The 223,850-nt window shown below is 70.7% G+C and carries 204 protein-coding genes and 6 pseudogenes (1 of these 210 running past the window's edge); 86 read left to right on the top strand and 124 right to left on the bottom strand.

Going from position 1 to position 223,850, the window contains the following annotated elements; translation table 11 throughout:
- From LDO11_RS01045 to def, 5 genes are all read right to left on the bottom strand, one after another.
- Nucleotides 1–1,097, bottom strand: the 5' portion of a protein-coding gene (locus LDO11_RS01045; protein WP_232139867.1) for a glycosyltransferase. It extends 106 nt beyond the left edge of the window; 1,097 of the gene's 1,203 nt are visible here — the first part of the coding sequence; it begins with the start codon at nucleotides 1,095–1,097; its stop codon lies beyond the left edge, outside the window.
- Nucleotides 1,094–2,089, bottom strand: coding sequence for a glycosyltransferase family 2 protein (locus LDO11_RS01040; protein ID WP_232139866.1), 996 nt, complete (start codon nucleotides 2,087–2,089; stop codon nucleotides 1,094–1,096). Before LDO11_RS01040 ends, LDO11_RS01045 begins: the two co-directional genes overlap by 4 nt.
- A 212-nt stretch (nucleotides 2,090–2,301) precedes the next feature.
- Nucleotides 2,302–3,603, bottom strand: coding sequence for a 16S rRNA (cytosine(967)-C(5))-methyltransferase RsmB (gene rsmB, locus LDO11_RS01035; RefSeq protein ID WP_232139864.1), 1,302 nt, complete (start codon nucleotides 3,601–3,603; stop codon nucleotides 2,302–2,304).
- Complete coding sequence (fmt, locus tag LDO11_RS01030; RefSeq protein WP_232139862.1) at nucleotides 3,603–4,535, bottom strand: methionyl-tRNA formyltransferase; 933 nt, start codon at nucleotides 4,533–4,535, stop codon at nucleotides 3,603–3,605. The genes rsmB and fmt overlap by 1 nt, the downstream gene beginning before the upstream one ends.
- 93 nt (nucleotides 4,536–4,628) lie before the next feature.
- Nucleotides 4,629–5,141 (bottom strand): peptide deformylase, encoded by a 513-nt coding sequence (def, locus tag LDO11_RS01025; RefSeq protein WP_129134881.1) that lies wholly within the window; start codon nucleotides 5,139–5,141, stop codon nucleotides 4,629–4,631.
- A 128-nt stretch (nucleotides 5,142–5,269) separates the two neighbouring features.
- On the opposite strand from def, the gene LDO11_RS01020 reads away from it, so the two are divergent.
- From LDO11_RS01020 to LDO11_RS00985, 8 genes are all read left to right on the top strand, one after another.
- On the top strand, nucleotides 5,270–6,451 hold the full coding sequence (locus tag LDO11_RS01020; RefSeq protein ID WP_232139861.1) for a LysM peptidoglycan-binding domain-containing protein: 1,182 nt from the start codon (nucleotides 5,270–5,272) through the stop codon (nucleotides 6,449–6,451).
- A 286-nt stretch (nucleotides 6,452–6,737) separates the two neighbouring features.
- Nucleotides 6,738–7,931, top strand: coding sequence for a DNA-processing protein DprA (gene dprA, locus LDO11_RS01015; RefSeq protein WP_232139859.1), 1,194 nt, complete (start codon nucleotides 6,738–6,740; stop codon nucleotides 7,929–7,931).
- Nucleotides 7,928–8,401: a DUF494 family protein gene (locus tag LDO11_RS01010; protein WP_129134878.1), complete on the top strand. Its 474-nt coding sequence runs from the start codon at nucleotides 7,928–7,930 to the stop codon at nucleotides 8,399–8,401. Before dprA ends, LDO11_RS01010 begins: the two co-directional genes overlap by 4 nt.
- Nucleotides 8,402–8,473: 72 nt before the next feature.
- Nucleotides 8,474–9,007, top strand: coding sequence for a DUF4339 domain-containing protein (locus LDO11_RS01005; protein WP_232139857.1), 534 nt, complete (start codon nucleotides 8,474–8,476; stop codon nucleotides 9,005–9,007).
- A 176-nt stretch (nucleotides 9,008–9,183) separates the two neighbouring features.
- A complete protein-coding gene (locus tag LDO11_RS01000; protein WP_232139856.1) occupies nucleotides 9,184–11,724 on the top strand; it encodes a DNA topoisomerase I in 2,541 nt (846 codons plus the stop codon).
- A gap of 8 nt (nucleotides 11,725–11,732) precedes the next feature.
- Entirely contained in the window at nucleotides 11,733–12,305 is a 573-nt protein-coding gene (tsaC, locus tag LDO11_RS00995; RefSeq protein ID WP_232139855.1) for an L-threonylcarbamoyladenylate synthase type 1 TsaC, read from the top strand.
- Between the two features lie 94 nt (nucleotides 12,306–12,399).
- Entirely contained in the window at nucleotides 12,400–13,188 is a 789-nt protein-coding gene (locus LDO11_RS00990) for a hypothetical protein (RefSeq protein WP_232139854.1), read from the top strand.
- 79 nt (nucleotides 13,189–13,267) lie between these two features.
- The gene (locus LDO11_RS00985) at nucleotides 13,268–13,900 is read left to right on the top strand and encodes a hypothetical protein (RefSeq protein WP_232139853.1); all 633 of its coding nucleotides are present in this window, start codon (nucleotides 13,268–13,270) and stop codon (nucleotides 13,898–13,900) included.
- 12 nt (nucleotides 13,901–13,912) lie between these two features.
- On the opposite strand, the gene LDO11_RS00980 is transcribed toward LDO11_RS00985, so the two are convergent.
- A complete protein-coding gene (locus LDO11_RS00980; RefSeq protein ID WP_129134871.1) occupies nucleotides 13,913–14,689 on the bottom strand; it encodes an SDR family oxidoreductase in 777 nt (258 codons plus the stop codon).
- Nucleotides 14,690–14,752: 63 nt separating this feature from the next.
- On the opposite strand from LDO11_RS00980, the gene LDO11_RS00975 reads away from it, so the two are divergent.
- Nucleotides 14,753–14,989 (top strand): hypothetical protein, encoded by a 237-nt coding sequence (locus LDO11_RS00975; RefSeq protein ID WP_129134870.1) that lies wholly within the window; start codon nucleotides 14,753–14,755, stop codon nucleotides 14,987–14,989.
- Nucleotides 14,986–16,013 (top strand): annotated as a pseudogene (locus LDO11_RS00970) (sugar kinase). The gene LDO11_RS00975 and the pseudogene LDO11_RS00970 overlap by 4 nt, the downstream one beginning before the upstream one ends.
- 50 nt (nucleotides 16,014–16,063) lie before the next feature.
- On the opposite strand, the gene sppA reads toward LDO11_RS00970, so the two are convergent.
- Together sppA and LDO11_RS00960 are read right to left on the bottom strand one after the other, a co-directional pair.
- Nucleotides 16,064–17,956 carry a signal peptide peptidase SppA gene (sppA, locus tag LDO11_RS00965; RefSeq protein ID WP_232139852.1) on the bottom strand — a complete coding sequence of 631 codons (1,893 nt, stop codon included), beginning with the start codon at nucleotides 17,954–17,956 and terminating at the stop codon, nucleotides 16,064–16,066.
- Nucleotides 17,957–18,025: 69 nt separating this feature from the next.
- Nucleotides 18,026–19,429, bottom strand: coding sequence for an MATE family efflux transporter (locus tag LDO11_RS00960; RefSeq protein ID WP_232139851.1), 1,404 nt, complete (start codon nucleotides 19,427–19,429; stop codon nucleotides 18,026–18,028).
- 115 nt (nucleotides 19,430–19,544) lie between these two features.
- Between LDO11_RS00960 and LDO11_RS00955 the strand changes: the two genes are divergently transcribed.
- Complete coding sequence (locus LDO11_RS00955; protein WP_232139849.1) at nucleotides 19,545–20,756, top strand: DUF3667 domain-containing protein; 1,212 nt, start codon at nucleotides 19,545–19,547, stop codon at nucleotides 20,754–20,756.
- 10 nt (nucleotides 20,757–20,766) lie between these two features.
- Here LDO11_RS00955 and LDO11_RS00950 read toward each other — a convergent pair whose 3' ends face one another.
- Both LDO11_RS00950 and LDO11_RS00945 read right to left on the bottom strand, forming a co-directional pair.
- On the bottom strand, nucleotides 20,767–21,393 hold the full coding sequence (locus LDO11_RS00950) for a DUF3106 domain-containing protein (protein WP_232139847.1): 627 nt from the start codon (nucleotides 21,391–21,393) through the stop codon (nucleotides 20,767–20,769).
- A complete protein-coding gene (locus tag LDO11_RS00945; protein WP_232139846.1) occupies nucleotides 21,383–22,360 on the bottom strand; it encodes a hypothetical protein in 978 nt (325 codons plus the stop codon). The genes LDO11_RS00950 and LDO11_RS00945 overlap by 11 nt, the downstream gene beginning before the upstream one ends.
- Before the next feature lie 442 nt (nucleotides 22,361–22,802).
- Between LDO11_RS00945 and LDO11_RS00940 the strand changes: the two genes are divergently transcribed.
- A complete protein-coding gene (locus LDO11_RS00940; RefSeq protein ID WP_232139845.1) occupies nucleotides 22,803–25,019 on the top strand; it encodes a primosomal protein N' in 2,217 nt (738 codons plus the stop codon).
- Nucleotides 25,020–25,029: 10 nt separating this feature from the next.
- Here LDO11_RS00940 and LDO11_RS00935 read toward each other — a convergent pair whose 3' ends face one another.
- Nucleotides 25,030–25,791, bottom strand: coding sequence for an NYN domain-containing protein (locus LDO11_RS00935; protein WP_232139844.1), 762 nt, complete (start codon nucleotides 25,789–25,791; stop codon nucleotides 25,030–25,032).
- A gap of 219 nt (nucleotides 25,792–26,010) precedes the next feature.
- Here LDO11_RS00935 and LDO11_RS00930 point away from each other — a divergent pair, with 219 nt between their 5' ends.
- The 3 genes from LDO11_RS00930 (at nucleotide 26,011) to LDO11_RS00920 (ending at nucleotide 28,030) form a co-directional block, all read left to right on the top strand.
- On the top strand, nucleotides 26,011–26,949 hold the full coding sequence (locus LDO11_RS00930) for a DegV family protein (RefSeq protein WP_232139843.1): 939 nt from the start codon (nucleotides 26,011–26,013) through the stop codon (nucleotides 26,947–26,949).
- 69 nt (nucleotides 26,950–27,018) lie between these two features.
- Nucleotides 27,019–27,351, top strand: coding sequence for a hypothetical protein (locus LDO11_RS00925; protein ID WP_232139842.1), 333 nt, complete (start codon nucleotides 27,019–27,021; stop codon nucleotides 27,349–27,351).
- A 1-nt stretch (nucleotide 27,352) separates the two neighbouring features.
- Nucleotides 27,353–28,030: a Dph6-related ATP pyrophosphatase gene (locus LDO11_RS00920; protein WP_232139841.1), complete on the top strand. Its 678-nt coding sequence runs from the start codon at nucleotides 27,353–27,355 to the stop codon at nucleotides 28,028–28,030.
- 109 nt (nucleotides 28,031–28,139) lie between these two features.
- Here LDO11_RS00920 and fghA read toward each other — a convergent pair whose 3' ends face one another.
- The 3 genes from fghA to frmR form a co-directional block, all read right to left on the bottom strand.
- Entirely contained in the window at nucleotides 28,140–28,973 is an 834-nt protein-coding gene (gene fghA, locus LDO11_RS00915; protein ID WP_232139840.1) for an S-formylglutathione hydrolase, read from the bottom strand.
- A 60-nt stretch (nucleotides 28,974–29,033) separates the two neighbouring features.
- Nucleotides 29,034–30,143: an S-(hydroxymethyl)glutathione dehydrogenase/class III alcohol dehydrogenase gene (locus LDO11_RS00910; protein WP_232139839.1), complete on the bottom strand. Its 1,110-nt coding sequence runs from the start codon at nucleotides 30,141–30,143 to the stop codon at nucleotides 29,034–29,036.
- Nucleotides 30,144–30,219: 76 nt separating this feature from the next.
- Nucleotides 30,220–30,495 (bottom strand): formaldehyde-responsive transcriptional repressor FrmR, encoded by a 276-nt coding sequence (gene frmR / locus LDO11_RS00905; protein ID WP_232139838.1) that lies wholly within the window; start codon nucleotides 30,493–30,495, stop codon nucleotides 30,220–30,222.
- A 95-nt stretch (nucleotides 30,496–30,590) separates the two neighbouring features.
- Here frmR and LDO11_RS00900 point away from each other — a divergent pair, with 95 nt between their 5' ends.
- Nucleotides 30,591–30,926, top strand: a complete 336-nt coding sequence (locus LDO11_RS00900) for a hypothetical protein (protein WP_232139836.1) — start codon at nucleotides 30,591–30,593, stop codon at nucleotides 30,924–30,926.
- A gap of 14 nt (nucleotides 30,927–30,940) precedes the next feature.
- Here LDO11_RS00900 and LDO11_RS00895 read toward each other — a convergent pair whose 3' ends face one another.
- The 5 genes from LDO11_RS00895 to LDO11_RS00875 all read right to left on the bottom strand — a co-directional run bounded on the left by LDO11_RS00895 (nucleotide 30,941) and on the right by LDO11_RS00875 (nucleotide 36,515).
- The gene (locus LDO11_RS00895; protein WP_232139833.1) at nucleotides 30,941–31,204 is read right to left on the bottom strand and encodes a DUF4326 domain-containing protein; all 264 of its coding nucleotides are present in this window, start codon (nucleotides 31,202–31,204) and stop codon (nucleotides 30,941–30,943) included.
- Nucleotides 31,205–31,224: 20 nt separating this feature from the next.
- Entirely contained in the window at nucleotides 31,225–31,857 is a 633-nt protein-coding gene (locus tag LDO11_RS00890; RefSeq protein ID WP_232139831.1) for a glutathione S-transferase family protein, read from the bottom strand.
- Nucleotides 31,858–31,904: 47 nt separating this feature from the next.
- Nucleotides 31,905–34,649: a phosphoenolpyruvate carboxylase gene (gene ppc, locus LDO11_RS00885; RefSeq protein ID WP_232139830.1), complete on the bottom strand. Its 2,745-nt coding sequence runs from the start codon at nucleotides 34,647–34,649 to the stop codon at nucleotides 31,905–31,907.
- A 63-nt stretch (nucleotides 34,650–34,712) separates the two neighbouring features.
- Nucleotides 34,713–35,438, bottom strand: a complete 726-nt coding sequence (locus LDO11_RS00880; protein WP_129134852.1) for a ferritin-like domain-containing protein — start codon at nucleotides 35,436–35,438, stop codon at nucleotides 34,713–34,715.
- 18 nt (nucleotides 35,439–35,456) lie between these two features.
- The gene (locus tag LDO11_RS00875; protein ID WP_232139828.1) at nucleotides 35,457–36,515 is read right to left on the bottom strand and encodes a hypothetical protein; all 1,059 of its coding nucleotides are present in this window, start codon (nucleotides 36,513–36,515) and stop codon (nucleotides 35,457–35,459) included.
- 124 nt (nucleotides 36,516–36,639) lie between these two features.
- On the opposite strand from LDO11_RS00875, the gene LDO11_RS00870 reads away from it, so the two are divergent.
- Nucleotides 36,640–37,770, top strand: coding sequence for a S9 family peptidase (locus LDO11_RS00870; RefSeq protein ID WP_232139826.1), 1,131 nt, complete (start codon nucleotides 36,640–36,642; stop codon nucleotides 37,768–37,770).
- 45 nt (nucleotides 37,771–37,815) lie between these two features.
- Here LDO11_RS00870 and LDO11_RS00865 read toward each other — a convergent pair whose 3' ends face one another.
- Nucleotides 37,816–39,195: a glutamate--cysteine ligase gene (locus LDO11_RS00865; RefSeq protein WP_232139824.1), complete on the bottom strand. Its 1,380-nt coding sequence runs from the start codon at nucleotides 39,193–39,195 to the stop codon at nucleotides 37,816–37,818.
- 227 nt (nucleotides 39,196–39,422) lie between these two features.
- On the bottom strand, nucleotides 39,423–40,040 hold the full coding sequence (gene yihA, locus LDO11_RS00860; protein WP_232139822.1) for a ribosome biogenesis GTP-binding protein YihA/YsxC: 618 nt from the start codon (nucleotides 40,038–40,040) through the stop codon (nucleotides 39,423–39,425).
- A 160-nt stretch (nucleotides 40,041–40,200) separates the two neighbouring features.
- Here yihA and LDO11_RS00855 point away from each other — a divergent pair, with 160 nt between their 5' ends.
- The 4 genes from LDO11_RS00855 to LDO11_RS00840 all read left to right on the top strand — a co-directional run bounded on the left by LDO11_RS00855 (nucleotide 40,201) and on the right by LDO11_RS00840 (nucleotide 43,708).
- Nucleotides 40,201–41,145 carry a c-type cytochrome gene (locus LDO11_RS00855; protein WP_435574573.1) on the top strand — a complete coding sequence of 315 codons (945 nt, stop codon included), beginning with the start codon at nucleotides 40,201–40,203 and terminating at the stop codon, nucleotides 41,143–41,145.
- A 128-nt stretch (nucleotides 41,146–41,273) separates the two neighbouring features.
- A complete protein-coding gene (locus LDO11_RS00850) occupies nucleotides 41,274–41,921 on the top strand; it encodes a thiol:disulfide interchange protein DsbA/DsbL (RefSeq protein WP_232139820.1) in 648 nt (215 codons plus the stop codon).
- A 41-nt stretch (nucleotides 41,922–41,962) separates the two neighbouring features.
- Complete coding sequence (locus LDO11_RS00845) at nucleotides 41,963–42,790, top strand: thiol:disulfide interchange protein DsbA/DsbL (RefSeq protein WP_232139818.1); 828 nt, start codon at nucleotides 41,963–41,965, stop codon at nucleotides 42,788–42,790.
- A gap of 129 nt (nucleotides 42,791–42,919) precedes the next feature.
- Entirely contained in the window at nucleotides 42,920–43,708 is a 789-nt protein-coding gene (locus LDO11_RS00840) for an endonuclease/exonuclease/phosphatase family protein (protein ID WP_232140311.1), read from the top strand.
- 346 nt (nucleotides 43,709–44,054) lie between these two features.
- On the opposite strand, the gene LDO11_RS00835 is transcribed toward LDO11_RS00840, so the two are convergent.
- The 3 genes from LDO11_RS00835 to LDO11_RS00825 all read right to left on the bottom strand — a co-directional run bounded on the left by LDO11_RS00835 (nucleotide 44,055) and on the right by LDO11_RS00825 (nucleotide 48,461).
- The gene (locus LDO11_RS00835; protein ID WP_435574572.1) at nucleotides 44,055–46,934 is read right to left on the bottom strand and encodes a TonB-dependent receptor plug domain-containing protein; all 2,880 of its coding nucleotides are present in this window, start codon (nucleotides 46,932–46,934) and stop codon (nucleotides 44,055–44,057) included.
- A gap of 147 nt (nucleotides 46,935–47,081) precedes the next feature.
- Complete coding sequence (locus LDO11_RS00830) at nucleotides 47,082–47,654, bottom strand: nucleotidyltransferase domain-containing protein (protein ID WP_232139816.1); 573 nt, start codon at nucleotides 47,652–47,654, stop codon at nucleotides 47,082–47,084.
- Between the two features lie 9 nt (nucleotides 47,655–47,663).
- Nucleotides 47,664–48,461: a sulfite exporter TauE/SafE family protein gene (locus LDO11_RS00825; protein WP_232139815.1), complete on the bottom strand. Its 798-nt coding sequence runs from the start codon at nucleotides 48,459–48,461 to the stop codon at nucleotides 47,664–47,666.
- A 109-nt stretch (nucleotides 48,462–48,570) separates the two neighbouring features.
- Here LDO11_RS00825 and LDO11_RS00820 point away from each other — a divergent pair, with 109 nt between their 5' ends.
- From LDO11_RS00820 to bla, 3 genes are all read left to right on the top strand, one after another.
- Nucleotides 48,571–50,514, top strand: coding sequence for a lytic transglycosylase domain-containing protein (locus LDO11_RS00820; protein ID WP_435574571.1), 1,944 nt, complete (start codon nucleotides 48,571–48,573; stop codon nucleotides 50,512–50,514).
- Nucleotides 50,515–50,703: 189 nt separating this feature from the next.
- Complete coding sequence (locus LDO11_RS00815; protein ID WP_232139814.1) at nucleotides 50,704–51,936, top strand: multifunctional CCA addition/repair protein; 1,233 nt, start codon at nucleotides 50,704–50,706, stop codon at nucleotides 51,934–51,936.
- An 814-nt stretch (nucleotides 51,937–52,750) separates the two neighbouring features.
- On the top strand, nucleotides 52,751–53,623 hold the full coding sequence (gene bla / locus LDO11_RS00810) for a subclass B3 metallo-beta-lactamase (protein ID WP_232139812.1): 873 nt from the start codon (nucleotides 52,751–52,753) through the stop codon (nucleotides 53,621–53,623).
- A gap of 172 nt (nucleotides 53,624–53,795) precedes the next feature.
- On the opposite strand, the gene LDO11_RS00805 is transcribed toward bla, so the two are convergent.
- From LDO11_RS00805 to LDO11_RS00790, 4 genes are all read right to left on the bottom strand, one after another.
- Nucleotides 53,796–54,620 carry a DUF72 domain-containing protein gene (locus LDO11_RS00805; RefSeq protein ID WP_232140309.1) on the bottom strand — a complete coding sequence of 275 codons (825 nt, stop codon included), beginning with the start codon at nucleotides 54,618–54,620 and terminating at the stop codon, nucleotides 53,796–53,798.
- Between the two features lie 183 nt (nucleotides 54,621–54,803).
- Nucleotides 54,804–55,817 carry an aminoglycoside phosphotransferase family protein gene (locus LDO11_RS00800; RefSeq protein WP_435574586.1) on the bottom strand — a complete coding sequence of 338 codons (1,014 nt, stop codon included), beginning with the start codon at nucleotides 55,815–55,817 and terminating at the stop codon, nucleotides 54,804–54,806.
- A gap of 171 nt (nucleotides 55,818–55,988) precedes the next feature.
- On the bottom strand, nucleotides 55,989–56,396 hold the full coding sequence (locus LDO11_RS00795; RefSeq protein WP_232139809.1) for a VanZ family protein: 408 nt from the start codon (nucleotides 56,394–56,396) through the stop codon (nucleotides 55,989–55,991).
- Nucleotides 56,393–57,583 carry a class I SAM-dependent methyltransferase gene (locus tag LDO11_RS00790; RefSeq protein WP_232139807.1) on the bottom strand — a complete coding sequence of 397 codons (1,191 nt, stop codon included), beginning with the start codon at nucleotides 57,581–57,583 and terminating at the stop codon, nucleotides 56,393–56,395. Before LDO11_RS00790 ends, LDO11_RS00795 begins: the two co-directional genes overlap by 4 nt.
- A gap of 100 nt (nucleotides 57,584–57,683) precedes the next feature.
- Between LDO11_RS00790 and LDO11_RS00785 the strand changes: the two genes are divergently transcribed.
- Nucleotides 57,684–58,433, top strand: coding sequence for a pteridine reductase (locus tag LDO11_RS00785; protein ID WP_232139806.1), 750 nt, complete (start codon nucleotides 57,684–57,686; stop codon nucleotides 58,431–58,433).
- Nucleotides 58,434–58,560: 127 nt separating this feature from the next.
- Here LDO11_RS00785 and LDO11_RS00780 read toward each other — a convergent pair whose 3' ends face one another.
- The 5 genes from LDO11_RS00780 to tsaD all read right to left on the bottom strand — a co-directional run bounded on the left by LDO11_RS00780 (nucleotide 58,561) and on the right by tsaD (nucleotide 63,052).
- Nucleotides 58,561–59,394: a DUF6159 family protein gene (locus LDO11_RS00780; RefSeq protein WP_232139805.1), complete on the bottom strand. Its 834-nt coding sequence runs from the start codon at nucleotides 59,392–59,394 to the stop codon at nucleotides 58,561–58,563.
- A 267-nt stretch (nucleotides 59,395–59,661) separates the two neighbouring features.
- Nucleotides 59,662–60,153: a 2-amino-4-hydroxy-6-hydroxymethyldihydropteridine diphosphokinase gene (folK, locus tag LDO11_RS00775; protein WP_343226070.1), complete on the bottom strand. Its 492-nt coding sequence runs from the start codon at nucleotides 60,151–60,153 to the stop codon at nucleotides 59,662–59,664.
- Between the two features lie 57 nt (nucleotides 60,154–60,210).
- On the bottom strand, nucleotides 60,211–61,533 hold the full coding sequence (locus LDO11_RS00770; RefSeq protein WP_232139804.1) for a mechanosensitive ion channel family protein: 1,323 nt from the start codon (nucleotides 61,531–61,533) through the stop codon (nucleotides 60,211–60,213).
- A 44-nt stretch (nucleotides 61,534–61,577) separates the two neighbouring features.
- Complete coding sequence (gene folB / locus LDO11_RS00765) at nucleotides 61,578–61,934, bottom strand: dihydroneopterin aldolase (RefSeq protein ID WP_129134833.1); 357 nt, start codon at nucleotides 61,932–61,934, stop codon at nucleotides 61,578–61,580.
- Between the two features lie 71 nt (nucleotides 61,935–62,005).
- Complete coding sequence (gene tsaD / locus LDO11_RS00760; RefSeq protein ID WP_232139803.1) at nucleotides 62,006–63,052, bottom strand: tRNA (adenosine(37)-N6)-threonylcarbamoyltransferase complex transferase subunit TsaD; 1,047 nt, start codon at nucleotides 63,050–63,052, stop codon at nucleotides 62,006–62,008.
- 203 nt (nucleotides 63,053–63,255) lie between these two features.
- On the opposite strand from tsaD, the gene rpsU reads away from it, so the two are divergent.
- The 6 genes from rpsU to LDO11_RS00730 all read left to right on the top strand — a co-directional run bounded on the left by rpsU (nucleotide 63,256) and on the right by LDO11_RS00730 (nucleotide 68,232).
- The gene (gene rpsU / locus LDO11_RS00755; RefSeq protein WP_024889019.1) at nucleotides 63,256–63,471 is read left to right on the top strand and encodes a 30S ribosomal protein S21; all 216 of its coding nucleotides are present in this window, start codon (nucleotides 63,256–63,258) and stop codon (nucleotides 63,469–63,471) included.
- Between the two features lie 151 nt (nucleotides 63,472–63,622).
- Nucleotides 63,623–64,069, top strand: coding sequence for a GatB/YqeY domain-containing protein (locus LDO11_RS00750; RefSeq protein WP_232139802.1), 447 nt, complete (start codon nucleotides 63,623–63,625; stop codon nucleotides 64,067–64,069).
- Nucleotides 64,069–64,560 carry a GNAT family N-acetyltransferase gene (locus LDO11_RS00745; protein ID WP_232139801.1) on the top strand — a complete coding sequence of 164 codons (492 nt, stop codon included), beginning with the start codon at nucleotides 64,069–64,071 and terminating at the stop codon, nucleotides 64,558–64,560. Before LDO11_RS00750 ends, LDO11_RS00745 begins: the two co-directional genes overlap by 1 nt.
- Nucleotides 64,561–64,656: 96 nt before the next feature.
- Complete coding sequence (locus tag LDO11_RS00740; RefSeq protein ID WP_232139799.1) at nucleotides 64,657–65,655, top strand: YihY/virulence factor BrkB family protein; 999 nt, start codon at nucleotides 64,657–64,659, stop codon at nucleotides 65,653–65,655.
- Between the two features lie 87 nt (nucleotides 65,656–65,742).
- Nucleotides 65,743–67,482: a DNA primase gene (gene dnaG / locus LDO11_RS00735; protein WP_232139797.1), complete on the top strand. Its 1,740-nt coding sequence runs from the start codon at nucleotides 65,743–65,745 to the stop codon at nucleotides 67,480–67,482.
- 198 nt (nucleotides 67,483–67,680) lie between these two features.
- Nucleotides 67,681–68,232: a cytochrome b gene (locus LDO11_RS00730; protein WP_232139795.1), complete on the top strand. Its 552-nt coding sequence runs from the start codon at nucleotides 67,681–67,683 to the stop codon at nucleotides 68,230–68,232.
- A gap of 4 nt (nucleotides 68,233–68,236) precedes the next feature.
- Here LDO11_RS00730 and ligD read toward each other — a convergent pair.
- Nucleotides 68,237–69,118 (bottom strand): annotated as a pseudogene (gene ligD, locus LDO11_RS00725) (non-homologous end-joining DNA ligase); the annotation flags it as partial.
- A gap of 33 nt (nucleotides 69,119–69,151) precedes the next feature.
- A complete protein-coding gene (ku, locus tag LDO11_RS00720; protein WP_129134825.1) occupies nucleotides 69,152–70,108 on the bottom strand; it encodes a non-homologous end joining protein Ku in 957 nt (318 codons plus the stop codon).
- A gap of 166 nt (nucleotides 70,109–70,274) precedes the next feature.
- Here ku and LDO11_RS00715 point away from each other — a divergent pair, with 166 nt between their 5' ends.
- Nucleotides 70,275–71,528, top strand: a complete 1,254-nt coding sequence (locus LDO11_RS00715; RefSeq protein ID WP_232139794.1) for a DNA/RNA non-specific endonuclease — start codon at nucleotides 70,275–70,277, stop codon at nucleotides 71,526–71,528.
- Between the two features lie 12 nt (nucleotides 71,529–71,540).
- Nucleotides 71,541–71,918 (top strand): hypothetical protein, encoded by a 378-nt coding sequence (locus LDO11_RS00710; RefSeq protein WP_232139793.1) that lies wholly within the window; start codon nucleotides 71,541–71,543, stop codon nucleotides 71,916–71,918.
- Between the two features lies 1 nt (nucleotide 71,919).
- Here LDO11_RS00710 and cyoE read toward each other — a convergent pair whose 3' ends face one another.
- From cyoE to LDO11_RS00690, 4 genes are read right to left on the bottom strand one after another with little or no spacing between them, the layout of a single operon-like run.
- Nucleotides 71,920–72,828, bottom strand: coding sequence for a heme o synthase (gene cyoE / locus LDO11_RS00705; protein ID WP_232139792.1), 909 nt, complete (start codon nucleotides 72,826–72,828; stop codon nucleotides 71,920–71,922).
- A 1-nt stretch (nucleotide 72,829) separates the two neighbouring features.
- Nucleotides 72,830–74,086, bottom strand: coding sequence for a COX15/CtaA family protein (locus LDO11_RS00700; protein ID WP_232139791.1), 1,257 nt, complete (start codon nucleotides 74,084–74,086; stop codon nucleotides 72,830–72,832).
- 49 nt (nucleotides 74,087–74,135) lie between these two features.
- Entirely contained in the window at nucleotides 74,136–74,708 is a 573-nt protein-coding gene (locus LDO11_RS00695) for a redox-active disulfide-containing membrane protein (RefSeq protein WP_232139790.1), read from the bottom strand.
- On the bottom strand, nucleotides 74,705–75,427 hold the full coding sequence (locus tag LDO11_RS00690) for an SURF1 family protein (protein ID WP_343226068.1): 723 nt from the start codon (nucleotides 75,425–75,427) through the stop codon (nucleotides 74,705–74,707). The genes LDO11_RS00695 and LDO11_RS00690 overlap by 4 nt, the downstream gene beginning before the upstream one ends.
- Nucleotides 75,428–75,486: 59 nt before the next feature.
- Between LDO11_RS00690 and LDO11_RS00685 the strand changes: the two genes are divergently transcribed.
- Nucleotides 75,487–75,705 (top strand): twin transmembrane helix small protein, encoded by a 219-nt coding sequence (locus LDO11_RS00685; protein ID WP_129134819.1) that lies wholly within the window; start codon nucleotides 75,487–75,489, stop codon nucleotides 75,703–75,705.
- Nucleotides 75,706–75,983: 278 nt separating this feature from the next.
- Here the strand turns inward: LDO11_RS00685 and LDO11_RS00680 are convergent, their stop codons facing one another.
- The 4 genes and pseudogenes from LDO11_RS00680 to coxB form a co-directional block, all read right to left on the bottom strand.
- The gene (locus LDO11_RS00680; protein ID WP_232139789.1) at nucleotides 75,984–76,865 is read right to left on the bottom strand and encodes a cytochrome c oxidase subunit 3; all 882 of its coding nucleotides are present in this window, start codon (nucleotides 76,863–76,865) and stop codon (nucleotides 75,984–75,986) included.
- A 37-nt stretch (nucleotides 76,866–76,902) separates the two neighbouring features.
- A complete protein-coding gene (locus LDO11_RS00675; protein WP_129134817.1) occupies nucleotides 76,903–77,490 on the bottom strand; it encodes a cytochrome c oxidase assembly protein in 588 nt (195 codons plus the stop codon).
- A 195-nt stretch (nucleotides 77,491–77,685) separates the two neighbouring features.
- Nucleotides 77,686–79,296: pseudogene (gene ctaD, locus LDO11_RS00670) on the bottom strand (cytochrome c oxidase subunit I); the annotation flags it as partial.
- Nucleotides 79,297–79,326: 30 nt separating this feature from the next.
- Nucleotides 79,327–80,286, bottom strand: a complete 960-nt coding sequence (gene coxB, locus LDO11_RS00665; protein WP_435574570.1) for a cytochrome c oxidase subunit II — start codon at nucleotides 80,284–80,286, stop codon at nucleotides 79,327–79,329.
- Between the two features lie 382 nt (nucleotides 80,287–80,668).
- Here coxB and putA point away from each other — a divergent pair, with 382 nt between their 5' ends.
- Together putA and LDO11_RS00655 are read left to right on the top strand one after the other, a co-directional pair.
- Nucleotides 80,669–83,860, top strand: coding sequence for a bifunctional proline dehydrogenase/L-glutamate gamma-semialdehyde dehydrogenase PutA (putA, locus tag LDO11_RS00660; protein WP_232140307.1), 3,192 nt, complete (start codon nucleotides 80,669–80,671; stop codon nucleotides 83,858–83,860).
- 91 nt (nucleotides 83,861–83,951) lie between these two features.
- Complete coding sequence (locus LDO11_RS00655) at nucleotides 83,952–84,869, top strand: AEC family transporter (RefSeq protein ID WP_232139787.1); 918 nt, start codon at nucleotides 83,952–83,954, stop codon at nucleotides 84,867–84,869.
- A gap of 499 nt (nucleotides 84,870–85,368) precedes the next feature.
- Here the strand turns inward: LDO11_RS00655 and LDO11_RS00650 are convergent, their stop codons facing one another.
- The gene (locus LDO11_RS00650) at nucleotides 85,369–86,712 is read right to left on the bottom strand and encodes an OmpP1/FadL family transporter (protein ID WP_232139786.1); all 1,344 of its coding nucleotides are present in this window, start codon (nucleotides 86,710–86,712) and stop codon (nucleotides 85,369–85,371) included.
- 200 nt (nucleotides 86,713–86,912) lie between these two features.
- Between LDO11_RS00650 and LDO11_RS00645 the strand changes: the two genes are divergently transcribed.
- The 3 genes from LDO11_RS00645 to LDO11_RS00635 all read left to right on the top strand — a co-directional run bounded on the left by LDO11_RS00645 (nucleotide 86,913) and on the right by LDO11_RS00635 (nucleotide 88,528).
- Nucleotides 86,913–87,605, top strand: coding sequence for a rhomboid family intramembrane serine protease (locus tag LDO11_RS00645; RefSeq protein WP_129134812.1), 693 nt, complete (start codon nucleotides 86,913–86,915; stop codon nucleotides 87,603–87,605).
- 70 nt (nucleotides 87,606–87,675) lie between these two features.
- The gene (locus LDO11_RS00640; RefSeq protein WP_129134811.1) at nucleotides 87,676–87,996 is read left to right on the top strand and encodes a DUF1820 family protein; all 321 of its coding nucleotides are present in this window, start codon (nucleotides 87,676–87,678) and stop codon (nucleotides 87,994–87,996) included.
- A 7-nt stretch (nucleotides 87,997–88,003) separates the two neighbouring features.
- Nucleotides 88,004–88,528: a hypothetical protein gene (locus LDO11_RS00635; RefSeq protein ID WP_232139785.1), complete on the top strand. Its 525-nt coding sequence runs from the start codon at nucleotides 88,004–88,006 to the stop codon at nucleotides 88,526–88,528.
- A 7-nt stretch (nucleotides 88,529–88,535) separates the two neighbouring features.
- Here the strand turns inward: LDO11_RS00635 and LDO11_RS00630 are convergent, their stop codons facing one another.
- The 3 genes from LDO11_RS00630 to gpmI all read right to left on the bottom strand — a co-directional run bounded on the left by LDO11_RS00630 (nucleotide 88,536) and on the right by gpmI (nucleotide 93,090).
- On the bottom strand, nucleotides 88,536–90,260 hold the full coding sequence (locus LDO11_RS00630; protein ID WP_232139784.1) for a S41 family peptidase: 1,725 nt from the start codon (nucleotides 90,258–90,260) through the stop codon (nucleotides 88,536–88,538).
- A gap of 65 nt (nucleotides 90,261–90,325) precedes the next feature.
- A complete protein-coding gene (locus LDO11_RS00625) occupies nucleotides 90,326–91,552 on the bottom strand; it encodes a murein hydrolase activator EnvC family protein (protein ID WP_232139783.1) in 1,227 nt (408 codons plus the stop codon).
- Nucleotides 91,552–93,090, bottom strand: coding sequence for a 2,3-bisphosphoglycerate-independent phosphoglycerate mutase (gene gpmI / locus LDO11_RS00620; RefSeq protein ID WP_232139782.1), 1,539 nt, complete (start codon nucleotides 93,088–93,090; stop codon nucleotides 91,552–91,554). Before gpmI ends, LDO11_RS00625 begins: the two co-directional genes overlap by 1 nt.
- A 115-nt stretch (nucleotides 93,091–93,205) precedes the next feature.
- Between gpmI and LDO11_RS00615 the strand changes: the two genes are divergently transcribed.
- A complete protein-coding gene (locus LDO11_RS00615; RefSeq protein WP_435574569.1) occupies nucleotides 93,206–93,946 on the top strand; it encodes a DUF4097 family beta strand repeat-containing protein in 741 nt (246 codons plus the stop codon).
- 83 nt (nucleotides 93,947–94,029) lie between these two features.
- Nucleotides 94,030–95,742 carry a M28 family metallopeptidase gene (locus LDO11_RS00610; RefSeq protein ID WP_232139781.1) on the top strand — a complete coding sequence of 571 codons (1,713 nt, stop codon included), beginning with the start codon at nucleotides 94,030–94,032 and terminating at the stop codon, nucleotides 95,740–95,742.
- A gap of 431 nt (nucleotides 95,743–96,173) precedes the next feature.
- On the opposite strand, the gene tyrS is transcribed toward LDO11_RS00610, so the two are convergent.
- Nucleotides 96,174–97,370 carry a tyrosine--tRNA ligase gene (gene tyrS, locus LDO11_RS00605; RefSeq protein WP_232140305.1) on the bottom strand — a complete coding sequence of 399 codons (1,197 nt, stop codon included), beginning with the start codon at nucleotides 97,368–97,370 and terminating at the stop codon, nucleotides 96,174–96,176.
- Between the two features lie 209 nt (nucleotides 97,371–97,579).
- On the opposite strand from tyrS, the gene LDO11_RS00600 reads away from it, so the two are divergent.
- On the top strand, nucleotides 97,580–99,049 hold the full coding sequence (locus tag LDO11_RS00600) for a M23 family metallopeptidase (protein ID WP_232139780.1): 1,470 nt from the start codon (nucleotides 97,580–97,582) through the stop codon (nucleotides 99,047–99,049).
- Between the two features lie 53 nt (nucleotides 99,050–99,102).
- Nucleotides 99,103–100,284 carry an anhydro-N-acetylmuramic acid kinase gene (locus LDO11_RS00595; RefSeq protein ID WP_435574568.1) on the top strand — a complete coding sequence of 394 codons (1,182 nt, stop codon included), beginning with the start codon at nucleotides 99,103–99,105 and terminating at the stop codon, nucleotides 100,282–100,284.
- Nucleotides 100,285–100,378: 94 nt separating this feature from the next.
- Here LDO11_RS00595 and LDO11_RS00590 read toward each other — a convergent pair whose 3' ends face one another.
- The 5 genes from LDO11_RS00590 to LDO11_RS15775 form a co-directional block, all read right to left on the bottom strand.
- The gene (locus tag LDO11_RS00590; RefSeq protein ID WP_435574567.1) at nucleotides 100,379–100,648 is read right to left on the bottom strand and encodes a hypothetical protein; all 270 of its coding nucleotides are present in this window, start codon (nucleotides 100,646–100,648) and stop codon (nucleotides 100,379–100,381) included.
- Nucleotides 100,645–101,976, bottom strand: coding sequence for an AmpG family muropeptide MFS transporter (locus LDO11_RS00585; RefSeq protein WP_232139778.1), 1,332 nt, complete (start codon nucleotides 101,974–101,976; stop codon nucleotides 100,645–100,647). The genes LDO11_RS00590 and LDO11_RS00585 overlap by 4 nt, the downstream gene beginning before the upstream one ends.
- Nucleotides 101,973–102,773 (bottom strand): exodeoxyribonuclease III, encoded by an 801-nt coding sequence (locus tag LDO11_RS00580; RefSeq protein ID WP_232139777.1) that lies wholly within the window; start codon nucleotides 102,771–102,773, stop codon nucleotides 101,973–101,975. The genes LDO11_RS00585 and LDO11_RS00580 overlap by 4 nt, the downstream gene beginning before the upstream one ends.
- Before the next feature lie 110 nt (nucleotides 102,774–102,883).
- Nucleotides 102,884–103,210: a hypothetical protein gene (locus LDO11_RS15780; RefSeq protein WP_305068837.1), complete on the bottom strand. Its 327-nt coding sequence runs from the start codon at nucleotides 103,208–103,210 to the stop codon at nucleotides 102,884–102,886.
- Nucleotides 103,207–104,097, bottom strand: a complete 891-nt coding sequence (locus tag LDO11_RS15775) for a cytochrome-c peroxidase (RefSeq protein ID WP_305068836.1) — start codon at nucleotides 104,095–104,097, stop codon at nucleotides 103,207–103,209. The genes LDO11_RS15780 and LDO11_RS15775 overlap by 4 nt, the downstream gene beginning before the upstream one ends.
- 120 nt (nucleotides 104,098–104,217) lie before the next feature.
- On the opposite strand from LDO11_RS15775, the gene pyrE reads away from it, so the two are divergent.
- Both pyrE and LDO11_RS00565 read left to right on the top strand, forming a co-directional pair.
- Nucleotides 104,218–104,877, top strand: coding sequence for an orotate phosphoribosyltransferase (gene pyrE / locus LDO11_RS00570; RefSeq protein WP_129134794.1), 660 nt, complete (start codon nucleotides 104,218–104,220; stop codon nucleotides 104,875–104,877).
- Nucleotides 104,878–104,912: 35 nt separating this feature from the next.
- Nucleotides 104,913–105,563 (top strand): hypothetical protein, encoded by a 651-nt coding sequence (locus tag LDO11_RS00565; RefSeq protein WP_129134793.1) that lies wholly within the window; start codon nucleotides 104,913–104,915, stop codon nucleotides 105,561–105,563.
- A 16-nt stretch (nucleotides 105,564–105,579) separates the two neighbouring features.
- On the opposite strand, the gene LDO11_RS00560 is transcribed toward LDO11_RS00565, so the two are convergent.
- From LDO11_RS00560 to coaBC, 4 genes and pseudogenes are all read right to left on the bottom strand, one after another.
- Nucleotides 105,580–106,461 carry a DNA ligase gene (locus LDO11_RS00560; RefSeq protein WP_232139776.1) on the bottom strand — a complete coding sequence of 294 codons (882 nt, stop codon included), beginning with the start codon at nucleotides 106,459–106,461 and terminating at the stop codon, nucleotides 105,580–105,582.
- Between the two features lie 349 nt (nucleotides 106,462–106,810).
- Nucleotides 106,811–109,129: a phosphomannomutase/phosphoglucomutase gene (locus LDO11_RS00555; RefSeq protein ID WP_232139775.1), complete on the bottom strand. Its 2,319-nt coding sequence runs from the start codon at nucleotides 109,127–109,129 to the stop codon at nucleotides 106,811–106,813.
- 163 nt (nucleotides 109,130–109,292) lie between these two features.
- Nucleotides 109,293–109,757: a dUTP diphosphatase gene (gene dut, locus LDO11_RS00550; RefSeq protein WP_232139774.1), complete on the bottom strand. Its 465-nt coding sequence runs from the start codon at nucleotides 109,755–109,757 to the stop codon at nucleotides 109,293–109,295.
- Between the two features lie 47 nt (nucleotides 109,758–109,804).
- A pseudogene (gene coaBC, locus LDO11_RS00545) lies at nucleotides 109,805–111,009 on the bottom strand (bifunctional phosphopantothenoylcysteine decarboxylase/phosphopantothenate--cysteine ligase CoaBC).
- Between the two features lie 188 nt (nucleotides 111,010–111,197).
- Here coaBC and radC point away from each other — a divergent pair.
- The 4 genes from radC to LDO11_RS00525 all read left to right on the top strand — a co-directional run bounded on the left by radC (nucleotide 111,198) and on the right by LDO11_RS00525 (nucleotide 115,372).
- Nucleotides 111,198–111,872 carry a RadC family protein gene (radC, locus tag LDO11_RS00540; RefSeq protein ID WP_129134791.1) on the top strand — a complete coding sequence of 225 codons (675 nt, stop codon included), beginning with the start codon at nucleotides 111,198–111,200 and terminating at the stop codon, nucleotides 111,870–111,872.
- Between the two features lie 74 nt (nucleotides 111,873–111,946).
- Nucleotides 111,947–113,635 carry an arginine--tRNA ligase gene (gene argS / locus LDO11_RS00535; RefSeq protein ID WP_232139773.1) on the top strand — a complete coding sequence of 563 codons (1,689 nt, stop codon included), beginning with the start codon at nucleotides 111,947–111,949 and terminating at the stop codon, nucleotides 113,633–113,635.
- A 111-nt stretch (nucleotides 113,636–113,746) separates the two neighbouring features.
- Nucleotides 113,747–114,520 (top strand): SPOR domain-containing protein, encoded by a 774-nt coding sequence (locus LDO11_RS00530; protein WP_129134789.1) that lies wholly within the window; start codon nucleotides 113,747–113,749, stop codon nucleotides 114,518–114,520.
- Between the two features lie 102 nt (nucleotides 114,521–114,622).
- A complete protein-coding gene (locus tag LDO11_RS00525) occupies nucleotides 114,623–115,372 on the top strand; it encodes an SDR family NAD(P)-dependent oxidoreductase (protein ID WP_232139772.1) in 750 nt (249 codons plus the stop codon).
- Between the two features lie 62 nt (nucleotides 115,373–115,434).
- Here LDO11_RS00525 and speA read toward each other — a convergent pair whose 3' ends face one another.
- A complete protein-coding gene (gene speA, locus LDO11_RS00520) occupies nucleotides 115,435–117,324 on the bottom strand; it encodes an arginine decarboxylase (protein WP_232139771.1) in 1,890 nt (629 codons plus the stop codon).
- A 158-nt stretch (nucleotides 117,325–117,482) separates the two neighbouring features.
- Between speA and speE the strand changes: the two genes are divergently transcribed.
- A complete protein-coding gene (gene speE, locus LDO11_RS00515; protein ID WP_232139770.1) occupies nucleotides 117,483–118,346 on the top strand; it encodes a polyamine aminopropyltransferase in 864 nt (287 codons plus the stop codon).
- A 44-nt stretch (nucleotides 118,347–118,390) separates the two neighbouring features.
- Here speE and LDO11_RS00510 read toward each other — a convergent pair whose 3' ends face one another.
- Together LDO11_RS00510 and LDO11_RS00505 are read right to left on the bottom strand one after the other, a co-directional pair.
- On the bottom strand, nucleotides 118,391–118,726 hold the full coding sequence (locus LDO11_RS00510) for a hypothetical protein (protein WP_232139769.1): 336 nt from the start codon (nucleotides 118,724–118,726) through the stop codon (nucleotides 118,391–118,393).
- Between the two features lie 223 nt (nucleotides 118,727–118,949).
- On the bottom strand, nucleotides 118,950–119,288 hold the full coding sequence (locus LDO11_RS00505; RefSeq protein WP_129134784.1) for a P-II family nitrogen regulator: 339 nt from the start codon (nucleotides 119,286–119,288) through the stop codon (nucleotides 118,950–118,952).
- Nucleotides 119,289–119,470: 182 nt separating this feature from the next.
- On the opposite strand from LDO11_RS00505, the gene ubiK reads away from it, so the two are divergent.
- Nucleotides 119,471–119,746, top strand: a complete 276-nt coding sequence (gene ubiK, locus LDO11_RS00500; protein ID WP_129134783.1) for a ubiquinone biosynthesis accessory factor UbiK — start codon at nucleotides 119,471–119,473, stop codon at nucleotides 119,744–119,746.
- Between the two features lie 19 nt (nucleotides 119,747–119,765).
- Nucleotides 119,766–121,277 carry a YifB family Mg chelatase-like AAA ATPase gene (locus LDO11_RS00495; RefSeq protein ID WP_232139768.1) on the top strand — a complete coding sequence of 504 codons (1,512 nt, stop codon included), beginning with the start codon at nucleotides 119,766–119,768 and terminating at the stop codon, nucleotides 121,275–121,277.
- A gap of 139 nt (nucleotides 121,278–121,416) precedes the next feature.
- Here the strand turns inward: LDO11_RS00495 and aceA are convergent, their stop codons facing one another.
- Together aceA and aceB are read right to left on the bottom strand one after the other, a co-directional pair.
- Nucleotides 121,417–122,709 (bottom strand): isocitrate lyase, encoded by a 1,293-nt coding sequence (gene aceA / locus LDO11_RS00490; RefSeq protein ID WP_232139767.1) that lies wholly within the window; start codon nucleotides 122,707–122,709, stop codon nucleotides 121,417–121,419.
- A gap of 36 nt (nucleotides 122,710–122,745) precedes the next feature.
- Nucleotides 122,746–124,356 (bottom strand): malate synthase A, encoded by a 1,611-nt coding sequence (gene aceB, locus LDO11_RS00485; protein WP_232139766.1) that lies wholly within the window; start codon nucleotides 124,354–124,356, stop codon nucleotides 122,746–122,748.
- Nucleotides 124,357–124,451: 95 nt separating this feature from the next.
- On the opposite strand from aceB, the gene LDO11_RS00480 reads away from it, so the two are divergent.
- Nucleotides 124,452–125,432: a LysR family transcriptional regulator gene (locus tag LDO11_RS00480; RefSeq protein WP_232139765.1), complete on the top strand. Its 981-nt coding sequence runs from the start codon at nucleotides 124,452–124,454 to the stop codon at nucleotides 125,430–125,432.
- A gap of 3 nt (nucleotides 125,433–125,435) precedes the next feature.
- Here LDO11_RS00480 and LDO11_RS00475 read toward each other — a convergent pair whose 3' ends face one another.
- The 3 genes from LDO11_RS00475 to arfB all read right to left on the bottom strand — a co-directional run bounded on the left by LDO11_RS00475 (nucleotide 125,436) and on the right by arfB (nucleotide 127,457).
- Nucleotides 125,436–126,227 carry a hypothetical protein gene (locus tag LDO11_RS00475; RefSeq protein ID WP_232139764.1) on the bottom strand — a complete coding sequence of 264 codons (792 nt, stop codon included), beginning with the start codon at nucleotides 126,225–126,227 and terminating at the stop codon, nucleotides 125,436–125,438.
- A 197-nt stretch (nucleotides 126,228–126,424) separates the two neighbouring features.
- Nucleotides 126,425–127,042 (bottom strand): lysophospholipid acyltransferase family protein, encoded by a 618-nt coding sequence (locus tag LDO11_RS00470; protein WP_232139763.1) that lies wholly within the window; start codon nucleotides 127,040–127,042, stop codon nucleotides 126,425–126,427.
- A 1-nt stretch (nucleotide 127,043) separates the two neighbouring features.
- Nucleotides 127,044–127,457, bottom strand: a complete 414-nt coding sequence (arfB, locus tag LDO11_RS00465) for an alternative ribosome rescue aminoacyl-tRNA hydrolase ArfB (RefSeq protein WP_232139762.1) — start codon at nucleotides 127,455–127,457, stop codon at nucleotides 127,044–127,046.
- Between the two features lie 215 nt (nucleotides 127,458–127,672).
- Between arfB and LDO11_RS00460 the strand changes: the two genes are divergently transcribed.
- The gene (locus LDO11_RS00460; RefSeq protein WP_232140303.1) at nucleotides 127,673–128,332 is read left to right on the top strand and encodes a YitT family protein; all 660 of its coding nucleotides are present in this window, start codon (nucleotides 127,673–127,675) and stop codon (nucleotides 128,330–128,332) included.
- Nucleotides 128,333–128,398: 66 nt separating this feature from the next.
- A complete protein-coding gene (locus LDO11_RS00455) occupies nucleotides 128,399–128,893 on the top strand; it encodes a DUF2059 domain-containing protein (protein WP_232139761.1) in 495 nt (164 codons plus the stop codon).
- A 176-nt stretch (nucleotides 128,894–129,069) separates the two neighbouring features.
- On the opposite strand, the gene LDO11_RS00450 is transcribed toward LDO11_RS00455, so the two are convergent.
- The 7 genes from LDO11_RS00450 to LDO11_RS00420 all read right to left on the bottom strand — a co-directional run bounded on the left by LDO11_RS00450 (nucleotide 129,070) and on the right by LDO11_RS00420 (nucleotide 135,865).
- Nucleotides 129,070–129,798, bottom strand: a complete 729-nt coding sequence (locus LDO11_RS00450) for a pseudouridine synthase (RefSeq protein ID WP_232139760.1) — start codon at nucleotides 129,796–129,798, stop codon at nucleotides 129,070–129,072.
- A gap of 264 nt (nucleotides 129,799–130,062) precedes the next feature.
- Nucleotides 130,063–131,742 (bottom strand): ubiquinone biosynthesis regulatory protein kinase UbiB, encoded by a 1,680-nt coding sequence (ubiB, locus tag LDO11_RS00445; RefSeq protein WP_232139759.1) that lies wholly within the window; start codon nucleotides 131,740–131,742, stop codon nucleotides 130,063–130,065.
- Complete coding sequence (locus tag LDO11_RS00440) at nucleotides 131,739–132,413, bottom strand: ubiquinone biosynthesis accessory factor UbiJ (RefSeq protein WP_232139758.1); 675 nt, start codon at nucleotides 132,411–132,413, stop codon at nucleotides 131,739–131,741. The genes ubiB and LDO11_RS00440 overlap by 4 nt, the downstream gene beginning before the upstream one ends.
- A 132-nt stretch (nucleotides 132,414–132,545) precedes the next feature.
- Entirely contained in the window at nucleotides 132,546–132,704 is a 159-nt protein-coding gene (locus LDO11_RS00435) for a DUF1328 domain-containing protein (protein ID WP_100323834.1), read from the bottom strand.
- 79 nt (nucleotides 132,705–132,783) lie between these two features.
- Nucleotides 132,784–133,776, bottom strand: a complete 993-nt coding sequence (gene oleD, locus LDO11_RS00430) for a 2-alkyl-3-oxoalkanoate reductase (RefSeq protein ID WP_232139757.1) — start codon at nucleotides 133,774–133,776, stop codon at nucleotides 132,784–132,786.
- On the bottom strand, nucleotides 133,773–135,470 hold the full coding sequence (oleC, locus tag LDO11_RS00425; protein WP_232139756.1) for an olefin beta-lactone synthetase: 1,698 nt from the start codon (nucleotides 135,468–135,470) through the stop codon (nucleotides 133,773–133,775). The genes oleD and oleC overlap by 4 nt, the downstream gene beginning before the upstream one ends.
- Complete coding sequence (locus LDO11_RS00420; protein WP_232139755.1) at nucleotides 135,467–135,865, bottom strand: methyl-accepting chemotaxis protein; 399 nt, start codon at nucleotides 135,863–135,865, stop codon at nucleotides 135,467–135,469. The genes oleC and LDO11_RS00420 overlap by 4 nt, the downstream gene beginning before the upstream one ends.
- Nucleotides 135,866–135,919: 54 nt before the next feature.
- Here LDO11_RS00420 and LDO11_RS00415 point away from each other — a divergent pair, with 54 nt between their 5' ends.
- Nucleotides 135,920–136,348, top strand: a complete 429-nt coding sequence (locus LDO11_RS00415; protein WP_232139754.1) for a YkgJ family cysteine cluster protein — start codon at nucleotides 135,920–135,922, stop codon at nucleotides 136,346–136,348.
- Nucleotides 136,349–137,086: 738 nt separating this feature from the next.
- Here the strand turns inward: LDO11_RS00415 and LDO11_RS00410 are convergent.
- Nucleotides 137,087–137,998, bottom strand: a complete 912-nt coding sequence (locus LDO11_RS00410; RefSeq protein ID WP_232139753.1) for an alpha/beta fold hydrolase — start codon at nucleotides 137,996–137,998, stop codon at nucleotides 137,087–137,089.
- A gap of 191 nt (nucleotides 137,999–138,189) precedes the next feature.
- Here LDO11_RS00410 and LDO11_RS00405 point away from each other — a divergent pair, with 191 nt between their 5' ends.
- The 3 genes from LDO11_RS00405 to LDO11_RS00395 all read left to right on the top strand — a co-directional run bounded on the left by LDO11_RS00405 (nucleotide 138,190) and on the right by LDO11_RS00395 (nucleotide 141,176).
- Nucleotides 138,190–138,747 (top strand): biliverdin-producing heme oxygenase, encoded by a 558-nt coding sequence (locus LDO11_RS00405; protein ID WP_232139752.1) that lies wholly within the window; start codon nucleotides 138,190–138,192, stop codon nucleotides 138,745–138,747.
- Nucleotides 138,744–140,456: a GAF domain-containing protein gene (locus LDO11_RS00400; protein ID WP_232139751.1), complete on the top strand. Its 1,713-nt coding sequence runs from the start codon at nucleotides 138,744–138,746 to the stop codon at nucleotides 140,454–140,456. Before LDO11_RS00405 ends, LDO11_RS00400 begins: the two co-directional genes overlap by 4 nt.
- A 78-nt stretch (nucleotides 140,457–140,534) precedes the next feature.
- Nucleotides 140,535–141,176, top strand: a complete 642-nt coding sequence (locus LDO11_RS00395; RefSeq protein WP_232139750.1) for a TIGR00645 family protein — start codon at nucleotides 140,535–140,537, stop codon at nucleotides 141,174–141,176.
- Between the two features lie 66 nt (nucleotides 141,177–141,242).
- On the opposite strand, the gene LDO11_RS00390 is transcribed toward LDO11_RS00395, so the two are convergent.
- The 7 genes from LDO11_RS00390 to LDO11_RS00360 form a co-directional block, all read right to left on the bottom strand.
- On the bottom strand, nucleotides 141,243–143,750 hold the full coding sequence (locus LDO11_RS00390; RefSeq protein ID WP_232139749.1) for a DEAD/DEAH box helicase family protein: 2,508 nt from the start codon (nucleotides 143,748–143,750) through the stop codon (nucleotides 141,243–141,245).
- Nucleotide 143,751: 1 nt separating this feature from the next.
- Entirely contained in the window at nucleotides 143,752–145,455 is a 1,704-nt protein-coding gene (locus tag LDO11_RS00385) for a site-specific DNA-methyltransferase (protein WP_435574566.1), read from the bottom strand.
- Complete coding sequence (gene fic / locus LDO11_RS00380) at nucleotides 145,455–146,573, bottom strand: protein adenylyltransferase Fic (protein ID WP_232139748.1); 1,119 nt, start codon at nucleotides 146,571–146,573, stop codon at nucleotides 145,455–145,457. Before fic ends, LDO11_RS00385 begins: the two co-directional genes overlap by 1 nt.
- A 214-nt stretch (nucleotides 146,574–146,787) precedes the next feature.
- Nucleotides 146,788–147,576: a TSUP family transporter gene (locus LDO11_RS00375; protein WP_232139747.1), complete on the bottom strand. Its 789-nt coding sequence runs from the start codon at nucleotides 147,574–147,576 to the stop codon at nucleotides 146,788–146,790.
- Nucleotides 147,577–147,769: 193 nt separating this feature from the next.
- Nucleotides 147,770–148,786, bottom strand: a complete 1,017-nt coding sequence (locus LDO11_RS00370) for a 3-oxoacyl-ACP synthase III (RefSeq protein WP_232139746.1) — start codon at nucleotides 148,784–148,786, stop codon at nucleotides 147,770–147,772.
- 256 nt (nucleotides 148,787–149,042) lie between these two features.
- Nucleotides 149,043–149,351 carry a DUF4156 domain-containing protein gene (locus LDO11_RS00365; protein WP_232139745.1) on the bottom strand — a complete coding sequence of 103 codons (309 nt, stop codon included), beginning with the start codon at nucleotides 149,349–149,351 and terminating at the stop codon, nucleotides 149,043–149,045.
- A 256-nt stretch (nucleotides 149,352–149,607) separates the two neighbouring features.
- On the bottom strand, nucleotides 149,608–152,472 hold the full coding sequence (locus tag LDO11_RS00360; protein ID WP_232139744.1) for a M16 family metallopeptidase: 2,865 nt from the start codon (nucleotides 152,470–152,472) through the stop codon (nucleotides 149,608–149,610).
- Between the two features lie 124 nt (nucleotides 152,473–152,596).
- On the opposite strand from LDO11_RS00360, the gene LDO11_RS00355 reads away from it, so the two are divergent.
- Entirely contained in the window at nucleotides 152,597–153,310 is a 714-nt protein-coding gene (locus LDO11_RS00355) for an SDR family oxidoreductase (RefSeq protein ID WP_232139743.1), read from the top strand.
- A 52-nt stretch (nucleotides 153,311–153,362) separates the two neighbouring features.
- Complete coding sequence (locus LDO11_RS00350; protein WP_232139742.1) at nucleotides 153,363–153,827, top strand: tRNA (cytidine(34)-2'-O)-methyltransferase; 465 nt, start codon at nucleotides 153,363–153,365, stop codon at nucleotides 153,825–153,827.
- Nucleotides 153,828–153,832: 5 nt separating this feature from the next.
- Here LDO11_RS00350 and LDO11_RS00345 read toward each other — a convergent pair whose 3' ends face one another.
- Entirely contained in the window at nucleotides 153,833–154,153 is a 321-nt protein-coding gene (locus LDO11_RS00345; RefSeq protein WP_232139741.1) for a DUF6122 family protein, read from the bottom strand.
- A 300-nt stretch (nucleotides 154,154–154,453) separates the two neighbouring features.
- On the opposite strand from LDO11_RS00345, the gene LDO11_RS00340 reads away from it, so the two are divergent.
- Entirely contained in the window at nucleotides 154,454–155,101 is a 648-nt protein-coding gene (locus tag LDO11_RS00340; RefSeq protein ID WP_232139740.1) for a DNA-3-methyladenine glycosylase, read from the top strand.
- 26 nt (nucleotides 155,102–155,127) lie between these two features.
- Here LDO11_RS00340 and LDO11_RS00335 read toward each other — a convergent pair whose 3' ends face one another.
- Entirely contained in the window at nucleotides 155,128–155,955 is an 828-nt protein-coding gene (locus tag LDO11_RS00335) for an OBAP family protein (RefSeq protein WP_232139739.1), read from the bottom strand.
- A gap of 290 nt (nucleotides 155,956–156,245) precedes the next feature.
- Here LDO11_RS00335 and LDO11_RS00330 point away from each other — a divergent pair, with 290 nt between their 5' ends.
- Entirely contained in the window at nucleotides 156,246–156,821 is a 576-nt protein-coding gene (locus LDO11_RS00330) for an outer membrane beta-barrel protein (protein ID WP_232140301.1), read from the top strand.
- Between the two features lie 789 nt (nucleotides 156,822–157,610).
- On the opposite strand, the gene LDO11_RS00325 is transcribed toward LDO11_RS00330, so the two are convergent.
- The 5 genes from LDO11_RS00325 to LDO11_RS00305 form a co-directional block, all read right to left on the bottom strand.
- Complete coding sequence (locus LDO11_RS00325) at nucleotides 157,611–158,633, bottom strand: NAD(P)H-dependent glycerol-3-phosphate dehydrogenase (RefSeq protein ID WP_100323855.1); 1,023 nt, start codon at nucleotides 158,631–158,633, stop codon at nucleotides 157,611–157,613.
- 3 nt (nucleotides 158,634–158,636) lie between these two features.
- Nucleotides 158,637–159,155, bottom strand: a complete 519-nt coding sequence (secB, locus tag LDO11_RS00320) for a protein-export chaperone SecB (protein WP_129134750.1) — start codon at nucleotides 159,153–159,155, stop codon at nucleotides 158,637–158,639.
- A 79-nt stretch (nucleotides 159,156–159,234) separates the two neighbouring features.
- Nucleotides 159,235–159,669, bottom strand: a complete 435-nt coding sequence (locus tag LDO11_RS00315) for a rhodanese-like domain-containing protein (protein ID WP_232139738.1) — start codon at nucleotides 159,667–159,669, stop codon at nucleotides 159,235–159,237.
- Nucleotides 159,670–159,756: 87 nt separating this feature from the next.
- Complete coding sequence (locus LDO11_RS00310; RefSeq protein ID WP_232139737.1) at nucleotides 159,757–160,179, bottom strand: hypothetical protein; 423 nt, start codon at nucleotides 160,177–160,179, stop codon at nucleotides 159,757–159,759.
- A gap of 34 nt (nucleotides 160,180–160,213) precedes the next feature.
- The gene (locus tag LDO11_RS00305; RefSeq protein ID WP_232139736.1) at nucleotides 160,214–160,711 is read right to left on the bottom strand and encodes a YiiD C-terminal domain-containing protein; all 498 of its coding nucleotides are present in this window, start codon (nucleotides 160,709–160,711) and stop codon (nucleotides 160,214–160,216) included.
- Between the two features lie 52 nt (nucleotides 160,712–160,763).
- Between LDO11_RS00305 and LDO11_RS00300 the strand changes: the two genes are divergently transcribed.
- Nucleotides 160,764–161,540 (top strand): uroporphyrinogen-III synthase, encoded by a 777-nt coding sequence (locus tag LDO11_RS00300; RefSeq protein ID WP_232139735.1) that lies wholly within the window; start codon nucleotides 160,764–160,766, stop codon nucleotides 161,538–161,540.
- Between the two features lie 93 nt (nucleotides 161,541–161,633).
- Nucleotides 161,634–162,887, top strand: coding sequence for a heme biosynthesis protein HemY (locus LDO11_RS00295; RefSeq protein WP_232139734.1), 1,254 nt, complete (start codon nucleotides 161,634–161,636; stop codon nucleotides 162,885–162,887).
- A 193-nt stretch (nucleotides 162,888–163,080) separates the two neighbouring features.
- On the opposite strand, the gene LDO11_RS00290 is transcribed toward LDO11_RS00295, so the two are convergent.
- Nucleotides 163,081–164,358 carry an acetyl-CoA C-acetyltransferase gene (locus LDO11_RS00290; protein WP_232139733.1) on the bottom strand — a complete coding sequence of 426 codons (1,278 nt, stop codon included), beginning with the start codon at nucleotides 164,356–164,358 and terminating at the stop codon, nucleotides 163,081–163,083.
- 89 nt (nucleotides 164,359–164,447) lie between these two features.
- Between LDO11_RS00290 and LDO11_RS00285 the strand changes: the two genes are divergently transcribed.
- Nucleotides 164,448–165,329: a hypothetical protein gene (locus LDO11_RS00285; RefSeq protein ID WP_232139732.1), complete on the top strand. Its 882-nt coding sequence runs from the start codon at nucleotides 164,448–164,450 to the stop codon at nucleotides 165,327–165,329.
- 60 nt (nucleotides 165,330–165,389) lie between these two features.
- Here the strand turns inward: LDO11_RS00285 and LDO11_RS00280 are convergent, their stop codons facing one another.
- The 6 genes from LDO11_RS00280 to glnA all read right to left on the bottom strand — a co-directional run bounded on the left by LDO11_RS00280 (nucleotide 165,390) and on the right by glnA (nucleotide 172,832).
- A complete protein-coding gene (locus LDO11_RS00280) occupies nucleotides 165,390–166,037 on the bottom strand; it encodes a superoxide dismutase family protein (protein WP_100323861.1) in 648 nt (215 codons plus the stop codon).
- A gap of 58 nt (nucleotides 166,038–166,095) precedes the next feature.
- A complete protein-coding gene (locus tag LDO11_RS00275) occupies nucleotides 166,096–166,647 on the bottom strand; it encodes a superoxide dismutase family protein (RefSeq protein WP_232139731.1) in 552 nt (183 codons plus the stop codon).
- A 199-nt stretch (nucleotides 166,648–166,846) separates the two neighbouring features.
- Entirely contained in the window at nucleotides 166,847–168,256 is a 1,410-nt protein-coding gene (gene ntrC / locus LDO11_RS00270) for a nitrogen regulation protein NR(I) (protein ID WP_232139730.1), read from the bottom strand.
- Complete coding sequence (locus LDO11_RS00265; protein ID WP_129134742.1) at nucleotides 168,249–169,316, bottom strand: two-component system sensor histidine kinase NtrB; 1,068 nt, start codon at nucleotides 169,314–169,316, stop codon at nucleotides 168,249–168,251. Before LDO11_RS00265 ends, ntrC begins: the two co-directional genes overlap by 8 nt.
- A gap of 1,205 nt (nucleotides 169,317–170,521) precedes the next feature.
- Nucleotides 170,522–171,259: an N-acetylmuramoyl-L-alanine amidase gene (locus tag LDO11_RS00260; RefSeq protein WP_232140299.1), complete on the bottom strand. Its 738-nt coding sequence runs from the start codon at nucleotides 171,257–171,259 to the stop codon at nucleotides 170,522–170,524.
- A 163-nt stretch (nucleotides 171,260–171,422) separates the two neighbouring features.
- Complete coding sequence (glnA, locus tag LDO11_RS00255) at nucleotides 171,423–172,832, bottom strand: type I glutamate--ammonia ligase (protein ID WP_129134740.1); 1,410 nt, start codon at nucleotides 172,830–172,832, stop codon at nucleotides 171,423–171,425.
- Between the two features lie 220 nt (nucleotides 172,833–173,052).
- On the opposite strand from glnA, the gene LDO11_RS00250 reads away from it, so the two are divergent.
- Nucleotides 173,053–173,850, top strand: a complete 798-nt coding sequence (locus LDO11_RS00250; RefSeq protein WP_232139729.1) for an undecaprenyl-diphosphate phosphatase — start codon at nucleotides 173,053–173,055, stop codon at nucleotides 173,848–173,850.
- A gap of 72 nt (nucleotides 173,851–173,922) precedes the next feature.
- On the opposite strand, the gene LDO11_RS00245 is transcribed toward LDO11_RS00250, so the two are convergent.
- From LDO11_RS00245 to LDO11_RS00195, 11 genes and pseudogenes are all read right to left on the bottom strand, one after another.
- On the bottom strand, nucleotides 173,923–174,537 hold the full coding sequence (locus tag LDO11_RS00245) for a YbhB/YbcL family Raf kinase inhibitor-like protein (RefSeq protein WP_232139728.1): 615 nt from the start codon (nucleotides 174,535–174,537) through the stop codon (nucleotides 173,923–173,925).
- A gap of 14 nt (nucleotides 174,538–174,551) precedes the next feature.
- Nucleotides 174,552–176,627 carry a tetratricopeptide repeat protein gene (locus tag LDO11_RS00240; protein ID WP_232139727.1) on the bottom strand — a complete coding sequence of 692 codons (2,076 nt, stop codon included), beginning with the start codon at nucleotides 176,625–176,627 and terminating at the stop codon, nucleotides 174,552–174,554.
- Nucleotides 176,628–176,703: 76 nt separating this feature from the next.
- On the bottom strand, nucleotides 176,704–177,714 hold the full coding sequence (locus tag LDO11_RS00235) for a YheT family hydrolase (RefSeq protein WP_232140298.1): 1,011 nt from the start codon (nucleotides 177,712–177,714) through the stop codon (nucleotides 176,704–176,706).
- Between the two features lie 90 nt (nucleotides 177,715–177,804).
- Nucleotides 177,805–178,590: pseudogene (locus tag LDO11_RS00230) on the bottom strand (lysophospholipid acyltransferase family protein); the annotation flags it as partial.
- A gap of 70 nt (nucleotides 178,591–178,660) precedes the next feature.
- Entirely contained in the window at nucleotides 178,661–179,062 is a 402-nt protein-coding gene (locus tag LDO11_RS00225; RefSeq protein WP_435574585.1) for a hotdog fold thioesterase, read from the bottom strand.
- A gap of 203 nt (nucleotides 179,063–179,265) precedes the next feature.
- A complete protein-coding gene (locus tag LDO11_RS00220; protein WP_232139725.1) occupies nucleotides 179,266–179,436 on the bottom strand; it encodes a hypothetical protein in 171 nt (56 codons plus the stop codon).
- A 30-nt stretch (nucleotides 179,437–179,466) separates the two neighbouring features.
- Entirely contained in the window at nucleotides 179,467–179,661 is a 195-nt protein-coding gene (locus LDO11_RS00215) for a hypothetical protein (protein ID WP_232139724.1), read from the bottom strand.
- A gap of 413 nt (nucleotides 179,662–180,074) precedes the next feature.
- Nucleotides 180,075–182,102, bottom strand: coding sequence for a phospholipase D-like domain-containing protein (locus tag LDO11_RS00210; protein ID WP_232139723.1), 2,028 nt, complete (start codon nucleotides 182,100–182,102; stop codon nucleotides 180,075–180,077).
- On the bottom strand, nucleotides 182,099–182,686 hold the full coding sequence (locus LDO11_RS00205; RefSeq protein ID WP_232139722.1) for a YceI family protein: 588 nt from the start codon (nucleotides 182,684–182,686) through the stop codon (nucleotides 182,099–182,101). Before LDO11_RS00205 ends, LDO11_RS00210 begins: the two co-directional genes overlap by 4 nt.
- Nucleotides 182,683–183,159, bottom strand: coding sequence for a SixA phosphatase family protein (locus LDO11_RS00200; protein WP_232139721.1), 477 nt, complete (start codon nucleotides 183,157–183,159; stop codon nucleotides 182,683–182,685). Before LDO11_RS00200 ends, LDO11_RS00205 begins: the two co-directional genes overlap by 4 nt.
- Nucleotides 183,160–183,202: 43 nt before the next feature.
- Nucleotides 183,203–183,841: a nucleotide-binding protein gene (locus tag LDO11_RS00195; protein WP_129134730.1), complete on the bottom strand. Its 639-nt coding sequence runs from the start codon at nucleotides 183,839–183,841 to the stop codon at nucleotides 183,203–183,205.
- A gap of 91 nt (nucleotides 183,842–183,932) precedes the next feature.
- Between LDO11_RS00195 and LDO11_RS00190 the strand changes: the two genes are divergently transcribed.
- Complete coding sequence (locus LDO11_RS00190) at nucleotides 183,933–185,420, top strand: AAA family ATPase (RefSeq protein WP_232139720.1); 1,488 nt, start codon at nucleotides 183,933–183,935, stop codon at nucleotides 185,418–185,420.
- 288 nt (nucleotides 185,421–185,708) lie between these two features.
- Here the strand turns inward: LDO11_RS00190 and LDO11_RS00185 are convergent, their stop codons facing one another.
- From LDO11_RS00185 to ggt, 3 genes are all read right to left on the bottom strand, one after another.
- The gene (locus tag LDO11_RS00185) at nucleotides 185,709–186,206 is read right to left on the bottom strand and encodes a hypothetical protein (RefSeq protein WP_206733339.1); all 498 of its coding nucleotides are present in this window, start codon (nucleotides 186,204–186,206) and stop codon (nucleotides 185,709–185,711) included.
- A 227-nt stretch (nucleotides 186,207–186,433) separates the two neighbouring features.
- Nucleotides 186,434–187,474, bottom strand: a complete 1,041-nt coding sequence (locus LDO11_RS00180) for a hypothetical protein (RefSeq protein WP_232139719.1) — start codon at nucleotides 187,472–187,474, stop codon at nucleotides 186,434–186,436.
- A 53-nt stretch (nucleotides 187,475–187,527) separates the two neighbouring features.
- A complete protein-coding gene (gene ggt / locus LDO11_RS00175; protein WP_232139718.1) occupies nucleotides 187,528–189,237 on the bottom strand; it encodes a gamma-glutamyltransferase in 1,710 nt (569 codons plus the stop codon).
- A 167-nt stretch (nucleotides 189,238–189,404) separates the two neighbouring features.
- On the opposite strand from ggt, the gene LDO11_RS00170 reads away from it, so the two are divergent.
- Nucleotides 189,405–191,063, top strand: coding sequence for a DUF2974 domain-containing protein (locus LDO11_RS00170; RefSeq protein WP_232139717.1), 1,659 nt, complete (start codon nucleotides 189,405–189,407; stop codon nucleotides 191,061–191,063).
- Between the two features lie 115 nt (nucleotides 191,064–191,178).
- Entirely contained in the window at nucleotides 191,179–191,841 is a 663-nt protein-coding gene (locus LDO11_RS00165) for an ankyrin repeat domain-containing protein (RefSeq protein ID WP_232139716.1), read from the top strand.
- Nucleotides 191,842–191,907: 66 nt separating this feature from the next.
- Here the strand turns inward: LDO11_RS00165 and LDO11_RS00160 are convergent, their stop codons facing one another.
- Nucleotides 191,908–192,546, bottom strand: coding sequence for a tetratricopeptide repeat protein (locus LDO11_RS00160; RefSeq protein WP_232139715.1), 639 nt, complete (start codon nucleotides 192,544–192,546; stop codon nucleotides 191,908–191,910).
- A gap of 196 nt (nucleotides 192,547–192,742) precedes the next feature.
- On the opposite strand from LDO11_RS00160, the gene LDO11_RS00155 reads away from it, so the two are divergent.
- Together LDO11_RS00155 and LDO11_RS00150 are read left to right on the top strand one after the other, a co-directional pair.
- Nucleotides 192,743–196,546: an indolepyruvate ferredoxin oxidoreductase family protein gene (locus LDO11_RS00155; RefSeq protein WP_232139714.1), complete on the top strand. Its 3,804-nt coding sequence runs from the start codon at nucleotides 192,743–192,745 to the stop codon at nucleotides 196,544–196,546.
- Nucleotides 196,547–196,711: 165 nt separating this feature from the next.
- A complete protein-coding gene (locus LDO11_RS00150; protein WP_435574584.1) occupies nucleotides 196,712–197,164 on the top strand; it encodes a methyltransferase family protein in 453 nt (150 codons plus the stop codon).
- A gap of 4 nt (nucleotides 197,165–197,168) precedes the next feature.
- Here the strand turns inward: LDO11_RS00150 and LDO11_RS00145 are convergent, their stop codons facing one another.
- Nucleotides 197,169–198,344: a DNA topoisomerase IB gene (locus tag LDO11_RS00145; RefSeq protein ID WP_232139712.1), complete on the bottom strand. Its 1,176-nt coding sequence runs from the start codon at nucleotides 198,342–198,344 to the stop codon at nucleotides 197,169–197,171.
- Nucleotides 198,345–198,455: 111 nt separating this feature from the next.
- Here LDO11_RS00145 and LDO11_RS00140 point away from each other — a divergent pair, with 111 nt between their 5' ends.
- Together LDO11_RS00140 and LDO11_RS00135 are read left to right on the top strand one after the other, a co-directional pair.
- On the top strand, nucleotides 198,456–198,770 hold the full coding sequence (locus tag LDO11_RS00140; RefSeq protein ID WP_129134720.1) for an I78 family peptidase inhibitor: 315 nt from the start codon (nucleotides 198,456–198,458) through the stop codon (nucleotides 198,768–198,770).
- 88 nt (nucleotides 198,771–198,858) lie between these two features.
- Nucleotides 198,859–199,173 carry a hypothetical protein gene (locus LDO11_RS00135; RefSeq protein WP_232139711.1) on the top strand — a complete coding sequence of 105 codons (315 nt, stop codon included), beginning with the start codon at nucleotides 198,859–198,861 and terminating at the stop codon, nucleotides 199,171–199,173.
- Between the two features lie 835 nt (nucleotides 199,174–200,008).
- Here the strand turns inward: LDO11_RS00135 and LDO11_RS16015 are convergent.
- The 8 genes from LDO11_RS16015 to LDO11_RS00095 form a co-directional block, all read right to left on the bottom strand.
- Nucleotides 200,009–200,920 (bottom strand): D-hexose-6-phosphate mutarotase, encoded by a 912-nt coding sequence (locus LDO11_RS16015; protein ID WP_232139710.1) that lies wholly within the window; start codon nucleotides 200,918–200,920, stop codon nucleotides 200,009–200,011.
- Nucleotides 200,917–202,152, bottom strand: coding sequence for a lytic murein transglycosylase (locus tag LDO11_RS16010; RefSeq protein WP_232139709.1), 1,236 nt, complete (start codon nucleotides 202,150–202,152; stop codon nucleotides 200,917–200,919). The genes LDO11_RS16015 and LDO11_RS16010 overlap by 4 nt, the downstream gene beginning before the upstream one ends.
- 77 nt (nucleotides 202,153–202,229) lie before the next feature.
- The gene (gene egtD / locus LDO11_RS00120; protein WP_129134713.1) at nucleotides 202,230–203,192 is read right to left on the bottom strand and encodes an L-histidine N(alpha)-methyltransferase; all 963 of its coding nucleotides are present in this window, start codon (nucleotides 203,190–203,192) and stop codon (nucleotides 202,230–202,232) included.
- Nucleotides 203,193–203,196: 4 nt separating this feature from the next.
- Entirely contained in the window at nucleotides 203,197–204,477 is a 1,281-nt protein-coding gene (gene egtB / locus LDO11_RS00115; RefSeq protein ID WP_232139708.1) for an ergothioneine biosynthesis protein EgtB, read from the bottom strand.
- Nucleotides 204,478–204,523: 46 nt separating this feature from the next.
- Nucleotides 204,524–204,910 (bottom strand): YchJ family protein, encoded by a 387-nt coding sequence (locus LDO11_RS00110; protein WP_129134711.1) that lies wholly within the window; start codon nucleotides 204,908–204,910, stop codon nucleotides 204,524–204,526.
- Nucleotides 204,910–205,518, bottom strand: a complete 609-nt coding sequence (folE, locus tag LDO11_RS00105; RefSeq protein ID WP_232139707.1) for a GTP cyclohydrolase I FolE — start codon at nucleotides 205,516–205,518, stop codon at nucleotides 204,910–204,912. The genes LDO11_RS00110 and folE overlap by 1 nt, the downstream gene beginning before the upstream one ends.
- Nucleotides 205,519–205,565: 47 nt before the next feature.
- Nucleotides 205,566–206,042, bottom strand: coding sequence for a hypothetical protein (locus LDO11_RS00100; protein ID WP_232139706.1), 477 nt, complete (start codon nucleotides 206,040–206,042; stop codon nucleotides 205,566–205,568).
- Nucleotides 206,039–206,401 (bottom strand): hypothetical protein, encoded by a 363-nt coding sequence (locus tag LDO11_RS00095; protein WP_232139705.1) that lies wholly within the window; start codon nucleotides 206,399–206,401, stop codon nucleotides 206,039–206,041. Before LDO11_RS00095 ends, LDO11_RS00100 begins: the two co-directional genes overlap by 4 nt.
- A 199-nt stretch (nucleotides 206,402–206,600) precedes the next feature.
- Between LDO11_RS00095 and LDO11_RS00090 the strand changes: the two genes are divergently transcribed.
- Entirely contained in the window at nucleotides 206,601–208,463 is a 1,863-nt protein-coding gene (locus LDO11_RS00090) for a DUF885 domain-containing protein (RefSeq protein WP_232139704.1), read from the top strand.
- 69 nt (nucleotides 208,464–208,532) lie between these two features.
- Here LDO11_RS00090 and LDO11_RS00085 read toward each other — a convergent pair whose 3' ends face one another.
- Complete coding sequence (locus LDO11_RS00085) at nucleotides 208,533–208,769, bottom strand: DUF378 domain-containing protein (RefSeq protein WP_232139703.1); 237 nt, start codon at nucleotides 208,767–208,769, stop codon at nucleotides 208,533–208,535.
- Between the two features lie 100 nt (nucleotides 208,770–208,869).
- Nucleotides 208,870–209,415: a YaeQ family protein gene (locus LDO11_RS00080; protein WP_232139702.1), complete on the bottom strand. Its 546-nt coding sequence runs from the start codon at nucleotides 209,413–209,415 to the stop codon at nucleotides 208,870–208,872.
- Between the two features lie 361 nt (nucleotides 209,416–209,776).
- Between LDO11_RS00080 and LDO11_RS00075 the strand changes: the two genes are divergently transcribed.
- Genes LDO11_RS00075 through LDO11_RS00065 form a run of 3 tightly spaced genes read left to right on the top strand, consistent with a single transcriptional unit; the run spans nucleotide 209,777 to nucleotide 210,595 of the window.
- The gene (locus tag LDO11_RS00075; RefSeq protein WP_232139701.1) at nucleotides 209,777–210,097 is read left to right on the top strand and encodes a YkgJ family cysteine cluster protein; all 321 of its coding nucleotides are present in this window, start codon (nucleotides 209,777–209,779) and stop codon (nucleotides 210,095–210,097) included.
- A gap of 12 nt (nucleotides 210,098–210,109) precedes the next feature.
- On the top strand, nucleotides 210,110–210,355 hold the full coding sequence (locus LDO11_RS00070) for a hypothetical protein (RefSeq protein ID WP_129134703.1): 246 nt from the start codon (nucleotides 210,110–210,112) through the stop codon (nucleotides 210,353–210,355).
- Between the two features lie 30 nt (nucleotides 210,356–210,385).
- Entirely contained in the window at nucleotides 210,386–210,595 is a 210-nt protein-coding gene (locus LDO11_RS00065) for a hypothetical protein (RefSeq protein ID WP_129134702.1), read from the top strand.
- Nucleotides 210,596–210,726: 131 nt separating this feature from the next.
- Here LDO11_RS00065 and LDO11_RS00060 read toward each other — a convergent pair whose 3' ends face one another.
- Both LDO11_RS00060 and LDO11_RS00055 read right to left on the bottom strand, forming a co-directional pair.
- Entirely contained in the window at nucleotides 210,727–212,412 is a 1,686-nt protein-coding gene (locus tag LDO11_RS00060; protein ID WP_232139700.1) for a M28 family peptidase, read from the bottom strand.
- A 69-nt stretch (nucleotides 212,413–212,481) separates the two neighbouring features.
- Nucleotides 212,482–213,183 carry a winged helix-turn-helix transcriptional regulator gene (locus LDO11_RS00055; protein ID WP_232139699.1) on the bottom strand — a complete coding sequence of 234 codons (702 nt, stop codon included), beginning with the start codon at nucleotides 213,181–213,183 and terminating at the stop codon, nucleotides 212,482–212,484.
- Between the two features lie 117 nt (nucleotides 213,184–213,300).
- Between LDO11_RS00055 and LDO11_RS00050 the strand changes: the two genes are divergently transcribed.
- The 3 genes from LDO11_RS00050 to LDO11_RS00040 are packed head-to-tail and all read left to right on the top strand — an operon-like array spanning nucleotide 213,301 to nucleotide 215,298.
- Nucleotides 213,301–213,969: a glutathione S-transferase family protein gene (locus LDO11_RS00050; protein ID WP_232139698.1), complete on the top strand. Its 669-nt coding sequence runs from the start codon at nucleotides 213,301–213,303 to the stop codon at nucleotides 213,967–213,969.
- A gap of 37 nt (nucleotides 213,970–214,006) precedes the next feature.
- On the top strand, nucleotides 214,007–214,810 hold the full coding sequence (locus tag LDO11_RS00045) for a VOC family protein (RefSeq protein WP_232139697.1): 804 nt from the start codon (nucleotides 214,007–214,009) through the stop codon (nucleotides 214,808–214,810).
- Nucleotides 214,807–215,298, top strand: a complete 492-nt coding sequence (locus tag LDO11_RS00040) for a VOC family protein (protein ID WP_232139696.1) — start codon at nucleotides 214,807–214,809, stop codon at nucleotides 215,296–215,298. The genes LDO11_RS00045 and LDO11_RS00040 overlap by 4 nt, the downstream gene beginning before the upstream one ends.
- A 169-nt stretch (nucleotides 215,299–215,467) precedes the next feature.
- Here LDO11_RS00040 and LDO11_RS00035 read toward each other — a convergent pair whose 3' ends face one another.
- Nucleotides 215,468–218,911 carry an amidohydrolase family protein gene (locus tag LDO11_RS00035; RefSeq protein ID WP_232139695.1) on the bottom strand — a complete coding sequence of 1,148 codons (3,444 nt, stop codon included), beginning with the start codon at nucleotides 218,909–218,911 and terminating at the stop codon, nucleotides 215,468–215,470.
- Nucleotides 218,912–219,043: 132 nt separating this feature from the next.
- Between LDO11_RS00035 and LDO11_RS00030 the strand changes: the two genes are divergently transcribed.
- Complete coding sequence (locus LDO11_RS00030; protein ID WP_232139694.1) at nucleotides 219,044–219,535, top strand: DUF421 domain-containing protein; 492 nt, start codon at nucleotides 219,044–219,046, stop codon at nucleotides 219,533–219,535.
- Between the two features lie 80 nt (nucleotides 219,536–219,615).
- A complete protein-coding gene (locus LDO11_RS00025) occupies nucleotides 219,616–220,818 on the top strand; it encodes a glycosyltransferase (protein ID WP_232139693.1) in 1,203 nt (400 codons plus the stop codon).
- A gap of 101 nt (nucleotides 220,819–220,919) precedes the next feature.
- Here LDO11_RS00025 and LDO11_RS00020 read toward each other — a convergent pair whose 3' ends face one another.
- Nucleotides 220,920–221,405, bottom strand: a complete 486-nt coding sequence (locus LDO11_RS00020) for a hypothetical protein (protein WP_232139692.1) — start codon at nucleotides 221,403–221,405, stop codon at nucleotides 220,920–220,922.
- A gap of 424 nt (nucleotides 221,406–221,829) precedes the next feature.
- On the opposite strand from LDO11_RS00020, the pseudogene LDO11_RS00015 reads away from it, so the two are divergent.
- From LDO11_RS00015 to LDO11_RS00005, 3 genes and pseudogenes are all read left to right on the top strand, one after another.
- Nucleotides 221,830–222,171: pseudogene (locus tag LDO11_RS00015) on the top strand (fasciclin domain-containing protein); the annotation flags it as partial.
- Between the two features lie 35 nt (nucleotides 222,172–222,206).
- A complete protein-coding gene (locus LDO11_RS00010) occupies nucleotides 222,207–222,434 on the top strand; it encodes a DUF378 domain-containing protein (protein WP_232139691.1) in 228 nt (75 codons plus the stop codon).
- A gap of 316 nt (nucleotides 222,435–222,750) precedes the next feature.
- Nucleotides 222,751–223,614, top strand: coding sequence for a type II toxin-antitoxin system RelE/ParE family toxin (locus LDO11_RS00005; protein WP_232139690.1), 864 nt, complete (start codon nucleotides 222,751–222,753; stop codon nucleotides 223,612–223,614).
- The last annotated feature ends 236 nt before the right edge of the window (nucleotides 223,615–223,850 follow it).

Genomic DNA, 223,850 nt, shown 5'->3' with positions numbered 1-223,850 from the left:
GCGAGCTCGCGCGCGCCCGCGCCAAGCCGTGCCGCCAGGGCGTCGTCTCGCAGCAGGCGCTCGAGCGCGTCGGCCAGCGCCGCCGGATCGGCCCCGGGCACCAGCAGGCCGTCGATGCCGTCCTCGATCACCTCGCGCACGCCGGGCACCGCGCTCGCCGCCACCGCACAGCCGGCGGCCATGCCCTCGATCAGCGCCAGCGGCATGCCCTCGTAACGGGTGCTGAGCACGGCGATGCGGTGCGTCATGAGCAGCTCCGGCACGTTGCGGCACAGACCGAGGAAGCGCACCTGCTGCTGCAGGCCGAGTTCCGCCGCCAGCCTTTCCAGCGGCCGGCGGTGGCGTGCCTTGCCGGCGCCCGCCAGCAGCACCGGCGGGCTCAGCCCGCGATCGCGCAGCAGCGCCACCGCGCGCAGCAGGGTCGGATGGTCCTTCTGCTTCGACAGCCGCGACACCATCACGATGCCCGCGGTGCGCGCCGGCGCAGGCACCGCATCGGCATCCGCGAACGGCGCCAGGCGGATGCCATTGGGGATCGCGATGGTGCGTCCGGGCGGCATGCCCATGTCCACCAGCACCTGCCGCACGCCTTCCGAACAGCCGACGATGCGGCTGCTGCGCGCGCCCAGCCAGCGCGTCTGCGCCAGCCGCCAGCGGGTGTAGCGCTCGCGGGTGTTGTGCTCCACGTGCACCAGGTGCGGCACGCCGGCCAGCAGCCCGGCGTAGCGCCCCCAGAGGTGTTCGCTGAAGCCGTGTGCGACCAGCACGTCGGGCCGGAACTCCCGGCACACGCGCACCAGCGCGAGGATCGTCGCCGCATGCGACCAGCCCGGCACCACCCGCAACGGCACGCCGGCGGCCTCCAGTTCGGCGATGCGCGCCGGGTCGGTACGGCGCTTGCGACGCAGCACCAGCAACGGCTCGACCCGGCCGCTGTCGCGCGCGGCATTGACCAGCTGGATCGCCACCTGGGTGGCGCCGCCGGAAAACCCGCCGGTCACGAAATGCAGAACGCGCGGCTTCGGCGCCGCGGGCAGGGTGCTCGGCGGCGGCGCCACAGGCATGACGCCCGGCGCCCGCGCCACGGCATCGGTCACGCAAGCGCCTCCAGCCGGCGCAGGCCGCGCCTCACCCGCCAGCCACGCATCCGCCAGCCGCGATGGCGGCAATGCGCCAGCACCTGCAGGGGGCCGTCCGGGAACAGCTGTGCCAGGGTGCGGCGGAAGTCGTCGACGATCGCCGCGTCCTGCCCCATCGCCTTCTGCGCGGTGGTCGCCAGACTGCGCAGGCAGAAGTAGTCGAGTGCGAACCGCGCGTCGCCGCTCTCGCCGGCGATCGGCACCAGGCCCGCGTGCAGTTCGCGCAGCGCCGCCATCAGGTGGTGGATCTTGTCCGGTGCCAGCGTCGCCATGATGCTGTCGGCGCGCTGCCGGTAGCCGACCATCGGGCGGTCCAGGTGCACGAAGCTGTGCGCATTGCCGACCAGCGCCGGCACCACCGCGATGTCCTCGAACGTGCGCCCTTCGGGAAACCTTGCCTGCCGCCACACGTCGACGCGGGCGATCTTCGACCACGCATGCAGCTGGCGGGCGCCCAGCAGGCCGCTCAGCAGCACGCGCGGATCCGATTGCAGCTGTTGCGATGCGCCGGCCCAGGTGCGCCGGTGCAGCTCGCCGCGCAGGCGGTGCTTGAGGGTGAACTTCTCGCGCAGCACGCGGAAGTCGCACAGCACCAGGGCCGGCGCATGCATGGACACCGCGTCGCGCACCGCGGCGATCGCGCCCGGCAGCAGCACGTCGTCGGAATCCAGGAACCACAGGTAATCGCCACGCGCATCCGCCATCAGCGTGTTGCGTGCCGCCGACAGGCCGCGGTTGCGGTCGTGGCCGAGCAGGCGGATGACATCGCCATGCGCCTTGCGCAGGTCGCGCGCGATGGTGGCGCAGTTGTCGGGCGAGGCGTCGTCGAGAAGCACGATCTCCACGCCGCCGTCGACCTGCGCGAGCACCGACTCCACGCATTCGCGCAGGTAGGGCTCGACGCGATAGAACGGCACGAGCACGCTCAGCCAGGGATGCGGGGGCGACATGTGGGGTGCGGTCGGCGCCGGTGGTGGACGCGGCGCAGTCTACACAGCGAAACGCTAGGGTTTGGTTAGCCGGCCCCGGACACAACCGACGCACGGGGACCCTCGTTCCCGGCGATCACGGTGTGCCCGTCGAATCGACTGCCGCCCGGCACGATCGCCCCTCTCCCGTCACGGGAGACGGAATGGGGTGAGGGCATGCCAGCCTCACCCGCTCAAGCCGCCGTACGCCGCAGCCGTGCGTAGAAGAAGCCATCGCCGTCGGCATCGCCGGGCAGCCGCTGGCGCCCGGCGCCGGCCACCCGCCCAAAGCGTTCGTCGAGTGGTTCGGCGCGGGCATCCGGCGTGCGGGCGAGGAAGGCGTCGACCTGCTGCGCGTTCTCGGCGGCAAGGATCGAGCAGGTCGCATACAGCAGCACGCCGCCGGGCGCGAGCAGCCGCCAGCAGGCGTCGAGCAGGGTCGCCTGCAATGCAAGCAGCGCATCGAGGTCCTGCGGGCGGCGATGCAGCAGGATGTCGGGTTGCCGGCGTACGACCCCGGTGGCCGAGCACGGCGCGTCCAGCAGCACGGCCTCGAACGGGGTGCCATCCCACCAGCCGTCCGCGGCGCGGGCGTCGGCCGCCTGCAGCGACGCCGCGGGCAGGCGCAGTCGCGCAAGGGTGTCGGCCACGCGCTGCAGCCGGTGTGGATCGACATCCAGCGCGGTCAGCCGCAGCGCCGGGTCGCGCTCGAGCAGGTGCGCGGCCTTGCCGCCCGGTGCCGCGCAGGCGTCGAGCACGCGCGCCCCCGCCGGTGCCGCCAGCGCATCGGCGACCAGCTGGGCGGAGAGGTCCTGGATCGACACGTCGCCGTCGTCGAACCCCGGCAGCTGCGCGACCGGCACCGGCGTGCGCAGCAGCAGGGCGTCGACCGGCCACGCCGGCAGTTCCGCCTGCACCTCCTGCGTGGCGAGGCGCGCGCGGTAGGCCTCGCGGTCGCCATGCCGTGCATTGACGCGCAACCACGCCGGTGCCGCGGTCGCGCTGGCGGCGAAGATGTGCGCGGCCTCGTCCGGCCAGTCGGCGTGGATGCGTTCGCGCAACCACGCAGGCCAGGTATCCGCCGGATCGCCCGCCGGCAGGCCATCGCGGATCGCACGGCGCAGCAGCGCGTTGACCATCCCGGACTGGTGGCTGCGGCCGAGCGTGCGCGCGGCCTCCACGGTGGCGGCCACCGCGGCATGCGGCGGCAGGCCGAGCGGATCGAGCTGCGCGAAGCCTGCATGCAGCAGCGCGCGCAGCAGGCTGTCGCGCGCGCCGAGCGGCCGCGTCGTCCATGCGGCGAGGGCGGCGTCGGCACGCGTGCGCTGGCGCAGCGCGGCGAAGCAGATCGCCTCCAGCAGCGCGCGATCGCGCGGGTCGCGCATGGCCGACAATGCTGTGGCGAGTTCGGTGCGCAGCGAGCGGCCGCGGATCACCGCATCCAGCACCCGCGCGGCGGTCGCGCGTACCTGGGCACCGGCAACGGGCGCGGCCATCAGCCCTGCGCGGACGGCACGGCGGGATCGCGCCGCGCGTTGAGCCAGTCGGCGGCGGTGATCGCCTTGCCGCCCGCGCGCTGCAGGGTGCGGATGCGCAGCGCACCGTCGCCGCAGGCGACGTCGATGCCCTGGCGGCCGGCCGCCAGCAGGGTCCCCGGTGCGGCCCCGTGCGCGAGCGGCAGCGCGACCGCCGCATGCAGCCGCAGTCGCTCGCCGGCGACATCGGCTTCCGCCATCGGCCACGGATTGAAGGCGCGCACGCGGTTGGCCAGCACCGGCGCCGGTTCACGCCAGTCCAGCCGCGCTTCGGCCTTGTCGAGCTTGCGCGCGTAGGTCACGCCTTCGGCCGGCTGCGGACGCGCCACCGGCTGGATGCCCACGCGCAGCAGGCCGAGGCCGTCGGCCAGCACCTGGGCGCCGAGCGCGGCGAGCCGGTCGTGCAGCTCGCCGCCGGTCTCCTGCTCGCCGATTGGAGTGCGCTGTTCCAGCAGCACAGGGCCGGTGTCGAGGCCCTTCTCCATGCGCATCAGGCACACGCCGGTCTCGGTATCGCCGGCCTCGATCGCACGCTGGATCGGTGCGGCGCCGCGCCAGCGCGGCAGCAGCGACGCATGCACGTTCCAGCAGCCATCCACCGGGATGTCGAGCACCGCCTGCGGCAGCAGCAGCCCGTAGGCGACCACCACCATCAGGTCCGGCTTCAGTGCGCGCAGCGCCTCCTGCACCTCGGCCGCACGCAGCGTGTCCGGCTGCAGGACCGGGAAGCCCATGTCCTGCGCGGCACGCTTCACCGGCGACGGCGTGAGCACGCGGCCGCGGCCGGACGGTCGATCGGGCTGGGTGTACACCGCGACGACCTCGGCCTTGCCCGCCGCCGCGCGCAATGCGGGTACGGCGAATTCGGGGGTGCCGGCAAACACGATTTTCATGCGGAGGGTCCGTCAGGAAACTGGAAGGGCGCCGGTAACGGCTCCATCGCGCGCCGCCACCGGCCAGGCGATGCGCGCCGGCAGCGCCGCGGGTCAGCCGCGCTTGCGCAGCTTGGTGAGCTTCTTCAGTGCCATCGAGCGCTTGAGCGGCGACAGGTAGTCGATGAACAGCTTGCCGTCGAGATGGTCGACCTCGTGCTGGATGCAGGTCGCCAGCAGGCCATCGACGCGCATCGTGAACGGCTTGCCGTGGCGGTCGAGCGCCTCGACCTCGATGCCGTCGGCGCGGGTGACCTCGGCATAGATGCCGGGGATCGACAGGCAGCCTTCCTGGTGCGCGCGCAACGCCTCGGAACGGTTGCGGATGACCGGATTGACGAACACCAGCGGCTGCCCGCGTTCTTCGCTGACATCGACGATCATGAAGCGCTCGAGCACGTCGATCTGCGGCGCCGCGAGGCCGATGCCCGGCGCTTCGTACATCGTCTCGAACATGTCGTCGAGCCGCTTCTGGAACGCGGGTTGCGCCAGCAGCGCGGGGTCGACATCCACTGCGCGCTCGCGCAGGTGCGGGTCGGGGTACTCGATGATCGGCAGCAGTGACATGAAAAAGGGGGCCTGGGTCACAACGGGAAAACAGGCTCCACAGTGTAACCGCGGCTCTTGCGTGCGGCCGGGATTTGTAGGCTATAGTGCGGCCGCTGCAAGGGGAAATCTCCAAGGGGAGCAGGTAGATGGCCGGCAAGTTTGAGCGCCTTTCCCGGTCGCTGCGGACGGCGTTTGCCGTTTCGCTGCTGACCGTCGCAACAATTGCTGCTGCGCAGGGGGTGCGCGGTGATCACCCGGATACGTATGTCGTCAAGCGTGGTGACACGCTATGGGACATCGCGGGCCGGTTCCTGCAACGGCCCTGGCTGTGGCCGGAAATCTGGCAGGCGAATCCGCAGATCCAGAATCCGCACCTGATCTATCCGGGTGACGTGATCAGCCTCGCGTACCTGGACCGCGTCGCCGGTGCCACGGTGCAGCCGGGCCCGCGCCTGGATGCCGCGCCGGTCGATGCGCTGCCGCTGTCGGACATCGAGCCCTTCCTGCGCGACCTGCAGGTCGTCGACGAATTCGAGCACCTGCCCTACGTGGTCGGCATGGAAGACGATCGCCTGCGTGCGGTCGACGGCCAGGTCGCCTATGTGCGCGGCCTGCCGCAGGCGCAGCCCGGCGATCGCTATACCGTCGTGCGCCCGACCACGCGCTACACGCATCTCGAGCGTGCCGGCCTGTGCTGCGACCTGTTCCATTCCGAAGACCTCGACTTCCGCGGCCGCCGCACGCTGGACTTCCAGCAGTACTGGACCAACGTGACCTTCCCCGACAAGGGTCAGGAAGTGCTGGGCCACGAGATGGTCCGCGTCGGCGCCGGCACGGTCACCCGTGGCGAGGTCGGCGGCATCCAGGTCAGCACCCTGCTGCTCGACGACGAAGGCCTCGAAGTGCGCACCGGCGACCGCCTGGTGCCGGTCAACCCGCAGCCCTACGACCTGCAGTTCTTCCCGCATGCGCCGCGGGTGCAGACCGAGTACGGCCGCGCCCGCGTGCTCGCCGTGGCCGACATGCTGACTTCGGGCGGTCCGCGCGACGTCATCGCGATCTCGGTCGGCCGCCGCGAGGGCATCGACAACGGCACCGTGTTCTCGCTGTGGCGCGAGGGACAGTCGGCGATCGACCGCGTCGAGAAGGGCCCGGACCGCGATCCGCAGACGGTGTTCGTCGAGAACAAGGTGCGCCTGCCCGACGAGTTCGCCGGCCACGCGATGGTGTTCCGCACCTACGACCGCGTCAGCTACGCGCTGGTCATGGACAGCATCAAGCCGACCCGCGTGGGCTATCACCTCAAGCACCCGGACGCGCCCTACTGAGTGGGACGGCTGCTTGCCGGTACGGACGAACGGCGCCTTCGGGCGCCGTTTGCCGTTAGGGGATCCGACTGACCGGAGACGACCGATGACCGCGCATGCCTCCGCCGACGAGGTGGCGCAAGGGTTGCGTGTACCTGCCGCCGTTGTCGGCCCTCGAGCAGGGCGCCCTGCGGGACCTGGTCCGCCGTTCGCTGGCGTTGCCCCCGCACTGACGCGGGCAAGTCCTACAGCGGGAAATGGACATCCCCGACTGTGACGCGGTGCGGGTCGCCACGACAGTGTGGCGATGCCGACAACCGCCACGCCAACCCAGGACGACCCCGAAGCGCTGACCCGCCTGCTGCTTGCCGGAGGACCGGCGTCCAGCCGACGCCAGCTGCTGCAGGCACACGGCAGCGCCGCCGCGGCGCTGGCCGCTGGAAGCGAGGCCTGGCATGCCGCAGGGCTCGACGCCGGCCAGCGCGCCGCGCTGCGTGGAGGCGACAACAGCCGCGCGCTTGCCACCGCCATGGACTGGCTGGCGCGGCCGGGTCACCACGTGATCGCCTGCACCGACCCCGACTATCCGCCGCTGCTGCGCGATGCGCCCGGTGCGCCGCTGGGCCTGTTCATCGCCGGCGATCCGGCGCTGCTGTGGCATCCGATGGTCGCGGTGGTCGGCAGCCGCAATCCCAGTGCCGCCGGCCGCGAGCACGCGACCGCCTTCAGCCGGGCGTTCGCACGCGCCGGGTTCGGGATCGCCAGCGGCCTGGCGCTGGGCATCGATGCCTGTGCGCACGCGGCCGCGCTCGATGCCGATGCGCCGACCGTCGCGGTGCTGGGCTGCGGACCGGATATCGCCTATCCGGCGGCGAACGCCGCGTTGCTGGCGCGGATCGCCGGGCATGGCGCGGTGGTCAGCGAGTTCCCGCCCGGCACCCGGCCACTGCGCGAGTACTTCCCGGCGCGCAACCGGATCGTCGCCGCGCTGTCACTCGGCACGCTGGTGGTGGAGGCGGCGCTGCGCTCGGGCGCGCTGATCACCGCGCGGCTCGCCGCGGATGCCGGCCGCGAGGTGTTCGCGATTCCCGGGTCGCTGCACAACCCGATGGCCCGCGGCTGCCACCGGCTTATCCGCGAGGGCGCCGCGCTGGTGGAATCCCCCGACGAGGTGATCGCCACCCTGAAGCCGGTGGCCCACGTGCTGGCGCACGCCTTGCACGGACGCCTGCACGGCCCCACATCGTGTGCGGAGCCGCCATCGGCGGCCCCGGGCGTGGATCCTGAACGCGACAACCCCGACTACAACCGGTTGTGGGAAGCCCTCGGGCACGACCCAACGGATATGGATCGGCTGGTGGCGCGTACTGGATTGACGACGGCCGAGGTGTCCTCCATGCTGCTGCTCATGGAGCTCGAAGGTCGCGTTCTGGTCGAGCACGGCCGGTACTCCCGTACATCCGCAACGACGCGTCCGCGGGGCGCAGGCCGGGGGAAATGAAAGAGAGCATTCTCGACGTCCTGCTCTACCTGTTCGAGCACTATTTCACCGACGAAGCCGACCTCCTGCGCGACCGCGAGTCGCTGCAGACCGGTCTGCTGCAGGCCGGTTTCAGCCCGGCCGAGATCAGCAAGGCCTTCGACTGGCTCGACGCCCTGGCCGAACAGCGGCCTGGCCCGGCCACGCCGCGCCCGCACGGGCCGGTGCGCCTGTTCGCCGGTCCCGAGCTCGACAAGCTCGACCAGGAGTGCCGCGGCTTCCTGCTGTTCCTCGAGCAGCACGGCGTGCTGGACGCCCACCAGCGCGAACTGGTGGTCGACCGCGCGATGGCGCTGGACCAGGACGACCTCGACCTCGACGACCTCAAGTGGGTGGTGCTGATGGTGCTGTTCAACCAGCCCGGCAGCGAGGCCGCCTACGCCTGGATGGAAACCCAGATCTTCGCCGACGAGCCCGAGCCGGTGCATTGACCCGGCGCCGGGGCGTGTCGCGCCCCGGCTTCCTGGCGCTGCCGGATGCAGCGCGCGCCCCGCATGGAACGCATGGACCCGAACCCCCGACCCGACCCCGCCTGCTGGCATTACCGCGATGCCCGCGGCCGCGCCTGCGGGCCGTACGACACCGGAGCACTGGCACGCCTGTACCGCTTCGGCCACCTGCGCGCGGATTCCGAGGTGTGGCGCGACGCCGATGCAACGCCGCCGGTCCCGTTGCGCAGCCGCCGCGACGCCTTCCGCCTGCATGCCGACGGGCGCCTGGAAGCGCTGCCCGCAACGCAACCCGATCCCGCGACGACGCGGACAATCACTACGGCCGCGGTCACCCCGGCGCCGACGCCCGGCGACCTGCCTGCCGGCGCCGTTGCACCCGCTCCAGCCAACCCGTCCGACCCGTCCGACCCGTCCGACCCGTCCGACCCGTCCGCCAGCGTGTCGGCCGCTGCGCCGCCGGCGGCCGATCGCCCGCTCGCGGCGGCGGGAACGGGCACCCGCAGGCGGCGACGCACGCGGACCTGGGCCGCGGCCGCCCTGCTGGTGCTGGCATTGACAATGCTGGCGGCACGGCTCGCTTCCTGACCGCGAAGCAGCGACAATCGCGGCCCCGTGGGGTCGGCCGGCTTGACACCAGCCACCCCGCCATGATTCCACTAGAAAAGACGCACGCCCGGGGTCCCTCGCCCCGGGCGTCCCTTTCTGCAAGATCCTGCCGGCCGGCCCGTCCGTTGCCCGCGCACCCGGAACCCCCAAGCCACATGGCCAAGAACCTCCTCATCGTCGAGTCACCCGCCAAGGCCAAGACGATCAACAAGTACCTCGGCAAGGACTTCCAGGTCCTGGCCTCCTACGGCCATGTCCGCGACCTGGTGCCGAAGGAGGGTGCGGTGGATCCTGACGACGGCTTCCGCATGCGCTACGACCTGATCGAGAAAAACGAGAAGCACGTCGACGCCATCGCCAAGGCTGCCAGGGCCGCCGACGGCATCTACCTCGCGACCGACCCGGACCGCGAGGGCGAGGCGATCAGCTGGCACATCGTGGAGATCCTGCGCGAGCGCGGCCTGCTCAAGGACAAGGACCTGCACCGGGTGGTGTTCACCGAGATCACCCCGCGCGCGATCAGGGAAGCGATGCTGAAGCCGCGCGCGATCGCCGGGGACCTCGTCGATGCCCAGCAGGCGCGCCGCGCGCTCGACTACCTGGTCGGTTTCAACCTGTCGCCGGTGCTGTGGCGCAAGGTGCAGCGCGGGCTGTCCGCAGGCCGCGTGCAGTCGCCGGCGCTGCGCATGATCGTCGAGCGCGAGGAGGAGATCGAAGCCTTCATCGCCCGCGAGTACTGGACCATCGAGGCCGCGTGCGCGCATGCCTCGCAGCCGTTCTCGGCCAAGCTGACGAAGCTCGACGGCAGGAAGTTCGAACAGTTCACCGTCACCGATGGCGACACCGCCGAAGAGGCCCGCAGCCGCATCGCGGCCGCTGCACAGGGTGTCCTGCAGGTCACCGACGTCATCAGCAAGGAGCGCAAGCGCCGCCCGGCGCCGCCGTTCACCACCTCCACCCTGCAGCAGGAAGCCTCGCGCAAGCTCGGCTTCACCACCCGCCGCACCATGCAGGTGGCACAGAAGCTCTACGAGGGCGTGGCCATCGGCGAGGAGGGCACCGTCGGGCTCATCACCTATATGCGTACCGACTCGGTGAGCCTGTCGCAGGACGCACTGGGCGAGATCCGCGACGTGATCGCGCGCGACTTCGGCACCGGCGCATTGCCCGACAAGCCGAATTTCTACCAGACCAAGTCCAAGAACGCGCAGGAGGCCCACGAGGCCGTGCGCCCGAGTTCGGCGCTGCGCACTCCGGCCCAGGTCGGTCGACACCTGTCCGATGACGAGCGCCGCCTGTACGAGCTGATCTGGAAGCGCGCGGTCGCCTCGCAGATGGTCCCGGCCACGCTCAACACCGTCTCGGTCGACCTCGCCGCCGGCAACGAGCACAGCTTCCGTGCCAGCGGCACCACCGTGGTCGACCCCGGCTTCCTGGCCGTGTACGAGGAAGGCAAGGACAGCAGGAGCAAGGACGACGAGGACGAAGGGCGCAAGCTGCCGGCGATGAAGCCGGGCGACCGCGTGCCGCTCGACCGTATCCAGGCCGACCAGCATTTCACCCAGCCGCCGCCGCGCTTCACCGAGGCCTCGCTGGTGAAGACGCTCGAGGAGTACGGCATCGGCCGCCCGTCGACCTATGCCTCCATCATCCAGACCCTGCAGTTCCGCAAGTACGTGGAGATGGATGGCCGTGCCTTCCGCCCGAGCGACGTCGGCCGCGCGGTGTCGAAGTTCCTGTCCAGCCACTTCACCCGCTATGTCGACTACGACTTCACCGCCCGGCTCGAGGACGAGCTCGATGCGGTGAGCCGCGGCGAGAAGGACTGGGTGCCGCTGATGGAGACCTTCTGGGGTCCGTTCAAGGAACTGGTGGCGGAGAAGACCGAGTCGGTCGACCGCAACGAGGCCACCGGCGCGCGCGAGCTCGGCACCGACCCCAAGACCGGCAAGCCGGTCAGCGTGCGGCTGGGCCGTTACGGGCCGTACGTGGCGATCGGCAGCACCGCCGAGGACGCCGAGGACAAGCCGAAGTTCGCATCGCTCAAGCCCGGCCAGAGCATGCACACGATCTCGCTCGACGACGCGCTGGAGCTGTTCCTGATGCCGCGCATCCTGGGCGAGAGCAATGGCGAGGAGGTCAGCGTCGGCATCGGCCGGTTCGGCCCGTTCGCCAAACGCGGCAGCGTGTACGCCTCGCTCAAGAAGGAGGACGATCCCTACACCATCGACCTCGCGCGCGCGGTGTTTCTGATCGACGAGAAGGAAGAGATCGCCCGCAACCGCATCATCAAGGAATTCGACGGCAGCGACATCCAGGTGCTCAACGGCCGCTTCGGGCCGTACATCAGCGACGGCAAGCTCAACGGCAAGATCCCCAAGGACCGTGAGCCGGCTTCGCTGACGCTGGAGGAAGTGACGACGCTGCTCGAGGAGACCGGCAAGCCGGCACGCGGGCGCTTCGGCAAGAAGGTCGCGGCGAAGAAGGTGGCGAAGAAGGCCGCGGCCAAGGCGCCGGCCACCGCGGCGAAGAAGACGGCGAAGAAGGCCACCAGGAAGGTGGCGAAGAAGACCACGAAGAAGACCGCGAAGAAGGCTGCCGGCAAGGTCGCGAAAACCACGGCTGCGAAGAAGTCCGCCACGCGCACGGCGGTTGCCACCGTGGCCGCTTCGAACATCGACGACGCACCCTTCTGAGCTACGCCATGACCGCGCAGCCCGCCGCGCTGTCGATCGATGCCGCCGCCGCGCGGTTGCACGCGGGCGCGGTGATCGCCTACCCGACCGAAGCGGTCTGGGGGCTGGGCTGCGATCCGTTCAACGAGGCGGCGGTGCGACGCCTGCTGGCGCTCAAGGCGCGGCCCGTCGACAAGGGCGTGATCCTGGTGGCCGCCGACGTCGGCCAGCTCGATGACCTGGTGGACTGGGACGCGCTGGGTCCGGCGGCACGCGCAACGGTGGTCGCCGGCTGGCCCGGGCCGCACACCTGGATCGTGCCGGCCACCGCGCGGGTGCCGGCGTGGGTGCGTGGTGTGCATCGAGATGTCGCGGTGCGCTGCAGCGCGCATCCGGTGGTTGCCGCACTGTGTCGCGTGTTCGGTGGGCCGCTGGTCTCCACGAGCGCCAATCCCGCCGGTGCGCCGCCACCCCGCACGCTCGGCGCCTTCGATCCGCACCTGCGTGCCGCGCTGGACGCGATCGTCGACGGTGACACCGGCGGCCTCGAGCGCCCGACCCCGATCCGCGATGCGCGCAGTGGCCAGGTGCTGCGCGATTGAGCGTCGGCCGCGAGCTGAATGCCGGCCGCGCGCGTCCATGCCGGTCGATGCCGGCGGGTTTCGCGCGTCGTCGGCCTCACGCATGATGCGGGGCATGGACCGCGACCTGCCCCGGGCCTTTGCCGCCGCCCTGTTCGCACTCGCCATCGCCGCTGTCCCGGTGATTCCGGCGCAGGGCGAGGTGACGCTGTACCGCTGCACCGATGCGCGTGGCGCCGTCACCATGCAGGACGCTCCGTGCGCAGCCGGCATGCACCAGGACGTGCGCACGATGCAGTGCCCGCAGGATCCGCCCCCGGGCAGCCGCACGCCAACGCCCGCGCAGACGCCGCCTGAACCGACGGAGCGGGCCACGCAGGGCGTACAGACCATCGTGATGCGCGCGCCGCAGCCGATGTACGAATGCGTGACCCCCGATGGCGAGCGCTACACCAGCGACAACGGCGACGGCAATCCGCGCTTCGTGCCGCTGTGGACGCTGGGCGCGCCGTATCACCATGGTCATGGCCCCGGGCCGGTCCGGCCGCCGCCGGTACGTGATCGCACGGTGGCCAGTCCGCCGCGCGGCGGGCTCAGCACCGCGCCGGTCAACAACATCAGCATTCCCTCGGCGCGCAACGTTCCGCAGCCGCCGCCACCACCGCGGCGTCCGCCCCCACGCCACGGGCATGATCGCGGGCACGGCTACGGTTACGGCGGCGGTGGTACCTGGATCCGCGACAGCTGCACCGCATTGCCGGCGGCCGAGGTCTGTTCCCGACTGCGCGACCGCCGCGAGACCATCCGCCGGCGGACGTTCAATGCACAGGAAAGCGAGCGCCGCACGTTGCGCACCGAGGAACGCACGCTCAACGCACGGCTCGCCGAGGATTGCGGGCTTTGAGCGGCGGATCCGGTGGGCTGATCCTGATTGGCGCGCTTTGATGGGGGGCTTTGATGGGGGGCTTGATGGACGTATCCCGATGACCGGCAACCTGCACGCCGCAGGCCTGTTCGGCCTGCTGGCGATCACGGCACTGGCCCCCGCCGGCGTCGTCGCCGGCAACGTGGTCTATCGCTGTACCGCCACCGATGGCACCGTGACCCTGCAGAATGCCGAGGCCTGCCCCGCAGGCCAGCGCCAGCAGGTCATCGAGGTCGACGTGGCGCCGCCGCTGCCGGCATTCGTGCCGGCACAGCCACCCCCGGGGCTGCGCGTGCTGCCGGTCACCGCGGTCGCGCCCTCGGCCGACGAAGGGACCGGGGCCGTCGCCACGGCGGAACCCGTGCCGCCACCGCCGCTGTACCAGTGCACGCGCTGGGACAACGAGCGCTACCTCACCGGCGACGCGGTGCCCGCCACGCGCTGCCGGCCGCTGAACACCGTCGGCATCGGCGGGCTGCCGACGCTGGGCGCCGGGCAGGCCTGCGAGCAGGTCGAGGACAGCTGCACCGCGGTGCCGGAGGAGAACCTCTGCCGCGCCTGGAAAAGCCGCGTCGACGAGGCCGAATTCCGCTTCAAGGTGACGCCGGCGCAGTCGCCCACCGCGCGTGAACGCCAGCAGGAATATGCGGCGCTGGCCGCGACCTACGCGGCGTCCACCTGCGTCCGCTGATCGGCAGCCCGCTCAGAAGCCGTAACGCAGGAAGCCGCCGTCGATGGCGATGCACTCGCCGGTGATGTAGGCCGAGGCCGGCAGGCACAGGAACGCCACCGCCGCGGCCACCTCCTCCGGCTCGCCGATGCGGCCCAGCGGTGTGCGTGCGAGCACCTCGTCGAGATAGTCGGGATCGGCCAGTGCCGTCGAGGTGCGCCGCGTGCGGATGTACCAGGGCGCCACCGCATTGACGCGGATGCCGTCCTCGGCCCACTCCACCGCGAGGTTGCGCGTCATCTGGTGCAGCGCCGCCTTGCTCATGCCGTACGGTGCGCCGGTGCGCACATGGGCGATGCCCGACACGCTGCCGACATTGACGATGCGCGCGCCCGGGTGCTGCGCCAGCATGGGATGTGCGTAGCGCGACATCTCGAAGGCACTGAACAGGTTGATCTCGAAGATCTCCCGCCACTCCTCCTCGGCGTACTCGGTGGCCGCGCGCACCAGGTTGCCGCCGGCGTTGTTGACCAGGATGTCGAGGCCTTCGCCCTGGTCCTCGACCCAGTCGAGGATCTCGCGCCGCTGCTCTTCATCGGCGACGTCGCCGATCATCGCGCGCAGCTGCGCGGTCGGGAATTCTTCCAGCAGTTCGTCGCGCGCGGCATCCAGCGCATCGCCGTCGCGGGCCACGATCATCACCTCGGCGCCGAAGCCCAGCAGTTCGCGCGCGATCGCGCGCCCGATGCCGGCGCTGCCGCCGGTCACCAGCGCGCGTTGGCCGTCGAGCCGCCAGCGATGGGGGTCCATGGGTGCTCCCGCGAATGACGGCACGTAGGATAAGCCAAGCCCGCAGCCCGACCGAGGTCCGACATGGCGACACCCCCCTCCATCGCATCCCTTGCCCGCCGCGGCGCGTTCGCCTGCGCCGCCCTGCTGGCACTCGCCGGTTGCCGCGCGCCCGAGCACGAACCGCCGGGCACGCCACCCGAGCCACAGGCCACCCAGCTGCGCGACGCCATTCAGGACCCGCTCGACAAGGCGCAGGCCGTCGAGGGGGCCGTGCGCGAGGCGGATGAGCGCCGGCGCGAAGCGACGCAGCTTCCATGACCCGACGCGTGCTCTGTTTCGGCGAACTGCTGCTGCGCCTGGGCGCTCCCGGCCGCGAACTGCTGCTGCAGTCGCCGCTGCTGCAGGTGCAGATCGGTGGTGCCGAAGCCAACGTGGCGGTGTCGCTGGCGCGCTTCGGCCACCACGCGGCGATGGTCGGCACGGTGGCCGGCAACGCGCTGGGCGATGCCGCGCTCGCCGCCCTGCGCGGCCACGGCGTGGATGTCGGCCGTGTGCGGCGCGATCCGGGGGCGCGCATGGGCCTGTACTTCCTGGCCACCGGTGCCGGGCTGCGACCCAGCGAGGTGGTCTACGACCGCGCCGATTCCGCGTTCGCGCGCGCCGGCAGCGACGCCTACGACTGGCCCGCGCTGGTGGCGGAGTTCGATTGCCTGCACGTCTCCGGCATCACCCCGGCGCTCGGCCAGCGCTGCGCGGATGCCACGGTCACGGCAATGCGCAGCGCGCGCGCCGCCGGGCTGGAGGTTTCGTTCGACGGCAACTTCCGCCCCAAGCTGTGGGCGGCCTGGCAGGCGGATCCGGCCACGGTGCTGCGCGCGGTGCTTGCCGAGGCCACCATCGCGTTCGCCGACCATCGCGACATCGAGTGGTCCTGGGGCCCGATGCGGACGCGCACGCCGATACCCACGAGGCACGCATCCTCGCCGCTGCCGCGCGCGCGTTCGCGGCATTCCCGCAGCTGCGTCGCATCGCCACCACGCTGCGCGGGCAGAACAGCGTCGACGCGCACAGCCTCGGCGCACTGCTGGTCACCCGCGAAGGCAACGTGCACCGTGTCGCCCCGCAGGCCGTGGAGGGCATCGTCGACCGCATCGGCGCCGGCGATGCCTTCGCCGCCGGCGTGCTGCATGGGCTGCTCGGCGGCATGGCCGATGGCGACGCGCTGGCCTTCGGCCATGCCGCGGCCTGCCTGAAGCACACCGTGCCCGGCGACTTCAACCTGGTCGACGCCGCCACCGTGGGCGCGCTGCTGCGCCACGAGCGGCTGGACGTGCGCCGCTAGCTCGACGCCATGCCCCGCCCGTCACCGGGCGGCGGCGTCCATCGCCCGGCTCAGAACGTCGGGCAGAAGCAGTAGGTCATCGCGCGCACCGGGCCGGCCACCGGGCGGTCCATCGCCACTTCGAACGCGGCGAGGTGTCGCTCCATCTCCGGCAGCGCGCGCACCGCCATCCGCTGCGCGAACGCGCTGTCGCCGAACAGCGCCGCCAGCGCGCCCGAGCGGCCCATGCCGGCCAGGAACTGCGCGAACGGGCTCAGCGGCTGTTCGATGTAGCGCACGCGGAAGCCGTCGTCGGCCAGTTCCGCGCGCCGCGCGGCATCGGCGATCGCATCGCGCAGGCCGCCGAGCTCGTCGACCAGGCCGCGGTCGCGCGCCTGCGCACCGCTCCACACGCGTCCGCGGGCCACCGCGTCGATCTCCTCCGGCGCGCGGCCACGGCCCTGCGCGACCTTGCCGACGAAGTTGCGGTAGATGTGCTCGACGCTTGCCTGGATCACGCGGCCGACGTCGGCTTCCATCGGGCGGGTGAGATCGAACGCGCCGGCATAGCGCGTCGTGCCCACGCCATCGGAATGCACGCCGAAGCGGTCGAGGGTGCGGGTGAAGTTGGGCACCATCCCGAATACGCCGATCGAGCCGGTGATCGTCGACGGATCGGCATAGATGCGGTCGGAGTTCATGCTGATCCAGTAGCCGCCCGACGCGGCCACGTAGCCCATCGACACCACCACCGGCTTGCCGGCCTCCTTGAGCAGCTCGACCTCGCGGTTGATCTGTTCCGACGCGTATGCCGAGCCGCCGGGCGAGTTGACCCGCAGCACCACCGCGCGCACGTCGTCGTCCTCGCGGGCTTCGCGCAGCAGTGCCGCGGTGGAGACGCCACCGACGCTGCCCCGGCCACGCTCGCCGTCGACGATCATGCCTTCGGCCACCACCACCGCCACCTGCGGCTGGCGCGCCAGCCCGCTGCCCGCGCCGTTGTCGACATGCGCGAGGTAGCCGTCGAGGTCGATGCTGCGCACGCCATGCTCGGCATCGGCATCCGCCACGCCACGTTCGGCCAGCAGCGCCTCCACCTGCTGTTCGGTCATCAGCCCGTCGACCAGGCCACCCTGCAGCGCGTACTGCGCCATGTCGCCGCCGACCGCGGTGATGCCGTCGGCCATGCCGTCGATGTCGGCCTGGATGCGCGCGACGTCCAGCCCGCGCGCCTGCGCGATGTCGGCGAGGTAGCGCTGCCAGATGTCGTTGAGCCAGTAGAAGTCGGCCTGCTTGGCCTCCTCGGACGCGGCGTCGAGGATGTAGGGCTCGACCGCAGACTTGAACTCGCCGACCTTGAACACGTGCACGTCGACGTCGAGCTTCTCGCGCAGCGCCTCGCCGAAGTACAGGCCGTAGCTGGCCAGGCCCTCGAGCACCACGCCCGACCCCATTGGGTCGACATAGACCTCGTCGGCCTGCGCGGCCAGCAGGTAGCTGGTCTGCGGCATGCCCTGCCCGTAGGCGATCACCTGCTTGCCGGCCTCGCGCAGCGCGCGCAGGCCGGCCGCAACTTCGCGCATCGTCGCCATGCCCGAAGGCAGCAGGCCGTCCACGCGCAGGTACACGCGCTCGATGCGGTCGTCCTTCGCGGCGGCGTCCATCGCGCGCAGCAGGTCGCGCAGCTGCACCTCGCCGGGGCTGTCCTGACCCATTGCGCGCGACAGCACCCGCGAGGTGGGATCCGACGAGTACTGCTCGACGATGCGGCCTTCCGGCGCGATCACCAGTGTGGTGCGCTCCAGCAGCGGCGCGGCGGCTTCGCGGCTGGCGAGGATGGCGACGAACAGCACCACCAGCAGCAGGAACAGCAGGTTCAGCACCAGCCGTCGGCTGAAGTTCACGGCGTCCCAGATTCCCACCAGGACGCGGGCGATCGGGCCGCGGCGGCGCGCTTCGTTCATTGGATCAACTCCGGAAAAAGGATATGCATCGGATGCTGCGGACAGCTTAGCGGGACGCGGTGAACGGTTTCATGCGCCGGAAGTCGGGGTGGCGACGGGTGCGGCGGGCAGTGCGTCGGCAGACGGCAGCCGCGACAGCGACCACGCGAAGCGCGCCGCCATCAGCACCGAGGCCACCACCAGCCCGGCGATCAGCCCGGTCCACATGCCGCGCGGCCCCCAGCCCAGGCCGAGCCCCAGCCCGGCGCCCAGGCTCATGCCCACGCCCCAGTAGGCGAACGCCGCCAGGAACATCGGCACCCGGGTGTCCTTGAGCCCGCGCAGCGCGCCGGCGGCGAGCACCTGCAGGCCATCGGGGAACTGGAACAGCGCCGCATACAGCAGCAGCGATGCCGCAAGCGCGGCGACTGCGGCATCGGTGGTGTACAGGCCGACCACCAGCGTGTTGCCGGTCAACAGCAGCAGCGCGGTCAGGCTCTGCGTCGCCAGCACCAGCACCAGGCCGGCCAGCGCGGCGCGGCGCACGCCCTCGCGCGCGCCGCCACGGCCCAGCGCATGGCCCACGCGCACGGTGGTCGCCTCGGCCAGGCCGAACGGGATCATGAAGCACAGCGCGGAGACGTTGATCGCGATCTGGTGCGCGGCCGCCGGCAATTCGCCGAGGCGGCCGATCAGCAGCGCGGTGACCACGAACAGGCCGCCCTCCATCGCCACGGTGACGCCGATCGGCAGGCCCACCTTCAGCAGGGCGCGGATCTCCGGCCAGCGCGGTGGGTCGAAGCGCGCGAACAGCCCGAGGTCGGCAAAACGCTTCGCGCGCGACAGGTAGAGGGCGAAGCCCAGCGCCTGCGCCCACAGCATCGCCGACGAGGCGTAGCCGAGCCCGGCGGCACCCAGTTCCGGCACCCCGAACAGGCCGAAGGTCATCACCGTGCCCAGCGGCAGCAGCACCAGCAGCCCGCCGAAGCCGAACAGCATCGTCGGCAGCGTCCAGTGCAGGCCGTCGCTGAGATAGCGCATGCAGTAGTACGCGGTCAGCGCCGGCACCCCCCAGCGGATGCCATGCAGGAACGCGCTTGCACCCGGCACCAGGCTGGCATCGATGCCCATCGGCGCCAGTGCATGCACCGACAGGGTCATGAACGCGAACAGCAGCAGGCCCAGCGCCGTCGCCAGCCACAGCGACTGCCGGAACAGCGGGCCGATCTCGGCGCGGCGGCCGGCGCCCTGGAGTTGGGAGACCGACGGCGGTAGCGCCATCAGCGTGCCCATCGGGATCATGATCGGCAGCCAGAACATCGCCGTGCCCACCGACACCGCGGCCAGCGTGGCGGTGCCGTGGCGGCCGGCGATCACGCTGTCGACGAGGCCGATCAGGCCGGTGGCCACGTGGCCTGCGACCAGCGGCGCGGCCAGCACGGCTGTGGTGCGCACTTCGCTGCGGAAGGGCGCCCGGGGGGAAGGGGAAGGCATGGACGGCTCGGACCACGGCTGCGGCCGCGCCGGAAAGGCGCTGGCACCGGGTCGCGGCGGGCCGGTATCTTAACCGCCCACCGCGACATCGCGCCGCGGCACCGGGGACCACACGATGGGCACCGCGGCCGCGACCGGGCACCACCGGTCCACCTGCGAGAACTGCGGCACCTGGCTGCAGGGCGGCTATTGCCACCTGTGCGGGCAGTCGGCGCACAACCCCACCCGCCACTTCGGCCATGCGGTGGAGGAGATCTTCGAGTCGTTCTGGCACCTCGATGGCCGGGTGTTCCGCACCCTGCGCGACCTGTTCGTGCCCGGGCGCGTGGCCAATGCCTACCTCGCCGGCCACCGGGTGCGCTACATCGCGCCGCTGCGGCTGTTCGTGGTGCTCACGGCGCTGACCTTCTTCACCGCCAGGCTGGTGATGACCCCGGTCATCAGCGTCGATACCGACCCGCTGCCGCAGGACGCGGCCACCCTCGCCGAGGCCGCCGGGCCATCGGCGCCGCCGGCAGCCGCGCCGCCGCGGGTGGCGCCCGCGGGGCTGGAGGAATCGTTCGCCGCGCTCGGGTCGGTGGCCGCGGTGGAGCGCGAGCGCGCCCACCTGCTGCGCGACCTCGCACGCGACGATGCCCCGCGTGCACTGGGCTTCGTGTTCGCCGAGGCACAGCGCCGGATCGACGCCGCCGCCGATGCCCGCATCCTCGAACTCGGCGGCGAACCGGCTCCGCGCGCGACGCCGTCACCGGAGCCCGCAGATGGATCCGACGCGGTGGCGGCCCGTCCCGCGGCAACGGCGGCGGATCCCGCCGGTGTCGATTCCGACGCCGCGGAGACCGTCTCCACCGGCAACGCCTTCGTCGACCGCACGATGCGCAACTGGGAGCGGCTGGCCGACGATCCGCGTGCCATCACCGCGTTCCTGTTCGGCGCCGCCCCGGCCACCCTGTTCGTCCTGGTGCCGCTGTTCGCGGTGCTGCTGCGGATCGCCTACTTCTTCACCCGCAGGCCGTATCTGGAGCATGTGGTGATCGCGCTCTACAGCCATGCCTGGCTGATGCTGGCGCTGCTGCTGGTGTTCTGCGCCAGCGCACTGGGCGACTGGGCCGCGGCGCGGGTGCCCGTCATCGGCACCGTACTGTCGGCGCTGGTCATCGCGCTGATCTGCTCGATGCCGCTGTACCTGCTGTGGATGCAGCGCCGCGTGTACCGCCAGGCCTGGTGGCTGACGGTGCTCAAGTACCTGGCGATCGGCTACGTCTACGCGATGCTGTTCGGTACCGTCGCGGTGGGCGTGATCGGCTTCTCGCTGTTCACGATGTAGCCGCGGGCCACTAGTTCGGCGAGGCCTGCACGCGCAGCCAGTCGGCGCGCGCGGCCTCCGGCATCGACAGCAGCCTGCGGCGCAGCGCGTCGCGTTCCTCCGGCGGGGTGCGCTGCGCGATCATCGCCAGGTCGGCGCGTGCGGAGTCGTCGAGGCTGCGCAGCATCGCCAGCAACGCCAGCCGCTGGTCGTCCGGCACCAGTGCGAACAGGCCGTGCAGCTGCGGCCAGTCGGCACCGAGCACCGGCCCCAGGCGCCAGCCATCGCGCTCGAAGGCATCCAGCGCCGCATAGCGCTCCCCCAGCGCACGGCGCTGGGTTTCCGGCATCCGTGCATAGACGGCGGCGGTGGCGCGCAGGCGGGCGCGGTCGGCTTCCGGCAGCGCCTGCCAGGTCTCCCATGCGGCACGCCGCGCCTGCTTGACCGCGGGGTCCAGCGCATCCCACTCCACCGCGCGCTGGCGCAGCGCCTGCTGGCGGTCGGCGGGCATCTGCCGCCACTGCCGGACCTGCTGCTGCACGCGGGCCCGTTCGGCCGGCGGCAGCGCGTCCAGCTGCTTCAGCAGTTGCGGAGGCAGCGCCCGGGCCGGCAACGCCAGCAGGGCGGCGGCCAGCAGCAGCACGGCGCTACGGCGCATCGGCCGCCTCCGTTGCGCCCGCGTCCAGTGCGCGTTCGTCGGTGTCGCCGGCATCCTCGTCGCGCTGCGGGCGGGCGATATCCGGTTCCACGCCACCGCGTTCCAGCTCCACCGTCAGCCAGGCCATGAAGGCAGGATCGCGGGCCACGCCCTCGCCCTCGTCGCTGGCCAGCAGCTCGAAATCGGGATGGATCAGCAGCGCGACGTCGCCGTCGAGCCCCGGCCCACGCGCGCCATCGCCCGGCAGCGCGTCGAGGCGGATGCCGTGTGGCTCGGCGTCGAGGTCCACGCCGCCGGCGGCGTCGGTGAAGGTCATCGCAAATGCCGCCAGGGTGGCCAGCGCCACCGCGATCAGCGCCGGCCACAGCCAGCGCGCGCGCGGGCCGGCCGGGCGCACGACGCGTGGCGGCGGTTCCCGGCGCGGGGTGTAGATGCGCCCGCGCAGGGCGGCGTCGCGCAGCCGGGCCAGCTCCGCCAGGCGCTCCGGCGGGGTGTCGCGCAGCGCCAGCTGCACGGTATCGGCCAGCACCCGGAAACGGGTCTCGTCCGGGGTGCCGTCCGGCAGTCGCGGCAGGGCGCGGCGCAGGGCCAGCCGGTAGGTCTCGCGCGACACCCCGAGGACCCCGGCGGCGTCGCCCTCGGACACATTGGCCACCAGCCGCAGCAGCAGCGCCGCGCGCGGACCGGTGCCGATCTCGCCCAGCACGCCGAAATCGCCGTCCCAGTGCTCGCGGCGCGGTGGTTCGCGCAGCTGTGGCGCGGCCAGCAGCAGCGACCAGAAGCGGCGCGGCCAGTCGCCGAACGGGGTGCGCGCGGCGGTATCGCGGAACCCCACCATGGCGGTGGTCAGCGCGGCGTCGCCGGCCTCGGCGCTGCCCACCTGCAACTGCGCGAACAGCGCGGCCCGTCGCTCGACGCCGCGCAGGAACGCACTCAGCGCGGTGGAGGCGTTGGGGCCGTCGCTCACGGTCGGCGCTGCTCTGGGGGGCGCGATTGCATCGCCACATGATAGCCAGCCGGTGCGTTGCATCGCGACTTGACAACAGCGCGAACGCGCGGCGGTGGCGTCGCCGCGCCACGGATGTTGCCCACAGGCCCCGGATGCCGCCGTACACACAGGCTGCACAACGCTGAAGTCGCGGTGTTCAGCCATGTTTCACGGATAAGTCGCTGTTTTTGCTGAAAAAACAGCTTTTGGCTAATTTTTCACCAACCTTGCCTGCGGCCGATGGCAGTGCCCCTTCCGCGCCTTCACGGACAGCTGATGCACAGGTTTATCCACAGGCGGTGTGGATAACGCCGAAACCCGTTGTGTGACCGCGGTTTACCTCGACCTCGTGCCCGTGGGCGCAGCTTTGGCCCGCAAGTCCGGGTCCGCCGCGGCGGCCGCCGCGTACACTGCCCGGCCGATGACTGCAGCCGACGGCACCCCCGACGCCCCCTGCCTGAGCGTGGCGCTCCCGGTGCCGCTGCCGCGGCTGTTCGACTACCTCCCGCCCCCGGGCACGGCCCTCCCGGCGCAGCCGGTCGGCTGCCGGGTGCGGGTGCCGTTCGGCCCGCGCGAACTGGTCGGCGTGGTGGCCGCGGTCGGGCGCCCGGAACACGGCGCCGACGGCCTGCGCGACGCGCTGGCGTGGCTGGACGACGCGCCGCTGCTGGCCGGCGAACTGCTGGAGTCGCTGCGCTGGCTCAGCCGCTATCTGCATGCGCCGCTGGGCGAGGTGCTGGCGACCGCGCTGCCAGCGACGTTGCGGCGCGGCGAGCCGCTGCCCGACACCCGCACCTGGGGCTGGACGCTCACCACCGCCGGCAGCGCCGCGCTGGCCGCCATGCGCGACGGCAGGCCGCGCGTGCTGGCCATGCTGCTGGACGGCGTGGTCGTCGACGAGGCCGCGCTGGACGACCGCCTGCCCGGCTGGCGCGCCGCGGCCCGCACCCTCGCCGCCCGCGGCCATGCCGGGCGGGTCGGCACCGCCGGCCGCCCGGGCCCGACCCCGATTGCCGGCCCTCCACCGAATCCGGCGCAGCAGGCGGCCATCGACGCCATCCGTGCCGCCCGCGGCTTCCATGCGTTCCTGCTCGACGGCGTGACCGGCAGCGGCAAGACCGAGGTCTACCTGCAGGCGATCGCGCACGCACTCGCGCAGGGCCGGCAGGCGCTGGCGCTGGTGCCCGAGATCGGGCTGACCCCGCAGACGCTGGCGCGCTTCCGCGAGCGCCTCGGGGTGCCGGTGCACGCGCTGCATTCCGGTCTCAACGACACCGAGCGCGCCCAGGTGTGGGCGGCCGCGGCACGCGGCGAGGCGCGGGTGATCGTCGGCACCCGTTCGGCGGTGTTCGTGCCGCTGCCGGAGCCGGGGCTGATCGTGGTCGACGAGGAACACGACGGCAGCTACAAGCAGCAGGACGGCATCCGCTACCACGCCCGGGACTTCGCGCTGGTGCGGGCGCGGGCGCTCGGCGTGCCGGTGGTGCTGGGCAGCGCGACGCCATCGCTGGAGACCCTGCACAACGCCCGCAGCGGCCGCTATACGGCGCTGCGCCTGCCGCAGCGTGCCGGCGTCGCGCGCCCGCCGCCGGTGCGCGTGCTCGACGTGCGCAAGCGGCCGCTGCAGGCGGGGCTGTCGGGCGAGGTGCTGGAGGCGATCGGCGCCACCCTGGCGGCCGGGGGCCAGGTGCTGGTGTTCCGCAACCGCCGCGGCTATGCGCCGGTGCTGCTGTGCCACGACTGCGGCTGGAGTGCGCAGTGCACGCGCTGCAGCATCCCGGAACAGGGCCGGCCGATGACCGTGCACGCCGGGGGCCGCCGCCTGCAGTGCCACCACTGCGGTCATCGCCAACCATCGCCGATGGCCTGCCCGGCCTGCGCCAGCCTCGGCCTGCAGCCGCAGGGCGTGGGCACGGAGCGCCTCGAGGAGCACCTGGTGCAGGCGTTTCCGGGGGCGCCGGTGGTGCGCATCGACCGCGGCAGCACGCGGCGGCGCGACGGCATCGAACGCGCGCTTGCAACGTTCGGCGCGCGTGCCGGCATCCTGATCGGCACGCAGATGCTGGCCAAGGGCCACGACCTTGCCGGGCTGGCGCTGGTTGCGGTGGTCGGCATCGACGAGGGGCTGTTCTCCGCCGATTTCCGCGCACCGGAAAAGCTCGCACAGCTGCTGATCCAGGTCGCAGGGCGCGCCGGCCGCGGCGCGCGCAGTGGCGAGGTGCTGCTGCAGACCCACCACCCCGGCCATCCGCTGCTGGCCACCCTGCTGCAGGGCGGCTACGCGGCCTTCGCCGAGGCGGAGCTGCTGCAGCGCGAGGTCGCCGGCTTCCCGCCATTCGCGCATCTGGCGCTGCTGCGTGCCGAGGCCGCCCACGTCGAGTTGCCGCGCGAATTCCTGCGCGAGGCCGCCAGCCTGATGGCGGCCATCGACACCCAGCGCACGGTCGAACTGCAGGGCCCGCTGCCGGCACCGATGCCGCGACGCGCGGGCTTCCACCGTGCGCAGCTGGTGCTGTCATGCCCCGGCCGCCGCCCGCTGCACGCGCTGCTCGACCGCGCGATGCCGGAACTGCACGCATTGCCGGCGGCACGCCGGGTGCGCTGGTCGCTCGACGTCGACCCGGTGGACCTGTACTGACGCGACCGCGCTACGTGGCGCCGCCACCGCCGCCCCTGCGCGAGCGCCGCGCCGGCGTCTTCGGCAGCTCGCGCAGTTCCACCGCCTGCCCGGTGCGGCGCACCTCGAACAGTCCCGTCGCCTCGATCAGGTCGCTGAGCTTGCGGTAGCCGTAGTTGCGCGAGTCGAACGAGCCCTGGTTGGCGACGTGGCTGCCGACCGCACCGAGATGCGTCCAGCCGGATTCGTCGGCGCTGGCCTGCACCGCGCTGCGCAGCAGCTGGATGAGCGTGGCATCGCCACGCAGCTGCGCGGCGGTCCTGGGCCGGGCGGCGCCGCTGTCGCCGTTGTCGAGCACGCCGAGCTTCTCGAGGTACAGGAACGTCGAACACGCCTTGACGAAGGGTTCCGGCGTCTTCTCCTCGCCGAAGCCGAACACCCGCAGGTTGTCGTGGCGCAGGCGCATCACCAGCGGGGTGAAGTCGGCATCGCTGGACACGATCGCCACGCCGTCGAGCGTGCGTCCGTACAGCAGGTCCATGGCGTCGATGACCATCGCCATGTCGGAAGCGTTCTTGCCGCTGGTGTAGGCGAACTGCTGGATCGGCCGGATCGCATGCGCATGCAGCGCGGCTTCCCAGCCCTTGAGGTGCGGGCTCTTCCAGTTGCCGTAGGCGCGGCGCACATTGGCCACGCCGTGGCGCGCGAGTTCGGTGAGGATCGGCTCGATCTTCGAGGCGGGCGCGTTGTCGGCGTCGATCAGCAATGCCAGCCGCAGTTCGGCGTCGGCCATCGGGATGCTCCAGCAGGGGTTGGCCGCAGTCTACGTGCACCGGCGGCCGCGGCAGCGGCAGGCATGGCCGGGGCGCGCGTGCGCGCTGCCGACGCCCACGTTGCATCACGCGTGGCCGATCGGTGCCGGCGGCATCGTCGATCGCGTAGAGTCGTGCGTCCACACCCCTGCATCGCAGGCGCGCGGCAGCAACCGTTCGCACACGCCCCAACGAGACCCATGCGCATCGGAATCGTCGTCGACGCAGCCTGCGACCTGCCTCCGGAGTGGCTGGACGCGGCGGGCATCGTGCTGCTGCCGGCCACGGTGCACATCGGCGGTACCAGCGTCGTGGACCTGCGCGACCCGCAGGCCACGCTTGCATTCATCCGTACGCATGGCAGGCGTGGCCACAGTGCGCAGACCGCCGCCTTCCCCGCCGACCGCATCCGCTCGCTGTTCCTGGATCGGCTGGTGATCGATTACGACCACGTGTTCTGCCTGACCGTCGCGCGCAGCCGCAGCCGGATCCACGACAACGCAAGGCACGCCAGCTACGCCGTCCTCAACGAGTACCGGCAGCCGCGCACCGCCGCCGGGCATGCGACGCCCTTCGCGCTGCAGGTGCTGGATTCGCAGCAGGTGTTCGCAGGCCAGGGCATCCTGCCTGTGGAAGCGGTACGCCTGCGCGATGCCAAGGCGAGCGCGCTGGAGATCCACTCACGGCTGGAGTTCCTTGCCGGCCGCAGCTACAGCTACATGGTGCCGCGCGACCTCGGCTACCTGCGCGAGCGCACCCGCCGTCGCGGCGATCGCAGCGTCAGCCTGCTCGCCGCCACGCTCGGGGCCGCGCTCGACATCCGGCCGATCCTGCACTGCCACCAGGGCGAGACCGGGCCGGTGGACAGGGTGCGCGGCTTCGAACCCGCGGCGCGCAGGCTGTTCGACTTCACCTGCGAGCGTGTGCACGAAGGCCTGCTGACGCCCACGCTGTGCCTGAGCTACGGCGGCGAGCTCGACGCGATGCGGGCATTGCCGGGCTACGACCGCCTGATCGCCAGCTGCCGCGAACATGGCATCGAGGTCTTCGAGACGGTGATGAGCCTGACCGGGCTGGTCAACGTCGGCCCGGGCGCGCTCACGATCGGCATCGCGGCGCCACCGCACGCGTTCACCTGAGCGTACGGACGGCACCCTCACGCGGCCCGCTGCTACGCTCGACCGCATCTTCAGCAATCCGGCGCATCCATGGCGACCTACTACATCCGCATTCCCGACCCCGACCGCGCCCGCACCAGCGGCACGTTCGCGTTCCACTCGCAGAGTGCGCCCGGCATGGCCGAAGAACTGCAGGAGGCACTGGCCGGACCCGGCCTGTTCGAGCGCTGGCGCGACAGCCAGGACGATCCGGAGCTGGTCGATCCCGAGCTCGGCCCGGTGGATCCGGCGGCACGGGTGACCGGCGAGGGCGACATCACCTTCGACCTGGTGGCACATACCAGCCTGTCGGGCGACATCCTGCGTCACCGCCTGCGGCTGCTGGCCGGCAAGGCCTGGGAACTGCGCGACGTCCGCTACTGAGGTGGCCACGCCGGCACTGCTGTCGTGGAGCGGCGGCAAGGACGCGGCGTGGGCGCTGCATGTGCTGCGCGCGGCGGGCGACGTCGATGTCGTCGGCCTGTTGACCACCGTGGACGCCGATGGCGGGCAGGCGTCGATGCAGGGCGTCGCCGGTGACGTGCTGCGTGCGCAGGCAGCCGCGGCGCAGCTGCCGCTGATCGACGTGCCGATGCCGGCGGACGCCGACAACCGCGCCTACGAGGCCGCGTTCGCGCGGGCGCTGGATGCGGCGCGCCTGCGCTGGCCAGGCATCCGCCTTATCGCCTTCGGCGACCTCGCACTGGATGATCTGCGCGCATGGCGCGAGGCGCTGTGCGCGCGCCACGGCTGGCAGGCGCTGTTTCCGTTGTTCGGTGCCGACACCACCACGCTGGCACGCAGCATGCTGGCCGGCGGGCTGCGCGCCACGCTGTGCTGCGTGGACACCACGCAACTGGACGCCGGATTCGCCGGCCGTGACTACGACACCGCGTTGCTGGACGCCCTGCCGGCAGGCGTCGACCCCTGCGGCGAGAACGGCGAATTCCATACCGTCGTGCACGCCGGGCCGATGTTCGCCACGGCGATCGTGCTGCAACGTGGCGACAGCGCGTTGGACCAGGACCGCTTCCAGCGCACCACGTTCACCCTGGCGGGTTGAACGTCGGCATCCGGATCAGCGCACGAGTGCCTGGCATCCGTGCGTCGCACCCATCACGCCCGGCCATTACGCTCGCTGGCGACCCGCATCGCAGGTGACCGGATGCCGCTCAGCCGCGCAATGCTCGCGCATGGTGGGCAATGTGGTCACCGATAAAGCTGGCGATGAAGTAGTAGCTGTGGTCGTAGCCCGGCTGCATGCGCAGTTCGAGCGGATGCCCGGCGGCTTCGCAGGCGGCCTGCAGCAACTGCGGCTTCAGCTGGCCATGGAGGAATTCGTCGGCATCGCCCTGGTCGATGAGCAGCGGCAGTTTCTCCTGCGCCGACCGCACCAGCTCCACCGTGTCGTGCTGTTTCCAGGCCTCGCGGTCATCGCCCAGATACGCACCGAACGCCTTCTCGCCCCAGGGCACCTGCGACGGCGCCACGATCGGCGAGAACGCGGAGACGCTGCGGTAGCGGCCGGGATTGCGCAGTGCGATCACCAGTGCGCCATGCCCGCCCATCGAATGTCCACTGATTGCACGCGCATCGCTGGCAGCAGGGTCGGACTCCACCCACTCCGGCAGCTCGTGGACGATGTAGTCGTACATCCGGTAGTGCTTGGCCCACGGCTCCCGCGTGGCGTTGACGTAGAAACCGGCGCCCTTGCCGAGGTCGTAGCCTTCGGCATCGGCGACGTCGTCACCACGCGGGCTGGTGTCCGGCGCGACCAGGATGATGCCGTGCTCGGCGGCGTAGCGCTGCGCCCCGGCCTTGGTGATGAAGTTCTGCTCGTTGCAGGTCAGCCCGCTGAGCCAGTACAGCACCGGCAGCCTGCCACCCTGCGCAGCCTGTGGCGGCAGGTACACGCCCACGGTCATGTCGCAGCCGAGCACGTCCGAGCGGTGGCGGTAGACGTCCTGCCAGCCGCCGAAGCTGGCGCGGTGTTCGATACGTTCCATTGCTGAAACCTCCTCTCGTTCATTCCTTCTCCCGCAGACGGGAAAAGGGAAGCCCCTGCGTCAGTAATGGATCACGGTGCGGATCGACTTGCCCTCGTGCATCAGGTCGAAGGCCTCGTTGATGCGCTCCAGCGGCAGGGTATGGGTGACGAACGGGGCGAGCTGGATGTCGCCCTTCATCGCGTCCTCCACCATGCCCGGCAGCTGGCTGCGGCCCTTCACCCCGCCGAAGGCGGTGCCCAGCCACCTGCGGCCGGTCACCAGCTGGAACGGGCGGGTGCTGATCTCCTTGCCAGCACCGGCCACACCGATGATCACGCTCTGGCCCCAGCCGCGGTGCGCGCATTCGAGCGCCGCGCGCATGACGTCGACATTGCCGATGCACTCGAAGCTGTGGTCCACGCCCCAGCCGGTCATCTCCACGATCACCTGCTGGATCGGCCTGTCGTGGTCCTTCGGGTTGACGCACTCGGTCGCGCCCATCTGCTGCGCCAGCTCGAACTTCGCCGGGTTGGTGTCGATGGCGATGATGCGGCCGGCCTTCGCCTGCTTCGCACCCTGGATCACGGCGAGGCCGATCGCACCGAGGCCGAACACCGCCACGCTGTCGCCTTCCTGCACCTTCGCCGTGTTGTGCACGGCGCCGATGCCGGTGGTCACGCCACAGCCGAGCAGACAGGTGTGCTCCGGGTTGGCCTCCGGGTTCACCTTCGCAAGCGAGACCTCGGCCACCACGGTGTATTCGCTGAAGGTCGAGCAGCCCATGTAGTGGTAGACCGGCTGGCCGTTGTAGCTGAAGCGCGTGGTGCCGTCGGGCATCACGCCCTTGCCCTGGGTGGCGCGCACGGCCACGCACAGGTTGGTCTTGCCGCTCTTGCAGAACAGGCACTCGCCGCACTCGGCGGTGTAGAGCGGGATCACATGGTCGCCCGGCTTCACGCTGGTGACGCCCTCGCCCACTTCCACCACGATGCCGGCACCTTCGTGGCCCAGCACGGCGGGGAACACGCCTTCCGGATCCTCGCCCGACAGGGTGAAGGCATCGGTGTGGCAGAGCGCGGTGTGGGTGATCTTCACCAGCACCTCGCCCTGCTTCGGGCCCTCGAGGTCGAGTTCGACGATCTGCAGCGGCTTTCCGGCTTCGAAGGCGACGGCGGCACGGGTCTTCATGTGGGGACTCCTGATTGCGTTGTTCGTGGGCCGGCGCGTGGCGCCGGAAGCTGGCTCATGGCCGCGGGGCGGCGGCCTATTTCAGGTAGGAGCGGATCAGGCCGGTCATCTCGGCCACCCGTTGCTGGCGGTCATCGGCGTCGGTGGCGGGCTGCCCGAACTGCTCGCGCAGGTGCGACTCCAGCACCTCGCTCATCAGCCCGTTGACCGCGCCACGGATGGCGGCGATCTGCTGCAGCACCGGCGCACAGTCGGCACCGGATTCCAGCGCACGCTCCAGCCCCTCGCACTGGCCGCGGATGCGGCGGATGCGGGCGAGGACCTTCTTCTTTTCCTCGGGGGAATGGGGCATGTCCGCCGGTCGGCCGTATAGTGGGGGGCAGTATATCACCTGCCGGGGAACCGGCCTGCATCGGCTGCTGATCCCCGCCCGGCCATGCTGTCCCCATGGCTGCACCCCCGCCACCGCTCACCCCCGACCGGCGCTATCTGGTGGTGCGCGGCCGCCTGTGGCGCGCGAGCAATCCGCAGCTGCCCGCCGATGTGCGCGACGCGCTGGTGAAGGAGCTGATGGATGCGCGGCGTGCGGTCGCCGCGGCGAAACGCACGGGCGACGCCGCCGCGCTGGCTGTCGCGCGCAGTGCGGTGCACGCGGCAAAGCTCGGACTCGGCGAACGCGGCCCGGCGTGGTGGAACGACGGCACGCCCGACTACAACCGCCACCTGGTCCACAACACGCCGTATCGCGACTGGTACGCGGCGTTACCGCGTACGGAGGCGTGACCGATGCATCGACCTCAGCGGTTGACCAGCTCCAGCAGCACGTCGGCATGGCAGGGCTGGTCCGCTGCGCACCAGCAGGCGAGGTCATGGCCGCGCAGCGCGGCCCGTGCCGCTCCGAGCCGTGCCGGATCCGCCAGCAGCAAGGCGCGGAACAAGGCCACGCAGGTGGCGGTGTCACCGTCGACGCCGATGCGGAACGGATTGCCCCAGCGTGTTGGCCGGGCGACGCTGATCGCGCCTTCGGGCAGCCGCCAGCCACGCCGGCGGCTCAGTTGCACGCGGACCGGCACGTGTGGTTTCAGCTGGCAGCCGGCATGGCCGCGTCGTCGGCGGCCTTTGCACGGCGGTACGCCTCGCGCCCACGCAGCCGTTCGGCCCAGGCGGTGAACGCGGGACGCTCCGGGATCGACCCGAATGCCAAGCCGAAGTCCACCTGGCTGCCGACATACACATCGGCGGCGCTGAAGCGTTCGCCCAGCAGCCATGGCGACGCCGACGCGGCCGCCTGCTCCAGCACGTCGACGGCCTGGTCGAAGCTGCCATAGCCGACGAAACCCGCCTTTTCCGGCGGCGGCAGGCTGCCGAGCGCACGCGCGGTCACCGCCGCCTCGACCGGACCGGCGGCAAAGAACAACCAGCGCAGGTACGGGCCACGCAGCGGGTCGTCGATGACCGGCGCAAGCCCCGCCTGCGGGAACGCATCGGCCAGGTAGGCGCAGATCGCCGCGGCCTCGGTGACCACGACGCCGCGGTGCTCAATGGCCGGCACCTTGCCCATCGGATTGATCGCCAGGTGCGCCGGCGACTTCATCGCCGCGCCGTAGTCGTGCACCACGGTGCGGTAGGGCGCGCCGGTTTCCTCCAGCATCCAGCGCACGATGCGTCCGCGCGACATCGGGTTGGTGTGGAAGACCAGTTCGTGATCGGCCATGGCGGCGGTCCGGTTCGGGTGTCGCCGCTACGTTACTCCGGGATCGATCAGCCGGTGTTCTGGATGCCGGCGGCGATGCCGTTGACGGTGGCGATCAGCGCACGCAGGGTGGCGTCGTCGTGGCTGCCGTCGGCGCGCCAGCGCTGCAGCAGCTCGACCTGCAGCAGGCTGATCGGGTCGACATAGGGGTTGCGCAGGCGGATCGAGAGCCCCAGCCGGTAGTCGTCGCCCAGCAGTTCGTCGCGGCCCTTGATCGCCAGGATCGCGTCGCGGGTGCGGCGGAACTCGCCGGCGATGTCGTCGAACATCGGCGCGTGCAGGTTGCCGGCCAGGCGCGAGTAGCGCTCGAAGATGTCGAGGTCGGACTTCGCCAGCAGCATCTCGATGTCGTCCAGCGTCGCGGCGAAGAACGGCCAGTCGCGCGCCATCTCCTGCAGGGGCTCGATCCCCCACTCCGCAATGCCGCGCGACAGCGCGGTGCCCACGCCATACCAGCCGGTCAGCCCGGAGCGGTTCTGCGACCAGGCGAACACCCACGGGATCGCCCGCAGGTTGCCGACCCCGCCATCGCGCCGCCGCGAGGGGCGCGAACCGATCTGCAGCCGCTCGATCACGTCGATCGGCGTGGCCGCGCGGAAGTACGGCACGAAGTCGCGGTGCTCGTGCACCAGCGCGCGGTAGTGCGTGCGCGAGCACTGCGCCAGCTCCGCCATCCGCATGCGCCAGGCGTCCTCGCGCGCATCGGCCGCGCGCGGACGCAGGGTCGCGCGCAGCACCGCGGCGGTGGTCTGCTCGAGGTTGCGCAGTGCCAGCGCACGGATGCCGTACTTGCGATGGATCACCTCGCCCTGCTCGGTCACGCGCAGGTGGCCGTCGATCGAGCCACGTGGTGCGGCGATGATCGCGCGTTCGGTCTTGCCGCCGCCGCGGCTCACCGAGCCGCCGCGGCCATGGAAGAACACGATGGCGATCCCGGCCTCGAGGGCCAGCGCCACCAGTTCCGCCTGGGTGCGCTGCAGTGCCCAGCGCGAGGCCAGCACGCCACCGTCCTTGGTGCTGTCGGAATAACCCAGCATCACCGTCTGCCGGTGGCCGCGCGACGCGAGATGCGCGCGGTACACCGGGTCAGCGAACAGCGCGCGCATCACTGCCGGGGCAGCCTGCAGGTCGTCGACGGTCTCGAACAGTGGCGCCACGTCCAGCGGCACCGCATCGTCCTCGACGCAGCCGGCCAGGCGCGCCAGCGCCAGCACCGCCAGCGCATCGGCGGCAGTGCGGCTCATGCTGACGATGTACGGGCCGAACGCGTGTTCGCCATAACGTGCGCGGGCTTCGCGCACGGCGCGGAACACCGCGAGGCTGCGCGCGGTGGTGTCGTCGGGTGTCGTGTCCGGCAGGGCACCGCCGAGCCAGCGGTGCAGGTCCGCGATGCGTGCGTCGAGCGGACGCGCGGACCAGTCGGCGTCGCCGGAAAGCTGCGCGATGGCGGCATCGTGCACGGCGGAATCCTGTCGCAGGTCCAGGCGCGCGAGATGGAAGCCGAAACTGCGCACCCGCAGGCGCACGCGCTCCAGCGCGTGCAGGCCGGCATGGTCGCCGCGGTGGACGCGAAGGCTGTCGGCGATCAGGTCGAGATCCGCCAGCAGGCAGCCGGCACTGCGGTAGCCGCACTCCGCGCCCTGCGCGGTGGCCTCGAGGCGCGCGCGCATCAGGTCCAGAAGCTGGCGATAGACCATGTCCACCTGGCGCGGTTTCAGCCGCCCTGCGGCGTCGGGCAGCAGTGCTCGGTACTCGTCCAGCCGCCGCGCAACGGCGGCATCGATGCCGGCGCGCTCGGTGGTCTGGGTGAGGATGCGCATCAGCTTGCCGAGATCGGCGGCGTAGTTGCCGATCACCTGCGCGCGCTGCGCTTCCAGCGTGGCGAGGATGGTGTCGGCACCGACGTTCGGGTTGCCGTCCATGTCGCCGCCGACCCAGGTGCCGAACTGCAGCACCACCGGCAGCTCCAGCCGCTGCCCGTAGACCGCGTCCAGCGCTTCGGCGAACTCCCGGTAATAGGTCGGCAGCACGCGGTACAGCACGTCGCCAAGGTAGTAGCCGACGTGCTCCATCTCGTCGAGCACGGTTGGCCGGGTCGGCGGTGCCTCGGAGGTCTGCCACGCCGCGGTCAACGCCTGGCGGATGCGTTCCATGTCGACCGCACGCTCGCCCGGGGTACGGCCCCGGTCGATGTCGGCCACCAGCCGGGCGACGATCTCGCGCTCCTTCTCCAGCAGCGCGCGGCGCATGGCCTCGGTGGGGTGGGCGGTGAACACCGGCTCGATCCGCAGCCGCGGCAGCAGCGCCGCCACGTCCTCGGCGCCGACGCCTTCGTCGCGCAGCTCGGCCAGTACCGCATGCAGCCCCCCGGGCTGCGGCGCCGCGGCTTCGCGCTGGTAGTCGCGGCGGCGGCGGATGCGGTGCACGCGCTCGGCCAGATTGATGGCGCCGAAGTACGCGGCGAACGCGCGCACCATGGCCTCGGCATCCTCGAGGGGAATGCGCGACAGCTGGTCGGCCAGTTCGTCGACCGGCAGCGCGGCCTCGCGCCGCGCGATCGCGGCGCGGCGTACCGCCTCGACTTCTCCCAGCAGTCCGGGCGACCCCTGCTCGGCGAGCATGTCGCCCACCAGCGCGCCGAGGCGGCGCACATCATCGCGCAGCAGGGTGTCGGTGTCAGCGAACCCGATCGGTTCGCGCAGGGTGTCGTCGTCGGAAGCGCGCGGCGGCGCGGCGGTCGTGGAGGCGTGCATGCCCGAAGGCTACACGGTCGGCACGCCTCCACGACGTGCACATCGGTGGATCAGGCGGTCGTATCAGACCCCCGCTTCCTCCGTCAGTGCCGTGGCCATCCACTGGCGCACCGTGACTTCATGACGCTGCTCCGCGGCGAGCGCCTCGGTGAACTGCGCGGCGAGCTCGTCCTGGCCGAACTGGGTGGCGAGGTCGATCAGCAGTTCCCACGACGCGTTGTCGATGACCTCGGCGGCCAGCAGGGTGGACAGCGCCTGGGCGATGGTCAGCCGCGGCTCGCCCATCGCCTGCACCAGGCCCATGCCCTGCACGCCGGTCACGTCGGCGCACGGCGTCATCGCCGTCGGATCGCCGCCGAGGGTCTCGATTGCCGCGGCCAGCAGCAGGTAGTGCGAATGCTCCTCGTCGCGGATCTCGCGCACGCCCTCGATGGTCATCCCGGCCGGCAGGCCCGGGGCCACGGCCACCTTCTGCAGCATCATGTCGTAGAGGCGGGTGCCGGTACGTTCGAACGCGGCGCGCTCGGCGATCTTGTCGAGCAGCACGTGCATCTTCTTGCCGGTCAGCGCCTTCATCGCGGTGCCCGCCATGCCGCGCAGCGTCGGCGGCGGCGGCATCGAACCCACCGGCTCGGCTTCGAGGAGATAGGAGGCACGCAGCGCCACCGCATCGATTTCGGGGTCGGGCACGGTCGTCTGCAGCTCGCGCACCTCCAGCAGCTTGCGCGCGTCCACCGGGGACGCCTTCATGCCGGTGCGGTTGGTGCCGGTACGGATGTCGTTTTCCATGATTCGTCTCCTCGACGCTTACTTCTGCTGCTCGGCCGGCAGGGCGAGCTCGGTTCCGGGGTTCCACACATAGCCCGCTGGCACGGCTTCGGTCGGCGACCCTTCCGAATCGAGCTGCCTGCGGTAGGCGCGCGAGCCATCGGCCTCCTGCTCCATCGGCACGAAGTCCGGGCCGTCGGCGCGCAGGTCGACCTCCTGCAGCAGCACCTGGCGCACGAAGTCGCGCTGGCTGGCGAATGCGATCGGCTCGGGCATCGTGGAGGGGATGATCTCCATCGGATCGCGGCGCTCGACCTGCTTGAACAGCTCCATGACGTACTGCAGGTGGCCGAGCTCGTAATCGAGGAAGCGCTCCCAGATCGCCTTGATGCGCGGGTTGACCTCCTGCTGCACGGCGCCGTAGTAGTTGTAGACCTCGTTGAACTCGTGCATCAGCCACTGTTCCATCCAGGTCTGGTCGGGGTCGATGATCGACTCGTACTGGGTGGTGTGCTGCTCTTCGATCGAGGCGATTTCCGCATACAGCAGGCGCGCCACCGGATCGGTGAACAGCGGACCGATGTTCATGTAGTAATTGTGCGTCTGCTGCTCGGCCGCCATGATCGTGAGCGCGTGCAGCTTCGACAGCGGATGCGCGGTCTTGGCATCGAACGGATTGCGCAGGTCGTCGTCGGGGTGGCGGTGTTCGACCACCGTCGGTCGGCCCGGAAGGATGTCGGTGTAGCACTGCAGGATGTTGTTCGCATCCTTGCCTTCCAGCCGGTCGAGCATCGCCGAGTAGCGGTACATGTGGTCGAAGTCCTCGAGCAGGCCGAAGCGGTAGGTCTGCGCCAGGTACGGATCCGGCTCCGCCTGCGCAACCGCGGCGGTGATCTCGATGGCCACCTGCTCGTAGGCGATGGTGGTCTCCAGCGGCGAGTGGTCGGCACCGATCAGCCAGTTGATCATCGTGTGCTGGTGCTGCTCGACCCGGCGCACGCGCGCCAGCGGCGCACGCATGTCGCGATTCATCCGCGCGAACGCATGCGAGAAGCGCAACGCCTCGTGCTCGAGGCCGTTGAGCAGGATGATGCGCACGCGGGTGAAGGTGTCATCGTCCAGCTTGCTGATCGGTTGCTGGACGAGCGCGTCATCCCCGGTACTGGCGCCGGACGGACGAAATGTCGCGTTTCTTTCCGCGCGCGCGGGTGATACGAGGCAGGTGCAGTTGCTGCCGCTGGACGGCGGCGAAGCGCGCCAGGTCGGTGGGTCGCAGCGCGAACTGCAGGCGCTCATGCAGTGGTCGCCGGACGGACGGCGGGTACTGCTCTCCGCACGCACGCCCTGGTCCGAGGACGCTGACGACGCCACCGATGGCAGCAACCGGCCGTGGGTGGTGACCCATCTTCCATGGAAGCTCGATGGCAGCGGCCCACAGGTGGGCCACCGCACCGTACTGCTCGCGATGGATGTCGACAGTGGCGACGAACAGATCCTGGTCTGCGGTGATTTCGACGTCGTGGAAGCCGCGTGGTCGCCGGATGGAAAGTCGCTCGCCTACGTGCGTACGCGCGATGGCAGCCAGCGTCACCGGATGGACCTGTGGCTGGCCGACGGCGATGGCGGCAACGCACGCCTGCTGACCGACGGGCTGGCCAGCATCGCCGGCATCACCTGGTCGCCTGACGGCCGCACGCTGGCGCTCGGCGGAACCGTCACCGAAGGCGACTCGCTGAGCCTGCTGTGGCTGGTCGATATCGCCGACGGCTCGCTGCGCAGGCCCGCGGACGAATTGCAGCTCGAGGGTTCGACCATCGTCTGGCACCCGGACGGCGATCGCGTCGCCACCCTCGCCGCGCGGCGTGGTCTGCAGGAAGTGGTGGTCGTGGACGTCTCCAGCGGCGCCGTCACCCGGGTGGACGACGGCCTGCAACACGCGGCCGCACTGTGCGCGGCTGGCGATGGCCTGGTTTTCGCGCGCGCCGGCATCAGCGCACCGGTGATCAACATGGAATCGCACAGCGGCACATCCGACTCGGGTTACTACGTCGACCCGTACAGCATGGATGGCGAAGTCGATGACGCCCACGAACGCTATCGCCGGCTGTCGCCGCTGTCCTATGCCGATGACATCCGCACGCCCACCCTGCTGTTGCAGGGCGAGGACGACCAGCGTTGTCCGCTCGGGCAGTCGGAAGAGCTGCTTGCGCGGCTGGTCCGGCGCTCGAAGGCGCCGGCGCGCATGGTGGTCTATCCCGGCGGAACGCACCTGCTCGCGGGCACCGGCACGCCGAGCCATCGCGTCGACTACCACCGCCGGCTGTCGCGCTGGCTGCGCGGCGCACTTGACTGAACATCGATTGCCCGCCGCGCGTGCATCCGCGGCGGGCGACGCAGGTCAGTACGCGAACTCGCGGAACACGCGATCGATGTCGCCGTGCCATTCCCCGTGGAACAGTTCCAGCTTGCGCTCGGCAGGCGTCTGCCCGGCTTCGGCCAGCTCGATCAGCGGCTCGAGGAAACGCACCTCGTCGATGTCCTGCGCATTGCGGCGGTCGCGGCGACGCAGCCCGGCCGCACTGATCTTCAGCGCCTCGATGGCCAGCTCGCGCACGCTGTGGCCACGGAACGGGGTGGCCAGCGCGGTGCGCGGCACGTGGTCGCGCAGTGCATGCCGCTCGGCACGGGTGAAGTCGCGCACCAGGTCCCAGGCCGCGTCGAGCGCGGCATCGTCGTACAGCAGCCCCACCCAGAACGCCGGCAACGCGCACAACCGGTTCCACGGGCCGCCATCGGCACCGCGCATCTCGAGGTATTTCTTAAGCCGCACCTCGGGGAACGCGGTGGTCATATGGTCGGTCCAGTCGCGCATCGTCGGCAGCTCGCCTTCCAGGCCCGGCAGCTCGCCACGCAGGAACGCGCGGAAGCTCTGCCCGCTGGCGTCGTGGTAATGCCCCTTGCCATCCGCACCGTGGCGGTAGACGAAGTACATCGGCACGTCGAGGATGTAGTCGACATAGCGCTCGTAGCCGAAGCCGTCCTCGAACACGAAGTCGAGCATGCCGGTGCGGTCGGCGTCGGTATCGGTCCAGATATGCGAGCGATAGCTGAGATAGCCGTTGGGGCGGCCTTCGGTGAACGGCGAATCGGCGAACAGCGCCGTGGCGATCGGCTGCAGCGCCAGGGCCACACGGAACTTCTTCACCATGTCCGCTTCGGTGATGTAGTCCAGGTTGACCTGCACCGTGCAGGTGCGGGTCATCATGTCGAGGCCGAGGCTTCCGACCTTCGGCATGTACTCGCGCATGATCTTGTAACGTCCCTTCGGCATCCACGGCATCTCGTCGCGACGCCACTTCGGCTGGAAGCCCATGCCGAGGAAGCCCAGCCGCAACTCGTCGGCGACCGCCTTGACCTCGAACAGGTGGCTGCCCACCTCGCGACAGGTCTCGTGGATGTCCACCACCGGCGCGCCCGACAGTTCCAGCTGCCCGGCCGGCTCCAGCGTCACCGAGGCGCCATCACGCAGCAGCGCCACGGTGCGCCCGTTCTCGCGCACGGGGTCCCAGCCGAAGCGGGTCAGCCCGTCCAGCAGCGCCTCGATGCCACGCTCGCCGTCGAAGGTCGGCGGGCGCAGGTCGTCGAGGCGGAAACCGAACTTCTCGTGCTCGGTGCCGATGCGCCAGTCCGGGCGCGGCTTCTCGCCGGAGGCGATTTCCGCGGTCAGTTCGCGCGGGTCGAGGATCGGGGCATCGGGGGAAGGGCTTGAGGTGGGCACGTGGCGGAGGCTCGTCGACGCTTGCAGGACGCGCGCTGGCGGCACGTCGCGGGGGCGCCACTATATCCCGCGGCATCGACGGCACGGCGCACGCGCATGGCCCGCTGCGTCACCGGCAACGTCACAATCGCCGATGCGTCGGCCATGCATGTCGAATCCGGAACGCGGCGTTGCCCGCCGGCGTTGCGGTCGCCTCACAGCGGGCGTGACCCGCGGTGTGGCTCGGATCAGCGCGGCGGAGGCAGTGCCAGCCAGCCGTTCACCACGCCGCAGGCCTCGTCGATGCCGAGCTTGTGCAGCGCCGAGAAGGTCTGCACCGACACCGAGTCGCCATAGGCCTGCTGGAGGTCGCGGCGCACCTGCAGCAGCACGTTGCCGGAACCACCGCGTCCCAGCTTGTCGGCCTTGGTCAGCAGCACGTGCGCGGGCAGCCCGCGTTCCACCGCGTAGCCGAGCATCTGCCGGTCGTAGTCGCGCAACGGATGGCGGATATCCATCACCACCACCAGCCCGCGCAGCGCCTCGCGGCGCGCGAAGTAGCCGGCGATGAAGGCCTGCCAGTGCGCCTGCAGGTCCTTGGGCACTTTGGCGTAGCCGTAACCCGGGAGGTCGACGAGGTGGCGGTCCTCGTAGGGCTCGACCTGGAAGAACACCAGCTGCTGGGTGCGGCCGGGGGTCTTGGAGACCCGTGCCAGCGCGTTCTGCTGGCACATGGCGTTGAGGGCGCTGGACTTGCCGGCGTTGGAGCGGCCGGCGAAGGCGACCTCGTAACCGATGTCGGGCGGAAGCTGGGCGGGGGTGTGCGCCGCCAGCCGGTAACGGGAGCGGGCAAGAAAGTTGGTCATGGGCGATAGGATCGCATGGGCGCCGGTGTGCCGCCCGTTTTTCCCGCCGGTGCGCAGGCCCGGTGGCTGCCGGCGCCGTTTGACCCCGGTCTCCACACGCGTCGATAATTCGGCGATCCCGGGCGCGTTCGCGTTCGATTCATGTTGTCGGAGCCCAGCAATGCGCCAAGCCCGCGTTTACGGAATCGCCGGCCTCGCCGCCCTCGTCATTGGCGCCGTGGCCTTCGCCCAGTCCACCGCGCTGCCGTTGCCGGAGGAAGCGCCCGTGCAGGCCGTACCGCTGGAAGACAACGCGGTGGCGGAACTCGCCGACACGCAGTGGGGTGATGCCCAGCGGGGCGCGACCATCGCCGGCACCTGCGCCGCCTGCCACGGCCTCGACGGCAACAGCGTGGTACGCGAGATCTATCCCAGCATCGCCGGGCAGAACGAGCCCTACATGGCCCACCAGCTGGCGCTGTTCAAGAGTGGCGAGCGGCCGAGCCCGATCATGCAGCCGTTCGCGCAGATGCTCTCCGCGCAGGACATGCGCGACGTCGGCGCGTACTACTCGATGCAGTCTGCACAGGCCGGCATCGCCGACGACGGCGTGGTCACGACCGGTGACTACGAAGGCATGAAGTTCTACGAGGTTGGCCAGCAGATCTACCGGCGCGGCGACACCACGCGGCAGATCCCGGCGTGCATGGCCTGCCATGGCCCGACCGGCGCCGGCATGCCGGGCCCGTCGTACCCGCACGTGGCGGGCCAGCCGGCGTGGTACACCGCCCGCCGCCTGCAGGAGTTCCGCGACGGCACCACCGGCGAGCGCGATACCCGCATGTTCCAGATCATGCACACCATCGCGCAGCCGCTCACCGACGAGGAGATCCAGGCGCTGGCCAGCTACATGGAAGGCCTGCACCCGCGTCCGGATGCCGCCACCCGTGCGCAGATGGCGCAGCTGCAGGCCGAGGCACCGGCGGAGATGAGCGCCCCCGCGGCGGATACGCGCTACCCCGATCCGGAAGCAGCCGGCAACCCGCCGGCGGGCGCGCCGGGTTCGCCTGAAGCCAGCGGCATCGACCCCGAGCAGTCGGCGGAGCCCGTCCAGCAGCAGCAGTGAGTGACGTCGTCGCTGCCCGGCGCCTGAGCGCGCCGTTGCCCCACCTGCAGTCCGAAGCGCCGGCCGTGGCCACACGCGCCGGCGTTTTCGTTGCAGCGCACCGCTTCCCGTCTTTCCGGAGTGTCCCGATGCACCTGTCCCGCCGGCTGCTGAGCTGTCTCGCCGCGTTGTGCCTGGCGCTTGCCGCACCGCTTGCATCCGCCCAGGAGGGCAATGCGCCGGTGGAAGGCGTCGACTACGTGCGCATCCCCGACGGGCGTCCGCTGGCACCGCCCGACGGCAGGATCGAGGTGGTGGAGATCTTCTCCTACGCCTGCGGCCACTGCGCCGACCTGCATCCGCTGATCGAGCCGTGGCAGCGCGCGCTGCCCGACGACGTGCGTTTCAGCTACCTGCCGGTGGTGTACCGGCCCGACGACGCGTTCGCCACCGCGTATTTCGCCGCCGGGGAGATCGGTGCACTGGAGCAGACGCATGCCGCGACCTTCGATGCCATGCACCGCGCGCGCCGCCTGCCGCGCAACGCCACCACCGCGGAGCTCGCCTGGTTCTACGAGCAGCTGGGCGTGGACCGTGCCCGCCTGGACGCCGCGATGGCCAGTGCGCAGACCCGGCAGAAGCTGAACGACGCACATGATTTCCTGCTGCGCAGTGGCGCGCAGGGCACACCCACCCTCATCATCAACGGCCGTTACCGGGTGCAGGCGCGCAGCCTGCGCGGGCTGCTGCGCACGGCCGAACAGCTGATCGCCGCCGAGCGCCAGGCTGGCGGCTGAGCCGCTCCACCCCTTCTTCTCGAGCCGAGGTTCTTCAAGCCATGAGCACGTCACGCATCCTTGTTTCCCTGCTGCTGGCCGCCGCCCTGGCCGCCTGTGGCGACCAGGCCACGACCGCGACCACCGACAGCGCCACGACCGCCACGGATGCGGCCGCCAATGCCAACCCCGCACCCGCCCAGGACGCCGCAACCGCCGATCCCGGCGCGCAGCCGTCCGCGGACGCCGACGCCGCTGTCGATCCGGCAGCCGACGCCGAAGCTGCTACGCCTGCACCGGCTGCCACGCCGCCGCAGGGCCCGGCCCCGGTCGAGGGCACCGACTACGTGACCATCGCCAACGGCCAGCCGTTCCAGCCGCTCAATGGCCAGGTCGAAGTGGTCGAGGTGTTCGGCTACACCTGCCCGGCCTGCGCCGCGTTCGAACCGGTGTTCTCGGCGTGGAAGAAGCGCCAACCCGCCGACGTCCGCGTGACCCCGCTGGCCGCACCGTTCGGTGGCTACTGGATGCCGTACGCACGCGCCTTCTACACCGCGGAATCGATGGGCCTGCTCGACCGTACCCACGGCGCGATGTTCGAGGCCATCCACGTGCAGCGCCGCCTGTCGCCGCAGAACGCCAGTGATCAGCAGATCGCCGGCTTCTACGCCAGCCACGGTGCCGACGCCGCGCAGTTCGCCAGCACCATGCAGAGCTTCACCGTCAACGCCAAGCTCAAGCGTGCCGAGCAGTTCCTTGCGCGCGCCGGCGTCGACGCCACCCCGACGCTGGTGGTCAATGGCAGGTACCGCGTGCTGGGCGGCCGCGCGTTCGAGGAGCAGCTCAACACCGTCGAGCACCTGGTCGCGCGGGAACGTGACGCGCGCTGAGGTGTCCTGGCGGTGATGTCGCCACTGGTCGTGCATCGCACCGCGCCGCCCGGCGCCGGTTCCGCGCACGCTGCGCCGCCGTCACCCGCCAGTGGCTACGGTGCGGGCGTCTCTCCCGACGCACCGGTGATGGCGATCGACCCCTCCACCCGCCGCCTGCGCCTGCTCAGCGCCAACATCCAGGCCGGTTCCAGCACGCGCCGCTACAGCGACTACGCCACCCGCAGCTGGTCGCACGTGCTGCCGGCGGGCAACAAGCGCTGGGCGCTCGACCAGATCGCCCAGCTCGCCGGCACCCACGACATCGTCGGCCTGCAGGAGGCCGACCCCGGCAGCTGGCGCTCGGGCTTCACCAACCAGACCCATTACCTCGCCGAGCGTGGCGGTTTCGACTGGTGGACCCACCAGCCCAACCGCAATGTCGCCAACCTCGCCTCCAGCGCCAACGGGCTGCTGGCGCGTATCGAGCCGGTCGAGGTGCAGTCGCATCCGCTGCCCGGGCGCATATCGGGCCGCGGCATGCTGCTGGCACGCTTCGGCGACGGTGCCGAGGGCCTGAGCATCGCGGTGGCGCACCTGTCGCTGGGCGCGCAGTCGCGCCGCTCGCAGCTGTCGTTCATCGCCGAGCTGCTGCACGACCATCCCAATGCGGTACTGATGGGCGACTTCAACTGCACCGCCGATACTCCGGAGATGGACATCCTCTACCGCAACACGAGGCTGCAGCCACCCTCGTGCGCGATCCAGACCTTTCCCAGCTGGCGTCCGGCCAAGGCCATCGACCACGTGCTGGCCACCGGCTCGCTGATCTGCAACGACATGCAGGCGATGCCGGCGGCGCTGTCGGACCACCTCGCGGTGTCGGTGGCGATGGACGTGCCGGTCGCGGCCCTGCAGTCGTCGCGCGACGCGGCGTAGAGCGCCCTCATCCGCCCCTGCGGGGCACCTTCTCCCGCACGCGGTAGAAGGGTGCAAGGCACGCCCTCTCCAGCAAGCGACGATGCAACGCCGACTCCTGCCCTGCACGCGCGAGGCGTCGAATCAGGGGCCTGCCCTGTTCCGAATTAGCGCCGGCCCTGTTCCGCGGACGCGGTGAAGGATCGCGGCAGGCGTTGTTCCCCGGATGCGGGGAGGATCGGGGCAGGCGCTGTTCCGCGGACGCAGGGAAGGATCGGGGCAAGCCCTTCTCCCGCCCGCGGGAGAAGGTGGCGCGAAGCGCCGGATGAGGGCAGCTCCGCGCGCACACTTCGTGCCCTGGAATGCCTCAGAACCTCAGGTCCGCGCGCAGGTACCAGAAGCGGCTGCCGGGCATGTCGTAGGTCGACGCGTCGTAGCCGTTGAGCGAGCACGACAGGCAGATCGGCGGATCCTTGGCGAACACGTTGTTGAGGCCCGCGGTGAGCGTCAGGCCCTGCTGCCAGTCGAAGCGGTAGCCGGCCTGCAGGTCGTGGAAGGTGGTCGAACCCAGCCGGTTGCGACCATTGGCCGGATCGCTGCAGACCGGGAACGTCACCGCATTGCCGCAGTCCTCGACCAGGTCCGACACGTGGCGCAGCGTCCACGATGCATTCCACGCTTCGCGGGTCCAGTCCAGCGACGCGGTGCTGGCCCATTCCGGGATCGCACTGTCCTCGACCTCGATGCCCGGGCGCCGCGGCTGCAGCTGACCGGCGCCACCCACCGCCTCGTAGCGGCCGACGAAGGTGTTCTGCCAGCCGAAGGCGAAGCGCCCGGCGGCGGTTTCGGGCAGCGTCCAGTAGAAGTCCACGTCCCAGCCGTCGGTCTTGATCGAGCCGAGGTTGGTCAGGCGGTTGTTGAAGGCGTTGATGCCGCCGGTGGCGGCACGGCCGATGCCATCGCAATAGGCCTCGTCGAGCGTGCGCACGCAGAGGTCGAGCTGGGTCTGTGCCGACAGCGCCTGGATCGGGCCCTGGATGTCGTGGCGGTAGAAGGTCACCTCGACATCGAAACGGTCCGCCCATGACGAATTCGCCGCGAACCACGGACTCCAGACGAAGCCGGTGGTGAAGCTGCGCGCCCGCTCCGGCTCGAGTTCGCGGTTGCCGCCGGTGGTGATCGAGATCTGCGGGTTGACCTGCGCGAACCCGGCCGGCACCCCCAGCGCGCGGCAGTTGGATTCCACCGATGCATCCAGGAACGGCTCGGAACAGGGATCGATCAGCTGCGCATCGAAGCGACTGTCGGAACCGAACAGCTCGCCGATCGACGGCGCACGGAAGCCTTCGGCATAGGTCGCGCGCAGCAGGAAGTCCTCGCTCACCTGCCAGCGCAGGCCGTACTTCGGTGTGAACTCGCCACCAAAGGTCGAATAGTCGGAGTAGCGGCCGGCGACGTTGAGGTTGAGACTCTGGCCGAGCACGCCCTCGCCGAAGATCGGCACGTCGAGCTCGACGAACACCTCGTTGACGTCGTAGCTGCCCGCGGTCGGCAGCGACGGCACGCCGTTGTAGTGGCCGCGCACGGTCAGCGGATCGGGCTGGTACCAGCCCTTGTACTCGCGGAACTCGTAGCCGGCGGCGAAGCCCACCTGGCCGGCGGGCAGGCGGAACAGGTCGCCGGAGATGTTGGCCGAGGCCAGGCGCAGTTCGTTCTGGCTTTCGTCGCGCACCAGCGGCTGGATCCAGCCGAGCATCTGCGGGGTGATCGTGCCGGCGCCGAAGATGTCGAGCGGCACGCAACCGGCCACTGCCGCGCAGGCGTCGGGATCGCCCAGCGCGAGCGCGATATTGAAGATGTTGTAGCTGCCGCGGTTGGTCTGGCGCGCCTTGTTGCGCGACCAGGCGGCGTTGACGTCCCAGAACCACAGCGAGTTGCCGGCCTCGAAGCTGCCGACCAGGCCGGTGCCCACATACTGGGTGTCGACCTTCTGCTCGAACACGCGCGCCCCGCCTTCCAGCGGCCGGCGCCCGACCAGAAACAGGTTTTCACCGGACACCAGGTCGAACCCGAACGGGTTGTACAGGTTGCGCGCGGAGATGGTGATGTTGTCGGCGAGCGGATTGCCGGTGGCGCCCTCGGGACCGAGGAAGATCGGCTCCGGTGCCGCCTGGTTGGTGGACTCGCGGCGGTTGACCAGCGCCTTGGCATACCACTGCAGGCCGGGATTGATGTCGAAGCGGAACTGGCCGAAGGCGCCGCTGCGCTTGGACGGCGTCAGCAACAGGTTGTATTCGGCGAAGTTGAAGCGGTCGGCGGTGCTGAAACAGTGGAAGCCATCGCTGCGCGCGCAGCCGGTCTGGCTGGGGTCGTACAGGGGATCGGTGACTCCGCTGTTGGGCACCAGGTCCAGCGTCGCGCCGGTGTTCGGGTCGCGCACCATGAAACGGCCGGCGGGGATCCCCGAGCTGCCCAGCGCCACCCCGGTGCCCGGCACCGGGAAGCGCGACTGCTCGCGGTCGCGGGCATACACCACGTCCTGGTCGGTGTGGCTGAGCGACAGGAACAGGCTGCTGCGCTCGGTGGTGCGGCCCCAGGCGAGGTCCACGCCCTTGCTGGCACCGTCGCCCTCGTCGAACTCGCCATAGTTCAGCGTCACCTGGGCGCCGTCGAAATCGCGGCGGGTGATGATATTGACCACGCCGGCGATCGCATCCGAGCCGTACAGCGACGAGGCCCCGTCCTCGAGCACCTCGATGCGGTCGACGATCGCCAGCGGAATGGTGTTGAGGTCGGTGGCCGCGCCCACGCCGGACGCCGACGACTCGTTGACCCAGCGGATGCCGTCGACCAGCACCAGCACGCGCTTGGAACCAAGGTGGCGCAGGTCGACCTGCGCCGAACCGGCGCCGACGCCGCTGCCATCCGGCGGGAAGCCGAAGTTGCCCGACGAGTTGAACTTGGTATTGAGCGCCGAACCGGAGCCGGTGAGCTGCTGCACCACGTCGCCGATCGAGGTGAGGCCGCTGCGCTCGATGTCGGCACGGGTGACGGTGTGCACCGGCACTTCGCCCTCGAGTTCGGCGCGTCGGATGCGCGTGCCGGTGACCTGGACGGCGTCGAGGGTGCGGGTGTCGGGGGTGGTGGACGCCGGGCGCGCATCCTGCGCGGCAGCGGTGGCGGGCAGGGCGAGCAGCAGGCTGAGCTGGACCGCGCGGGCCAGCCGTGAGGGGGTCGGCAACATCATCGTTCTCTCCATGGACGAAGGTTGCCGCCGATGCCCCTGTCCATCCGCGGCGACCCGTTGTAACCAAAGCGTTAAAACTGAACTGTGACTTGCGTCACTGATCGGCCGCCGCAATGGTCGTGCGCGGACGGTTTCCGCCGCTGTACGTCAGTGGTCCTGCCGCGATGGGCTGTTCCGCCCGGCGTCGAAGTGCGCGCGCAACCGCGCCACCTCCGCAGCCCCGACTGCCGCGCAGGCGAGCCCGTACGAGTGCACGTGCCTGGCCGGCCACTGCGCCTGCGGCGACTCATCGGCGTAATGGAAGTAGTCCCACAGGATCGCCGCCCAGCTGTTGCAGCGCATGCGCAGGCCGGCCAGCGAGCCTTCGGCTGCATCCGGACAGGAGCCGGGCGGCGTGCCCTCCACCTCCCAGGCGGTGCCGGTCCAATGCGCGGGCTCGCAGTCGAGCAGCACCCCGCCGCAGTCGGCAAGAAAGCCGTAACCGGTGATCTCGGTGACCGTCGCGCCCAAGGTGCCGATCAGTTCGACGAACTCGTCATGGCGCGCGGCCGGATACGTCAGGTCGAGATCGTCATGCGCGCGGGTGATGCGGCCCAGCCGCGCGTCGATGGCCCAGCCGCCGCCCAGCCAGACCGGCAGTTCACGCCGCGCGGCGGCGTCCAGCAGCCGCGCCAGCAGGTCGAGCTGCGCCTGGTTGCCGGAGTGTTCGCCGACCTGCATCACCGCCGGCTACCAGAGCACCAGGCTCAGGCCGACCAGGAACAGGAAGCCCGCGAACACGCGCTTGAGCGCGGCGCCGCTGATGGCATGCGCCAGCCGCGTGCCCAGCGGCGCGGCCAGTACCGAGGCCACCGCGACGCCGATCGCCGCAGGCAGATAGACGTAGCCGACCGCGTGCGCAGGCAGGGCGCCGGCGGGCGCCTGCAGGGCGTAGCCCGCGGCCGCCGACAGGCCGATGAACACGCCGCAGGCCGACGACGTGCCCACCGCGCGTACCGGGGCGACGCCCAGCCACACCAGCAGTGGCACGGTCATGCTGCCGCCGCCGATGCCGACCACCGCCGATACCGCGCCGATGCCGCCGCCGGCGGCCACCATCGGCGCACCGCGCGGCGCGATGTCGCCGCGGCCACTTCCCTTGCGCGCGCGCGACAGCGCCATCTGCGTGCCGACCACGAAGCAGTAGCCGGCCACGCACCACTTCAGCACCTCGCCATCCAGGCCGATCGCGAAGCGGCTGCCGAACCACGCACCCACCAGGATGCCGGGCACCAGCCACGCCACCGTCGACCACAGCACGCCGCCGCGGCGGTGATGCGACCACGCCGACGAGCTTGCGGTGAGGATGATGCTGGCCATCGAACTGGCGAGTGCCGCATGCATGGCCACCTCCCTGGGCACGCCGTGCAATGGCAGGAACCACGCCAGCGCCGCCACCAGCACCAGCCCACCACCGATGCCGAGCAACCCGGCAAGCACCCCGGCCACGGCGCCGAGCGCGAGGAAGAACAGCAGCATCGTCAGCATGTGGCACTCGTGGCAGCGGCGGTGCGCAGGAGGTTAGCCCAGCGCGCACGCGACGGTGCGTGTGCGCGGCATCAACGCGCTTCATCGCGGCTTGGCTATAGTCCGGCGGATGTCGCGCATCCCATGTTTACGTCATCCGTCCCGTGTGCTCGCGCTCGTCCTGCTGGCACTGTCCGTCACCGCAACGCATGCGCAACCGGCCGGCGATGCCGGGCTGCGGGGCGCGTTCGCAGCCGCCGCGCGTGGCCAGACCGTACCGGCGCACATGAGCGGCCATCCGGCGTACGGCTGGGTGGAGTTCACCGCCCTGCGCCGCAATCTCGTCACCCTGCCCGCATCCCAGGCCGACGCCTTCATGCAGCGCTACCGCGGGCAGGCGGTGGCCGAGGTGTTCCGCGAGGAGTGGCTGCGTGCGCTGCACCGTCGCCAGGACTGGGCCGGGATCCGCGCCGCGTGGGCGCCCACCATCGGCAACACCGCGCTGCGTTGCATCGAACTCGATGCCCGCCAGCGCCTGGGCGCGGCGGATGCCCGCTGGGACCAGGAGGTGGCAGCGATCTGGACCAGCAGCGGCAACTCGCTGCCCGACGAGTGCGATGCGCCGTTCGCGGCCGCCACCACGCGCGGCAGCCTGACCCCCGCGCTGCGCTGGCAGCGGCTGGAACTGGCCGCCGCGGAATGGAACCCGGCGGTGATGCGCAGCGCCGCAGCCGGGCTGTCCGGGGGCGAACGTGCGCTGGCCGAGGACTATGCCGCCTTCGTACAGGCGCCGCACAACCGTGCGCTGCTGTGGCCGAAGACACCACGCAGCCGGGCGGTGGCTTCGCACGGGCTGGCGAAACTGGGGCGCGAGGACCCGGACGCCGCCGAGGCGCGACTGCCCGCACTCGCCCAGGCGCTGGGTTTCGACGACAGCGAACGCGGGCGCGTGCTGCACCAGATCGCGCTGTGGACGGTCGCGTCCTACCTGCCGCGTTCGGCCGAACGGCTTGCGGCAGTACCGCTGACCGCCTACGACGAGCGCCTGCACGAATGGCAGGTGCGCGAGGCGATCACCCGCTCCGACTGGAAAACCGCGCTCGCCGCGATCCAGCGCATGCCGCCGACGCAACGCAATGATTCGCGCTGGACCTATTTCGCCGGGCGCATGCACGAACTGCTGGGCGAGGCGCAGGCCGCACGCACGCAGCTCACGCGCGCCGCGCGCGAGGCCACCTTCCATGGTTTCCTGGCCGCCGACCGCCTGGGGCAGCCGTACGCGCTGTGCCCCCTGGAACTGCCTGCAGACGCCGCCGTGCGCGCGCGCGTCGCCAACCGCCCGGAGATGGTGCGCGCGATGGCGCTGTTCGGCGCCGACCGCCCCGGCTGGGCGACGCGCGAATGGAACGCCGCGCTGGAGACCTTCAGCGATGCCGAGCGTCGCATCGCGGTGGCGGTGGCGCAGGACCACGGCTGGTTCGACCGCGCGGTGTTCTCGCTCGGCCGGCAGCCCGAGGAGACCCGCTATTACACGCTGCGCTTCCCCCTGCACCATGACGACCTGATCCGCGCAGAGGCGCGCCGCCACAACCTCGACCCGGCGTGGATCGCGGCCGAGATCCGCGCCGAGAGCACCTTCAACCCGCGCGCGCGTTCGCCCGCCGATGCACGCGGGCTGATGCAGGTGATCCCCGCCACCGGGCAGGCGGTGGCGCGGCGCCTGGGCGAGCCCTGGGGCGGCGCGGAGAGCCTCTACGACGCGGCAGTGTCGATCCGCCTGGGCACCGCCTACCTGCGCGAGATGAAGGAGCGCTATGGCCTGCCCTATGTCGCCATCGCCGCCTACAACGCCGGCCCCGCGCCGACGCGACGCTGGATGGAACAGCGCCCGGGCATGGACCCCGACCTGTGGATCGAGACCATCAGCTACCGCGAGACGCGCGAGTACGTGGCGCGCGTGCTGGCCTTCAGCGTGATCTACGACTGGCGGCTGCATGGCGCGGCGGTGCCGGTCAGCGAGCGCATGCAGGGTCGCGTGGACGCACCGCGCAAGCCGTTCGCGTGCCCGGCCTGAGCCATGCGATCGGCGGTAGCGCGCTTGCGCGCGAAGGAGCCTGCCGGAGAGCGACGTCGCTGCGAGAGGCCCGCACCCAGTGCTGCTCGCACAGGCTGCGCGCAGGCGCCCTGCGGGCCATGACCCGATCGCCCCGGTCGGGGCCATCGCCTAAGCTGTCGACCCGTTGAACGACCGGCACGCCAGGTGATGAAGACCTACCTCGTCGGCGGCGCGGTGCGCGACCGCCTGCTGGGATTGCCACCGGGCGATCGCGACTTCGTCGTCGTCGGCAGCACGCCCGAAGCCATGGAGGCCGCGGGCTTCCGCCCGGTGGGGCGTGATTTCCCGGTGTTCCTGCATCCCGATACCGCTGAGGAACATGCGCTGGCGCGCACCGAGCGCAAGTCCGGGCGCGGCTATCGCGGTTTCGTGGTGCAGGCCGACGCATCGGTGACGCTGGAGCAGGACCTCGAACGCCGCGACTTCACCATCAACGCGATCGCCGAGGATGCCGACGGCAGACTGGTGGATCCGTTCGGCGGCGCGCGCGACCTCGAGGCGCGGGTGCTGCGCCATGTCGGCCCGGCGTTCGTCGAGGATCCTCTGCGGGTACTGCGCGCGGCGCGCTTCATGGCGCGCTTCGCACCGCTGGGTTTCCGCGTGGCCGGGGAGACCCTGGCGCTCATGCGCGAAATGGCCGCCGGCGGCGAGCTTGCCGACCTGGTGCCCGAGCGCGTGTGGCAGGAACTGTCGCGTGCGCTCGCCTACGCACAGCCGTCCGCCTTCCTGCAGACGCTGCGCGACAGCGGCGCGCTCGCGGTGGTGCTGCCGGAGGTGGATGCGCTGTACGGCGTGCCTCAGCGCGCGGAATACCACCCCGAGATCGACACCGGCGTCCACACCGGGATGGTCTGCGACATGGCGGCGCAGCTTGCACCGGGGGATGCGGTGGTCGGGTTCGCGGCGATGACCCACGATCTCGGCAAGGCACTGACGCCGCCGGCGGAATGGCCGAAGCACATCGGCCACGAGCAGCGCGGGGTGAAACCGCTGCTGGGCCTGTGCGAGCGACTCAAGGTACCGTCCGCGCATCGCGAGCTGGCGGTGATGGCCTGCCGCGAGCACCTCAACGTGCATCGCCTGTTCGAGCTGCGCGACCGCACCGTGCATACGCTGCTGGAGCGGTGCGATGCATTCCGCAAGCCGGAGCGCATCGCCCGGCTGGCCACCGTCTGCGAGGCCGACAAGCGCGGCCGCCTGGGCCTGGAAGACGTGCCCTACCCGCAGGCGGGCGAACTGCTGCGCCTGCTGGACGCCGCCCGCGCGGTGCAGGCGCGCGACGTGGTGCGCGAGGGCATGACCGGACCCGCGATCGGCGAGGCCCTGGCGCGGGCCCGGGTCGCCGCGATCGGGCATGCGCGTGCACCGTCGCCAGCGTAGCGGGCGGCACCGCCGGGTCGGTCCCGATGCCGCCGGACCAATCACTGCCGGGCTGCTTCCGGGCTTTCTCGCGATCGATGGAACATCGGTCCGGGTCGCGCACCTACGGCGACAGGGCATGCCCAGCCGGATATTTCCGCGTCCTGCTCCCACTGGCGTGGCGTCTTCCGGATCTTCTCCCGATCGAACGGGGCATCCGTGATGTCCCGGTAGCCCACCGCGGACGCAGGGGGATGTCCAGCCGGATATCTCCGCGTCCTGCTCCCACATCCGGCCGCCGGCCATCCATGGCCGGCTCTGGACATCCCCCTGCATCCACGGCGGGCCCGACCTGTCGTCGAGACGGGACGAAGATCAAGATCAACGACAACAAACGCGTGTTCGATTCAAGGTGACTCCGCCGGATCCTGCTCCTGACAATTCCCGCCGGAGCCGGCGACTGCCAGCGCCCGTCGCGTGCACCGGGGGGTGTGCTCCCAGCCGGCCATGGATGGCCGGCGGCCGGCCGTGGTAGCCGGACGCGGACTCCGGCCGGGGGAGCACGCCCCCCGGTGTGCGCGACGGGCAGCGCGGGCCACAACGGAGCGGCCCGAGCCGCCTCGCAGCCTTGCGGAAGCACCATCTCCCGAGCGAACGCCAGCGCCTCCGCATCGGGCGGCCGCGTCCAGACGCCTCCAGACGACGCATGGAAGTCGCTTCTCGGAAGATCCCTGCGGGCCTGGTGTCGCGAATCTCCAACCGTTCCCGGGATTGGCGACAGCAGTGCGCCGGTCGGCACACTGTGCACCTGACCCCGGCTCGGACCGATACACCCATGACCCTGCACCGCCTGTTCCCCGCATTCGCCTGCATCGCCCTGCTCGCACCCGCCAGTGCGCACGCGGCCGATCCCTTGCCGCAGCTGCGTGCGTACGAGGTGCGCGAGGCCTGGCGGAAGCCGCTCGCGCCGGTGCGCATCGCGCAGAACACCTGGCAGATCGGTACCGCCGGCCTGAGCGCGCTGCTGGTGACCGGCAACGACGGCGCGATCCTCATCGACGGCGGCATGCCGCAGGCCGCCGACCACCTGCTGGCCAACATCGCCGCGCTGGGGCTGCAGCCGACGGACGTGAAGTGGATCGTGCACAGCCAGGCGCACGCGGACCATGTCGGCCCGCTGGCTGCGGTCAAGCGCACCACTGGCGCGCGCGTGGCCAGCAATGCCGAGTCGGCCGCGCTGCTGGCACGTGGCGGCGCCGATGACCTGCATTTCGGCGACGGCATGCTCTATCACCCGCTGCAGGTCGACCGCCTGTTGCAGGACGGCGAAACCCTCACGCTCGGCGGACTGCAGCTGCAGGTGCATTTCACCCCCGGCCACACACCCGGCAGCATGAGCTGGAGCTGGACCGACATCGGCAGCGACGGCGCGCCGGTACGCATCGTCTACGCCGACAGCCTGAGCGCACCCGGCTACCGGCTGGTCGGCAACCCGCGCTACCCGCGCATCGTCGAGGACTTCCGCCGCAGCATCGCCACCCTGCGTGCCCTGCCCTGCGACCTGCTGCTGACACCGCACCCGGAAGCCAGCGGCTGGCGCTATGACGCCACCCCCGCACGCGAGCGCGAACTCGACTGCCGCGGCTATGCGGACGCCGCCGGGGCCGCCCTCGACGCGCGGATCAACGAGGAACGCGCAGCGCGCTGAGGACGGCAAAGCCGCCAACCGATAGCGGCTGTACCGGACAGCGGAATCGATACGCCCATCGCGATGCGTCCAGCTTGTCCCGGCGACGGCGTGGGCCATGCCACCTGGCCCCGACACGCGCGGCGCGTCCGGGATGATGCGGTCGCGCACGCGACCTGCCGGATCGGCGCTGCTACAGCCGCTTCTGCAGCGCCATGGCCGCGGCGGGGTTGCGCGCCTTGGCCGCGCCGATGAAGAACACGAACACCTCGCGCGGCGACGCCTTGCGCTTCACGGCCGGCTCGACCCGCGGCAGGTCGTCGGGTTCCCCGCCGGCGGCCCAGGTGCGTGCGCGCTGCGCCCAGGCGTCGAGCTCGGCATCGGGATAGCCGGTGGCCACCTCGTCGCGGCTGTGCATCAGCCGCGCATAGACGAAGTCGCCGGTGATGTCGGCGAACGACGGATACGCCGGTGAATCGGTGAACACCGTAGCCACGCCCTGGTCGCGCGCGAGTGCCAGGTACTCCGCGCACATGAAGTCCGGGTTGCGCACCTCCAGCACATGCCGCAATAGCCTGCCGTCGAGCGTGCGCGGCAGCAGGTCGAGGAAGGCGGCGAGATCGTCGCGGTCGAACGCACGCCGCGGCGCCAGCTGCCACAGCAGCGGGCCCAGCCGGTCACCCAGCTCGGCGATGCCGCCGTGGATGAAGCCGTCGATGCGTGCGCCGGTCTCCGCCAGCCGGCGTGATTCGACGATCTGCTTGGGTGCCTTCAGCGCGAACAGGAAGCCTTCCGGGGTTTCCGAGCGCCAGCGCGCGAACGTGGCCGGCTTCTGCGGCCCGTAGAACGTACCGTTGATCTCGATCGCGGTGACCTGGCGGCTGGCGAATTCCAGCTCGCGCCGCTGCACCAGGCCCTTCGGATAGAAGTTGTCGCGCCAGGGCACGAAGGTCCAGCCACCCATGCCGGTGCGGATGCCGTGCTTCGGCTGCGGGATGTTGCTGAAGAGATCGACCATCGTGGCCTCGCTACGGGCGTGTGTCGTCACGGACGATCGCGCACGGCCGGTGGCGGTGTCGTGCAGGGCGCCCGCGGCGGGGCCCGTTGCGCCGCAGGGCAAGGTGCACGTACCGGGCTCACGGTTACCGCGGACCGGCGGGCGACCCACCCACAGGGCCTGCGCGGAATGCTGCCCCGCGGATTATGCGGACCTTGTTGCGCCGGCCAGCCGCGGCCGCACATGGCGGTCGAGCAGCACGCCCAGCGGTGCGAGTTCCGGATACTGCGGGATCACCACGTCGAGATAGCCGAGGAAGCGCGGTGCGTCGACCAGGTATTTCGGCTTGCCATCGCGGTGGTGCAGCCGCGCGAAGATCCCCATGACCTTGAGGTGGCGCTGCACGCCGGTCAGCGCCGCATCGCGAAGGAAGCGTTCGCGCGCGGGCACCGGGAGGCCGGCGGCCAGCGCGCGCGCGTGGTAGCGCGCCAGCCAGCCTTCCACACGCGCTTCCGGCCAGCTGTGGAAGGCATCGCGCAGCAGGCATACCGGGTCGTAGGCGACGGGCCCGCGCACCGCATCCTGGAAATCGAGCACCGCCACGCCGTCGGCCACCGGCATCAGGTTGCGCAGCATGTAGTCGCGGTGCACCAGCACCTGCGGCTGCGCCAGCATCGCGTCGACCAGCAGCGCCTTCACCCCGTCGAGCGCGGCGCGTTCGTCGGCATCGAGCTCAACGCCGAGGTGGCGGCCGAGGAACCAGTCGTCGAGCAGCGCGAGTTCGCGCAGCAGCATCGGCGCGTCGTAGGCCGGCAGGTGCGCGGGCGGCGCGACCGCCTGCACGCGCAGCAGCTGGTCGAACGCGGCCTCCATCAGCGCATCGGCATCCAGCCGCGCCAGCGCCTGCAGGCAGGTGTCGCCGCCGAGGTCTTCCAGCAGCAGGAAGCCGGCGTCGACATCGCGCGCATCGACGCGCGGCACGCGCACACCGCCGGCGTCGAGCAGGTCACGCACCTCGAGCCACGGCCGCACGTCCTCGAGGTCGGGCGGCGAATCCATGACGATGCGGCCGGGGCCCGCGCCCCGGGTGCGCCAGTAGCTGCGGAAGCCCGCATCCATCGATGCGCGCTGCAGCTCCAGCGCCGGTTCACCGGTGGCCGCGCGCGCCCAGGCCAGTCGCTGCGTGGCGCGCAGCGCGTCGGGGATGGCGTGGACGATGGCGGGTGCGTGCATGGGGGGACAGGCGGCTGCAGGGGCGCGCAGCGTAGCAAGTCCGCGCGATCGCGGATGGGCGGGCGGACGCCCGGCGCGCCATGCGCAACCCGGGGTGCATCGCTGATGGCGGGCGACCTCGTGCCGCTGGTCCCCCGGCCGGCGCAAGCAGCCCGGCTAGCGACGCCCGCCGTCGAACCGCAGCAGCGCATCGCGCCATGGCGTCAGCCGCGTTGCCAGCCCGGCGATGACGCCCAGGGTGTTGGCGAGTGCGTCGGCCGGATCCCCCACCCGGGTCGCGGTCAGCGCGCCCTGCGCGTATTCGATGCCGACGCCCAGCAGCACCAGGCCGATCCCGGCACCCAGCAGTGACGCCCAGCGCGCGTACAGCTGCACCGCGCCGATCGCCAGCACTGCATAGGCGAGGAAGTGGCCGAGCTTGTCGCTGTTGTCGACCGGCGGCAGCGGCGGCGCCGGCGACAGTGACGCCACCAGTACCGTGGCGATCGCCGCGATCCACAGCCCCGCCCACAGCCACGGGCGGCGGAACGGTTTCAGCGGGCGGCCCGGGCGCAGCCGGCTCACAGCCGGTGGCTCAGGTCACCGGCGAGGAAAGCGTGGTCGAGGTCGACGTCGCGGGCGAAACCCATCACCTGGAAGCGCTCGCCCATCGCGTCGGGATGGGTCAGCTGCTTGACCTCCTGGCGCAGCCGGTAGCGCGCGGCCTCGTCGCCGGCCTCCGCCTCGAGGTCGACCAGCAGGCGGTCGATGCCGTTGCCGAGCAGGAAGCTGGCCTGGTTGCAGTAGCCGGCGAAATCGAAGCCGGCCCCGGTGCCCGCCTCGGCCAGCGCAGTGAAATCCACCGACGCGGTGAGGTCCTGCAATCCCGGACGTGCCAGCACATCGCTGCCCACGCGGTGGCGGCTGAACGCGCGCAGGGTGCCGTCGCGGCGCTCGGGGCGGTAGTAGTCGCGGCGCGCGTGGCCGTAGTCCACGAACAGCATCGCGCCGGCATCCAGCCCGCCGATCACCGCCTGGATCCAGTACGGCAGTTGCGGCAGCAGTTCGGAGCGGTAGCCCTCGGCGAACGGGGTGTCCAGCTGGCGTTCGACATGGCGCACGGCCGCGGCGAGCAGCGCATCCGCCGGGCGGTCGGTGATGGCGAATGCGCCGTCCGCATCGACCGTGACGTGCTCTTCGAAGACTTCACCGTCGCGGATGGTGAAGCGCGGTGTTGGCAGCGCGTCGATCACCTCGTTGGCGAACAGCACGCCGCGCCACGGCTCCTGCAGCGGGCCGTCGAGCCAGGCCACGCGCGCGAATGCCTCGGCAGGCAGCACGCGCTGCAGGTGGTCGCGCTGGCGCTCGCGCAGGTCCGCGCTGGGCTCGAGGATGGCGTAGCGCGCGGGCAGCGTGTCGAGCGCGACCAGGCGACGGATCGCGTGTTCGGCGAAACGGCCGCTGCCGCCGCCGATCTCGACGAACTGGGCATCGGCGCCGAGCTGGCGCAGTACCGGTGCCAGCGCCTCGGCCACCGCCCCGGCGAACAGCGTGCCCAGTTCCGGTGCGGTGACGAAATCGCCCTCGGCGCCGAACTTGGCCATGCCGGCGCTGTAATACCCCAGGCCGGGCGTGTACAGCGCCAGCTCCATGAAGCGGTAGAACGGGATCGCACGGCCCGGCGTGGCGTGGATCTCGTCGCGGATCAGTGCCTGCAGCCGGGCGCTGAGCGCGAGGGCGGCGTCGGGCAGGTGGGCGTGCAGGTCTGGCATCGGCTGGCTTCACGAAGGCGGGCTACAGGATAAGCGAGGCCGCCTGCACGCCCGCCGGACGGGCGGTTATGGTGTCGGGCCGTCGCCGCTGCCGATCGCCATGACCGACCGCCCCGCCCCCGTCGCCCTCGTCACCGGCAGCGCGCACCGCCTCGGCAATGCGATCGCCCGGCGCCTGCATGCGGCCGGCTACGACCTCGCCCTGCACTACCGCAGCCAGCGGCCGGAGCTGGACACGCTGCTGGCCGACCTGGAAGCCGCACGTGCGGGCAGCACGCTCGCGCTGCAGGCGGAACTGGCCGACACCGACCGCCTGCCCGCGCTGGTCGAGAAGACAGTGGCGCGCTTCGGTCGCCTCGATGCGCTGGTCAACAACGCCTCGTCCTACTTCGCCACGCCGCTGGGCGTGGCCACCACAGGCGACTGGGACCGGCTGTTCGCGAGCAACGCGCAGGCGCCGTTCTTCCTCGCCCAGGCGGCGGCACCGCACCTGCGCGCGGCGCGCGGCGCGATCGTCAACATGACCGACATCTACGCCCGCCATCCGCGCGCCGACCATGCGCTGTACTGCATGGCCAAGGCGGCGCTGGAAGCGGCCACGCGTTCGCTGGCGCTCGATCTCGCGCCCGAGGTGCGGGTCAACAGTGTCGCCCCCGGCGCCATCCTCTGGGGCGACAGTGCCGGCGACGACGACCCCGCACGCCAGCAGTCGATGCTCGCGCGCACGCCGCTGGCGCGCACCGGCACCCCCGACGAGGTCGCCGGCGCGGTGCTGTGGTTGCTGCGCGACGCGACCTACCTGACCGGCGAGAGCCTGCGCGTGGACGGCGGGCGGCTGGTCGCTGGCTGAGGCCGCGGCCTGCGAAGCCAGGCCCGCGGTTGATGCGCGGGAACCACCTGCCGCGCGCGGCCGGTGGGAGCGGCCTTCATCGCGATCTGCCAGCCACGCGCGACGCGCGGCCCGCCGGCGCAGACACTCAGCCGCGCGCGCGGAACGCCTGCTCCAGGACTGCCGGCTGGAAGCCAGCGGGCGCATCGCCGGTGTTGGCATAGCGGTAGAGCACCGCCGAATACACGCCGCCCAGCGCCGATTGCACCACGCCCAGCAGCAGCACCGCGATCGCGAACAGCCCGCCCACCAGGATCGCCAGGCCCAGCCAGGCCTTGGCCGCCAGCACCGTCAGCGCGATGCCGGCAACGATGGTGACCGTGCTGATCAGGCCGAACGCCGCACCGATGCCGACGTTGCCGATGGCGTTCTCGCCCCAGGTGCGCTTGAGCAGGCGCACGCTTTCCTTCAGCGCATCGATCGGGCCGACATCGCGGCTGACCAAGACGGGCACGACCAGGAACGTGGCCAGGGTCCACGCCGCGCCGAGCAGGCCGCCGAACAGGCGGACGAGGATGTTGCCCTCGCGGTTGCGCAGCGACTGCAGCAGCACGCCCACGGTCGCGGCGATCGCCGCATAGCCCAGGATCGCCGGCAGTCGCGCGCGGGCCGCGCGCAGGCCGTCGCCAAGTCCGGGGTCGCCGCCATCGAGCCGGATCATCGCCGCCGCCACCAGCGCGCAATTGAAGAAGATGATCACGCTGTACTGGCAGAAGTAGAACAGCAGCCCGACCGCGATCGCGCCGAAGCCCCAGCTGCCGGAGAAGCCACCGAACACCGACATCGGCAGCAGGAACGTCGCCAGCACCACCAGCGTGCACATGCCCGAGATCACCGGGAACAGCATCAGCTCCTTGTCGGAACGCAGCACTGCCGCGCTCGCCTTCACCAGCGCCCAGCTGCGCTGAAACTTCTCCAGCATGGCCCACCTCCATCTGTCGACGTACGGAAATCCTGCGCCGGTGCCGCCAGCACGGGCAAGCGCCGGAAGTCACCAGGACGATGACGCGCGGGCGATGTGACCGCGATCAGCCGCGTGTCCGCGACATCGCGCGGACACGCGCAGGCTGCAGCCCGCGCCCGCATGCACACACGCCCTGTCCCGCGCCCCCGCCGGCCGCGTATACGGATGCGGCCTGGGCCTATCCGGCTGCGGCGAGCGCAACGCCCGCCACGCGCGGCGTACCGTTCATGCGGGCAGCACCACCGGTTCCATCGCCAGCCCGCGTTCGGACGAGTCGTCCCACAGCGCGGCCAGCGTGCGCCCGCTCACCGGCTCGACGATATCCGGCGCGATTTCCGCCAGCGGCCGCAGCACGAAGGCGTGTCGCAGGTCCGCCCTCGGCAGCCGCAGCCGCCCAGGCCCGTCGATCACCAGGTCGTCGAACAGCACGATGTCGATGTCGATGTTGCGGTTGCCGTAACGCGGCCCACTGCGGTCGCGGCCGTGCGCATCCTCCAGTGCATGCAGCCAGGCGTCGAGCGCGTGCACGTCGAGCGTGGTGCGCAGGACGGCGGCGGCGTTGACGAAATCCGGGCCGTCGAAGCCCACCGCGCGGGTGCGGTAGAACGCCGAGAACCGCAGCTCGCCGAACTCCGCACGCAGCGCCTTCACCGCAGCGGCGAGGTGGCGCTCGGGGTCGACATTGCTGCCGAGGCTCAGACAGGCGGTATGCGGCATGGGGGCGCTCCGGATCGGGGCGCCATGATCGCGCAGCGGCGGCGCGGGCGCGATGCCTCAGCGGTCCCCGGCTGCATCCAGCGGGGGTTGCGCCGGCGCGAACGCCCGCGCCGGCCGTGCCGCATCACCGTCACCGTCGAGCTGGCGCAGCCGCACTTCCACCGCGGCATCGCTGTGGGCCTGGAACACGCTCAGCCCGAACTCCGGAAGGATCGCCAGCAGATGGTCGAAGATGTCGGACTGGATGCCCTCGTAGACGGCCCAGCGGGTGTCGGCGGTGAAGCAGTAGATCTCCAGCGGCAGCCCGGCCTCGGTCGGTTGCAGCTGCCGGACCAGCAGGGTGAGCTCCTGGTTGATGCCTGAGTGATGGCGCAGGTAGTGCTCGACATAGGCACGGAAGGTCCCGAGGTTGGTCACCCGGCGATGGTTGACCGGCTCGGCGCCGCGCTCGGCCAACGCCGCGTTCCATTCGCGAAGCTCACGGTCCTTGCGATCCAGATACTCGTCGAGCAGCACGAAACGACGGAAGCGGGCGATCTCGTCGGGCTCCAGGAAGCGCACGCTGCGCTGGTCGATATGCAGCGCGCGCTTGATCCGGCGCCCGCCGCCTTCGGACATGTGGCGCCAGTTCTTGAACGAATCCGAGACCAGCTTCTTGGTCGGCACGGTGGTGACCGTGCGGTCCCAGTTGCGCACGGTGACCGTGTGCAGGGCGATGTCGATGACGTCGCCGTCGGCGTTCTGGCTCGGCATCTCGATCCAGTCGCCGATGCGCACGCGGCCGTCGTTGCTGATCTGCACGCTGGCCACCAGCGACAGGATGGTGTCCTGGAAGATCAGCATCAGCACCGCGGTCATCGCGCCGAGGCCGGTGACGATGTGCAGGAACTCCGCGCCGATCAGCGTCGCCACCACCGAGATGCCGACCAGCACGAACATGATGATCTTGACGACCTGGAAGTAACCCTTGATCGGCCGGTTGTGCGCGTCGGGGCGCCGCTCGTAGGTCCGGTTGATGGCGTCGAGCACCTTCGACACCGCCAGCGCGATGGTCACCACCACGAACACCTGGCACAGCGCCTTGACCACATCGACCAGCTGCGGCGGCAGGTCGGGCACCACCGAGATGCCGGCCGAGATCACCAGTGCCGGCACCACGTTGGCCAGCCGCGGGATCACCTGCAGGCGCACCTGCTGGTCGTGCTGCGCGCCGCCCAGCGCGGTGCGCTGCAGCAGCTGTCCCAGGCCGCGCAGCAGGATCCGCTTGGTGAGGAAATTGGCCAGCCAGGCCAGCAGCAGCAGGCCGGCGAGCACGGTCACGGTGTAGGCCCACGGGTACGGCGCAAGCGCGTCGTTGAGGCGTTCGAGCTGGGATTGCATGGGGTCGGGTCCTCCGGGGTGCGCCGGCACCGGAAGTCCCTGTATCAGGCCTGCCGGCTGCGTTCGATGATGACGCCGACCGCGCGCGCACCACGCACCGCACCCGGCTTGCTGAGCTTCAAGCGTAACCAGTCGACCTTGAACTCATCGAGCACGATCGCCGCACACCGTTCCGCCAGGGTTTCCACCAGCCCGAATTCCGAGGCCTGCACGTACGCGATCAGCCGCTTGCTGACCGCCTTGTAGTTGAGCGTGTGGGTGATGTCGTCACTGGCGGCGGGCACGCGGTTGTCGAAGCCCATCTCGAGGTCGAACACCAGCGTCTGCCGGATCCGCCGTTCCCAGTCGTAGATGCCGATGAGCGCCTCGATCTCGAGGCCTTCGATGAAGACTTTGTCCATGGCGGCGTGCGTCGAACGGCTGCGGGGATGGCCGCACAGCTTAGCCGCTGCACGCGCCGTCCCTGCCCGGCTCAGGCCGCCAGTGGCGACAGCGTCGCCATGTCCCAGCGCGGGACCGCGCGCACGCTGGCGTCGTCGTACTGGCCCGCTGCCAGGCGCAGAGCCCCGGCAAACGCGATCATCGCGCCGTTGTCGGTGCACAGCGCCGGACGCGGGAAGCAGGCACGGCCGCCGCGTTGCGCGCACATCGCGGTGAGGCGTTCGCGCAGGCGGCGGTTGGCACCGACGCCGCCGGCGACCACCAGGGTGTCGCTGCCGGCGGCATCGAGCGCGCGCGCGCACTTGATCGCCAGCGTGTCCACCACCGCGTCCTCGAAGCCGCGCGCGATGTCGGCGCGGGTGGCATCGGTCTGGTCGCTGTCGCGCCAGGCCAGCAGCACCTGGGTCTTGAGGCCGCTGAAACTGAAATCGAGCCCGGGGCGGTCGGTCATCGGCCGCGAGAAGCGGTACGCGCCGGGGGTGCCGGGCGCCTTGTCGGATTGCGCGGCCAGCGCCGCGAGCTGCGGCCCGCCGGGATACGGCAGCCCCATCAGCTTGGCGGTCTTGTCGAAGGCTTCGCCGGCGGCGTCGTCGAGCGTCTCGCCGAGCAGGCGGTAGCGGCCGATCGCCTCCACCGCCACCAGCTGGGTGTGCCCGCCGGACACAAGCAGGGCGACGAACGGCGGCGCCGGGGGATCGTCCTCGATCAGCGGCGCCAGCAGATGGCCTTCCATGTGGTGCACGCCGATCGCCGGGATGTCGAGCGCCCAGGCCAGCGAGCGCGCCACGCCGGCGCCGACCAGCAATGCGCCCACCAGCCCGGGGCCGGCGGTATAGGCCACGCCATCGAGGTCGGCAGGCGTCATCCCGGCCTGCGCCAGCGTCTCGCGGATCAGCGGCACCAGCTTGCGCACGTGGTCGCGGCTGGCCAGTTCCGGCACCACGCCGCCGTATTCGGCATGCAGCGCGATCTGGCTGTACAGCGCCTGCGCCCTGAGCGCCGCGGCACCGTCAAGGGCGGTGTCGTAGACCGCAACGCCGGTCTCGTCGCAGGAGGTTTCGATGCCGAGCACGCGCATGGGGTCAGGTCCGGGTCGGTCGGCCAGCGGGGGCCGGGAGGCGGATCAGGCCCGATCACGCCGGATTGCAGGCCCATCTTGCAGGCGGCCACGCAGGCCCGGTATCATACGCGGCTCTCCCGCCGGGGTGGCGTGCCTATGCGCCCCGCGACGGCCGGGATGCCGGCCCCGCCGGCCGGTCACCCACTTTCCCAGAGATCCCTATGCCAAGCGTCAAAGTCCGCGAAAACGAGCCGTTCGAGTTTGCCCTCCGCCGCTTCAAGCGTACCTGCGAGAAGGCCGGTGTGCTGGCCGAAACGCGCAAGCGCGAGTACTACGAGAAGCCGACGCAGGAGCGCAAGCGCAAGGCCGCAGCCGCGGTGAAGCGCCAGGCCCGTCGCGTGTCGCGCGACGTCACCAAGCGCCAGCGCCTGTACTGAGTCGTCGGCTGCCGGTCGCGGCGCGGTCTTCCGCGCGCACCGGCCGCTGCCAGAAGCCGGCACGCGCAAGCGTGACCGGCTTTTCTGCGTTCCTGCCGCCCACACCCGGCGCGGCCGCCCCCTGCCCCCGATGCCCGATGGAGCCCCGCCCATGACCCTCAAGCAACGACTCACCGACGACATGAAGGCCGCGATGAAGTCCGGCGACAAGGCCAGCCTCGGCGTGATCCGGCTGATCAACGCCGCGATCAAGCAGCGCGAGGTGGACGAGCGCATCGAGCTCGACGACGCCGCGGTGCTCGCGGTGCTGGAGAAGATGGTCAAGCAGCGCAAGGACTCGGTGACCCAGTACGAGGCCGCCGCCCGCGAGGACCTCGCCGCGATCGAGCGCGCCGAGATCGTGGTCATCGAACGCTACCTGCCGGAGAAGCTCGGCGAGGCGGAGATCCTGGCCGCGATCGATGCCGCCATCGCGCAGACCGGTGCCGCCGGCCCCGCCGACATGGGCAAGCTGATGGGCGTGCTGAAGCCGCAGCTGGCCGGCCAGGCCGACATGGGCGAGGTCTCGAAGCTGGTCAAGCAGAAGCTGGCCGGTTGATGGCGGCCGACGCCGCCAGCCTGCGCCCCGCCACGCGCGCCGACGTCGGCCTGCTGCTGGCCTTCATCCACGAGCTCGGCGACTTCGAACGCCTGGCCCACGAGGTGGTCGTCGATGAAGCTGTGCTGGCCGACAGCCTGTTCGGCGCACGCCCGGCGGCGGAAGCGGTGATCGCCGAAGTCGACGGCGAGGCGGCGGGCTTCGCGCTGTTCTTCCACAACTTCTCGACCTTCCATGGCCGCCGCGGCCTGTACCTGGAAGACCTCTACGTGCGCCCGGCCTTCCGTGCGCGCGGCATCGGCCGCCAGCTGATGCGCCATCTCGCGCGCACCGCGGTCGAGCGCGGCTGCGCACGTTTCGAATGGTCCGTGCTGGACTGGAACACCGACGCGATCGCGTTCTATCGCGAGCTGGGTGCGGTGGGCCTCGACGGCTGGACGGTCCAGCGCGTCGACGGCGACGCCCTGCAGCGACTGGCCGCCGCGGCCTGACGGGGTCAGGGCACGCGCCCCGGTGCGTGCGCACCTACACGGCGCACGCACGCGCGTCCTTGGCATCCTCGCGGCGACGTCGCTTTCCCGGTCGCCATGTCCGACACCCGCGCGAAGTTCAAACGCCAGTTCGAGCGCCTGCAGCACAGCCTGCCGGTGGCGCTGGCGCGGCGCTTCATCGAGATCGACCTGCTCACCCAGGCGGCATCGCTGTCGTTCTTCGCGCTGCTGTCGCTGGCGCCGCTGCTGGTGCTGCTGCTGTGGCTGGCGGCCTCGCTGTACCCGGAAGCGCAGGACCAGCTGATCGAACAGCTCGGCGCGATCGCCGGCAGCAGCGCGCAGGAAGTCGCCGGCACGGTGCTGCGCAACGCCCGCGAGCAGCCGGACATCGGCTCGCTGGCCGGGCTGTGGAGCACGCTGCTGCTGTTCATCGGCGCCACCACGGTGTTCGCGCGCCTGCAGGGCACGCTCAACCTGATCTTCCACACCAGCGGGCAGACGCTCGGCGGCATCGTCGCGTTCCTGCGCAAGCGGGTGTTCTCGTTCGGCGTGGTGTTCGCGCTCGGCTTCCTGGTGATCGTGTCGACGGTGCTGTCGGCGGTCATCGAATGGGTGTTCGCCGGCGTGCCCAGCCTGCTGCCGCTGATGGGCATCGTCATCTCGCTGGCGATCTACGCCTTCGCGTTCGCGCTGCTCTACCACTACCTGCCCGATCGCCGGGTGCGCTGGCAGCAGGCGTTCCTGGGCGGGCTGATCACCGCCGCGCTGTTCATGCTCGGGCGCTGGGCCATCGGCATGTACATGGCGCGCGCGGCGCCCGGCAGCGCCTACGGGTCGATGGGTACGCTGGTGATCCTGCTGGTATGGATGTACTACGCGGCGATGGTGTTCTTCGTCGGCGCACTGATCACCGCGGTCATCGACGAACGCGCGCAGATCCGCTGCGGGGAGATGCCGCCCGAGCACGAGGACTGCTGGCCCGAGGACGCGGCGCGGCGCGGCGAACAGGCCGAGCCGCAGGTGTACCCGACGACGCTGGCGGTCGAACCGGGCGCGAGGCCGCCCGTTGCTTCGCCGCCGGATCGCACGCCGTAGCCGCGGCACCGCCGCTGGGCTGCTGCGGCATGGGGACAGCGACCGCCGCAGGCCGGTGATCCGGGGGCGGCGGCATACACTAGCGCGATGGCCCGCATCCCCGACGCGTTCATCGACGACCTGCTCGCGCGCACCGATATCGTCGAGGTGGTGGGGGCGCGGGTGCCGCTCAAGCGCAAGGGCCGCGAGTTCTCGGCACCGTGTCCGTTCCACGACGAGCGCACGCCCTCGTTCTACGTGTCGCCGGTCAAGCAGTTCTACCACTGCTTCGGCTGCGGCGCGCACGGCACCGCGATCAGCTTCCTGATGAACTACGACCGCCTCGAGTTCCTCGACGCGGTCGAGGAACTGGCGCGTGCGGCCAACATGGAGATCCCGCGCGACGAGCGCGCGCGCACCCCCGACGACGACAGCCGCGGCGTCTACGACGCGCTGGAGGCCGCCGCCCGCCACTACCGCAACGCGCTGGCCGCAAGCCCGGCCGCGCAGGCCTATCTCGATGCGCGCGGCGTGGACCTGGAGATCCGCGAGCTGTTCGGGATCGGCTATGCGCCGGAGGGTTTCTCCGCGCTCAAGGACGCCCTGGGCACCGACGAGCGCCGGCTGAAGCTGCTCGAGCGTGCCGGCCTGCTGTCGAAGAACGACCGCGGCCACACCTATGACAAGTTCCGCGACCGGGTGATGTTCCCGATCGCCGACCGCCGCGGCCGCACGATCGCCTTCGGCGGCCGCGTCCTCAAGGCCGACGACGGCCCGAAGTACCTCAACTCGCCGGAGACCGCGCTGTTCCACAAGGGCCGTGAACTGTACGGCCTGTGGCAGGTGCGCCAGGCGCAGCAGAAGATCGCGCGGCTGATCGTGGTCGAGGGCTATATGGACGTGGTCGCGCTGTTCCAGCACGGCCTGCGCGAGGCGGTGGCCACGCTCGGCACCGCGACCACCGCCGACCACGCGGAGCTGCTGTTCCGCAACGCGCCCGACGTCTACTTCTGCTTCGACGGCGACGCCGCCGGCCGCCGCGCCGCATCCAAGGCGATGGAATCCGTGTTGCCACGCATGCGCGATGGCCGCCAGGCGTTCTTCCTGTTCCTGCCCGAAGGCGAGGACCCGGATTCGATCGTGCGCAGCCAGGGCACCGCGGGCTTCGAGGCGCGCCTGCGCGAGGCGGTGCCGCTGTCGCAGTTCTTCTTCGACCAGTTCTCCGAAGGCGTCAATCTCGCAACGCTCGACGGCAAGGCACGGCTGGCCGAACGCACGCAACCGCTGCTGGCGCAGATCCCCGATGGCGCCTTCGCCGACCTGATGCGCCAGCACCTGGTCACCGTCACCGGTGTCGGCGCGCGGCCCGACGCGGCGGCCGCACAGGCGCCACCGCGACGCATGCGCAGCAGCCGCGGCGTGCCCGCCCCGAAGCGCAGCCTGGTGCGCACCGCGATCACCCTGCTGCTGCAGCGCCCCGCCCTGGCGCTCGACACTCCCGACCAGGCACAGCTGGCCGGCCTGCGCCAACCGGGCGTGCCGTTGCTGGTGGAGCTGATCGACCTGGTGCATGCGCGGCCGGACATCAGCACCGGCATGCTGCTGCAGCAATTCGAAGGCCGCGACGAAGCCACGTCACTGCACAAGCTCGCTGCCAGCGACGTGCCCGGCGATATCGAATCCTGGCGACAGGAATTCGCAGGCGCGGTGTCGCAGCTGATCAGGCAGACCAGGCAGCAGCGGGTCGACGACCTGATGCTCAAGTGGCGCGAAGGTGGCTCGCCCTCGGCGTTGAACGCGGAGGAGCATGCCGAACTCCGGGAGCTGCAGCAGTCGATCCGCAACTAGCAGCCCTGCCATGTCGGCATGCGGCCACGGTGGCGGCATCGTCCGCTTCGCGACCGGCAGGTCGCGGGATGGGCCGGTGGCGGAGCGGCCTGTGGCCGCCAGCCATGTTTGACATGCCTGCGCCGGCACGCTGAACTGCGCGGCCGCCCGACTCGCTCATCAACGCCGCGTCCCGCGCGCCGCACCACAGGAATCCGCATGTCCCGCTGGCTCGACTCCCCGCTCCGCTATGGCCTGGTCTCGCGCCTGCTGCACTGGTCGATGGCGGCGCTGCTGTTGTGGCAGTTCGCCAGCATGGCGGTGAAGAACATCGTCGGCCGGCATCCGTTGACCGCGTTCATGGTCGGCAGCCACAAACCCGTCGGCACCCTGCTGATGCTGCTGGTGCTGCTGCGTGGTGCGTGGGGGCTGTCGCAATGGGCACGGCGCCCGCCGCATCCGCGCACGCTGATCGGCCGTGGCGCCACCGCAGGCCACGCCGTGCTGTACGCCTTGATGGCGTACGTGCCGGCCGTCGCGCTGCTGCGCGAGGCCGGTTCCGGACGCGGCTTCGCGCCGTTCGGCATCCCGCTGTTCCCGGCCACCGGCCAGAAGATCGAATGGATGCTGGCGCCGGCCAACCTGTCGCACGGCGTGCTGGCCTGGACGCTGTGCGCGCTGGTCGCCGGCCATGTGCTGATGGTGGCCCTGCACCAGGTGTGGTGGCGCGATGGCACCCTGGCACGCATGGCCGGGCCGCTGCAGCGCTGAGCCCTCAGTCGACTGTTGCGTCCGGCAACGCCTGGTCGCAGGCGTCCTGCCAGCCCGGCCATTCCTCGCCGCGCAACGCCGATGCACGCCGCAGCGCGCGGCGGAGGTCGTAGGCGTCGCCGGCCCCCACCCGGCCGAGTTCCTCCCAGCGCACCGGCATCGCCACCCCGGCGCTTTCGCGCGCACGCAATGACCAGCTCGACACACTGGTCTGCCCGCGGGCGTTGCGCAGCCAGTCGATGAAGATCACGCCGTCTCGCTTTGCCTTGCTGGCGGTGGCGACGTAGCGGTCCGGGCGCTGCTGCGCCATCGTATCGGCCAGTGACTCGCAGAAGCCGCGCGCCTCGTCCCAGGACGGGCCGGGGCGAATCGGCACCACCACGTGCACGCCCTTGCCGCCGGACAGCCGCGCGAAGCCCTGCAGGCCCATGTCGGCCAGCCGCCTGCGCACGTCGCGCGCGGCGGCAGTCACCGCCTTCCAGTCGACGCCGGGCCCGGGGTCGAGATCGAACACCAGACGGTCCGGGTGCTCGAGGTCATTGCCGAGGCTGCCCCACGGGTGCAGCTCGAGGGTGTTCATCTGCACCAGCTCGAGCAGGCCTTCGACGCTGTCGATGGCGACATAGCAGGCCTCGTCGCCATCCTTCTCGCGCAGCGGGATCGCGCGGACCGCACCGCCCAGCGCGCGGGCGTGGTGCTTCTGGAAGAAACACTGGCCGCCCACGCCGCCGGGGCAACGCAGCAGCGACAGCGGGCGTCCACCGACATCCGCGAGCACGCGATCGGCCACCGCGCGGTAGTAGTCGGCAACCTCGCGTTTGGTGATGCCCGCACGCGGATAGACCACGCGATCCGGGCTGGTCAGCCGCGGTGATGCGGCGGCTTCGTCGCGGTCGGCCTTGCCACGGGCAGCCACCGGTCAGGCCCGCTTGCGCGCGGCCGACTTCTTCGCCGGCGCCTTCTTTGCGGCGGCCTTCTTCGCAGCGGCCTTGCGCGCGGCCTTCTTCGGCGCCGGCTCGGCCGCGGCTTTCTTCGCCGGTGCCTTGGAGGGCGCCGCCTTGCGCGCGGGCGTGCGCCGGTTGCGGTCGATGCTCTGCTGCAGCAGTTCCATGAAGTCGACCACGTTGGTGGCGGCATGCTCGCCCACCGGGGAATCGGCATCCTCGTGCTTCTCGACCACGCCGTTGGCCTCCATGCGCTTGCGGATCGCCAGCTGCAGGCGCTCGCGGAAATCGTCGGTGTACTGGCTGGGATCCCACGGCGCGGCCATGGTTTCGATCAGCTGCTCGGAGAACGCCTGCTCCTTCTCGGTGATGCGGAAGCCCTTGGCATCGGCCTCGGGCAGGCTGTACTCACCGATGTCCACCAGCTCCTGCGGGAACCGCATCATGATCAGCAGCAGGGCTTCGCCGCGCGGCATCACCGCGCACAGGTGCTCGCGGGTGCGGATCACCACCCGCGCGATCCCGGCCTTGCCGGTGCGCGTCAGCGCCTCGCGCAGCAGCACATAGCCCTTCTCGGCCTTCTTCGCCGGCACCAGCACATAGGGCTTCTCGAAGTACTGCGGGCTGATGTCGCAGGCCTCGACGAAGGTGTCGACATCGATCGAATCGCGGCTTTCAGGGGCGGCGGCCTGGATGTCCTCCGGCTCCAGCACCACGTAGCTGTCCTTGTCGTATTCGTAGGCCTTGACGATGTCCTTCCACGGCACCTCCTCGCCGGTGTCGGCATTGACGCGCTCGTAGCGCACGCGCGCGTTGTTGCGCGAATCGAGCATGCGGAACGACAGGTCGGTCTTGCGCTCGCCGGCCATCAGCGAGACGGGGATGTTGAGCAGCCCGAACGACAGGGTGCCGCTCCAGATCGGTCTGGCCATGGGTGCTCCGGGTGTGCCGCGAAGGGACATCGAGTCTCCGGCCGCCGCCGTGAGCCGTATGTCAACCGGCCGCCGGCACCTCGGGTGCCCCCCAATGTCGGGCGGATGGCCGACTGGATAGGCTTTGCGAAGCCGGCGCACGGGCGCCGCCCACGGGCTTTGCCGCATGACCATCGATGCTTCGCGCCTTCCCGGGCCATCGCTGCCTGATTGGCTATCGGGCCTGGCCGCCAGGCTGCAGCCGCCTGCCGGCCGCTTCGGCGCCGACGTGCTGGCCGCGCAGGGCCACGATGTCGGGTTCGAACACGATCCGGCATCCACCCGCATCTCCAACGAGACCAGCGCCGGCCAGCGCAGCCGCTGGGAAGCGAGCACGGAGGTGTCGGTGGCGGTGGCCGGCCAGCACGACGCACCGGTGCGCGTGCACTACCGGGCCGACATGCCGCGCAATGCCGCGACCCCGGCCGCGATGCAGGCGATCAACCCGCTCGATCCCGGCACCTGGCCACCCGGTACCCGCGTCGAACTGGCCGGTGGCGACCATGCCGGTACGCCGTTCGAGGCGACCTTCCGCGCACTCGCCGATGCCAATGGCGTCGACTCGATCGACGACGTGCGCCTGGTGATGGTCAAGACCACCGAAACCAGGGCACGCCCGGTGGCGGAACTGCGGGTGATGTCCGGGCCGGCCAGCGTGTTCGATGCACCGACCGCGCACGGCCCCGGCTCGCCGGTGCTCGACCGCGAGGACTTCAGCGTGCACACGCTGGTGCAGCGCGACCCCGGCCATCCCGACCAGCGCGCGGCACTCAACCACCTGCTGGTCTCGGGCACGCTGCCCGACGGCACCGTCGGCGTCGTCGAAACCGTTTCGCCCGGCAGCATCAACGCGCTGGTCAGCGATGTCGCCAGCGGCGAGGTCAACGACGTCACCTGGACCTTCGACGACCAGGGCCGGCCCTTGCAGGCCGAGGGCACGCTGACCTGGCTGCCCGGCAGCGGCAGCATGCGCGACACCGACAGCGTGGAGAACCGCGCACAGTCGGGCTTCCGCGTCGACAACGGCCTCGACCGCAGCGAGCACACCGGACACATCTTCGCCTACCGCTTCGTGCACGGGCACGGCGCGGTGAACATGTTCCCGCAGAACGGCAACTTCAATACCGGCGCCTATGCACGGCTGGAACAGGAATGGGCCGACTGGCTCGATGCCGGCATGGATGTCGACATCCGCGTGGAACTCGCACCGGCCGGCGCGCTGCGCCCGGACCAGGTGGTGGTCGAGTATTCGGTCACCGATCCGGAGAGCGGCAAGGTGGTGTACGACCCGTCCACCACGGTGTTCGAGAACGCCGCAGGCCAGGTGTTCGACAGCCTGTCGCGTGCGGAGATCGGCCGGCTGGTCGCGGATATCGCCTGATATCCTCGGCCGATGGACAACAACGCCCGCATCATGGAGATCGGCCGGCTGGTCGCGACCGATCGCAATGTCGACGCCGCGCCGTGGGACGGCTATGCGCTGATCGTCGTCCATGCCGGGGAGAGCCGGACGCTCGCGGGCTTCCGCTACCGCGACGGCGCTGCGCCGGAGGCAGCAACCCCCGAGGCAACCGCGCAGCTGGGTGAACAGATCGACGCGCTGCGTGCCGGCACCATGGTGTCCGGCAAGGCGCCGTGGAACGCCTGTGTGGTGAGGATCCGCCGCGACACCGGCCGTATCACCGTCGACTTCGATTACGACGCGCCCACCCGGTGGGAGATCCGCCCGGACACGCTCGACGCGGTTGCGGAGCGTGCGCGGCCGGAGTGAATCAGCCGATCCGCTCGAACCCGATCAGCGGTGACGGCGCCAGCCACGGCTGCAGCCAGTGGTCGACCAGCAGGAACGCGAAAAGCGCCATCAGGTAGACGATGGAGTAGTTGAAGACCCGCATCGCGAAGAATTCATCGGGCGGATCCAGCAGCTTCCAGGCGTACCAGAGGAACACCACGCCCAGCACCAGCGCACCGCCGAGATAGAACAGCCCGCTCATGCCGGTCGCCCAGGGCAGCACCGTCGCCACCAGCAGCAGCACCGTGTAGAACAGGATCTGCCAGCGCGTGTAGGTCACGCCGTGGGTCACCGGCAACATCGGGATCAGCGCGCGTGCGTAGTCCTCGCGGCGGAAGATCGCCAGCGCCCAGAAGTGCGGCGGCGTCCACACGAAGATGATCAGCACCAGCAGCAGCGCATGCGGATCCAGCGTGCCGCTGATGGCCGCCCAGCCCAGCGCCGGCGGCGCCGCGCCGGCAAGCCCGCCAATGACGATGTTCTGCGGGGTCGCGCGCTTGAGGAAGCCGGTGTAGATGATCGCGTAGCCGATCAGCGCGAAGAAGGTGAGCACCGCGGTCAGCGTGTTGACCAGCAGCACCAGGATCAGCATCGAGGCCACGCCCAGCGCGATCGCGAACAGCAGCACCTGCACCGGACGCAGGGTGCCGCTGGGCAGCGGCCGGTGCGCGGTGCGCGCCATGATGCGGTCGATGCGCTGGTCGATCAGGTGGTTGATCGCGGCGGCCGAGGAGGCCGCCAGCCAGATGCCCAGCAGCCCGAACAGGCTTTCGCGCAGCGGCGGCAGGCCCGGCACGGCCAGGAACATGCCCACCAGCGCGGTGAACACCAGCAGCGCCACCACGCGCGGCTTGGTCAGCTCCCAGTACTGGCCGAACGCCGCCGCCATGTCAGTCCACCGCCACGCGCGTGGCGCCCGCGCCCACGTCGCGCACCCGCGCCAGCAGCGACACCAGCACGAACAGCAGCAGCGCCGCGCCGGCGTTGTGCATCACCGCCACCGGCAGCGGCAGCGCCAGCTTGACGTTGAGGATGCCCAGCAGCACCTGCGCCACCGCCAGCAGCGCCAGCAGCGTGCCCCAGCCGCGCAGGCCGGGCAGGCGCAGCAGCCGCACCGCGGCGGCGATCAGCGCCACGAAGGCGACGATCGCGAACAGGCGGTGCGCCATCTGGATCGCGATGCGCGCGCCGCCGTCGAGGATGCCGCCCTCGTAGTCGACGCCGATGCCACGCCACAGCACGAAGCCCTCGCGGAAATCGGCAGGCGGCCACCATTGGCCCACGCACTTCGGGAAATCGATGTAGTGGGCGCTGCCGGTGGTCCAGCCGCCGCCACCGCAGGCGAGCGCCGCGTAGTTGGCGCTCACCCATCCGCCCAGCGCGATCTGCAGCGCCAGTACCGCCAGTGCCACCCACAGCAGTACCCGCAGGGCGTGCGCGCCGGCCAGGCGGATGGGCAGGTGCGTCGCACGCCACGCCATCCAGGTCAGCAGCGAGAACGTCAGCAGGCCGCCGAGCAGGTGGCCCATCACGATCACGGGCTTGAGCAGCAGGGTGACCGTCCATTTGCCGAGCAGCGCCTGGAAGATGATCACCGCAAGCGTGAGCACCGCAGCGCGCGCGAGATCGACATTGCTCCAGCGCAGTGCCGCCAGCAGCAGGATCGCCTCGCCGGCACCGGCCAGGGCGAACGCGGCGCCGATGTGCCCGTACATGTAGGCCGGGATCGCCGCGGCCACCAGCGCGGACGCGCCGAGCACATGGACGATGCCATGCGGCCGACGCCGTGCGGCCAGCAGCGCCATCACCAGCACCAGCACGCCAAGGATCGCGGCGATATGGCGGTGCACCTGCTCGCGCCAGGCCTTGTGGGTTTCCAGCGGGCGGATGTCGGTGGCCGCGTGCCCCGCGACTTCCTCGGGCGCCTTCGGCCACGCCGCGCGGCCATAGCAGGTCGGCCAGTCCGGGCAGCTCAGGCCGGCGTCGGACAGGCGCACGAACGCACCGAACACCACCACCACCAGCGTCAGCGCCACCGCGAACCAGGCGATGCGGTGGAAGTGCCGGTGCAGGCTCGGCTTCGACGCGGCCGGACGCGCCGGCCGGGACGGCGGAGGTGTGGGCGCGGAGCCTGTGGAAGGAGTCATCGGGTCGTGGGTCGTCATCGGTCCGGGGTGCCGGGCATGCGGCCGCGGGCTACTTCAGCTTGAGCAGGCGTGCCATGTCGGTACGCAGGTGCCCCGCATCGAACCCGGGAGCGTAGCGCAGTATGACGAACCCGTTCGGATCGATCACATAGACCGGCACCCCGGCCGGGTCCTCGTTGCGCGCGAGGCCGGCGCGGAATGTATCGTCCTCGGCCAGCACATGCAGCGCGCGCGAACGCGGGGCCGCAGGGGGTGGCTCGCCCATCCACAGGATGTGGACGCGGTCGGCCTCGCGCCCGAACAGCTGCCAGACCTTGTCGAGATCGCCGGAGAGGCGCACGCACTCGGCGACGCAGTGCGGCGGCGGTGCCACCGCGATCCGCCAGGTGCGCTCCACCGGCTGCCACTCGTACGGCCTGCCATCGGCGGTGGCCAGTGCGACCGCGCGCAGGTCGCCGGGCGGCTGCAGCAACTCGCCATGGTTGCGCATGCCCTGCGGCTGCCAGCCGGCGAAGCGCAACGCACCCGCCACCAGCGCGCTGCCGAGAAAGATCACGACGACCACGATCAGCAGCGCGCGGTTGCGGTTGCGCTGCCCGCGCGACACGGGAGTGGGATTCATCGGGATTTCCTGCGGAAGGTCAGCAGCAGTGCGGTCACCAGCACCGCCAGGGCCAGGCCGAACCACTGCACCGCGTAACCGAGGTGGCGTTCCGGCGGGAGGGTGTTGGCCAGCAGCTCGAGGTCGCGCGGATAGCCGCCTTCGAGCGTCGGGTCGGCGCGCAGCACGCGTGCGGCCAGGGTGGGGAGGCCGAGTGCCGCTGCGATTGCCTCCGGGTCCAGCGCCATCACCAGCAGGCTGCCGTCGGCCTGGGGCTGGATCGCCGGTGCCGCCAGCCCGGCGGCAGGCGGCGGCGCCAGCAGCCCCTGCACATGCGACCAGTCCGGGGCCGGCCCGATCGCCGGGATGGTCCGGTCCGGCGGCACCGGCAGCCAGCCGAGGTCCACCAGCACCGGCGCACGCCCGTGCTCGGGCAGGAATGCGCGATACACGCGCAACCCCGGGCGCCCGCCACGTTGCTGGTTGTCGAGCAGCACCGCCGGGGTATCGGCGAAGCGCCCGGTGCCCGCGGCCCATTCGTGTGCACGGCCGCGCTGCGCGTCCGCCGCCGCATCCAGCGACTGCGGGTCGCGCGACGACAGCGCCTTCGCGGCGGAGTCCAGCATCGCCTGCTTCGCGTCCTGCCGTCCCAGCTGCCAGCTGCCCAGCATGGAGAACAGCGCGATCAGCACCAGCGCCAGCGCCCAGCCCAGAACCGGCGTGGCCCGTGAGCGGCTCACCCGCTGCTCCGCGACGGCTGCAATAATCCACTCATGCGCAGCCTGCGCCGGAGACCGCAATGAACGACTCGCTGAAGATCCTGCTGATCGCCGCCTTTCTGGTGCTCATCCTGTGGAACCTCGGCACTGGCCTGTATTACATGCTGGTCGACAAGGGCGAGACCAAGCGCACGGTCAATGCGCTGACCAAGCGCATCGGCCTGTCCGTGGCGCTGATCCTGCTGGTGATGCTGGCGATCTGGATGGGCTGGATCGAGCCGCACGGCGTCGGCGGGTAGGCCGCGCAGGGATGCCGGACCGGCATCACGACTCCGGGGATGCCTGCGGGCCGATGGGAGATGCGAACCGCGGGTGATGGCTGCTGGCAACCTGCGCCAGCCTCCACACGCGCCTTTCTGCCCTCATCCGGCGCTTCGCGCCACCTTCTCCCGCGGGCGGGAGAAGGGCCCAGTGTCGCTGGATCCAGCCTTATCGTTCCCGGCCGGTCACCCGCCGCCATGAAACAGCAGCGACGGGCAGCCTCCGCACCCCGCAGGGGATGCGATGCCCCGCGCCGTCAGACCACGTAGACGAACAGGAACAGGATCAGCCACACCACGTCGACGAAGTGCCAGTACCAGGCCACCGCCTCGAACGCGAAGTGGTTCTCGCGGGTGAAGTGGCCCTTCAGGCAGCGGAACCAGATCACGATCAGCATGATCGTGCCCAGCGTCACGTGCGCGCCGTGGAAGCCGGTGAGCATGAAGAACGTGGAGCCGTAGATGCCCGAACCCAGCGTCAGGTTGAGGTCGCGGTAGGCGTGGATGTATTCCTCGATCTGGAAGAACAGGAACACGCAGCCCAGCGCGATGGTGGCGCCGAGAAACCACAGCAGCTGCAGGCGGTGGCCGGCCTTGAGCGCATGGTGGGCGATGGTGATGGTCACGCCCGAGGCCAGCAGCAGCAGCGTGTTGAGCAGCGGCAGGCCCCAGGCCGGGATGGTCTGGAAGCCACCGCCGACGTCACCCGGGCCGGCGCTCGGCCAGGCCGCGCTGAATCCGCCCCACAGCACCTCGTTGGTCGCCATGCCGGAACCCTCGCCACCCAGCCACGGCAACGACAGCGTGCGCGCATAGAACAGGGCGCCGAAGAACGCACCGAAGAACATGATCTCGGAGAAGATGAACCACACCATCCCCATCCGGAACGAGCCGTCCACGCGCCTGTTGTAGTAGCCCGACACCGACTCCAGGATCACGTCGGCGAACCACTTGAACAGGATCGCGCAGAGTCCGGCGACGCCGACGAAGAAGGTGACCTGCCCCCAGGCGGAATCGTTGAACCAGCCGGCCAGTCCGAACATGGTCACGAACAGGGCGACCGACGCGAACAGCGGCCACTTGCTTTGATGCGGCACGAAGTAGGTGTCGCTGTCGTGGGTAGCGGGAGCTTGGGCCATGGCGGTGTTCCGTCGGATGCTGCGGTCGGTTGGGGTTCTAGCGCGTCGCGCGCGCGGTGGAGAGCGCCCCGGCCCGCGGCGCCTGCGACAGGCGTTCGGTGGCGAGGTCGTTCTTGTAGAACATGTAGGAGAGGGTAACCGTGTTCACGTCGGCCGGCAGTGCCGGGTCGATGATGAAACGCACCGGCATGTCACGGGTCTCGCCGGCCTGCAGGGTCTGCAGGGTGAAGCAGAAGCATTCGGTCTTCTGGAAGTAGCCCGACGCACGCGCCGGCGCCACCGAAGGCGTTGCGCTGCCGACCACCGGGCCCGCGCTGTTGTTGTGCGCGTAGTAGGTGGTCTCGTAGACCTCGCCCACGCGCACGCGCCGGTTGGTCTCGTTGGGGCGGAACGACCACGGCAGCTTGGAATTGACGCTGCCGTCGAATTCCACCGTCACCCAGCGCTCGGCGACCGGCGTGGCGGATACCGCGGCGGATTCACTGACCGCGGACCCGTCGAGACGGATGCCGAACACCTTCTCGCAGGCGATGCGGTAGATCGGCACCAGCGAGAAGGTGAAGGCGAACGCCGCCACCGCCACGCCGACCAGCTTGACCACATCCGACTTGCGCGCCCCGCTCACCGTCCCAGTACTCCCGAAAGTATGAAGACCACGTAGATCGTCACCGCCACCGCGCCGATCACCAGCGCGGTACGCCGCGCGCGCCGCCGGTTTCCGGCGACGCGGGCGGGATCCTGGCGTGGATCAGGCCTTTCTTGCATTGCTGTCGGTCGCGGTGTCGATGTGCGAGCTGGTGTCGTCGTAGTCCAGGAGCTCGATATCGCCATGCGCCAGGTCACCGGGGCGGATCACCGGCGGCGTGGTGAAGGTGTGGTGCGGGGCCGGCGACGGCACCGTCCACTCCAGGCCACGCGCCCCTTCCCACGGACGTGCCGGGGCCGGGGCGCCCTTCTTCAGCGAATGGAACAGGATGCCGAACATCAGGAACGGGGTGACGAACATGCCGAACGCACCGATCGAGCTCACCAGGTTCCAGTCGGCGAACACCACGTTGTAGTCCGGGATGCGGCGCGGCATGCCGGCCAGGCCGAGGAAGTGCTGCGGGAAGAACAGCAGGTTGACGAACACCACCGTCCACCAGAAGTGCACCTTGGCCCAGGTCTCGTTGTACATGCGCCCGGACCACTTCGGCCACCAGTAGTAGACCGCGGCGATGATGCCGAACAGCGCGCCGGTCACCAGCACGTAATGGAAGTGCGCGACCACGAAGTAGGTGTCGTGGTACTGGAAGTCGGCCGGCACGATGGCGAGCATCAGCCCGGAGAAACCGCCGATCGAGAAAAGGATCACGAACGCGATCGACCACAGCATCGGGCTTTCGAAGGTCAGCGCACCGCGCCACATCGTCGACACCCAGTTGAACACCTTCACCCCGGTGGGGATGGCGATCAGCATCGTGGCGAACATGAAGTAGATCTCGCCACCCAGCGGCATGCCCACGGTGAACATGTGGTGGGCCCAGACGATGAAGCTCAGGAACGCGATCGCCGCGGTGGCGTAGACCATCGCCTGGTAGCCGAACAGCGGCTTGCGGCTGAAGGTCGGGATGATCTCCGAGACCACGCCGAATGCCGGCAGGATCATGATGTAGACCTCGGGATGCCCGAAGAACCAGAAGATGTGCTGGTACATCACCGGGTCGCCGCCGCCGGCAGCATAGAAGAAGCTGGTGCTGAAGAACTTGTCGGTGAGCAGCATGGTCACCGCGCCCGCCAGCACCGGCATCACCGCGATCAGCAGGAACGCGGTGATCAGCCAGGTCCAGCAGAAGATCGGCATCTTCAGCAGGTCGATGCCCGGCGCGCGCATGTTGAGCACGGTGGCGATGACGTTGATCGCGCCCATGATCGAGCTGATGCCCATCATGTGGATGGCGAAGATGGTGAACGCGACGTTGTTGCCGCCCTGCAGCGACAGCGGCGGGTACAGCGTCCAGCCGCTGGCGGGGCCGCCGTCGGGCAGGAACAGCGTCATCAGCAGCATCGCGAAGGCGAACGGCAGGATCCAGAACGACCAGTTGTTCATGCGCGGCAGCGCCATGTCCGGCGCGCCGATCTGCAGCGGGATCATCCAGTTGGCCAGGCCCACGAAGGCCGGCATCACGCCGCCGAAGATCATCACCAGCGCATGCATGGTGACCATCTGGTTGAAGAACATCGGCTCGACCATCTGCAGGCCGGGCACGGTGAGCTCGGCGCGGATGATCACGCTCATCGCGGCGCCGATGATGAACATCACGAACGAGAACAGCAGGTACAGCGTGCCGATGTCCTTGTGGTTCGTGGAGAAGAACCAGCGCTCGACGAAGCTCTGCTTGTGGCCGTGCTCGTCGGTGGTGTGGTCGGCGTGGGCGGTATGGGTGGACATGGCGTGGCCTGGAAGTCTGGGTGGGATCGATCAGCCGGCGACAGGCGCGGCGATCGTCTCGGCAGGAATGCGCGCGGTGGCGTCCGCGGCGGGGGCGGCCGGCTCCACTTCCGGCTGCGCGGGGGTGGCCGGTGCGGCCGGGGTCGCCGGCTGCGGCGCGTTGGCGACCTTCTCGGCGGCCAACCAGGTGTCGAACTCGGCGCGCGGCACGGCGCGCACCACGATCGGCATGAAGGCATGGTCCTTGCCGCACAGCTCGGCGCACTGGCCGCGGTAGACGCCCGGCTCGAGGATCTCGGTCCAGGCCTCGTTGATGATTCCGGGGATGGCGTCCTGCTTCCAGCCCAGCGCCGGCACCCACCAGGAATGGATGACGTCGTCGGCGGTGATCACGAAGCGGACCTTGGTGTCGACCGGCAGCACCAGCTCGTTGTCGACCTCGAGCAGGTAGTTGCCGTGGGCCTCGAGCTGCTCGCGGGTGGCCGAGGGATCCTGGCGCAGGCGGTCGCTCTCGCGGTCCATGCGGCTGACGATGGTGACGTCCTCGCCCATGTACTCGTAGGTCCACATCCACTGGTAGCCGGTGACCTTGACGGTCATCTCGGAATCGCGGGTGTCGTACATCACGATCAGCTTCTGGGTGGCGGGGATCGCCATGATCACCAGCAGGATCACCGGGATCACCGTCCAGATGACCTCGGCGATGGTGTTGTGGCTGAACTGCGCCGCCACCGCACCGCGCGACTTGCGGTGGAAGAACATCGCCCAGCCCATCGCCGCGAACACGATCGCGCCGATCGCCACGCACACCCACAGCGCGAACATGTGCGCGTCGTAGGCATGCTGGGCGGTGGAGGTGACGCCGCGGCCCATGTTGAGCTGCCACCGGTGCGGATCTGCGGATTGCGCGAGCGCCGTGGCGGGCGCGGACATGGCGAGCGCGATGAGCGCGCAGCGCATGCCCCAGGGGTTGGAACGACCGGCTTGCATCACGATGGGACCCCGAATGCCTGATGGCGGATGGCTGGCAGCGGACGCGACCATCTACTGTTCCCGGCGAGCCGGGGACGTGCGCAGAAGCGGCGGCGTACTGCGGATAATCGCTGCATGGTAGCGGCGCGCGCTTGCGAGGGGCAAGCAGCCGCACATAGCGGCACTGGCGCGGGGTAAAACCGCGGCGTGACGCGGCCGGTGCCCCCCGACGCCTGCGCGACCCCGGCGACGATGACCGTGGGGCGCCCTTCCTCACGCGGCGGCAAGCTGAATCATGCGCCATTGCGACGCGTGGAAGCGGCCGGATCGGTCTGTCCGCGACCGGGGCCGCCACCTAGAATGGACCGTTTCCCTGTCCTGCGCGGTTGCCGTGTCCGAAATCGTCTCCCCAGAGCTTCCCCCGCAGCAGGCGGCACCGCGCGCGGCCATCACCTCGGCGTGGATCCGCGACGAGGCGACCCACGTCCGCGCCCTGCTCGACCGGGCACGCCTGCCGGCCGCCGACACCGCCGCGGTGCAGGCCACCGCCGCCGACCTGGTGCGCCGGGTGCGCGAGCGCGCACGCCACCAGGGCGCGATCGAGGCCTTCATGCAGCAGTACGACCTCGGCAGCGAGGAAGGCGTGCTGCTGATGTGCGTGGCCGAAGCCCTGCTGCGCATCCCCGACGAGGACACCGCCGACCGCCTGATCCGCGACAAGCTCGGCGAGGCCGACTGGAAGAAGCACATGGGCCAGTCGGATTCGCTGCTGGTCAACGCCTCCACCTGGGGCCTGATGCTGACCGGGCGGCTGGTCGACCTTGCCGATGAAACCCGCCGCGATGCCCACAGCGCGTTCAAGCGCCTGATCGGCCGCGTCGGCGAGCCGGTGATCCGCCTGGCCACCCGCCAGGCGATGAAGATCATGGGCCACCAGTTCGTGATGGGCCGCACCATCGACGAGGCGCTGGCACGCAGCCGCAAGGGTGCGAACGCCAGCTACCGCTATTCCTTCGACATGCTCGGCGAGGCCGCGCTCACCGACGCCGATGCCGCGCGCTACCTGAAGGCCTACCGCCTGGCCATCGATGCGATCGGCCAGCACCGCGACCGCCCGCGCGGCGACGGCCCGGACGCGGTGTTCGCGGCGCCATCGATCTCGGTGAAGCTGTCGGCGCTGCATCCGCGCTACGAGCACGCCAACCGCGCCAACGTGCTGGCGGAACTGGTGCCGGCACTGCTGTCGCTGGCACAGCAGGCGAAAGGCCACGGCATCGGCCTGACCATCGACGCCGAGGAAGCCGACCGCCTGGAGCTGTCGCTCGACGTCATCGAGCGCGCCTGGCGCGACCCGTCGCTGGCCGGCTGGGAAGGCTTCGGCATCGTCGTGCAGGCCTACCAGAAGCGCGCGCCGTTCGTGCTCGACTGGATCATCGACCTCGCCCGCCAGGGTGGCCGCCGGATTCCGGTGCGGCTGGTCAAGGGCGCGTACTGGGACAGCGAGATCAAGCGCGCCCAGGTCGATGGCCACCCCGACTACCCGGTGTTCACCCGCAAGCCCAACACCGACGTCAGCTATCTGGCCAACGCGCGCAGGCTGATCGAGGCCGCGGACCTCGTGTACCCGATGTTCGCCACCCACAACGCGCACACCATTGCCGCGGTGCACCGCATGGCCGGGCTGTACCTGCCGGCACCGGCGCGCGCCAAGACCACGCCGTACGAGTTCCAGAAGCTGCACGGCATGGGCGACGACCTGTATGCCGAGGTGATCCCCGCCGACCGCCTCGGCGTGCCCTGCCGCGTGTACGCGCCGGTGGGCAGCCACGAGGACCTGCTGCCGTACCTGGTGCGGCGCCTGCTCGAGAACGGCGCCAACTCCAGCTTCGTCAACCGCATCAGCGACGGGACCGTGCCGGTCGAGGCGCTGGTGCAGGACCCGGTCGAGACGGTCGCCGGCTACGACAGCATTCCCCACCCCCGCATTCCGCTGCCGGTCGACCTCTACCGCAGCCAGGGCCACGACAGGAGCAATTCGATGGGCGTCAACCTCGCCAACGACGACCAGCTGCGCCAGCTCGCCGAGCAGGTCAATGCGCACGGCATGGGCTGGCGCGCTGCGCCGCTGGTGCCGGGTGCGCAGCCGGGCGGCATGCAGATCGCGGTGACCAACCCCGCCGATCGCCGCCAGACCGTCGGCCACTGGCTGCCGGCCGACGAGGCCACGGTGGAACGTGCGCTCGCCAACGCGGTCGCCGCGCAGCCGCGCTGGGACGCCATTCCGGCCGCCTCGCGTGCGGCGATCCTCGAACATGCCGCCGACCTGCTGGAAGCGCGCATGCCGCAGTTCATCGCGCTGTGCACCCGTGAGGCCGGCAAGAGCATTCCCGATGGCGTGGCCGAAGTGCGCGAGGCGGTGGACTTCCTGCGCTACTACGCCGGCCAGGCGCGCACCCTGTTCCTGCCCGAGGCGATGCCCGGCCCCACCGGCGAGAGCAACACGCTGCAGCTCGCCGGCCGCGGCGTGTTCGTGTGCATCAGCCCGTGGAACTTCCCGCTGGCGATCTTCGCCGGCCAGGTGGCCGCGGCGCTGGCCGCCGGCAACAGCGTGATCGCCAAGCCGGCGGAGCAGACCACGCTCACCGGCTATTACGCGGTCGAGCTGCTGCATGAGGCCGGCGTTCCCGCCGACGTGCTGCAGTTCGTGCCGGGCGACGGCGCCACCGTGGGCAGTGCGCTGACCCGCGACGACCGCGTCGCCGGCGTGGCCTTCACCGGCTCGACGTTCACCGCGCGCGCGATCAACCGGGCACTCGCCGCGCGCGACGCCGCGATCGCGGTGCTGATCGCCGAGACCGGCGGCCAGAACGCGCTGATCGCCGATTCGTCCTCGCTGCCCGAGCAGCTGATCAAGGACGTGCTGGGTTCGGCGTTCACCTCGGCCGGACAGCGCTGCTCGGCGGCCCGCGTGCTGTTCGTGCAGGACGACATCGCCGACAAGGTCATCGAGATGCTGGCCGGCGCGATGGCCAGGCTGCGCGTCGGCGACCCGGCGCTGCTGTCGACCGACGTCGGTCCGGTGATCGACGACGAGGCGGTGCGCATGCTCGAGCAGCACGCCGAACGCATGGGTTCCGAGGCGCGGCTGATCGCGCGCGCGCAGCCGACCCCGGCGATGGAGCACGGCACGTTCTTCCTGCCGCATGCGTGGGAGCTGAAGTCGCTGTCGCAGCTCGACCACGAGAAGTTCGGCCCGGCGCTGCACGTGATCCGCTGGAAGGCGAATGAACTCGACCAGGTGATCGACCACATCAACACCACCGGCTACGGGCTGACGCTGGGCATCCATTCGCGCATCGACGAGACGGTCGACAGGATCACCGCGCGGGTGCGGGTGGGCAACGTCTACGTCAACCGCAACCAGATCGGTGCGGTGGTCGGCGTGCAGCCGTTCGGTGGCCAGGGCCTGTCGGGCACCGGTCCCAAGGCCGGCGGCCCGCACTACCTGGCGCGCTTCGCCACCGAGAAGGCGGTGACCGTCAACACCACCGCGGCCGGCGGCAACGCCTCGCTGTTGACGCTCGAAGACTGATCCTCCCGGCATCCGGCCATCACGACGCCACGGCCTGCCGTGGCGTCGTCGTTTCAGGCATGTCGTTGCCCTTCCCCCTTCACGGTCCGCCATGGCATTCGATGCGTTCGCACTGATCCTGACCATGCTCGCGCTGGGCATGCTGTTCGCACGCCTGGACGTGTTGCCCGACAGCGCGGCGGAAACGCTCAACCGGGTGGTGCTGTACGTGTGCCTGCCGGCGGCGGTGCTGATCTACGTGCCGCGGTTGCGCTTCGATGCCTCGCTGGTGGGTGTGGCGGTGACGCCGTGGCTGCTGGCGGTGATCAGTTCGCTGCTGGTGCTGGCGCTGGCCCGGGTGCTGCGGCTGCGCCGGGACGAGACCGGTGCGCTGCTGCTGCTCACCGCGCTGGGCAACAGCAGCTTCATCGGTTTTCCGATGGTGCGTGCGCTGCTGGGCGACGCGGCGCTGCCGTACGCGGTGGTCTACGACCAGTTCGGCACCTTCGTGCTGCTGTCGACCTTCGGCCTGTACGTGCTGGCGCGCTACTCCGGCGATACGCCCCCGACGATGCGCGAGATCGGGCTGCGCATCGTGCGGTTTCCGCCGCTGTGGGCGCTGATGGTCGGCCTGACGGTGATGCCCGAGCAGCCGCCGACATGGATCGCCGGCGGCCTGCAGAAGCTTGCCGACGCGCTGCTGCCGCTGGTGATGCTGGCGGTGGGACTGTCGATCCGCCTGCGGCTGCCGCGTGACGAGCTGCGCCCGCTGGCCGCGGGCCTGGTGATCAAGCTGGTGTTGATGCCGGCCTGCGCGTTGCTGCTGTCGCTGGCATTCCGGATGCCGTCGCCGATGTTCCAGACCAACGTGATCGAATCGGCGATGCCGAGCATGATCACCGCGGCGGCGCTGGCGATCTCCCACGGCCTCGCGCCGCGGTTGGTCGCGGCGCTTGTCGGTTACGGCATCGTGCTGTCGCTGGCCACACTGCCGGCGTGGGCCTGGCTGCTGGAGCGGCTGGCGGGCTGATCCCGGTGCGTACCTGGGTGGAGCGGACTCCGGGTGAGCGGCTGCCGGATCGGGCGGAAGCAGGAGACCTTTCTTTAGATCGAGGTATGCGGCTCTGGGGGAACCCGGGGCGGCCCACCACGGCCACAGGGGGATGCCCAGCCGGATATCTCCGCGTCCTGCTCCCACATCCGGCCGCCGGCCATCCATGGCCGGCTCTGGACATCCCCCTGCGTCCGCGGTGGGCCCCGACCTGTGGTCGCGCCGGAACGGAAGTCAGAGACGAAGAGCAATCCGGGACGCCATGCAGGCAATCCGCCAGCAGCCTCTGCTCTTCGTACCGAAGTCCACGAACGTCTGAGCCCGGTGCGCGCGACGGGCAGCGCGGCTCACGACGAAGCAGCTCAAAGGGGGCTCGAACACCCTGGCGATCATGCTCACCTAGGGGCCTGGAGAGGACCCAAGAAAAAGCCCCGCCGAAGCGGGGCTTTTCCGGATCACGCAGCGTGCTTCAGGACACTCAGAAGCGGTACTGCGCCGAGATGCCGAACAGGTTGGCGTTGCCGTCGAACGGACCCGACAGGCTGTAGCCCGGCTCGCTGATGTCGATGCGCGGGTCCTTCGGCTCGATGCGGGTGTAGGCGAAGTTCATGTCGAACGCGTCGGACACGCGCCAGGTGGCGCCGAGCGAGTAGAACATACGGTTCGCGTCGGGCAGGCGCGGGGTGCGGTGCTCGATGCTGGTCGGGGTTTCGTCGTACGCCACGCCGGCACGCAGGGTCCAGGTGTCGTTGAGCATGTACTCGCCGCCCAGCGCGTAGTAGGACACGTCGCTCCAGCCGAACGGCTCGACCGAATCGGGATCCGGGTTGTCGAACTGGATGCGCACTTCGCGCAGCGACGACCAGCCGATGTGCGAGTAGGTGCCCATCAGCGCGAAGCGGTCGGTGGCCTGCCAGGTCACGCCGACGTTGAGGATCGACGGCGTGGTCAGCTCGGCGAACGCACCGCCATCGGCGAACAGCTGCGCGGTCATCGGGCTGGCGTTGAACACGGTGCGCACGTTGTCCGGCACGGTCCAGTCGGCGGTGCCGGTCAGCTCGTAGTCGATCTCGGAGCGGTAGCTCACGCCGATCGCCACGGTGTCGGTCGGGCGCAGGTGCATGCCGACCACGTAGCCGAAGCCCACGTCGTCGCCCTGGATCTCGGCGGTCCCGTCAGCCGCCTGCGGGCGGGCGAACGGCAGCGCGCGGGTCGCCGGGTTGGAGAACAGCAGGGTGCCGAAGTCGACGCCGCGCGACAGGGTGACGTCGGCCTGCGAGAAGATCAGGCCGGCACCGATCGAGAAGCGGTCGGTCACGTCGAGCGCACCCGACAGGGCCAGGTCGACGACCTGCACGTCGGAGTTCAGCGCCGAATAGCGGCCCATCCAGCCGTCGTCGTATTCGGTGGCCAGGCCGAACGGGGCGCTGATCATCGCGCCGACCGCCAGGCCGTTGTCGAGCTTGTGCACCACCGACAGCGCCGGCACCGGGATGACGTCGCCGGCGTTGCCGCCGTTGTTGCCGGTCAGCGGCTGGCCGGCGGCATCGGTGCCGCTGCCCTGGAATTCATAGTTGAGGTCGATGACGGTGACATCGGCCTGCATGGTGGTGCCTTCGAACTGGGTCATCGCGGCCGGGTTGTTGGTCACGACCGAGCTGTCGCCGATCTTGGCCGCGGTGCCGGCGAACGAGGTGCCCTGGGACTTGACGCTGTTTTCCTTGAGCTGGAAGCCGGCGGCGGCGGCGTTGCCGGAAGCAAGCGCGCCGGCCACGCCGAGCGCGAGCGCGGACAGGGTCAGGAGGCGGGTATGGCTGAGCATGGGGTAAGGAACTCCGATGACGGTGTGGGAAGACGCACCGCCGCGGCCCGGGCCTTGTGCCGGCCTGGTCCCGTCCATCGGAAGCTCCCTCCCGAACGCGGTGCGCGCCGCACTATACCGTACGGTCCGGAGCGGTTACTCGACGCGCTGCCGCATTTTCCGGCTGCTATCGTGACGGCATCCGCGCCATCGCCGCCTGCATGTTCGTTGCCGTCCCCACCCGCGCACGCACCCTGTTCCGCTGGGCCACGCCCCTGCTGGCCGCGCTGCTGTGGCTGGCCTACGTGGCCGCCGCCATGCGCCCGGATGCGGTGCGCCACGACCTGGTGCTGGAATGGGGCGCGCTGAGCGGCGGCCTGGCACCGCCCGACCTGTGGCGCACCTGGGCGGAATCCGAACGCTGGCTGCGGCTGCTGACCGCGCTGTTCCTGCATGCCGACTGGACCCACCTGCTGGGCAACCTGGTGTTCCTGATGATCTTCGGCCTGCCGGCCGAGCGGGCGATGGGCTCCTGGCGGTTGCTGCTGCTGTTCCTGGTCGGCGGCGCGTTCGCGAACTTCATCGCCGCGCTGGCGATCGGTGCACCCGACCGGCTGATCATCGGCGCCAGCGGCGCGGTATCGGCGATCATCGGCGCCTACCTCGCGCTGTTTCCCAGCGCGCGGCTCGGGGTGGTGGTGCCGCTGGGGCTGTTCCTGGAGTTCGTGCGCGCACCGGCCTCGCTGCTGATCGGCATCTGGGCGCTCTTGCAGGTGGTGTTCGCCTTTATCGGCCCGGCCTTCGGCACCGTGGCGTGGGCGGCGCATGTCGGCGGCTTCCTGTTCGGGGTGGCGTTCGCGGTGGCGTCCCGCGGGGCGATCGCACGCCGGCTGCGCCGCCGCAACGGCTACTGACGGCGACACTGCGCGCGCTGCGTGCCGCGCGCTCACCACCGCCGATGTGGCGCCTTCTATAATCCGCGGCATGTCCAGGCCGCTGTACAAGATCAGCTTCCTCAACCACGGCCGTGTCTACGAGCTGTACGCGCGCCGCGTGGCCAGCGGCAGCCTGTGGGGCTTCGTCGAGGTCGCCGACCTGGTGTTCGATGTCCACGACACCCTGGTGGTCGACCCCACCGAGGAACGCCTGCGCAGCGAGTTCGCCGACACCCGGGTGCTGCACCTGCCGATGCAGAGCGTGCTGCGGGTGGAGGAAGTGGAGCGCAAGGGACAGTCGGCGATCCGCGATGCGGAGTCCGGCGAGCGCGTGGTCACGCCGTTCCCGTTCCCGGCCAAGCCGCGCTGAGTCCGGCATGGCTGCGCCCGGCGTCCACATCGCACGCCTGAGCGCCGCCGCCGCGGCCCTGGTGCTCGTACTGGGTGCCTGCACCCGCACGCCAACGCCTGCCGCCGACACCGCGGATCCCGCCAGCGCACCCACGGGTAACGGCTTCACCGTCACCCTGGTGCTGTCGGAGGCGGCCTCGCGCATCGTCGCCGTCGAGCACGCGACGATCACGGTGACGGCGGAGTGGTTCGGCTATCCCACCGTGGCCGCGCAGCAGCGCCGCGTGCCCGGCACCGAGCAGCCATGGCTCAGCCTGCATCGCGACAGCCGCGAGACCGGCGGTGCCGGGGAGGTGCATTTCCGCTCGCCGGTGTTCGCCGCCGCGGACCTCGCGCTGATCGAGGGCCGGCGGCCGCAGCTGCGCATCGAGGTGCACGACGGCAACGGCAATGCCGGCGAGGCGCTGCTCGATTGCGGCGCCTTCCAGGGAGAACTCGCGGTCGCCGAACGCGACGGCGTCGTGATCGACTGCCGGCTGGCCGCGGAGTAGCGCGGGCTCAGCCGCCGGCGTCGGCCGGTTCGGGCACCTGATCCTGCGGCGTGGTGGACTCGCCTTGCGCGGCGTCGCCGTCCGGTCCCACCGTGTCATCGACGGAGGCGTCGTCGTCTGCCGCCTCGCCGGCGGGCGTGGCGGCGGGTGCGACGTCGTCCGTGGCGGTGCCAGCCGGGGCTTGGTCATCCGCGGCCGGCGCGGCAGGAGCTCCGGCCTGCGCGGCGGCAGTCGTTGTGGACGCTGCCGGCACCGTGGCGCCGCCCTTCAGCTCCGCCAGCGCCGCGTCGATCGGCCCATCGCCGTCCAGCACTGCGCCGGCGCTGTCGCCGGGCAGGCCTTCCTCCTCGTCGCCACGCAGGTGCCCCGGCAGCGCGGCTTCCGACCAGCCATTGCGTGCCGGCGCATCGCCGCCTTCGGGCATCAGCTCGCGGTCGGGATCGATGCCGCGGGCCTGGATCGAGCGCCCGCTCGGGGTGTAGTAGCGCGCGGTGGTGAGCTTGACCGAGTCGCCGTTGTCGAGCGGCAGCACGGTCTGCACCGAGCCCTTGCCGAAGGTGCGGCTGCCGATGATGCGGGCGCGGTCGTTGTCGCGCAGCGCGCCGGCCAGCACTTCCGACGCGCTGGCCGACCCGGCATCGACGATCACCACCACCGGCGCACCGGCCAGCAGGTCGCCCGGGGTGGCGTTGAACACCGCCTCGCTGATCGGGATGCGCCCGCGGGTGCTGACGATCTGGCCACTGTCGAGCAGGTCGTCGGCGATCTGCACCGCACCGGTCAACAGCCCGCCCGGGTTGCTGCGCAGGTCCAGCACCAGCCCGCGCAACGCGCCATCGGCCTGCAGCGCCTTCAGCTGGCGCTGGAACTCGGCCGCGGTGTCGACCTGGAAGGCGCTGACGCGGATATAGCCGTATCCCGGCTCGAGCATGCGCGAGCGCACGCTGACCACGCGGATGGTCTCGCGCTCGACGGGGATCTCCAGCGGCGCCGGCTCGCCCTCGCGCATCACCGTCAGGGTGAGCGACGTACCGGGGGTGCCGCGCAACGGGCCATGGCCCTCGTGGCTGGCCGGCGTCAGCGGCACCCCGTCGACGGCGACGATCGCATCGCCCGAACGCAGGCCCGCGCGCGCGGCCGGGGTGCCGTCGATGGGTGCGACCACGCGCAGCCCACCCTCCGGCAGCTGGATCACTTCCACGCCGATGCCGCTGTAGGCGCCGGTGGTGCTCTCGTCGAACGCCTCGGCATCCTCGGCGGCGAGATAGGCGCTGTGGGGGTCGAGGTCGAGCAGCAGGCCGCGGATCGCCGACTGCATCAGCTCGGCATCGTCGACCGGCTCCACATAGGCCTCGCGCACCGCGTTGTAGACCGCCACGTAACGCTTGATCTCGTCCAGCGGCACCCGCCGCGAGGGCTGGGTGCCGGCATCGGGGTCGTCGGCGGCCGGGACCGCAAGCGCCTGCTCGCGCTCGTCGGGCGGCGGCGCGGGCTGCTCCGGGTCGACTCGCTCCGGGTCGGCGGGCTGCTCGGGAGCAGGTTGCCCGGGAACCGGTTGCCCGGGGGCGTGCTGCGGGGCAGCGTCCTGCGGCGCGGCGCGGTCGGCGTCCGCGGTGGGCGTGGCCTCGCTTGCGGGTACGCCGGCGTCCGGCGGGTCGGCCGGCGGCGTCTGCGCCAGCAACGGCGCTGACAGCAGGCCGGCGATCAGGAGCGGCAACAGGCGCACACGCATGCAACGTTTCTCCGGGTAGGTCGCCCGATTATGCACGCGTGCATGACGCCGCCGCGGTGGCGCGTTCAGCGCCTCTGCAGCCAGGTCGACGGATCGATCGGCTTGCCGTCTCGGCGCAGCTCGAAGTAGAGCGCGGGCTGCCCCTGCCCGCCGGAATTGCCGACGCTGGCGACGGTATCGCCCCGGCCGACACGGTCGCCGACCTGGCGCAGCACCGCATCGTTGTGGGCGTACAGGCTCATGTGGCCATTGCCGTGGTCGACGATGACGATATTGCCGTAGCCGGTCATCCATTCGGCAAACACCACCGTGCCCTCGGCCACCGCTTTCACCGGGGTTCCCGCGGCGGCACCGATCAGCACCCCGGAGCTCGCCCGGCCATCGGGCATGCGTGCACCGAAGCGCGCCAGCAGGGTGCCCGCCACCGGCCAGCCCAGGCCACCGACCTGCACCGGTGCGGTGCGCGCGACCTGTGCCGGCGCGCGGCGCGGCGTCGTGGTCCTGCCCGGCGTCGCGCTGGCTTCGCGTGCGGCCGCCTGCTCGGCGCGACGCCGTTCGGCCGCGGCACGGCGAGCGGCCGCGCGCAGCTGGGTCAGTACCTGCTCGAGTCCACGCGCGTCGCGGCCCAGCGCCTGCTCGCGCTGCCGGCGATCGCCATAGCGCTGTTCGAGCCCGGCCACGGTGTCGGCACGCGCCTTGCGGTCGGCCTCGAGTGCGGCACGTTGCGCACGCTGGGTGGCACGGGTGGCTTCCAGTGCGGCGGTGCGCTCGCCGATCTCGCGCTCCAGGGTGTCGAGACCCGCGAGTTCGCTGCCGAGCGTGCGGATGCGTTCGCCGCGGTCGCGCTGCAGGTGGCGGTGGTAGGCCAGCAGGCGCCCGGACCCGCCGGCGTTGTCCTGCGACAGCAGCAGCTTCAGCGCGGCATGGTCGCCAACCGTGTACGCGGCGCGCAGCAGCGCGGCGAGTTCCTCGCGCTGCGCGCCGAGCCGCTCGCGCAACGCGTCGCGGCGTTCGCCGAGTGCGGCGAGTTCGACCTGTTCGCGTGCCAGTTGCGCCTCGGTTTCCTGCAGCGCGCGGGCGGCAGCGGCGACGCGCTCGTCGGCGGCGCGCAGGGCGCGGGTGGCCTCGCCGCGCTCGCCTTCCAGCTTGCGGCGCTCGCTGGCGACGGCATCGAGCTCGCGCTTGACCTGTTGCAGACGCCGTTCGGTCTCGCGCTGGTTCTGTCCGGCCGCAGGCAACGCCAGCAGCAGCGCGGCGCCGAGGACGATCGCGCAGCGCGCGGCCGCTCGCATCAGCCGTGCAGCAGCAGCGAGGTGCCGGTCATCTCGGCCGGAGGCACGACGCCGAGCATGTCGAGCAGGGTCGGCGCCAGATCGCGCAGCGCACCGCCCTCGCGCAGGCGCACGCCGGAGCGGCCGACGTACACCAGCCCCACGGGGCCCACCGTATGCGCGGTGTGCGGCTCACCCGTTTCCGGATCACGCATCATCTCGACGTTGCCGTGGTCGGCGGTCACCAGCAGTTCGCCGCCGCGCGCGGTCACCGCGGCCACCACCTCGCCGACCGCACGGTCGACGGCCTCCACCGCCTTGATCGCCGCCTGCAGGTCGCCGGTGTGGCCGACCATGTCGGGGTTGGCGAAGTTGCAGATGATGGCGTCGAAGCGCTCGGCCTCGATCGCCTCGACCAGGCGCCGGGTCACCTCGGGCGCGCTCATCTCCGGCTGCAGGTCATAGGTGGCGACCTTCGGGCTCGGCACCAGGATGCGTTCCTCGCCGGCGAACGGCACCTCGCGGCCACCGCTCATGAAGAAGGTCACGTGGGCGTACTTCTCGGTCTCGGCGATGCGCAGCTGGGTCAGCCCGTGCGCGGCCAGCACTTCACCGAGGGTATTGCGCAGGTCGTCGGGCGCGAATGCCACCGGCGCCGGCAGCGTGGCGTCGTAATTCGTCAGGCAGACATACCGTGCCAGTGCCGGCCGCCGTGCCTGGAAGCCGTCGAAGCCCGGCTGCACGAAGGCGGCGCTCAACTGGCGCGCACGGTCGGCGCGGAAGTTCATGAACACCACGGCGTCGCCATCGGCCATCGGCGCGGCGCCGTCGAGCACCACCGGCTGCACGAACTCGTCGTTCTCGTCACGGGCGTAGGCCGCGGCCAGTGCCGACTGCGCATCGGTGGCGGTGAGGCCCTGCGCCTCGACGACCACGTCCCAGGCGCGGCGTACGCGTTCCCAGCGGTTGTCGCGGTCCATCGCGAAGTAGCGGCCGCACAGGCTGTGGATGTGCGCATTGCCCACGCGTGCGCATTCGGCCTGCAGGCGCTCGAGGCTGGGCTGCGCCGAACGCGGTGGCATGTCGCGGCCATCGAGGAAGGCATGCACCGCGACCTGTGCCACCCCGCGGCGCGCGGCAAGGTCCAGCATCGCGTACAGATGGCGCTCGTGCGCATGCACGCCGCCCGGCGACACCAGGCCCATCAGGTGCAGGGTGCCGCCGGACGCGCGCACCGCATCGCATGCAGCAAGCAGTTCGGCGTTGTCGAAGAAACTGCCGTCCTCGATCGCGGCGTCGATGCGGGTGAGTTCCTGGTACACCACGCGGCCGGCGCCGATGTTCATGTGGCCGACCTCGGAATTGCCCATCTGCCCGTCCGGCAGGCCGACATGGCGGCCTTCGGTATGCACCAGCGTGCGCGGGCCGGCGTCCCACAGCCGCCGCCAGTTGGGGATATCGGCGAGCGCGATGGCGTTGTCGCGGGGATCCTCGCGGTAACCCCAACCATCGAGGATCAGCAGGACGGCGGGTTTGGCGCGGTGGGAGGCAATGGACACGACGTTCGGCCCTGTGACTTCGGACAGGTGCGATTGTAGCCGCGCCCGCGCATGCTGACGGCGTGGCGGCGCCCCGCGCGCCACCGCGTCCATCCGACGTCGAGGGAACCCACGCATGAACCGCAACCGCTTCCGTACCCGTTCCGCCGTCGCCCTGGCGATCGCCGCCGCGCTGTGCGCGCCCGTGGCCATGGCGCAGGACAACCTCAGCAAGGTCAACGGCGGCATCTCGGTCGAAGCCGACCGCCATGTCGGCGACATCGACACCGTCAATGGCGGCATCCGTATTGGCGACGGCGCGCGCGCCGGCGATGTGGAGACCGTCAACGGCGGGATCCGACTCGGCAGCCGCGTCACCGCCGGTGACCTGGAGACGGTCAACGGTGGCATCACCTTCGGCGACAACGTCGCCATCGACAGCCTGACCACGGTCAACGGCGGGATCCGCGGCGGCCGCGACACCCGCGTCGCCGGCAAGGTGGAAACCGTGAGCGGCAGCATCTTCCTCGACCGCGGCAGCGAGGTCGGCGACGATGTCGAGACCGTCAACGGCGGCATCGGCCTGGTCGCCACCCGCGTCGGCGGTGATGTGGAGACCATCAACGGCGACGTCACCATCGGCGCCGATTCGCACGTGCGTGGCGGCCTGCACGTGCGCAAGCCGTCGTCGTCGTGGTTCCCGATCAACATCAACCAGCGCAAGCCGCGCATCGTCATCGGCCCCGGCGCGGTGGTCGACGGCGAGATGGTGTTCGAACGCGCGGTCACCCTGTACGTGCACGAGAGCGCGCGCACCGGCGCGATCAGCGGTGCCGAAGCGCAGGCCTACAGCGGCGACCGCCCGCCGCGCGACTGACCCGCGGTAGCCCGGGCGCCCGCCGCAGTGGCCGCGGGCGCCGGGTGGCCTAGAATCGGCGGTTCCCGTACCGGAGACACCGCATGCACAGACCCCTCCTGATCGGCACGCTGGCCGCAGCGCTCGCGCTGGCCGGCTGCAACCGCGACGCAGCGTCCCCGGAGGCGAACGGGCAGCCCGCGCCGGCGCAGGGCAGCACCGACGCCGCCGCCCATGCGTTCTCCGCCGACATCACCACGGCCGATTTCGCCGAACTCACCCGCACCCTCGCCTCCGACGAGTTCGAAGGCCGCGCCCCCGGTTCGGCGGGCGGTGAGAAGACCGTCGAGTACATCCGCGCGCAGTACGAGCGCATCGGGCTCGAGCCCGGCGGCGCCGACGGCAGCTGGTACCAGACGGTGCCGATGATCGAGACCACCGCCGATACCACCACCACGCTGCGCATCGACGGCCCGCAGGGCGAGCGCACGCTGGCCTTCGGCGACGAGATGGTGATCGGCACCCGCACCGGCCAGCCCCAGGTGAGCGTGGCCGACAGCGAGCTGGTGTTCGTCGGCTACGGCGTGGACGCACCGGAGCAGAACTGGAACGACTACGCCGGCCTCGACGTCGAGGGCAAGACGGTGGTCATGCTGGTCAACGACCCCGGCTTCCACGCGAAGGACGCGGAGCTGTTCGAAGGCGACCGCATGACCTACTACGGGCGCTGGACGTACAAGTTCGAGGAGGCCGCGCGCAAGGGCGCCAGCGCCGCGCTGATCATCCACGACACCCCCGGCGCGTCGTACGGCTGGGACGTGGTGAAGAACTCCTGGTCGGGCGCGCAGTTCGACCTGCGTGCCGAGGACGATCCGGAACCGCGCCTGCCGGCACAGGGCTGGATCACCGGTGACGTCGCGCGCGAGCTGTTCGAGGCCGCGGGCCTCGACCTCGACGCGCAGATCGCCGCCGCCAACCGCCGGGGCTTCCGCCCGGTGCCGCTGAAGGCGTCGGTGTCGTTCGACCTCGCCAGCACCATCTCCGAGAAGTCCTCGCGCAACGTGATCGGCGTGCTGCCCGGCAGCGAGCGGCCCGACGAGGCGGTGATCTACATGGGTCACTGGGACCATCTCGGCGCGCACGAGGGCGAGGACGGCGAACAGGTGATCTACAACGGTGCCGTCGACAACGCCACCGGCATCGCCGGCATCATCGAGATCGCCGAGCGCTTCGCCACCACGCAGCCGGCGCCGAAGCGCTCGGTCGCGTTCCTGGCGGTCACGCTGGAGGAATCCGGCCTGCTCGGCTCGAAGTACTACGTCGCCCACCCGAGCTTCGAGCTGTCGAAGATCGCCGCGGTGATCAATCTCGACGCGATGAGCGTGGCCGGGCCGTCGCGTGACTTCGTGGTCACCGGCATGGGCAACTCGGAGCTGGAGGACCTGCTCAAGGTCGAGGCCGAGCGCCAGGGTCGCGTGCTCGCCGAAGAGGGAAACCCGGCGGGTGGCTTCTACTTCCGCTCCGACCACTTCAACTTCGCCAAGGCCGGCGTGCCGGCGCTGTACGCCAAGGGTGGCGGTGACCTCGTCGACGGCGGCACCGCCGGCGGCGAGGCGGCAGCCAAGGATTACGCCAGCCGCTACCACCAGCCCGGCGACGTGTTCCTCGAGGAGTGGAACCTCGAAGGCGTGGTGCAGGACCTCGAAGCGCTGTACGGCGTCGGCCGCGTGCTGGTCGACGACACCACCCGCTGGCCGAACTGGTACGAGGGCAATCCCTTCAAGGCCAACCGCGACGCGATGATGTCGGCGCAGTAACCGGCTGACACCGCGACACAAAGGACGGCGCCTTCGGGCGCCGTTTCTTTTTTTGGTTCTCTCCTGATTGAGGGAGTTCCATCCGGGCGCGGAGCCTCACGCCGGGGAGCCGGGAGCCAAGCCAGAGTCGGAGCATTGAGTCGGGTGGCGGCGCGGGCAGCCCACCGCGGCCCCAGGGGATGCCCAGCCGGCCGGAGTCCGCGTCCAGCTACCACGGCCGTCGCCGGCCCTCCATGGCCGGCTCTGGACATCCCCTGGGGCCGCGGCGGGCTCCAACCTGTGGCCGCGTCCGGGACGAGATCAACGGCAAACGGACGACGGGTGGCTTTCGACGCAAGCTCCTCCGTCTCGGGTCTCCGCACGCATATCCGTAGCTTCGCGAGCGACGGTCCACCGCCACCGCGACGGCGCTTCGCAGCGCCACGAACCGCTCAGCCGACCAGCCGCACCCGCGCGAAATTGCGCTTGCCGACCTGCAGCACGCCTTCGAAGCCGGGCGCGAACACCAGCCCCGCGTCGTCTACGACCGTCCCGTCCACCTTGACCGCGCGCTCCCTGAGCTTGCGGTTGGCCTCGGAATTCGACGGCGTGATGCCCGCGGCGGTCAGCAGCGCCGCGATACGCAGGCCTTCGGCCGGCACCTGGACCTCCTGCAGCGGCAGCAGCGAGGTATCGCCCTGCCCGGTCACCGCGGCGTGCCACCCGGCGATCGCGGTCTCGGCCGCGGCCGCATCGTGGAAACGCGTCGCCAGCTCACGCGCCAGACGCAGCTTGATGTCGCGCGGATTGAGCCCCGCGGCAACGTCCGCGCGCAGCGCCTGCGCCTCGGCAATGCCGATCTCGAAGCTCAGCAGCTCGATCCACTTCCACATCAGCGCGTCGCCGATCCTCATCGTCTTGTTGACGATGTCGATCGCCGGCTCGGTGATGCCGATGTAATTGCCCAGCGACTTCGACATCTTGTTGATGCCGTCGAGGCCTTCCAGCAGCGGCATCGTCAGCACCACCTGCGGTTTCTGCCCGTGGTGCTCCTGCAGGCCGCGGCCCATCAGCAGGTTGAAGGTCTGGTCGGTGCCACCGAGCTCGACGTCGGCTTCGAGGGCCACCGAGTCGTAACCCTGCACCAGCGGATACAGGAACTCGTGGATCGCGATCGGCTGCTGTGCAGCGTGGCGCCTGGCGAAATCGTCGCGCTCGAGCATGCGCGCGACGGTGAGCTGGCCGGCGAGCCGCACCATGTCGGCGGCGGACATCTTCCCGAACCACTCCGAGTTGAAACGCACCTCGGTGCGCTCGCGGTCGAGCACCCTGAACACCTGCGCCTCGTAGGTGCGCGCGTTCTCCAGCACGTCCTCGCGCGACAGCGGCTTGCGGGTGGCGTTCTTGCCCGACGGGTCGCCGATCATCCCGGTGAAGTCGCCGATCAGGAAGATCGCGGTGTGGCCGAGATCCTGGAACTGGCGCAGCTTGTTCAGCAGCACCGTGTGCCCAAGGTGCAGGTCCGGCGCCGTCGGGTCGAAGCCCGCCTTCACGCGCAGCGGGCGACCGGCCTGCAGCCGCGCCATCAGTTCATCGGGCTTGAGAAGCTCCTCGCTGCCGCGGGCGATCTGGTCATAGGCGGCCTGGATGGCGGGGTCGGCAACGGTCACGGCGATTCCTGGAAAGCCCGCCGGCACGCGCCCGCGGCTGAATGTGATGGAGTTCTGAAAACGGTGTTAAGACCCTGTTAGCACTGGCAATTCCCGAAATTCCCAGTGGTGTCAGGCATTTGACGCACCGTGTTGAGGTCTTTACTTTACCGCGCTGACGCGGAATTCACGCAGCCACGGGATAGCAGATGACGACCAACGACCCGGCGTTCGACCCCGAACGCAACCGACTCGTCCGTCTGGCCAACCGCCGCGCCCTCGCGCTGAGGGCAGGCCAGCTTTCCGAGCAGATTCCACAACTGCTCGACCGCAACAGTTTCAACGGGCGCTGGACGCGCCGCCACTGGGGCCAGGCAAGCATCTTCGCCAGCCTCGGCGCGCTGGTCATCGCCATGGTGCCCGGCTTCTCCAATGCGCTGCAGGCCGGTGACGGCGCGCAGCCCGCGCTCACCACCATGGCCCTCACGCTGCCCCCGCTGCAGGCGCCCGCGCGCGCCGTGGTGCAGCGCAGCTGGCAGACCGTGGCGGTGCAGCCGGGCGAGACGCTTGGCGCGATCTTCGAAGCACAGGGCATTCCCGCCACCACCCTGCACCGCATCCTCGAGACCGACGCCGTGCGCGGCGCGCTGACCCGCCTGCGTCCGGGCACCGAACTCGGCTTCGACATCGACGAATCCGGCGCATTGCGCGGATTCCGCTTCGACCGCGGCACCACCGAGCGCGTGCAGCTGTCGCTGGCCGGCGACGAGGTCAAGGCGAGCGTTATCGAGCGCCCGGTCGAGCGCCACGCCACCGTGGTCACCGGCGAGATCACCAATTCCCTGTACGGCTCGGCGCGCCAGGCCGGGCTGTCGCCCAAGGTCATCAATACGATGACCGACAGCATCTTCCAGTACGACATCGACTTCTCGCGCGAGATCCAGCCCGGCGACCGCTACAGCGTGGTGATCGAGGAGCTGTGGCGCGAGGGCGAGAAGATCGGCAGTGGCGACGTGATCGCCGCCACCTTCACCACCGGCGGCAAGACCTATTCCGGTTTCCGCTACGAGCGCGACGGCAAGGCCGAGTACTTCACCGCCGACGGCCGCCCGCTGAAGAAGAGCTTCCTGCGCACGCCGGTCGAGTTCTCGCGCCTGAGTTCCAACTTCGGTGCGCGCCGGCATCCGGTGCTGGGCACCATGCGCATGCACAAGGGCGTCGACTACGCCGCGCGCACCGGCACCCCGATCATGGCCGCCGGCGATGCCCGCGTGCAGTTCAAGGGCTGGCAGCGCGGCTACGGCAACGTGGTGATCCTCGACCACGGCCGCGGCTACACCACGCTGTATGCGCACATGTCGAAGTTCGGCAACGTCCGCCAGGGCGATCGCGTGCCGCAGGGCCGGGTGATCGGCTATGTCGGCGCCACCGGCCTGGCGACCGGGCCGCACCTGCACTACGAATTCCGCGTCAACGGCACGCACCGCAACCCGCTCAGCCAGACCATGCCGCCGCCGGAGCCGCTCAAGGGTGCCGAGCTGGCCGCCTTCCGCGCCGCAGTCGCACCGGCGCTGGCACGCATCGAGCAGGTCGAGGCGGTGCACTACGCGCAGCAGGCTGCCGCCGACAATGGCGCACGCGTGGCCTCCACGACCACCCCGGCCGGCAACGCCGGCTGATCGGACGGGCCGGCATCCGCCGGCCACGCCGTCCCGGCCGCCTGCGCGGCCCCGTGTCCCGCCCGATGCCGCCTTCCGCGCCCGCTGTGTTCCTCGGCCTGATGTCGGGCACCAGCGCCGATGGCATCGATGCCGCGCTGGTGCGCTTTTCCGATGTCGATGACCGCCAGCCACGGCTGCACGCCGAACTGCTGTTCGGCCGCACCTATGCCTGGGACCCGGTATTGCGCAGCCATCTGGTCGAGCTCGGCCAGCACGACGTGCCGCTCGGTCTCGACGACATCGGCGAGCTCGATACCCGGATCGCCACCGCACTGGCCGATGCCGCGCTGCAGGCGCTGGCCGACAGCGGCCTGCGTGCGGCTGGGATCGCCGCGATCGGCTCGCATGGCCAGACCCTGCGCCACCGGCCGCAGGGCCGCGCACTCGACGGCCGCGATCGCTTCACCCTGCAGTTGGGCGACCCGGGCCTGATCGCCGAGCGCACCGGGATCACCACGGTCGCCGACTTCCGACGCCGCGACGTCGCCGCCGGCGGCCAGGGCGCACCACTGCTGCCGGCCCTGCACGCGGCGCTGCTGCAGCATCCACGCGAGCCGCGTGCGGTGCTCAATCTCGGCGGCATCGCCAACCTCACCCTGCTGCCGGCGACGGAGACGCCCGACGGTGTGCGCGGCTTCGACACCGGCCCGGCCAACGGCCTGCTGGATGCCTGGTGCCAGCGCCACCGCGGACAGCCCTACGACCGTGACGGCCGCTTCGCCGCCTCGGGACAGGTCGATCAGGCGCTGCTGGAGCGGCTGCGCGATGATCCGTGGTTCGCGCTGGCGCCGCCGAAGTCCTCGGGGCGCGACCAGTTCCACCTCGGCTGGGTCGACAGCCGGCTGGCCGGGCACGAATCACCCGCCGACGTCCAGGCCACCCTGCTGGCGCTGACCGTCGCCACCGTGGTCGATGCACTGCGTGCCAACAGTGCCGCCACCGCGCGCGTCATCGCCTGCGGCGGCGGCGTGCACAACCCGGTGCTGATGCAGGCCCTGGCCGCGGCGTTGCCGTGCGCGCTGGAGTCCAGCGCCGTCCACGGGCTGGATCCGGATTTCGTCGAGGCGATGGGGTTCGCATGGCTGGCGCGGCAGACCGTGCGCGGGCTGCCCGGCAACCTGCCCTCGGTGACCGGCGCCGCCGGGCCGCGGGTGCTGGGCGGGATCTACCCGGCCACGCCCGGAGCCGCCTGAGGCGAGGCCGTATTCGCACGCTCCGCCGCGCGTTGCCGCGGTGGATCGTCGGTTCGCCCTGCCCGCCGCCGCGCCTGCGGGGTCGCTCCCGCGATCAGCGGCCGCCGCTGTCGATCCGCCCGATCAGCGCATAGCCGGGATCGTCGGGCACCGACTGCAGGGCGGCCAGCGCCTCCTGCAGCACGTCGACCTCCTCGGTGTCGAAGCCGGGGGTCTCGCCCTCGTAGGCATGCAGGCCCTGCTCGAGCAGGTACAGCAGCGCGTCCGACAGCGCCCAGCCGCGCGCCTCGGCGAGGCGGCGGATCCGCCGCGCGAGGAATTCGTCGACATCGCGCAGCACGATGTCCATGCCAGCCACGTTCATCCCCCTGTTCCCCCCATGGCACCGGGCTCCCTGACCGGATCGCGGATACGCTGCCACAGCCAGCCGAGCAGCAGCAAGGTCGGCACCACGGTCAGCGCGCTGAGGATGAAGAAGGTGGCGTAGGACGTGGCCTCCACCAGGAACCCGGACACGCCACCGGCGAACTTGCCCGGCAGGTTGGCCAGCGACACCAGCAGCGCGTACTGGGTGGCGGTGAAGTTGCGGTCGGTCAACGACGACATGAAGGCCACCAGCACGGTGCCGGCGAAACCCTGGAACAGGTTGTCGGCACTGATGGCGAGGTAGAACGCCCAGATCTGCCCCGGGTTGTAGGCCATCAGCAGGAAGGCGAGGTTGGACAGCGCCACCCCCACCGCGGCCACGAACAGCATCCGCCGGAAGCCGAACGCGGCCACACACACGCCGCCGACGAAGGCGCCGACGATCCCGGTCCAGATGCCGTAGAGCTTGGACACGGTGGCGATATCGGCCTTGCTGTAGCCGGAGTCGAGGTAGAACGGCCCGGCCATCACCCCGATCACCTGGTCGGGGAACTTGAACAGGCCGACGAAGGCCAGCAGCGCCAGCCCCAGCAGCAGGCCGTTGCTGGAGAAGAAGCTGGTGAACGGCTGCCAGAACGCGCCGATGAAATCGATCCGTCGCACCACCGTGGCCTCGGGCACCGCCGGCTCGCGGGCAATGAGCGTGGTCAGCACCGGCACCAGCATCAGCGCGGCCATCCACAGGTAGGCATTGGTCCAGCCCTGGAATTCGGCCAGGTACAGCGCACCGGCGCCACCGACGATCAGGCCGATGCGGTAGCCCAGCGTATAGGTGGCGGCGAGCGCGCCCTGTGCGGCGGCCGGCGCGATCTCGATGCGGTAGGCATCGACCACCGAATCCTGGGTGGCACCTGCGAACGAGCCGACCAGCACCCACATCACCAGCGTGGTCACGCCCATCTCCGGTCGCGACAGCGCCAGCGCGCCCAGGCTTGCCGCCACCAGCAGCTGCGAGAACAGCAGCCACGAGCGCCGCCGGCCGAGGAAGGCAGTGAGCGGGAACGCGTAGCGGTCGATCAGTGGCGCCCACAGGAACTTCAGCAGGTAGAAGAAGCTCGCCAGGCTGATCAGGCCGATGCTGCCGAGATCCAGCCCGACATCGCGCAGGCGGGTGGACAGCGTCATCGACGCGATCAGCAGGAACGGCAGGCCGGAGCCGAAGCCGAACACCAGCATGGTGATCGCCGATGGCGTACCGAACGCGCGGCGGATGCCGGCCCAGCCCTTGTAGGACGCCGGCGCGGCGGCGTCGCCGGCCTGGCTCATGCGCGGTAGTCCACGGTATAGGGCGCATGGTCGGAGAAGCGCGGCTCACGCAGCACGGAGCAAGCGGACAGGCGCTCGCGCAGCGATGGCGTGCAGAACTGGTAGTCGATGCGCCAGCCGACGTTGTTGGCGCGCGCCGCGCCGCGGTTGCTCCACCAGGTGTATTCCACCTCGTCGGGCCTGAGCGCGCGGAACGTGTCCACCCAGCCATGCGCCGGCTGCGGCGAGCCGTCGCCGCAGGCATCGGCGACCAGGCCGTTGAGCCACGCGCGCTCCGGCGGCGTGCAGCCGGAATTCTTCTGGTTGCCGGTCCAGTTCCTGATGTCATTGCGCGCACGCACGATGTTCCAGTCGCCGCACAGCACGTAGTCGCGGCCGCTGGCGAGCCACTCGTCGAGGATGGGCTTCAGCCATTCCATCACCTCGAACTTGAAGCCCTGGCGCAGCTCGCCGGACGACCCGGACGGGATATAGAACGACACCACGCTGAGGTTGCCGAAGCGCGCCTCGAGATAGCGGCCCTCGTCGTCGAACGGGGCCCAGCCCAGCGACGCGCGCAGTTCGTCGGGCTCGCGGCGGCTGTAGATCGCCACACCGCTGTAGCCCTTCCTGGTCTGCGCATCGCGGAAGGCGACGTGGTAGCCCGGCGGACGGAACGCATCACCTGCGAGCTGGTGCTCCTGCGCCTTGGTTTCCTGCACGCAGAGGATGTCGGCATCCTGCAGGGCGAACCAGTCGAAGAACCCCTTGCTGGCCGCGGAACGGATGCCGTTGGCGTTGAAGCTGATGATGCGCATGGTGCTGCCGGTGCTGGAAGACGGACGCGGCGGGCACTGGCCCGCCGCGGGTCTGAAGGTTAGCGCACCGCCACCGGCCATGCCCCGGCAGCGGCACGTCCCGGTGCGCGTTACCGGGTGGGTCGCGGGGTGACGGGCGTGCTGGGCGGCAGGATCGGGTACTCCACCGTCGGCTGGCGACCGGTCAGCGTGCGCAGGAACGCGGCGATCGCGCTGGCTTCCTCGTCGTTGAGTTCCCGCCCCAGCTGCGCGGTGCCCATGATCGCCACCGCCTGCTCGAGGTCCCACACCTGGCCGGAGTGGAAGTACGGCGCGGTCAGCTCGACGTTGCGCAGCGGCGCGGCGCGGAACACGTATTCGTCGCTGGCGGTGGCGGTGACCTCGAAGCGGCCCTTGTCCCCCGGCGGCAGGATGTCGGCGCCCGGACGCTCGATCACGCCGAACGGGAAATACGTCTGGCGCCGAAATTGCGCCCGTTGTGGCAGGAGGCGCAGCCGCTCGCCATGAACAGCTCCAGCCCACGGCGTTCGGTCCCGTCCATCGCGCCGTCGTCGCCCAGCACCCAGCGGTCGAAGCGCGAATCCGGCGTCACCAGGGTGGCCTCGAACGCCTCCAGCGCCAGCGCCATGTTGTCGAAGCTCACCGGGTTGGCCTGGCCCGGGAACGCCTGGCCGAAGCGCTCGACGTATCCGGGGATGCTCTCCAGGGTCTCGACCACCAGCTCCGGCGTGCTGTTCATTTCCACGCTGGCCTGCACCGGGCCCTTGGCCTGTTCGGCGAGGTCGGCGGCGCGCCCGTCCCAGAACTGCGCCGCGTTGAACACCGCGTTGAACACCGTGGGCGAGTTGCGCGGGCCCTGCTGCCAGCCGTGGCCGATGGAGACCGGCACGTTGTCGGCACCGCCGGTGCCGATGCTGTGGCAGGTGTTGCAGGTGAGCAGCTGGCTGCGCGACAGGCGCGGCTCGAAGAACAGCATGTGGCCGAGGTCGACCTGCGCCTGCGACAGCGGCTGCCCGCGCAGTTCCTCCACGCGCTCCGGAATGGTGCCGAACAGCGCCGCGGCGGTGGTGCGCAGGCGGTCGCCGTCGCCTGCGGCGGCGGCATCGGCCGGGTCGGGTGCATCGGCGGTCGGTGCGGTCCCGGGCACGCCCTCGAGGGCAACCTGCCCGCCGGCGGCCGGGGTCGCCTGCGCCGTCGCGGTCTCCGCCGTGGCGCCCGCGCCGCTGTCTGCCGGTGCGGCGCGATCACCGTCGCTCTGGCTGCAGGCCACCGCCACCAGCAGGGTCGCCGCGATCGCCAGTCCAGTCCGGGTCGGATGCTGCATGTCGCTCCTCCATGTCGGGTCACCCCCGACCTTAGGTCACCTGCTGTCCTCGTCGCGTTGATCCCGGTGAACGCGGTGCGGCTTGTTACCATTGCGACCCCGCGGCCGCCCTGCACCTCCATGCCCGACCATCGCACCCGGTTCCTGCAGCTGGCGCTCCAGGCCGAGGCCCTGGGCTTCGGCGAGTTCACCCTCAAATCCGGCCGCACCAGCCCCTATTTCTTCAACGCAGGCCGGTTCGATTCCGGCGCGGCGCTGGCCGGGCTGGCCGGTTGCTACGCCGATGCCATCGACGCGGCGGGCCTCGATTTCGACCTGCTGTTCGGCCCGGCCTACAAGGGCATCCCGCTGGCGACCGCACTGGCCTGTGAATACGCCGGCCGCGGCCGTGACCTGCCGGTGGCCTTCAACCGCAAGGAAGCCAAGGCGCATGGCGAGGGCGGCACGCTGATCGGTGCACCGCTGGCGGGCCGGCGGGTGCTGATCGTCGACGACGTGATCACCGCCGGCACCGCGATCCGCGAGGCACTCGGGCTGATCGCCGACGCCGGCGGCACCGTGGCCGGCATCGTGATCGCGCTCGACCGCCAGGAAGTGGTCGACGTGCATGCCACGCCGCGCCGTTCCGCGGCGCAAGCGGTGGCGGACGCGCACGGCGTGCCGGTGGTCGCGGTGGCGACGCTCGACGATCTGCTTGCGTTCGCCACCCGAAGCACGACACTCTCGTTCGAACACGCGCGGCTGGTCGATTACCGCGCGCGCTACGGCAGCCAGCAATGAGCGCCGGCGGACCGACCGGGGGGACGGAAGCAGTCATGGCAACGAAGACGATCATCACCGCGGCGCTGTGGGCGACCGCCCTGCTTGCCTGCCTGCCGGTCACCGCGCAGAAGGCCGGCGGCGACACCCGCCGGGTGTACTGCTGGGAAGAGAGTGGCCGCAAGATCTGCGGTGATGCGCTGCCGGCCTCGGCGGTGGATGCCCCGCGTACCGAATTCAACGCACGCACCGGCCTGGCGCGCGAGCAGCTGGGGCGGGCACTGTCGTCGGCGGAACGCGCCGCCGCCGCCGAGGCCGCACGGCAGGCCGCGCAGGCCGCGGAAGCCGACACCGCACGCCAGCGCCGGGACCTTGCGATGGTGGAGTCCTACGCGGCCGAATCCGACCTCGAGCGTGCCTACGGCGAGCGCATCACCCTGGTCGAGGAATCGGTGAAGACCTCGCAGATGGGCGTGGCCAACCTGCGCGCCAGCCTGCTCAGCCTGCTGCGCCAGGCCGCCGACCTCGAGCTGCAGCAGCAGCCGGTGCGCAAGCCGCTGGCCGACAACATCCTTGCCCAGCATGCCGACCTGCTGCGCCAGCAGGCGATCCTCCAGCAGCAGCTGGCCGAGCGCAGCACCCTCGACCGCGACCTGCAGGACGCGCTGGCGCGCTACCGCGAACTGAAGCGCCTGCAGGCCGACTGAGGCCGGGCAGCGCGCGTCACGGGTCGGCGGGCGGCAGTTCGTCGCGTACACGCAGGAAGCGGGCGAAGCGCGGCAGGCCGCGCGTGGTCAGCCCGGAATGGCGGAAGGTCACCCAGCTGCCGATCGCCGGCGGCGCATCGCGCTGGGCGTCGGTGAGGCCGCTGCCCAACCGCAGCCGACGACCATCCGGCAGTTCCACCAGCAACGCACCCAGCCTGCCGGCATGCCGTCCCTGACCGGGCAGGTGCGCGATCACCCGCGCCTCGGCATCCTCATGCGGCTTGTACTTCAGCAGCAGTTCGCTGCGGCCACTGCGGTAGCGCGAATCGCGATGGTGCAGCATCAGGCCCTCGCCGCCGGCGGCGAGCACCGCATGGAAGTGCGCATCCAGCGCCGCGCGGTCCGCGAAGCGCCGCTGGCGCACCGGGCGCAGCCAGTCGATGCCGGCGGCGCCGAGCAGCCGCCGCATGCGGGCGATGCGCGCCTCGAAGCCCACCTCCTCGCCGGGCAGGTCGAACACCAGCAAGCGCACCGCGTGCCAGGCGGGGTCATCGCTGCCGTTGCTTGAACGCACCAGCGCGCTCACCTCGTCGAAGCGGTTGCGGCCGATCCACAGCTCGCCGTCCATCGCCTGCGTGGGCCAGCCGCGGGTGAACCACGCCGGCGGGCGGATGCGCATGCCACCACGCGTCCACAGCGCACTGCCGTCCCAGCGCGCGCGCACGCCATCGAGTTTCTCGCTGACCCAGTACGCGCCGATGTCGTCGACGCTGTCGGCGTAGCTGGTGGCCAGCATCGGTGGCGCATCGCCCGGCGGTACCGCCAGTGCGGTGCTGCACGCGGACACGCCGCACAGCAGCGCGATCCGCAGCCAGTGGTTGACGACCGTCCTGTCCATGTCACGGCATCCGGTGCCCCTCCCTGGGCGACAGGTCGAGCTTCGCGCGACATGTCATCCAGCGCCATCGGAGAAATCCGCGGTCGCGCGTCGGGTTTTGACGTGCTGGGCGCTGTAGCAAGGACGCGAGCGGGGGCGCCTGCCGCTCATTCCGCCGGGTCGGCGCCCGATATCGCCCTGGTCGGCGAAAACACCCGGCAGCGCCTGGACAGGGCGCGGTGAACTGCAGGAAAAATCAGGGCTCCCGGGATCGACGCGGACCGTTGCCGACTCTCCATCGCAACGCGGCGGCCCGCAGGCCGCCGCATCGCATCATTCCCGGCTGCACCGGCCGGAGCCGGACTGCTGGTCAGAACTCCAGCGGAAGCGCCGGATCCACCGCCAGCAGCTGCTCGCGGAAGGTCTGCTGGATGCGCTTCAACGCGGCCTCGTTGTCGGCGTCGAAGCGCAGCACCAGCACCGGGGTGGTGTTGGAGGCACGCACCAGGCCCCAGCCGTCGGCCCAGTCGGCGCGCACGCCGTCGATGGTCGACAGGCGCGCGCCGTCCAGCGTGGCGGCGGCCTGGAAGCGCTCGACGAAGGCATGCGGATCGCCACCGGGTGCCTGCACCTTGATCTCCGGCGTGGACACGCCGGCCGGCAGCGCGTGCAGCACCGCGGTGGGCGTCTCCGCCTGCGCGGCGAGGATCTCCAGCAGGCGCGCGGCGGCATAGATGCCGTCGTCGAAGCCGTACCAGCGCTCGGCGAAGAAGAAGTGGCCGCTCATCTCGCCGGCAAGCTCGGCCTCGGTTTCGCGCATCTTGGCCTTGATCAGCGAGTGGCCGGTCTTCCACATCAGCGGGCTGCCGCCATGGCGCAGGATGTGGCCGGGCAGCTTTCCGGTCGATTTGACGTCGAAGATGATCACCGCGCCCGGGTTGCGTTCCAGCACGTCGGCGGCGAACAGCATCAGCATGCGGTCGGGGAAGATGTTCTCGCCGTCGCGGGTGACCACGCCGAGGCGGTCGCCGTCGCCGTCGAAGGCGATGCCGAGGTCCGCATCCAGCCGCTTGACCATGCTCACCAGGTCCTCGAGGTTGTGCGGCTCGCTCGGGTCCGGATGGTGGTTGGGGAACGTGCCGTCGATCTCGCAGTACAGCGGCACCACTTCGGCACCGATCGCTTCCAGCACGCGCGGACCGATCTCGCCGGCCACGCCGTTGCCGGCATCCACGACCACCTTGAGCGGGCGCTCGACCTGCACGTCGGAGGCGATGCGCTCGACATAGGCGTCGGCGATGTCCTGCTGGCTCAACCCGCCGGGCGCCGGTGCGGTGTAGAGGCGGTCCTCGGCGATGCGCGCGTAGAGGTCGACGATGGCGTCGCCCGACAGCGTCTCGCCGCCGACCACGATCTTGAAGCCGTTGTAGTCCGGCGGGTTGTGGCTGCCGGTCAGCGAGATGCAGCAGCCCGTACGCAGGTGGTAGGCGCCGAAGTAGGCCACCGGCGTCGGCACCATGCCGATGTCGATGACGTTGCGACCGGCGCGCCGCAGGCCTTCGGTCAGCCCGGCCAGCAGGTCGGGGCCGGACAGGCGGCCATCGCGGCCGATCACGATGTCGGCGAGGTCCTGCTCGCGCATCAGCGAACCGATGGCTTGGCCGATCAGCTCGGCAATCCCGGCATCGAGGGTCTCGCCGACCACGCCACGGATGTCGTAGGCGCGGAAGATGCTGCGATCGATGCGGGCCGCTTGGGGTTTGGACACGTCCTTGACCTCGGATTTCTGGGGGGATTCGGCGTCGCCCGGGGCGAGGGCGACGGCTTCGAGCAGGGTGGGCGCGCCATCCTCGCCGGCCACCGCATCACGTGCGAGGCCGGGCAGCACGCGCCAGGCGACGTAGGCGAGCAGCAGCAGCACCAGCGCGACGACGAACGCCGGCATTCCGGCCAGGCCGAACGGCGCGGCAACGCCATACGGGAGGCCGGCCGCGACCCGCAGGCCACTGCCGGCCACCGGCGTGCCCAGTCGCTCGGCGGCGCCGGCATGCTCGGCGCTGCCGCGTTCAAGCAGGGTGACGCTGCCCTGCCGCAGCGCCAGGTACATGCGCCCCTCGTCGATGACCGCGCTGTCGAACCCGGCACGGATGCGCGCCAGCGGCAGCCGCGCCACCGCCACGCCGGCCAGTGCGCCGCCGGCATCCTTGATCGGCGCCGCGACCGCCAGGCGTTCGCTGCCGTCCTCGCGGATGACCAGCGACAGCGCGCGGTCCTCGCTCATCGCCGCCTCCAGCACCGCGGCGCGGCCGAAGCCGTTCCGGGTCAGATCGGCGTAGACGCTCTGCAGGGCCGGCGGATACACCGCGGCCTCTTCCAGCATCGGCCAGTCACGCGCAAGCGCGGCAGCCGCGGCCTCGACCTCGCCACGCAGCAGCGGGCCGCGCACGTCGGCCGATTCCAGCCGCTCGCGCAGGCGCTCCTGTTCGGCCTGCAGGGCCTGCGCGACCGAGAGCGAGACCAGGTCGCGCGCCTGCTCCAGCGCGGCGCGGCGGTTGCCGTCCTGCACATGCCGCCAGCCGCCCCAGGCGATCCACAGCGCCAGCGCCGCCAGCGCGATCGCCACCAGCGGCAGGAACGGTCGCGCGCGCGCCAGCAGCAGGCGGGCCTTGTGCGGTTGGGTGTCGCTCATCCTTTGGTTCCCCAGGGCAGCCGGATCAGGACGCGTCGTGGCGACGCCCCCTGCGCCGCCACCGCGTCCAGATGTCTACGCAACATGCGTGCCATGCACCGGCGCACGGCGCATAACGTACCGCCGATCCGCGCCATGCGCGACATCGGCAACGTGCGCGGCATCAACGCACACCGGTATGCCCGAAGCCGCCACTGCCGCGCGCGCTCGCCGTGAAGCCATCCACCAGCTCGAGATCCGCACGCACCACCGGCAGCAGCACCAGCTGCGCAATGCGGTCGCCGACGGCGATCGTGTAGGCCTCGCGCCCACGGTTGAAGACGCTGATCATCAGCGGCCCCTGGTAGTCGGCGTCGATGAGCCCGGTGCCGTTGCCCAGCACGATGCCGTGCCGATGCCCGAGGCCCGAGCGCGGCAGCACCACCGCGCACAGGCAGGGATCGGCGATATGGATCGCCAGCCCGCTGGGCACCAGCGCCGCATCGCCGGGCGCAAGCTCGAGCGGTGCATCGAGCGCGGCGCGCAGGTCGAGCCCGGCGCTGCCGGCGGTGGCATAGGCGGGCAGCGGCCATTCGTCGCCGTAACGCGGATCGAGGCGCTGGACCTGCAGGACATGGATTGCGGACACCGGTGGCTCCGTGGCAGGGCCGCACCCGGAGCGGGGCGGCAGTGGGATCAGCTGGCGAACACCAGGTCGAGCAGTTGCTCGGCGATAACGGTCTTCGGCGCCGGCCCCAGCGACTGTTCGCCATCGGGCCAGTACACGGTGAGCGCGTTGTCCTCGCTCTCGAAACCGCTGCCCGGCTGGCCGACGCGGTTGGCAGCGATGACGTCCAGGCGCTTGCGCACCAGCTTGTCGCGCGCGTAGCCGGCCAGGTCGCCGGTCTCGGCGGCGAAGCCGACCAGCCGGCGTGGCCGCAGCGCGTGCGCGCCCAGATCGGCGAGGATGTCGGCGGTGCGCACGCATTCGACCAGCAGGGTGTCGCCGTTCTTCTTGAGCTTGTCGGCGGCCACCACGCGCGGGGTGTAGTCCGCGACGGCGGCAGCGGCGATATAGGCATCGGCCGGCATCGCGGCGAACACCGCCGCGTGCATCTGCGCGGCGGAGCGCACGTCGATGCGCTGCACGCCCGGCGGGGTGTCGAGATGCACGGGGCCCGCGACCAGCACCACGTCGGCGCCGCGGCGCGCGGCCGCAGCGGCCACCGCGAAGCCCATCCGCCCGCTGCTGCGGTTGCCGAGGAAGCGCACCGGGTCGATGTCCTCGTAGGTCGGGCCCGCGCTCACCACCATGCGCAGGCCGGCAAGCGCTCTGCTCATCCGGCCAGCTCGCGCACGATCCATTCCGGTTCGCGCAGGCGCCCGGGGCCGGATTCGCCCTCGGCCAGCGGACCGTCGTCGGGGCCGATCACCTGCACGCCGCGCGCACGCAATGTCTCCACGTTGGCCTGGGTGGCCGGGTGCCGCCACATGCGGTGGTTCATCGCCGGGGCGATCGCCACCCGCGCCTCGGTGGCGAGGTACAGGGTGCTGACCAGGTCGTTGGCGAAGCCGTGCGCGAGGCGCGCGATGAGGTCGGCGGTGGCCGGCGCCACCACCACCCGGTCGGCCCACGCGGCGAGCTCCAGGTGTCCCATCGCGGCTTCGGCCGCCGCATCCCACAGCGAGGTGCGCACCGGCTCGCCGGAAACGGCCTGGAAGGTCGCGGTGCCGACGAACTGCTGCGCGTGCTCGGTCATCGCCACCCGCACCACGGCGCCGGCGTCGCGCAGGCGGCGCACCAGTTCGGCGGCCTTGTACGCGGCGATCCCGCCACCCACGCACACCAGCACGCGCTGGCCGGCAAGCAGGCCGTCGAGCGGCGGAGGTGACTGGCTCATGGGTGGGAAAAATCCGACACGGACGCGGGCCCACAGCTTACCCGAAGGCAGGGCCGCGCCCGGCTGCGCTGGCTGCCGCCGCGCGCTGCAATGCATCCGGCGTCGTCGTGCGGGCGGCCACCCCGAAACCCACGGCCTCCCCTGTCGTGCAGGCCGCCCGCCGCGACGCTCTTCCCACGAGGTTTGCCATGCACATCCGCGACTGGCCCAGCAGCGAACGACCACGCGAGAAACTCCTGGCCCGCGGTGCCGCCGTGCTGTCGGATGCGGAACTGCTGGCGCTGTTCCTGGGCTCCGGGCTGCGCGGGCGCGACGCGGTCGCCACCGCGCGCGAGCTGCTGGCAGGCCACGGCCCGCTGCGGAAGCTGCTCGAACGCACGCCGGCGCAGCTGGCCGCACTTCCCGGCTTGGGCCCGGCACGCGCGGCGCTGCTGGCGGCCGCGCTCGAGCTGTGCGGCCGCTACCTCGCCGCCGGCCTCGAGCGTGGCGAGGCACTGAGCGATCCGCAGTCCGCCGGCCGCTATTTCGCGCAGCGCCTGCGCGGCTACCCGCACGAGGTGTTCGCCGCGCTGTTCCTCGACACCCGCCACCGCGCGCTGGCGTTCGAGGAACTGTTCCGCGGCACCATCGACGGTGCCGAAGTGCATCCGCGCGAGGTGGTGCGGCGCGCGCTGGCGCACAACGCCGCGGCGCTGATCGTCGGCCACAACCATCCCAGCGGCAGCGCCGAGCCGAGCGCTGCGGATCGCGCGGTGACCGCGCAGCTCAAGCAGGCACTGGGCCTGGTGGACGTGCGCCTGCTCGACCACTTCGTCATCGGCGACGGCCCGCCGGTGTCGCTGGCGGCGCGCGGCTGGGTGTAGGCAGCGCACGAACCGGAACGTGCCGGCCCGCGGCCGTCTACACTATCGGCCCCCTGCAATACCGCCCAACGCCTGTGAAATCCCAGCTCCGCGCCCTGATCGAACAGGGCCTCGACGCCCTGCGTGCCCGGGGCGACCTGCCCGGCGACCTCGCCACACCCGAATTCATCGTGGAGCGGCCGAAGGATCGCAGCCATGGCGATTTCTCCACCAACGTGGCGATGCTGCTGGCGAAACCTGCCCGCAGCAATCCGCGCGCACTCGCCCAGGCACTGACCGCGGCGCTGCCGCAGACCGGGCTGGTGGCCTCGGTGGACATCGCCGGGCCGGGGTTCATCAACTTCCGCCTTGCGCCCACGGCGTGGCAGGCGCAGCTGCGCGCGGTCCATGAGCTCGGCGAGTCGTACGGCCACAACAGTTCCGGGGCCGGGCGCCGCGCCGGCGTCGAATACGTGTCGGCGAACCCGACCGGACCACTGCATGTCGGCCATGGCCGCGCGGCGGCCATCGGCGACTGCATCGCCCGCGTGCTCGAGGCCAATGGCTGGGACGTGGCGCGCGAGTTCTACTACAACGATGCCGGGGTGCAGATCGAGAACCTCGCACGCTCCACCCAGGCCCGCGCCCACGGGCATGCGCCGGGCGATGCCGACTGGCCGGCCGACGCCTACAACGGCGACTACATCGCCGACGTGGCCGCCGCCTATCTGCGCGGCGACAGCGTCGAGGTCGACGGCCACACCGTGACCGGTGCCGGCGACGCCGACGACCTCGATGCCATCCGCCGCTTCGCGGTGGCCTGGCTGCGCCGCGAGCAGAACGCGGATCTCGCCGCGTTCGGGGTGGCGTTCGACGTGTACTTCCTCGAGTCGTCGCTGTACGCCGACGGCAAGGTCGAGGAGACCGTGCGCGAGCTGGTCGCCCACGGCCACACCTACGAGGAAGGCGGCGCGCTGTGGCTGCGCACCACCGGTTTCGGTGACGACAAGGACCGCGTGATGCGCAAGTCCGACGGCACCTACACCTACTTCGTGCCGGATGTCGCCTACCACCTGTCGAAATGGCAGCGCGGCTACGAGCGCGCGATCACCGAGCTCGGCGCCGACCACCACGGTTCGCTGGCGCGCGTGCGCGCCGGCCTGCAGGCGCTGGATGCCGGCATTCCGCAGGGCTGGCCGGAATACGTGCTGCACCAGATGGTCACGGTGATGCGTGGCGGCGAGGAGGTGAAGCTGTCCAAGCGCGCCGGCAGCTACGTGACCCTGCGCGACCTGATCGACGAGGTCGGACGCGACGCCACCCGCTGGTTCCTGGTCGCGCGGCGCCCGGATTCGCAGCTGGTGTTCGACATCGATTTCGCCCGCAGCCAGTCGCTCGACAACCCGGTCTACTACGTGCAGCTCTCGCACGCGCGCATCTGCGGCCTGCTGCGGCAGCTGGAGGAACGCGGACTGGCATTCGACGCCGCCAGTGGGCTGGAGCGGCTGCCGGACCTCGACAGCGGTGCAACCCGCGACCTGCTCACCGACCTCTCGCGCTTCCCTGAGGTGGTGGAGGCGGCCGGGCAGTCGCTGGAGCCGCACCTGGTGGCGGCCTATCTGGTCGAACTCGCGCAGGCGTTCCAGTCCTACTACAACGACCACCAGTTCCTGGTCGACGATGCCGGGCTGCGCGATTCGCGACTGGCGCTGGCGCTCGCCACCCGCCAGGTGCTGGCCAACGGCCTGGCCCTGCTCGGGGTGGCCGCACCGCAGCGGATGTAGCCCCGCACCGCGGGATGACGGCGCGGTCCACGCCTTCGGCATACACTGGATCGCGGGATTTTTCTGTTCCATCCGGCCGCCTGGCGGCAACGACTCGAGGAAGGCAAGGCAGTGGCAGCACGACGCGGTAGATCGCAGGCACGGCGCAACGGCGGCAACTCCGGCGGGCTTCCCGGCTGGGCGTGGATGATCATCGGCATCGTGCTGACGATCATCGTGGTGATGCTGGCGCCGCGCGTGCTGAAGTCCGACGGCAGCGACGGCTTCTACCGCCCTCGCGCCAACCCGGATGCGCAGCCGGCGTTGCCGTCCAGCATCGACGAGGACGCAGCACCCGCGCCCGCGCGCCGACGCCCGGCGGCCGCCGACCCCGCGCCGCTGCCGGCCACCGAGCCCGATTACGATTTCTACACCGTGTTGCCGGGCCAGGAAGTGCCGATGACCGATGCCGAGCTCGCCGCCAGCGCCCGCGCCGAAGAGGCCCGCCGCCAGCGCGAGGATGCACAGCGCCGCCAGGACGCCGCCGACCCGGCCACCCCGCAGGCGCCCGCCGCGGCACCGTCGCCGGCCTCCACCGCGGCGACCACCACGCCGGCGACCACGACCGCCCCGGCAACGCCTGCCGCGACGGCTGCACCGGCACAGGACACGACCGCGCGCTACCTGCTGCAGGCCGGGTCGTTCAGCGCGTCCGGCGATGCCGAGGCGCTGAAGGCGCGGATCGCGCTGCTGGGCCTGTCGGCACGGGTCGAGTCCGGCAACGCCAACGGGCGCACCGTCTACCGCGTGCGCATGGGTCCCTACGGCACCGCCACCGAACTGGCCGATGCCAAGGCCAAGCTCCAGAACGGCGGGCTGCAGGCACTGCCGATCAAGGTGCAGTAATACCGCGCGCCGGCGTGGCGTGACGCCGCCTCGGGCGGGTCCGGCGGCAGCACGCGCCAGCGACCGCCGGCACCGCTTTTCCGCCTGCGACGGAGTGCTTAGATGACCCGGACCATCCTGATCACCGGCGCCACCGCCGGTTTCGGCCGCGCCGCCGCCGAACGTTTCGCCAGCGCCGGCTGGCGCGTGGTCGCCTGCGGCCGCCGCGCCGAGCGCCTGCAGGCACTGGCCGACGCATTGGGTGAGCAGGTGCATGCCTGCGCCTTCGACATCCGCGATGCCGACGCCATGCAGGCCGCACTCGACGCACTCCCGGATGCGTTCCGCGACATCGACGTGCTGGTCAACAACGCAGGCCTCGCGCTGGGCACCGCGCCCGCGCAGCAGGCGAGCCTGGCGCAGTGGCGGCAGATGATCGACACCAACGTCACCGCGCTGGCCACGCTGACCCACGTGCTGCTGCCGACGCTCATCGCGCGCCGCGGCGCGATCCTCAACGTGAGCTCCATCGCCGGCAGCTACCCGTACCCGGGCGGCAACGTCTATGGCGGCACCAAGGCCTTCGTCACCCAGTTCTCGCTGGGCCTGCGCGCCGACCTGCATGGCACCGGCGTGCGCGTGACCTCGATCGAACCGGGGCTGGCCGAGACCGAATTCACCCTGGTGCGTACCGGTGGCGACCAGGCGGCATCGGATGCGCTCTATCGCGGCGCCGCGCCGATCACCGCCGCCGACATCGCCGACACCCTGTGGTGGGTGGCCAACCTGCCACCGCACCTCAACATCAACCGGCTGGAAGTGATGCCGGTCAGCCAGTCGTTCGCCGGCTTCCAGATCGCGCGCGCGGGCTGAAAGAACCGGCGGGCAAAGACGATCGCGCCTGGAGGCGCTCCCGCAGGAGCGCCGCGTGGCATTCAGTCCAGCGGCGCGCTGTCCAGGTAGGTATAGCCGGTGAGCCCGGCTTCCAGCGCCTCGCGCAGGCGCACCATCTCGTCGTCCCCAAGGCTGGCGGCCGAAAGCTTGTCCTCGTAGCGCTGGCGCAGGTCGTCGATGCGGTAGCCCACGTAGTCGAGCATCACGTCGGTGGTGTCGCCGCGGCGCTGCTGGTGGATGGCGAAGCCGTCGCCGCTGCGGCGCACCTCGATCGCGTCGGTGTCGCCGAACAGGTTGTGGATGTCGCCGAGGATCTCCTGGTAGGCGCCCACCAGGAAGAACCCCAGCCGGTAGGTTTCGCCGGGACGCATCGCATGCAGCGGCAGCGAGCTGTCGAGATCCTCGTTCTCGACGTAGGTGTCGATCTGGCCGTCGGAGTCGCAGGTGAGGTCGGCGATGATGCCGCGCCGCTCCGGCGCCTCGTCCAGGCGCTCGATCGGCACGATCGGAAACACCTGGTCGATCGCCCACACGTCGGGCATCGATTCGAAGATGCTGAAGTTGACGAAGTACTTGTCGACCAGACGCTCGTTGAGCTCGTCCAGCAGCGGGCGATGGCTCTTCTCGTCATAGGTCAGCCGCGCACGCACGGCGTGTGCGATCGCGTAGAAGAGGTCGTCGATACGCGCGCGGTGCACCAGGTCGAGCTGGCCCAGCGCGTACATCGCCAGGCCCTCAGCGTGGAAGTGCTGCGCCTCGTGGTAGAGCTCGACCGCAGGGCGCTGGTCGAGCTCGCCATGGATCTCACGCAGCTGGCTGACCACCGACGGCTCGTCGTCATGGATGTCGGGCACCCGGCCTTCCGGGGCGCGTTCGACCTCCGACACGTTGGCCACCAGCACCGCGTGGTGGGCGGTCATCGCGCGGCCGCATTCGGTGAGGATGCGCGGCTGCGGCAGGCCGTGCTCCGCGCAGGCCTGCGCCAGCGGCTGCACGATATTGCTCGCGTACTGGCGCATGCCGTAGTTGACCGAGTTGTAGCTGCGCGAGCGCGTGCCCTCGTAATCGATGCCCAGGCCACCGCCGACGTCGACACGGCTGATCTTCGCGCCCAGCCGCGACAGCTCCACGAAGTAACGCGTGGCCTCGCGCATGCCGTTGGCGATGTCGCGCACGTTGGAGATCTGCGAGCCCATGTGGAAATGCAGCAGCTTGAGGCAGTCGCTGCGGCCGCTGTCGCGCAGGCTCTTCCACAGATCCAGCAGCTGCCGCGGCGACAGGCCGAACTTCGACTTGTCGCCACCCGAGTTCTGCCACTTGCCCGCGCCCAGCGACGCCAGCCGCATGCGCACGCCCAGCAGCGGCTCGACACCGAGTGCGGCCGACTCCTCCATCACCAGCCGCAGCTCGGTCGGCTTCTCGATGACGATATAGGTCTCGAGCCCCAGTCGGCGGCCGATCAGCGCCAGGCGGATGTACTCGCGGTCCTTGTAGCCGTTGCAGATGATGGTGCCGCCGGGCCGGCTCAGCGCGAGCACCGCCATCAGCTCCGGCTTGCTGCCGGCCTCCAGCCCGAAGCCCTCGCCATGGTGGGAAGCCAGCGTGCCGGCGACGCCCGCATGCTGGTTGACCTTGATCGGATACACGGCCGTGTAGCCGCCGGTGTAGTCCCAGTCGGCCTGGGCCTCGGCGAATGCCGACTGCAGCTGGCCGAGCCGGTGGCCGAGGATTTCCGGGAAGCGCACCAGCAGCGGCAGCTTCGCGCCCTGTGCGAGCGCGTCGTCGACGATCGCGGGCAATGGCAGCGCACGGGCGTCGCGGTCACCCGGGCGCACGACCACGCGACCCTGTTCGTCGACGTCGAAGAAACCTTCCGACCAGTGCGGAATCGAGTAGGTCTTGCGGGCGTGGTCGATGGACCAGGCAGCCATGGCGGACATCCGGAAAGCGTGGGGGCGCCCATTCTACGGAGGCCGGTGCGCAGGGGTGGTCACGCCGGCTCCGTTACAATCCGCGGCCCGTTGCGACGCCATCCGCGCGCGCCCCACGACAACGCCCACGCGGGCCGCGTCCCTGCGAGAGCACCCCCATGACCACGACCGACTGGCTGTACGAGAACTTCGACCCCGCAGGCTCCGCGATCGGTTATCGCGTCAGCCGCAAGCTCGACGAGGTGCAGTCGCCGTTCCAGAAGATCGAGATCTACGAGTCGACCGACTGGGGCAACGTGATGCTGATCGACGGCGCGATGATGGTGACCACGCGCGACAACTTCCTCTACCACGAGATGATGTCGCACCCGGCGCTGTTCACCCATCCCGACCCGAAGCAGGTGGTCATCATCGGCGGCGGCGACTGCGGCACGCTGCGCGAGGTGCTCAGGCACCCGGGCGTCGAGCGCGCGGTGCAGTGCGATATCGACGAGCAGGTCACGCGGATGGCCGAGAAGTATTTCCCGGAGCTGTGCGAATCCAATGGCGACCCGCGCGCGGAGATCCTGTTCGACGACGGCATCGCCTGGATGAAGGACGCCCCGCCGGGCTCGCTCGACATCGTGATCGTCGATTCCACCGATCCGGTCGGCCCCGCCGAAGGGCTGTTCAACAGGAGCTTCTTCGAAAGCTGCTTCCGCGCACTGAAGGACGACGGCATCCTCGTCCAGCAGTCGGAATCACCGCTGGTGCTGCTGGAACTGATCCAGGCGATGCGCGCGGAAATGGGCAAGGCCGGTTTCGACAGCTTCCAGACCCTGCCCTTCCCGCAGCCCTGCTACCCCACCGGCTGGTGGAGCTGCACGCTGGCACGCAAGGGCGGCCGTGGCTTCGACTTCCGCGCCGACGACGCAGCAGCCAAGGCGTTCGAGACCCGGTACTACAGCGCCGAGATGCACCGCGCGGCGCAGGTACTGCCGCCGTTCGTGGCCAACGCGCTGGCGGCGCGGATGGCTGTCTGACGGGACAACGCCACCGACCGTCAGCGCGGTCGGTGGCACGCGCTTCAGTTCCAGCCAGGCGTGCCGGTCTGCGGACACGCCCCACCCGCACAACGCGCATCACGCGGGCCACGTGATTCGAGCGAACGCTCACGCTCTTCGCGACGCTGCGCCACGGTCTTGCAGACGCTGACCGGACGATTGCTGCCGATCGGCCGGCTGCGCTCGCAGATCATGCGGTCGTCCTCGGCCTTGTTGACCAGCGCGCTGATCTCCTCGAGATCGTTGAACAGCGCCACCTGGTCGGCCCGCGGGAGCTCGGTGGTACTGGTGCGGCCATCGAGCTTGCCCAACACCCCGTCCTGCACCTGCAGGAGCCGATCGCGGTCGGCGCCTGCCATGTCCTTGTATCGCCCGCTGCGCTGCTGTGCGGCCTGCCGGATCTGGTTCTGCTGCGCAACGATCGCGGACGCATCGGTTTCGACTAGAACAGGCCCCTGCGACTGGGCCAGCGCGTCACCCGCACATCCCAAGCAACAGCATCGCCGCTGCGATCCTTCCGTTCATTCCGCTCTCCTCGACATCCTGGCGCATGCGCCGACGATCGACGCCCCCGGACCTCCCTTATAGCGCATCCCCGTCGAGCTCACCCGTGCGGATGCGTACGGCGCGTTCGAGTGAATACACGAACACCTTGCCGTCGCCGATCTTGCCGGTGTTGGCGGCCTTGAGGATGGCTTCGACGACGGTGTCGACCTGGTCGTCGGTCACCGCCACCTCGAGCTTGAGCTTGGGCAGGAAGTCGACCACGTACTCGGCGCCGCGATAGAGCTCGGTGTGGCCCTTCTGGCGGCCGAAGCCCTTGACCTCGGTGACGGTGATGCCGGCGACGCCGGCATCGGCCAATGCCTCGCGCACATCGTCGAGCTTGAAGGGCTTGATGATCGCCATGACCATCTTCATTCACGCAACCTCCATCGGATCGAGCGGCAGCATAGCGCACTGCCTGCGGGCGCCCGGCGGCTACAATGCGATCCATCACCGATCCGTCCCGTACGGACTTTTCCTACCGCGTTTCGCGATCCGCGCCGACTGCGCCGACAGCGGCGCGCATCCATGCTGGCCGCGAAACCGGAGCCTCCCCCATGATCGACCTCAGCAACATCGACGAACTCGCACGACGCCTCAGCGGGCTGGTGCCGCCGGGCCTGCGCGAGAGCCGCGAGGAGATGCAGGAGAACTTCCGCGCGGTGCTGCAATCCGGGCTCGGCAAGCTCGACCTGGTGACCCGCGAGGAGTTCGACGTGCAGCGCGCGGTGCTGCTGCGCACGCGCGAGAAGCTCGAGGCGCTCGAGCAGGCGGTGCAGTGGCTGGAGGCCGAGCTCGCCCGCAATCCCCCACGGGACGGTTCCGCCCACTGAGGGCGCAACGGCAGCCGCCATGGGACTCGCACTCGTGCATGGACGCGCGCGTGTCGGGGTTGCAGCACCACCGGTCCAGGTGGAAGTGCACCTCGGCGGTGGCCTGCCGTCGATGTCGATCGTCGGACTACCGGAAGCCGCGGTACGCGAGGCCAAGGACCGGGTGCGCGCCGCGATCCAGTGCGCGCAGTTCGAATTCCCCGCGCGCCGCATCACCGTCAACCTCGCCCCGGCGGACCTTCCGAAGCACGGCGGCCGCTTCGACCTGCCGATCGCGCTGGGCATTCTCGCCGCCAGCGGCCAGATCCCGCTGGAGGCACTGCGCGATACCGAATTCATCGGCGAGCTCGGCCTGACCGGCGAGCTGCGCCCGGTAGCCGGCGCGCTGCCCGCCGCGCTCGCGGTGGCGCAGACCGGGCGCCGCCTGGTGGTGCCGGCCGGGAATGCCGCCGAGGCCGCTCTCGCCGCACGGGTGGACGTGCGCGCCGCGCGCACCCTGCTGGAGGTGTGCGCGATGCTGCACGGCCGCGCGACCCTGCCGGCCGGGGTAGCTCCGGTGGCGATTCCGGCCAGTACCGCGGACATGCGCGATGTGCGCGGGCAGGCACGCGCGCGTCGCGCACTGGAAATCGCCGCTGCCGGTGGCCACCACCTGCTGCTGGTGGGCCCGCCCGGCTGTGGCAAGACGCTGCTGGCTTCGCGGCTGCCGGGACTGCTGCCGGAGCCCGGCGACGACGAGGCACTGGAAGCCGCCGCGGTGGCGTCGGTCAATGGCGGACTGGACCCGGCGCGATGGCGGCAGCGGCCGTTCCGGGCACCCCACCACACGGCCAGCGCGGTGGCGCTTGCCGGCGGCGGCAGCGAACCGCGGCCCGGCGAGATCTCGCTGGCGCACCGCGGGGTGCTGTTCCTGGACGAGCTGCCCGAATGGAACCGCTCGGCGCTGGAAGTGCTGCGCGAGCCGCTTGAATCGGGCGTGGTGACGATCTCGCGCGCCGCGCGGCAGGCGGAGTTTCCTGCGCGCTTCCAGCTGGTCGCCGCGATGAATCCCTGTCCCTGCGGCTGGGCGGGCGATGCCTCCGGGCGCTGCCGCTGCGCACCCGACGCGGTGCGCCGCTACCGCTCGCGCATCTCCGGGCCACTGCTGGACCGCATCGACCTGCATGTGGAGGTGCCACGGCTGCCCGCCCATGAGCTGCGGCCGGATGCACCCGAAGGCGAGGCAAGCGCTTCGATCCGTGCACGCGTCGAAGCATCGCGTGCATTGCAGCAGGCACGCAGCGGCCGCTGCAATGCGCAGCTGGACCAAGCCGCGACCACCGCGCACTGCCGTCTGCGCGCGGCCGAACAGCAACTGCTCGAACGTGCGATCGAATCACTGCAGCTGTCGGCGCGGGCAATGCACCGCATCCTGCGCGTGGCCCGTACCATCGCCGACCTCGACGGCAGCGCCGACATCCTCGCCCCGCACCTCGCCGAAGCACTGACCTATCGCGGTTTCACCCAGGAGCCGGTGGCCGCGGTGGCTTGAGACGATCAGCCGCGGATGGCGCGGATCAACACGGACAGCAATGCTCCTTGCCAAGGCTGGCCTCCCATCCATTCCTCCCGCCTTGACGCTCTTGCCTTGATCCGTGCCCATCCGCGCAGGTCCGCGGCCAGAACCCCACTCATGCCGCGCGGGTGAACTGCTCCTCCTCGGTCGACCCGCTCAGCGCGGTGGTCGAGGACTGGCCTCGCTGGATCACCTGGGTCACCGCATCGAAATAGCCGGTACCGACCTCGCGCTGGTGGCGCACCGCGGTGAAGCCACGTTCGGCGGCGGAGAACTCCGCCTCCTGCAGTTCCACGAACGCTTTCATCTGCTCGCGCGCGTAGCCGTGGGCGAGGTGGAACATCGAGTAGTTGAGGGCGTGGAAGCCGGCCAGAGTGATGAACTGGAAGCGGTAACCGTAGGCCGCCAGTTCCCTCTGGAACCTGGCGATCGTCGCGTCGTCGAGGTTTTTCTTCCAGTTGAAGCTCGGCGAGCAGTTGTAGGCGAGCAGCTTGCCGGGGTACTTCGCATGGATCGCCTCGGCGAAGCGGCGCGCGAACTCGAGGTCGGGCCTGCCGGTCTCGCACCACACCAGGTCGGCGTGGGGCGCATAGGCGAGGCCGCGGCTGATCGCCTGGTCGAGACCGTTGCGGGTCTTGTAGAAGCCTTCCACCGTGCGCTCGCCGGTGCAGAACGGGCGGTCGTTGTCGTCGATGTCGGAGGTGAGGAGGTCGGCGGCTTCCGCGTCGGTGCGCGCGATGATCAGCGTCGGCACGCCCATGACGTCGGCGGCAAGGCGGGCGGCATTGAGCTTCTCGATCGCCTCGCGGGTCGGCACCAGCACCTTGCCGCCCATATGGCCGCACTTCTTCACCGAGGCCAGCTGATCCTCGAAATGCACGCCGGCCGCACCCGCCTCGATCATCGCCTTCATCAGTTCGTAGGCATTGAGCACGCCGCCGAAGCCGGCCTCGGCGTCGGCCACGATCGGCTGCAGGAAGTCGATGGAATCGTCGCCTTCGGCATGGTGCAGCTGGTCGGCGCGCAGCAGGGTGTTGTTGATGCGTTTCACCACCGCCGGCACCGAGTCCGCCGGGTACAGCGACTGGTCGGGATACATCTGCCCGGCGAGGTTGGCATCCGCCGCCACCTGCCAGCCCGACAGGTAGATCGCCTTCAGCCCGGCCTTGACCTGCTGCATCGCCTGGTTGCCGGTGAGCGCACCCAGCGCGTTGACGAATGGCTCGCTGTGCAGGGACGTCCACAGCTTGTCCGCGCCGAGCCGGGCAAGCGAGTGTTCGACGTGCACGGTGCCGCGCAGGCGGACCACGTCCTCGGGGCCGTAGTGGCGGGTGATGCCGGTCCAGCGGGTGTTGCCGGCCCAGTCACGGGCAATGGCATCGGCGTCGGGCAGTGTCTGGTGGTTCATGGGAATGCTCCAGTCCTGGAAGGGTAAAAGCCGCGATCAGTCGTCCAGCCGCTCGTAGGCCGGCAGGGTCAGGAAGTCGACGAGGGTCTCGGCGCGGGTCAGGCGTTCCAGCAGGCCGAGCGCCTCGGGCACGCGATCCAGCCCCGGCACGCGCTCGCGCTGCAGGCGCGACGGCAGGTTGAGCAGGACGGCGTCGAACAGCACGAAGTCGATCGGCGTGCCGTCGTCCAGGCACAGCGGGTCGCTGCCGGGGTCATCGGCGTAGTGCAGCCACTGCCACAGCTGGGCACGCGCGATCTCCGCGGTCGCGGCGTCCTCCATCATTCCGTGGATCGGCACGCAGCCGTTGCCCGACAGCCACGCCGCGAGGTAGCGCACGCACACCTCGGCGTTGTCCTCGAAGCCCTTGCGGGTGATCGAGCCGAGCGGCGGCGCGATCAGCTCGTCGCGGCCAACCAGCACGTCCTCGCGGGCGAAATGGTGCTGGTGCGGTGTCGGCATGCGTTCGTCGAAGATCCCGCGCGCCAGTGCGATCAGCCCGGGATGCGCGACCCAGGTGCCGTCGTGTCCCGCGGTGACCTCGCGCAGCTTGTCGGCACGCACGCGCGCCATCGCCGTCTCGTTGGCCTCCACGTCGTTGGCGATCGGTATCTGCGCGGCCATGCCGCCCATCGCGTGGGCGCCGCGGCGGTGGCAGGTCTGGATCAGCAGCTCCGAATACGCCTTCAGGAACGGCTGCTCCATCGTGACCTGCGCGCGTTCCGGCAGCACCCGGTCGCGGTGGCGACGGAAGGTCTTGATGTACGAAAAGATGTAGTCCCAGCGGCCGCAGTTGAGGCCGGCCGCCCGGCCACGCAGCGCGTGCAGGATCTCGTCCATCTCGAACACCGCCGGCAGCGTCTCGATCAGCACGGTCACGCGGATCTGCCCGGCCGCCAACCCCAGCGCCTGTTCCAGGTGCGCCAGCACGTCCTCCCACAGCTGCGCCTCCTCCATCGACTGGAGCTTGGGCAGGTAGAGGTACGGGCCGCGGTCGCGCGCGGCCAGCGACGCGGCGTTGTGGATCACGAACACCGCGGCATCGAACAGCGCCGCGGACAGGCGCTCGCCATCGATACGCACATGCTTTTCGTCGAGATGCCAGCCGCGCGGGCGCACGATCAGCACCGCCTGCTCTTCGGGCGTGACCAGCGCGTAGTGGCGGCCCTCGGGGCTGGTGAATTCGAGGGTGCCGGCCACCGCCTCGCGCAGCGCGCGCTGGCCGGTCACCAGGCTGGCCCACGCCGCTGCGGTCGAGTCCTCGAAGTCGGCCATGTAGCAGTTGGCGCCGGAATTGAGCGCATTGATGACCATCTTCGGGTCGACCGGCCCGGTGATCTCGACCCGGCGGTTCTCGAGCGCCGGCGGCAGCGGCGCCACCCGCCAGGCGGACTCGCGGATCGCGCGGGTATCGGCGCGGAAATCCGGCAGCGCGCCGGCATCGAAACGCGCCTGCCGTGCGGCGCGCGCGGCCAGCAGGGCCTGCCGCCGGGGTTCGAAGCGGCGATGCAGGTCGGCCAGCAGCGCGCGGACGCCGGGTGGCAGCAGGTCGTCGGCGTCGGCCGGATATTCGACGCACGCAGCGACGGGCTTGAGGACGGCGGACATACGAAGCTCCTTGCATGGGGTCGAGCCCCACCATCCTTTCGCGTACTGTATTTGGCAAAGCAGTTTTATCAATTGCTTGCATAAGGCGAACTCATATGCCGCCAAAATCCGCCAATCCATCGCGATCCGGCGCGGTATTCGCCTACAAGGGCGACCGCCTGAAGCCGTTGCGGGCGTTCTGCCAGGTCGCCCGGCTCGGTTCGGTGTCGCGTGCAGCCGAGGCACTGTTCCTGAGCCAGCCCGCGGTGACCCTGCAACTGCAGGCGCTCGAGCGCGACCTCGGCGTCCGCCTGCTCGAGCGCAGCGGCCGGCGGCTGGTGCCGACCCGCGAAGGCGAGGCGCTGTACGAGCTGGCGCGCCCGCTGGTGGAGCAGTTCGACGGGCTGACCACGGCCTTCAGGGACCAGCTGCGCGGCATGGACGCCGGCGAACTGCAGATCGCCGCCGGCACCGCGACCATCCTCCACCTGCTGCCGCCGATCATCGCCGCCTACCGGATGGCGCAGCCGGAGGTGCGCCTGCACCTGCACAACGTGACCGGCGAAGGCGGCCTCGACCTGCTGCGCCGCGACGCGGTCGATCTTGCGGTGGGTTCGATGCTCGACGTGCCCGGCGATCTGGACTACGCGCCGGTCTACCGCTTCGACCCGATGCTGATCACCCCGCACGGCCACCCGCTCGCGGAAAAGGCCGAGCTGGCGCTGGAGGATCTCTCGCCCTATGGCCTGATCCTGCCGCCACGCCGGCTCACCACCTACCGCCTGGTCGACATGGTGTTCCACCAGCACCGGGTGCCGTACACGGTGGCGATGGAGGTCGGCGGCTGGGAGGTGATCAAGCGCTACGTGGCGATGGGCCTGGGCATCAGCATCGTCACCGCGATGTGCCTGGACGGCGCCGACCTCGCGCACCTGACCGCGCGCCCGCTGGCGCGCTGGTTCCCGCGCCGCAGCTACGGGGTGGTGATGCGCAAGGGAAAGCGCCCGTCGCCGCAGGCGCGCGCCTTCATCGAGCTGATCAAGCCGGACCTGTTCGACGCCCATGGCGCCAGGCGCGGCGCGCACTCCGACCGCTGAGGGTCAGTGCCGGCGAAGGAGCTCCGCGTCGCAGGCCGTCGGGTCGATATCGCCAATGCCGCCATTGCGGGGATCCGCCCGTGGCACCACGCCCGCGAGCACTGGCAGGGCTTCCGGGGCTGGCACCGGCTTGTCGAGCGGCAGCTGCCCGGCCGCTTCCTCGAGTCCCGCATCCAGGCGTTCGCGCAGTGCATGGCCGGGCGGGAGCGCGACGACGGCCGGATGCGCGCGTGCCGCCTGCAACCACGCCAGTGCGCGCGCGGGATCGGGCCGCAGCACCTGGGCAAGGAACGGGCGCCAGGACGGGTCGTCTCGGGTCCCGAGATAAGCCAGCCCGAGGGCGATGGCGAGGTCCAGATCGCCCGCGCGCGCGGCCCGGGTGGCAACCGACTCGGCTTCGCGCCGGTAGATATCGAGCTGTGGCGCAACCTCCACCACGTCGCGCCAGCGGAACGCGTTGCCGACCGCGTAGTGGCGCATTGCCGCGGGATGGCCGGCCAACGCCGCCTGCCGCCAGTAGTGCACGCGCTCGGCGGGGTCCAGCGGGTCGACCCCGCCGCACCGCGCCTCGGTCGCGGCGAGATTCGCCTCCGCCGCTGCCTGCTGTCCGCGGACGCGCTCGCGGGTGCCGGCATCGACCGGCATTTTCGCGACGTGGGCCAACACACGCTGGGCACTGCGCTCCGCCTCGCGCGCCGCGAGCCAGGCGCCATCGCAGTACATCGCTTCCGCGGCGAGCCTGCAGGCGGCGCGGGCATCACCGCGGTCGGCCCGCGCCCGCAGGTCGGCCGCCACCAGTCGCAGTGGCTGCCCCGGCGGGGGCAACGGCGCCCACGGCGCCGGCACCTGCCCGACGGCGGCGCCGCCTGCCGCGGCAGACGGGGTCCCGGCAACCGGCGCGGGGCCTGCCTCCTCACGGGACAGCCACAGCCAGACGCCCGCCGCACCCAGCAACAGCGCCAGGCTACCTGCCAGGGCGGCGCGTGCAGGCTTCAGATCGTCCCCCGGTTCTTGCCGATCCAGGGGCGGTACCACTCGCGCAGTTCGGCCATGTCGGTGGCGAGGTCGGCGCCCGGGTGGAACAGGGGGCCGAAGCCGACCACCCGGTCCGGGTAGTGCAGGTACATCCGCAGGATCGGCACGTTGGCGGACTTGGCGATCTTCCAGAAGCCGGGCTTCCAGCGCTCCACGCGCTTGCGGGTGCCTTCCGGGGCCAGGCCATACCAGAGCTGTTCGCGGGTACGCAGCAGCTGCGCGGCCTGCAGCACGACGCCACTGGCCGCGGAGCGGTCGACCGGGATCACCCCGAGCCGGCGCAGCAACCAGCCCAGTCCGGGCATCCGGAACAGCGAATCCTTGCCCAGCACGCGGATGTCCAGGCCCAGCGCGACCTTGGCGCTGAACGCCCACAACCCGTCCCAGTTGGAGGAATGCGGCGCGCCGATCAGCACCAGCCGCGGCACGTCCGGCAGCTCGCCGACCACCCGCCAGCCGCCGATACGCAGGATGGTCCGCGCCAGCCAGCGGGTGAAACGGTTGGGCTTCACGCGCGGCACGTTGGGTGGAACCGGGATCAGGAGGTCGTCCTGGCGTTCGCGGGTCGGGTCCAACTCAATCGCTCCAGTCAGGGCGGCCACGGCCGCGCTTGATGTCACTGCGTGCGCGCTTGCCATCAAGGCGGCGCTTCTTGGAGGCCCGGGTAGGCCGGGTGGCGATGCGCGGGGCATCCACATGCAGGCCGGCATCGATGAACGCCTGCAGCCGCACGCGGGCGTCCTCGCGATTGCGCTCCTGGGTGCGGAAGCGCTGCGCGCTGATCACCAGTACGCCGTCGGCGGTGACGCGGCGGTCGCGTCGCGCCAGCAGCCGGGTGCGCAGCGCGTCGTCGAGCGTGGGCGAGCCGGCGATGTCGAAGCGCAGCTCGACCGCGGTGGAGACCTTGTTGACGTTCTGGCCGCCGGGGCCGCTGGCCCGCACGAAGCGCTCCACGATCTCGTCCTCCGGGACCTCGTAGCGCGCGCTCACGCCCGATCGCCCGCGACGGGGCACGCGCGCGCGTGCCGGGCGGGGGCCGGAAGGCTGCTGGAGACACGCGGGGGCGATGAACGAGGCACTGCGGGCGGGATTGTCGCGGCAGTGCGTGGCTGCGATCATGCTGCGCCGCAGCAAAGCACCCCATGGACACCGCCGTGCCCGCGCCACCAGACCCCGCCCCGCAGGCCCATGCGGACGCCGGCACCATGCCGGTCACCTCCGGCCCGTTGACCCCACCGCCCGATTCCGCCGGAACGCCGGCCGCGGCCGCCGCGGCGCGCCACACCGTTGCCGAAGACGTACAGGGGTTGCTGCTGGCGACGCTGACCGCCTCGCTCGGCCTCGGGGTCTTCGCCGAAGGTGGGCTGGTGATCGGTGGCATGGCCGGCGTTGCGCTGATGCTGCACCACGCGTTGGGCTGGGCGTTCGGCCTGACCTTCGTGCTGGTGAACCTGCCGTTCTACTGGCTGGCGGCGCGGCGGATGGGTTGGGAGTTCACCATCAGGACCTTCTGCGCGGTCGCCGCGGTGGGCTGGGTGGCCGATGCGTTGCCGCGCTGGGTATCGGCGGCGGAGCTGTCGCCGCTGTACGCCGCGATCGTCGGTGGGGCACTCACCGGCCTGGGCATCCTGTTCTTCATCCGCCACCGCGCGAGCCTCGGCGGCGTGGGCATCCTCGCGGTGTACCTGCAGCGCAGCCGCGGCTGGAGCGCCGGCCGCATCCAGATGGCCTTCGACGCGGCGCTGATGACGCTGGCGCTGCTGCTGTTCGAGCCGGGGCTGGTGCTGTATTCCGCGATCGGGGCCACGGTGCTGAGCCTGGTGATCATGTTCAACCACCGTCCCGGGCGCTACATGGGCGTCTGATCCGCGGTTTGACGCCTGCGGACGCGTCGCGGACCATCCGCGCTCCCTTGATGACCAGGATGTCCGATGCGCCAGCACCTGCAGACCCTTGCCCTCGTGGCGGCCCTCGCCTTCGCCCCCGCCGCGTTCGCCGCGCCACCGACCGCCGCGCAGGCGGACCGCCTGCTGGAGGTGATGCGTGCACGCGAGACCGTCGATGCGATCCTGCCGCAGGTGCAGATGTCGCAGCAGCAGATGGTCGCGCAGCTCACCGCCGGGCAGGAACTCGACGCCGCCGGACGCGCGCAGCTCGAACAGCTGATGCAACGCAACCAGGCGCGCATGGTGGAGGCACTGGCCTGGGAGAAGCTGGAACCGGTGTACCGCGACATCTACCTCGCCACGTTCACCAGCGAGGACATGGACGCGATGATCGGCTTCTATTCCAGTGACGCCGGGCAGAAGCTGCTCGACCGCATGCCGCAGCTCATGCAGAACACCATGGCCGCGGTGCAGCAGATGGTGATCCCGATGCTGCAGGACATGGAGCAGGACATCCGCGCGATCGCCGCAGGCGAATAGGCGCAGGACCGGCCGGCGGTGCAACGCGTCGGCGGCTCGCCGACGCGGCATCCCGGCCCCCATGGCGCCCTCGCCGCAATTGCCCCGGCGAGGGCCGTTCGCCCCGACAGGGCGTTGCCGCATCCGCGGATGCCCGACGTACGGATCGCCGCTTCCGGGATGCGCCCGGTCCAGGCTCAGGGCGACGGCGTGGCAGGCGGCCGTTCCGCCGGCGCGGGTTCGAACAGCGCCAGCGCGCGGGTGAACTCGCCCGAGGGTTCGCACTCCACCCGCAGCGCGCGGCCATCGCCCGGATGCCGGAACGACAGCGCCGAGGCGTGCAGCAGCATGCGGTGGATGCCGAGCATGCGGAAATTGCGGTTGTGGCGGCCGTCGCCGTGGCTGGTATCACCGATCAGGTGGTGCGAAAGGTGCTTGAGGTGCCGGCGGATCTGCCGGAAGCGGCCGGTCAACGGGCGCGCGCGCAGCAGCGCATAGCGGGCGCTGTCGAACTGCCCGGTGGGCATCGGCAGCTCGACGGTGGCGAGCCGTTCGAACGAGGTGGTCGCCGGTTTCTTCAACGGCTTGCCGGGGCCGCCGTCGAGCGGGTGGTCGACCGTGAACTCCACCTCCGCCGGCCAGCCGCGGCACACCGCGAGGTATTCCTTGTCGACCGTGCGCGACATCAGCTGCTCGCCGAGCATGCCGGCCACCTCGCGGTCGAACGCGACCAGCACGCAGCCGCTGGTGGCACGGTCGAGGCGGTGGGCGAGGTAGACCGGGCGGTCGAACTGCGCGCGCAGGCGATCGACCAGGAACTCCGGCTCGCCGCGGGCAAGCCTGCTGTCGTGCATGGCAAGTCCCGCCGGCTTGTCGACCACGGCGAGCAGGTCGTCCGCGTGGAGGACGGGGATGGAATCCGTCATGCGGACGCGGACATGGGGCGGCGCACCGGCGTCCGGGCGTGGCGGGGAGCACCCTCATCCGGCGCTTCGCGCCACCTGGATTCGCGCCATCCATGGCGCTCACCCTCCGGGCGGCGTTCGCCGTCCAGATCGGCAATCCTGCCGATCTGTCTCGCGCAGACGAGAGAAGGGTGCATGCAAACGCCCATGCGCCCTGGGCTCGGGGGAGAGAGATCCATATGTGCGCTCATGCGTCCGCGCGGGCGGGAGCCTGGTCGTACGCGCTCAACGCCCACGCCGCGGCCAGGCGGCAAGCAATGCCCACAGCCCGCCCAGGCCGGCCGCCCAGGCGGCGAGCGGGATGCCGGCAAGCGACGCGCCGCCGGCTTCCAGCGCATACAGCACCGACGCCGCGATCAGCAGGCCGACGCCGACGATCGCGCCGACCACGCGCCGCTGCAGCCCGTGCACGCTGTCATTGAGCGCGGCGAGGTCGGACGAGCGCATGCGCAGTTCGTGGCGGCCCTCGACCTGCTGGCGCAGCCAGGCGTGCACCAGCACCGGCATGTCGGGCGCATGGGTCACCAGTTCCGGCAACCGGCGGCGGAACTCGCGCGCCAGCCGGCGCGGGCTGTAGCGCTCGCGCAGGATGCGCTCGAGCACCGGCCGCGCCTCGGCCCAGATGTCGATCTTCGGATCCAGCAGCCGGCCCAGGCCCTCGATCGACAGCAGGGTCTTCTGCAGCAGGATCAGCTGCGGCTGCAGGGTCAGCTGGAAGCGCTGCGCGGTGCGGAACAGCTTGCCCAGCACCTCGGCCAGCGAGATCTCCGACAGCGGCCGGGTGAAGTACGGCTCGCACACCCCGCGCACCGCGGCTTCAAGCTCGTCCAGCCGCAGGTGCGGCGGCATCCAGCCGGCCTCCAGGTGCAGTTCGGCGATGCGGCGGTAATCACGGTTGAAGATCGCCATGAAGTTCTCGGCGAGGTAGTACTGGTCCTCGCGCGAGAGCTGGCCGACGATGCCGAAATCCAGCGCGATGAAGCGTGGATCGCGCGCGCGCGCCGGATCCGGATCGACCCAGATGTTGCCGGCGTGCGCATCGGCGTGGAAGAAGTTGTCGCGGAACACCTGTTCGTAGAACACGCGCACGCCCCTGGCGGCGAGCGCGCGACGGTCGATGCCGGCGGCATCCAGCGCGGCGATGTCATCGCTCGGAATGCCATGCACGCGTTCGAGCGTGAGCACGCGTTCGGCCGTGTGCGACCACACCACCTCGGGCACGTACAGCGCATCCGAGCCCAGCCAGTTGCGCCGCAACACCGAGGCATTGGCGCCTTCGCGCTGCAGGTCAAGTTCGGCGGCCAGCGTGCTTTCGATCTCGGCCACCACCTCGCGCGGGCGCAGCCTGTCGGCGCGCGGATGGGTGCGTTCGACCAGCGCGGCGATGCGGCGCAACAGCGCGATGTCGGCGGCGATCCGCGTTTCCACGCCGGGCCGCAACACCTTGACCACCACCTCGCGCCCGGGTGCACCGCCCACGCCATGCAGGGTGGCGGCATGCACCTGGGCGATCGAGGCCGAGGCCAGCGGCACCGTGTCGAAGCGCGCGAATGCCACGTCGATCGGCTGGCCGAGCGCGGCTTCCACCAGTGCCTGCGCCTGGGCGCCGTCGAACGGCGCGACGCTGTCCTGCAGCAGCGCCAGTTCCGCGGCGATCGCCGGCGGGATCAGGTCGCGGCGGGTGGAGAGGATCTGTCCGAACTTGACGAAGATCGGCCCGAGTTCGTCGAGCGCCAGGCGCAGCCGCACGCCGGGTGGCATCGCCGCCACTTCGGGCGATGCACGCGGCACGAACGGCCGCATCAGCCGCAGCCAGCGCTCCGCGGCGGTGTCGGCCAGCAGGTCGTCGAGGCGGTAGCGGATGAGGACGCGGCCGATGCGCAGGGCACGCCGGGTCGCACTCATCGGCCAGCCCCGGGCATGGTGATGCCCCGTTCGGACGCGAGCGTGCGCAGGCGCCGCACCCGTGCATCGACGCGCTCGACGCCGTCGCGCAGCGCATCGACATCGTCGAGGAAGGCCTCGAGCTCGTTGCGGCCGACCAGGTCGCGCGATTCCTCGGTCAGGAACTCGGCGGTGGTGCCGGCCAGGTTGCGCCCGGCGATATCGGCACGCCGCAACGCAGCGGCCAACAGGTCCGCGATCTGCACGCCGGCGACCTCGCCGAACACGCGCACGAACGGCGCCTGCCAGTCGGGATCGAAGCCGCGTGCAAGCTGCTGCAGCTGCCGTGCGAGATCGGCATCGCCTTCGATACGCACGCGCCCGGTGCCCGACGCGCCGGAGCGCTGCAGCAGCGGCAGCTGCGCAAGCAGGCCGGCGAGCGTGCCGCGCACGGAGAGGTCCGCGTCGGCGTCCGCATCGACCGCGCCGACCCGCAGGCGGTCACCGTCGACATCCAGCCGCAGCGCAAGCTCCGGGGCGGCCAGCCGCACCACCACGTGGCGCCCGTCGAGGCGGCGTACCGCGTCGCGGGTGTCGGGATCGAGCGCAAGCAGCTGGTTGAGCGCCAGTTCGAGCGCACGGCCGGCAAGCGGCTTCCAGGCGAGGACACGGGGGAACGGGGATGCGGCCATGGCGGCATTGTAGCGGCGCGCCGGTCGCCGCCATGTGCCGGCGCATTGGGTCGCGATGCCGCCCGTATCTGCCGCCCACAACGACGAAGCCCGCCTTGCGGCGGGCTTCGTGCAATCGCGATCTGCAGCGCGTTACACCCTGCGGCCGCGGATCATCGAGATCACGGCGAGCACCAGGAACACCACGAACAGGATCCAGGCGATGTTGCTCGCGGCCCCGGCAATACCGCTGAAGCCCAGCACGGCGGCGATGATGGCGATGACGAAGAAGATGACGGCATAGCTGAGCATCGGGGGTCTCCCTTGTGTGCCGGAAGTGGCGTGGCCCTCATCGTGGCCAGCCCCCAGTCATCATCGGGTGATGGGTGTATCAGCGCTGCCAGCTCGCCTTCAGCCGGATGAAACCCTCGTGAACCGACACCCGCGGCACGTAGCCGAAATCGCGCGTGGCCGGGGCCATGTCGTACCAGTGGGTGGTCGCCAGCTGCTCGGCAAGAAAGCGCGTCATCGGCGGTTCGTCGTTGCGGCGCAGCAGCGGCCACAGCGCCTCGCAGGCGGCACCGGCGGCATAGGCGACGCGGAACGGGATGGTCTTCTCCACCCGCGGCGCTCCGGCGGCTTCGAGCAGCGCATTGACGATGTCGCGCACCGCCATCGGCTCGCCATTGCTGATGAAGTAGGCGCGCCCGGCGCAGGCGGCACCCGGCTCGAGATGCGCGAAGGCATCCAGGTGCGCCTGCGCGGCGTTGTCGATAAACGTGGTGTCGATGCGGTTCATGCCATCGCCGACGAAGCGCAGCCGCCCGGCATGCGCGCGCTCCACCAGCCGCGGCAGCAGCTGGTTGTCGCCCGGGCCCCAGATCAGCCGCGGGCGCAGCGCGATGGTGGCAAGCGTCGCATCGTTGGCCGCCAGCACCTCCTCCTCGGCGATGCGCTTGGTGGCCGCGTACGGTGCCTTCAGGTCCTCGCCATAGGGCACGGTGTCGGCGGTGCCGCCCTCGACCGGATGCGTGGCGCGATGGGTGACGCTGGGCGTGGAGGTGTAGACGAGCCGCGCGATGCCATGCGCGCGGCAGGCATCGAGCACGTTGCGGGTGCCGACCACGTTGGCCTGGTAGTAGCTGTCATGGCTGCCCCAGGCGCCGGCTTTCGCGGCGTTGTGGAACACGGCATCGGCACCGGCGAACGCATCGCGCACCGCCGCCGCATCGGCGAGGTCGCCGCGCCGCTGCTCCACGCCGATCGCATCCAGCGCCGGGTAATGGCCGCGATTGAAGCTCGCCACCGCATGTCCCTGCGCCACCAGCCCGCGGCACAGCGCCTGGCCGAGGAAGCCACCGCCGCCGGTCACCACCACCTTCATCGTTGTGCTCCCGCACGCCGCTCGATCCGCTGCGTCGCCCAGCGGCCGAGTTTCTCGCGGCCGATCTTGGCGTTGTGGCGGATGTCGACCGGAAACCCGGGGTGGAACAGGAACAGTGCGATCGCCTGCGTATGCGCATGGCGCTGGCCGATCGCACGCAGTTCGGCGGCGATGCGGTTGCGCGCCGCGGCATCGGCGCTGCCGCGCAGCTCCACGCACACGACCGGCAACTGCACCCCGGCGTCGCCGACGCCGACCAGCGCGGAGCGCGCCACCTCCGCATGGGTGTTGAACACCGGCTCGACCTGCTCGGTGTACAGCGGCCCCGCGGTCGTTTCCACCCGGTGCGACTTGCGGCCGCAGAACCACAGCCGACCCTCGTCGTCGAACCAGCCGAGGTCGCCCATGCGATGGACGATGCGGGTGCTGCCGTCGGCCACGGTTTCGGCGATCTTCGCCAGCCGGGTCTGCGCGTCGCGGTTGAAGTAGCTGTCGGTCACGGTGGGCCCGGCGGCGGTGATCTCGCCGACCTCGCCGGCCGGCAGTTCCTCGGCCTGCGACCAGTCCGCGATCGCGTCGTCGCGGATGCGGATGATGCGGATCTCGTTGGGCGCCACCGCGCGGCCGACGCAGGTGCCGGCGCCGGCCTCGGTGCGCGCACGCAGCGCGATCAGCTCGCGGCCCTCGATCACCGCCACCGGCAGGCATTCGGTGGCGCCGTACGGAGTCCAGAAGTTGGCATCGTCGGGCAAGAGCTCGCGCATGCGCGCGACCACGTCGCCCGGCACCGGCGCCCCGGCCGAGGTCACCCGGCGGAGCGTCGGCAGCGGGCGGCCATGTTCGGCCAGCACCCGCATCAGCGCCGGCGAGCCGAACAGCTGGTCGACGCCGAAGCGCTCGATCGCGCGGTGCAGCTTCAGCGGGTCCGCGGATGCCGGCCGCGTGGGATCCATGTCGGGGATGATCGAGGTCAGCCCCAGCGCCGGATCGAACAGCGCGAACGGCGGGAAGGTCGGCAGGTCGACGCCGCCGGGTTCGATGCCGAAGGCATCGCGCAGCATCCGCGCCTGGGCGACGAAATGGCGGTGGCGATAGACCACGCCCTTGGGTACGCCGGTGGAGCCGCTGGTGAACAGGATCGCGGCGATGTCGTCGGGATCGGTGGCCGCCAGCTGCGGCCCGGCACCGGCGCCGGCGCGCTCGACTTCGGCAAGCGTGGCATCGGCGAACAGCCGCCGCGTGCCGGTGGTGATGCGCACCCGCGCCGAACGCGCCCAGCCCAGCACCACCCGCGCGATGTGCGCCAGCGGAATGCCGACGAAGGCCTCCGGCTGCGCCTCGTCCAGGCACTGCTTCAACGCGCGCCTGTCGATGCCGGGATCGACCAGCACCGGCACCGCGCCGGCCTTGAACAACGCGAACATCAGCAGGAAGAACTCCGGCGTCGGCCGCACCATCACCACGGTGCGGGTGCCGCGCACGATGCCGTGGCTGGCCAGCCCCGCGGCGATGGCGTCGCTGCGCGCATCGAGCTCGCGGTAGGTCAGCTGCACGCCGTAACCGCCATCGCGGCCGGGGCAGTGCATGGCGACGCGCTCGGCGGAGGCGGCGGCCAATTCCGGCAGCACCGCGGCGATGTTGCAGGCGCCCGCGGCCGGCACGGCGGCGCGCGGGAAATCGGGTTCTACGCTCATGCGGGCAAGGATACAGGCGCCCGCCACCCGCCCCGGCGTGCATCGGGCGCCGCCCGCGGGGTCACCGGCTCCGCGCACGGGGCGGACATGGCGGGTGGGTCGCCGACGTCACCGGTGAGATCGGCGACCTGATCCATGACGTCGTCGACCCCATGCATCACGTCCACGACCTCACGCGTCATATCGCGGACCTCATCGTTGACGTGCGCGACCTCATCGTTGACGTGCGCGACCTCATCGTTGACGTGCGCGACCTCATCGTTGACGTGCGCGACCTCATCGTTGATATCGCCGACCTCATCGATGAGGTCCGCGATATGAACGATGACGTCAATGACGTCACGCGTGACGTCATTGACCCGATCGTTGGAACAACCGCCGGTGATTGCCGGCACCGCGGTGGCGGCGGAGAATCGCGCGCCCGCCCCCCTCCTTTCGCGGCCGCACGCATGACCCATCCGTGCCTGAGTTGCGGCGCCTGCTGCGCCACCTTCCGCGTCGCGTTCCACTGGTCGGAAGCCGACCCCGCGCTGGGCGGCGCGGTGCCGGCCGCGCTCACCGAACCGCTGGACCCGCACCGGCTGGTGATGCGCGGCACCCGTTCGCTGCCGTCGCGCTGCACCGCGCTGGATGCCGAGATCGGGGTGCGCGCCGGCTGCGCGATCTATCCGTCGCGGCCGTCGGTGTGCCGCGAGGTGGAGGCGGCCTGGGAACACGGCCGGCCGAGCCCGCAGTGCGACCGCGCCCGCACCGCCCACGGCCTGGCGCCGCTGCAGCCGGGCGACTGGGCCTGGCGCGAGGCCGCCAACGAGGGCTGGCCGGACGACGGCGACCACGACCGCGACCCGCCCACCCCGGCACCGCCGCTGGCGGCGTGAGGTCGCGCCGGGCAGGCATTGCCCGTCGCGCGGCCGGTACCTGCTTCGTTCCGGGTCGCGTTGCCCGTGTTGCGCGGGCCTCGCCGACGATGGGGCTTCGTTCGCGGTCGCGCTGCCCGTCGCGCGCACCGGTAGTTGCCTCCGTTCCGGGGCGCGCAGCCCGTCGCGCGTGCTTCGCCGGCGATGGGGCTTCGTTCGCGGTCGCGCTGCCCGTCACGCGCACCGGGGGGTGTGCTCCCCCGGCCGGAGTCCGCGTCCAGCTACCACGGCCGGCCGCCGGCCATCCATGGCCGGCTGGGAGCACACCCCCGGTGCACGCGACGGGCCCGGACGTTCGCCGGCTTCGGCAGGAAGGGCAGGCGCGGTGGCCGACCAGGTCGCTGTGACCATCCTTGTTCTGCTCGCAGGAGAAGAGCCTGCCCCCGAGGTGTTTGGGGTTGCCCCGAAGGGGCGGATGGGGGGCCTCCGCTGCGCGACGCTGCTCTTCGCCTTTGATCTTCGTCCCGACGCCACGACAGGTCGGGGCCCGCCGCGGCCGCAGGGGGATGTCCAGAGCCGGCCATGGATGGCCGGCGACGGATGTGGTAGCAGGACGCGGAGCCATCCGGCTGGGCATCCCCCTGCGGCCGCGGTGGGCCGCCCGCGCCCCCTGCCTTCCCGGCCCAACCCGGCCCTCGCGGGACGACGAGCGGGGAATCGAGTCGTCGTCCGGATCGTCCCCGATCGCCGGCCCGTGCCTTACCCCGCCTGCAGCGGATGCGCGTCCAGGAAGGCGCGGATGCGCGGCACCAGTACTTCGTGGCGGTCCTCGAGCACGTAGTGCCCGGCGTCGTCAAAGGCCTGCACCTCGGCCTGCGGCAGCGCGCGGCGGAAGCCGTCGAGGAAATGATGGTCGAACACGAAATCCTTGAGTCCCCAGCCGATAAAGGCCGGGCGGTCAGCATACCCCGGCAGCGCACGGCCGGCTGCTTCGAGCAGCGGCCAGGCGGCATCCTCCGGGCCCAGCGGGATGTCCTGCATGAAGCGCACGGTGGAGATGCGGTTGGCCCAGCTGTCGTACGGCGCGACATAGGCGCGGCGCACCGCCGCCGGCATCCGCCGTTCGACCCCGATCCACGACGCACCGGCGGAGAACGCGTTGAAGCCGCGGATCACCAGCTCGCCGAGTTTCAGGTCGCGGCCGAAGGCGATCTGCCACGGCATCTTCTTCGCCGCCGGCAGCGGGAATGACGCCGTGTTGAGGATCACCAGCCGGCGCGCGCGCGACGGATCGCGCAGCGCCCAGCCGAAGCCGATCATGCCGCCCCAGTCGTGCACCGCCAGCGTTACCGGCCCGTCGATGCCGAGGCGGTCGAGCACGGTGTCGAGGTCGTCGATGCGCGACTGCAGCGTGTACGCATAGCGCGCATCGTCGGGCTTGTCCGACAGGCCCATGCCGACGTGGTCGGGCACGATGCAGCGGTAGCGGTCGCGCAGCCCGAGCACCAGGTGGCGCCAGTAGTAACTCCACGACGGGTTGCCGTGCAGCATCAGCACCACCTCGCCATCGCGCGGGCCCTCGTCGAGCACGTGCTGGAGCACACCCTTCTGGAGCACGCCCGGCCGGACCTCGATCCGCCGGCCCTGGAACGGGTAATCGGGAAATTGCACGCACAACGCCTGGAATGCCGGAATCCGGCGGCGCGCCATTCTATCGCGGGCACCCGGCGCGTCCTGCCACCGGCAGTACCGGCACCCACGGCGGGCAGGGACGCCGCAGCCACGTCCGGCTGAACCTGACTCGTTCACGCGGGTGCCACGAAAGTGAATACTGCGGCCGGCCCGATCTGTATCATCGACCGATGCCTCTGACCGCCCTGAAACCCGTCGCCGATCTGCGCGATCGGCTGCGAGAAGCAACGCTGTCCGCCCACCGGCAGCTCGACGGGCTGCTTGCGGGCGGCCTGGCCGACGTCGCCACCTACCACGCCTACCTGCGCGGCATGCACCGCTTCATCAGCGATGCCGAAGCGGTCCTCGACGAGCCTCCGCTGCGCTCGCTGTGGCTGTCCGCGGACCTGGTTGCACTGGAACTGCCCCCATTGCCGCCGTGCGGCAGGCTGCAGCGCGCGACCGGTGCGGAGGAACGCCTCGGCTGGCGCTACGTGATAGCAGGAAGCAGCATGGGCGCGCGCCTGCTGCGGCGCGATGCGCAGCGCCTGGGATTCACCGCCCAGCGCGGCGCCCGCTTCCTCGACCGCCACGCCATCGACGGCGAATGGCCGGCGGTGCTGCAACAGCTCGCGGAAGCGGCACTCCCACCTGCACGCGAAGCGCTGCTCGTCGAGGGCGCGCACGATGCGTTCGCCGCCGCCGAAGCCGGCCTGCGCCGTGCGCTCCTTCTGGACGATGTGCCATGACCAAGCTCCTCGACCGCGCGCTCGCCGCGTGCGCACGCGAACCGATCCACCAGTCCGGCGCGATCCAGCCGCATGGCTACATGATCAGCTGCGCGCTGCCCGACTGGACCATCCGCCACGTGTCGGCAAACATCGAGGAGGTCACCGGCTACCCGCCGGAAGACATGCTGCGGCAGTCGCTGCGCGAGTTCTTCACCAGCGACCTGATCGAACCGATCGCCGAGACCATCGGCTTCACCGAAGCCGGCGCACCGCCGCAGCGCGCCGCGATCGGCAATATCGGGCCGATGGCGCAGCTGTGCGATATCGGCGTGCACGTGGCCGATGGCCTGGTGCACCTGGAGATCGAGGTGCAGCCGCAGAACGCCTCGGGCGAACGTTCGCCGACGATGGCCGCGCAGGCGATGATCTCGCGCCTGGCCGGCCACGACGATGCCGACGGCTTCAACCAGCAGGTCGCCGAACAGGTGCGCCTGCTGACCGGCTACGACCGGGTGATGATCTACCGCTTCCGCCACGACGATGCCGGCGAGGTGGTGGCCGAGGCGCGCGATCCGGGCATGCCCTCCTACCTCGGCCTGCGCTATCCGGGTTCCGACATTCCGGCGCAGGCGCGTGCGCTGTACCTGCGCAACCGCGTGCGGGTGATCCCGGACGTGTCCTACGTGCCGGTGCCGGTGATCCCCGACCGCCACGCCAATGGCGATCCGCTCAATCTCGGCCAGCATGCGCTGCGCAGCGTGTCGCCGGTGCACATGGAATACCTGCGCAACATGGGCGTGGCGGCATCGGCCTCGATCTCGATCGTTGGCGGCGGCCGCCTGTGGGGGCTGATCGCCTGCCACCACCGCACGCCGCGCCGGCTGTCGCCGGGCGTGCGCGCCTCGGCCGACCTGTTCGGCCTGTTCGTGTCGATGCGCATCGCCGCGCGCGACCAGCAGCGCGCGGTGGCGCAGGAAGACGACGCACGCCAGGTGCGCGACACCCTGTCCCTGCGCCTGGCCGCCGCGCCCGACCCGCGCCTGGCGCTGCCCGACAACCTCGACCTGCTGCTGCGTGCCGTGGCCAGCGACGGCGTGGCGCTGTTCCAGCGCGGGCAGTGGCACACCGCCGGGCGTACGCCGGGCGCGGACGCGAAGCCACGCCTGGTGCGCTGGGCCGAGCACCGCTCGGCACCGAACATCATCGCCACCGCGAATGCCAGCGACTGGGAAGGCGACGTCGACGGCGACGGCCTTGCCGGCGTGCTGGCGCTGCCGCTGGATCCGGCCACCGGCGACTGGCTGTTCTTCTTCCGCTGCGAGGAGGTGGAGGAGGTCCGCTGGGCGGGGCCGCCTGGCGAGCCGATGCAGCTCGACGCGAGCGGCAACCGCCTCGGCCCACGCCGTTCCTTCTCCGCCTGGCACGAGGTGGTGCGCGGGCGCAGCTTGCCGTGGAGCGATGCCGACCAGCGCACCGCCGACCGCCTGAGCATGCTGCTGCGCGAGCGCTACCGGCGCAGCGACCTGCACGTGCAGGTCAGCGACCTGCGCGCGCGGCGCACGCGGATGGCGGTGCGTGACCAGCGCGAGCGCCTGCTGCGCCTGTCCGAGCTGCTCGACGGTCTGGTGCACGTGGGCCCGGACGAGGCGGCGCGGCTGGCGGCGCGCATCTCGGTGCTGGAATCCGAACTGCAGACGCTGATCGGCAGCGAGGCCATCGAGCACTGACGGCAGCCGCCACACGCGGCGCTTGGCAGGATGCCGGCGCGGTCGTTACATTGCGCCGCCCTGTCCTGCGGCGCCTGGATGTCCTCCCCCGCCACCACCACCCCGCCCGGCCTGCTCGCCGGGCTGATCTTCAGTTCCCGCTGGCTGCAGCTTCCGCTCTACCTCGGCCTCATCGCCGCGCAGGGCGTGTATGTCGTGCTGTTCGTCAAGGAGCTCTGGCACCTGATCCACGGTGCGGCCAGCCTCGGCGAGCAGGCGATCATGCTGATCGTGCTCGGCCTGATCGACGTGGTGATGATCTCCAACCTGCTGGTGATGGTGATCGTCGGCGGCTACGAGACCTTCGTGTCGCGGCTGCGGCTGGAAGGCCATCCCGACCAGCCGGAGTGGCTGTCCCACGTCAACGCCAGCGTGCTCAAGGTCAAGCTGGCGATGGCGATCATCGGCATCAGCTCGATCCACCTGCTCAAGACCTTCATCGAGGCCGGCATGGCCGGCGGCCTGCCGACCTGCGGCACCGTCGACGCGCTGCAGGCGGCGAAACTGTGGATGGAGATGGGCGGCGCCGCCAACGTGCGCACCTGCACCACCTACACCCCCGACGGCATCATGTGGCAGGCGATCATCCATGCCATCTTCATCCTGTCGGCCATCGGCATCGCCTGGACCGACCGGCTGATGCACCACGCCGGCAACCATCGCGAAAAGCACGCGGGCTGAGGCGGGGCGGCGTAGCTGATCGCCGGACGGGCACCACCCGCCATCGCGGATGCTGCCGCGCCCGACTCAGGGAAATCGCAGCCGGTCGATGCTGAAAGCCCCGTCGCTCTGCAGGCGACCGTCCAGCTCGCGGAGATAGACGAATTCGCGCTCGCCGCGCTTGCGACCCACCATGAGCACACGGCCGTACTCGCCGTGCACGGCGCCCGCCTTGTCCACCTCGGGGGGATCACCCCACAGGTGGAAGCCCTTGTGCTCGAGCATCACCACACCGGCGCCCGCACGCCCCTCGATGCACGCCACGAAGTCCGGATAGTACCCACGACCGTCGTCCCACCGGTACAGGCCGACACCCGTCTGGGACGGATTGCGGTGCCACCAGCGGACCAGCGGACTCGCGTCCAGCAGTTCGGCGATCGCGATCTCGTCCGGGTTCAGGCCCGTGGGGAACACGCCATACAGCGCGCGGACGGCGGGGCGCAGACGCTGGTCGCTGTGCAGCTCTGCAGGCAACCCTACGTTGACGTCCAGCACCTGGTGCTGGCGCATGCGCCGATATGCATCGCGCAACAGCCGTGGACGACGCACCAGCACGAGATCGAGCTGCTGCATCCGCAGCTCCTCGTCCTCAGGCACGTCCGCGCCGGAGGCTTCGACAGCCGCGATGAAGCGCTCCAGCAAGCGGCGATACAGCTCGCGGTCGTTGGACTCCGGCAGGCGCAAGCGGATCTGTTCGGCCCGCTCGGCGAGCGCTTCCGGCGACATCGTTGCCCAGACGTCCTCGCCATCCTCGGCGACCGTCCCTGCATCGAACAGCCCGCCTTCCACACGCTGCACCTGCACCCGGCGGCGCGTGCGCTCGTTGAGGACTTCCAGCGAGAAATCCACATGCGCGGCCAGCCCGGCCTCGAAGTCGGCAGGCACCGGCGGCATCCGCTCGCCGCGCAGACTGGCCGGCGCATCGGCGCGCCGGTGATAGCGGTAGATGTGTTCCTCGGCCAACGCGAGCGCGGCACTGACCGGGGATGCGGCGCCGGCAGTCGCCGACGCAGCCGGGGTCTCGCCACCGGTAAGCGCCAGCAGCGCCTGCGTCGTGGCGGCGTAACCAGTGAACGGCGTATCCGCCAGCGCAACGTCCGGATCCTGCACGGCGGCGGTTCGAGTGCTCCCGTCGCCGGAGGTGTCGACGACGCTCGCAACGCCGCCGGACACCAGCAGGCTCAGGGGTTCGCCGCTGCGCACGATCTGCAGCTGCGCGGCGTCGCCAATCACCGTCATCACCGTCTGCGTGCCGAGCTCCGGCGCCTGGGTGGTGAGCGTGTTGATCTGCGTACCCGCCTGCAGCAGGCCTTCCTGTGATTCGGAGTTGGCGAGGAATACATAGCCGTGCTCCAGCACGGGCGGCACGCCGGTCCGGGCCTGCAGCAGCGCATGGCGCCGCACGATGCGGCCGATCACCTGGATGCCGAAGCCGACGTCGCGCGTACCACGCAGCGCGGCCAGGGTGAACGCGCGCGGCGCATCGAATCCCAGTGCCACGGCCATCTTGAACACCAGCACCTCGACAGTGGGGTCCTGCGCAAGCGATAGCAGATCGGGATCGGGCTCGTCGGCGGTGTGCACGCGCACGGCGCTTTCCGCAAAGCCGAGTTCTTCCACGAGGTAGCGCCGCGCCGCCTCCTGGGCCGCGCGGCCATCGGGTACCTGCACCAGCATCAGCGGCGTGAGGGGAATCGCCTGGGCCTGCAGTTCGTCGCGGATGCGCCGGTGCATGGCCGCACATTCGCGCAGCGCAAGGTGCTCGAAGTCGACCAGCTGCGCGGTGTCACCGTCGCGGGCAATGAAGCGGACCATGCGCACGCCGCGCTTGAGCAGCCCCGCATCCACCGCATCGGCACGACCGACCGACGCCCAGTCGGCCGGGTCACCCACGGTGTAGCCGGTGGCGCGCTCGAACGCGGCCATGTCCGCGTCGCGCGGCGTGGCCGTCATCAGCAACGCGTAGTCCGGCTCCAGCACGTCGGCGAAGAAAGCGCGCGCCTGCACCGCACGCTGGAAGCCATGGTGGGCCTCATCCACGACGCAGCCGATGCGCACGCCCTGCTCCCGCGCCAGTGCGATCACGGTATCGATGGCCAGCCCGCTGTCGCCGGACTGCCGTGCGCGACGGCTGTCGGCACTGCGCGCAACCAGCGATGACCAGGTCACCACGAACACGCCGCCGCCCGCCACTGCGTCCGGGTGACGGTCACTGCCGAGGTCCAGCAGCGCAAGTTCGGGTGCCTGCGCCGCCAGCGCGCGGCGCGACTGGTCGACCAGCCCGGTGAACGGCGCGAACCAGAACCACAGCACGCGTTCGGCCGTCGACACCGCACGCATGGCCTCGATGGCCATCAGCGTCTTGCCCGAACCGGTGGGCGCCTGCAGCACCACCGCGGCATCGTTGCGGCGTGCCTCGGCCAACCGCTCCGGCGCAGCGGCGGACAGGCTGGCGTACAGCGCGCGGACATTGGCAAAGCGGGCGACGATGCCGTCGCACACCGTCTGCTGGAACTGTTTGAGGTGTGCAGGCATGTCAGCGTCCGAAACGTTCGCGCAGGTGCTGCGGGATGGGCCGCCAGTCGTGCGGTGAGCCGGCGGTGCGCCAGCGCTCCGGCGCCCAGCTGTAGAGCGTGGCCGGCTCGTCGCCATGCGCTTCGAGCCATGCCTGCATGCGGGCGCAGCTGGCGGGATAGGCGTTGGCGAGATAGCCGAAGGCGCTTCCGTCTCCGGCCACGTCGACGGCGAAGCCGTCGCCCGGCCAGGGCGTGAGTGGCCGCGCGTGCAGCAGTTGCAGCGCGTTCCAGATCTCCGCGTGATCGAGCTTCTGGCTCATGCGGTGCTTCGGCACCCGTCGTGCGCGCAGATAGGCGAAGCCGCCGTCGAGCCCCGGCACGTCCTGCCCCCTGGCATTGGTGTAGCCGCCCAGCACCCGGCGCACGCGCTCGGCGCAGACATCGCGGCACAGGTTCTTGTCCGGCTGGTCGTCGGTGGCCTCGGTGCTGCTGACCAGGATGAAGCGGCGGTTGCCGCCGTCTTCGGCGTTGAGCTGAGTGACCGCCTGCGCAGTTGTTCCGGACCCGGCAAAGAAATCCAGAACTACGTCTTGTTCAGATGTAACGAAGGACAACAGACGCGACAGCAGGTCCACCGGCTTAGGGTTGTTGAATACTTTCTCGTTATTGAAAATCGCGCGCAGTTCGTTCGCCCCAGATCTCCCATCAAGATCAATAACGCTAGATAGCTTCGATCTGTAGTCGCGTAGATAGATTTTCAGTTCGATCAACTTGTTGTGATCTGATCCGAACAATATCCGCTTCTGGTCAAGCAGCGAGTCCATAGTTGCCTTAGGGAACCTGTATCCCATCAGCGGCTGCGTGCATGCCTGCTGAGTTTCCGGGTGGAACACGTCATAGCGGTAGCCTTCTTTGCCGGGGTTATGCACGCTTCTACTTCCCGCGTAAATCCCAGCACGATCAATGAATTTGTAGTTGTCGAGCGGGCTAAGTTGATCCTTGTTGTTGCGGAACCAAGCTGTGTACTCAGCTTGAAGCTCCGTGTCGTCGACATAGGCGGAAAGCAGCTCTTCCTCAACAGCGAGCATTGCCGCTTTCGTTGCAACCTCGGAGGACTTCCATTCTGCCGGCACAGAAGACTTGTTCTTGCCGTAGAAAAGTAGGTATTCGTGTTCCGTGACGACCCTGCTCGGGTTGTTGTCGGTTACGTTCTTCCAAATTACGGTTCCGATCTTGTTGTCCTCCCCGAACACCCGATCCATCAACATCCCGAGCCGGAACAGCTCGTTGTCGTCGATGCTGACGAAGATCACCCCGTCATCGGCCAGCAGCTCCTTGGCCAGCTGCAGCCGCCGGTACATGAATTCCAGCCACAGCGAGTGGCGGAAGCGGTGGGTGCGGTCGACGAAGCGGTCGTTGTAGACGAAGTCGCGGTTGCCGGTGTTGTAGGGCGGGTCGATGTAGATGCAGTTGATGGCGCCCTTGTGGCTGGCCCGCAGCGCGCGCAGCGCGTCGAAGTTGTCGCCTTCGATGATGAGGTTGTCCCAGGGTGCGTCGCCATGGCTCAGGCCCGCATCCAGTTCGAGCGCAACGTAGTCGCTGTTGACCGCGCTGTCGGCGTCGATTTCATCACGCTCCCACACCAGGCCCAGCTGGCGTTCGGCATCGCGCCGCTGCAGCAGGCGGATCAACGCCGGGCGGTCGAGTGCGTCGTAGTCGGCCATCAGTGCTTGCGCTCCTGCAGGTGACGGTACTGCTGCGGCGCATGGCTGCCATCGGACAGCAGGCGCAGGTAGGCCGGGTGCAGGAACAGCTTTTCCTTGCCCATGCGCTGTTCCTGCAGCACGCCGATGTCCACCAGCTCGCGCAGGTAGCGTGCGGCGGTCTCGCGCTTGGCGATGCCCATCTCCACCACGTTCTGGATGCGGCAGTAGGGCTGGTTGAAGATCACGTCCACCAGTTCCCGGCTGTACACCTTGGGTCGCTCGGCACGGATCCACTCGGCGGCCGCCTCATGCAGGCGGCGGATGGCATCGATCTTGGCACCGGTCCAGCGTGCGGTGTCGGTGATGGCATCAAGCATCCACGCCACCCACTCCACCCAGTTGCCCTCGCGGGTGACCTCCAGAAGCAGGCGGTAGTAGTCGGCCTTGCGCTCGATGATGTAGCGCGACAGATAGAGCACCGGCTGGTCCAGCAGGTCCTGCTCGACCAGCATCAACAGGTTGAGCACGCGACCGGTCCGCCCGTTGCCATCGGTGAAGGGATGGATGGCTTCGAACTGGTAGTGCGCGACCGCCATGCGGATCAGCGGGTCGATGTCGCGGCAGTCGTGGATGAACCGTTCCCAGTTGGCCAGCTTCTCGCGCAGCAGCGCCTCGCCTACCGGTGGCGTGTAGATCACCTCGCCAGTCTGCTGGTTGGCCAGGGCGGTGCCGGGCACGCGGCGTACCTGCATCTGCACGCCCTTGATCCGGGTGCAGACCGCCTCGGCCGTACCCGTGCACAGGGGCCGCTGGCGCAGCGACTGGAAACCTTCCTGCAGCGCAGTCCGGTATCGCAATGCTTCCTTGGTGGCAGGATCCGCGGCCTCGGCGTGGCTGGCGAAACGGAACAGGCTGTCGGTGGTGGTGACGATGTTCTCGATCTCGGAGCTTGCCTGCGCCTCGAGGACCGGAATCGTATTGATCAGGACGGCCGGGTTCGGCAGGTGACCTGTCGCCTGCCGCAGTGAAGCCAAGGCCTTGTGCGCCTCGATGCACGCTTTCAGGAGGTCGCGGGTTTCGAGATCCCCCGGGGGTGGCAGCGTGGGAAGTTCATTGAACGGCTGCTTGGGATCCATCCGCGTTGCTCATGTCGATCGGATCGACATGATCGCACGGACATGTCCAGAAAGACCTAATTTTTCGACACGAATCATTTTCGCGCAGTAAGCCGCAACGGCGGTTCGGGTTCTGCGGGGTCCGGTCTGCCGACCTGTGACTTTCCTTGCGAACGTCCATGGCGGGCTCAAGGAAAGATCGATGACCTTTTCTTTCCCAGCAGGCCAGACATGTTCAAACAAGGAAAGTTCTGAGCCACGCAGTCAGCGGGTTGTCCGCGTCCGCCAGCAGCTTCACCGTCAGCGCCAGCGACATCACCACCAGCAGCGGGCGGATCGCGCGGCTGCCGACCTTCAGCGCGAGGTGGGCGCCGAGCTGGCCGCCGGCGAGGCTGGCCACCGCCATCACCAGGCCCAGCAGCCACAGCACCTGGCCGCCGATGACGAAGGTGATCAGCGCCGCGACGTTGCTGGCGAGGTTGAGGCACTTGGTATGCGCGGTGGCCGACACCAGACCCATGCCGAACAGCGCCACCAGTGCGGTGGCCATGAACGAGCCGGCGCCGGGGCCGAAGAAGCCGTCGTAGAAGCCCAGCGCGGTCATCGTCGCCACCAGCGCACCCTCGCCCAGCCGCGCACGGGTATCGGTCTCGCTGGGTTTGGGGCCGAACAGGAAGTAGCCGGCCATGGTGATGAGCAGCAGCGGCACCAGCCCGGCGAGGAACGAGGGATCCACCGCCTGCAGCGCCAGTGCCCCGCCCACCGAGCCGGCGAACGCGCCGCCCGCCGGCCAGGCGATGCGCCGGAAGTCGATCCAGCCACGACGGGCGAACGCGTAGACGGCGCCACTGGTGCCGAAGCTCGACTGCAGCTTGTTGGTGGCCAGCGCCTGCACCGGCGGCACCCCGGCCGCCATCAGCGCGGGGATGGTGATCAGCCCGCCACCGCCGGCCATCGCGTCGATGGTGCCGGCGACGAATGCGGCCAGGGCCAGCAGGGCGAGGACGTCGAGGCCGAATTCCATGGGATCTGCACCAGCGCGCGGCGCGGTGGCGCCGGTCGATGTGGGTGGGTGTGCCAGGCGCGCGTGGCGCGTGCCGCGCCTGCGAACCGATGCGTCGCGCGTGGCGGAGCGCCGGGCCGGTCAGGCCGCCGCGGGCGGACATGACAGGGGCCGGACAGGCCGGCCCCGGATCACGACGAAGGTGTGGCCGGTGTTACCAGACCACCTCGGCCATCGAGCAGTTCAGGCCGGAGCCGATGCCCAGCAGCGCCACCCGGTCGCCCTTCTTCAGGCGGCCGTCCTCGCGCAGCTTCGACAGCACGATCGGCACCGAGGCCGGGCCGATGTTGCCGTGCTCGCCGAAGATGGTCATGACCTTCTTCGGGTCGATGTTGAAGGCCTTGATGAAGGCGGCGGTGTGCGCCTTGCTGACCTGGTGGATCACGAACTCGTCGAGCTCCTCGACCGCCCAGCCGAGCTTGGCCTTGGCGGCGATGAAGGTCTTCTGCGCCAGCTTGATGCCTTCGATCAGCAGCATCCGGGTGTCGGTGACCATGCGGTCGAGGTTGCCGCGGCACAGGGTGTTCCACTCGGTGGCCGCGCGGGTCACGCCGCCCTTGTAGCGCGGTGCGCCCGGAGCCAGCTCGGCGCGTGCCAGCACCATCGCCGCGGCACCGCAGCCGAGCGTCAGCGTGGCGAGCTCGTTGCGGAAGTCCTCCTCGGTGGCCTCCGGGCACAGCAGGCGCTCGATGGTCTTCTCGTAGGCGAGGTTGGCGGTCTCGCCGTCGACGACCAGCGCGTAGTCGATCTCGCCGCGCTCGATCATGCGGCTGGCCACGTCCATGCCGTTGAGGAAGGCCAGGCAGGCGTTGGCGAGGTCGAAGTTCTGGCAGGTGTCGGACATGCCGAGGTTGCCGCTGACGATCGACGCGGTGGACGGCTCGAGGTAGTCGCGGCTGACCGAGGTGTTGACCAGCAGGCCGACCTTGGCCGGGTCGATGCCGGCATCGGCCAGCGCCTTGACCGCGGCGAGCGTGGCCGCATCGGAGGCCTGGACGTCGTCGTCCCACAGCCGCCGGGCGTGGATGCCGGCGATGTCCTGCAGGACGTCGGTCTTGATGTTGAGGCGGTCGAGCGTGGGCTTGAGGCGCGCGTTGATTTCGTCCGACGTCAGCCGCCGCGGGGCGTCGATGTGGGCCAGACCGGCAATGGCGACGTGTTGGAACAGCATGGACGTGGGCACCGCGGCAAAAAAGGTGACATAGGGTACCGGCTTCCGGTTCCCCGCGCATTTTGAATGGGCGGTCAAACTGAATCGCGGGGTGCGGATGCACGCCGACAGGCGCGTGCCCTCACCCCTGCCCCTCGCTCCGCGCCCCCGCCCTCGCGTCACCGCCCGGGCGTCCGCCGGCACGCGAGCCGGTGGCTCGCAAGCGTACCGGCTCACCCCGCGGGCGGAAGCGCGGTTCCAGAGCGGAGTCCGCGCCTCAGCCGCCGCAGCGCCACGCGGCGAAACGCTGGCTGCCCGCGGTGGGCGGCGCCAGCGGATGCACGGTGTCGGCGCCGAGACCGGGCGCCTCGTTGCGGGCGAGGGTTTCCAGTTCCTCGCGCACGCGCAGCTGGTTGCGCTCGATGAAGGCCACGCTGTGTTTCACCGAGACCTCGACCTCCCCGCGCTTTTCGCAGCCCGACGGCGCGGTGGCCGCGACCCGCACCGCGCTGGCGCCGGGCGCCATGTGCACCCAGGTGCAGCCGGATGTGGCGAGGAACAGGACCGCAAGGATCGGGGCGCGCATGGGACAACTCCGGAAAGGCGTGAGGACCGGGGATTCTGACATTGGCGGTAGGCGGGAGTGTGGCCCGGCGGCGGCAACCGCTGCCGATGACCATCCGGAGTCGCACGGATGCCCTGCTGCCCTCATCCGGCCCTTCGGGCCACCCCGCTCCGCGCCCCGGCCCTCGCGTCACCGCTCGGGCGTTCGCCGGCACGCGAGCCAGTGGCTCGCAGGCGTGCCGCCTCACCCCGCAGCGGAAGAAGGGGCGCCGTCCGGCTTATTGCTGGACCGGGTTGCCGTCGGCGTCGACCACCGACACCTCGCCCAGCTCCAGCGCGCGCACCGGCGCCTCGATCTTCGACAGGTCGCCGACGATCACCCAGGTCAGCCGCTGCGGGTCGATCGTTGCCGCGGCCTCGTGCACCTGGGCGGGAGTGAGTGCCTCGATCTCGGCCCGCCGCTGCTCGACGTAATCGTCCGCACGGCCGTAGCGCACCATGGCCGAGATCTCGGACAGCACGCTGCTGGCGGTCTCGTACGAACCCGGCAGGCCGCGGATCTCGGTGGCCTGGATCTTGGCCACTTCGTCAGCGGTGGCCGGGGTCTGGCCGCTGGCGTATTCGCTGATCTCGCGGCGCATCTCGGCCAGCGCATCGGCGGTGCGGTCGATCTGCACCGGTGCCAGCGCGATCCACGGCCGCGGCCCGACCGCACCGACGGTCGTGGTGAACGCGCCGTACGACCAGTGCTTGTCCTCGCGCAGGTTCATGTTGAGCCGCGAGGTGAACGTGCCGCCGAGCACCGAGTTGGCGATGCCGAAGCGGGTGGCGCCGTCATCACGGCTGGATGGCACCAGCTGGCCGACGAAGATGTTGGCCTGCACCGCACCCGGCTGGTCGATCAGGAACACCCGCGGGCTGGCCGGGCGCGCGACCGCATCCACCGACGGCAGCTCCGGGGCGGGACCGGCGGCGCGCCAGTCGCCGAAGTGGCGCTCCAGCGCCGGCACGATCTCGTCCAGCGTGGTGTCGCCGACGACCACCAGGGTGGCGTTGTCCGGGCGCACCCAGTCGCGATGGAAGGCGACGAGGTCGTCGCGGGTGAGCGCGGCCACGGACTGCTCGGTCCCGCTGCCGCTGAGCGGGATCGCATATGGATGCCCCTCGCCATACAGCAGCGGCGGCAGCACCCGCAGCGCGGCGCCGTTGGGGCGCGCCTTCTCCTGGCGGATGCCGGCGATCCAGGTCGCCTTGACGCGGTCGATCTCGGACGGGTCGAAGCGCGGCGCGCGGATCATCTGCGCATACAGCGCAAGCGACGGATCCAGGTTCTCCTTCAGCGCCGACAGGTAGGCGTTGCCGCCATCCAGGCTCGCGCCCGACGACAGCACCGCACCGAGTGCCTCCGCGCGTTCGGCGAATTCCAGCGCGCGCAGCTCGCCCGCGCCTTCATCGAGCATGCCCATGGTGAAACCGGAGGTGCCGAGCCTGCGGCCCTGGTCGGCGGCGTAGCCACCGGGGAACTCGTAGCTCATCTGCACCACCGGAATGTCGCTGCGGCGGGCGAGGATGACCTGCGTGCCGTTGGAGAGCTGCGCGCGCTCCAGCGCCGGGAACGCGAGTTCCGGGAAGCTCTCCGGCACCGGCACGCCCTGGCTGCGATCGACCTGCGGCTGCGTATGCGTGTACTTCGAGTCGACCGGTGGCAGCTCGAACGGCGCCGGCGTCACCGCCGGCTCCTCGGGAATCTCCTGGCGCTCGCCCGGGACCACGGTGAGCACGTGGTCGCCCGCGGCCAGCCAGGTGCGGCCCACCGCGGCGACCTGCTCCGCGGTGGTCGCGGCGATCGTCTCCAGCGAACGGCGGAAGCAGCCCGGGTCCTGCTCGTACACGGTGCATTCGGCCAGCGCATCGGCCTTGCCGCCGAAGCCGCCGATGCGCTCGATGCCGCGGATGAAGCCGGCGCGCACCGCGGTCTTGGCGCGTTCGACCTCGCCGGCGTCCGGGCCTTCGGCGATCAACCGCTTCAGCTCCTCGTCGATCGCGGCTTCCACCTGCGCGGGCTCAACGCCGTCGCGCACGTTGGCCATGATCATGAAACGCGAGCCCAGCTGGCCGCCCCCGGCCATCGCGCTGATGCTGTCGACCAGGCGGTCCGTGTGCAGCAGCCGGCGGTCGAGCCGCGAGGTGCGCGCACCGCCGAGCACATGGGCGAGCACCTGCAGCCGCTCGAGATCCTCGGAGCCGGTTTCGGCCACGTTCCAGACCCGGTAGATGCGCGTCTGCGGCACCTTGTCCTCGAGGGTGTCGCGGGTGGTGGCGGTGCGGCGCGCGGGATCCACCGACGGCTGCGCCATCGTCGGCCCGGCCGGGATATGCCCGAAGTAGCGCGCGACCTTCTCCTTCGCGGTGGCCACGTCGATGTCGCCGGCCAGCACCAGCACCGCGTTGTTCGGGCCATACCAGGCGCGGAACCACTGCTGCACGTCCGCGAGCGTGGCGGCATCGAGATCGTTCATCGAGCCGATCACGCTGTGGTGGTACGGGTGGCCCTTCGGATACAGCGACTTGCCCAGCACCTCCCAGACCTGGCCGTAGGGCTGGTTCTGGCCCTGGCGTTTCTCGTTCTGCACCACCCCGCGCTGCTCGTCGAGCGCGGCCTGGTCCACCGCGCCGAGCAGATGGCCCATGCGGTCGGATTCCATCCACAGCGCCATGTCGAGCGCGGTGGTGGGCACGTTCTGGAAGTAGTTGGTGCGGTCGTTGTTGGTGGTGCCGTTCATGTCGGTGGCGCCGACCAGTTCGAACGGGGCGAAGAACTCGCCGTCGTGGTGCTCGGTCTTCTGGAACATCAGGTGTTCGAACAGGTGCGCGAAGCCGGTGCGCCCGGCTGGCTCGTCCTTGGAGCCGACGTGGTACCAGAGGTTCACCGCCACGATCGGCGCCTTGCGGTCGGTGTGCACCACCACGCGCAGGCCGTTGGGCAGGGTGAACTGTTCGTAGGCGATGTCGACCGCCGGCGGCGGGGTCTGTGCGAACGCGGACGGCACCAGCGCGCCCATCCCGAGGGCGAGCCCCAGCGCGCAGGCGAGGATGGCGGTACGGGGGCGTGCTGCGGCGGCAGCGGTACGGGCGTGGCGCATGCGGTCTCCTTGTCCGGGCGGACGGTCGATGGACGCCGATGGTAGCCGCCACGATCACCGCATCGCACCCGCCACTGGTCATTGCCCACATGCCCTTGGCGCCGCCGGCAGGCACACTCTCGGCATGAACAGCCAACCGTCCCGCCACGTCCTCGTCACCGGTGCCAACCGCGGCATCGGCCTGGAGTTCACCCGCCAGCTGCTGGCCCGCGGCGACCGCGTCGTCGCCACCGCACGCGAGCCCGGCAGGGCCACCGCGCTCAACACCCTGGCCGGCGAATATCCCGGCCACCTGCACGTGCTGCCGCTCGACATCACCCAACCACGCGCTCACGCGGAACTGCTGCGCGAGCTGCCGCTGGTCCTGGAAGACGCGTACATCGACCTGCTGATCAACAATGCCGGCGTGCTGCATTCGGGCGAACGCTTCGGCGCGCTCGACCTCGACAACCTCGAACACAGCTTCCGCACCAACGCCGCCGGGCCCTACCTGCTGACGCAGGCACTGGCGCCGCAGCTCGCCGACGGCGCGCGGGTGGTCAACATGTCCTCGCGCATCGGTGCGATCGGCCTGACCACGCGCTTCGGTACCCCCAGCTATGCGATCAGCAAGGCCGCGCTGAACATGGCCACCGTGCTGCTGGCACAGGCACTGTCGGTGCGCGACATCGTGGTGGTGGCGGTCAGCCCCGGCTGGGTGCGCACCGACATGGGCGGCGAACAGGCCGAGGTGGCGCCCGAGGATGCGGTGGCCGGGCTGCTGGCGCGGGTCGACGACCTGTCGATGGCCGACTCCGGCAGCTTCTTCGACTGGCAGGGCGAGCCGATCCCCTGGTGACCGCGGCGCGGTAACGGGTGCGACACTTGCGCCCCCGCCGGTGACCACGCGCATGTTCGACGTCCTGCTCTACCAGCCCGAGATCCCGCCCAACACCGGCAACGTGATCCGCCTGTGCGCCAACACCGGCGCGCGCCTGCACCTGATCCGCCCGCTGGGCTTCGACCTCGACGACCGCCAGCTCAGGCGCGCCGGCCTCGACTACCACGAGTACGCGACGCTGAAGGTCCACGACTCGCTGGAAGCCGCGCTGGCGTCGCTCGCGCCGCCGCGGCTGTTCGCACTGTCGACCCGCAACAGCACGCGCCACGACCAGGTGCGCTTCGAGGCGGGCGATGCCTTCCTGTTCGGCCCGGAAACCCGCGGCCTGCCCGATGACGTGCTTGCCGGCATTCCCGCCGGGCACCGGCTGCGGCTGCCGATGCGACCGGACAATCGCAGCCTCAACCTGTCGAATGCGGTGGCGGTGGTGGTGTTCGAGGCCTGGCGACAGCACGGGTTCGCGGGTTCGGTGTAGCGCCGCTACATCAGCACGCAGTCGATCGCGTCGAGCACGATGTGGATGACCAGCCCGGTGCCGAACCAGCGGGTGCGCCGCGGCACCATCAGCGCGGCATACACCCCCACCGCGGGCCAGGTGTGCAGCGGATGGAAGCCGATGCTGCAACGCCCCGGGGCATAGACGGGGTCCGCGAGCAGGTGGTCGATATCGATCAGCCAGCCCGCCAGCATCCAGATCGCGGCGCGCCGCCAGTGCTCCGGCCACACGATGCGCGCGACCGCCAGCGGCACCAGCACGTGCAGCAGCAGATGGAGGACCGGGCGCAGTTCGAGATCGGGCATGGCAGGACAGTGCAGCTGTGCGGGAACGTCATCATCGCAGTGCCGGCGTTTGCCGATGCATGGCTTTCCATCCAGATCGCGATGGTGTCTTCAGGCGCCTGCCGGGTGTTTCGCCGACCAAGGCGATATCGGGCGCCGACTCGGCGGAATACCCGGCAGGCGCCCCTGCGTATCCGTCTTTCATCATCCCGGAGCCCCGAACACCCTCCGGCGCAGGCGCCCTACGTGGGGCTGATGGCCGTTGACCCCGCAGCCACCCGCATCCGTGCAGGCTGCACATCCCACCCACACAGGATGCGCATGCCCTTTCCATTGCCCGCGCACTGGACGCTGCTGCCACGCGACTTCTACCGCCGCCATCCAACGGAAGTCGCACCGCAGCTGCTCAACAGGATCCTTGTGCGCAATGACGGCCGCGCCGGCCGCATCGTCGAGGTCGAGGCCTATGCCGGCAGCGAGGATCCCGCCGCGCATTCGCATCGCGGCCCGACCCGGCGCAATGCCACGATGTTCGGCGAGCCCGGGCACCTGTATGTCTACTTCACCTACGGCATGCACTGGGGCAGCAACGCAGTGTGCGGCGATGTCGGCGAGGGCGCCGGCGTGCTGCTACGGGCAATCGAACCGCTGCAGGGGCTCGACCTGATCCGCGCCGCACGGCCAGGCGCGCGCCGCGACCGCGACCTCGCCAACGGCCCCGGCAAGCTCTCGCAGGCGATGGGCATCACCGGCGACTTCGACGGCGCCGACCTCGTCGCGCCCGACCGCGGCATCGCCATCGTCGACGATGGCACCCCGCCGCCCGCAACGCCTGCGGTCGGGCCGCGCATCGGCATCAGCCAGGCCATCGATTTCCACTGGCGCTGGCACGTGCCGGGTCATCCGCACGTGCCGCGTTGGCGGCCGCATCCATCAGCCCCGCGCAAGCGGCGGACGCCACCCGAGTGATGGCCTGACCGCTCCGGTCGGACCTCTCACTCCGCGGGTGCGGTGGCCTCCCCGCCGGTCTGCGAACTCGCATTGCGCTCCGCGGGATCGGTCCCCGCCGATGGCGTCGCACCACCGCGACCGTGCTCGTGCCCGGTGGGATCGTCGAGCTGGATCACGTTGCCCTGCTCCCACGCGTTCGCACCCGGCAGCACCGGCGGCGCGACGATATCGGCGCGGCGCTCGCGCTTGGCGTGACTGTCCACCCCGAGGCGCTCGTCGCGCGCGGCCACCATCGCCGGGTCGGACTGGCCATCGGCGGTAAAGCCCATCATCAGCTGCGGCACGCCGTACGGCAGTTCCTTGTCGAGGTCGGTATGCCAGGTGTGCCAGGTCTTGCCGTAGGTGCCGACGAGCTTCTCCATCAGCTCGTCCTCGGCAATTTCCGGAATGCCGGGCGCGACCAGCGTGCCCGACTTCACTTCGTACGAATGGCTGTGCCACAGCGGCTTCTCGCTCTCGGGCAGCGCCGCGAACAGCCGCTCGCTGACGATGTACTCCACCCCCATCAGCTTGGCGTCGCCGACGTTGCCGTCGTAGATCACGCACTGGATGACGTCCTCGTTGAGGTGCGAGCAGTAGTGGTGCGCCTCCATCTGCGCCTCCATCCGCCCGTTGTAGAAGTGGAAGCCGTCGAGGTAGGCATTGATCGCATCGATCGGGGGCTTGTCCTGCAGCACCGCGGCACCGGCTTCGAGCACCCGCGTCTTCGGCGATTCGTCTGCCCCGGGGGTGTCCACGGCGGATTCGGTGTCGCCGCCGCCACAGGCAGCAAGACCGAGGGCGAGGATCACGGGGCAACAGATACAGCGCATGGCGGGCTCCACGGGAAGACAGGTCGGGCGAGCACAGGGCTCATTCCGCCGATTCTTCCGGGCCCGCCGTCAGTCACCCGTGATCGCAACTGAACAGTTCCGGAAAAGTTCCTGTACTGCGCCGTACACAATTCAGGGCACGTTGGCCCCCAGTCAGCAAAATGACGCCCGTCGGTCCGGAAGGCCGGTGCGCAAGTTCGTTCGTCTGGATTCGCGCTCCCTCCCTCCCGTCCTCCCGGGCCGGCCCTCTTTCAGCCGCTTCCATTCAAAAGGCGCTCCGAATGTCCCGAATCAAGGCTTCCCTGCTCGCCCTCGGCCTGGCCGCGGCCCTGCCGTTCGCCGCGTCCGCGCAGTCGGCATCCGCGCTGTCCTACAACTATGTCGAAGGCGGCTACGTCTCCACGAATTCGGACCTTGATGCCGACGGCTTCGCCGCGCGGGGTTCGGTTGCGTTCCACCCGAACTTCCATGTGTTCGGTGGCTTCCAGCGTCAGGACGTCGACAACACCCCGGTCGATTTCGACGAGTGGCGCATCGGCATCGGCTACAACCACGGCATCTCGCAGAACGCCGACCTGGTCACCCGGGTCGCCTACGAGAAGTTCGATGCCGGCCGCGACATCTTCGGCAACCGCTACGACCCGGACGGTTTCAGCGTCGAGGTCGGCCTGCGCGGCGCGCTGGCTCCGCAGCTCGAAGGCTATGCGATGGCCGGCTACGAGGATTACGGCGATTTCTACGGCGACGATTTCTACGGCCGCCTGGGCGCACAGTGGAAGTTCACCCCGAACTGGGGCGTGTCCGGCGACGTGAAGTTCGCCGGCGGCGACACCCAGTGGTTCGTCGGTCCGCGCTTCACCTGGTAAGCACCAGCACAGGGCAATACCCCGCGGGAGCTCCCTCCCCGACCCGCGGGACACGTCGCAAGATCTCTCTCCCCCGATATGCGACGTTCGACCCGGCTGGAAACAGTCGGGTCTTTTTTTGGGTTCTTGTCGCGATCGAGGGACTTCCATCCGAGCGCGGAGCCTCGCGCCCGGAAGCCCGGAAGCCCGAGAGCCCGAGAGCCAAGCCAGAGCACGGGCCGGTTGGGTGCGCGGGCAGCCCGCCGCGGCCACAGGGGGATGCCCAGCCGGATATCTCCGCGTCCTGCTACCACATCCGGCCGCCGGCCATCCATGGCCGGCTCTGGACATCCCCCTGTGGCCGCGGCGGGCCCGAACCGTCGTCGCGTCTGAAAGAAGGTCAACAGCGAATAAGGTCAGGCCGTCGCGCAGTTGACGACTTCGGCTGCCGCCGTTGTTGACCTCCGTGCCGGTCCGAGGAACCAAGGACGGAAGACTGTCGACCAGTGAGCGCCCAAGCTGTGGTCGGTTGCAGGCGACACCGGCAGTAACCCGCTGTTGCTCTCCGCCGGAGCGGCGAATGCAGGAGCCCGTCGCGTGCATCGGGGGGTGTGCGGACGGCCGGCCGTGGTAGCTGGACGCGGACTCCGGCCGGGGGAGCACACCCCCCGGCGCGCGCGCCGGGCAGCGCGGGGCAAAACGGGGCATTCGCCAGGACCCGGGTAGTCAAGCTGCATGGCCATCGCCCCCGGCGTCCGGGGAAGACCTTCCGTTGCTGCCTGCAGCGGCCCCACGGGCACCGCCCCCAACTCAGCCGAACAGCTTTGCCGGGTATTCGGACTTGCGCTCGCGGGCCATCAGGCGGGCGACGCCTTCGGCGGGGGTGATGTCGCCGTGCAGGACATCGCGCACGTTGGCGGCGATCGGCAGGTCGACGCCATGGCGGTCGGCCAGGCGCATGACCTCGTCGGCGGTCTGTACCGACTCCACCACCTGGCCGATCTCGCGCACCGCTTCCTCCAGCGGCTGGCCGCGGCCCAGTGCAAGCCCGAGGCGGCGGTTGCGCGAGAGGTCGCCGGTGGCGGTCAGCACCAGGTCGCCCAGCCCGGCCAGGCCCATCAGGGTTTCCGGGCGGCCGCCCATCGCCATGTTGAGGCGCAGCATCTCGTTGAGACCGCGGGTCACCAGGCCGGCGCGGGCGTTGAGGCCCAGGCCCATGCCGTCAGCAACGCCGGTGGCCACCGCCAGCACGTTCTTCATCGCGCCGCCAAGTTCGGCGCCGCTCATGTCGCTGCCGGTGTAGGCACGGAAGGCCGGGCCGTGCAGCACCCCGGCCACCTGCTCGGCGAAGGCCTCGTCGTGCGCATGCACGGTGAGCGCGGTCGGCAGCCCGAGCGCGACCTCCTTGGCGAACGACGGGCCGGTCACCACCGCCAGCGGCACGTCGGGGCCGAGCACCTCGGCGGCGACCTCGTGCAGGAAGCGCCCGGATCCGGGCTCGAAGCCCTTGGTCGCCCAGGCCACGCCGGCAGCATGCGGGCGCAGCGGCGCGATCGCGCGCAGCGTTTCCGCGAACGCGTGCGATGGCACCACCACCAGCACCAGGCCGGCCCCGTCGAGGGCGCGGCCGAGGTCGGCGGTCGCACGCAGGGACTCCGGCAGGGCGATGCCCGGCAGGTAGCGGGCATTGACGTGGTCGCGGTCGATTGCCTCGACCGCCTGCGCATCGCGTCCCCACAGCACGGTGGGGACGTCATGGCGGGCGATCAGGGCGGCGAGCGCGGTGCCCCAGGAGCCCGCGCCCAGCACCGCGACATGCGGTCGCGACACCATCGGTCAGGCGTTGCCGACGATCTCGGTGCCGTCGCCGGCCTGCTGGCCGGAGCGCTGGCGCAGGCCTTCGGCATACAGCGCGTCGAAGTTGATCGGCTGCAGCAGGAACGGCGGGAAGCCACCGGCCTGGATCAGCTCGCCCAGCAGCTGGCGCGCGTACGGGTACAGCACGTTCGGGCAGTGGGTGCCGAGCATGGCGTCGAGCACGTTGGGCTCGAAACCGGCCAGGCCGAACACGCCGGCCTGCGCGACTTCGGCGACGTAGACGGTGTTGTCCTCGGCCAGCGAGCAGGTCAGGGTGATCTTGAGCACGACCTCGTAGCCGTTGTCGCCCACCCGCTGCACGCTCTGGTTGAGGCTCATGTTGAGCTGCGGCTGCGCCTGCTCGTTGAAGATCTGGGGCGCCTTGGGCGACTCGAAGGACACGTCCTTGACGTAGATCTTCTCGACGGTGAACTGCGCGCCGGCGGGCTGCGCGGGGGCGGCGGCGCCATTGGCGGCGACGTTGTCTTGCTCGGACATGGTGGACTCCAGCGGAATTCGGGTAGTGGGATCGGAAAGGATCGATTATGGCACCGCGACCGCGGCGCGCCGGGTCTGCTCAGCGGCCGCGCTTGAGCGGCAGGTCGGCCTGCTGCCAGGCGCCGATGCCGCCCTCGAGCACGTAGACCTGCTCGAAACCGGCCTTCTTCAGCCGCTTGGCGGCCGTGTTGGCGGTCTGGCCGGTCTTGCACACCAGCACCACCGGCAGCGCGCGGGCCGCGGCGAGCTGTTTGTTCTCGGGATCGAACTGGCTCATCTGCACGTTCTTCGAGCCGGGGATATGCCCCTTCTCGAAGTCGCCGCTGGGGCGCAGGTCGACCACCAGCGCGTTCTCGCGGTTGACCAGCACGGTCAGCTCGGCGGGGCGCAGACCCTTGAAGCCGCGCGTCAGGCGGGCGATCTCGGTCCAGATCAGGGCCAGCGTGATGCCGACCAGCGCCAACGCGAGCAGGTGGTTGCGGCCGGCAAATGCCAGCAGTTCTTCGAAAGTCACGGGATTCGGTTACTGCAGACGACGGGCGGCGATTGTCGCCCAGCGCGCGGCGGGGCGCAAAACACCGGGTGATGCGCGGACGCGGCGCTACTCGCCGGCCCAGAAGTCCGGCAGCCCGCCGGCCAGCCACCAGCGACCGGCCTCGGCGTCGTAGCGCCACTGCTCGGTGTAGCGCACGGTGCGCTCGGCCATGGTGTGGCGGTTGATCACGCCGATCTGGATCTCGCGCGCGGCGGTGCTCTCGCCCGGCTGCGTGGCGAGTTCGCGGTAGCCCGAGATCTGGATCTGCTCGTAGCGCTGGAACTCGAGCTCGCTCATCGGGTGCGCTTCGCGCAGCTCCGGATCGACGAGGTTCCAGGCACCCTCGAAATCGCCCCAGCGGATCGCCGCCGAGTACATGTACTGCATGCGTTCGAGTTCGCTGGTCTTCTTGCCGGCGGTGGCGCAGCCCGCCAGCAGCAGCGTGCCCAGCATCAGCGCCACGATCGTGCCCCACCGCATCCAGCGCATCGCATGCATCCCGTTGTTGGTCCCCGCCGGCATGTTAGTCGGCCTGCCCCGGCGCGGAAACCGGCGCACGCAGGATCGCCGCGTAGCGCAAGCGTGCCTCGGTGGCGATGCCACCGTCGGGCAGCGGGACCGAAGCGACCAGCCAGGTGCTGGCGCGGCCGCGCGTACGCAGGGTGTCGATGAAGCCCGGCCACGTGCCCTCCTCCAGCCGCGCCTGCGCGTGGAGGTCGGCGAACAGCGGGGCGCGGTAGCGCACCTCGGTGGCGGCGACGAAGACATCGGCGTCCAGCCCCGCCGCCTCCACCTGCAGGGTCACCAGGCCCCAGGCGGCAAGGGTCGCCAGCGACACCAGGCTGCCGCCGAACGCGCAACCCTTGTCGTTGACGTGCGTGGCCAGCGGTGCCGACAGCCGCAGGCAGTCGCCGTCCCAGCCGGTGACGCCGACCTGCATCGCCGCGACCGGCGGCATGCCGTCGAAGTGCGCCTGCAGGCGCTCGAGGGCGGCGGGGTCGGCAGTGATCGGTGCGGTCATCGGAACTCCTGTCGCGGTTGCGGGACGTCGGCCCAGGCACCAAGCTGCGGCCATGCCGCATGCCAGTGTTCCCGCCGTGCCCGAGCGGCCGGCATCCTACGTGATCTCGCTGCGCCCGGCGGGCGAACACGCGACCCTCGAGCGCGCCGCCGCCGCCCATGGCCTGGGCCTGATCGCGCTCTCGCCGTGGCGGATCGTGCATCGCGACGATCCCGCGGCACGTACCGCGCTGGCCGCCGCGCTCGATGCGCCGGTGACGGTCTTCACCAGCCCGCCCGCGGTGGCCGCCGCCGCCGCGCTGATGCCACTGGGCGGTGCCGGCGCGCGCCTGGCCGTGGGGGCCGGCACCTGCGCGGCCTTGCGCGCCGCCGGCGTCGCCAACGCCGCCGCGCCCGAGCGCCAGGACAGCGAAGGACTGCTGGCGATGCCCCAGGTGGACGCCGCCGCGGTGCGCGGCCGCATCGTCGGCCTGGTGACCGCCCCGGGCGGCCGCGGTCAGATCGCTGCCGAACTGGTCGCGCGCGGCGCCCGGGTGGTGCGCGCCGATGTCTATGTGCGTGATCCGCTGCCGCTCGACACTGCGGCGATCGCGCAGCTGCTCGACACCGGTGATGCCCCGCTGCTGCTGCCGCTGACCAGTGGCGAGGCGCTGCAGCGCGTGCTCGAGGCCTTGCCCGGGCCCGCCGCGCGCCGCCTGCGCTCGGCACAGGTGGTTGCGGCCAGCGAACGCCTGGCCGACCTCGCCCGTGCATCGGGCTTCGCCCACGCGCGCGCGGCCCACAGCCCGCAGCCGGAAGCGCTGCTGGCGGCGGCAATGGCGTTGCCCTGAGCGGGCGATGCCCCGTCGCGCATTCATTCTCCGCAGACAGGGCGCGCACTAGCGTGGCGTGGCCCAAGTCCTTCCACTCGGGGAGCGCCTTCCATGACTGTCCTTCGCAACGTGCTGTTCCTGCTGGTACTCGCGGTGCTGGGCGCGTTCATTGCGCACATGCTGCTGTCGGGCGACACCGGCCATGTGCTGGTGCGCTATGGCGGCTACGACTACACCGCCAGCCTGGTCGAGGCGATCGGCGTCGCGCTGCTGGTATTGCTGGCGCTGTGGCTGGTGTGGGCACTGCTGAGCTTTCCGTTCCGCACCTGGAACCGGCGCCGCGACCGCCACGCGCGCCTGCGCCTGCCCGAGGGCATGGTCGCCCTGCACGAGGGCCACTACAGCCGCGCCGAGAAGCTGCTGGCCGAGGCGGTCGATGACCCCGACACCGAGGCCGCGGCACGCATCTCCGCGGTGCAGGCGGCATGGGCGCGCGGCGACGGTGCCGCCGCGCGCCGTGGCCTGGAGGGTTTCGGCGACCGGCATCCCGCGGCACGCGCCATCGCCGCCGCCGAGCTCGCGCTGGCCGACGAACGTCCCACCGATGCACTGGTCGCGCTGGACACCCCCGCGGCGCAGCCGTTGCCGCCACGCGGGCTGGCGTTGCGCGCGGAAGCGCTCGCCGCGTCCGGCCAGGCGATGCAGGCCTACGAACTGCTCGGTGCCTTGCGCCAGCAGCACGCCCTGCCGAAGGAGCGGCTCGACGATCTCGAGGCACGCTGGGCGGCCGCGTCGCTGCGCGAGGCCGAGGACGAGAACCTGCTGGCATCGCGCTGGGAGGCACTGCCCAAGGGCGTGCGTGCCGACGCACCGGTGACCGCCGCCTATGCCGAACGCGCGGCCGCACTGGGCTGGCAGGAAGCCGCCACCCGCAGCCTCGAACAGGCGCTGGACACGCGCTGGGACGAGAAGCTTGCGATCCGCTATGGCGCATTGCCGTTGGGCCGTAGCGAACACCGCATCGCCACCTGCGAGCGCTGGCTGGCGAAGCACCCGGGCAGCCCGGCCCTGCTGCTGGCACTGGCACGGCTGTCCGCGGAGCAGTCGCAGTGGCAGCGCGCCGAGGATTACGCGCATCGCGCGATCGACCAGGGCGCCGGCACCGGCGCCTGGGAAGTGCTGGGCGATGCGTGGCTGGCACAGGGCGACGAGGGACGTGCCCGCTATGCCTACGCGAATGCGCTGCGCGCCGGCCGCGGACAACCGGTGGCCGCACTGCCGCCACGCGACAGCGGCGCCGGCACGGTGATGCCGCTGGATGGCGAGGTGATGCGCGACCGCGACCTGGATCCGCCGCTGCGGTAGCGGCTCGCGTGACGCCGGCGCATGTCGGTGGGCGGGTGCGGCACCGCCAGCAGCACCGATAGGGCGTGGCTGCTGCCGGCTGCTCACGCTGAGAGACAGGAACCCGCGGGCGCCCCGCTTGCCCGGGCTCCGGAAACATCGATCTCTCCGGGAAGTCGACACCCGCGTCCGCTTACGCGGCACGGGTGAGCGACTAGCGTTCGAGGATCGCCACCACGCCCATGCCGCCGGCGGTGCAGATCGACACCAGGCAGCGGCCGCCGCCGCGCTCGGCGAGGTGCTTGGCCGCGGTGGCGATGATGCGCGCACCGGTCGCGGCGAACGGATGGCCGGTCGCGAGCGACGAGCCCAGCGGATTGATCTTGGCCGGCTCGATGCGGCCCAGCGGCGCATCCAGGCCCAGCCGGTTGCGGCAGTAGTCGGCGCTCTCCCACGCACGCAACGTGCACAGCACCTGCGCGGCGAACGCCTCGTGGATCTCGTAAAAATCGAAATCCTGCAGCGTCAGCCCATTGCGACGCAACATCTCGGCGACCGCCACCGTGGGCGCCATCAGCAGGCCTTCGCCATGCACGAAGTCGACAGCGGACACATGCGCATCGCGCAGATATGCCAGCGGAACATGACCATGCGCGCGTGCCCATTCGTCGCTGGCCAGCAGGCAGGCGGCGGCGCCGTCGGTGAGCGGGGTGGAGTTGCCGGCGGTGAGCGTGCCGCGCCCGGAGGCACGGTCGAATGCGGGCTTCAGCGTCGCAAGCTTCTCGATCGAGGTGTCCGGGCGCAGGATGTTGTCGCGCGCGACGCCGCGGAAACTCACCACCAGGTCGTCGAAGAAGCCGCGGTCGTAGGCGGCGGCGAGCTTGTGGTGCGAGGCGGCGGCGAGCTCGTCCTGCGAGTCGCGCGAGATGCTCCATTCCTTGGCCATGTCCTCGCAGTGCTCGCCCATCGACTTGCCGGTGCGCGGCTCGGCGACGCCCGGGAAGTCCGGCTTGAGTTCGCGCAGGCGGAAGCCGCGGAACGCCGCCAGCTTGTCCTTCGGGGTCTTGGCCGCATTCGCCGCCAGCAGGCGCCGGCGCAGGGCGCGGCCGTAGACGATCGGCACATCGGAGGTGGTGTCCGCGCCACCGCCGATGCCCGATTCGATCTGGCCGACGGCGATCCTGTTGGCGACGGTGATGATCGAATCCAGCGAGGTGCCGCAGGCACGCTGCAGTGTGATGCCCGGGGTCAGTGCCGACAGCCCGGACGACAGCGCCGCCTCGCGGCCGAGGTTCCAGTCGCTGGAGTGCTTGATCACCGCACCCATCGCGACCTCGCCCAGCTGCTGCCCGTGCAGGCCGAACTTCTCCACCAGCGCGCCGAGGGTCCTGACCGACATGCCGAGGTTGCCGACGTCCGCGTAGGCGCTGTTCTGGCGGCAGAAGGGAATGCGGACGCCACCGAGAACGGCGACGGGACGACCTGACGGCATCGGGAGCTCCTCGGGGAGAAGGTGCCTGTCGACCTTGACGGGCATAATGCGATCGAGTTTAACGCCGCCGTACGGGACGTCCAATCGACATGCCAGACTCCGCGCTGAATCCCGCACCGGTGGTGCGCGCCGCACTCGCACTCGAACTCGGCGACGTGCGCGCGCAGGGTCCGGACACGCTCGCACAGGCGGATGCCGGTGCCCTGGGCGAACGCATCGCGCGCGACCTCGCAGGCTTCGTGCCTGCCGCGGCCGGGCTGGACCTGATCACCGTCGGTGCCCACTACGACCCGGTGGAACTGCTGCGCCCGGGCTGGCCGCTGCATGACGAACTCGACCAGCTCGCGGCGCGCGCGCCGGGCGAGGCCGGGGGCCGAGTCATCGCATTCGGTGCCCACGAAGGCCGCCTGCCGGGTGCGTTGTCACCGGCACCCGAGCACGCTGGCGGCCCGCTGCGGCTGGTCCCGCTGGTGCTGCGTGGCGACGCCGGGACCACCGCGGCGGTGGCCGATGCGTTCGAGCGCGAACTGATGGAGACCGGCATGGCCGGCGCGGAAACCGCGCTGCACGCACAGGAGGTGTTCGGCCTCGCCATCGAACACGCGCGCTACCTGACCGCGCACGACCTGCTGGCGATGACCGCATTGCAGTACGAACACGCCGGCATCGCGCCGCTGTGGCCGGTGCTGGAGGTCGCGCTGCTGTCACCGGCCGACGAGGCCTCGCTGGATGCCGCACCCGAGCCGCTGGTGCACTACACCGGCGGCGAGGCGCGCATCGCGCTGTTCTCACCCGCGGCGTGGCGCGCACGCTATGCCGCCGGCGAGGACGACGAGGCGCGGCTGCAGCGGGGATGGATGCACTTCGAGGCGCGCCAGCGCCAGTTCGACGCGGTGCTGCGCGCGCACGGCGTCCCGGTGCGCTTCGACCACTGCCCCGACGACGCCGACCCGCGCAGCGTGGTCGGCTGAGGTCACCGGCACCGGCGACACGACCGCCCTCTCCCGCGTACGGAAGAGGGCGGCAACGCATCAACGCCCGGCGCTTGCCTCGATCACGCCACACGCCAGGCGGTCACCGGCGTTGCCGGTCGGCTGGGTGGTGTAGTCGTCGGGGTTGGCATGCACGATGACCGCCTTGCCGACGATGTCGGTGGGTGCGCCATCGCCCAGCGTGGCACCGGCCAGCAGATGGTCGGCGCTGGCCACGCCCTCGTCGTTGGCCTGCAGGTTGTCGCTGTCGCCGGCGTGGTGGTCGCCTTCGCCGGCGCGCCCGTGCGGCTGCGAGGTGGGGTTGAAGTGGCCGCCGGCGCTGGTGGCATCCGGTGCGCTGCAGTCACCGTTCTCGTGCACGTGGAAGCCGTGCTCGCCGCCCGCGGGCAGGCCGCGCACGTCGCCGCTGACGCGGATGCCGTCGCCCGAGCGGGTGAAGCGCAGGTTGCCACTGACGTCGTTGCCGGCGGTCGGAGCAAGGGTGACGGTCGCGGCCATCAGGTCGTTGACGCCACCCATCATCTGCGCGTCGGCATTGGCGGCCGGGTCGGCGGGGGATGTCGCCAGCGGCGCGGTCTGCGGCGAGGCCGACGGCTGGTCGGCGGCCATTTCGCCTTCGCCACGGTCGGCCGGCGAACACGCGGCCAGAGCGGCGACGAGCGGGGTGAGCAGCAGGATCCTGCGCATGGGGAACTCCGGTTCGGGACTGGGCACCCGGTATACCGCAAGCGGCGTTGCCGCGCAGTCAGCGCACCACGCGGATCACCCCGCAGGCCACCCGTGCGCTGAAGGATCCCGGCGTGGCTCCGGAGACCACCAGCGCGCGCCCGGCGATGTCGTTGGCCGCGCCGCCGCCAAGCACCGCACCCGGCACCTGCAGGTCGAAGCGCGCCACGCCCTCGGCGTCGGCGACGATGCGCAGCGTCCCGGCGCCGGCCACCACCCCGCGCTGGTCGGCGCCGGCTGCGGGATCGAAATAGGCGCCGGCGCTGCCGGCATCGGCGGCGCTGCAGTCGCCGCGCTCGTGCACCTGCAAACCATGCGCGCCATTGCGCACCAGCCCGCCGACCTCGCCGGTGACACGCACGCCACCGTCGGCCGCGAGCAGCGACGCACGTCCACTGACCAGGCTGCCGGACGCCGATGCCAGCGGCACGAATGCTTCCTGCGCGGTGCCGACCGTGGCATGCACCGGCGGTGGCGGCGTTGCAGCCACCGGCGGTGGCGACGTGCGCGGCGCACCGGCACAGGCGGACAGCAGCAGGACGGCACACGGAAGACCGGGACGGAAGTTCATGACGGTAGTCGGGGCATGCGGGAGGGCGTCGAAGATAGCGCCGTCGGCGACAGGCAGGATGAAGCGGGTCCCAGTGCGTTGCTCCCGCCCAGCGCGCTATCTCTGCGTGCGCACCTGATGGGCCGCATCCGGCTGTCGGCGCTTCGGCGACTTCCGTTCCAGTCGCGGCATACGCAATAGCCCGCGCTTGCTGCAACGGCTACCGCGCAGGCCGCCGTGGGCCGAGCTTGCGGGTGAGCGTGTTGCGGCCGAGCCCGAGCCGGGCCGCGGCTTCGCTGCGCCGTCCGCCGGTGTGTTCGAGTGCGGCGTCCAGCAGCACCTGGTCCAGCCGCTCACGTGCCTGCGCATGCAGGTCGGGTTCGCCGGCGGCCAGGCGTTCGCGCGCCCAGGCCGCGAGGGCATCGCCCCATGTCACCGCGATCCCGCCACCGTGCGCCGCACGCCCGGGCGACAGCGCGGCACGCACGTCGCCCGCGCCGATGACCTCCGCCGGTGCCAGGGCGGCCAGCCGCCAGCACAGGTTCTCCAGCTCGCGCACATTGCCGGGCCAGTCGTGCGCGCGCAGGCGCTCGCGCGCGCCGGCGTCGAGGCGCTTGACCGGTGCCTGGAACCGTTGCGCCGCAGCGGCGAGGAAGGCGTCGGCCAGCGTCGGCACATCGTCGCGGCGCTCGCGCAGCGGCGGCAGGTGCAGGCGCACCACGTCGAGCCGGTGCAGCAGGTCGGCGCGGAAACGGCCGGCAGCGACCAGCGCGTCGAGGTCCTGATGGGTGGCGGCGACCACCCGCACGTCGACGCGGATCAGCTCGCGGCCACCGACGCGGAAGAATTCCGCCTCCGCCAGCACCCGCAGCAGCCGTGTCTGCAGCGGCAGCGGCATGTCGCCGATCTCGTCGAGGAACAGCGTGCCGCCATCGGCCTGCTCGAAGCGGCCGATATGGCGCTTGTGGGCACCGGTGAACGCGCCGGCTTCGTGCCCGAACAGTTCGCTTTCCAGCAGTTCCGACGGCACCGCGGCGGTGTTCATGGCGATGAAGGGCCGTCGTGCGCGCGGCGACTCGCGGTGCAGCGCGCGCGCCACCAGCTCCTTGCCGGTGCCGGTCTCGCCGGTGATGAGCACGTTGAGCGGCGCCTGCGCGAGGCGCCCGATCGCGCGGAACAGCTCGCGCATCGCCGGGGTGTCGCCGATCAGCGCATCTGCGCTGCTGTCGACGACAGGCGTGGCGGCCGCCGGCATCGCCGCCGGGCGCAGCGTGCGCGCGGCCAGCGCCACCGCGTCATCGAGGTCGAAGGGTTTGGAGAGGAATTCGTGCGCGCCACCGCGGAATGCCCCGGCGGTGCTGGCGACGTCGGTATAGGCCGACATCACGATCACCGGCAGCTGCGGCCGCGCGGCCTTCAGCCGCTCGAGCAGCACCAGGCCGTCCTCGCCGGGCATGCGCACGTCGGTGAACAGCAGCTGGGGCGGCGGCCGTTGCCCCAGCGCGCCGAGCGCGGCGGCGGCGCCGTCGAAGGCCGACACCTCGTAGCCGGCCTCGCTGAGCGCGGCGGCCAGCACGAAGCGCACCGCACGGTCGTCGTCGACCACCCAGACCTGCGCGCCATCAGCCATCGCCCTGCATCTCCTCGTGTGCTGCGGCCAATGGCAGCAGCAGGGTGAACACGGTATGGCCGGCGCGCGAGCGGTAGGCCAGCGACCCGCGGTGCTCGCGCGCCACCTGCTGCGCGACCGCCAGCCCGAGCCCCGTGCCGTCCGCGCGGCCCGACACCAGCGGCAGGAACACCTGCTCGGCAAGTTCTTCCGGCACGCCGCGGCCGTCGTCGACGATCTCCAGCCGCAGCGCGGGCGCGGGCGGTGCATCGGCGATGCGCGCCGCATGTTCGATGCGGGTGCGCAGGGTCACGGTGTCGGCGCCGGCCTGGATCGCGTTGCGCACCAGGTTCCACACCGCCTGGGTCAGCCGCGCGGAATCGCCGTCGAGTTCCGGCAGGCTGGGGTCGTAGTCGCGCACCAGGCGCACGCCCCAGCCGGCATCGCTCTCGGCCAGCCGCAGCACCCGCTCGAGCACGGCGTGGATGTTGAGCGGCACGTGCGGCTGCGGCGGAGTGGGCTCGAGCAGGTCGTCGACCAGGCGTGCAAGGCGGTCGACCTCCGACTGCACCAGCGCGACCAGTTCGCGGCTGTCGTCGTCCTGCGCGCGCCGCGCCAGCAGCTGGCCGGCGCCCTTGATGCCGGCCAGCGGATTGCGCAGTTCGTGCGCGAGGCCACGCAGCGCCGCCGACAACGCACTCGGCAACACCCGCAGCGGGTCCTCGCCGGGGAATTCATCGACCGGATGCGCCTCCAGCAGCCAGCCGCCATCGGCCTGCGCGCTCAGCCAGACGTCGGCAAAGCGCGGCGACCCGCCCGGCAGGGCCAGCGCGAGGCGGCGCAGCCGCAGCGGGGCGTCCAGCGGTCCGCCGCGTTCGAGCACGTCGGCCAGCCGTGCCGGCGACTCCGCGTCCAGGGCCGCCAACGGGGTGCCGATCACCCGCCGCACCGCGACCCCCAGCCAGCGCGCGAACGCGTGGTTGCAGCCGGCCACGCGCCCGTCCGCGCCGGCCCAGGCCAGCGGCGTGGTCAGGGCATCGAGTTCCGGCGCAGCAGGCGGCGGTGCGGGATCGGCGGACATTGCACCATCGTAGTGCAGCACCGGGCGGTGCGATCGCCGCGGCACGACATCGGGGCAGGCATGGGCCGCTCCTGGGTGGCGGGCGACGCTTGCGGGCCGTGCATTCCGCAAGGTCCGGCATCGATGGCGAAAAAAGCGCCATCGATGGGCTTGGCGACCCGGGCCACGGGGTCTGCAACGCGGGCGCCGGCGGAAAAACGGTCACGGGTCGCGCTCGAATCGCCGCGAATGGCGCTTTTTTCGCCACGCATGGCGCTGCGTGACGCTTCTGGTGCGTCCAACTGCGCCGTCGATGGCGCTTTTTTCGCCATCGGCGGCGCGTGGAGTGCGGCGCGCGACGCTCGCGGCGCCAGCGCTGACGCTCCAGGTGCGGAGGCCGGCGCTTTTTCCGCCATCGATGGCGTTGCGGCATGGCGCGCTCGTACGCGTTTCCCGGAGTGCGGGGGATGGCGGTTCCTCGCGTCTGAGCGTGCGCGAGCTGCTCCGGTGTGACCCGCGCTGCCCGTCGCGCGCATCGGGGGGTGTGCTTCCCCGGCCGGAGTCCGCGCCCAGCTACCACGGCCGGCCGCCGGCCATCCATGGCCGGCTGGGAGCACACCCCCCGATGCACGCGACGGGCCAGAACGTTCGTGGGTTTCGGCACGGAGAACGGGGCCGGTGGTCTGCAGTCGTCCGCGATGGCACACGCTGGACTCCCCGGCTACCGCATGGAAAGCGGCGGCGGTTTTTGCTGAAGCCGTCGCCCAACACGCTCATGCGTCGGCAGTTGCGGCATGAAGGTCAACAGCGCGGCAGCCGAAGTTGGTCACTGCCACGACGGGTCTGGGGCTCTTCGCCGTTGACCTTCTTCCCGACTCGACGCCGTGTCGGTGCCCGCCGCGGACGCAGGGGGATGTCCAGAGCCGGCCATGGATGGCCGGCGGCCGGATGTGGGAGCAGGACGCGGAGATATCCGGCTGGGCATCCCCCTGTGGCCGCGGCGGGCCGCGTGGACTGCCCTCAGGCGGAAGAAAGCTTGAGAAAAGCTTCTCTCCAGACGAGACGCGAACGCCTGCTGCTGGAGTGTTCGTGCGTGCGTGAATTGCTCCGTTGTGCTCTGCGGTACCCGCCAGAAATGCCCTGCTCTGGCTCTGGCTCCGCCCGGGCTCGCATCGAGCGTGTCCCCGAACGGGCAACGCCGAACCCGGCACCTCCTCCCAGCCGCGCTACCGCGCCGGCACGGGCTCGTGGCGGGTCAGCGCATGCAGGATGCGCAGGTCCTCGGCGTCCAGGGTGTCGGCGCTGTCGCCGCGGAAGCGCATGCGGTAGCTGCGGATCGTCGCGGCCGGGTTGTCGAGCGGGTAACCGAGCAGGCGCAGGGCAAGCAGCGGATCGAAGCCTTCCGGTGCGGGCGGTGCGTCGGCATCCGGCCACACGCCGAAGCCGGCTTCGGCCAGGCGCTGCCAGGGGAACAGCGGACCCGGATCGACCTTGCGCCCGGGGGCGAGATCGGAATGGCCGATCACGTGCGTGCGCGGGATGCGCAGGCGCGTGGTGAGGTCGTCGAGCAGTGCGATGAGCGCGTCGATCTGCGCATCGGCGAACGGGCTCTGGCCGTCGTTGTCGAGCTCGATGCCGATCGAGGCGGAATTGACGTCGCTGATGGTGCCCCAGCTGCCCGCACCCGCGTGCCAGGCGCGACGCTCGTCGGCGACCAGCTGGTACAGCGTGCCGTCGGCGCCGATGAGGTAGTGCGCGCTGACCGGGCCGAAGCGGTTGCCGGTGCGCAGCGTGTGCAGGCTCTGCGCGGCGGAGTCCTGCTCGGTGTAGTGGACGACGATCAGCGTCGGCCGGCGTGCATCGTGGTTGGGTGATTCCACCCACTGCGCCATCGGGTTGCGCGGCGGGGCGTGGCTGCAGGCGGCGAGGAGTGCGATGCAGGAGGCAAGCAGGAGCGTGCGGATCACGGTGCGATGCAGTCCGGGAAGCGGGGGTGCACCGGTATAGCGCAGGCAGGTGCCGGCGGCCAGTCGGGCCCCTTCCGGCGCTTCGCGCCACCTTCTCCCGCATGCGGGAGAAGGGTTCGTGCATGGCCCTCCCGCGCACGGGAGAGGACAGCGGGCGCGATCAGATGGTGTAGTACATCTGGTACTCGAGCGGATGGGTCGCCGAGCGGAACGCGGTGACCTCCTTCATCTTCAGATCGATGTAGGCATCGATGAAGTCGTCGGTGAACACACCACCGGCGGTGAGGAAGCCACGGTCGGCGTCGAGTGCCTCCAGCGCCTGGTCGAGCGAGTGCGCGACCTTGGGGATGTTCTTCTCCTCTTCCGGCGGCAGGTCGTAGAGGTCCTTGTCGCTGGGGCCGCCCGGATCGATCTGGTTCCTGATGCCGTCGAGGCCGGCCATCAGCAGCGCGGCGAAGGTGAGGTAGCCGGACTGGATCGGATCCGGGAAGCGGAACTCGATGCGGCGCGCCTTCGGGTTGGCCACGTACGGGATACGGCAGCTCGCCGAGCGGTTGCGCGCCGAGTAGGCCAGCATCACCGGCGCCTCGAAGCCCGGCACCAGTCGCTTGTAGCTGTTGGTGCCGGCGTTGGTGAACGCGTTCAAGGCACGCGCGTGCTTGAACACACCGCCGATGTACCACAGCGCCATCTGGCTCAGGCCGCCGTAGCCGTCGCCGGAGAACAGGTTGTTGCCGCCCTTGGCCAGCGACTGGTGCACGTGCATGCCGCTGCCGTTGTCGCCGACGATCGGCTTGGGCATGAAGGTGGCGGTCTTGCCGTTTCGGAACGCGACGTTCTTGATCACGTACTTCATCGCCAGCAGCTCGTCGGCCTTCTTGACCAGCGAGTTGAAGCGCGTGCCGATCTCGCACTGGCCGGCGTTGGCGACTTCGTGGTGGTGCACCTCGACCTCGATGCCGATCTGCCCGAGGGTCTTGCACATCTCCGCGCGCAGGTCGTGCAGCGAATCCAGCGGTGCGACCGGGAAGTAGCCGCCCTTCACCCCGGGGCGGTAGCCGTGGTTGCCGCCCGGGTACTCGCGGCCGGTGTTCCACGCCGCTTCCTCGGAATCGATGTGGAAGAAGGTGTTGCCCATCTCGTTGGCATAGCGCACCGAGTCGAAGATGAAGAACTCGGGCTCGGGGCCGAAGAACGCCTGTTCGGCGATGCCCGACGACTTCAGGAAGGCCTCGGCGCGGCGCGCGATGCCGCGCGGGTCGCGCGGGTAGGCCTGCATGGTGGCCGGGTCGAGCACGTCGCAGACCAGGATGATGGTCGGGTCGGCGGTGAAGGGGTCGATGTAGGCGCTGGACGGATCGGGCAGCAGCACCATGTCGGACTCGGCGATGCCCTTCCAGCCGGCGATCGACGAACCGTCGAACATCACGCCGTCCTCGAACAGGCCGGGCTCGAGGATGGAGGCGGGATAGGTGACGTGGTGCTGGACGCCACGCATGTCGGTGAAACGCAGGTCGACGAACTCGACCTTGTGATCCTTGACCAGCTTCTCGACCTGTTCGAACGACATCGGGTGGCACCTGTGCGGGATGGGATGACACAGTCATAGCAGGGCGCGTGCCAATTCCAGGTCGTTGATTTCATTGGGCACCGGCGCGGTGCCCGTGGGTGTTTGACCGGAATTGGTGCGGGACTTTGGATGTTCTGCACCACCCCGGTGCATCCGCCGGCGGCGGCTGCAGGCCACGCTCCCGTATCCTTTCGCGCGTCCCCCATTGCCGGCCCGTCCCGTGTCCGACCTGCTGTCCGCCCTCGTCCTGGGCATCATCGAAGGCGTCACCGAATTCCTGCCGGTATCGAGCACCGGGCACCTGCTGATCGCGCAGCACTGGCTCGGTGCGCGCTCGGACTTCTTCAATATCGTCATCCAGGCCGGGGCGATCCTGGCGATCACGCTGGTGTTCCGGCAGCGGCTGTGGGGGCTGGCCACGAATCTGGGCGATCGCGACAACCGCGATTACGTGGCCAAGCTGGCGGTGGCGTTCCTGGTCACCGCGCTGGTGGGTCTGCCGGTGCGGCTGGCCGGCTGGGAGCTGCCGGAGTCGGTGACGCCGGTGGCGTGGGCGCTGGTGCTGGGCGGGATCTGGATGCTGGTGGCGGAATACCTCGCCGAGCGCCGCGGCGGCGACGGTGCCTACGTGACCTGGACGGTGGCGATCGCGGTGGGCCTGGCGCAGGTGGTGGCGGGGGTGTTTCCCGGCACCTCACGTTCGGCGACGACGATCTTCCTGGCCATGCTGCTTGGCCTGAGCCGGCGCTCCGCGGCGGCCGAATTCGCGTTCCTGGTCGGCATCCCGACGATGTTCGCGGCCAGCGGCTATGCCTTCCTGGAGCTGTGGCTGGACGAGGGTCCCGGTGGCGAGGACTGGGGCGATGTCGCAGTGGCGTTCGCGGCCGCCACGGTCACCGGCTTCATCGTGGTGCGCTGGCTGATGGACTACATCAAGCGCCACCGCTTCACCGGTTTTGCGATCTACCGCATCCTGCTGGGCATCGCGCTGCTGGTATGGATGCCGGCGGGGAGTTGAGCAGGAGCGCCCTCACCCGCCCCTTCGGGGCACCCTCTCCCGCATGCGGGAGAGGGGCAAGCAGCGTCGAGACTACGCCCCCGCGTTGCGGTTGAGCGAGTAGGTGCCGTGGATCGTGGCCTCGGCGAGCACGTGGCCGTGCATCGCGGCGAATGCATCGGCGGCGGTGAAGTCGTCGCCGACCTCGAGGCGGTCGACGTCGAGCGCGAACACCCGGAAGAAGTAGCGGTGCACGCGCAGGTCGTTGGGCGGCGGATACGGGCCGTCGTAGCCGCGGTAGGTGCCGGCCATGTCGGCGTCGCCGGCGAACCAGCCGGTGTAGTCGTTGCGGCCCTGGCGCGCGCCGGCCGGGCCCTGCGGGTCGGGCTTGCCGCCCTTGTCGAACCCGTGGCTGCAGGCGCCGGCGTCGATCGCGGTGGTCGATGGCGGGATGTCCACCATCACCCAGTGCACGAAATCGGCGCGCGGCTGGTCGGACGGGATCTCCACGCCCTCCTTGCCGGCCATCTCCGGTTGCGTGGGGGCGTCGGCGTCGATGCACATCAGCACGAACGAGCGCGTGCCTCCGGGCGCGTCACCCCAGGCCAGGTGCGGGTTGCGGTTGCCACCGAACCCTTCCGGCGCGCCCAGCGCGAACTCCGACGGGATCGGCTGGCCGTGCTCGAAACTGTCGCTGCGGATGTGCATGGGAATCCTCCGGATCAGGTTTCGGAATAGCCCAACCGTACCGCGACCGGGGTGAGCATCGCGAACGCCGCGCCGAGCACGCCGGTGTAGCGGCGCCAGTTGCCGGCCGGGAAGCGGTACTGGTCGCTGAAGAGCTGCGGCGGCGGCACCGGCAGCTCGACGCCGAGCAGCTGCGCCAGCGTGGCCGACAGCACCCGCGGGTCGTTGCCGGCCTCGTCGGTGCGCAGCAGCAGCAGCGGCTGCAGCTCCTGCTCGGCCAGCACCACGATGTGCTCGAGCCCCTGCGCCAGCCAGGCGGCGCCTTCCTCGGGCGTGCCCATGCGGAACGGCACCGGGCTGCCGAAAGCCAGCCAGTTGAGCAGCATGTCGCGCGGGTCGCGCACGACCATCAGCAGCTCGGCATGCGGCAGGTGGGCGCGGGTGATGTCGAGGTAGGCGTTGTCCCACCACAGCAGCCAGTCGATCAGCGCGCCCTGGATGCGACGGGCCGGCAGCTGCGTGCGCCATTCGGCGTGCACGTCGGCGGCGGTGGTTTCGCCGCGCACCAGCCGGCCGGCGGTGTGCACGTTCTGCAGTGCGTCGCGCGGCGGGTTGGTGCCGAGGCGGTCGGCGCGGAACGCCGACACCACGCCGTCGAGCAGGCGGCCGACCTGCTCGTGGCTGGAGCCGGGCAGGCCGGCCATGAACACCAGCCGGGCGGCCTCGGGATCCACGGTGGCAGCCGGGGCGCGGTCGGCGTCGGCGCCCGTCCACGTCGGTAGCGGCATCAGCCGCTGCGCCCAGGCGGCGTGGGTGTCGAGCCACACCCTGGCGGCGTCGGCGGCCTCGCCGGCCTGGTCATGGGCCAGCGCACGCCAGCCCTGCACCTGCAGGCGGCGGTTGTCGTCGTCGCCGGCCGCGGCCTCGAGCGTGCGCAGATGCGCCACCGAGGCCTGCGGATCGCGCGCGGACAGGATGTCGAGGTACTGGGTCTGGGCGCGCGGGTCGTTGGGCAGGCGTCCGGCCAGTTCGCGCGCGGCGGCTTCGGCGGCGGCGGCATCGCCGGCGGCCAGCGCCACGCGTACACGCGCCTGCAACGGCGCCGGGCTCTCCGGCATCGCCTGGCTCCAGCGCTCGACCACCGCCAGCGCGGCCTCGCCGTCATGGCCGTCCACGCCCAGGCGGGCATCCCACAGCGCGGCGTTGCGCGGGCTGCGGGCGATGGCGGCCTCGAGCGTGGCGCGGGCATCGTCGCGGTCGTCCTGCAGTTCCCAGCAGCGCATCAGCAGGTCGAGGGTGGTGCGGTCGTCCGGGGTGCGGGCGAGCACCTCCTTCAGCCGCGTGGTCGCACGCGGCATCTGCCCGGTCTGCATGTCGACGCCGCCGGCAAAGCGCAGGTGTTCGGTCGAGGCCCGTCCGGCCGCCAGCACCTGTTCGATATGCACCGAGGCATCGCCCGGGCGGCCCTGGCGCAGCACCACGTCGGCCAGCAGCCGGCGCGCCGGGGTGTTGCCGGGCACCAGGTCGCACAGCCGCAGCAGGGTCTGTTCGGCGAAGGCGAGGTGGTCCCTGGCGATGTAGGCGAACGCCAGCGCGTTGAGCAGCTGCGGGTCGTCGGGATTGCGCTCGGCGGCGGTGGAGAGGATCGACAGCGCGCGGTCGCGGTCGCCACGGCGCAGCGCGATCATGCCGCGCACCGCCGACAGCCCCGGGTCGCCCTCGCCCAGGCGCGCGGCCATCTTCTCCAGCCGCTCGGCCTCGTCGAGATCGCCGCGGCCGATCGCCAGCTCCGCCTGCACGATGTAGGCCTGGTAGCGGTTCGGGTCGAGCTCGAGGGTGCGGCCGAGCGCGGAGGTCGCGCCGTCGATGTCGCGGCGCGCCAGCAGGATCGCCGCGCGCTGGAAGTGCAGCGAGGCCTCGTCGGGCTGCAGCGCGATCGCACCGTCGAGGCTGGACAGCGCGCCGTCGGTGTCGCCGGCCATCCGCTGCGCCTGCGCCATCAGCTCCCGGGCCCGGGCATCGTCGGGGCGTTCGGAGACCAGCGCGCGCGCGGCGGCGAGGGCTTCGGCAGGCGCGCCGCGGCGCAGGGCATCGAGAATGCTGTCGTACATGGGGCGCGGATCCGCAGCTTCGGCCAGCTGGCCGGGCCGGCCATTGTAGCGGCCGGGGCAGAAGCGCCCTGCGCCCTCAGTGTGCGGCGGCCTGCGCCACCACCTGCGGGTCGCCCAGCAGCCGCTCGACCGCCCAGCGCTCGGCATAGCCGTCCAGCCGCGCGTTCTCGATGAAGCCGCAGTGCCCGCCCCAGCGCGCGATCTCGACCTGGAGACACGGGTTGTCGGGCAGCGCGCGGAAGCCGTCGGCGGGGATCACCGGGTCGTCCTCGCTGGTGAGCACGTGCGCCGGCACCCCGAGGCCGGCCAGGCGGTCACCGGCGATCGAATAGCCCTGGAAATATTCGTCGAGCGAACTGAACGCGGTGTGGCGCAGCACCAGCCATTCGGTGAGGTCGCGCATGCCCAGCCGCAGCACGCTGTCGTCGAGGGTGAGCCGGTGCGGGAACAGCGAGCGCTTGCGCACCAGCGATTCGCGCCACTTGCGCTCGAAGTGGTGCAGGTAGATCGGCATGCCGCGCTCCATCCGCTGCAGGGTCAGCGCGGGATCGAGCACCGGGCACACCGCCGATACCGCCACCAGCGGCAGGCCCGCGCCGGGGGCGCGCAGCGCCAGGCGCAGGGCGAAGTTGCCGCCCAGCGAATAGCCGGCGGCCACCAGCGGGCGCGCCGGAAAGCGCGCGCAGACATCGGCGGCGGCATGCACCACCTCGTCGATGCGTGCGGAGTGGAACAGTTCCTCGTTGAGGTGGTGGGTCGGGCCGTGGTCGCGGAAGTTCAGCCGGAACACGTCGAAGCCGGCACGCAGGAAACGCGCCGCGGTCAGCCGCATGTAGCTCGATTCGGTGCTGCCCTCCCAGCCGTGCAGCAGCAGCGCCAGCCCGCGCGGGGTGCGCCCTTCGATAGTGCTGTGCAGGCCGTGCAGGCGCACGCCGTCGCCGCCGTCGAGCAGGTGCTCGGTGGTGACGGCGCCGGTCGCCACCAGTGCGCGCGCGCCGCGCTGACGCCGCCACTGGCTGCTGCCCAGCACCGACTGCACATGCGCATTGCGCAGCCAGGGTGGCGGTGCGTAGGCGCTGGCGGGCAGCGCGGTGCCGGTCACGCGCCGCGGGCCCTGGCCTGCATCGGCGGCGACCTCGTGGGCCTCGCGACGCTCGCGGTGCCGCGGCGCCTGGCCGAGCGCAGCCATGATGCGTTCGCGCGAGACCTCGGCGATGCGCCGGCGTCCGTCGGCATCGCCCGGCATCATCGGCTCGAGGAAGGCGACCTCGGCATCGCGCGGCGCCTCGCCGAGCAGGCGGAAGAAATTGGCGACGAAGCTCTCGCGGCCACGGAACGCGACCACGCGCTGCGCCTCGCCATGCGTGCCATAGCGCAACGCCACCGGCTGCACCGGCACCCCGGTCTCCACCGCTGCAGTGAAGATCCGTGCATGGAACGGGCCCAGTTCGGCGCCGTCGCGGGTGCGGCCTTCCGGGAACACCCCGACCGCACGGCCCTCGCGCAGGCGCAGCTGCATTTCCTCGAGCACGCCGCCAAGTGACTCCTGGCTGCCGCGCTGGTGGAAGATCGTCTCGCCGTGTTTCGCCAGCCAGCCCACCACCGGCCAGCCGGCGATCTCCTTCTTCGCCACGAAGCCCATCATGTGCTGGCTGTGCAGGGCGACGATGTCGATCCAGCTGACGTGGTTGGCCACGAACAGCACCGCACCCGGCAGCGGCGTGCCGCTGCGGCGCAGGCGGAAGCCGAACACCCGCATCAGCCCCGCCTGCCACGCGCGGATGATGCGGTGGCCGAGGGACTCGCCGCTGCGCAACCGCATCCGGCCGAGCGGCGACACCACCACGATCATCACCACGGTCAGGTGCACGAACAGGTGCCACGCCAGCAGCGGCGTGCGCAGCAGGTAACGCAGCGCACGGGCGAGCGGGCCGGAGGACGGGATGGGGGTGGCGGTGGTCATGTGCGAAAAAGGCGGCGCAGGCGCGCGAACGACGTCGATTATGCGTCAGCCCGCGCCCGGCCCCGGCCGGTCAGTCCGCCGAGGGTTCGCGCGACGGCGGCAGCGGGATCACCGCAAGCGTCAGCCGCGACACGCACACCAGGCGGCCCGTGGGATCCTCGATGCGGATCTCCCACACCTGGGTCTGGCGGCCCACGTGCAGCGGGCGTGCGGTGGCGGTCACGAGGCCGCTGCGCACGGCGCGCAGATGGTTGGCGTTGATCTCGATGCCGACGCAGCCCTTGCCTTCCTCGACCGCGAGCATGCCGGCGGTGCTGCCGACGGTTTCGGCCAGCAGCGCGGAGGCGCCGCCATGCAGCAGGCCATAGGGCTGGTGGGTGCGCGCCTCGACCGGCATGGTCGCGCGCAGGTAATCGGGGCCGACCCCGGTGAAGACGATGCCCAGGGCTTCCATCGCGGTGCCGCGCGACATCGCATTGAGCGCGTCGAGGTCGGGCTGGCCGCGGAACAGCGGGCGGGTACTGGCGGGTGCAACGGTGTCGTTCATCGGCGGCACGATAGCCGAGCCACGGCGGGGACGGCCAGCGCGCGGTTGGGCGGGCTGGCCGTCAATGGGGCCGGATCATGCGGTGGATCCCTGCAGTGGGCGTTGCGCCCGTGGGCTGCCGCCTTCGCTCATGCGATGCGGAAACGCGAGGCCAGCGGGCTGTACGCATAGCGGCGATGGTTGAGGTAGGTGCTGCGCGCGTAGTTGCCGAACTCATGGCTGCGCGTGCTGCGCTCGCTGCGGGGGCGCTCGTCGGCCGGCCGCGGGGTCGGGATGGACGGGGACGTTGAACGTTTCATCGATGGAACTCCTGGTTGGAAGAAAGGCTGTCAGGCGAGGCGGAACCGCGGCGCCGGGCTCGAGTCGACATAGCGGGCCGCGCGGCCGTAACCGCTGCTGCGGCCGTAGCCGATGCCGAAGTCGCGGTTGCGATGCGAGGACGCGGTCGGTGCCTGGCGCACGGCGTTGAGGGTCTGGACCAGCAGCTCGCGACGTGAGGCGGCGGGGAGGACGTGGGCGTTCATGGGGGGACTCCGTTGTGGGCAAGTAGTGCTGCGGTGTGCTGGTAGACTACAACACCTAGATGCAAAACCATGTGCCGGAAGTCATCCTGTCGGCGCATCCGATTTAAGCTGTTGATTTGAAAGAGATTATAGGGATGATCGGCTGAATACCTGCCGACGGACGGTCGGTTCCGGCGGGTTTCCATGGATTTCTGAATAGGCCAAGTCGTCCTATTCAGCTTCGCTGCGTGCCCCGTGTGTCCTCCGACCCTGGAGGGTCCGGGCGCTCTGATGGCCCGGCAGGCGTGGCGGCGGTCGGCGTGACAGCACGTCTATGGAATGCCGATAAGCGTCGCGCCGTCGGCCCTGGGAATGACTGCCCCACGCCGCCGCCGTCCGGGGGCGCCGCTCCGCGCTCGCCCACCGGCGAAGCGCTACAGGATCGGCGCCAGTCCCGCGCCGAACGCGGTGAAGATGCGCGTCAGCAACGACTTGAAGCCGAGGTTCACCTCGGGGAAGTCGCCCACCGGCCGATGGCAGTCGCGGAAATCCGGATGGTCGGGCGGCGGCGGCACCGGGCAGCCGGGCCCGGGTGCGAACTCGTAGCTCGTGGCGTAACGGATCGGCCACAGATCGAACAGAGGCAACTGTTCCGAGGCCTTGCCCAGCGAATACTCCACGCCCGACAGCACCGGTGCCTTGTCGCGCGGGCCGATCACCCAGGAGTTCTGCGGCAGCATGTCGTTGCGGATGCTGGCCGCCAGTGCGCGCGCGAATGCCGGATCCCCGATCACCACCGCGCTTTCGGTATTGAGGTTGTCGCCGCGCGGGTCGAAGTTGTGGGTGCCGACCACGCCCACGCGCTGGTCGATCACCAGCGACTTCGAATGCAGGCCGAAGCGCAGCCCTGCGCGACGCAGCGGCACCGGACGGTTCACGCCGAGGCCGGCATAGCGCAGCGCGGCGTACTCGCGGTCCAGTGGCAGGCGTTGCTGCTGGGTGCGCTGGCCCGGCGCGGGCCGGTCGTCGGCCACGACCGCGCGCACCGCATGCGCGCCGGTCGCGGTTGCCGCGCTGCGGCGGACATCGTCGCGATGCCCGGCGTCGATGTCGGCCAGCGCGCGCGCTTCGTCGGCCTGCGCGTGGCCGGTGACCGCCAGGCCCCAGCCGGGATCGAGCGCGCGGGTGGCGTCGAGGTCGATCGGCGCGTTCTGCGGGAACGGCTTGTACTCGTAGATGTTGAAGCCGAACTCGCGCAGGTAGCGGCGCTTGTACTTGTACGACAGCGCGTAGGTGATGAAGGAATCGGTGGCGGCCAGGCTGTTGGTCGACACCACCACGCGCGGGCCGTCGTCGCGCGCGTGCAGCGCGCGGAACATGTCCTGCGCCGGGCGCGACAGCACCAGGTACGGCGTCTGCAGCAGTACCTCCTCGTCGGCGGACTCGATCAGCTCGCGCAGGCGCCCGGTCGACGGCGCCAGCGCACGCTGCCCCGGACGATGCTTGGCCGGCGTGTCGGCAATGAACTCGACCTCGCCCACCGCGATCACGGCATCCACCAGCCGCTGCCCGAGCAGCAGCGGGTCATCGGCCTGGCGCGACACCGTGGCCACGCGGTCGGGCGCGGCGAATGGTTCGTGCGGCATCTCCGGTGCGCCATGCCGCAGCAGGCGCCGGCCGACATCGGACAGCTGCGCGGCCGGAATGCTCAGCGGTGCGATCCAGAACGCGTTGAAGTTGGCCTGCATGTCGCGGGTGACCGGACCGCCGACGAGGATGTCGCGATCGCGGAAGTTGTAGCTGGAATCCCAGTCGAAATAGCTGTCCTGGTAGTTGCGCCCGCCGGTCAGGCCGACGATGCCGTCCACCAGCAGCATCTTGTTGTGCATGCGGCGGTTGAGCTGGCGCCAGCAGCAGGCTGCCGCGGCGACATACATCGGATAGCTGATGCGCGCGCGGCCCAGCACCGGGTTGTAGACCCGGAGCTCGAAGTTGGCGTGTGCCGACACCAGCGCGGCCAGGGTGTCGACGTTGCGCAGCGCGGAGAGCTGGTCGACCAGCATGCGCACGCGCACGCCACGCCGCGCCGCGGTGAGCAGTTCGTCGAGGATCAGATGCCCGGAATCGTCCTCGTCGAAGATGTAGGTCTGCAGGTCGATCGACTCGCGCGCGCCGCGGATCAGGTCCAGCCGCGCGAGCAACGCGTCCTGGCCGTAGTCGAGCATCAGCGCGTAGTGGCGCGGCGCGTCCGGCGTGCTGGCCGCATAGGCGCGGCTGGCGAGCGCGCGCAGCGGCGACTCGCGCGCGCAGCGCCCGACCGGGTCATGGCATTCCAGTACGGTGTCGCGCGCGGCATCGGCGATGCGCTGGGCCTCGGCGCGCTGCACCGCGCCGAGCCCGGCGCAGCCGCTGGTGGCCAGCGCCAGCAGCGCGGCCAGGCAGGCACGCAGCACGGCAGTCACGGCGCGGCCGCTTCCGTGCCACGCAGCGACAGCCGGAACTGCACGCGCTCGCCGAGTGCGAAGCTCCAGCGGTCCATCGCATAGTCGCCACGGTTCACCACCCCGGCGGCCACCACCGCGCATTCGCGCATCGGCTCTTCGCAGGGCGCGGGCTCGACATGGAAGGTCTCGCGACGCTCCACCCCGCGCAACTGCAGCACGCCCGCCAGCGCGCCGCCGGTGCGCTCCAGTTCGGGGCCGAACGGATCCGACACGAAGCTCACCTCGGGATGCCGGTCGGCATCGAAGAACGCCTCGTCGCGGGTGAGCTGGGTGTAGCGTGGATGGCCGACGATCTCGACATCGCGTGCCGACAGCCGCAGCCGCACCTGGCGCAGGCCGGCGCCCACCGGGCGCACGTCACCGCTCAGCACCGGGATGCGCCCTTCCAGGCGCTGGCCCCAGCGGGTGCGCAGCACGAAGCCGACCTCCGAGTCCTGCGCATCCACGCGGGTGACATCGAGCGCAGTCGCCGGCCGTGGCAGGCAGGCCAACAGCAGCAACAGCCAGGCACAGCACCAGCGTTCCGCGGTCCTGCCGGTCACGGCCACCAGAACGCGGCAAGGCGCGCCGCACCGGGTTCCACGGCGGCACCTTCATCGAACTCCAGCACCGCCACCCCCGCCGGCGGCATGCCGCGGTAGTCGCCCGACTGGCCGCTGTGCAGCAGTGCGACGAGACGCTCCAGCCCCGGGTTGTGGCCGACGAGAAGCACGCGTTCGGTGTCGCGGTAGCGGTCCAGCAACGCGGCCAGCGTGCCGGGGGTGGCCTCGTAGATCGACGGCTCCAGGCGCTGGTCGACATAGCCCAGCACCGCGAGCGCGGCTTCCAGCGTCTCGCGCGTGCGCCGTGCCGGCGAGCACAGCACCTGGTCGGGGATCAGGCGCTGTTCGAGCAGCCAGCGCGCCGCGGCCTCGGCCTCGGCAAGGCCGTCGGCCGACAGCGGCCGGTCGAAGTCGGGCTGGTCGGGCAGTGCCGATTCGGCGTGGGCGTGTCGCAGCAGGATCAGTTCGCGCATCAGGGACTCGGTATCGCGCCATCACGGCGCATCGGCAACGGGGTCATGGCTTGCGTCGCACCCACTTCAGCAGCGGCTGCCAGTCGGCCTGGTGCTCGCGCACCTGCTGGGAGTTGTAGTCGAACAGGCTGCGGCCCAGCGCGACCATCACCACGTAGGCCTGGCTGTCGCGCAGCTGCGCAACCACCGGGTATGGCCACTGGGCGAGCAGTTCCATCGCCTGCTGCGAGGCGTTGGTCCACGGCCGCAGGCGGTTGCCGACCAGGCCCACGCGCAGTTCGCGCGAGCGCACCCGCGGATGTTCGGCGATGCCGTTGAGGAAGGCCACGGTGGCGTCGATGTCGAGCGCCGACGGCAGCACCGGCACCACCAGCGCCTCGGCGTGCTCGAGCCAGGGGTCGAGATCCTCGCGCATCGCGCCGGCGCCGGCATCGATCACCACGGTGTCGGCATCACCGGGGATCGCATTCCAGGCCTGCTTGCGGCGGCGGCTGCCATCGACCGGGAGCACCGCGCTGTCGAGCCCGGCACGGCGTTCGGCCCAGCGCATCGACGACCCCTGCGGATCCGCATCCACCAGCACCGTGCGCCGGCCATCCAGCGCCGAGCGCGCCGCAAGGTGGGAGGCGATGGTGGTCTTGCCCACGCCGCCCTTGGAACTCGCCACCAGGATCGTCTTCATCGCGTGCTCCGCCGAGTGGAAGCCCGAGCGTACACCGCACCGGCGACGCCCGCCGAACTGATATCTTCACGCGGCTTCGGGGGAGCCACGCATGAGCGAACTGCAGGACCTGGTGGCGCTGATCCGCGCCGACACGCCGTTGATCGTCATCGAAACCCGCGACGAGCCGGGCGCGGTGGCGCTGTTCCGGCAGTCCCTGCGGCATGTCTGGCGGGCGATGTACCGCTGGTCGATCACCGAGGGGCTGCGCCGCATCGACCTCGACCGCGAGGACGAACCCGACGGCGCGGCCGATGTCGGCACCCTGCTGCGCGCGATCCGGGGTGCCGAGCAGCGCGGCGTGTACCTGCTGCTCGACGTGCATCCGTACCTGGACGTGGCGGGCACGCGCCGCCAGCTGCGTGACCTGCTGCAGCGGCGCGAATGCCTGCCGCACGTGATCGTGCTGGTGGGCCACCGGGTGGAGCTGCCCGACGAGCTCGAGGCGATGGCCGTGCGTTACGCGCCGCGCCTGCCCGACCAGGCCGCGTTGTTGCGCGTGGTGCGCGAGGTCGCCAGCGCCTACGCCGCCGAGCACGGCGGGCGTCGGGTGGAGATGGACGAGCAGGTCGTGCAGCGCATCGTGCGCAACCTGCAGGGTCTGAGCCCGCCCGACGCGCAACGCATCGCCCGGCACCTGGTGTTCGACGACGGCGTGCTGTGCGAAAGCGACCTGCCGAAGCTGCAGAAGCTGCGCTTCGAACTGCTCAACCGCAGCGGACACCTGCATTTCGAGTACGACACCGCGCGTTTCGGCGACGTCGCCGGCGCGCGCCGGCTCAAGCGCTGGGTGGAACAGCGCCGCCGCGTGTTCGTCGAGGGCGATGCGCCGCCCGGCCTGGACCCACCCAGGGGCGTGCTGCTGCTGGGCGTGCAGGGCTGCGGCAAGTCGGTGCTGGCCAAGGCGATCGCCGGCGGCTTCGGGGTGCCGCTGGTGCGGCTGGATTTCGGCACGCTCTACAACAAGTACCACGGCGAAACCGAAGCGAACCTGCGCGCGGCGCTGGCCTCCACCGAACAGCTGGCGCCGTGCGTGCTGTGGATCGACGAGATCGAGAAGGGGCTGGCGGCGTCGACCGGCGGCGAGGATGGCGGGGTGTCGCGGCGCGTGCTCGGCTACCTGCTGACGTGGATGGCGGAGCGCAAATCGAAGGTGTTCCTGGTCGCCACCGCCAACCAGGTGCATGAGCTGCCGGCGGAACTGCTGCGCAAGGGCCGCTTCGACGAGATCTTCTTCGTCGACCTGCCGGTGGCGGAGGTGCGGCGCGAAGTGTTCGCGCTGCACCTGACGTCGCGCGGGTTCGACCCGGCCAACTTCGATCTCGACGCGCTGGCTGCGGCATCCGAGGGGTTTTCCGGTGCCGAGATCGAGCAGGCGATCGTCTCCGCGCTGTATGCGGCGCACGCGGCCGACGCACCGCTCGGCGACTTCGGCCTGCGTGCCGAGCTCAGGCAGACACGGCCGCTCTCGGTGGTGATGCGCGAGCAGGTCGACGGACTGCGCGAATGGGCGGCAACGCGGACAGTGCCGGCGGATTGAGAAGGGTTCACCGGCGCGTCTGGTTGAGCGAAACCATTCGGGTTTGGACACCGAGCAAAGGCGTGAACTTGCGCAAGGGCGCCTGCCGGGTATTCCCCCGAGTCGGCGCCCGATACCGCCTTGGTCGGTGAAACACCCGGCAGGCGCCTGGATATGGCCCCGCAATTGGGCTGGAGACGAAAAACGAAAACCCTCGACAAGAAACGGAGCCTGATGGTGCCCACCCGCATCGTGGCCAGCGTCGGCCACACGGCGATTAGCGAGCGCCAGCCCAACTGACTCCCAGCGCTATTTGTCGACCTGGCGACCGGGTTCGAACGTGAAGCGGTAATCCAGCCGCATTGGCACCGCCTCGTAGAGGATGCCGGGGGCGCGGCACGCATCATTGGGCTGGAGGCCTTCCGGAAACGTGCAGATGGCACCGGAGCGCCACGTCCACCGCGCGAGCGCATCCTCGACCGCTGCACGCAGCCGCGCGTGGTGGGCGGGGTCAAGCGGGGCCGAGCCACCGCATCCGGTCTGGCCGGCAGTATCGATGTCCACGGTCTCGCCCGCGATGGTGACGGTGAACTCGACGCAGACCACGGTGGCGACACGCGGCCAGCGGCCTGCGACAAGCGTCGGCATCGGCGCGGTCACCGGGACCGGCATCAGGAACAGGCGTTGCTGCGCGCCGAGGGGATACGGTGCGCGGCCTGCCGGCGGGACCATCTCGTGTATCACGTGGCCGCGGTGGCCGGCGCAAGCGGCCAATGTGCTGGCGAGTAGCATCACGGCAACGCGCATGGCTGTCATGCGGTGGGCGTCCAGCCGCCCGGCGGCACGTCGATCCCGGCTATCCGAGCGTGGCTGTTGGAGGGCACTTCGCTGGCGGCCAATCGATCTCCGGCATCGCCAGCACGGCGCCGTCCGCGCGGTGCAGCCCCGGACGTAGGCCGCACTCATCACCGTGCTGGCGACGGGGTCGCGCGACGGCGGTAATGGCTTCTGCGCATCGCCCTGCAGCACGTGGCTTACCGGTAGGGCGGCTGCCAGCCCGCCGGCGGATCCAGCGGGATGCCGGCCGCACGCAGCTGCGCCTCGTGGATGGCGGTTTCGCTGTCGAGTGCCGGATCGGCGAGCAGTGCTACGTGTTCGGCGACGCCCTGGTCGGGCAGGCCGCTGCTCAGGCGGCCGAGTTCGTACATCTGCCAGTCAAGGCGGCGGCGCGCCGCGTCGGCCCGCTGGCGGTCGCCGGCGCTGGTGGCGACTTCGCCGGCCAGGCCAGTGCCGACCATCTGCTGCAAGCGTGTATCACCACCCTGCAGCACCCGTGCCGCATTGCCACATGCCGCCGCGGTTTCGGCGCCGCGCTGCCCGGCGGCGCGACAGGCCTCGACCAGTGTCGCGAAGTCGGGTGTGGCGAAGGTGGCGAGGTACGCCCAGCCGTGCATCACCGCGAAATCGTCGATGCCGACCCCGTCGGGGACGAGCTGCGCGAGCGCGTCCGGAGCGGGCGGCAGGCGGCGCACGGCATCCACGATCCAGCGCAGCTGGTCGATCGTGTGTCCCTGCGCGTGGCTGGTGCGCGCTGCGGCGGCGAGCAACGGCTCCGGATCCAGCCCGGCGAACAGCACCGGTACCAGGTTTCCGGGCGCAAGCTGCCGCCAACGCGAGACGGCCCGGGTGGACGACGGGTCATCGGCGCCGGCCAGCATCGCCAGCACCACGGTATCGGTGCCGGCCCGCTGCAATGCGAGCTCGCGCCAGGCGCGTGCCTGCGGATGGCTGGCAGTGCCCGTGGCCGTGCCATCCAGCGCCTGCTGCCAGTCCCGGAGCCACGCGGCGTGGGCAAGCCCACGCGCGCTGCCCTCGGCTGCCAGCGTCTCCGCCAGGCGCCCGATGTAGTTGCGCTGGGCGGTCGCGGTGGCCTGATCCACCTCCGGGGCACCGGCCTCCGCAGCCGGTTGTGCGTACGCCAGTGGCGCCGCCAGCGTAAGCAACGCCGCCGCGAGCAGCGACAGGGCGCGCCGGCGGGGCCTGGGGGTAACGGCGGTGCTGCGTTCCATCTGCATGTGGTGCATCCCTCGATGTGCTGGCCGCGGCGGGTCGTCCTGCCGCGGTGCCCTCAGTACCCGGCCGCCTGGCCGTCCTTGCGCGATTCGCTGGCGCCGGTCCAGCCGCCGTGCGGGTTCTTCATGATCGCCTGGTAGCCACCGTAGGGGCCGTCGGCGAACTGCACGCGATGGCCGCGGCGCATCAGTCCGCGCACGGTTTCGTAGGGGAATCCGGATTCCAGCTCGATGCGGCCGCCGTCGGTCATCGCAAGGTTCTGTCCGGCGGGTTCGGTGGAACCATCATGGTGGATGCGCGGGGCGTCGCCGGCCTCCTGCAGGTTCATGCCGAAATCGATCATGTTGATGATGATCTGCGCATGCCCCTGCGGCTGCATCGCGCCCCCCATCAACCCGAACGACAGCCACGGCTCGCCGCCCCGGGTGGCGAACGCCGGGATGATGGTGTGGAACGGGCGCTTGCCCGGCGCGTAGCTGTTGGGATGGCCGTCCTTCAGCACGAACTGCTCGCCGCGGTCCTGGAGGATGAAGCCCAGCCCCGGCGGCGCCATGCCGCTGCCCATGCCGCGGTAGTTGGACTGGATCAGCGACACCATCATCCCGTTGGCATCGGCGGTGGTCAGGTAGATGGTGTCGCCCTCGTCGAGCTGCGCCGGCGTGCCCGGCTGCACCTCGCGCAGTGCGCGGTCCATCGAGATCAGCTCGCCGCGCTCACGGGCATAGTCCTTGGAGATCAGGCGCGCGACCGGCGCCGGATGGAACTCCGGGTCGGCATACCAGCGCGCGCGGTCGGCGAAGGCCAGCTTCTTCGCCTCGACGAACAGGTGCACGTGCTCGGGGCTGCCGAAGCCGTACGACTTGAGGTCGTAGGGCTCGAGCAGGTTGAGGATCTGCAGCGCGGCGATGCCCTGCCCGCTCGGCGGCAGTTCCCACACGTCGACGCCGCGGTAACTGGTCGACACCGGCTCTACCCAGTTGCCGGTGTGGGCGGCAAGATCGTCGTAGGACAGGAAGCCGTCGTTGGCGGCGAAGTAGTCGCCGATGGTGCGGGCGATGTCACCCCTGTAGAACGCATCGCGCCCGCCGTCGACGATCTTCTGCAGGGTGTCGGCGAGGTTGGGGTTCTTCCAGGTCTCGCCGGTGCGCGGGGCGCGGCCGTCGAGGGTGAACTGCTCGCTGAAACCCGGCCAGCGCGACAGCCGCGGCACCGAGCGGTCCCAGTAGTGGGCGATCACCTCGTGCACCGGGTGGCCGTCGCGGGCGTAGCGGATGGTCGGTGCGAGGTTGTCGGCCATTGGCAGCCGGCCGAAGCGTTCGTGCAGGGCGAACCAGCCGTCGACGGTGCCCGGGACCGTCACCGGCAGCGGGCCGTGCGACGGGATCTCGGTGAGCCCGCGGCGGCGGAATTCGTCCATGGTCAGGGAACGTGGCGAGCGGCCGGAGCCGTCGTAGCCGTGCAGCTTGCGGGTGGCCGGATCCCAGACGATCGCGAACAGATCGCCGCCGATGCCGTTGCCGGTCGGCTCCATCAGCCCGAGCGCGGCGTTGGCGGCGATCGCCGCGTCCACCGCCGAGCCGCCGGCCTTCATGATGTCGAGCGCGATCTGGGTGGCCAGCGGATGCGAGGTGGCGGCCATCGCATGCGGCGCGTGGACCTCGCTGCGGGTGGCGAACGGCTGGCCGGTGATGCGATCGGCGGCGGCCAGCGAAAGCGGCAGGCAGCACAGCAGCGCGGCGGCCGCGGACAGGCGATAGGCGGGCATCGGCAATACGGGCAACGGCGGGAGCCCGATAGTACGTCGTACGTCGTGCGGCGTACGGCGTCGGCACCCGGCCCTGCGCACCGCCCTAGGGTCAGCCCGGATTGCCACCCGGCGCCCGGCTCGGGATAACGGGCACAGGATTCTGCGCACAGGACATGCCGATGGTCATGACCATCTCCGACAGCGGTGCCATCCATCGCCCCCTGCTCCGCCAGGAGCCGCCACCGCCGCCGTCGCAGCCGCCGCAGTGCCTGGCCCGTGGCAATGGTGGCTACCGCCCCGAGCCGAGCTGGCATCCGCAGGTCCAGGCACCGGGCGCGAATGCCGCGCAGTCGCCGTCCGCCGCAGGCGGCCAGTACGGCATCCCCCAGGGCGGCACGCTCGGCTCGGTGGCCAGCGGCACGCAGGCGCAGCCCTTCGACGTGACCCTGTCGCAGCTGGCCACCGCGGTCTACGGCACCCGTGGCGATCCGCCGGAAGGCTGGAGCGCGGTGTCGGACGCCGACCTCGCCGAACGCATCGGCACGCCGGAGCGGCCGGCCACCCCGGAACAGGTGCAGGCCTGGCGCCTGCAGTACCTCGGCGCCAACGACAGCGTGCCGACCAACGACCAGGAATTCCGCGCCGAGGTCTATAGCGACGGCGACGGCAACTACGTGCTGTCCTACCGCGGCACCGCCGAGGGCGGCGACGACTGGGACAACAACTTCCGCCAGGGCCTCGGCTACGAGACCCGCGACGGCGACAAGTTCAGCGTCACCGCGGTCAACACCGCGGTGGAATTCGCACAGGTGTTCGGCGACAACCCGGGTGGTGAGTCCTCCAACCTCGCCATCACCGGCCACTCCCAGGGCGGTGGGCTGGCCAGCGTCGGCGCGCTGGCCAGTGGCGTGCCCGCGGTCACCTTCGATGCGTCGGGCATCCACCCCAACACCTTCGACCGCATGGGCATCGATCCGCAGCGCGCGCGCGACCTCGCCGAGGGCGGCCAGATCCGCGCCTACTCGCTGTCGGGCGACGCACTGACCAATGCCCAGGACAGCTGGGCCACCGGACTGGTGGCACCGGATGCGATCGGCACGCGGATCGTGGTCGATCCCGCCCGAGCCGACGAGCACAACATGTTCACCAATTACGGCCCGACGGAAGGCTTCTCGCCGGAGCAGAGCCGGGCCATCAATGCCGGCGTCGAACTCGCCCGCGATCCGGTGACCGGCACGATCGTCGGGGCGCCCATCGGGGCCGGGGTTGCCACCGTGATCGGCGGGCCGCTCATCGCCCCTCTCGGAGCGCTCGGTGGCTCCCTGGTGACGGTGGTGGGTGGCAACATCGCCTACGCCGGGATCAGCCACAGCCCCAATGCGCTGACCGCGGCGATGATCGACCGCCAGCCCTGGCAGGCCGGCTACGAGAACCCCTCCAACCTCGGCCGCGACCTGCAGGACCTGCTGCCGGGCGAGCTGAAGGACGACTTCGCGCGCAACACCCATGACTTCGCCACCGATATCGACGGCGTGGTCGCCAGCGAGTTCGCAAATGGCCGGTACGTCGCCGGCGGCTTCAGCATCGCCGGTGACTTCGCCGAGGGTGCCGCCAACTCGGTCGGCGACACCGTCGACCGCTATGCCGATTCACTGGCGGCGAAGATCGACGAGCGCGTGGACGGCTGGGCCGGTGATGCGCTGTCGGGTGCGGTCGACTTCGGTGGTGACGCGGTGGAGTTCGTCGCCGACGCGGGTGGACAGGTGGTCGAGACCATCGCCGATGGTGCCGGCAAGGTGGCGCAGGGCGTGACCAACTTCGTGGGTGGCCTGTTCGGGCGGTGAGCGGTAACGCTTGCGCCCGGCAGCGATCGCGATTGAAATGGCCCGCATGCGCCCCTTCCACGCGATCGCCGGCGCCCTGGCCCTCATCTGCGCCCCGGGGTGCGCCCAACCGTCCATGAGCACCGATGCCTTCACCAGTCCCGAGGTCGCATCGCTGGCCGATGCGGTGCGCCGTGGCGATGACGCCGAGATCCGTCGCCAGCTGGAGCGTGTGGATGCCAACACACCCGGCAGCGATGGTTCCAGCCTGCTGATCGAGGCCATCCGCCAGGGCCAGGTCGCCAGCGTGCAGGCGCTGCTGGCCGGCGGTGCCGACCCCAACCGCGCGAACGCACGCGGTGACACCGCGGTGCATGCGGCGGCGTTCTCCGGGAATGCCGGGCTGCTGCGCGCGGTGCTGGCCGGCGGCGGCGACCCGAACGTGCGCAATCCGCATACCGGCGCCACCCCGCTTGTGTCCGCCCTGCTGTCGCCGGAGGCGCGCCAGTTCGAGGTGCTGCTGGACGCCGGTGCGGACGCCGACCTCGCCGACCTCAACGGCGACACCCCCCTGCACGTGGCCGCCCGTACCAATGCCGGCGCGACGATCCTGCGCCTGCTCGAGGCCGGCGCGCCGCCGCTGGCGGAGAACTCCGGCGGCAAGAGCTTCCAGCCCTACTACTTCGGCTACCGCCGGGAACTGCTCAACGACCGCGCCCTCGACGAGCGCCGCCAGGTGGTGGCGTGGCTCAAGGCCAATGGCGTGCCGCTGGAAGTGGCGGTGCAGGACACGGACTGACAGGCGCCGCCGCGGCAGCCGGAGCTGTGGTCGTCCGAGGCCCGGACGGACGTGTTTCCGACCGCCTCAGGGCCAGGCCGGCGGATTGGCGACCCACGCGGCCTGCACCTGTGCAAGTGTTGCGCGCTCGTCCTCGTGCCAGTCGGGCAGCAGCGCCGGCAGGTTGGCGGCGTAGGGCCAGCGGTCGGGGTGGGTGCGCACCGCGGCCGCGAACCAGGCCACCGCCTCGGCGCGGCGGTCGAGCCGCCACAGGGCGAGCGCAAACGTCGGTGGCAGCCATTCCGGCTGCTGGCGGCGGCCTTCCATCACCCCCGCCCACTGCGTGAGCGCGCCCTCGGCATTACCGGCGCGCAGCAGGTCCCAGCCGTAGTTCCACTGCACCTGCTGGCGCTGCGAGCTGCGCGGCGAGGTGGACTCGATCGCCTGCCGGTACAGCGCATGCGCGGTCTCGGCGCGGCCGCCGGCCAGCGCGATGTGCGCCAGCTGCGCGGTGGCGAGTTCGGCATGGCGCTGGCGGCGCTCCATCGTGCGCATCAGCTGTTCGACCGCGGCATCGTCGGTGCCCTCGACCACGCGGATCGGGCGCGCGGCCTGGTCGTCGTCGAAATAGAACTCGCGCAATGCCGGCAGCGACTGCGCCAGCGCCGTCGGCGCCAGCACGCACAGCCACAACAGCGCCAGGCAGGCGAAGGTGCGTGGATTCATCGTGTTTTCCCCTGAGGTGTTGCGTGTTCTCCCGCGGCCATTCTACGGCGGGGCCGCCAGGCATGCCTGAAAAGGGGGCCGGAAAGCGCGCTGCTACAATCGCGCGCCCCCGGCCGGGCCCTCCCGGCTCCACCCGTCGCGCCATCCGGCATCCGCCATGGCCGCCAGCGCCGCGCGCGCAAGCCAAGACTCCGCCATGACCAGCACTGCCGAACTGTCTTCTCCTGCGTCCGCGAACACCGCCCTGACCCGTGGGGCGGTGGACACCGACTACAGCCTCGACCACCGCTACACCCGCACCGAGGGCCGCATCTACCTGTCCGGCGTGCAGGCGCTGGTGCGGCTGCCGCTGATGCAGCGACTGCGCGACCAGGCCGCAGGGTTGAATACCGGCGGCTTCATCTCCGGCTACCGCGGCAGCCCGCTGGGCGGCTTCGACCTCGAGCTGTGGCGCGCCCGCAAACATCTGGAAGAAGCGCGGGTGAAGTTCCAGCCCGGCCTCAACGAGGACCTCGGCGCGACCATGGTGTGGGGTACCCAGCAGACGGGCCTGTTCCCGGGCGCCACCGTCGATGGCGTGTACGCGATGTGGTACGGCAAGGGCCCGGGCGTCGACCGCTGCGGCGACGTGTTCAAGCACGCCAACGCCGCCGGCACCAATCCGCATGGCGGCGTGCTGGCGCTGGCCGCCGACGACCACGCCTGCCGCAGCTCGACCCTGCCGCACGGCAGCGAGGGCGAGTTCACCAGCGCGCTGATGCCGATCCTCAACCCGGCCGGCGTGCAGGACATCCTCGACATGGGCCTGGTCGGCTGGGCGATGAGCCGCTACACCGGGCGCTGGGTCGGCTTCAAGACGATCGCCGAGACGGTGGAGTCTTCGGCCTCGGTCGACGTCAACCCGTTCGCGCTGCAGATCGCCACGCCAGACGACTTCGAACTGCCGCCCGGCGGCTTGAACATCCGCTGGCCCGATCCGCCGATGGAGCAGGAGATGCGCCTGCACCGCTATGCGGTCAAGGCCGCACAGGCGTTCGCGCGCGCCAACCGCATCGACCGCGTGGTGATCGATTCGCCCAACGCACGGCTGGGCATCGTTACCACCGGCAAGAGCTATCTCGACGTGCTGCAGGCGCTGGAGTACCTGGGGCTCGATGCGCGCGCGTGCGCCGAGCTCGGCATCCGCGTCTACAAGGTCGGCATGACCTGGCCGCTGGAACCGGTGGGCATCCGTGCGTTCGCGCGCGGGCTCGAGGACATCCTCGTGGTCGAGGAGAAGCTGTCCTTCATCGAAAGCCAGATGAAGGAGATGTTCTACAACTTCGAGGGCAGGCGCCCGTCGATCGTCGGCAAATACGACGAGGACGGCCACTGGATCCTGCCATCCACCGGCGAACTGACCCCGGCGACCATCGCCGGCGTGATCGCGAGGCGCATCCAGCGCTTCCATGATTCCGAGCACATCCGCGACACGCTGCGCTGGATGGAGCAGAAGGAAAGCGCGCTGGCGCTGCCGCGTGCGCAGTTCCCGCGCGTGCCGCACTACTGCTCGGGCTGCCCGCACAACACCTCGACCAGGGTGCCGGAAGGCTCGCGCGCGCAGGCCGGCATCGGCTGCCACTACATGGTCACGTGGATGGACCGCGCCACCGACACCTTCACCCACATGGGTGGCGAGGGCGTCACCTGGGCGGGCCAGGCGGCCTTCACCGACACGCCGCACATCTTCCAGAACCTGGGCGACGGCACCTACTTCCACTCCGGCTCGCTGGCGATCCGCCAGGCGATCGCGGCCAAGGTCAACATCACCTACAAGATCCTCTACAACGACGCGGTGGCGATGACCGGCGGCCAGCCGGTCGACGGCACCCTGACCGTGCCCGACATCGCCCACCAGATGCGCGCCGAGGGCGTGCACACGATCGTGCTGCTGAGCGACGACATCGCCAAGTGGTCGGATCCGTCGATCTTCCCCGCAGGCGTCGAGTTCCACGACCGCAAGGAGCTCGACGCGGTGCAGACGCGCCTGCGTGAGGTCAAGGGCGTGTCGATCCTGATCTACGACCAGACCTGCGCCACCGAGAAGCGCCGCCGCCGCAAGCGCGGCAAGCTGCCGGACCCGGCCAAGCGCGTGTTCGTGAACACCCTGGTCTGCGAGGGCTGCGGCGACTGCGGCAAGAAATCGTTCTGCGTCTCGGTGCTGCCGCAGGAGACCGAATTCGGCCGCAAACGCGCGATCGACCAGTCCAACTGCAACAAGGACTACAGCTGCGTCGAGGGCTTCTGCCCGAGCTTCGTCACCGTGCATGGCGGCAAGCCGCGCAAGGGTCGCAAGGTCAACGCCGCCGAACGCCTGGCCAGCCTGCCGGATCCGGTGTTCGCAAGCGACCTGTCGCAGCCGTGGAACATCCTGATCACCGGCGTCGGCGGCACCGGCGTGGTCACCATCGGCGCGCTGCTTGGCATGGCGGGGCACCTCGAAGGGCGTGGCTCGACCGTGCTCGACCAGACCGGCCTCGCGCAGAAGGGCGGCGCCGTCACCACCCATATCCGTTTCGCGAAGACCCCGGCCGACATCCACGCGGTGCGCATCGCCGCCGGCGAGGCCGACCTGGTGCTGGGCTGCGACATGGTGGTGGTCAACGACTACTGGGCGTTGTCGAAGATCCGCGAGGGCCGCAGCCACGTGGTGCTCAACAGCTACGAGGCGATGCCCGGCAGCTTCACCACCCGCCCGGACATGGAGTTCCCGGCCGCCGACATCATCAGCGCGGTACGCACCGCACTCGGTGGCGGGGCCGCGCAGGCCGGTGCGCTCAACGTGGTCGATGCCACCCGGCTGGCCACGGCACTGATGGGCGATGCGATCGCCGCCAACCTCTTCATGCTCGGCTACGCCTGGCAGCGCGGCTGGGTGCCGCTGTCGTTCGAGTCGATCGCGCGTGCGATCGAGCTCAACGGCGCCGCGGTGGAGATGAACAGGACCGCGTTCGCATGGGGCCGGCTGGCGGCGGTCGATCCGGATGCCGTGCGCGAGGCCGCCGGGCTGGAAACCACCGCGCGCACCGTGGCCGAGAGCACCCCGCACGCACTCGAAGCACTGCCGCCGGGCGAGTGGGAAAGCACCGAGGCAGGTGCCACCGCGGCCCCGAAGCCGGCACGCGACGAGGACGACCTGCGACATCTGCCCGAAAAGACACCCGCGGCCGCAGGCCGCGCACACGCGTCCCTCTCCCGTGCCACGGGAGAGGGGGGGACCGTTGGCGGAGCCGACGGTGGGGTGAGGGCAAACGCCGACGCCATCACTTTCCTCCCCCTCGACGACCTGCGCCTGTCGCGTTCGCTCGACGAACTCGTCAGTCGCCGCACCGCCTTCCTCACCGACTACCAGAACGCGAAGTACGCGCGCCGCTATGCCGAATTCCTGGCCCGCGTGCGCAAGGCCGAAGCAGCGAAGGCACCCGGCTCCACCGACCTCACCGAAGCGGTCGCACGTTCGCTGTTCAAGCTGATGGCCTACAAGGACGAGTACGAGGTCGCACGCCTGTACACCAGTGGTGAGTTCCGCCGCCGGCTGGAGCAGCAGTTCGAGGGTGATTACACGCTGCACTTCCACCTCGCCCCGCCGCTGCTGGCGAAGAAGAACACCAAGGGCGAGCTGCAGAAGCGCGAGTACGGCCCGTGGGTGTTCAAGGCCTTCGGGGTGCTGGCCAAGCTGCGCGGCCTGCGCGGCACGCCGCTGGACGTGTTCGGCTATACCGCGGAGCGGAAGATGGAGCGCCAGCTCATCGCCGACTACGAGCGCACCGTCGGCGGCCTGCTGGAGAAGCTCGACGGCGGCAATGTCGACCTCGCCGCGGAGATCGCCAGCATCCCGGAACACATCCGCGGCTTCGGCCACGTCAAGGACGCGCACCTGCGTGCGGCGAAGACGCGCGAAGCCGAGCTGCTTCGCGAGTGGGACAACCCGCTGCGGGTGGTGCAGATACAGGCGGCCTGAGCCGCCACCGGCACGCCCGCGGGGAGCGGGCGCACCGGCCGTCAGGACGACGCGCGCAGCGCAAGGGGGAACACGATGAACGAGGCGGACGCGCAGGCCGTGACCGGCCTGCATGCGGTCGAGGCAGGCACGCAGGGCGGGCGCAGCGGCACACGCGCACCATGGTTGGCGACATTCCCGGCACCGCTGACATTTGCCGGCTGCCTCGGTGGTGGCCTGCTGCTGCAGCAGCTGCTGGCACTGCCGGTGTACGACGGCCGGTGGGTGCCCGCGCTGCAGACCGCGGGCGGCCTGCTCGCCACGGCCGGGCTGCTGCTGTCGCTGGCAAGCCTCGGCCTGTTCGCACGTGAGCGCACCACCATCCTGCCCTCGGGCGCGGCCTCGCGGCTGGTCGTGCATGGTCCGTACCGCTACAGCCGCAACCCGATGTACGTGAGCCTGGTTGCCGCCTACGTCGGCCTGGCCATGTACCTGCGTGCGCCCTGGGCGCTGCCGCTCATGGCATTGCCGCTGCTGCAGCTCGAGCGGGTGATGATTCCCTTCGAGGAGTCGCGCATGCACGCACTGTTCGGCCAGGCCTATCTCGATTACCGGGCACGGGTGCGGCGCTGGCTGTAGCGCGTCACGCGCGCTGCGCGCGCGCCGACGCCTCACGTTTGCGCTGGCGCGGGTGCGTCGAGGTCTTCGCGGCCGCCTTTGCCTGCTTGCGCGCAGCACTGGCACGCGCACGATCGCAGCCGGCGAGGAATTTCAGCGCCGCCAGTTCCCACTGGCGTTCGCCGCGCGCGCCGGCGGCGGCCCGGGCGAGGCTGCCGTCTTCCCAGCCGGCGAACACCCGCGGGTCGATATAGGCCTTGCGGCATACCGATGGCGTGTTGCACAGCACCGACGCCACTTCGGCGACCACCGCGTTCTTCACCTGCGCCAGCGCACGCTGGCTGGGCTCGCCGGTGCGCGATGGCGGCGGCAGCGGCGTGGTGGCAAGAATGCGGAACGCCTCCAGCGTCGCGCCCCAGGTGCGGAAGTCCTTGGCGGTGAAGTGTTCGCCGGTGGCCTCGCGCAGGTAGGCGTTGACGTCGCTGGAATCCACCGGCTGCAACGTGCCGTCGTCGTCGTGGTACTGGAACAGCGCCTGCCCCGGCAGTTCCTGGCAGGCGCGCACCAGCTTCACCAGCCGGGCGTCGTCGATCTCGAGATCGTGGTCGAGCCCGCCCTTGCCGCGGAAGCGCAGCCGCGCGCGGCCACCACGCAGGAAATCGATATGGTGGTTGCGCAGCGTGGTCAGACCGTACGAACGGTTGCTGCTGGCGTAACAGGCGTTGCCGACCCGCTCCAGCGTCTCCGCCATCAGCGACACGACCACCGCGAGCACCTTGTCGCGCGGGAACCCCCGCTGGCGCAGGTCGCGCCGCAAGCGCCGGCGCAGCCGCGGCAGCGCCCGGCCGAACGCGATCACGCGATCGAACTTGCCCAGCCCGCGGGTTTCCGCCCACCGCGGGTGATAGCGGTACTGCTTGCGGCGCCGCGCATCGCGCCCGGTGGCCTGCAGGTGGCCGCGCGGATCGGTGCAGATCCATACGTCGGTATAGGCGGGCGGGATCGCCAATGCACGGATGCGCGCCAGCTCGTCGCGGTCACGCAGCACGCTGCCGTCGGGCAGGCGATAGCAGAACCCCTTGCCGCTGCGCACGCGGATGATGCCGGGCTGGGTATCGCTGACGTACACCAGGCCGGCCTGGCGGGCGTCGCGCACGGGGTCGGCAGTCGGCGCTGCCGCCGCGGGGGAGGAGGAACTCATGCGCGGCAGCTTCTGCAGAAGCGCGTCAACGCCACGGCAAATGCGGCGCGGCATTGACCCGATCGCAACACCGGCGCCTGCAGCCTGTATGCCCGCTCCGGAGATCTCCCCATGACCCGTTCGCTCTCGGCCCTGGCCTGCACCGCCGCCCTGCTCGCACTGACCGCCTGCGCAAGCCCGCGCGACACGGCCGCCGCCGATCCCGCCACGCCCACCGTGACCGAACGCTGCGATGCCACGCGTGCGCAGTCCTTCGTCGGCCAGGCGGCCACCACCGAACTGGTGGAGCGTGCGCGCGCAGCCGCCGGCGCCAACACCGCGCGCACGCTGAAACCCGACCAGATGGTCACCCTCGAATACCTCGAAGGCCGCCTCAACCTGCGCGTCGACGAGAGCAACATCGTGGCCTCGATCGATTGCGGTTGAGCTGCCTTCGCGTTTCGTTAGCACTTCCGTGACGCCGGCAATACACCTGCTGTTGGACGCTGGCCTCCCCGATCGCGAGGGCCCACGCATGCGCAATCCGACGTTCGCACTTCTGCCACTGCTCGCCCTCGGGCTGGTGGCCTGCAGCCCCTCGAACACCAACAACAACGATGTGGTGCCCCCGGCGACCAATGCCGCTGCCACCGAGCCGACGCCGGCCGCCGAAAACACCACCGGGCCCTACGGCACGCCGCCGGTCGCCGATCCGATCGATGGCACCTCGCGACCCAGCCAGACCACGGGTCTTCCGCCGACGGGGAATCCGGTCACCGACCCGCCGCCGCTCGATCCCACCGACGGACAGATCCCACCCGAGGATCCCGAACAACCGCCGACCCGCTGACGCACGCCGTCATCTCTCTCTCCAAGGTCGACGATTTGCCACCCTGACCGGGGTGGCATTTCTTTTGGGTCTTTTCCCGATTGAGGAGCCATCCGAGCGCAGACCCCGGAAGCCAGTCCCGAGCCGAGCTGCGCAGGGGGCGCGGGTGCCCGCCGCGGCCACAGGGGGATGCCCAGCCGGATATCTCCGCGTCCTGCTACCACATCCGGCCGCCGGCCATCCATGGCCGGCTCTGGACATCCCCCTGCGTCCGCGGCGGGCTCCACCGGTCGTCTGTCGGCACGAAGATCGACGGCGAAGAACGTCAGGCGCTGTCGCAAACCACGACTTCCGCCGAGCTGTGTCGATCTCCATCCGCAAGTGTCGGAGCCACGAGCATGGTCGAATGCAACCGGACAACGCGGCTGCGACGGCCGTCCATGGCCAGCTCTCGATCCTCCTGCGTCCGCGGGGCACCGACCTGGCGTCGCGCCTGGCCGGACGTCAACGGCGATTAGATCGAATGGCCAATGGCGGCCGCCGTCTGCAACCGCTGTTTGCTCTCCATGCCGGAGCCCGCGAACGCCGGGGCCCGTCGCGTGCATCGGGGGATGTGCTCCCAGCCGGCCATGGATGGCCGGCGGCCGGCCGTGGTAGCTGGACGCGGACTCCGGCCGGGGGAGCACACCCCCCGGTGCGCGCGACGGGCAGCGCGGATCCAGACGGAGCGCCCCCGAGTGCCGGGACATCGCCCCACGGCCATTCGCGGATTCCGACTTGGCCGTGACTTATCGCGCGCGAGCTCCTGCTTGCTGCGCACACGCCCGCGCCTTGGACAGCGCGCGGCTTCGGAGCATCACTCCGTCCTGGATCCCTCGATCCCATCCAGCGCCAGCACCTCCACCCGTTGCGATAGCCGATGGGTGGTGCCGGGTGCCAGCTGCACGCGGTCGGTGGCGACGTTGGCGACTTCCAGGCACAGGTAGTCGCGCCAGCCGTCGCCGACATCGTCCATTGCCCGCCCGCCGGCCTCGCCGGGATTCCACACCACCAGCGAATGGCTGCCCGCCGAGGTGATCGCCAGCCGTCGCCCCAGCACTGGATCGCGCAGCAGGTAACGCCCGCCGGTGCCGAGGTAGATGCGGTCGCTGCGGCCAGGGTCACGCGGATCGTCGAGCCGCCAGGCCCCGCGCTGGTGGCGGGCCGCGGCATAGCCTTCGTACCTGTCGAGATAGTCGTGGCCGTCGAGCCCGTCGACTTCCACCTGTGCAACGTCGCCGACCCGGAAATAACTGTGCAGCGCCTGGGTGATGGCCAATGGCACGTCGCCGCTGTTGCGGGTCTCAAGGGTCTGTTCGAGCACGCGGCCGATCCGCAGGTGCTGGATCAGCTCCAGCCCCGGCACCGGCTGCACCGCAGGCCGCAACGCCAGCGCGACGCTGCCATCCTCCTCGAGCTCCCAATCGTCGAGCACCCATGCGCGCGTGCGCGCAAGCCCGTGCGCGGGAAGATCGCCCTCGCCGCTGCCGAACCAAGGCCAGCACAGCGGCACGCCACCGCGCAGCGGGGCGGGTGGCGACTTCGCCCGCGGCGACAACCACAGCACGTCCTGTGCGGCGCCGGCGGGTTGCCACGACAGCAGCTGTCCGCCCCAGGCGGAGATCGCCGCGCGCGCGAGCGGGGTATCGACGATCCAGCCGTCGGACCCGGCGTGCACGCCCGCGCGCACTGCCGTCGCGCTGGCGGTGCCGGCCAGCGCCGTGCTCATCGACGCAGCGCCTCGAGGATGCGCACGCCCGCGCGGCCGTCGGCGGGCTGCAGCCCGAGCCGCCGCTGTTCGGCCTGGATGGCGCGGCGGGTATTGGTGCCGATCATGCCGTCGACCTCGCCGATGTCGTGGCCGCGTGCCAGCAGCAGCGTCTGCAGTTCGCGCCGTTGCGCGCGCGACAGGCCGGGATCATCGGTGGGCCAGGCGGCCTGCGGCACGTTGCCGCCACGCAGGCGCTCGGCGAGGAATGCGATGGCCAGCGCGTAGCTCTCGGCGGCGTTGTAGGAATAGATCGCGTCGTAGTTGCGCAACACCACGAACGCCGGGCCGCGCGGGCCCGCCGGCAGCAGCAGCGCGGAGCGGGTGTCCGCGGCGACGCCACCGGCCACCAGCGGCGCACCGTCGAAGCGGCGTACGCCGCGTGCGGCCCAGTCCGACAGCGGGCGGCGGCTGGTGCGGCCTGCAAGCGATGCATCGAAGCCCTGCGGCACCCGCACCTCGAAGCCCCACGGCTGCCCGGTGCGCCAGCCCGACTGCTTGAGATAGTTGGCGGTGGACGCGAGCGCGTCGGGAATATTGCCGACCAGGTCGCGGCGGCCGTCGCCATCGAAGTCCACGGCGATGCGCTCATAGGTGCTGGGCATGAACTGGGTGTGGCCGAACGCGCCGGCCCATGAGCCCGTCAGCCCTTCGGCCTGGATGTCGCCGGCCTGCAGCAGCCTGAGCGTGGTGATGAACTCGCCGCGGAAGAACGGCTGCCGGCGGCCTTCGCACGACAGCGTCGCCAGCGACACCAGCAGCGGGCGCTTGCCGAAGATGCGCCCGTAGTCGCTTTCCACGCCCCACACCGCGACCACGGTGGCGGGATCGACGCCATAACGCGCCTCGATGCGCGCGAGCAGGTCGGCATGTTCGGCCAGCCGCGCACGGCCGTCGGCGACGCGCTCGTCGTCGACCAGCGCGGCCAGGTAATCCCAGATCGGGGTGGTGAACTCGGGCTGTGCGTCCAGCAGTTCGAGCACGCTGCGGTCGGGCGCCAGGCCGGCGGTGAAGCGGTCGAAGCTGGCGGCACTGACCCCCTTGCCGGCGGCCGTCTGCCTGAGCGTGGACAGGCAGCGCGCGAACGCGGGGTCGGCGACAGGCGCGACATGCGCAGCGGGTGTGGGCGCCTGCGCGGCGGCATGCAGCGCAGGCAGCGCGCACAGGCAGGCAAGGACAGCGGCTCGGAACATCGGCGGCACCGTGGGACGCGGCGCGGCAGCATATCGGGGGCTGCGTGTATCGACAGCATGCAGCGCGGCCATCGGGGTCAGTCCGGCGCCAGCAGCCCGAGCGCGAAGCCGTGGCCGGGATCGGTCCACCAGCCCGCCAGCCGCAGCCCGGCCTCGGCCGCCAGCCCGGCCACGCTGCCGCGGGTGTACTTCTGGCTGATCTCCACGGCGATGGCCTCGCCTGCGGCGAAGCCGAAGCGCTGGCCGCCGACGCGCACGGTCTGCGCGCGCAGGCTGACCAGCGAGGTCTCGATGCGCATGCGTTCGCCGGCATAGACCGCACGGTGGGCGAAGCCGTCGAGGTCGAAATCGCTGCCGATCTCGCGGTTGAGCCGGCGCAGCAGGTTCAGGGTGAACGCGGCGGTGACGCCGGCGGCATCGTTGTAGGCCGCCTCGATCAGGCGCGGATCCTTGTCGAGGTCGAAACCGACCAGCGCATGCCCCCGGGGCCCCAGCACGGCACGCATGCCGGCCAGCAGCGCGACCGATTGCGGGTGGGTGAAGTTGCCCAGGGTGGAACCGGGGAAGAACACCAGCACATCGCGGGCCGGGCGCCGTGGCGCGGGCAGCTCGATGGCGCGGGTGAAGTCGGCCAGCACCGGCAGCATCTCGATGTCCGGAAACTGTGCGCGCAGGCGCTCGACGCTGGCTTCCAGTGCGCTGCGCGAAATCTCCACCGGGGTATAGGCGACGACGCCGTCGAGCCCCGCCAGCAGCAATTCCGTCTTGCGGCCGCTGCCACTGCCGTACTCCACCACCTGCAGGCCGTCGCCGACCGCCTGGCCGATGTCGGGCAGCACCGCCTCCAGCAGCGCCAGCTCGGTGCGGGTGAGGGTGTATTCCGGTTGCCGGGTGATCGCCTCGAACAACCGCGAGCCCTCGGCGTCGTAGAAGTACTTCGACGGCAGCCGGCGCGGCGACTGCGACAGGCCCTCCACCACCTCGGCCAGGATGCGTGCGGGGGTGGGCTGGAGGTCGACCAGCGCGTGTTCCGGGGCCATGGGGTCAGCGGTCACGGGCCAGGCGCAGGCCGGCGAACTGCCAGCGTGCCGCGGGCGGGAAGAAGTTGCGGTAGCTGGCCCGCACATGGCCCTGCGGCGTGGCGCAACTGCCGCCGCGCAGCACCCACTGGCCGACCATGAACTTGCCGTTGTACTCGCCGATGCCGCCGGTCCAGGGCCGGTACCCCGGGTATGCGCCATAAGCGCTGGACGTCCATTCCCAGACATCGCCGAACAATTGCACGGGTGCGCCGTGGTCGCCTCCGGCGGCGGCGGCCGGTTCCAGCAGGCCGTCGTCGGCGAAATTGCCCGCGCGGGCCACGTCCTGTGCCGCCCGCTCCCACTCGAACTCGGTCGGCAACCGCGCGCCGGACCAGCGCGCATAGGCATCGGCCTCGTAGTAGCTCAGATGGCAGACCGGTGCGGCCGGGTCGAGTTGGCGGGGGCCGCCCAGCGTATGCGCATGGGCCAGGTCCTCACTCCAGTACAGCGGTCGCGTCCAGCCTTCGGCCTGCGCAGTCGCCCAGCCGTCACTCAGCCACAGCAGCGGTTGCCGGTAGCCGCCGTCCTCGACGAACTCGCGGAATTCCGCATTGGACACCGGCCGCGACGCCAGTGCATGCGCATGCACCAGCACGCGGTGGCGCGGTGATTCGTTGTCGTAGGCAAAGCCGTCGGCGGCGGGCCAGGCGGGCGCGCCGATCCGCACCAGCGCCTCGTCGACATCGATCCAGCGCATGGGCTGCGGAACTGTCTGGGCCGGTATCGGCAGGTCGTCGCGATAGGCAGGCCGTAGCGGGTTGCTCCAGAAGGCGTGCTTGATATCGGTCAGCAGCAGCTCCTGGTGCTGCTGCTCGTGCTGCAGCGCCAGCAGCAGGTTGCGGCGCTCGCGCTCATCGAGATCATCGGCCGCCAGACGCGCCTGCACGCGCGCATCCACCGCCTGCCGGTAGGCCAGCACCTCGTCCAACGACGGGCGCGACAGATGCCCGCGCTGCGGCCGGGCATGCATCGGTCCGGCGCTGTGGTAGTAGCTGTTGAGCAGCCGGTCCCAGTGCGGCGCATACGGCGCATAGCCGGGCCGTAGCGCGAGCACGAAGCGTTCGAGGAACCAGGTGGTGTGCGCGAGGTGCCATTTCGCCGGGCTGGCATCGGCCATGCTCTGCACCATCGCATCCTCGGGCGTCAGCGGTGCGGCCAGCCCCTGCGTTCGGGTGCGCACCCGCTCGAAGAAGCGTGCGATCGCGTCGACCGGAGGTGCGGGGGGCGCCAGGCTTGCGTGCATCGGGCCAGTCTGGGCAGGACGTGATCAGCGCCGCGTCATGGCCGCGTCAGGGCGCCGATCCGTCCAGGGCGTCGACATAGAACCACTGGCCGTCCTCGCGGACGAAGCGGCTGTGTTCGCGCATGCGCACGGCGCTGCCGCCGCCGATCCGGTAGCGGGCGATGAACTCGACCCCGGCGCTGTCGCCGCGGGGGTCATGGCGCAGCACCGTCAGGCCCAGCCAGGTCGGCCGGCCGCCCTCGTCGAAGGCGATCGCGGGCGGGCGTGTGGATGGGTGCCAGGTGCGCAGCAGATAGCCGGCGTCCTCGCGCACATACGCGCTGTAGCGCGAACGCATCAGCGCCTCGGCATCCGCCGCCGGCGCGCCGGCATGCAGCGGGCCGCAACAGGCGGCGTAGGTGCGGCCGGTGCCGCAGGGGCAGGCTGCGGCCATCAGCGCCCGCGGCTGGCGGTCTCGATGAACTGCAGGAACTCGGCGCGGGTGCGTGCGTCCTCGCGGAAGCTGCCGAGCATCGTCGAGGTCACCATGCTCACGCCGCGCTTGTGGACGCCGCGGGTGGTCATGCACTCGTGCTCGCCCTCCACCACCACCGCCACGCCCAGCGGCGCCAGCGCGCGCTGGATGCACCCGGCGATCTGCGCGGTCATCTTCTCCTGCACCTGGAAGCGCTTGGCGTAGGCATCCACCACCCGCGCCAGCTTGCTGATGCCCACCACCTTGCCTGCCGGCAGGTAGCCCACGTGCACGCGCCCGATGATGGGCGCCATGTGGTGTTCGCAGTGGCTTTCGTACTCGATGTCGCGCAGCACGATCATCTCGTCGTAGCCCTCGACTTCCTCGAAGGTACGCGCGAGGTACTCGTCGGCGTCGAGCGCATAGCCGCTGAACCACTCGCGGTAGGCCTTGACCACGCGCTTCGGGGTGTCGAGCAGGCCTTCGCGCTGCGGGTCGTCACCGGCCCAGCGCAACAGCGTGCGCACGGCCTCCTCGGCCTGCTCGCGGGTGACGTCGGGTTCGCGGGGGGAGGTGTCGTCGGCCATGGCGCGTCCGGCTGCAGGGGCCCGCCATGGTACCGCGCGGCCGTTGCTCAGCTGCTGCGCGGGGCGTCGGCGTCGCGCGACTGCAGTGCCCGCTCGCGCTGCCCAAGCTCCCGCCAGACATGTTGGATTGCCGGATACGCCTGCGAAAATTCCAGCCGCGAGGTGCCGCGCACGGCGGGCCAGCGGGCTTCGAGTTCGGCCCCGGTGAGGTCGGGATCGCGCTGGCGGCGCTCGAAACTGTCCAGCCCAAGCCGGTAGGCGGGCGCGTAGTCCTCCCAGCCCATGCCGTCGGCGTAGTAGTTGCTGTTCCGGTAGACCTGCTGGAAATGGCCGAGATCACCACGCGGGTCGGCCGACTCCATGCTGCGATGACCGACGATCGCGCCGATCGCGGCGCCGATCACCACGCCCACCACCAGCCCCGGCACGCCGAACGGCAGGTAGCCGATGCCGCCCATCACGAACCCGGCGGCGATCGCACCGATACCGGCGCCCACGACATGGACCTTCTGCAGACGGCTCATGATTCCCTCTTCAGCGCACGCGCGCGCCGGCGTGCATCGGCGTCCTCGAACACATGGCGCACGGCGCTTCGTGCCTCCGGCCAGCCCAGCCGCGAGCCGTCGCGGGCGCGCTCCCAGCCGGCCTCCAGCCGCGGCTCGATGGCGTCGAACGACGTGCCCGCCACGCCCAGTGCCTCCACCTGTTCCATGCCGTAGCGGTAGGCGGGGGCGTAATCGTTCCAGGCGCGGCCGCTGGAGAAGTACGGCATGTCGCGGTAGATGCGCCGGTAGTACTCGTAGGCGGATTCGTCCCCCTGCCGCGGGCCGGCCACGGCCAGCCCGCACGACGCGGCGATCGGCTGTGATGGAAGCTTGTGCATGAAGGCAAGGGGCCGGAAAGTCGGAATGCAGCGACCTTGGGCCCCGCCCGGTCGCCGGGCGGTGAAATGCACACGCATGCGTATCGTCGCGATACCTGGCATTCAGATGCGCGCGCCGCTTTCGACCGCCATGACATCCAGCAGGGGCCGGCACGGCACGGGCGGCCACACAATGCGGCTTTCGCCAACGGAGAACGCCGTGCGCACCGCCTTCGCCTGCTCCACCCTTGCCGTCGCGCTGGCCCTGGCGGCCTGCTCGCAACCCTCCGCGGCGCCCGCCGTCGACACGGCCGCCACCGCATCGCAGCGCGCAGGCGACCAGTCCGCCCGGCTCAATGCCTGGTTCGACGAGCAGTACGAACAGTCGCTGCAGTTCAGCCCGCTGCGGATGACCTTCCTCGGCCGCAAGGACCTCTACGACCAGCTCGACGATGTCTCGCCGGAAGCACAGCGCAGGCAGCTGGCGTGGATGCAGGCCTCGGTGGAGGCGATGGAAGCGCAGTTCGACTACGACGCGCTCGATGCCGAGGCCCGGCTGTCCTGGGACCTGTGGAAGCGCCAGTACGAGGACGCGCGCGACGCCGAACGCTTCGTCGACCACGGTTACGCCTTCGACCAGATGAATGGCATGCACAGCATGCTGCCGACCCTGCTGATCAACTTCCACAGGGTCGACAGCGAGGCGGATTACCAGGCCTACATCAGCCGCCTCGGCGCCAGCGCGCGGCTGTTCGACCAGCTGCTCGCACGCGGCCAGGCATCGGCCGCCAAGGGCATCCGCGCACCGAAGTTCGCCTACGAGGGTGTCATCGAACAGTCGCGCAAGCTGATTGCCGGCGCGCCGTTCGACGATGGCGAGCCCAGCGCACTGTGGGCGGACCTGGTGGCCAAGGCCGATGCGCTGGTGGAGGCCGGCACCATCGACGCCACCCGCGCCGACGCGCTGAAGGCCCAGGCGCGCAGCGCGCTGCTGGAGCAGGTCAGGCCGGCGTACGAGCGGGTGATCGCATGGAGCGAGTCCGAGCTCGCGCACGCACTGGAGAATCCCTCCGGCGTCGGCACCACCCATCCCGGCGGCGCCGACTACTACGCCCTCCAGCTGCGCCAGAACACCACCACGGCGATGGGCGCCGACGAGATCCACCAGTTGGGTCTGGATGAGGTGGCACGCCTGCGTGGCGAGATGGAAGCGGTGATGGCCACGGTCGGCTTCGAGGGCGACCTGCAGGCCTTCTTCGAACACATCAACACCAGCCCGCAGTTCCGCTATCCGGACACCGACGCCGGCCGCCAGGCCTATATCGACGACGCCACGAAGGCGATCGACAACATCAAGCAGCACCTGCCGGCCTACTTCGGGCTGCTGCCCAAGGCCGACCTGGTGGTCCGGCGCGTGGAAGCCTTCCGCGAACAGGACGGCGCCGCGCAGCACTACTTCCCCGGCACTCCGGACGGCGCGCGCCCGGGCATCTACTACGCGCACCTGTCGGACATGGACGCGATGCCGAAGACCGAGCTCGAGGTCATCGCCTACCACGAGGGCCTGCCGGGCCATCACATGCAGATCTCGATCGCGCAGGAACTCGAGGGCGTGCCGACCTTCCGCACCCAATACTCCAGCACCGCCTACTCGGAAGGCTGGGGTTTGTACTCGGAGTGGCTGGCCAAGGAGATGCCCGACACCTACCAGGATCCGTATTCCGAATACGGGCGGCTGATGTCGGAGATGTGGCGCGCGATCCGCCTGGTGGTCGACACCGGCATGCACGCCAAAGGCTGGACCGAGGAACAGGCGGTGGACTTCTTCCGCCAGAACGCATCGGTCCCGGACGCGGCGATCCGGTCTGAGGTGCGCCGCTACCTGATCATGCCCGGCCAGGCCACCGCCTATAAGGTCGGCATGATCCGCATCCAGCAGTTGCGTGCGAAGGCCGAAGCCGAACTCGGCGAGGCATTCGACATCCGCGGCTTCCACGACACCGTGCTCGGCGGCGGCGCGATGCCGCTGGACCTGCTGGAACGCCGCGTGGATGCGTGGATCGCCAGCCGCAGGGCTGGCTGAGCTACGGCGTCGCCACGCAGGCGACACCGCCATCGGCCTCCGGCACCGTGGCGCCGGAGGCCTGCCGGATCAGCGGCGGGTGTGGCCGCCCTGGGCGTGCACTTCGCCATGGGAGCCTGAGCGGAACAGCGGAATCAGCTGCCAGAGGGCCGACAGGCCGACCAGGATGTAGACCAGGCGCGCCAGCGGTGCGTCCTGGCCACCGAAGATCGCCGCCACCAGGTCGAACTGCGCGAGGCCGACCAGGCCCCAGTTGATGCCGCCGATGATGACCAGGACCAGGGTCACGATGTTGATCGCCTTCATGTCGGGCTCCAGCGTTGGGTAGGTCCGACGACGCTGCACCCAGAGCCGTGAACGCCAGGCGATGCACGCGGTTCAGCGAACGAATGCCACGCGGTCCGCGTCAGGCAGCGGCCTGCAGCACCCGTGGCACCAGCGCGGCGCTGGCCTGCGTGCCCATCAGCTGCAGTTCGCCGTCCTGGATCAGCGCGGTCAGGCGCATGCCGCGCTCGAGCAGCGCGGTCGCCGCATCCAGCGCATCCGGGTCCAGATCGATGACGGTCAGGTTCTTCAGTCGCGCCAGCGTGCCGGCCTGCTTGCCCCACCAGATCGCCGCGCTGCCGCCGCTGTAGCTCACCACGGCGACATGGCGCGCGCGGGCGCAGGCCTTGCGGATGCGGGTTTCGCTGGGCTGGCCGAGGTCGATCCAGCGCTCGATGTCGCCGGTGTAGTCGCGCTGCCAGAGGTCCGGCTCCTCCTCGTTGCTCAGGCCGCGGCCGAATTCCAGCCGCTCGTCGGCGAACAGCACGAAGGCGATCAGCCGTGCCATCAGCCGTTGCGGGGTTTCCGACGGATGCTGGGCGAGGGTGAGGTTGTGCTCGGCGTAGTACTGCCGGTCCATGTCGCTGACCTGCAGTTCGGCCTTGTAGATCGTGGAGTTGGGAGCCATCGGCCGCGCCTGTCCTTGGGGGCGGCAATTGTAGGCGTGCGGCCGCAGCGGGGTTGTCGGGGCATCACGGGCGTGAAGCGTCGCCTGGGTGCTGGTGACGTGCGCGGATCGCGGCCCGGGCGACGTGGATCGCGACGCGATCCACGTCGCAGGGCAGCGGCCCGGTTGTACTGCGGTCATCGCCGTCGGCGCCAATGGCGTAGGATGGTCCACGTCTCGCCCATCTTTTGCGTCCCGTCCGACCGTCATCATCGTCGCTCGCTGCGCTTTCCTTCCGCGTGTTGCCCGCTTCCGGCACCACGCCTTCACCGGAGCGCCGTCCCGGCTACATGACCCGCCTGTCCCGCCAGATGGTCTGCGCATGAGCGCAGTCATCGCCGAGTCCGACACCCCGCTGTGCGCCCGCTGCGACGCGGTCTGCTGCCGGCTGACGGTGGTCGTGCAGCCCGAGGACCGGATGCCGCCGCACCTCACCACGTTCACCGAGTCCGGCCTGGAAGTGATGGCACGCGATGAGGAGGGCTGGTGCGTGGCGGTGGATGGCGCGCGCATGCACTGCTCCATCTACGACAGCCGTCCCGAGGTCTGCCGCCGGTTCGTGATGTCCGGGCCCTATTGCCAGGACGTACGTGCCGACCACGGCGACCGCACTTCCCGCCGCGTTCCGCTGCGCCTTTACTGACCGGAGACCCGCATGTCCCGCCCCGTCCGTGCCACCGCCACCACGCCCGCCGTCAAGGCGCCCCGCTCCTCGCCCGCCAAGGGCCAGGGCGCCTCGATGACCCACGAGCGCATCGCTGCCGACCTCGACGCATTCCGCAAGTCGGGCGGCCGCATCGAGGTGCTCGGCGTCACCCGCACCCTGCAGCGCATCGATCCCGCGCTCGAAACCGCACCCGCGAAGCCGGCACCCGCGCCGGCATCGCGCACCCGCCGCTGACATCACCCCCGCTGAAGAACGGAGAGCACATTGGCAAAACCCAACTACAGCTTCGAGAAGCGCCAGCGCGAGCTGGCGAAGAAACGCAAGCAGGACGCAAAGGACGCGAAGAAGCGCGAGGCCCGCGAAGCCGCCACCGCGCAGCCCCCGGCCGAGCCGCAACCGCCAGCGCCCGCACCTGTCGACGACAGCGCGAACGCACCCGCGGCGCCGCGCGTCCACCTGCGTTCGAGCGAGTAACCGACACGCGGCTGCGCTGCGTGCGCAGCCGTGCCGTGCCGGCCCCCTCCCGCCACGGGAGGGGGGTGGCACCGCACCCGTGGCGACCCCGCGCTGTATGTACGCTGCCGGTACCGCGCCGCCTGGTGTCGTTACCGATCGGCCCGGCGTTGCCTGCGCTGGTCGGCACTCGCCTCGCGGACACCACGGAACTCGCTGTCCGCATCCCACTGTGGCCACGCCTTCGAATCCGCGATCGCCCGCACCAGACGCAACACGACAGTGGTGTCCGCGGTCGGCCCGCGCATGTCCCAACTGTCGTCGAATTCGTCGCCCGGCTGATGGTAGCGCTCGGCGAAGTAGCGGGCGCGCGCAGCCAGGCCGCCTTCCACGCCACCCTCCAGCTGATCCATGCCCGGCCCCACGGTGATCGCCGGCACGCCCGCCTGCGCGAACGCGAAATGGTCGGCGCGGTAGAAGAACCCCGCCTCGAGATCACGATCGCCGGAATAGCTGCGGCCTTCGGCCTCGGCGGCCGCGGCCAGTGACCGCTCCAGCGACACCCTCCCCAGTCCCCAGCTCGAGATATCGCGGGTCGGCCCGTCCGGGCTCCACATTTCCATGTTGATCGCAGCGGCGGTGGTCGCCAGCGGACGCAGTGGATTGGCCGCGTAGTACGTCGCGCCGAGCAGCCCGCTTTCCTCCGCGGTCAGCGCCAGGAACAGCACGCTGCGCGCGGGCCGCGGCCCGTCGCCCAGTACCCGCGCGATCTCGATCATCGAGGCGATCGCGGTGGCGTTGTCGACCGCGCCGTTGATGATCGCGTCGCCGCTGGCGTCCGGTGTGCCGACGCCGAAGCTGTCCCAGTGGCCGGACACGATCACGGTCTCGTCGGCGCGTTGTGCCCCGGGCAGCAGGCCGGCGACATTGCGGCTGGTGATGCGGCTGCGCTCGACATCGAATGCGGCCGAGAACGTCGCATCGCCCAGCGTGTGCGCGCGGAAGTCCTGCCGCTGCGCGGCGCGCTTGGCGTCATCGAATGACAAGCCGGCATCGGCGAACAGGCGTTCGGCGGTGGCGCGCTGGATCCAGCCGCGCACCTTCAGATGGTGGCTGGCGGCATCGGCACGCACGATGTCGAACTGCGGCGCCGCGCGACCGTTGCGCACCGTCGCCCACGGATACGCCGCCGGTGCGGTCTCGTGCACGATCAGCACGCCGGACGCGCCACGCTTCGCCGCCTCCAGGTATTTGTAGGCCCAGCGCCCGTACCAGGTCATCGCGCGACCGCCGAAACGGCCCGGCGCGGTTTCGAAGTCCGGATCGTTGACCAGCACCACCACCACCTTGCCGCGCACGTCGAGGCCGGCGTAGTCGTCCCAGTCGAGTTCGGGCGCGCTGATGCCGTAGCCCGCGAACACCAGCGGCACATCGCGCAGGTCGACGTTGCCATCCGGATGCAGGGTTTCCAGCGCGATGTCGTCGCCGTTGGCGAGTTCGCGCCGGGTGCCCGCGACCGTGAAGGCCGCGCGTGCCGGGCCGGTGATCGCGGTGCGTTCCAGCGTCACCGCCTGGGTCCAGCCGCCACCGTCACCGGCGGGTTCCAGCCCGACCGCGGCGAACTGCGCGCTGATCCAGGCGACGGTCCTGTCCTCGCCGGGCGTCGCCGGGGCGCGGCCCTCGAACTCATCGGACGCGAGCACCCGCAGGTGCGCGGCGAGGTTCTCGCTGCTGATGCCGCCGGCAGGCGCAGCCGCGCCGGTCGATGACGTTGGCGTGGCCGCGCACGCGGCCAGCGCCAGACTGGCGATGATCACACCGGTGACGCGCTGCTGCATCGGGTTCATCCGCTGACGGGAGCAGGCCCGATAGTGCACCAGCGCGCGCGGCGGCACGCGAACCCCGCCTCAGTCCGCGGGTGCCGGCAGTTTCGGCGGCAATGCGAAGCAGTCGATGAAACGCTGCGCCAGCGCGCGATCGCCTTCCAGCCGCAACCGGCCCTCGGCCTCGGCGGCCCCGAACGGACGTTTGCCGTAGATCAGGCCGATGAAGGTGCCGGTATCGGTGTCGAACACCACGTCCGCCCCGGCACCGTCGCCACGTTCGATCTGCAGACCCGTGGGCGAGAGGTGGCCGGTGAATACCGCAGCGGGAAAGCGGAACCGCAGCGTCATCGACAGCGGCTCGCGGTCCGCGCGCAGCATCATGCGCAGCGACAGCATTGCCGACACCGGCGACAACGGCAGGGCGGGGTCGTGGCTCGGCGAACGCAGCGCCCAGCGGCCCAGGGCGTGGAAGATCGGCTCCGCCTCGCGACCCCAGTCGGTGAGCTCGTACACCTGCACCGCCGCCGGCGGTGGCAACCGCCGCCGCTGCACGACCCCGGAACGTTCCAGTCCATCCAGGCGCTGGGTGAGCACATTGGCGCTGAGGCCGGGGAGGTCGGCGCGCAGCTCGGAGAAGCGGCGCGGGCCCAGCATCAGCTCGCGGATCACCAGCAACGCCCAGCGCTCGCCGACGAATTCCAGCGCCAGCGCGGCACCGCAGGCGTCCTGGTACCAGCGCTTCGGGGCGCTTTCGTCGGGCAAGGTGATTTTTTCTGACTTCATGGTTGTATTTTATAACCTGATGCGCATAGGATCGGCCACGGCCCGGTGGCCCGCTCCGTTCCACCCGCCGTACCGCCAGGGACTTCCCCCGCTGGGGACACCATAGGGATCAAGCGCATGCCGGTCGACCAGAACGCAGCCCTGCGCATCACCGCATTCGAATGGGTGCCCCGCTTCGCGCGCGGATTCGTCCGCGACCTGCGTCCGCGCTGGGCCTGCGAGGAACTCGGCCTGCCCTACGCGACGCGCCTGATCAGCGCCACCGAGCGTCCGGACTGGTATTTCCGCGAGCAGCCCTGGGGCCAGGTGCCGGTGCTCGAGGACGACGCGCTGACCCTGTTCGAAAGCGGCGCCATCCTGCTGCATCTGGGCGAACGCGACACCCGCCTGCTGCCGCGCGACCGCGAAGGCCGTGCGCGCGTGCTGTGCTGGCTGTTCGCCGCCTTCAACTCGATCGAGCCGGTGTTCATGGAGATCGCCAACGTCGAGATCTTCTGCCAGGGCGAGCCCTGGGCCGTGCTGCGCCGTCCGGGCCTGCTGGCCGAAGCGGGCCAGCGTCTGGATCGCCTTGAAGCCGCGCTGGACGACCGCGACTGGCTGGCGGGGGGCTTCAGCATCGCCGACATCGCCATGGTCACGGTGCTGCGCGAAGTGGGCGACACCGGCCTGCTCGACCATCGACCGGCGCTGGCCGCGTACCTGCAGCGCGGCATCGCGCGTCCGGCGTTCGCCGCCGCGCTGCACGCGCAACTGACGGACTTCCAGGCCGAACCCACCGCCGCATAGGCGACCCACGCACCATCCATCCAGCGAGGTGGCACCGATGTCCAATACCCAGGGCGAATGGATCTGGTTCGAACTGCTGACCCGTGATGCCGACGCCGCACAGGCCTTCTATGGCGACGTGCTCGGCTGGACCGCCCGGCCCAGCGGCATGCCCGATGTCGACTACCGCCTGCTGCACGCCGGCGACGACCCGGTCGGCGGGCTGATGCGGATGCCGGCCGACATGGGCAGCGGCCCGGTCTGGCTGGGCTACGTGGCGGTGGACGATGTCGACGCCAGCGCGCGCACGTTCGCCGAGGCCGGCGGTGCCATCCAGATGCCGCCGTTGATGCTGGACGGCATCGGGCGGATGGCGATGGTGAGCGACCCGCAGGGCATCGCGCTGTATGTCATGCGCGGCGAAAGCGATGCGACCGGCACCGCATTCCGGCAATGCATGGGCGAGCGCGACGACCGCGCCCTCGGCCACGTGGTCTGGTGTGAACTCACCACGCCCGACCCCGATGCCGCGATCGGCTTCCATGCCGGCGCACTTGGCTGGCGCCAGGAAGGCGGCATGCCGATGGGCGAGCTCGGCGAGTACTGCTTCCTGCACGCGGCCGGCAACTGCTTCGGTGCGGTGATGGGCCCGGTGCCGGGCAGCGAACCGGGCTGGCTGTTCTATATCCATGTCGCCGACATCGACCAGGCGCAGCGCCGGCTGCTGGCGGCCGGCGGCGAGGTGCTGCAGGAGCCACAGGAAATCCCCGGCGGCCAGTACGCGCTGGTGGCCCGCGACCCGCAGGGCGCGCGTTTTGGCCTGGTGGGGCCGCGCGCCGCACACACGGAGCACCTGCCATGACCGGACTCGTCCCCTGCCTGTGGTTCGACAACCGCCAGGCACGCCATGCCGCGGAGTTCTACGCCTCGCTGTTTCCCGACAGCCATGTCGACCGCGTCGTGGCCGCCCCTGCCGACTACCCCGACGGCAGCCAGGGCGAGGAGCTCGCGGTGGATTTCACCGTGCTCGGCCGTCGCTTCCTCGGCCTCAACGGCGGCCCGCACTTCACGCCCAACGAGGCGGTGAGCTTCCAGGTGCTGACAGAGGACCAGGCCGAGACCGACCGTTACTGGGACGCGATCATCGGCAACGGCGGCCAGGCCAGCGAATGCGGCTGGTGCAGGGACCGCTGGGGCTTCTCGTGGCAGATCACCCCACGCGTGCTGATGGAGGCGATGGCCGACCCCGACCGCGAGGCGGCCCGCCGCGTGATGGAGGCGATGATGACGATGCGGAAGATCGACATCGCCGCCATCGAGGCGGCGCGCGCCGGCCGCGGAAGCGACTGATGGCGCTCGTGCTGTACGGGCACCCGTTCCCGTCCCATACCCGGAAGGTCCTCGTCGCGCTCCAAGAGAGCGCCCTCGCTCCAGTTCCGCTGCATTGCGCCGGAGACGCCGCAGCACGGGACCGGGGAGCGCCCTCACCCGCCCGGCAGGGGTGGGTGAGGGCTTTACCTCAGTGCACGCCGTGGCAGACCGCGGTCGGGCCGAAGGCTTCGCCGAAGGTCTGGCCCTGGCGGTGGTGCTGCCAGTAGAACGTCGGCGCCGGCACCGCCTGGTTGCCGATCTCGGCCATGTCGGCGGCGACGTCGAACAGGCGGCCATCCACCATCACATAGCGCGTGTCCGCGGTGTGGCGGATGTTGTCCAGCGGATTGCCGTCGAGCACCACCAGGTCGGCGCGCTTGCCGGCTTCGAGCGAGCCCAGCTGCGCCGCCATGCCGATGTAGTCGGCGCCGTCGATGGTGGCCGCGCGCAGCGCCTCGAAGTTGCTGAAGCCACCCTGCGGCAGCATCCAGATCTCCCAGTGGGTGGCCAGGCCCTGCAGCTGGCCGTGACCGCCGACCTGCACCTTGACCCCGGCATCGCGCAGGCCCTTGAGCGCCTTCGCCACCTCGATGTGGTGGTAGTCCCAGTCCGGTGCGATCTCGCGGCGGATCGAGCGCGCATCCAGTGTCTCGCGCGGGAAGAAGCGGTTGAGCTTGGGGTCTTCCCACACGTTGTCGCGGGCATAGAACCAGTACTCGCCCGACAGCCCGCCGTAGCTCACCACCAGGGTCGGCGTGTTGCGCACATCGGTTTCCTTCCACAGGTTCACCACGTCGCCGTAGAGCGGCGCGATGGGCAGGTTGTGCTCGATGCCGGTGGCGCCGTCGAGGATCATCGTCATGTTGTGGTGGAAGGTGGAACCGCCCTCCTCGACCACCAGCATGCCGAGCTCGCGCGCGGCCCGGTTGACCTGTTGGCGCTGGTCGCGGCGCGGCTGGTTGTAGCTCTTCACCGAGAACGCGCCATGCGCCTGCATGCGACGCAGGTGGCTGCGCGCGTCGTCGAGCGAATCGATCTCCGCCTTGTAGCCGCCATCGGCGCCGTAGAGGATGGTGCCGGTGGAGAAGATGCGCGGGCCGACCATGCGCCCGGCCTGCACCAGCTCCGCCTGCGAGAACACGAACTCGCTGGTGGCCGACGGGTCGTGCAGCGTGGTCACGCCGAAGGCGAGGTTGGTGTAGTACGCCCAGTTCTGCTGCGGCACCACGCCCTGGCCGAAGTGCGACGCGTGCGCGTGCACGTCGATGATGCCGGGCATGATCGTCTTGCCGCTGGCATCGATCACCCGCGCGCCGGCCGGCACCTCGATGCTGCCGCTCGCGCCCACCGCGCGGATGGTGTTGCCCTCGAGCACGATGGTGCCGTTCTCGATCACTTCCTGCTGGTCCTCGGCGTTGCGCATGGTGACGATGCGCGCATTGGTGAACACCACCACCTCGCGCGGCGCATGCACCGGCGCCTCGAGGCCCACCGCAATGCCGCCGCCGGGCGCGGGCGTGGCGATCTCCTGCGGTGCACCCGGCAGGAATGCAAAGGTCTGGTCGAGCCGGCGCGAGTGGTAGCGGTCGCCGACCATCCAGTGCAGCGACTGCGAATCCGCCGCCCAGTGCAGGTAGCTGCCGACATCGGCACTCACCTGGCGCACCGGCAGCGCCCTGGTCTCGCGCTCCAGGGTGATCACCCGGCCGGTCTGTGGCATCGGCGCCACGTAGGCGTTGAACAGCTCGCTGAAGGCGACCCACCTGCCGTCGGGGCTGAGCTGCACCGAGTCGACGTACTTGAGGTCGAACACCTCGCGCGGGTCCTCGCCGTGCAGGCCGACGGACATCAGCTTCTTTTCCATGCCGCCACCGCTGAGGTAGAGCACGCGGCTGCCGTCATGGTTGAACTGCGGGGCCTGGCCGGACTCGGCCACGCGCACCGGCTCGCCACCCGCCGCCGGCACCACGTAGATGCCGCGGTCGCCCGACCACAGGCTGCCGGTCAGGCCGCCACCACCGCTGCGGGCATAGACCACGTGACGGCCATCGGGCGAGAAGCGCGGGTGGTAGTAGAAGCCCGGCTGGGTGGTGAGCTTGCGGCCGGCCGCGGTGCCGCCGGCAGCACGCACGTGGATCGCACCCATGCCGGCATCCGACCAGGTGGTGTAGAGCAGCTGGCGGCCGTCGGCGCTGAAGCTCGGCTGGTATTCGTACACGTCACGGCTGGCGGTCAGCCGCTGCGGGGTGCCGCCCGGAAGCGGCTTGCGCCACAGCTGGCCGAGCGCATGGAACACCAGCGTGCCGCCATCGGCGGAGGTGGCGACGTCGCGGATCATCCGCGGGGCGAAGTCACCTTCCGGCAGCGTCTGCGTGAAGCGCAGCGGCTCCGCCACCACCTGTTCCACCTGCGCGGTGAACGGGATCCTGGTGGCATCGCCACTGGCCATGTCGATGCGCCACAGCCCGCCCTGCGCCCAGATCACCACGCTCTTCGAGTCGGGCATCCAGTTGAAGCCGGAGTACGGGCCGAAGATCGACCACGCCTCCTGCTGGTCGTGGCTCAGGCCATCCCACACCGGGCGCACCTCGCCACTGGCGATGTCGAGGCGGTGCAGCACGCTGGCATCGCGCACCCGCTTCACGAACGCCAGCGTCTTTCCGTCTGGCGACACCTGCGGGCGCACGGCGCCGCCGGGCGTTGCCACCACGGTGTCGGTGCTGCCGGTCTGGCGATCGAAACGCTTGATCGCGTAGATCACCCCGTGCGGGTCGCGGTTGTACTGGAACTCCGGACCGGGGCTCACATCCTGCGAGTAGTACACGTAGCGTCCGTCGGGCGAGACCGCCGGTTCGCCGATGTCCTGCTGGTCGTTGGGTTTCTCCACCAGCTGCATGCCGGTGCTGGTGCCGGCGGCATGGAACATCCACAACTCGCCGGCGCCCAGCGAGCGCGTGGCGGTGAAGTGCTTGCGGGCGACGATGTACTGCCCGTCCGGCGTCCACGCCGGGTTGTTGAGCAGGCGGAAGGTCTCGTTGCTGACCTGGCGCGGGTCGCTGCCGTCGGCGGCGATCGTCCAGATGTTGTTGCCGCCGCTGCGGTCCGAGGTGAACGCGATGCGCGTGCCGTCCGGCGACCAGCGCGGCTGGATGTCCCAGGCGCGGCCGGAGCTGATGCGGGTGGCGCGGCCGCCGGCGACGGGCATGCGGTAGAGGTCGCCCAGCAACGAGAACACCAGCTCGCGGCCGTCGGGCGAGACATCGACGTCCATCCAGGTGCCTTCGTCGGTCTCGAAGCGCACGGTCCTGGCGGCGCCCTGCACGCTTTCGACATCCCACTTCGCCGTATCGCCGGCTTCGGCGTCGTCACGCAGGCCGCGCGCACTGGCAAGCGGCGCCTCGGCGTGGTCCATGCCTGCCGCATCGAGGGCGTCCTGCTCCAGCTCGACATTGGGATCACGGCGCTCGTCGCGCGCCTGGTCATCGGCCTGCGCATCGGGTGCCGGCGTCGGCTGCGGGTGCGGCTGCTGCGCGAGCACCGGGGTGGAGGCGAGCGCGCAGGCCAGCGCGAGGGCGAGGATGTTTCGGGTCATGCGGCGGGTCCGGCTGGGGCAAACCATCGACCTTAGCGGTGACCGGGGCCGCCGGCGCGGGACAAAAGTCCCGGTTGCCGCCGACCCGCGCCTTCACGCAACCCGTGCGGACACCGTTCCAGCATCCACCGCATGGAACTCCTCCCTGACGACTGGGGCAGCATCTGGGCGCTGGACACGCCGCTGCTCGAACTGCTCGTGCGCGGCGGCGTGCTCTATTTCGCCATCCTGTTGCTGTTGCGGGTGATGCCGCGGCGCACCGGTGGCGAGCTCGCCACCATGGACCTGGTGCTGATCCTGCTGATGACCGAGGCCGCGACCCACGCACTGGGCGAGTACACCTCGCTGGGCGACGGGCTGTTCGTGATCACCACGGTGATGGTGCTCAACTTCAGCGTGAATTTCCTCAGCTACCGGGTGCCGTGGATGGAGAGGCTGGTCTCCTCGCCGCCGATCCCGATCGTGCTGGACGGCAGGATCCAGCGCCGCAACATGCGCCGCGAATTCGTCACCGAGGACAAGCTGGAAAGCCACCTGCGCCAGAACGACATCGACGACCTCTCGCAGGTCAAATGCGCCTACGTCGAGAGCGAAGGGCAGATCACCTTCGTCACCCGGAAATAGGCGATGCAGCGGTCGGCGTATGCGCGGCGTGGCACTGCGCGCCCCTTGGCCATGCACGCGCACCCGGGCGACATCGCTGCATGCGGCTGCTGATCCTCACCTGCGGCACCGAGGGCGACACCCGGCCGCTGGCGGCGCTGGGCCATGCGCTGATGCAGGCCGGACACGACGTGCACCTGCTGGCCGACGCCGCCACCCTCGGCATCGCCCGGACACTGGGCCTGCCGTCGACGCCACTGGCCGGCGACATCCGCGCCACCATCGCCGCCGACGGCGCCATGCGCCGGATCACCACCAACCTCGCACGGCTGACCATCGAACATACCGAGGCCTGGCTGCAGCAGGCGATCGCGCTGGGTCGCGGTTGCGATGCGGTGATCGTGTCCGGGCTGACCGTATTCGTCGGCCAGGCCGCCGCGGATGTGTTGCGGGTGCCGGCGATCGGCGCGATGCTGATCCCGCTCTCGCCCACCGGCGAGTTCGCGTCACCGTTCCTGCCGCTGCCGGTGCCACGCGCGCTCAACCGCGCCAGCCACTGGCTGTTCGGGCATGCCAGCTGGCGGCTGTTCCGCCCCGCCACCAACCGGGCGCGCCGGCGCGCCGGGCTGCCGCCCCGGCGCGGCCTGCATACCGCCTACCCGATGCTCTACGGCATCTCGCCGGCGCTGCTGCCGCCGCCCGCCGACTGGCCGCTCGATACCCACGTCTGCGGCCAGTGGGTGCCGCCGGTGCCGGGGTGGGTGCCTCCGCCCGGGCTGGTCGAATACCTCGACGCCGGCGAGCCACCGGTCTACGTCGGCTTCGGCAGCATGGGCGGCTTCGACAACGCGCGCCTGCTGCGGGCGGTGGTGGGCGCGGTGGGCAGCCGACGTGCGCTGTTCTCCGCGGGCTGGAGCGGCATCGACGCCAGCGCACTGCCTGCGAATTTCCATCCGGTCGGCCATGTGCCGCATGGCTGGCTGCTGCCGCGCTGCGCGCTGGCGATCCACCACGGCGGCTCCGGCACCACCCATTCCGCCTGCCGCGCCGGCATTCCCTCGGTGATCGTGCCGTTCGCCGGCGACCAGTTCTTCTGGAACCAGCGCCTGCGCGCACTCGGGGTGATGCGCCACACCCTGCGCGGCCGCACCATCACCGCGGCCCGGCTGGCCGCCGCCATCGAGCATGCGGAAAGCACCGACGCCCGCCAGCGCGCGACGGCGCTGGGCACGCGCATGCGCGACGAGGACGGCACCGCGGCGGCGGTGAAGCTGATGGAGCGTTACGCGATAACCCCCGCCTGACGTTCCAGCGCCGGGATCGTGCGATGACGCTCAAGAGTCGTTCGCAGCGGCCGATACGCACAGGAGGGCCGTCGTCTGCATCAGCGGGCGCATCAGGGATGTCATCGCGTTGCCGTCAGGCCGCGAACGAGAGCACAAAGGGGGCTGCCATGAATACCCAGTTCGAGTTGTCCGCGCCCGCGGATAACCGCGTTAGCAACATCAGAATCGCGAACACGTTCCATTTCGCGGCAGGCGCCGCGTTCGGACTTGCTGGACTGGCAATGCTTTACCTGGCGCAGGTCACCTTGCGCGACGACTCGTGCACGTTTGACGTGGCCCGTCAGTTCGGGATCGCAGTCACCCTGTTGCTGATCGGTGGTCTCAACGTGGCCCGGTCGATGCGCTTCTGGGCGTTCCGCTTCAACGACGATGACGTGACCCATCCGGGTCCGGTGGTCAACGGAAAGCAGGCCACGCGAGATTATCTGTCCACACTTCTGGATGAAGGAGTGCGGCCCGGCGCCGGCTATTCCGGCGCCATTGGCGGACTTCTCGCGGTCATCTCTCCCCGTCTGGAGATGGCGCCGCCACCCGTGCGATTTCATGCCTATGTGCAGGCGTTGCGTGCGGTCAACCTGTCGGTACTCCTCATCGGCTTCGCCTTGGCGTGGGTGATGGCCGATGCGAGCGTGTTGCCTTACATGGCGATGGTGTTCTTCGTGTTCGCCATTGCGGTAGTGAGGCCACACGAAGCGGCTCGAGCAGCGATGGGGGCTGCGTCTGAGCCCCAGCTGACGTCCGTGCCCAGCTTGGGCAAGACCATCGCATTGCTGGCGATCGCTGTGTTGGGGCCCACCAGTCTCGCTTTGCTGGTCAGCCAAGGCGTACTGCCGCCGGCGCCAGCAGCCCTGTCATCCCTCGCATTGCCCACCCTGGCCGTCCTCGTGCCGGCACTTGCCGGCAGCGCATTGTTCTTCCTTGCTCTGTCACGACAGACGCGGGAACTGTCCCAGTCGACGGTGGAGCGACGCTGGGATAGCAGCTACGCTCAAGGGCACCGGCCCGTTCACGGTGTTCGCGCCCACCGACGCCGCCTTCGCCGCCCTGCCGGCGGGCACCGTCGACAACCTGCTCAAGCCCGAAAACAAGGCGCAGCTGGTCGCGCTGCTGACCTACCACGTGGTGCAGGGCCGGGTGCCGGCCGCGCAGGTGGCCAACATGGACAGCGCCACCACCGTCAACGGCGCCGACGTGGCCATCCGCACCAACGGTGAACGCGTCATGGTCGGCAACGCGAATGTGGTCAGCGCCGACGTGATGGCCAGCAATGGCGTGATCCACGTCGTCGACAAGGTGCTGATGCCGCGCTGAGCGCGCGCGCTTCCCTACCCGCAAGGAGACAGACCATGAAAGCAATCAACATCGTGACGCTGGTGCTGGTGATCGTCGGCGGCATCAACTGGGGCCTGGTGGGCGTGGCCCAGTTCGATCTCGTTGCCGCGATCTTCGGCGGCCAGGACGCGCTGCTCGCACGCGTCGTCTACACCCTGGTCGGGCTGTCGGCGCTGTGGCAGATCATGCCGCTGATGCGCGCCGGCAATACCGGCGAGGTGCACGCGCAGGCGCGCCGCTGAGTCCCCACGCCGTCGTCCGGTTCTCCAGTGCCGGGCGGCGGTCCGCCAGTCCTGCGGTCTGCTCCCCCGCAGGGCTGGCACCTTCTTCCGCGGAGCCGCCCGAGGGCGGCTTCGTGCTGTCGGCCAATCGGCGTCTCCGGTCCCGGTGATCGCCGCGCCGCGGCGCCAGCACGATCGATCGTCCGCTGCCCTTGTGTGGCCGCGTCTCACATCGGCGTGCCGCGGAAAGCGCGACTGCGCGCGGTAGGATGCGGCTCCGTCGAACGCACGCTGCCCACCGCATGAAGGCCCGCCATCCCGACGCCACCATGGCTGCATGAGCAGGGCGTCGACGCGGGCCGCGAACGGCCATCCATCCCGCAGCGATCGCGTGCAGCGCCCGATCGCGGTGCTGGCCACCGTGGGACTTCACCTGTGGCTTGCGTGGCTGCTGCTGTCCAGCACGCCGATGACCCCGAACGACCCACAGGGCGCCGAAGCCGGCAGCCCGATGGTGGTGGATTTCGTCGGCCTGACGCCGCCGCAACCGGTGCAGGCGCCACACGCGAGCCCGCCACCCCCGCGGCCGCGCGCACCTGCCCGCGCCGCGCCCTCACGCGTGCGCACCACCGAGGTCGCCCGCGCCGACGACGCGCGTCCGCCGGACGCCGACACGCAGGCTCCGTCCATCACTGAAGCATTGGCCCCGATGCCGGTTCCGGAGCCGACACCGCCGGCACCCGCGCCGGTCGCCGGTGCCGCCACCAGTCCACCCGCGCCGCAACAACGCCAGCACACCTGGGGCCAGCCGCCGGGCATGCTGCCGCGGGAAACCGCGCCAGTGAACGCCGGCAGGGGACGCAACGTCGCCGCCGGCCGCGGCCGTGGCCACGACTCCTCCAGCGGGCCCAGTCTGGAAGCCGGCGGCTACCAGGTGACCTACGACCTGCGCAGCGAAACCCGCCTGCGCAGCTGGCGCGATGCCGGCATGACCGAGGTCTTCTTCCCCCTGCCCGGCACCCGCCAGCGCATGGTCTGCCCGCTGGAAACCGCCCTGCGCCGCGAATCCGGCCCCTGCCGCCTGTTGGCTCCCGACGACCCCGAACTCGCCAGCATCGGCGACGCCCGCGAGGTCATCACCATGCACGGCGTCTACCGCCGCGGCGAGATCCTCTGGCGCGGGCCGGGGGCGTACCGGTAACGCGGGTAGGGGTTGCCCGTCCGTTGGACGCCTCAAGCGAAGCAGAGGTGCGTCGCAGACCTGGCGCCTGCCGAAGAGTGTGAGATCTCGCACCTGGTCAGCGGGGATGTGGACCGCCCAGATTTTCATAGACACTCATCGGCCGCTTTGCGCGTAGCGCCTTTCGAACTCTACCGGTGAGACATCGCCAGCGGAACCATGCCGACGAACCGGGTTGTAGAACATCTCGATGTAGT

The sequence above is a fragment of the Alterluteimonas muca genome (genome assembly GCF_021191595.1).
GTDB lineage: Bacteria > Pseudomonadota > Gammaproteobacteria > Xanthomonadales > Xanthomonadaceae > Luteimonas > Luteimonas muca.
The sequence above is the reverse complement of the archived record's forward strand: the minus strand, read 5'-3'. Positions and strand labels throughout refer to the sequence as shown.

Bases quoted from the DNA above. Each gene is read 5' to 3' on its own strand.
- LDO11_RS00770 (WP_232139804.1), bottom strand. From the start codon at position 61,533: ATGCAATCCCAGCTCGAACGCCTCAACGACGCGCTTGCGCCGTACCCG.
- LDO11_RS00365 (WP_232139745.1), bottom strand. From the start codon at position 149,351: ATGCGCGCCCCGATCCTTGCGGTCCTGTTCCTCGCCACATCCGGCTGC.
- LDO11_RS00750 (WP_232139802.1), top strand. From the start codon at position 63,623: ATGACCCTCAAGCAACGACTCACCGACGACATGAAGGCCGCGATGAAG.
- LDO11_RS00790 (WP_232139807.1), bottom strand. From the start codon at position 57,583: ATGCCAGACCTGCACGCCCACCTGCCCGACGCCGCCCTCGCGCTCAGC.
- LDO11_RS00510 (WP_232139769.1), bottom strand. From the start codon at position 118,726: ATGGCAGGCGCCGACCGCGATCGGCTCCTGCAGGTGCAGGACGGGGTG.
- LDO11_RS00845 (WP_232139818.1), top strand. From the start codon at position 41,963: ATGAGCACGTCACGCATCCTTGTTTCCCTGCTGCTGGCCGCCGCCCTG.
- LDO11_RS00645 (WP_129134812.1), top strand. From the start codon at position 86,913: ATGTTCGTTGCCGTCCCCACCCGCGCACGCACCCTGTTCCGCTGGGCC.
- LDO11_RS00220 (WP_232139725.1), bottom strand. From the start codon at position 179,436: ATGAAACGTTCAACGTCCCCGTCCATCCCGACCCCGCGGCCGGCCGAC.
- LDO11_RS00100 (WP_232139706.1), bottom strand. From the start codon at position 206,042: ATGAGCCGTCTGCAGAAGGTCCATGTCGTGGGCGCCGGTATCGGTGCG.
- LDO11_RS00655 (WP_232139787.1), top strand. From the start codon at position 83,952: ATGGCATTCGATGCGTTCGCACTGATCCTGACCATGCTCGCGCTGGGC.
- LDO11_RS00710 (WP_232139793.1), top strand. From the start codon at position 71,541: ATGGACAACAACGCCCGCATCATGGAGATCGGCCGGCTGGTCGCGACC.
- LDO11_RS00300 (WP_232139735.1), top strand. From the start codon at position 160,764: ATGCCGCATGCCAGTGTTCCCGCCGTGCCCGAGCGGCCGGCATCCTAC.
- LDO11_RS00350 (WP_232139742.1), top strand. From the start codon at position 153,363: ATGTTCGACGTCCTGCTCTACCAGCCCGAGATCCCGCCCAACACCGGC.
- dprA (WP_232139859.1), top strand. From the start codon at position 6,738: ATGCCGACAACCGCCACGCCAACCCAGGACGACCCCGAAGCGCTGACC.
- LDO11_RS00005 (WP_232139690.1), top strand. From the start codon at position 222,751: ATGAGCAGGGCGTCGACGCGGGCCGCGAACGGCCATCCATCCCGCAGC.
- LDO11_RS00785 (WP_232139806.1), top strand. From the start codon at position 57,684: ATGACCGACCGCCCCGCCCCCGTCGCCCTCGTCACCGGCAGCGCGCAC.
- folK (WP_343226070.1), bottom strand. From the start codon at position 60,153: ATGCCGCATACCGCCTGTCTGAGCCTCGGCAGCAATGTCGACCCCGAG.
- LDO11_RS00680 (WP_232139789.1), bottom strand. From the start codon at position 76,865: ATGGCCCAAGCTCCCGCTACCCACGACAGCGACACCTACTTCGTGCCG.
- LDO11_RS00590 (WP_435574567.1), bottom strand. From the start codon at position 100,648: ATGAACGTGGCTGGCATGGACATCGTGCTGCGCGATGTCGACGAATTC.
- LDO11_RS00265 (WP_129134742.1), bottom strand. From the start codon at position 169,316: ATGTCCGCCGATCCCGCACCGCCGCCTGCTGCGCCGGAACTCGATGCC.
- LDO11_RS00340 (WP_232139740.1), top strand. From the start codon at position 154,454: ATGCCCTTTCCATTGCCCGCGCACTGGACGCTGCTGCCACGCGACTTC.
- LDO11_RS00030 (WP_232139694.1), top strand. From the start codon at position 219,044: ATGGAACTCCTCCCTGACGACTGGGGCAGCATCTGGGCGCTGGACACG.
- speA (WP_232139771.1), bottom strand. From the start codon at position 117,324: ATGGCTGCCTGGTCCATCGACCACGCCCGCAAGACCTACTCGATTCCG.
- LDO11_RS00730 (WP_232139795.1), top strand. From the start codon at position 67,681: ATGTCCCGCTGGCTCGACTCCCCGCTCCGCTATGGCCTGGTCTCGCGC.
- LDO11_RS00600 (WP_232139780.1), top strand. From the start codon at position 97,580: ATGACGACCAACGACCCGGCGTTCGACCCCGAACGCAACCGACTCGTC.
- LDO11_RS00960 (WP_232139851.1), bottom strand. From the start codon at position 19,429: ATGCCTTCCCCTTCCCCCCGGGCGCCCTTCCGCAGCGAAGTGCGCACC.
- def (WP_129134881.1), bottom strand. From the start codon at position 5,141: ATGTCACTGCTGCCGATCATCGAGTACCCCGACCCGCACCTGCGCGAG.
- LDO11_RS00310 (WP_232139737.1), bottom strand. From the start codon at position 160,179: ATGCGCTGGATGCGGTGGGGCACGATCGTGGCGCTGATGCTGGGCACG.
- rsmB (WP_232139864.1), bottom strand. From the start codon at position 3,603: ATGGCCGCGCCCGTTGCCGGTGCCCAGGTACGCGCGACCGCCGCGCGG.
- LDO11_RS00890 (WP_232139831.1), bottom strand. From the start codon at position 31,857: ATGGCCGATCACGAACTGGTCTTCCACACCAACCCGATGTCGCGCGGA.
- ku (WP_129134825.1), bottom strand. From the start codon at position 70,108: ATGGCCAGACCGATCTGGAGCGGCACCCTGTCGTTCGGGCTGCTCAAC.
- LDO11_RS00460 (WP_232140303.1), top strand. From the start codon at position 127,673: ATGCCGGTCACCTCCGGCCCGTTGACCCCACCGCCCGATTCCGCCGGA.
- frmR (WP_232139838.1), bottom strand. From the start codon at position 30,495: ATGCCCCATTCCCCCGAGGAAAAGAAGAAGGTCCTCGCCCGCATCCGC.
- LDO11_RS01040 (WP_232139866.1), bottom strand. From the start codon at position 2,089: ATGTCGCCCCCGCATCCCTGGCTGAGCGTGCTCGTGCCGTTCTATCGC.
- LDO11_RS00440 (WP_232139758.1), bottom strand. From the start codon at position 132,413: ATGGCCGCATCCCCGTTCCCCCGTGTCCTCGCCTGGAAGCCGCTTGCC.
- LDO11_RS00980 (WP_129134871.1), bottom strand. From the start codon at position 14,689: ATGGACCCCCATCGCTGGCGGCTCGACGGCCAACGCGCGCTGGTGACC.
- LDO11_RS00135 (WP_232139711.1), top strand. From the start codon at position 198,859: ATGCGCAATCCGACGTTCGCACTTCTGCCACTGCTCGCCCTCGGGCTG.
- tsaC (WP_232139855.1), top strand. From the start codon at position 11,733: ATGACCGCGCAGCCCGCCGCGCTGTCGATCGATGCCGCCGCCGCGCGG.
- LDO11_RS00635 (WP_232139785.1), top strand. From the start codon at position 88,004: ATGGCTGCGCCCGGCGTCCACATCGCACGCCTGAGCGCCGCCGCCGCG.
- LDO11_RS00955 (WP_232139849.1), top strand. From the start codon at position 19,545: ATGGGCACCGCGGCCGCGACCGGGCACCACCGGTCCACCTGCGAGAAC.
- LDO11_RS00780 (WP_232139805.1), bottom strand. From the start codon at position 59,394: ATGCTGGAGAAGTTTCAGCGCAGCTGGGCGCTGGTGAAGGCGAGCGCG.
- LDO11_RS00395 (WP_232139750.1), top strand. From the start codon at position 140,535: ATGTCCTCCCCCGCCACCACCACCCCGCCCGGCCTGCTCGCCGGGCTG.
- LDO11_RS00650 (WP_232139786.1), bottom strand. From the start codon at position 86,712: ATGCTCAGCCATACCCGCCTCCTGACCCTGTCCGCGCTCGCGCTCGGC.
- LDO11_RS01010 (WP_129134878.1), top strand. From the start codon at position 7,928: ATGAAAGAGAGCATTCTCGACGTCCTGCTCTACCTGTTCGAGCACTAT.
- LDO11_RS00240 (WP_232139727.1), bottom strand. From the start codon at position 176,627: ATGTACGACAGCATTCTCGATGCCCTGCGCCGCGGCGCGCCTGCCGAA.
- LDO11_RS00495 (WP_232139768.1), top strand. From the start codon at position 119,766: ATGGGACTCGCACTCGTGCATGGACGCGCGCGTGTCGGGGTTGCAGCA.
- yihA (WP_232139822.1), bottom strand. From the start codon at position 40,040: ATGACCAACTTTCTTGCCCGCTCCCGTTACCGGCTGGCGGCGCACACC.
- LDO11_RS00975 (WP_129134870.1), top strand. From the start codon at position 14,753: ATGGCGACACCCCCCTCCATCGCATCCCTTGCCCGCCGCGGCGCGTTC.
- LDO11_RS00910 (WP_232139839.1), bottom strand. From the start codon at position 30,143: ATGAAGACCCGTGCCGCCGTCGCCTTCGAAGCCGGAAAGCCGCTGCAG.
- LDO11_RS00025 (WP_232139693.1), top strand. From the start codon at position 219,616: ATGCGGCTGCTGATCCTCACCTGCGGCACCGAGGGCGACACCCGGCCG.
- fic (WP_232139748.1), bottom strand. From the start codon at position 146,573: ATGGATCCCAAGCAGCCGTTCAATGAACTTCCCACGCTGCCACCCCCG.
- LDO11_RS00035 (WP_232139695.1), bottom strand. From the start codon at position 218,911: ATGACCCGAAACATCCTCGCCCTCGCGCTGGCCTGCGCGCTCGCCTCC.
- ubiK (WP_129134783.1), top strand. From the start codon at position 119,471: ATGATCGACCTCAGCAACATCGACGAACTCGCACGACGCCTCAGCGGG.
- LDO11_RS00415 (WP_232139754.1), top strand. From the start codon at position 135,920: ATGACCCATCCGTGCCTGAGTTGCGGCGCCTGCTGCGCCACCTTCCGC.
- LDO11_RS00280 (WP_100323861.1), bottom strand. From the start codon at position 166,037: ATGCGCAGGATCCTGCTGCTCACCCCGCTCGTCGCCGCTCTGGCCGCG.
- LDO11_RS00160 (WP_232139715.1), bottom strand. From the start codon at position 192,546: ATGAATCCACGCACCTTCGCCTGCCTGGCGCTGTTGTGGCTGTGCGTG.
- LDO11_RS00290 (WP_232139733.1), bottom strand. From the start codon at position 164,358: ATGCCGTCAGGTCGTCCCGTCGCCGTTCTCGGTGGCGTCCGCATTCCC.
- LDO11_RS00695 (WP_232139790.1), bottom strand. From the start codon at position 74,708: ATGAATCCCACTCCCGTGTCGCGCGGGCAGCGCAACCGCAACCGCGCG.
- ubiB (WP_232139759.1), bottom strand. From the start codon at position 131,742: ATGAGTGCGACCCGGCGTGCCCTGCGCATCGGCCGCGTCCTCATCCGC.
- LDO11_RS00245 (WP_232139728.1), bottom strand. From the start codon at position 174,537: ATGCACATCCGCAGCGACAGTTTCGAGCACGGCCAGCCGATCCCGTCG.
- LDO11_RS00805 (WP_232140309.1), bottom strand. From the start codon at position 54,620: ATGGTCGATCTCTTCAGCAACATCCCGCAGCCGAAGCACGGCATCCGC.
- LDO11_RS00950 (WP_232139847.1), bottom strand. From the start codon at position 21,393: ATGCGCCGTAGCGCCGTGCTGCTGCTGGCCGCCGCCCTGCTGGCGTTG.
- LDO11_RS00560 (WP_232139776.1), bottom strand. From the start codon at position 106,461: ATGGACAGGACGGTCGTCAACCACTGGCTGCGGATCGCGCTGCTGTGC.
- LDO11_RS00640 (WP_129134811.1), top strand. From the start codon at position 87,676: ATGTCCAGGCCGCTGTACAAGATCAGCTTCCTCAACCACGGCCGTGTC.
- LDO11_RS00080 (WP_232139702.1), bottom strand. From the start codon at position 209,415: ATGGCTCCCAACTCCACGATCTACAAGGCCGAACTGCAGGTCAGCGAC.
- folE (WP_232139707.1), bottom strand. From the start codon at position 205,518: ATGGCCGACGACACCTCCCCCCGCGAACCCGACGTCACCCGCGAGCAG.
- LDO11_RS01005 (WP_232139857.1), top strand. From the start codon at position 8,474: ATGGACCCGAACCCCCGACCCGACCCCGCCTGCTGGCATTACCGCGAT.
- LDO11_RS00095 (WP_232139705.1), bottom strand. From the start codon at position 206,401: ATGCACAAGCTTCCATCACAGCCGATCGCCGCGTCGTGCGGGCTGGCC.
- LDO11_RS00850 (WP_232139820.1), top strand. From the start codon at position 41,274: ATGCACCTGTCCCGCCGGCTGCTGAGCTGTCTCGCCGCGTTGTGCCTG.
- bla (WP_232139812.1), top strand. From the start codon at position 52,751: ATGACCCTGCACCGCCTGTTCCCCGCATTCGCCTGCATCGCCCTGCTC.
- LDO11_RS00170 (WP_232139717.1), top strand. From the start codon at position 189,405: ATGACCATCTCCGACAGCGGTGCCATCCATCGCCCCCTGCTCCGCCAG.
- folB (WP_129134833.1), bottom strand. From the start codon at position 61,934: ATGGACAAAGTCTTCATCGAAGGCCTCGAGATCGAGGCGCTCATCGGC.
- LDO11_RS00110 (WP_129134711.1), bottom strand. From the start codon at position 204,910: ATGGCCGCAGCCTGCCCCTGCGGCACCGGCCGCACCTACGCCGCCTGT.
- aceB (WP_232139766.1), bottom strand. From the start codon at position 124,356: ATGTCCGCCGTCCTCAAGCCCGTCGCTGCGTGCGTCGAATATCCGGCC.
- LDO11_RS00525 (WP_232139772.1), top strand. From the start codon at position 114,623: ATGACCCGGACCATCCTGATCACCGGCGCCACCGCCGGTTTCGGCCGC.
- LDO11_RS00050 (WP_232139698.1), top strand. From the start codon at position 213,301: ATGCCGGTCGACCAGAACGCAGCCCTGCGCATCACCGCATTCGAATGG.
- LDO11_RS00285 (WP_232139732.1), top strand. From the start codon at position 164,448: ATGCCAGACTCCGCGCTGAATCCCGCACCGGTGGTGCGCGCCGCACTC.
- LDO11_RS00480 (WP_232139765.1), top strand. From the start codon at position 124,452: ATGCCGCCAAAATCCGCCAATCCATCGCGATCCGGCGCGGTATTCGCC.
- LDO11_RS00010 (WP_232139691.1), top strand. From the start codon at position 222,207: ATGAAAGCAATCAACATCGTGACGCTGGTGCTGGTGATCGTCGGCGGC.
- LDO11_RS16015 (WP_232139710.1), bottom strand. From the start codon at position 200,920: ATGAGCACGGCGCTGGCCGGCACCGCCAGCGCGACGGCAGTGCGCGCG.
- LDO11_RS00060 (WP_232139700.1), bottom strand. From the start codon at position 212,412: ATGCAGCAGCGCGTCACCGGTGTGATCATCGCCAGTCTGGCGCTGGCC.
- LDO11_RS00615 (WP_435574569.1), top strand. From the start codon at position 93,206: ATGAACCGCAACCGCTTCCGTACCCGTTCCGCCGTCGCCCTGGCGATC.
- LDO11_RS01000 (WP_232139856.1), top strand. From the start codon at position 9,184: ATGGCCAAGAACCTCCTCATCGTCGAGTCACCCGCCAAGGCCAAGACG.
- LDO11_RS00070 (WP_129134703.1), top strand. From the start codon at position 210,110: ATGTCCCGCCCCGTCCGTGCCACCGCCACCACGCCCGCCGTCAAGGCG.
- LDO11_RS00185 (WP_206733339.1), bottom strand. From the start codon at position 186,206: ATGCGCGTTGCCGTGATGCTACTCGCCAGCACATTGGCCGCTTGCGCC.
- LDO11_RS00145 (WP_232139712.1), bottom strand. From the start codon at position 198,344: ATGAGTTCCTCCTCCCCCGCGGCGGCAGCGCCGACTGCCGACCCCGTG.
- LDO11_RS00155 (WP_232139714.1), top strand. From the start codon at position 192,743: ATGACCAGCACTGCCGAACTGTCTTCTCCTGCGTCCGCGAACACCGCC.
- LDO11_RS00325 (WP_100323855.1), bottom strand. From the start codon at position 158,633: ATGGTGTCGCGACCGCATGTCGCGGTGCTGGGCGCGGGCTCCTGGGGC.
- LDO11_RS00450 (WP_232139760.1), bottom strand. From the start codon at position 129,798: ATGACGGATTCCATCCCCGTCCTCCACGCGGACGACCTGCTCGCCGTG.
- LDO11_RS00295 (WP_232139734.1), top strand. From the start codon at position 161,634: ATGACTGTCCTTCGCAACGTGCTGTTCCTGCTGGTACTCGCGGTGCTG.
- LDO11_RS00555 (WP_232139775.1), bottom strand. From the start codon at position 109,129: ATGAGCGACACCCAACCGCACAAGGCCCGCCTGCTGCTGGCGCGCGCG.
- LDO11_RS00940 (WP_232139845.1), top strand. From the start codon at position 22,803: ATGACTGCAGCCGACGGCACCCCCGACGCCCCCTGCCTGAGCGTGGCG.
- LDO11_RS00385 (WP_435574566.1), bottom strand. From the start codon at position 145,455: ATGGCCGACTACGACGCACTCGACCGCCCGGCGTTGATCCGCCTGCTG.
- LDO11_RS00390 (WP_232139749.1), bottom strand. From the start codon at position 143,750: ATGCCTGCACACCTCAAACAGTTCCAGCAGACGGTGTGCGACGGCATC.
- LDO11_RS00405 (WP_232139752.1), top strand. From the start codon at position 138,190: ATGCCTCTGACCGCCCTGAAACCCGTCGCCGATCTGCGCGATCGGCTG.
- oleD (WP_232139757.1), bottom strand. From the start codon at position 133,776: ATGAAGGTGGTGGTGACCGGCGGCGGTGGCTTCCTCGGCCAGGCGCTG.
- LDO11_RS00370 (WP_232139746.1), bottom strand. From the start codon at position 148,786: ATGCTGTTCCAACACGTCGCCATTGCCGGTCTGGCCCACATCGACGCC.
- coxB (WP_435574570.1), bottom strand. From the start codon at position 80,286: ATGCAAGCCGGTCGTTCCAACCCCTGGGGCATGCGCTGCGCGCTCATC.
- ppc (WP_232139830.1), bottom strand. From the start codon at position 34,649: ATGCACGCCTCCACGACCGCCGCGCCGCCGCGCGCTTCCGACGACGAC.
- LDO11_RS00345 (WP_232139741.1), bottom strand. From the start codon at position 154,153: ATGCCCGATCTCGAACTGCGCCCGGTCCTCCATCTGCTGCTGCACGTG.
- LDO11_RS00215 (WP_232139724.1), bottom strand. From the start codon at position 179,661: ATGAACGCCCACGTCCTCCCCGCCGCCTCACGTCGCGAGCTGCTGGTC.
- LDO11_RS16010 (WP_232139709.1), bottom strand. From the start codon at position 202,152: ATGTTCCGAGCCGCTGTCCTTGCCTGCCTGTGCGCGCTGCCTGCGCTG.
- oleC (WP_232139756.1), bottom strand. From the start codon at position 135,470: ATGAGCGTAGAACCCGATTTCCCGCGCGCCGCCGTGCCGGCCGCGGGC.
- LDO11_RS00190 (WP_232139720.1), top strand. From the start codon at position 183,933: ATGAGCGAACTGCAGGACCTGGTGGCGCTGATCCGCGCCGACACGCCG.
- LDO11_RS00165 (WP_232139716.1), top strand. From the start codon at position 191,179: ATGAGCACCGATGCCTTCACCAGTCCCGAGGTCGCATCGCTGGCCGAT.
- LDO11_RS00455 (WP_232139761.1), top strand. From the start codon at position 128,399: ATGCGCCAGCACCTGCAGACCCTTGCCCTCGTGGCGGCCCTCGCCTTC.
- LDO11_RS00305 (WP_232139736.1), bottom strand. From the start codon at position 160,711: ATGACCGCACCGATCACTGCCGACCCCGCCGCCCTCGAGCGCCTGCAG.
- LDO11_RS00375 (WP_232139747.1), bottom strand. From the start codon at position 147,576: ATGGAATTCGGCCTCGACGTCCTCGCCCTGCTGGCCCTGGCCGCATTC.
- LDO11_RS00180 (WP_232139719.1), bottom strand. From the start codon at position 187,474: ATGCAGATGGAACGCAGCACCGCCGTTACCCCCAGGCCCCGCCGGCGC.
- egtB (WP_232139708.1), bottom strand. From the start codon at position 204,477: ATGCACGCAAGCCTGGCGCCCCCCGCACCTCCGGTCGACGCGATCGCA.
- LDO11_RS00580 (WP_232139777.1), bottom strand. From the start codon at position 102,773: ATGCGCATCATCAGCTTCAACGCCAACGGCATCCGTTCCGCGGCCAGC.
- tsaD (WP_232139803.1), bottom strand. From the start codon at position 63,052: ATGCGCGTGCTCGGCATCGAAACCTCCTGCGACGAGACCGGCGTTGCG.
- LDO11_RS00625 (WP_232139783.1), bottom strand. From the start codon at position 91,552: ATGCGAGCGGCCGCGCGCTGCGCGATCGTCCTCGGCGCCGCGCTGCTG.
- LDO11_RS00985 (WP_232139853.1), top strand. From the start codon at position 13,268: ATGACCGGCAACCTGCACGCCGCAGGCCTGTTCGGCCTGCTGGCGATC.
- LDO11_RS00740 (WP_232139799.1), top strand. From the start codon at position 64,657: ATGTCCGACACCCGCGCGAAGTTCAAACGCCAGTTCGAGCGCCTGCAG.
- LDO11_RS00840 (WP_232140311.1), top strand. From the start codon at position 42,920: ATGGCGATCGACCCCTCCACCCGCCGCCTGCGCCTGCTCAGCGCCAAC.
- LDO11_RS00925 (WP_232139842.1), top strand. From the start codon at position 27,019: ATGGCGACCTACTACATCCGCATTCCCGACCCCGACCGCGCCCGCACC.
- LDO11_RS01020 (WP_232139861.1), top strand. From the start codon at position 5,270: ATGGCCGGCAAGTTTGAGCGCCTTTCCCGGTCGCTGCGGACGGCGTTT.
- LDO11_RS00335 (WP_232139739.1), bottom strand. From the start codon at position 155,955: ATGCGCTGTATCTGTTGCCCCGTGATCCTCGCCCTCGGTCTTGCTGCC.
- LDO11_RS00045 (WP_232139697.1), top strand. From the start codon at position 214,007: ATGTCCAATACCCAGGGCGAATGGATCTGGTTCGAACTGCTGACCCGT.
- speE (WP_232139770.1), top strand. From the start codon at position 117,483: ATGACCACGACCGACTGGCTGTACGAGAACTTCGACCCCGCAGGCTCC.
- LDO11_RS00745 (WP_232139801.1), top strand. From the start codon at position 64,069: ATGGCGGCCGACGCCGCCAGCCTGCGCCCCGCCACGCGCGCCGACGTC.
- LDO11_RS00715 (WP_232139794.1), top strand. From the start codon at position 70,275: ATGACCATCGATGCTTCGCGCCTTCCCGGGCCATCGCTGCCTGATTGG.
- dnaG (WP_232139797.1), top strand. From the start codon at position 65,743: ATGGCCCGCATCCCCGACGCGTTCATCGACGACCTGCTCGCGCGCACC.
- LDO11_RS00585 (WP_232139778.1), bottom strand. From the start codon at position 101,976: ATGAGCCAGGCCGGCGACGCCGCCGCGCCGGCGTCCTACAAGGGCTGG.
- LDO11_RS00085 (WP_232139703.1), bottom strand. From the start codon at position 208,769: ATGAAGGCGATCAACATCGTGACCCTGGTCCTGGTCATCATCGGCGGC.
- LDO11_RS00815 (WP_232139814.1), top strand. From the start codon at position 50,704: ATGAAGACCTACCTCGTCGGCGGCGCGGTGCGCGACCGCCTGCTGGGA.
- LDO11_RS00685 (WP_129134819.1), top strand. From the start codon at position 75,487: ATGAACGACTCGCTGAAGATCCTGCTGATCGCCGCCTTTCTGGTGCTC.
- LDO11_RS00930 (WP_232139843.1), top strand. From the start codon at position 26,011: ATGCGCATCGGAATCGTCGTCGACGCAGCCTGCGACCTGCCTCCGGAG.
- rpsU (WP_024889019.1), top strand. From the start codon at position 63,256: ATGCCAAGCGTCAAAGTCCGCGAAAACGAGCCGTTCGAGTTTGCCCTC.
- sppA (WP_232139852.1), bottom strand. From the start codon at position 17,956: ATGAACGAAGCGCGCCGCCGCGGCCCGATCGCCCGCGTCCTGGTGGGA.
- LDO11_RS00040 (WP_232139696.1), top strand. From the start codon at position 214,807: ATGACCGGACTCGTCCCCTGCCTGTGGTTCGACAACCGCCAGGCACGC.
- aceA (WP_232139767.1), bottom strand. From the start codon at position 122,709: ATGAACCACCAGACACTGCCCGACGCCGATGCCATTGCCCGTGACTGG.
- radC (WP_129134791.1), top strand. From the start codon at position 111,198: ATGCACATCCGCGACTGGCCCAGCAGCGAACGACCACGCGAGAAACTC.
- LDO11_RS00935 (WP_232139844.1), bottom strand. From the start codon at position 25,791: ATGGCCGACGCCGAACTGCGGCTGGCATTGCTGATCGACGCCGACAAC.
- LDO11_RS00400 (WP_232139751.1), top strand. From the start codon at position 138,744: ATGACCAAGCTCCTCGACCGCGCGCTCGCCGCGTGCGCACGCGAACCG.
- LDO11_RS00855 (WP_435574573.1), top strand. From the start codon at position 40,201: ATGCGCCAAGCCCGCGTTTACGGAATCGCCGGCCTCGCCGCCCTCGTC.
- LDO11_RS00990 (WP_232139854.1), top strand. From the start codon at position 12,400: ATGGACCGCGACCTGCCCCGGGCCTTTGCCGCCGCCCTGTTCGCACTC.
- LDO11_RS00565 (WP_129134793.1), top strand. From the start codon at position 104,913: ATGGCAACGAAGACGATCATCACCGCGGCGCTGTGGGCGACCGCCCTG.
- fghA (WP_232139840.1), bottom strand. From the start codon at position 28,973: ATGGAACGTATCGAACACCGCGCCAGCTTCGGCGGCTGGCAGGACGTC.
- LDO11_RS00055 (WP_232139699.1), bottom strand. From the start codon at position 213,183: ATGAAGTCAGAAAAAATCACCTTGCCCGACGAAAGCGCCCCGAAGCGC.
- cyoE (WP_232139792.1), bottom strand. From the start codon at position 72,828: ATGGCGGCGGCGTTCGGCCAGTACTGGGAGCTGACCAAGCCGCGCGTG.
- ggt (WP_232139718.1), bottom strand. From the start codon at position 189,237: ATGCCCGCCTATCGCCTGTCCGCGGCCGCCGCGCTGCTGTGCTGCCTG.
- LDO11_RS00830 (WP_232139816.1), bottom strand. From the start codon at position 47,654: ATGCAGGTCGGCGAACACTCCGGCAACCAGGCGCAGCTCGACCTGCTG.
- fmt (WP_232139862.1), bottom strand. From the start codon at position 4,535: ATGAAAATCGTGTTTGCCGGCACCCCCGAATTCGCCGTACCCGCATTG.
- LDO11_RS00020 (WP_232139692.1), bottom strand. From the start codon at position 221,405: ATGAAATCGCACGGGTGGCGGCGCCATCTCCAGACGGGGAGAGATGAC.
- LDO11_RS00630 (WP_232139784.1), bottom strand. From the start codon at position 90,260: ATGCGTGTGCGCCTGTTGCCGCTCCTGATCGCCGGCCTGCTGTCAGCG.
- LDO11_RS00355 (WP_232139743.1), top strand. From the start codon at position 152,597: ATGAACAGCCAACCGTCCCGCCACGTCCTCGTCACCGGTGCCAACCGC.
- LDO11_RS00435 (WP_100323834.1), bottom strand. From the start codon at position 132,704: ATGCTCAGCTATGCCGTCATCTTCTTCGTCATCGCCATCATCGCCGCC.
- LDO11_RS00835 (WP_435574572.1), bottom strand. From the start codon at position 46,934: ATGATGTTGCCGACCCCCTCACGGCTGGCCCGCGCGGTCCAGCTCAGC.
- LDO11_RS00225 (WP_435574585.1), bottom strand. From the start codon at position 179,062: ATGTCGCGCGGCACCGCGATGGAAGCCCTGGGCATCGTCTTCACCGGG.
- LDO11_RS00360 (WP_232139744.1), bottom strand. From the start codon at position 152,472: ATGCGCCACGCCCGTACCGCTGCCGCCGCAGCACGCCCCCGTACCGCC.
- ntrC (WP_232139730.1), bottom strand. From the start codon at position 168,256: ATGGCTGATGGCGCGCAGGTCTGGGTGGTCGACGACGACCGTGCGGTG.
- LDO11_RS00140 (WP_129134720.1), top strand. From the start codon at position 198,456: ATGACCCGTTCGCTCTCGGCCCTGGCCTGCACCGCCGCCCTGCTCGCA.
- glnA (WP_129134740.1), bottom strand. From the start codon at position 172,832: ATGTCGTTCGAACAGGTCGAGAAGCTGGTCAAGGATCACAAGGTCGAG.
- LDO11_RS00900 (WP_232139836.1), top strand. From the start codon at position 30,591: ATGGCTGCACCCCCGCCACCGCTCACCCCCGACCGGCGCTATCTGGTG.
- LDO11_RS00700 (WP_232139791.1), bottom strand. From the start codon at position 74,086: ATGACTCCTTCCACAGGCTCCGCGCCCACACCTCCGCCGTCCCGGCCG.
- secB (WP_129134750.1), bottom strand. From the start codon at position 159,155: ATGTCCGAGCAAGACAACGTCGCCGCCAATGGCGCCGCCGCCCCCGCG.
- LDO11_RS00820 (WP_435574571.1), top strand. From the start codon at position 48,571: ATGTCGCGCATCCCATGTTTACGTCATCCGTCCCGTGTGCTCGCGCTC.
- LDO11_RS00075 (WP_232139701.1), top strand. From the start codon at position 209,777: ATGAGCGCAGTCATCGCCGAGTCCGACACCCCGCTGTGCGCCCGCTGC.
- LDO11_RS00200 (WP_232139721.1), bottom strand. From the start codon at position 183,159: ATGCGCGAACTGATCCTGCTGCGACACGCCCACGCCGAATCGGCACTG.
- LDO11_RS00880 (WP_129134852.1), bottom strand. From the start codon at position 35,438: ATGGAAAACGACATCCGTACCGGCACCAACCGCACCGGCATGAAGGCG.
- LDO11_RS00195 (WP_129134730.1), bottom strand. From the start codon at position 183,841: ATGAAGACGATCCTGGTGGCGAGTTCCAAGGGCGGCGTGGGCAAGACC.
- LDO11_RS00825 (WP_232139815.1), bottom strand. From the start codon at position 48,461: ATGCTGACGATGCTGCTGTTCTTCCTCGCGCTCGGCGCCGTGGCCGGG.
- pyrE (WP_129134794.1), top strand. From the start codon at position 104,218: ATGCCCGACCATCGCACCCGGTTCCTGCAGCTGGCGCTCCAGGCCGAG.
- LDO11_RS00275 (WP_232139731.1), bottom strand. From the start codon at position 166,647: ATGAACTTCCGTCCCGGTCTTCCGTGTGCCGTCCTGCTGCTGTCCGCC.
- LDO11_RS00610 (WP_232139781.1), top strand. From the start codon at position 94,030: ATGCACAGACCCCTCCTGATCGGCACGCTGGCCGCAGCGCTCGCGCTG.
- LDO11_RS00505 (WP_129134784.1), bottom strand. From the start codon at position 119,288: ATGAAGATGGTCATGGCGATCATCAAGCCCTTCAAGCTCGACGATGTG.
- LDO11_RS15775 (WP_305068836.1), bottom strand. From the start codon at position 104,097: ATGCAGCATCCGACCCGGACTGGACTGGCGATCGCGGCGACCCTGCTG.
- egtD (WP_129134713.1), bottom strand. From the start codon at position 203,192: ATGGCCCCGGAACACGCGCTGGTCGACCTCCAGCCCACCCCCGCACGC.